The following is a 230,686-nucleotide window of genomic DNA, read 5'->3' on the forward strand; positions in this document are numbered from 1 at the left end:
CCCCTCAATGGACTCGATCCGGACCATTGAACAGGCTCACGGGTCAGGCGAGGAAGCCCCGCAGCAGCGCGGCCGTCCCCACGCAGTGCTCGCGCATCATCTCCCGCGCGCCGTCCGCGTCCCCGTCGAGCACCGCCTCCACCAGGGCCGCGTGCTGGCGCTGCGAGTGCTCCAAGTTGCGCACCAGCAGCGGGATGCAGTCCAGCAGGTCGTTCACCGTCGCCCGGACCGCCGCGTACCGCGCCACCAGTGAGGGTGAGCCGGACAGTTCGGCGAGGGTGAGGTGCAGCATCGTGTCGAGGCGCCGGTACTCGGCCAGGGGCGCGTCCTCGGTGCGCTCCAACGCCTGACGCAGCCGGCCCCCCTGCTCCTCCGTCAGGCCGTACGCCGCGCACAGGCCCGCCGCGCCGACCTCCAGCACCTCCCGGAACCGGAGCACGTCCTCCATGTCGACCCCGGCGATCCGCCGCCGCAGCTCGGCCTCGCCGACCGCGTCCGCGCGCGGCCGCACGAACGTTCCGCCGTAGCGGCCCCGCCGGGACTCCACCAGCCCCTGTTCCTGGAGCACCTTCAGCACCTCGCGCAGCGTCACCCGGCTGATCCCGAGCCGTTCCGCCAGGTCCCGTTCGGCGGGAAGACGTTCGCCACCGGGCACCAGACCCAGCCGTACGACCTGGAGGATCTGCTCCAGGGCCTCCTCGAAGCCGTTCCCGGCCCGGACCGGCCGCAGCACCGGCGTCAACCGGTCGGCCGGTCCCTCCTCGGCATCCACCGCCATCCGGTCGCGCCCCCTTCCCAAGTAAAGGTTCCCCGCCATACCTTATGGCTCCCGGCCGTCCGACACAGCCGTAGCAGCCGAGGAAGCCTGAGGAGGCCCTCCCGTGGCAGACCGCACACCCCCGCTCGGCGTCGAGGAACTGCGCGCCCTCGTCGCCGGCGGTGAGATCGACACCGTCGTCCTCGCCTTCCCCGACATGCAAGGGCGTCTCCAGGGCAAGCGTTTCGCCGCCCGCTTCTTCCTCGACGAGGTCCTCGAACACGGCACCGAGGGCTGCAACTACCTGCTCGCCGTCGACACCGAGATGAACACGGTCGACGGTTACGAGATGTCCTCCTGGGCGCGGGGCTACGGCGACTTCGCCATGCATCCCGACCTGAGCACCCTGCGCCGCCTGCCCTGGCACCCCGGCACGGCGATGCTCGTAGCCGACCTGGCCTGGGAGGACGGCTCGCCCGTTCTCGCCGCGCCCCGGCAGATCCTGCGCCGCCAGCTGGAGCGCCTCGCCGAGCTGGGCTACACCGCCCAGGTCGGCACCGAGCTGGAGTTCATCGTCTTCAAGGACACCTACGAGCAGGCCTGGGACGCCCACTACCGGGGGCTCACGCCGGTCAACCAGTACAACATCGACTACTCGATCCTCGGCACCGGCCGCGTCGAGCCCCTCCTGCGGCGCCTGCGCAACGACATGGCCGGCGCCGGCCTCACCGTCGAGTCCGCCAAGGGGGAGTGCAACCCCGGCCAGCACGAGATCGTCTTCCGCTACGACGAGGCCCTGGTCACCTGCGACCAGCACGCCATCTACAAGACCGGTGCCAAGGAGATCGCCTCGCAGGAAGGCGTCTCCCTCACCTTCATGGCGAAGTACAACGAGCGCGAGGGGAACTCCTGCCACATCCACCTCTCCCTCGCCGACGCCGACGGCGCCAACGCGATGGCAGGGCCGGACGGGATGTCCGAGGTCATGCGGTACTTCCTCGCCGGACAGCTCGCCGCCCTGCGCGACTTCTCGCTCCTCTACGCCCCGCACATCAACTCCTACAAGCGGTTCCAGCCGGGGTCCTTCGCCCCGACCGCCGTCGCCTGGGGCCACGACAACCGCACCTGCGCCCTGCGCGTCGTCGGCCACGGCCGCTCCCTGCGCTTCGAGAACCGGCTGCCCGGCGGCGACGTCAACCCGCACCTCGCGGTCGCCGCACTGGTGGCCGCCGGCCTGTACGGCATCGAGCGGCGGCTCGAACTGCCCGAGCCCTGCGCCGGCAACGCCTACGGCGCCGACTACGCGCGCGTTCCCACCACCCTCCGCGAGGCCGCCGACCTGTGGGAGAACAGCCCCGTCGCGCGAGCCGCCTTCGGCGACGAGGTCGTCGCCCACTACCGCAACATGGCCCGCGTCGAGCTGGAGGCCTTCGACGCGGCGGTCACCGACTGGGAGCTGCGCCGCTCCTTCGAACGCCTGTGAGGCCCTTCTTGCCCGACCAGCCGAAGCCCGACCAGCCGAAGCGCGACCAGCGGAAGTCCGACCAGCCGCACTCCGACGAGTCGATGTCCGACCGGCCCGCGTCCGACCAGCTCCACGTCGTCGATCCGGCCACCGAGGAGATCGTCGCGACCGTCCCCGCCGCCACCGAGGCCGACGTCCACGCGGCCGTCGTGCACGGCACCCGGGCCCAGGCCAGGTGGGCCGCCCTCGCGCCGGGCGACCGCGCCCGCCTGCTGCGCCGTTTCGCCACGCGGGTCGACGAACACCTCGAAGAACTGGCCCGGTGCGAGGTCCGCGAGGCCGGGCACACCATCGGCAACGCCCGCTGGGAGGCGGGCAACGTCCGGGACCTGCTGGACTACGCGGCCGGGGGAGTGGAGCGCCTCACGGGACGTCAGATCCCGGTCGCGGGCGGCCTCGACGTCACGATCCTCGAACCGCTGGGTGTCGTCGGCGTCATCGCGCCGTGGAACTTCCCGATGCCGATCGCGGCCTGGGGCGCGGCCCCGGCGCTCGCCGCCGGAAACGCGGTGATCCTCAAGCCCGCCGAGACCACCCCGCTGACCGCCCTGCGGCTGGCCGGACTCGCCCTGGAGGCCGGCCTGCCGGAGGGTCTGTTCCAGGTGCTGCCCGGCCGCGGCCCCGTCGCCGGCAACGCCCTGGTCGAGCATCCGGGCGTGGCGAAGATCGTCTTCACCGGATCGACGACCGTGGGCAAACGCGTGTGGGCGAAGGGGGCCGACCTGCTCAAGCGCGTCACCCTCGAACTCGGCGGCAAGAGCCCCAACATCGTCTTCGCCGACGCGGACGTCGAGGCCGCCGCCGCGGCCGCTCCGATGGCCTTCCTCGACAACTCCGGCCAGGACTGCTGCGCCCGCACCCGCATCCTCGTCCAGCGCTCCGTCCACGACCGTTTCCTGGAGCTCCTCGCCCCCGCGATCGAGTCGGTGGTGGTGGGCGACCCGTCGGACGAGGCCACGGACATGGGACCGCTGATCTCCCGAGCCCAGCTGGACCGGGTGCGTTCCTACGTGCCGGACGGTCTGCCCGGCATCCGCGGCAAGGCGCCCGCGGGCCCCGGCTTCTGGTTCCCGCCCACCGTCCTCACCGGCCTCGACCCCGGCGCGCGCGTCGCCGTGGAGGAGGTCTTCGGCCCGGTCGCCGTCGTCCTGCCGTTCGAGGACGAGGCGGAGGCGATCGCCCTCGCCAACGCCACCGAGTACGGCCTCTCCGGATCCATCTGGACCCGTGACGTCGGCCGCGCCCTGCGCGTCTCGCGGGCCGTCCGCGCCGGCAACCTGTCCGTCAACTCCCACTCCAGCGTCCGCTACTCGACCCCGTTCGGGGGCTTCAAGCAGTCCGGCGTCGGCCGCGAACTCGGACCCGACGCCCTGACCGCCTTCACCGAGACCAAGAACGTCTTCATCAGCACGGAGGGCCCCGCACAGTGACCGAAGAGATCATCTGCCGCCGGCTCGTCGGCCGCACCGCCGTCATCACCGGGGCCGCCAGCGGCATCGGCCTCGCCACCGCCCGCCGCCTCGCCTCCGAGGGCGCCCACGTGGTCTGCGGCGACGTCGACGAGACCCGCGGCAAGGCCGCCGCCGACGAGGTCGGCGGCCTGTTCGTGAAGGTCGACGTCACCGACCCGGACCAGGTCGAGGCCCTGTTCAAGGCGGCGTACGACACCTACGGCAGTGTCGACATCGCCTTCAACAACGCCGGCATCTCACCCCCCGACGACGACTCCATCCTCGACACCGGACTGGAGGCCTGGAAGCGCGTCCAGGAGGTCAACCTCACCTCCGTCTACCTGTGCTGCAAGGCCGCCATCCCCTACATGCGCCGCCAGGGCAGGGGCTCCATCATCAACACGGCGTCCTTCGTGGCCAGGATGGGCGCGGCCACCTCCCAGATCTCGTACACGGCCTCCAAGGGCGGTGTCCTCGCCATGTCCCGCGAACTGGGCGTGCAGTTCGCCCGGGAGGGCATCCGCGTCAACGCCCTGTGCCCCGGGCCGGTCAACACCCCGCTCCTCCAGGAGCTGTTCGCCAAGGACCCCGAGCGGGCGGCCCGCCGTCTCGTCCACATCCCGGTCGGACGGTTCGCCGAGGCCGAGGAGATCGCCGCCGCCGTCGCCTTCCTGGCCAGCGACGACTCCTCCTTCGTCAACGCCAGCGACTTCCTCGTCGACGGCGGCATCGCCGGGGCGTACGTCACCCCGCTGTAGCCCGCGTCCTACAGTGCCGGGATGAGCATGACGCCCCCGCCCGGCTGGTACGGCGACCCGACGGCCCCCCACCAGGAGCGCTGGTGGGACGGCACCACCTGGACCGACCACCGGCGCGCCCCGGGGTCCCCGGCCGGGGAGGGCTTCGGGCCGCCGACACCGGTGTCACCGCCGACACCGCCCGTGACACCGCTCGCCGAGGGCTTCGGGCCGCCCGCGGGTCCGGTTCGGCAGGGTTTCGCCGGGCCGGCGGGTACGGGCCGCCGCCCCTCGTGCGGTGGTGGCGGCCGGTCCCGGCCCGTCGTCCCGGTGGTCGTCGCGGCCGCCCTCGTCGCGGCGGTCGTGACCGGAGTCGTCGTGCTGCGCGGCGACGGCGACGGGACGGAACCCGCCGCCGCCCCGCTGGCCGGCACCTCCTCGGCGCCCGCGACGACCCCGGACGCCTCCACCCCCGCCCCGTCCCCCGACCCGTCGGCCACCCCGTCCGCCGCCCCTTCCGTCGTGGACGAACTGAACGGCATCACGCTCCCGCTGCCCGAGGGCTGGGTCCTCCCCGAACACGTCGCCGAGCCGGACGTCGTCATGACCACCGACGGCACCTACGACTGTCCGGGCGGCGGCGTCTGCCGGCACGGCCGGGTCGTCTCCCGCACCGTGACCGACACCGCCGAGACCTCGCCCAGGGCGCTGGCCGAGGCGGACATCGCCGACGCGGCCGACGACGCCTACGACCGTGACCTCGTCGGCCGACGCCCCTTCGGCGGGATCGAGTCGCACAAGGCGGTGGCCGCCGGGCAGGTCGCGGTCGGCGGCCGCGCCGGGTACTACGTCCGCTGGCGGGTGACGACCGCCGAGGGGCCCGGCGGCTACGTCCAGTCCCTGGTCTTCCCGTCCACCGTCGGCACCGAGGCCCCCGTCCTGGTCCGCTACGTCTTCGACGCGGGCGAGGACGGGCCGCCGCTCACCGACATGGACCGCATCACCAAGGGCATCCGCCCGGCCGGCGACGCGGACACGGGCGGCGGGGTCGGCAGCGGCCTCACACCGAAGCGGTGAGCCGCACGGGCCCGATCCGTACATCGCGGGTGGCGGCGGACGGCGGATTGCGGCGGCATCGCGCAGTTGCCCGGCCCGCGGCTATCGGGGGCCGTCTCGCTCACCCTCGCTGCGCCGCAGTGCGCCCTGCCGCTCTCCCGGCAGGATGGCGGCCAACTCGCCCACCGGGGAGACGTCGTGGCACCTGCCATCCCGGCTGCCACGGCACCACCACACCGGGGGACCGGCCGTGTCCCTCTCGCCCTGGTACCAGTCGTCAGCGGTCCCCGCGGGACGCGGGTGCATCCCGCTCCCGTGTTCCCGGCAGAGCGGCCAGACCTGCCGGAGCAGCTCCATGACGGTCTCCTGCGCCGCATCCGCGACCACGGTCAGGACCGTCGTCGCATCGTCCGGCTCCGGCGGGTCGCCCTCCTCCAGGTCGCACGCGTTCACCGGATTACCGTGCCAACGGCCGTCCGGCAGCGCCACGTAGACCTGCCTGTCGATCCCGTTCGAGGGCGAAGGCCGCCAAGACGGGGCATCCATCAGTATCAGCGCGTCCTGGCCCGGCAGGGTCGCCGTCAGGTCGCGATTGACCACAGCGAGTGCGGCCTCCAACTTCGGCCACCGGCCGGGCTCGGCTCGCCGGGGCTCCGGGGGATGCCACCGGTCATGACCAGGACCGATGCGGGAGTACGAGGAGTGGTTCACCGAGGCATCGTCCCAGCCGCGCCGTCCTTGACCGGTGTCCGAGGGCGAAATCGGCTCACTGCTTCGCCGGCAATTCGTTCGGGTCCGGCCGGCGGGGGTGTGTCGGTTCCCGGCCGAGGACGTCGAGCAGGTGGAGCCGGACGCCCCGGGCGACGGCGACGACGGGCGGGTCGGCGGCGCTGCCGACCCGTGGCCGCCGACAGGCGGACCCCCGCGAAGTGCGGAGCTAGAGGAACGTGCGGCCCTCGCCGCGGTACGTCGGCACCGTCGCCGTCACCTCGTCCCCCTCGATCAGGCGCAGCACGTCGAACCGCTCGCACAGTTCGCCGGCCTTCGCGTGCCGGAACCACACCTTGTCGCCGATCAGCAGATCGTCGGCGGGGGAGCCGAGCAGCGGGGTCTGCACCTCGCCGGGGCCCTCCTGCGAGTCGTAGCGCAGCCCCTCCGGCAGATACGGCACCGGCAGCCGGTCGGGTCCGGCGGCACCGGAGGCGGGGTAGCCGCCGCCGAGGACGGTGACGACGCCGACGCCCGGGCGGCGCACGACGGGCTGGGCGAACAGGGCGGCCGGACGGCCGTCGAAGGACGTGTAGTTGTCGAACAGCCGCGGCACGTACAGTCCCGAGCCGGCCGCGATCTCGGTGACCGCGTCCTCCGCGGCGGTGTGCTGCACACTGCCGGTGCCACCGCCGTTGACGAACTCCAGGTCCGGCGCGACGGCCCGCACCGCACGCACCACCGCGGCACGCCGCTCGACGAGTTCACGCCGGGCGGTGGCCTGCATCAGCCGTATCGCACGCGACCGGAAGGGCCGTCCGGCCAGGGAGTCGCCCACGCCCGCGATGTGCCCCTCGTACGCCATGATCCCCACCAGCCGGAACCCGGGGCGCCGGGCCACCGCCCGTGCCACGTCGGCGACCTGGGCCGGGGAGTGCAGCGGGGAGCGCAGGGCACCGATCCGCATCCGGCCGCCCAGCAGCTTCAGTGAGGTGTCCAACTCCAGGCAGACCCGCACCACTTCGTGGCCGTCGCCGCGCGCGGAGTCGATCAGGTCGAGCTGGGCGACGTCGTCCACCATCACGGTGACGGCGGCGGCCAGTTTCGGGTCGCCGGCCAGTTCCGCGAAGCCGGAACGGTCGGCCGAGGGGTAGGCGAGCAGGATGTCGTCGAAGCCCGACCGGGCCAGCCACAGGGATTCGGCCAGGGTGAACGACATGATGCCCGCGAAGCCGTCCTTCGCCAGGACGCGCTCCAGCAGGGCCCGGCAGCGGACGGACTTGCTCGCGACCCGCACCGGCTTCCCACCCGCCCGGCGGACCAGATCGTCCGCGTTGGCGTCGAATGCCTCCAGGTCAACGATGGCGAGAGGAGCGTCGAGATGGGCGGTGGCCCGGTCGTACCGGGCCCGGTCGGCGGCGCGCGCAGTCATGGACGCAGCCTGCCAGACCCGATTACCGCAGGGTAGGGGGACGTTCCGGGCAGATGCCCCCGAGGGCACGGACCGGTTGCGGACAGGTTCCCGTTCGCGCAGGAACAAGCCGTAGAGTGACGCGCACGCACGGAGGGCGGCTCCGGCCGGTCACCCGTGCCGGGATGCCGGTCCGCCCGTGCGGGTATGCGTGCCCAGGTGTGACCGGCGTGTCCGCACCCGGGCCACCGGGCGGAGGAGAGCGCCCCGCAGGACAACGACGGCGCGGGCACGAGGAAACGGGGGGTGCATGAGTACGGAAGCACGCCGCGCCTCGATCCCCCCGCGCCCGACGACGCCCCCGCCCCCGGCGACCCCACCCCGCCCGCCCCATCCACCGACGTCCCCGGACCCGGACCGGGACTCGGACACGGGGAACCAGGTGGCCCAGCCGCCGAGCGCCGGCCCGTTCGCCTCCGCCCGCGGGGTTCCCGAACCGCCGTCCGCCGCGCCGGGCTTCCCGCACCTGCCGTCCCCGGCCCCGCAGACGGACCCCATGCCCCCGCCCCCGGCGTCGGCCCGTTTCCCGGACACCCCGCCCCCGAGTGGCCGGCCCGGCGAAGGCCGGCCCCGGACCGGGGCGTACGGGTCCGCGGAAGGACCCCGGCCAACGGCCCCGCACCGTGACCGTCCCGCGACCACGCAGCCCACCCGCCCGCCGGGGCCGGGGATCACCCGCCCGGCCCGCTCGGACGGCGCCCGCCCGGTCGCCTCGGACGGCGCCGCTGCCGACGCGTCGTCCGGTGCGTGGCGGCAGGAACCGGGGATCACCCGCCCGGCCCGACCGGACGGCGCCCGCCCGGTCGGTTCCGGCGGTGCCGCACCCGCGGGATCGGAGGGTGCCGGTCCGGCGCGCTCCGGCATCCCACGCCCGGCCCGCCTGGACGGCACCCGCTCCCCGCGGACGCCCCTTGCCGGACCGAGCGGTCCCGAGGCCGCCCGCCCGGCAGGCCCGGCCGCGCCCCGCCCCGCACGGCTGGACAACGCCCGCCAGACCGACAGGGACGCCGCGCTCCGGAACGCCCCGCACTCCACCGCGTCGGCCGGCCGGCCCGCCACAGGCTCGCACGCCACGGACCCGGCCGAACCGCGCAACCCGCGCCCGACGGACCCCCCTGGGCCGCGCCCGACCGGTGGGAACACCGTGGACGCGCCCCAGCCGTACGGATCCCGCCCGACCGGTCCGAACACCGGGCACCGGAACGGCTCGACGAGCACCGCGTATTCGACCACTCCGAACATCGGGCACCCGAACACCGCGCACCCGACCGCCGCCCCGAGCACCGCGCGCCCGACCGGCCCCAGCGGTCCCCGTCCCGCCGAGTCGGACTTCCCGCGTCCCGCCGAGTCGAACCTTCCGCGTTCCACCGGTCCGAACGCCGGCTCCCGCCCCGGCGCCCCCGCGGAGACCGGCCCGGCCCGTTCCGGCGCCGGGCGGCCGGCCGCTCCCGGCGGCGTGCCCGGCACCGCCGGTCCGGAGCGCACGGCCACCCCGGCTCCGGGTACGGAGGGCGCCCCGCCGGCCTCCGCTCGCCAGGCAGCCCATGCAGCGCAGGCGTCCCAGGCGTCCCAGGCAGCGCAGGCAGCCCACGGCGCACCGGGCACCCGTGCCGCGTCCCCCACCGGCGTTCCCGTCCCCGACCACGACCAGCCCCGGCCCCCCGCCCCCGGCAGCGCCTGGACCCCCCTCCCGCGTACCTGGGCGCCCCCGCCCGGGCAGCACCGGGACGGGCTGTCCACCACCGTTCCCGGGCGGCACCCCGACGGTGACGCGCGGCCTGCCTGGAGCCCCGCGGCGCCCCTGCGGCATCCGGACTTCGACACCCCGCCCCCGGCCGCCGAGGCGGGGCCCGATCCGGCGCTGTCGTGGAGTGCCCCGATGGTGCCGGGCGGGGCGCCGGGTGCCACGCGGCCCGTCGTGACGTTCGCCGCGCCGGAGGGGTACGGCGACGCCCCGCGCGCGGGGTGGACGAGGCTGCGCGGGCACACGGTCGCGGCGGCGGCCTGCGTCGTCCTCGGGCTGGGACTCATCGGCGGCGCGGTCACCGGCAGCTGGCTCGTCGGAGACCCCGCGGAGGCGGGGGAGCAGGGTGTCTACGCCACCGCGCGGGGCCTGTGGCACAACGCGCCCGTCGACCAGCTGTTCCCCCCGACCGTGGACGGTCAGGGCGCGGGCCCCGGCGGCGCCGACCGCACCTGGACGCGGATCGCCGTCGCCCCGGACAGCGGCTGCGCCGGTGCCTTCGACCCCCTGCTCGGCAAGGCACTCGCCCCGGTCGGCTGCACCCGCCTGCTGCGCGCGACCTACACCGACGCCACCCACAGCTACGTCACGACCGTGGGCCTGCTGTTCACCAAGGCCGACGCGGCCGGCATGCGCGCCCTCGACACCCGGTTCGCCAAGGAGGGCCTGGCCCGCCGCACCGACCTGATGCCCCGCCCGTACGCCGCGAAGGGCACGCCGGCCGCCGCCTTCGGCGACGGGCAGCGCGCCTCGTGGACGGTGTCCGTCCTCACCGACGCCCCCGTCGTCGTCTACGCCGTCTCCGGCTGGGCCGACGGCCGTACGGTCGCCACCCCGCAGTCCGCCGTCGAGGCCACCGCCTCGGGCGCCACCGCCACCGCCGTCGCCCAGGCGGGCCTCGGCAACGAGGCCAAGGGGCTAGCCGACCGCGTCGAGCGGGGCCTGCGCAAGAGCGCCGTATCGCCCTCGGAGCCGCCCGCATGACCGGCCGCGCGGCCTGCCGGGCCGGCGTGCTGAGCTGCCTGCTGGCCGCCGCGGTCGCCCTGGTGCCGCCCACCACCGCGTACGCGGACGGCATCCGGGCCAAACAGTGGGGCCTGGAGGCACTGCACACCGAAGAGATCTGGCGGACCACCAAGGGCAGGGGCATCACCGTCGCCGTCCTGGACACCGGCGTCGAGTCCGACCACCCCGACCTCGACGGCAACGTCCTGACCGGCAGGGACATGGTCGGCTTCGGCGCCGGGCCCGGCGACCGGGCCTGGGCCCGCCACGGCACCGCGATGGCCGGCATCATCGCCGGTCACGGCCATGGCAACGGCAACGGCGACGGTGTCATGGGCATCGCCCCGGAAGCGAGGATCCTGCCCGTCCGGGTGATCCTGGAGGACGGCGACCCGTCCCGCGCCAAGGCCCGCAACACCCGCGGCAACGCCCTCGCCGACGGCATCCGCTGGGCCGCCGACCAGGGCGCCGACGTCATCAACCTCTCCCTCGGCGACGACTCCGCCTCGGCCCACCCCGAACCCGCCGAGGACGAGGCCGTCCAGTACGCGCTGAAGAAGGGCTCGGTCGTCGTCGCCTCGGCCGGCAACGGCGGCGAGAAGGGCGACCACATCTCCTACCCGGCGGCCTACCCGGGCGTCATCGCCGCGACCGCCGTCGACCGCTACGGCACCCGCGCCTCCTTCTCCACCCGCCGCTGGTACGCCACGGTCAGCGCCCCCGGCGTCGACGTCGTCATCGCCGACCCGGACCACAAGTACTACGAGGGCTGGGGCACCTCCGCCGCGGCGGCCTTCGTCTCCGGCGCGGTCGCCCTCGTCAAGGCCGCCCATCCGGACCTGACGCCGGCGCAGATCAAGAAGCTGCTGGAGGACACCGCCCGCAACGCACCCACCGGCGGCCGCGACGACTCCCGCGGCTTCGGCTTCATCGACCCGGCCGCGGCGATCAAGGCCGCCGTCGGCCTCGCACCCGAGGGCCCGCGGTCGGCGGCGTACGGCGAGGAGTACTTCGGCCCCGGCCCGGACGAGGAACCGGCCGACGACGACACCTCGGGCTGGGCCGGTCCGCTCGCGGGCGGCACCGGCGGAGTGCTGCTGGTGGCCGCCGTGGTCCTGTGGCGGGCCCGCCGCGACCGCGACCGGCAGGACCGGCGACAGCAGTACGAGGCCTTCTAATCCCGCTCCCGGCCCACCGGCCCATCGGCCACCGGGCCATCGGCCACCGGCCCACCGGCCATCGGCCACCGGCCCACCGGGCCACCGGCCCACCGGCCCACCGGCCCACCGGGCCACCGGCCCACCGGGCCACCGGGCCACCGGCCCACCGGGCCACCGGGCCACCGGCCCACCGGCCCGGCCGGCTCAGCCGGCGGTGAACGCCGACACCGCCGCCTTCGCCGCCGCCTCCACCAGAGCGATCCCCTTCGCCCGGGTCGCGTTGCCGTCCGACAGGACCGCCACCAGGTAGTCGTGGCCGCCGCACGTCACCCGCCCGATGCTGTTGACGTCCCACAGCCCGGTCGCCGTACGCGGCAGCCAGCCGTTCTTCAGCGCCCACGCGGACCCGTCGGCGACCGCGGAGACCCCCCACCGCTGGTCCGCCGCGATCCGCCCCATCAGCCCCTGAAGGTACGTCCGCGAGGCCTCGCTCAGCGCCGGGTCGGCGCCGAAGACCTGCCGCAGCAGCGTCAGCTGGTCGGCGGCCGTGGTCCGGGTCAGCCCCCACAGCCCGCCGTCGCCGCCCTCGGTGCCGGTGAGCCCGAACCGCTCGTTCGCGGCGTCGAGCCCCGCCGCGCCGCCGATGGCGTTCCACAGCGCCGTCGCGGAAGCGTTGTCGCTGTTCTCGATCATCGCGGTCGCGTACGCCTTCTCCCGCGCCGTGAGGTTCCGGCCGGCGTCCTGCGCCCGGAGCAGCAGTGCCGCCAGGATGTCCACCTTGACGATGCTCGCCGTGTCGAAGGCATCCGCGCCGAGGACGGCACTCGACCCGGAGTCCACGTCGAGCACCGCCACGGACACCCGCGCCGTGTCCGGCACGGTCACCGACGCCATCGCCCGCGCCAGCAGGGCGTCGCGGTCCACCACGGACACCGCCGCCTCCTCCACCGACGCCTCCCCGCTCGCCGACGCCGACGCCGGGGCCGGCGCCGACGCCGACGATACGGCGCCCGGAGCCGAGTGCGCCCGCGCCTTCACGCACCCGGTCCCGGCCACCGCGGCGCCGAGCACGGCCACGGAGACGAGCGCGCGGCGCAGGAGGGGGCGGCGGTCGCAGGGACGAGCGCGGCTGCCGCGGCGTGCTCCGGAGGACTCCATGGCCGTGATGCTGGGGGCACCGGCTGTGCGTCCCGTCGGACGCGGGTGAGAGGTGCGTCAGGACCGTCTGAGAAACCTGTGAAAGCGGTCGGTGCCGTGTTCGCGGCCCCGCACGACCGCGGCGGTTTCCCCCCGATAGGGTCGGTGACCGTGGCGAACAAGAACATTCCCGACCCCGGCTTCTCCGACGACGACGGCTCCGCCGACCCGGCGCTGAGCGCGGCGCTCGCCGCCTGGGCCGAGGACCGCACGGCCGTCGGACCCGTGCTGGAGGCGCTGAAGGGCGCCCGGCTGCTCGTCCCGGTCGTCGCCGTGCTCGGGGAGGTGGAGGAGGACGCGAACGGACTGCGCCGCGAGAAGACCAGCGACATGGCCGTGCCGACGCTGAAGGCGGGGCACCGCACCGCGCTGCCGGCCTTCACCTCCACCGCGTCGCTCGCCCGCTGGGACCCGCGGGCCCGCCCCGTCGCCGTACCGCTGCACCAGGCCCTGCAGGCGGCCGCCCACGAGAAGGCCGACACGGTGATCCTGGACCTGGCCGGGCCGGTCCCCTTCGAGCTGACGGGACCCGCGCTGCTGGCGCTCGCCGAGGGCCGCACGTCGACCGACCCGCTGGCGGACCCGGCGGTCGTCGAGGCGGTCCGGGCCGCGGTGGCCGCCGAACCGGCCGTGCTGCGCGCCCATCTGGTGCCCGGCGGCGCCGACGGCACCCTCGCCCTGGTCCTGGCCCCGCACGCCGCTCCCGCCGAGACCGCCCAGGCCGTGGCGGGGCGCATCGCCGCCGACGAAACACTGAGGGCCCGCCTGGTGCGCGGCCTCGACCTGGCACTCCTGCCGGCCGGCACCACCCCTCCGGGCGAGCCCCTCTACGTACGCGGGTGACGCGGCCGGTCTAGCCGTAGACCGGTCCGGTGTACTTCTCGCCCGGACCCTGGCCCGGCTCGTCCGGCACGAGCGAGGCCTCGCGGAAGGCCAGCTGGAGCGACTTCAGGCCGTCGCGCAGCGGGGCCGCGTGGAAGGAGCTGATCTCGGTCGTGCTCGCGTCCAGCAGGCCGGCGAGAGCGGTGATCAGCTTGCGGGCCTCGTCCAGGTCCTTGTACTTGTCGCCCTCCTCGGTCAGACCGAGCTTCACGGCTGCCGCGCTCATCAGGTTGACGGCGACCGTCACGATCACCTCGACCGCCGGGACCTCGGCGATGTCGCGGGTCATCTCGTCGAAACCGGCGGTGCCGGAGGGGGCGGGGCTGTCCGAGGGGGAGGTGTCACTCATGCCCCACACGATAGGGCCCGCCGGACGCCCTCTTGACAGCAGGAGGCGGGAGGCACCGGATTCGCGCAGGCCCGAACGAGCTGCTAGTGTCGGGTAACGACCGGTCGGACACGCGTGCCCTTCAAGCAGGCGGATCCGGCCCACAAGTGGAGGCTCCGAACTCCCACCCGACCACCCTCCGGGGCGGCGGGTCACCCCGGTCAGGCGGCCCCCATCGTTCCGTACGGACGATGGAGTCGCCCGGTAGCGCGCCCCGCGATCCTCGCGGCGGTGCTCCGGTAGTGCTTGGAGCCCCGCCTGTGATCGTTCGGGGCATTTTTTGTGCTTCGGCGTGGTTGTCAACCAATCGAACACAGACGTTACGCGGCCGTTCGCCAGACTGCCGTGTGGTGCTACCGAGGAGGATCCATCAGCGCCGAGCCCCGCATCAACGACCGGATTCGCGTTCCCGAGGTGCGACTTGTCGGTCCCAGTGGCGAGCAGGTGGGCATCGTCCCCCTGGCCAAGGCACTGGAGCTTGCGCAGGAGTACGACCTGGACCTGGTCGAGGTCGCGGCAACCGCCCGCCCGCCGGTCTGCAAGCTCATGGACTACGGGAAGTTCAAGTACGAGTCGGCCATGAAGGCCCGTGAGGCGCGCAAGAACCAGGCGCACACGGTCATCAAGGAGATGAAGCTCCGGCCGAAGATCGACCCGCACGACTATGACACCAAGAAGGGTCACGTCGTCCGGTTCCTCAAGCAGGGCGACAAGGTCAAGATCACGATCATGTTCCGCGGTCGTGAGCAGTCCCGTCCCGAACTGGGCTACCGACTGCTGCAGCGTCTCGCGGAGGACGTCCAGGACCTCGGGTTCATCGAGTCGAACCCGAAGCAGGACGGCCGAAACATGATCATGGTTCTCGGTCCGCACAAGAAGAAGACCGAGGCGATGGCCGAGGCTCGTCAGGCTCAGGAAGCCCGCAAGGCCGAAGCGAAGGCCAACCCGGGCCGTTCGCAGAACGCCGCGGACACCGACGCCGTGAACGGCGAGGAGTCCGAGGACTCCGTGCAGTCCGACGGTTCTGTGCAGTCCGAGGGTTCCGTGCAGTCCGAGTCTGCCGAGGCTTCCGCCGAGGCGTGACCCGGGGACGTCAGTCCCAGGACGTAACCGATACAAGCGACGCTCCACCTGTGCCCGGTTTCCACGACCGGGCACCGGAGCGCCACCGACGAGGAGAGAACGGCGCTATGCCGAAGAACAAGTCGCACAGCGGTGCCAGCAAGCGCTTCAAGATCACCGGCTCCGGCAAGGTGCTCCGTGAGCGCGCCGGCAAGCGCCACCTGCTCGAGCACAAGTCGTCGCGCCTGACGCGTCGCCTCACCGGCAACGCCGAGATGGCCCCGGGCGACGCCAAGAAGATCAAGAAGCTTCTCGGCAAGTGACGTACGGGCGCCTTGCCGCCGTACGTACGTCTGGACCGGGACCCAATCGTTTCCGGGCCGTGTGAGTTCCACCGCGGCCCCGCTACAAGGAGTTAACAAGTGGCACGCGTCAAGCGGGCAGTCAACGCCCACAAGAAGCGCCGGGCGATCCTCGAGGCGGCCTCCGGCTACCGCGGTCAGCGTTCGCGCCTGTACCGCAAGGCCAAGGAGCAGGTCACCCACTCGCTGGTCTACAACTACAACGACCGCAAGAAGCGCAAGGGTGACTTCCGTCGGCTGTGGATCCAGCGCATCAACGCCGCTGCCCGCGCCAACGGCATCACGTACAACCGCTTCATCCAGGGTCTGAACGCGGCGAGCATCGAGGTCGACCGCAAGATCCTGGCCGAGCTGGCCGTGAACGACCCGACCGCGTTCGCCGCGCTCGTCGAGGCCGCTCAGAAGGCCCTGCCGTCGGACGTGAACGCGCCGAAGGCTGCGTGACGCCGCGCCGGCTGAGCCGGAAGTGACAGGACTCGGACCCGCAGGCGAACCCCGCCTGCGGGTCCGAGTGCGTCCGGTCCGGGTTCCTGTCGCCCCCGCCGCCCCTTCCCGTCCCGTCCCGTGGCTCCGCCCCGGACCCCGCTCCTCAAACGCCGGAGAGGCTGAGATTTCCAGCCCGTCCGGCGTTTGAGGACGAGGCCGTTCAGGCCGAGAACGGGGGTCTGGGGGCGCAGCCCCCAGGGACGGGACGGGAAGGGGCGGCGGGGGCGAGGAAGCCGGGCCGCGCGCCCGACCCCCGCCGATCCACCGAAGGTGAAGATGCCCGCCACCCCCGACCTCATCTCCCCCCGCTCCCCCCGCGTCTCCGCCGCCAGGCGCCTCGCGCGGCGGAACTTCCGGGGGAAGGAGCGGCTGTTCCTCGCGGAGGGCCCGCAGGCCGTACGGGAGGCGGCCGCGCACCCGGACACCCTCGTGGAACTGTTCGCCACCCCCGAGGCCGCCGAGCGCCACGCCGACATCATCGGCGAGGCCCGGGACGCCGGCGCCCGCGTCCACCTCGCCGACGGTGAGGTCATCGAGGACATCTCCACCACCGTCACCCCGCAGGGCCTCGTGGGCGTGTGCCGCTTCATCGACACCCCCTTCGACTCCATCCTCGCCGCCCGCCCCAGGCTCGTCGCGGTCCTCGCGCACGTCCGCGACCCCGGCAACGCCGGCACCGTCCTGCGCTGCGCCGACGCGGCCGGCGCCGACGCCGTCGTCCTCACCGACGCCTCCGTCGACCTGTACAACCCCAAGGCCGTACGGGCCTCGGTCGGCTCGCTGTTCCATCTGCCGGTGGCCGTCGGCGTCCCCGTCGAGCGGGCCGTCGCCGGCCTCAAGGACGCCGGGGTGCGCATCCTCGCCGCTGACGGCGCGGGCGAGGACGACCTCGACGACGAGCTGGACAAGGGCACCATGGGCGGGCCCACCGCGTGGGTCTTCGGCAACGAGGCCTGGGGGCTGCCGACGGAGACCCGGGCCCTCGCCGACGCCGTCGTGCGCGTCCCGATCCACGGAAAGGCCGAGAGTCTGAACCTCGCCACCGCCGCGGCCGTATGTCTGTACGCGTCGGCCCGTGCACAGCGCGCCTCCGGAGGGTGCCGCTCCGTCACCGACAGCTAGTAGGGTGACCAGCTCGGGGGCCTCTTCCGGGAGGACAGGAGGTGAGGTACGGGGATGAGTGTCGGCACGAGCAGGGCGCCGGGAGCCGGTGGACCGGAGCGCCCGCCCGCGGACCGACCGGCCGGTGACCTCGCCGGACTCGGCATCGACCCGGACGACCTGCCCGACGGGCTGGTCGTCGCCGACGAGCACGGGTACGTCGTCTGCTTCAACGCCGCCGCCGAGCGCATCACCGCCGTTCCCGCCGCCGAGGCCCTCGGGCAGCGGCTCGACAAGGCCCTGCCGCTGGAGGACCTCGAAGGCCGGCGCTGGTGGCAGCTGACCGATCCGTACAGCGGGCTCGCCATCCGGGTCGGCCAGCCCGAGCGGAATCTGCTGCTCCCCGGCGGGCGTGAGGTCCTCGCCTCCGCCCGGTACGTCCGCGGCGAGCCCACCGGACCCGTCCGCCGCGTAGTCGTCTCCCTCCGCGACACCGAGGCCCGCCGCCGCACCGAGCGCAGTCACGCCGAGCTGATCGCCACCGTCGCCCACGAGCTGCGCTCCCCCCTCACCTCCGTGAAGGGCTTCACCGCCACCCTCCTGGCGAAGTGGACCCGGTTCACCGACGACCAGAAGCGGCTCATGCTGGAGACGGTCGATGCCGACGCCGACCGCGTCACCCGGCTCATCGCCGAGCTGCTCGACATCTCCCGGATCGACTCCGGCCGGCTGGAGGTGCGCCGCCAGCCCGTCGACATGGGGGCCGCCGTCGGCCGGCACATCCAGGCCTACGTGGCCGCGGGCCAGCCCGCCGACCGGTTCCTGCTCCGCATGGAACAGCCGCTGCCCGCCCTGTGGGCCGACCCGGACAAGGTCGACCAGGTGCTCAGCAACCTCATCGAAAACGCGGTGCGCCACGGCGAGGGAACCGTCACCATTGACGTCACGCCCGCCCCGTCCCCCCGCGAGGGGGAGGACACCGGCACGTCGGTCATCGTGAGCGACGAGGGCACCGGCATCCCGGAGGAGTCCATGAACCGCGTCTTCACCCGCTTCTGGCGGGGCAGCAAGCGCGGCGGGACGGGTCTTGGGCTGTACATCGTCAAGGGCATCGTCGAGGCCCACGGCGGTGTCATCACGGTCGGCCGCGCCCCAGGCGGCGGCGCCGAGTTCCGATTTACGCTGCCCGTGGCGGCCCCGGCCTATCTGGCCTAGCCCCCGCGGGCGCGTCCGTACGTCCTCACCCCGTTAGACTCGGCCTTTGGCACCTTCGTGTCCCATGGACGGCCCTCCGAGTGAGTCGGTGACGGGGACCTTCAGCCAGCCAATCGGAAGCACGGGAAGAGATGTCGGCACCGAATAAGTCGTACGACCCTGTAGAGGTCGAGGCCTTGAAACCGGAAGAGATCGAGCGCATGCGGGACGAGGCGCTCGCCGCCTTCGCCGCCGCGGACTCCCTCGACGCACTCCAGGAGGCGAAGGTCGCCCACACCGGCGGCGCCTCCCCGCTGGCCCTCGCCAACCGCGAGATCGGCGCGCTGCCCCCGCACGCCAAGGCCGCCGCCGGCAAGCTCGTCGGCCAGGCCCGCGGCGCGGTGAGCAAGGGCCTCGCCGCCCGCCAGGTGGAACTGGAGGCCGAGCGCGACGCGCGGGTCCTGGTCGAGGAGGCGGTGGACGTCACACTGCCCTACGACCGTGTGCCGGCCGGCGCCCGCCACCCGCTCACCACCCTCTCGGAGCGCATCGAGGACGTCTTCGTCGCCATGGGCTACGAGGTCGCCGAAGGTCCGCAGGTCGAGGCCGAGTGGTTCAACTTCGACGCCCTGAACATCGGCCCGGACCACCCGGCCCGCGGCGAGGCCGACACGTTCTTCGTGCAGGGCCCCGACGGCGGCAGCGAGTCCGGTGTCGTGCTGCGTACCCACACCTCGCCGGTGCAGATCCGCTCGCTGCTGAGCCGTGACCTGCCGGTGTACGTGATCTGCCCCGGCCGCGTCTACCGCACCGACGAGCTGGACGCCACGCACACGCCCGTCTTCCACCAGGTCGAGCTGCTCGCCGTGGACGAGGGCCTGACCATGGCCGACCTCAAGGGCACCCTGGACCACATGGTCCAGGCGCTGTTCGGCGAGGGCATGAAGACCCGGCTGCGCCCGAACTTCTTCCCCTTCACCGAGCCGTCCGCCGAGATGGACATGGTCTGCTACGTCTGCCGCGGCGAGTCCGTCGGCAACCCCGACCGGCCCTGCCGCACCTGCTCCAGCGAGGGCTGGATCGAACTGGGCGGCTGCGGCATGGTCAACCCCAAGGTGCTGACCGCCTGCGGCGTCGACCCGGAGAAGTACAGCGGGTTCGCCTTCGGGTTCGGCATCGAGCGGATGCTGATGTTCCGCCACAACGTCGAAGACATGCGAGACATGGTCGAGGGTGACGTCCGGTTCACCCGGCCGTTCGGGATGGAGATCTGATGCGGGTCCCGCTTTCCTGGCTGCGGGAGTACGTCGACCTGCCGGCCACCGAGACCGGCCGTGACGTCCAGGCCAGGCTCATCTCGGCCGGCCTCGAGGTCGAGACCGTCGAGCAGCTCGGCCACGACCTCAAGGGCCCCCTCGTCGTCGGCCAGGTGCTGACCATCGAGGAGCTGGAGGGCTTCAAGAAGCCGATCCGCTTCTGCACCGTCGACGTCGGCCGGGCCAACGGCACGGGCGAGCCCCAGGAGATCGTCTGCGGCGCCCGCAACTTCGCCGTCGGCGACAAGGTCGTGGTCGTGCTCCCGGGCGCGGTCCTGCCCGGCGACTTCGCGATCGCCGCCCGCAAGACGTACGGCAGGACGTCCCACGGGATGATCTGCTCCGGCGACGAGCTGGGCATGGGCGACGACGGCAGCCACGGCATCATCGTGCTGCCGCCGGAGACCGAGGTCGGCAAGGACGCCATCGAGCTGCTCGAACTGGTCGACGAGGTCCTGGACATCGCCGTCACCGCCAACCGCGGCGACTGCCTGTCCATCCGCGGCGTCGCCCGCGAGACCGCCATCGCCTACGGCCTGCCCCTGCGCGACCCGGCCCTGCTCGACGTGCCCGGCCCGAACGCCTTCGGTTACCCGGTCAAGGTCTCGGAGCCGGCCGGCTGCGACCGCTTCACCGTCCGCACCGTCACCGGTCTGAGCCCCGAGGCACGCTCTCCGATCTGGCTCCAGCGCCGGCTCCAGAAGGTCGGCATGCGCCCGATCTCACTCGCCGTGGACGTCACGAACTACGTGATGACCGAGCTGGGCCAGCCCCTGCACGCCTACGACCGCACGCTGGTCCAGGGCACCATCGGCGTCCGCCGTGCGGCCGAGGGCGAGAAGCTCGTCACCCTCGACGGCGTGGAGCGCACGCTGCACGCCGAGGACCTGGTCGTCACCGACGAGCGCGGCCCCATCGGCCTCGCCGGTGTCATGGGCGGCGCCAACACGGAGATCGCCGACCACGCCGAGTCCGAGGGGACGACCGACGTCGTCATCGAGGCCGCCCACTTCGACGCGGTCTCCGTCGCCCGTACCGCCCGCCGCCACAAGCTCTCCTCGGAGGCGTCCAGGCGCTTCGAGCGCGGTGTCGACCCGCAGGCGTCGTCGGCGGCCGCGCAGCGCACGGTCGACCTGCTGGTGCTGCTCGCCGGCGGGACCGCCGAGGCCGGTGTCACCGAGGTCGTCGCCCCGTCCGCGCCGCACACCATCACCGTGCCGGCCGACCACCCGGACAAGGTGGCGGGTGTCGTGTACGGCCGGGAGACCGTCGTACGCCGGCTCCAGGAGATCGGCTGCGACGTGTACGGGCAGGACGAGCTGATCGTCACCGTGCCGTCCTGGCGGCCCGACCTCGGCGAGGCCAACGACCTCGCCGAGGAGGTCATCCGGCTGGAGGGCTACGAGAACCTGCCCTCCACGCTGCCCAAGCCCCCGTCGGGCCGCGGTCTCACGCACCGCCAGCGGCTGCACCGCCGCGTCGGCCGGGCGCTGGCCGGTGCCGGTTACGTCGAGGCGCCGAACTACCCGTTCGTCGCCGAGCAGGTCTTCGACCAGCTCGGCCTCGACGCCGACGATCCGGCCCGCCGTGTCGTCCGGCTCACCAACCCGCTCAACGACGAGGAGCCCGCGCTCCGCACGTCGCTGCTGCCGGGTCTGCTGACCGCGCTCCGGCGCAACGACGGCCGGGGCTCGCACGACCTGGCCCTCTTCGAGACCGGCCTGGTCTTCCTCCCCCGCCGGGAGCAGGGCGTCGCCGGTCAGCTCCCCGTCGACCGCCGGCCGACCGGCGAGGAGATCGCGGCGGTCGACGCCGTGCTGCCCGAGCAGCCGCGCCATGTCGCCGTCGTCCTCGCGGGCGCCCGCGAGCAGGCCGGCTGGTGGGGCAAGGGCCGCCCGGCCGACTGGGCCGACGCCGTCGAGGCGGCGCGGACGGTGGCCCGTGAGGCGGGCGCCGAACTGATCGTCCGCAAGGGCCAGTACGGCCCCTGGCACCCGGGCCGGTGTGCCGAGCTGGCCGTCCTGGCCGACGGCGCCGAGCGGGTCGTCGGCCATGCCGGTGAGCTGCACCCGCGCGTGCTGAAGGCCCTCGGCCTGCCGGTGCACACGTCCGCCATGGAGCTGGACCTCGATGTCCTGGAGCAGGTCGGCGACGACACGCCCCGGGCGCCGGGCATCTCGACGTTCCCCGTCGCCACGCAGGACGTCGCCCTCGTCGTCGACGGGTACGTCCCGCACGCCGAGGTCGAGGCGGCGTTGCGCGAGGGCGCCGGCGAACTGCTGGAGGGGATCCGGCTGTTCGACGTCTACGAGAACGCGGAGCAGCTGGGCGACGGACGGAAGTCGCTGGCGTACGCGCTCCGTTTCCGCGCCGGGGACCGGACGCTGACGGTCGACGAGGCGTCGGCCGCCCGGGACGCGGCGGTCGCCCTCGCGGGCGAGCGCACCGGGGCGGTCCTGCGCGGCTGACGTCCCGTGTCGGGCGCGGCTCGTCCGTGCCGGTCGCGCGGCCCCCGCGCCCTGGGGGTGTGGGGGCCGCGCCCCGGCACCCCCAGGGGGCGTCTCACCCGTTCGGGTGAGTTCTCCCTGCGATCCGGTCCTCCCGGCCATCTCATCGACAGAATCGGACCGGCCCTTCGGGGCCGGTCTGTCTGCGTTGTGCGGGCCTAGATGGGGGGCCATCCGACATGTTCGGCATGAGGCGGCCGTTGCGCCGGGCCCTCTCGCTGGGGTTGCCCACGGCCTGGGGCGCCACGGCGGTCGTCTACAAACTGACGTGCCCGCTGGCCCAGCAGGACGGGCTCGGCGCGCGGCTGGTCACCAGCGCCGTCTTCTTCGCCGTCGGGACCGGGCTGGTCCAGCACGTACGGCGGACCCTGCTGCGCGAGCTGAAGCAGGCCCGCCGGGTCGCCGGGGCCGCGCAGCGGGTGCTGTTGCGCCCCCTGCCGCCGCGTGTCGAAGGGCTGGACGTGGCCGCGGCACAGCTCTCCGCCGACCGCGGCGCCTCCGTCGGCGGCGACCTGTACGAGGTCATCGCCACCGAACACGGTGTGCGGGTCGTCATGGGCGACGTGCGCGGGCACGGGCTCCCCGCGCTCGGGACCGTCGCCGCGCTCCTCGGCAGCTTCCGCGAGGCCGTGCACGACGAGCCGGACCTCGACGGCGTGCTGCGCCGGCTGGAGCGTGCGCTCGCCCGGCACCTGCGGGAGCGCCACCGCGAGGAACATCCCGCGAGCGGCCGTACGCCCGACACCCCGGTCGCCGAGGAGTTCGTCACCGTCCTGCTGCTGGAGATCGACGCGGAGGGCGGCGTGCGCGCCCTGAACTGCGGGCATCCGTGGCCGTATCTGCTCCGGGGCACGGAGGTCGGGCCGCTGGCCCGGGCGGATCCGCTGCCCCCGCTCGGCCCGTTCCCGCTGCCGCCCGAACTGCCTGCCACGCACTGCGGCCACCTCCGCGGCGGTGAGTTCCTGGTCCTGTACACGGACGGCGCGGAGGACGTGCGGGACACCAGGGGCCGCTTCTTCCCGCTGGCGCAGACCCTGACCAAGGCGGTCCACGACCACCCGGTCTCACCCGAACAGATCCTGCGCACGGTCCTGAACGCACTGGTGCGCCACACGGCGGGCAGACCGACCGACGACGTCGCGATACTGGTCCTGGGCGGGGAACGCGCACGCCGGCCGACCGGAGGGGCGCGCGGAACCGCCCGCCCTGCCACGACGCGCCCGCGGCCGACCACGCGGCCGTGACCGGCGCACCCCGGTCCCCGATCCCGGCCCGACCCGCCACAACGGCCCGCCGCAGCGAACTGCCGGGCCGCCGCTTTACGAGGGGGAGCCGGCGGCCCGGCCGACCTCTTTCGAGGTATTTCAGTCAACCGTCCCGGAACACTCCGCGACAGCGCGCGCACGGTGCGGATACGGGCACTCCGTTCACACCCCGTGTGAAGACGCACCCGCTACCGTGAGTGCGCCGTCGGCACCGAACCATCCGGGGGGCACCTCATGCAGCCCAACACCCTGCTCGACGCGATCCTGGACGAGGCGGGCATCTCCCACGCGGGTCTCGCCGCGCACGTCAACCAGGCGGGCCGCGCCCGCGGGCTCACGCTGCGCTACGAGCACACGGCCGTGGCCCGGTGGATCAAGGGCCAGCGTCCGCGCGGACAGGTGCCCGACCTGATCTGCGAGGTGCTGGCCCGCAGGTTGCGCCGGCCCGTCACCCTCGACGACATCGGCCTCGGTGTGCCCGGCGGACACGCGGCTGCGCACGGCACCTCGCTGTCCGGGTTCGTGGAGCGGGCCACCGCCCTGTGGCGCTCCGACGAGCAGCAGCGCCCGCACGTCCTGGGCGCCCCCGCCGTGACCGGCACGCCGGCCGTGATGCCGGTGTGGGAGTGGGAGAACCCGCCCGAGGACGTCGACGTGTCCCGCGGCGGCCGGCACCGGGTCACCCCCGCCGACATCGAGACGCTGCGCGCCGCCCGCGCCCACTACGAGCAGATGTACCGCAAGGCCGGCGGTGTGGCGACCCGCAGCCGCATCGTCGGCTTCCTCAACGCGGAGGCGGCCCCCCTGCTGCGCGGTGGCTACACCGACGCGACCGGCCGCCGACTGCACCGGGCCACGGGCGCGTTGGTGGCGATCGCCGGCATCTGCGCGTACGACTCCGACGCGCACGGGCTGGCCCAGCGCTATTTCCACCAGGCGCTGCGGCTCGCGAAGGCCAGCGGGGACCGGGGACTCGGCGCGTACGTGATCGCGCTGCTGGTCAACCAGTCGCTGTTCATGCGGGAGTTCCGGCAGGCCGTCGCCTTCGCCGAGGCCGCGCTGCGCACGGTCGGCAAGGACGTCACTCCCGCCCTCGCCTCCGACCTGTCCGCGATGCAGGCGAAGGCGTACGCCCACCTCGGCGACGGTACGGGCGCCCTGTCGTGCATCCGGCGTGCCGAGGCCGCCGCCGACCGCATCCGGCGCGGCACCGAGCCGGACGAGACGGGCTATGTCCAGCCGGGACTGGTCAACGTCCAGGTGGCGGAGGCCCTGTTGAGCCTCGGCGACATCGCCGCGGCCGCCGAGCACGCCGCGGCCGCCGTGGACACGCCGGCCCACGACCGGGGCAGGGTGCACCGGCTCGCCATGCTCAGCACCGTCGAGCTGCGCCAGGGCGACGCCGACAAGGCGGTGTTCACCGCCGTGCTGATGGCCGAGCAGGCCCGTGGAATGGAGTCCCAGCGTCTGCGCGACAGACTCCGGGCGGTACGGGAACACCTGGTGCGCAGCGGCTGCGCGGGCACGGCGGAGGCGGCCGAACTCATCGACGGCGCCCTGCGCGTACCGCTGTAGCGACCGGCGGGCCACAGTTCCTGCTGCGATATTGCCACTTACTCGACGGAAGGTGGCAGAACCGTGCAGTGGACGAAACAGAACGAACGAACTGTGTATGAAAACCGCTGGTTCAGCGTCAACCTCGCGGATGTCGGACTACCGGACGGCCGGCATCTCGACCACTTCGTCATACGGCTGCGGCCCGTCGCGGTGGCCACCGTGGTCAACCGGGCCAACGAGGTGCTCCTGCTGTGGCGGCACCGCTTCATCACGGACAGCTGGGGATGGGAACTGGCCGCGGGCGTCGTCGAGGACGGCGAGGAGATCGCCCACGCGGCCGCCAGGGAACTGGAGGAGGAGACCGGCTGGCGGCCGGGCCCCCTGCACCACCTGATGAGCGTGGAGCCGGCCAACGGCCTCACCGACGCCCGGCACCACATCTACTGGTCGCACGAGGGCCGGTACGTCGGGCCTCCGGTGGACGACTTCGAGTCCGACCGCCGGGAATGGGTCCCCCTCAAGCTGGTGCCCGACATGGTCGCCCGGGGGGAGGTCCCGGCCGCCACCATGGCAGCCGCCTTACTCCTCCTGCACCACCTCAGGCTCGGCCACGACGCCCGGCGCTGACGCCTCACGCACGGTGGTGGACGGACCCGGCACCGGGTGCGGTGCCGGGCCCCTCCGAGGTGCGGGACCGGTCAGCCGTAGGTGTAGAAGCCCGAGCCGGTCTTGCGGCCCAGCCGGCCGGCGTCGACCATCCGCTGGAGCAGCGGGGGAGCGGCGTACAGGGGCTCCTTGTACTCCTCGTACATCGACTGGGCGACCGAGGCGACGGTGTCCAGCCCGATCAGGTCCGACAGCTTCAGCGGGCCCATCGGGTGGGCACACCCCAGTTCCATGCCGTTGTCGATGTCCTCACGGCTGGCGATGCCCGTCTCGAACATCCGGATCGCGGAGAGGAGGTACGGGATGAGCAGCGCGTTGACCACGAAACCGGACCGGTCCTGGGCGCGGATGGCGTGCTTGCCGACCGTCTTCTCGGCGAACAGCTGCGCGCGGCTGAGCGTGCCCTCGGACGTGGTCAGCGCCGGGATCAGCTCGACGAGCTTCTGCACCGGGGCCGGGTTGAAGAAGTGGATGCCGACCACCTGGTCGGGCCGCGAGGTGGCGACCGCCAGCTTCACCAGCGGGATGGAGGAGGTGTTGGAGGCCAGGATGGCGTCCGGGCGGGTCACGACCTGGTCCAGGACCTGGAAGATCTCGGTCTTGACCTGCTCGTTCTCCACGACGGCCTCGATGACCAGGTCGCGGTCGGCGAACTCGCCGAGGTCGGTGGTGAAGCTGAGGCGCGCCAGCGTGGCGTCCCGCTCCGCCTCGCTGATCTTGCCGCGTTCGGCGGCCTTGGCCAGGGAGTTGAACAGCCGGGTGCGGCCGAACTCGAGGGCCTCGCCGGTGGTCTCGGCGACCCTGACGTCGAGTCCGGCCCGAGCGCAGACCTCGGCGATGCCCGCCCCCATCTGGCCGCAGCCCACCACTCCGACGCGTTCGATGTCGGTCACATCGGTCCCTTTCACTGGCTGACTCCGGTCACTGCGCAGGTCTTCCGGGTCCCGGTGGGCCTGCTCCGATCGTGCACGTTACTAGCAAGTATCGATGATCGATCGCCGGGGTGGGGGCATGCTGGGCGCGGAGACGATCCGTGACCGAGCGGATCCGCGGTGTAGGTGGGGATGTGCGCGATGGGGCGACTGACTCGGCGGGCGTTCGCGACGGCCGCGCTGTCGGCGTTCACGACGACGGGTGCCGCGGCCGGCCCGGTCCGCGTCCCGTCCGGGCGCGCCGCCGGCGGTCACGGGCGGGCGGTCGCCCGGATGCGGGGCATGTGGCTCGCCACGGTCGCCAACCGGGACTGGCCCTCGCGCGCCGGACTGACCGCCGCCCAGCAGCGTGCCGAACTGCTCGGCTGGCTGGACCTGGCGGTCCGCGACCGCCTCAACACCGTGATCTTCCAGGTACGCCCCACCGCGGACGCCCTGTGGCCCTCGCCGTACGAGCCCTGGTCGCAGGTGCTCACCGGGACCCAGGGCGAGGCACCCGGCTGGGACCCGCTGGGGACGGCCGTCGCGGAGGCGCACGCGCGCGGACTCCAGCTGCACGCCTGGTTCAACCCCTACCGGATCGCCACCCACGACGACCCGGCCCGGCTCGTCGCCACCCACCCCGCACGCAGGCACCCCGACTGGGTGGTGCCGTACGGCGGGAAGCTCTACTACAACCCCGGTCTGCCCGAGGTCCGCGCGTTCGTGCAGGACGCGATGCTCGACGCGGTGCGCAGGTACCCGGTCGACGCCGTGCACTTCGACGACTACTTCTATCCCTATCCGCTGGCCGGCCAGACCTTCGACGACGACGCGGCCTACGACGCCCACGGTGGCGGCTTCCCCAACCGGGCCGCCTGGCGACGCGACAACATCGACCGGCTGGTGCGCGAGACCGCCGCCCGGATCAAGGCCGTCCGGCCCACCACACAGTTCGGGATCAGCCCCTTCGGGGTGTGGCGCAACGCCTCCACCGACCCCCGCGGCTCGGACACCCGGGCGCTCCAGTCGTACGACGCCGTCCACGCCGACACCCGCACGTGGGTGCGCGAGGGCTGGATCGACTACGTCGTGCCGCAGCTGTACTGGAACATCGGGCTCTCGGCCGCCGACTACGCCGTGCTCGTGCCCTGGTGGGCCGAGGTGGCACGGGGCAGCCGGACGAAGCTGTACCTGGGGGAGGCGCTGTACAAGGCGGGCGATCCGGCGCAGCCCGCCGCCTGGCAGGACCCGGCCGAGCTGTCCCGGCACCTCACCCTGGCGGCCCGCCATCCCGAGGCCCGGGGCCACGTCTTCTTCGCGGCCGGGGACCTGCGCACGGACCGGATCGGCGCGATGGCGCGGGTCGTCGCCGACCACTACGGGCAGCCGGTGACGGCCCCGCGCTGACCTACCGTCGTTCCTCGGTCGTGTGGCGGATCTCGGTGTCGGGTCCCGGCGAGCACACGCCCTCGTGCCCGTCCGAGAAGCGGACGCGGTAGGGCGGACCGCCCTCCCGTCCGAGCACCTCGACGATCTCGCCGACCTTGTCGTGTTGGCCGACCACCCTGCCGTGCTGGACAAGCTGGTCGCCCGTGGTGGCACGCATCCTGTGAGACCTCCTCACCATGTGCGGGAGCAGCGGTCCATGTCCTGCCGTCCGTGTCCCGGGGCTCGTGTCCCCGGGTTTCTCTCCTCGCGTCCACGGCGCACCGCACCGGCCGAACCGGCGCGCACACCCCTGGGGACCTCACGTTCGAAGGCCCCTAACCGCGGGCCCGCTGGGTGACGGCGATGCAGACCAGCACGGCCGCGGCCGTCAGCGGAGCGGCGGGCGTGACGTGCTCGCCCAGCAGCAGCACCGACCACACCAGTGTGAGCAGGGGCTGGGCCAACTGCAACTGGCTGGCCTTGGGGATGCCGATGGCGGCCATGCCCCGGTACCAGACGACGAGACCGAGGAACTGCGAGCCCGCCGAGACCCACAGCAGCCCGGTCACGCTGTGAGCGGTCAGCCGGACCGGTTCGTGGGCGAGGGCGAGCGCGGCGGCGGGCACCGCGAGCGGCAGGCAGCACACCAGCGCCCACCCGATGACCTGCCAGCCCGGCATCACCCGGGCCAGTCGGCCGCCCTCGGTGTAGCCGGCCGCGCACACCAGCAGCGCCCCGAACAGGTACAGGTCGGCGGTGGTGAGGGCGCCACCGCTCTGCTGCACGGTGAAGGCGACCACCGCGCCCGCACCGACCAGCGCCGCCCCCCAGAAGGTCCGCGAGGGCCGGGAGCCGACGCGCAGGGCGGACAGCAGCGCGGTCGTCAGGGGCAGCAGGCCGACCACGACGGCCGCGTGCGCGGTGGAGGACGTCCGCAGGGCGAGGGTGCTGAGCAGGGGGAAGCCGACGACGACCCCGGCGGCCACGACGGCGAGTCCCGCCCAGTGTCGTCGGGCGGGCGGCGGCACCCGCAGGGCGAGGAGGCAGCCACCGGCGATGAGACCGGCCAGCACGCTGCGCACGGCGACCAGCGCCCAGGGGCCGAACCCCTCCAGGCCCCAGGCGGTGGCCGGGAAGGTGAGGGAGAAGGCGCCGACGCCGAGAGCGGCCTGGAGGGTGCCGAGGCCGTTCGTCCGCGGGGTGGTGACCGCTATCGCGGGGAGGGCAGTAGCGCTACTCTGTGTCTTCATGCATGAGCGTAGCAGTGCCAGTGAACTAGTGGATCAGCTACGAAGAGAGCTGGACCGCTACTCTCCAGGTGGAAAGCTCCCGTCGAGCCGTGCTCTCGTCGAGCGGTTCCGGGTGAGCCCCGTGACCGTCTCGCGGGCCCTCGCGCAGTTGGCCGCCGAGGGGCTGGTGGTCACCCGGCCGGGCGCCGGAGCCTTCCGGGCCCGGCCGCGCCCGGCGCCCTCCCCGGCCGGTGACACCTCCTGGCAGGAGGTGGCGCTGAGCGCGGAGGGCGCCGACCTCGTGCCCCGCTCGGTGGACGCCTCCGGCGTGACGGTCTCCCTCGCCGCTCCGCCGCCCGGCGTCGTCGAGTTCAGCGGCGGCTACCTGCACCCCTCCCTGCAACCGGAGCGCGCCATGTCGGCGGCCCTGGCACGGGCCGCGCGCCGCCCCGGCGCCTGGGGGCGACCGCCCGTCGAGGGCCTGCCGGAGCTGCGCGAGTGGTTCGCGCGCGCCATCGGCGGCGCGGTCACCGCCGCCGAGGTGCTCGTCAGCGCCGGCGGTCAGACCGCGCTCACCACCACCCTGCGCGCGCTGGCCCCGCCCGGCGCGCCCGTCCTCGTGGAGTCGCCGACCTACCCGGGCATGCTCGCCATCGCCCGCTCCGCGGGACTGCGCCCGGTGCCGGTCCCGGTCGACCCCGACGGCGTGAAGCCGGAACTGCTCGCCGACGCCTTCCGCGCGACCGGTGCCCGGGTCTTCGTCTGCCAGCCGCTGTTCCAGAACCCGACCGGCGCCGTCCTGGCCCCCGCCCGCCGCGGTGAGGTGCTCCGCATCGCCCGCGAAGCGGGCGCCTTCGTCGTGGAGGACGACTTCGTACGGCGGCTGGCGCACGAGGACGCCGGGCCGCTGCCCCGCCCGCTGGCCGCCGACGACCCCGACGGCGTCGTCGTGTACGTCGGCTCGCTCACCAAGGCGACCTCGCCGAGCTTCCGGGTCAGTGCCCTGGCCGCCCGCGGCCCGGTACTGGAACGGCTGCGCGCCATCCAGGTCGTCGACACCTTCTTCGTGCCCCGCCCGTTGCAGGAGGCCGCGCTCGAACTGGTCGGCTCACCCGCCTGGCCGCGCCATCTGCGGTCCATGGCCGCCGAGTTGAGGATCCGGCGCGCCACCCTGACCACCGCCCTGGCCCGGCACGTGCCCGAACTCGCCCTGCCGCACATCCCGTCCGGCGGCTACCACCTCTGGTTGCGCCTGCCCGACGGCACCGGAGGCACCTCCCAGGCCTTCGGCTCCGGGGGAGAGGCCGCGTTCACGGCCGCGGCCCTGCGCGCGGGCGTCGCCGTCACCCCCGGCCGCCCGTACTTCAGCGCCGAACCCCCCGCCTCGCACATCCGCCTGAGCTTCGCGGCCGCCGCGGGGACCGAGGAGATCGAGGAGGGGGTACGGCGGCTGCGGGTGGCCTGCGACGAGGTGCTGGCGGAATCCGTTCGACACCAGGCAGCCCGTCTGTGAAGGTCCCCCCATGACCGACCTGACTTCGGGGCCGACCACCACCCCGCCCCTCGCCGAGGGCTACGAGATCTCCGCCGACACCGACCGGATCGACGTGACACGGGTGCACCACTGGCTGTCGACCGACGCCTACTGGGCGCTCGGCCGGGACCGCGAGAAGCAGGAGCGGGCCATCGCGGGGTCGCTCAACCTCGGGGTGTACGAGACGGCGTCCGGCGAGCAGGTCGCCTACGCGCGCGTGGTGACGGACCTGGCGACCTTCGCGTGGCTGTGCGACGTGTACGTGGACCCGGCGGTGCGCGGGAAGGGCATCGGAACCTCGCTCGTCGCGGCCGTCAGGGACCACCTGCGCCCGCACGGTCTGCGCCGCATCCTGCTCGCCACGCACGACGCGCACGGCGTGTACGAGAGGATCGGCTTCGAGGCGCTGGAGAGGCCCGACCGGTGGATGGCCCTGGTCTTCGAAAAGTTTTCGCACGGTCTCTCTTGACCTCCCCACCTGCGGGTCCCACCATCACCGCATGGCACTCCGGGTCACGTTCGTCGCCGCGGCGCGCGGCTCCGCGCCGCTCGCCGAGCGTTTCGAGGACGACCGCCCGCTGGACCAGGCGGGCTGGGACGAGGTGCAGCGCGCGGCCGCCGATCTGCTGCCGCTGGCGGCCGCCGAGCTGCGCTACTGCTCGCCGACCCCGCGCAGCCGTGCCACCGGCGACGCGCTCGGCTACGCCCCGCTCGTGCAGCTCGCCCTTCGGGACTGCGACATGGGGCGCTGGCGCGGGTACACGACGGGTGAGGCGATGGCCCGGGAGCCGGAGGCGGTGGACGCCTGGCTGGCCGACCCGCGGGCCGCTCCGCACGGCGGCGAGTCGCTGCTGGCCTTCATCTCGCGGGTGGGCGGCTGGCTCGACACCCGGCCCGTGGAGGACGGCTGCCGGATCGTGGCCGTCGCCGAGCCGAGCGTGATCAGGGCGGCCCTGGTCTACGCGCTCAAGGCGCCGCCGTCGACGTACTGGAACCTCGATGTGCGCCCCCTTTCGGCGACCACCGTCACCGGCCGCGGCGGGCGGTGGAACCTGCGCTTCGAGGGGAGCGCGGCTCAGACTTCGCGCACGTAGTCGGTGGTGAGCACCAGGTCCTTGGCGGGGCCGCGCACCCGCCAGAGCGTCCGCCAGTGGTCGGCGTCCCGCACGGTGAACTCGCCCCGGTAGAGGTCCGCGACGCACGGGTGGTCGCTCACGTGCCGCCCGCTCGTCAGGTCCAGGTCGTGAAAGGGCCGTCCGTCGGCGAACGTCACGTCGGCCGTGCCCGGCACCCGTCCGGGCAGGAAGCGCAGGGTCCGCCCGGCGGGCCGAGGAACGCCCCGCCAGACGAACGTGCCGGTCTCCTCGTGCAGCAGGCCGCCGCCGTCCAGCGGACCGAAAACCGTCGCGCCCTCGAAGCGTCCCTCCGCGCCGCTCCCCAGATCCCGCACCGACCGGCGGACCCGCCAGTCCCCGGCGAGGAACGCCAGGACGTCCGGTACCGGCCAGAACTCGCCCATCGTGTGCGGACCTCCGTCTCATCCGTCGCTGCGCGAACCATTGACGCGCTCCGCCCCTCTCCCTATCTTGCCGTTCGAAGTGCTGATCAAGGTCCGATATTTCGAACATCTGCCGACAGAGAGCCGCGGAGTATCCATGTCAAGCAGCACCACCCGCACACGGTCACGCAGCACCACCGGCCCCCGGTGGAGACTCGGTCTCACCGCCACCGCCCTGCTCACGGCGGCCGCTCTCCTCCCCGCCCCGGCGCACGCCGAGGCCGCCGCCGACTACACGATCACCGTCGACCCGACAGCCGGGGGCGCGGCCATCGACGACACCATGTACGGCGTCTTCTTCGAGGACATCAACCGGGCCGCGGACGGCGGCCTCTACGCCGAGCTGGTGCAGAACCGGTCCTTCGAGTACTCCACCACCGACAACCGCGCCTACACCCCGCTGACCTCCTGGACGGTCGACGGCACCGCGCAGGTCCTCGACGACACCGGCCGCCTCAACGACCGCAACCGCGCCTACCTCGCCATCGGCGCCGGCACCTCGGTCACCAACGCCGGGTACAACACCGGTATCCGCGTCGAGCGGGGCGCGACGTACGACTTCTCGGTGTGGGCCCGCGCCGAGCGCGGCACCACGCTCACCGTCGGCCTCCACGACGCCGACGGCACCCTGGCCACCGCCCGCAAGGTGGCGGCGAAGGGCGGCTGGGCCAAGTACCGGGCCACGTTCCGGGCCACCCGCACCAGCAGCGACGGCCGTCTGACGGTCGCCTCCTCGGCGGCCGCCGCCCTCGACATGGTCTCCCTGTTCCCGCACGACACCTACAAGCACCAGCCGAACGGCCTGCGCCAGGACCTCGCCGAGAAGGTCGCCGCCCTGAAGCCCGGCTTCCTGCGCTTCCCCGGCGGCTGCCTGGTCAACACCGGCTCCATGCAGGACTACAGCGAGGCGTCCGACTGGCAGCGCGCCCGCTCCTACCAGTGGAAGGACACCATCGGCCCGGTCGAGGAACGCGCCACCAACTCCAACTTCTGGGGCTACAACCAGAGTTACGGCCTCGGCTACTACGAGTACTTCCGCTTCGCCGAGGACATCGGCGCGATGCCGCTGCCCGTCGTCCCCGCCCTGGTGACCGGCTGCGGCCAGAACCGGGCCGTCGTCGACGACGCCCTGCTCAAGCGGCACATCCAGGACACCCTCGACCTCATCGAGTTCGCCAACGGCCCCGTCACCTCCACCTGGGGCAGGAAGCGCGCGCGGATGGGCCACCCCAAGCCCTTCCACCTCACCCATCTGGAGGTGGGCAACGAGGAGAACCTGCCGGCCGAGTTCATGGCCCGGTTCACGCAGTTCCGGGCGGCCGTCGCGGCCAGGTACCCGGACGTCACCGTGATCTCCAACTCCGGCCCGGACGACTCCGGATCGACCTTCGACACGGCCTGGCGGCTCAACCGCGAGGAGAACGTCGCCATGGTCGACGAGCACTACTACAACAGCCCGCGGTGGTTCCTCCAGAACAACGACCGCTACGACTCCTACGACCGGAGCGGGCCGAAGGTGTTCCTCGGCGAGTACGCCTCCCTGGGCAACGCCTTCGAGAACGGTCTCGCCGAGGCCGCCTTCATGACCGGCCTCGAACGCAACGCGGACGTCGTCAGGCTCGCCTCGTACGCGCCGCTGTTCGCCAACGAGGACTACGTGCAGTGGAACCCGGACCTGGTGTGGTTCAACAACCACGCCTCCTGGAACTCCGCCAACTACGAGGTCCAGAAGCTGTTCATGACCAACGTCGGCGACCGCGTGGTGCCCTCGACGGCCACCACCACCCCCGCCGTCAGCGGCCCCCTCACCGGCGCCGTCGGCCTGTCGACCTGGGCCACCAGCGCGGCGTACGACGACGTGAAGGTCACCGACGCCGACGGAAGGACCCTGCTCAGCGACGACTTCTCCGCCGACGCCGGGCAGTGGACGCACACCGGCGGCGGCAGCTGGAGCGTCCAGGACGGGCAGTACGTGCAGACCGACGGCGCCGCCGAGAACACCATGGTCTCCGCCGGGGACCCGGCCTGGCACGACTACGACCTCCATGTGAAGGCCACCAAGAAGTCCGGCAGGGAGGGGTTCCTCGTCGCCTTCGGCGTCAAGGACACCGGCAACTACTACTGGTGGAACCTCGGCGGCTGGAACAACACCCAGTCCGCCGTGGAACAGGCCGTGGACGGCGGCAAGTCGACGTTGCTCGCCAAGGCCGGCAGCGTGGAGACGGACCGGGCCTACGACCTCGACATCAAGGTGCGGGGCCGCCAGGTCACCCTCTACCTCGACGGTCAGGAGTGGGGAAGCTTCACCGACGACAAGCCGGCCGAGCCGTTCCGCCAGGTCGTCACCAAGGACGCGAGGACCGGTGACCTGATCGTCAAGGTGGTCAACGCCCAGTCGGCGGACGCCCGGACGACCGTCGACCTCGGCGGCGCCAAGGTCGCGGCCAAAGCACGCGTGACCACCCTGGCCGCCGCGCCGGACGCGGTCAACTCGGAGACCGCGACCCCGGTCGCGCCGGTGACGTCCACCTTCACGGGCGTGGCCGACAGGTTCACGTACACCTTCCCGGCGAACTCGGTGACGTTCCTGCGGATCGCGCGGAAGTAGCGGCGAGAAGCCCTGAGAGGCCGACCGTCCGGCGAGGACGGCCGGTCGGCCCCCGCGGAAGACCACCGGCGACGACCGGCCGGTGGTCACCGGCCAGGGAGCCCGCCACCACGGCAGGCGCACCGGCGAGCGATCCCGCGCAGGCGCTCCGTGACATCCGTGGGGACGAGGAACGACGGCTGCGCCCTCGGCGTCCGGCCCCCGGCCGGCGGCCCGCGAAGGCGGTGGTCCCGGCCGGAAGCGGGCCGACGGGGGATGGAGGGAACGGCTGTCGGTCGTCGTCCCCTCCGCGATGCCGCCGACAGAGGCGCGGATTGTATAAACGTGCATCGGGACGTATAGTCATGCCATCCAAGAGGAGGGTGGACATGGCGGTACGTGCGGCAGTGGCCGGAGCGAGCGGGTACGCGGGCGGCGAGGCGCTGCGCCTGCTCCTCGCGCACCCCGAGATCGAGATCGGTGCCCTCACCGGCAACTCCAACGCGGGACAGAGACTGGGAACCCTCCAGCCGCACCTCCTTCCGCTGGCCGACCGCGTCCTGGAGGAGACCACCCCCGAGGTGCTCGCCGGACACGACGTGGTCTTCCTCGCGCTCCCGCACGGGCAGTCCGCCGCCGTCGCCGAACAACTCGGACCGGACGTCCTCGTCGTCGACATGGGCGCCGACTTCCGGCTCCGTGACCCGGCCGACTGGGAGCGGTTCTACGGCTCCCCGCACGCCGGGACCTGGCCCTACGGCCTCCCCGAACTGCCGGGCGGCCGCGTCGCGCTGGAGGGGTCCAAGCGCATCGCGGTGCCCGGCTGCTATCCCACGGCCGTCTCCCTCGCCCTGTTCCCGGCGTACGCGGCGGGCCTGGCCGGGACCGAGGCCGTGATCGTCGCCGCCTCCGGCACCTCCGGCGCGGGCAAGGCGGCCAAGCCGCACCTGCTGGGCAGCGAGGTCATGGGGTCGATGTCGCCGTACGGCGTCGGCGGCGGGCACCGGCACACGCCCGAGATGATCCAGAACCTCAGCGCCGCGGCGGGGGAGCGGATCTCCGTCTCCTTCACGCCCACGCTCGCGCCGATGCCCCGCGGCATCCTGGCCACGTGCAGCGCCGCCGCCAGGGCGGGCGTCACCGCCGAGTCCCTGCGCGCCGCCTACCAGAAGGCCTACGCCGACGAGCCCTTCGTGCACCTGCTGCCCGAGGGCCAGTGGCCCGCCACGGCGTCCGTCCACGGTTCCAACGCCGTTCAGGTGCAGGTCGCTCTCGACGAGTCGGTGGGCCGCATCATCGCGATCAGCGCCATCGACAACCTGACCAAGGGCACCGCGGGCGGTGCCGTCCAGAGCATGAACATCGCCCTCGGGCTCCCCGAGGCCCTGGGACTTTCCACGATCGGAGTCGCACCGTGAGCGTCACGGCAGCCAAGGGATTCACGGCGGCGGGCATCGCCGCCGGGATCAAGGAGAACGGCAACCCGGACCTGGCCCTCGTGGTCAACACCGGGCCGCGCCGCGCCGCCGCCGGCGTCTTCACCTCCAACCGCGTCAAGGCCGCTCCGGTCCTGTGGTCCGAGCAGGTCCTCAAGAGCGGCGCCCTGTCCGCCGTGATCCTCAACTCCGGCGGCGCCAACGCCTGTACGGGACCGAAGGGCTTCCAGGACACGCACGCCACCGCCGAGAAGGTCGCCGAGGTCCTCGGCGTGGGCGCCGGCGAGGTCGCCGTCGCCTCCACCGGCCTCATCGGCCTCCTCCTGCCGATGGACAAGCTCCTCCCCGGGGTCGAGAAGGCCGCCGAGGCGCTGAGCGAGCACGGCGGCGAGAAGGCCGCCATCGCCATCAAGACCACCGACACCGTCCACAAGACGTCCGTCGTGACGAGGAACGGCTGGACCGTCGGCGGCATGGCGAAGGGCGCGGGCATGCTCGCCCCCGGCCTGGCCACCATGCTGGTCGTCCTCACCACCGACGCCGACCTGGACAGCGAGACCCTGGACAGGGCCCTGCGCGCCGCCACCAGGGTCACCTTCGACCGCGTCGACTCCGACGGCTGCATGTCGACCAACGACACCGTGCTGCTGCTCGCCTCCGGCGCCTCCGACGTCACCCCCGGGTACGCCGAGTTCGCCGAGGCCGTCCGCGCCGTCTGCGACGACCTGGGCCAGCAGCTCATCCGCGACGCCGAGGGCGCCAGCAAGGACATCAGGGTGGAGGTCGTCAACGCCGCCAGCGAGGACGACGCCGTCGAGGTGGGCCGCTCCATCGCCCGCAACAACCTCCTCAAGTGCGCCATCCACGGCGAGGACCCCAACTGGGGCCGCGTGCTCTCCGCGATCGGCACGACCAGGGCCGCCTTCGAGCCCGACCGGCTCAACGTCGCCATCAACGGCGTCTGGGTGTGCAAGAACGGCGGCGTCGGCGAGGACCGCGACAAGGTCGACATGCGCTACCGCGAGGTCCACATCGTCGCCGACCTCGCGGCCGGCACCGAGACCGCCACCATCTGGACCAACGACCTCACCGCCGACTACGTCCACGAGAACAGCGCGTATTCCTCATGAGCACCACCCGCAAGCACACCGCGCTGCCCAAGGCCCAGATCCTCATCGAGGCGCTGCCCTGGCTGACCCGGCACAACGGCAAGACGGTCGTCATCAAGTTCGGCGGCAACGCCATGATCGACGAGGACCTGAAGGCCGCCTTCGCCCAGGACGTCGTGTTCCTGCACCACGCGGGGCTCAAGCCCGTCGTCGTGCACGGTGGCGGCCCGCAGATCAGCGCCGCCCTCGACAGGCACGGCATCGTCAGCGAGTTCAAGGCGGGCCTGCGCGTCACCACCGAGGACGCCATGGACGTCGTACGGATGGTGCTGGCCGGGCAGGTCCAGCGCGAGCTGGTCGGACTGCTCAACCAGCACGGCCCGCTCGCCGTCGGGATGACGGGCGAGGACGCGCACACCATCACCGCCGTCAAGCACCGGCCCACGATCGACGGCGAGTCGGTCGACATCGGGCGGGTGGGCGAGATCACCGCGATCGACACGGGCGCGATCGAGGCACTGCTCGCCGACGGCCGTATCCCGGTCGTCTCCTCGATCGCCCGTAGCCAGGACGACCACCATGTCTACAACGTCAATGCTGATACGGCGGCTGCGGCACTCGCTGCTGCGCTGGGCGCCGAGACCCTCATGGTCCTCACCGACGTCGAGGGTCTCTACGAGGACTGGCCGAACTCCGACGAGGTGATCAGCCGCCTCACCGCTTCCCAACTGGAGAAGCTGCTGCCGGAGTTGTCCGCCGGCATGGTCCCGAAGATGGAGGGCTGCCTGCACGCCGTGCGAGGCGGCGTCACCACCGCCCGCGTCATCGACGGACGCGTCCAGCACTCGATCCTGCTGGAGATCTTCACCGACGAGGGCATCGGCACGATGGTCGTGCCCGACGAGAACGAGGGGGAGTCGTCATGAGCAACGCCGTCACGGGCAACGAGGAGCTGACCGAGCGCTGGCAGAGCGCGCTCATGAACAACTACGGCACCCCGCTGCTGCCCCTCGTCCGCGGCGAAGGGACCCGCCTGTGGGACGCCGACGGCAACAGCTACCTCGACTTCGTCGGCGGCATCGCGACCAACGCCCTCGGCCACGCCCACCCGGCCGTCGTCGAGGCCGTCACCCGGCAGATCGGCTCCCTCGGCCACATCTCCAACTTCTTCATGGCCGAACCGACCGTCGCCCTCGCCGAACGGCTTCTCCAGCACTTCGGCCGGGAGGGCAGGGTCTTCTTCTGCAACTCCGGCGCCGAGGCCAACGAGGCCGCCTTCAAGATCGGGCGGCTGACCGGGCGCACCCACGTCGTGGCCACCGAGGGCGCCTTCCACGGCCGTACGATGGGCGCCCTCGCGCTCACCGGGCAGCCCGGCAAGCGGGACCCCTTCCTGCCGTTGCCCGGCGACGTCACCCACGTCCCCTTCGGTGACGCGCAGGCGCTGGCGGCCGCCGTCACCGAGGAGACCGCGCTCGTGATCATCGAGCCGATCCAGGGCGAACTGGGCGTCGTCGTCCCGCCCGCCGGCTACCTCAAGGCCGCCCGCGCCATCACCGCCGCCACCGGAGCCCTCCTCGTCCTCGACGAGGTGCAGACCGGGATCGGCCGCACCGGGCACTGGTTCGAGTACCAGGCCCACGAAGGCGTCCTGCCCGACGTCGTCACCCTCGCCAAGCAGCTCGGCGGCGGCCTGCCGCTCGGCGCGACCGTCGCCTTCGGCCGGGCCGCCGAACTGCTCCGGCCCGGCCAGCACGGCACGACGTTCGGCGGCAACCCGGTCGCCTGCGCGGCCGGACTCGCCGTCCTCGACACCATCGAGAACGACGGGCTGCTGGAGAACGTCAAGCGGCAGAGCGAGAGGCTGCGGAACGGAATCGAGGGTCTCGGCCACCCGATGATCGACTCTGTGCGGGGCGCGGGCCTCCTGCTGGGTATCGTGCTCACCGAGCCGCTCGCGCCCCAGGTGCGCCAGGCGGCTCAGGAGGCCGGCTTCCTCGTCAACGCGCCCGCCCCCGACGTCGTACGGCTGATGCCACCGCTGAACCTCGGCGACGACGAGGTGGACGCGTTGCTCGGGGCACTGCCCAGCATCCTCCAGGCAGCGCACGGGGACGGACGATCCGGGGAATGAGACGACGATGAGCCAGGCGCAGGACCACGAGCAGCACGCGGCCAACGGGCCCGCCGTGCCGCAGACCCGCACCGCACGCCACCGCCGGATCGTGGACATCCTCAACCGGCAGCCAGTGCGCTCGCAGAGCCAGCTGGCGAAACTGCTCGCCGACGACGGACTGAGCGTCACCCAGGCGACGCTCTCCCGCGATCTCGACGAGCTGAACGCGGTGAAGATCCGTAACAACGACGGCGATCTGATCTACGCGGTGCCGAGCGAGGGCGGATTCCGGACGCCGCGGGCCCCGCTGGGGGAGTCGGCGAAGGAGGAGCGGATGCGGCGCCTGTCGGCGGAGCTGCTGATCTCCGCGGAGGCCTCCGCGAACCTCGTGGTCCTGCGTACGCCGCCCGGCGCGGCCCAGTTCCTCGCCTCGGCGATCGACCAGGCCGAACTCCACGACATCCTCGGCACGATCGCCGGCGACGACACGCTGCTGCTGATCAGCCGCGAACCGACGGGCGGCCAGGCCCTGGCGGACCACCTGCTGAGGCTGGCCCAGAACACGTGAGGCTCCGCCGGCCGGGGCGGTTCCCCGGGGGGCGGGTGAGCGGGGCCGGTCGCGCGGTTCCCCGCGCCCCTGGGGGATGCGGTCAGCCGCCTCGCCCGGCGTGCCGCGGGCTGTGGGCATGCGGGGCGGCACGGGTGGGCACGGGCGGCACCCCGTCGGCGCCGGATCGCGCCACCCGCCTCCCGGCACCGGCCCACGGTCGGTCGATGCCGGCGTTCAGCCCAGCCGGCGTGCCAGACCCCCCGTGCACCGCACCTCGTCGCCGGCCGTGATCAGCAGTGCCTCCACGTCCGGGAGCGACTCCAGCCACCGAAGGCCGTCCCGCGAACCCATCGCGAACGCGGCCGTCGCCCAGCAGTCCGCCCACGTCAGCCGTGGCGCGACGACGGTCACGGCGACCAGGTCGGTCACCGCGGACCGGCCCGTGCGGGGGTCGACGATGTGCGCCCCCCGCTCCGCCGTCCCCGACGTGGCCACCGCCAGTTCGTCCGCACCCGCCGCCGAGACCACCGCCGCCAGCCCACCGGGCCGCAGCGGATCCGACACGCCGACCCGCCAGGGCCGGTCGGGACCGGGCACGCCCAGCAGTTGCACGTCCCCGCCCCCGTTGACGCTCACCCCGCTCACCCCCGCCGCGGCGATCACACGCGCCGCCCGCTCGGCCGCCCAGCCCTTGACGATCCCGGTCGGGTCGAGCCGGCCCCCCGCGTAGCGCATGCTGAACCAGCCCTCACTGGCGCGCTCCGCCTCGGCGCCCAGGCGCAGCACCTCGGCCACCTCGGGCTCGCACTCCTCGACGGTCAGTTCGCCGCGCGCCAGCCGGGAGACCTGACTGTCCTCCCGGTAGGTGCTGAACACCTCGTTCACCCGGTGCAGCCCGGCGACCGCCTCGTCGAGGGCCGCCCGCACCGCACGGGGTTCCCCGCCGCGGACGTCGAAGGAGAAGACGGTCCCCATGACCTCCTCCGCGTGCCGCACCACCGCGGGAGCCTGCGCCGGTTCGGCCACCGTGTCAGCCACCGGCCTGGTCCAGCGCCGACTGGAGGGATTCCTTGTAGCCGGCGCTGGTGTACGTGGCGCCGGAGACGGCGTCGATGTCGGCGCTGCCGGCGGCCACGGCGGCCTGGTCGAGCTTGGGGACGGCGTCGGCGGTGATCCGGTCGCTCTGGCCGCCCTTGGGCGCCTGGACCGTCTCCGCCTTGGTGATCCTGCCGCCGCTCACGGTGATCCGCACCTGCACGGTCCCGTACTGCGTCTGTGCCGCCTTCCCGGTGAAGGTGCCGCCCGCCTGGGCGTTCCCCGAGGCTTCCGGCGCCTTCGACGGTGGTGTCGCGGACCGGTCGCCCGAACCCTGCGCCCCCGCACTCGCGTTGGCCTTGTCGATCGCGGACTGGAGGGACTTCCGGTAGCCGGCGCTGGTGTAGGTCGCCCCGGACACGGCGTCGATGCCGGGGCTCTGCTTCGTGACGACGGCCTGGTTGAGCTTGGGGACGGCGTCGGCGGTGATCCGGTCGCTCTGGCCGCCCTTGGGCGCCTGGACCGCCTCCGCCTTGGTGATCCGGTTCTTGCTGACGGTGATCCGGACCTGCACGGCCCCGTACTGCGTCTGCGCCGCCTCCCCGTCGAAGGTGCCGGTCACCTGGGCGGCACCGGCCGCTCCCTGGGAGGCACCCGCGCTCGCCTTCATCCTGTCGATCGCCGACTGGAGGGACTTCCGGTAGCCCTCGCTGGTGAAGGTGGCGCCGGACACGGCGTCGATGTCGGCGCTCTGCGCGGTGACGGCGGCCTGGTTGAGCTTGGGCACGGCGTCGGCGGTGATCCGGTCGCTCTGGCCGCCCTTGGGCGCCTGGACCGTCTCCGCCTTGGTGATCCTGCCGTTGCTGACGGTCAGGCGGACCTGTACGGCGCCGTACTGCGTCTGCGCCGCGTCACCGGTGACCGCTCCGGGCACGGCCGCCCCGGCCCCGCCCTGGGCGGCTTCCTGCGCCGCCGCGCCCGCGCCGGCCGCCTGGGCGGCACCCGGGTCCGACGCCGGCTTGAGTGACAGCAGCAGCACGATCCCGGACACGGTGGCCGCGCCCGCGAGTACGACGCGCCGCAGAGGGTGGCTTTTCTTCATCGCTCCTGATTCCCGTTGCTTGCCGTGTTGCTTCCGTGGATCCGTGGATTTCCGTCGTCACATCTCGAACGACTCGTGGTGGATGCGGCGGGCGGGGACCCCGGCGCCGCGCAGTGCCTCGTAGACGTTCTGGGCGAAGCCGGCGGGCCCGCACATGAAGACGTCGTGGTCCTCGATGTCCGGCAGCTTGCGTTGCAGGGACTCCGACGAGATGTCGGGGCGTTCCCCGTCGGGGCTGTTGACGGCGTACATCAGCCGCGCCCCGCGCTCGTCGGCGATCTTCGCCAGTTCGTCCCACAGCGCCAGGTCCTGCGTGCTGTTGGCCCGGTAGAGGAGCGTGATGTCGCCTTCCCCGCCGGGCAGCGTCTCGAACAGCGCCCGCATCGGCGTGATGCCGACGCCGCCGGCCACCAGCAGGACCTTGCCCTGGCTGCGCCGGGACGCCGTCAGCGCGCCGTACGGCCCCTCGGCCCACACCTTCACACCCGGCTTGAGTCCGCGCAGCGCGGAGCTGTGGTCGCCGATCGACTTGACGGTGATGCGCAGCAGCTCGGGGCGGGGGGCCGCCGACAGGGAGTACGGGTGGGAGCTGAACCGCATGCCCGGCGCCAGGAACCGCCACCGGAAGAACTGCCCGGCCTCCGCGCCGATCCGGTGCAGCTTGCGCCCGCCGATCAGCACGGACACGATGCCGGGCGTCTCCTCGATGACCGCTTCGACGTACATGCGGTGGCGCAGGTTGAGCCGGATCGGGGTGAGGACGCGGTACCAGACGACCAGCGCGGTGACCGATCCGTACAGCGCGTACCAGGCGGTCTTCGCGGCGGGCTCGACGGCGAAGTCGTTGCCGGTGGTGATCTGGTGCCAGAACGTCAGGAACACCGCGGCGTACGTCATCAGGTGCACGTGGTACCAGGTGTCGTACGGCATCCGGCGGCGCACCGGGCCGATCGACGCCAGGCCGATGACCACCAGCAGGGCGGTGCCGATGGCGGCCTTGCCCATGTCGGGCAGCTGGCCCACGGAGTCGATCGTCTGCTGCACGATGTCGCCGAGCGACTTGCCGGCCTGGAGCGCGTATCCCCACATGATGAGGAAGACGTGCGCGAAGGTGAGGCTGAGCGTGTAGCGGCCGGTCATCGCGTGCCAGCGGGCGACGCGGTCCGAGCCGACCCGGCGTTCCAGCGCGGGCACCCGGGCCATCTGGAGGACGACGAGGGCCATCAGGTATCCGGCGAGCAGGCCGGTGATCCGTCCGGCGTTGAGTATCTTGCCGTCCGTGTCCGCGATGGACGGGGTGTTGCTCCACCACAGCCACAGCACACCCGCGGCGCCCGCCCAGACGGCGAGCAGCAGCGGGACGGCCGGGGAACGGCGCGGACGGATCCGGCGCATCGTCTGGCGGCGGGCGGCACGGCCGCCGGCGATCGTCGTGGTCACTGTTCCTCCGTGGCTACGGACCCTTGGCCAACAGATACGGGCCACGACCGCGGAGTGTTCAGCGTCGCGCCCAGCGGTCCACCGTTCGGCAGTGGTTTCCGTGGCGGCCCGGCGACGGGATCAGTAACGGATGATCGCCGTCCGCCCGCCGTCCGTGCCGATCGCCAGGTGCGGACGCCGCGGCGGCCGGGCCCACGCCAGGATCCGCCGCATCGCGTCCGCCGGTACCGACACGCAGCCGGCCGTCGCCCCGCGCCCGTCGACGTGCAGGAAGATCCCCGCCCCGCGACCGCGCACCGGCTCGCGGTAGTTGAACCCGATCACCAGGGCGTGCGCGTACTGGGCCCGGTAGGTGATCAGGTGCTCGGACTCGGCGGCACGGCAGTCGGCCGCCCGTGGCTCGGTCCACCGGTTGTAGGAGCGGGACGCGTTGTCCTGGCACCACCAGGAGTCCTCGCGCACGGGACGGTACGCGTACGTCGTCCCGCGGGGCGGCGCCTCGATGCCGAACGCGAACGGGAGGTCGTACAGGCCGGTCGGCGTCGTGCTGGTGCCCTGTCGGCGTACGGCTCCCTCGACCAGCCCGCGCGCGCCGAACCGGGCCGGTGCGGAACCTGCCCGGACCCAGCGGCCGTCCCTGCGGTCCCACCAGGTGAGGGTGCCCGCGGTGGCACCGGTGGTCGGGGCCACCGCGGTGATCAGCTGGGTGCCGCCGCCCGTGTCCGCCATCCGCGCGGGCAGCGGCGGCGGGGGAGGCGCGGGGGACGCCGCCCGTCCGGTGCCCGGAGCCGCCCCGAGGAGGAGCGAGGAGGCGCAGACGAGGGCGGCGGCGAGGGCACGGGGGCGCATGGTCCGACGCTAGGCGGGGGCGGCCGCACCGGCAGGCCGGGGTGGGCCGACCGTGCACGGCACCGCCCGCCCCGATCCGCCGGTCGGGTCACCGGTGCGGAGGCACCCGGCAGTCACGGGACGCGACACCGTGCCCACGCGCGTCAGAACGGACGCTGCGGAAGGGGGAGGGGGAGTCCGGGGAGTCCGTCCATGCTCGTCGCCACGTGCTCCTTCTTCGCGAAGTAGGCGCTGAGCGACTCGTCGTCCTCCCGTGCGAACCGTTTCGCGTGCAGATCGCGGTCCTCGTCGTACGTCATGAAGGGCACCGCGTATCCGCAGGTGTCCCGGACGAGTTCGGCGTGCACGACGATGACCGCCCGCAGCCCGTGCGGGCCGGGGTCCATCTCGGGGAAGTGGGCGAGGAGGCCCGGGAAGCGGGGGTCGTCACGGAAGACCGGTTCGCCGCGGCCGTGCACGCGCACGATGTTGGGCGGGCCCTGGAACGCGCACCACATCAGCGTGATCCGGCCGTTCTCCCGCAGATGCGCGATCGTCTCGGCGTTGGAGCCGGCGAAGTCCAGGTAGGCGACCGTGTGTTCGTCGAGGACGGCGAAGGAGCCCCTGAGGCCCTTGGGGGAGAGGTTCACCGTGCCGTCGCCGGACAGCGGCGCGGTGGCGGTGAAGAAGAGGGGCTGCTCCTCGATGAACGTGCGGAGCCTGCCGTCGATGTGTGCGTAGGTCTTTCCCATGTCTAACGATTATTCGGGAAAGTCTTTCGGGTGTCTAAAGGTTTCCGGTATCGATCCGGCACCGCGGTGGGACCCGTGGTCGGTGGACGGCGCTCCGCGCGCCGCGGCGGCCGCCCCGGCCGGCGTTCTTCGGGGCGGTCGCCGCGCCTGTCACGTCACTTGTTCAACGTGCAGGGCGCGAGTGCTTCCAGGCCCTGGGGCTTGGCGGCGGTGCGGCCGATGGCGGTGGCGATGCGGTTGACGGTCGAGACGCGCTTGTCCTTGAGGGGGCCGAGGATGGCGTTGTTGACGAAGTTGGGGCCGCCCTGGCCGACGGTGTCGACGAGGCGCTTGTTGGCCTCGGCGATCTGCGTGTTGAGCAGGGTGAGGTTGCGGTCGACCTCGGCCTTGGCGGTGGCGGGGATCGCGGGGAGCCGGGAGGCCACGTCCGGGCAGCTGATCGTGCCCGCGGCACCGGCGTTGCCCGCGTTGCCCGTGTTCCCCGCGTTGCCGGCGTTCCCGTTGTTCCCGGCCGGCTGACTGGCCGCCGCGGTCGGGGTCGCCGCCCCGCCGGTGTTGACGCCACCGCCGTTGAGGGCGCAGGGCGCGAGTGCTTCCAGGCCCTGGGGCTTGGCGGCGGTGCGGCCGATGGCGGTGGCGATGCGGTTGACGGTCGAGACGCGCTTGTCCTTGAGGGGGCCGAGGATGGCGTTGTTGACGAAGTTGGGGCCGCCCTGGCCGACGGTGTCGACGAGGCGCTTGTTGGCCTCGGCGATCTGCGTGTTGAGCAGGGTGAGGTTGCGGTCGACCTCGGCCTTGGCGGTGGCGGGGATCGCGGGGAGCCGGGAGGCCACGTCCGGGCAGCTGATCGTGCCGGGGGAGGCGAGCGTCTGGGCGTTCGTGCCGCCGCTCTCGGACTTCTCCTCCCCGGCGAGGGCGGAGTTCACGACCACCGCGCCGGTCAGCGCCAGCGCGGCGGCGCCGCCGATGACCGCGATGCGACGCTTGTTGTACTTCGGAAGGGCCCTGGACATGCGGATGCCTCACTTGGGTCAGGAGTGGGTTTGCCAACGCGGCGCCAGCGTTCAGCGGTGAGTACGGGTAAGCGGTTGCCGTTGTTCAAAGGATCTTCGAAAACTCTGCGGAACCGTGCGGGCGGGGCGCCTCGGGCCGCGCCGGATTGACGAATCATGCATGACTCTGCATACTCATGCATAAGGTTGAGGTGTAGCGGTGAGGAGCAACGCAAGTGAGCAGCAACAGCGGTGACGTACGGCTCTGGGGCGGCCGTTTCGCCGACGGTCCCGCCGAGGCCCTGGCGAAACTGTCCGCCTCCGTCCACTTCGACTGGCGGCTCGCGCCCTACGACATCGCCGGCTCGCGTGCCCACGCGCGCGTCCTCCACAAGGCGGGTCTGCTCACCGACGACGAGCTGACGGCCATGCTCGCGGGCCTGGACCGCCTGGCGGCGGACGTGGCCTCGGGCGACCTGGTCGGCACCATCGCCGACGAGGACGTCCACACCGCCCTGGAGCGGGGTCTGCTGGAGCACCTCGGCCCCGACCTCGGCGGCAAGCTCCGTGCCGGCCGCTCCCGCAACGACCAGGTCGCCACCCTCTTCCGGATGTACCTGCGCGACCACGCCCGCATCATCGGCGGCCTGATCGCCGACCTCCAGGACGCCCTGATCGGCCTCGCGGAGGCCCACCCGGACGTGGCGATGCCTGGCCGCACCCACCTCCAGCACGCTCAGCCGGTCCTCTTCGCCCACCACGTCCTCGCGCACGTGCAGCCCCTGATCCGGGACGCCGAGCGGCTGCGCCAGTGGGACGAGCGCACGGCCGTCTCGCCGTACGGCTCGGGAGCCCTCGCCGGTTCCTCCCTCGGCCTGGACCCCGAGGCGGTCGCCAAGGACCTCGGCTTCGAGCACGGCAGCGTGGGCAACTCCATCGACGGCACGGCCTCCCGCGACTTCGTCGCCGAGTTCGCCTTCGTCACCGCGATGATCGGCGTGAACCTCTCCCGGATCGCCGAGGAGATCATCATCTGGAACACGAAGGAGTTCTCCTTCGTCACCCTGCACGACGCGTTCTCCACGGGCTCGTCGATCATGCCGCAGAAGAAGAACCCGGACATCGCGGAGCTGGCGCGCGGCAAGAGCGGCCGTCTGATCGGCAACCTGACCGGTCTCCTGGCCACCCTCAAGGCCCTGCCCCTCGCGTACAACCGCGATCTCCAGGAGGACAAGGAGCCGGTCTTCGACTCCTGCGATCAGCTCGAGGTCCTGCTGCCCGCCTTCACCGGCATGATCGCCACCCTCACCGTCCACCGCGAGCGCATGGAGGAGCTGGCCCCGGCCGGCTTCTCGCTCGCCACCGACATCGCCGAGTGGCTGGTGAAGCAGGGTGTGCCGTTCCGGGTGGCGCACGAGGTCGCCGGGGAGTGCGTGAAGGTCGCCGAGGCCGACGGCAAGGAACTGGACGAGCTGACCGACGAGCAGTTCGCGAAGATCTCCGCCCACCTCACCCCCGAGGTGCGCTCCGTCCTCGACGTTCCCGGCGCCCTCGCCTCCCGCAACGGCCGCGGCGGTACCGCGCCCAGCGCGGTCGCCGTCCAGCTGGCCGAGGTGAAGCAGGACGTGGCCGCCCAGCACGCATGGGCGACGGCCAAGGAGAAGCGGTAGGGAGACGCCGTCCGAGGGGTGCGGGAACGGCGCCAAGGGCCGCCCCGCCCCCGCCGCGGCACCGTGCGAACCGAGGTGCGGGGCGGGACGGAAGGTCATCGCGGGTTAGGTTGGTCGAAGCCGTACCGGAACCGACCGAACGGAGTCCGCGATGCCCTTCGCCCGACTGGCCGCAGCGACGACCCCGACCTGCCACCTCGGACTGGGCCTCGCCGCCGTCGGCCGCCCCGGCTACATCAACCTCGGCCGGGACCGCGACCTCGGAGCGGACCGCGGCGTCGAGGCGCTGCGCACCCGCACCCACCAACTCCTCGACGCCGCCTACGCCCAGGGCGTCCGCTATGTCGACGTGGCCCGCTCCTACGGCCGCTCCGAGGAGTTCCTCGCCGACTGGCTGACGTCCCGCCCCGACGTCGACGACATCGTCGTCGGCAGCAAGTGGGGCTACACCTACACCGCCGACTGGACCACCGACGCCGAGCGCCACGAGGTCAAGGACCACGGCGTCGGGACGTACGAGCGGCAGCGCGCCGAGACGGCCGGCGTGCTCGGTGACCGCCTCGACCTCTACCAGATCCACTCGGTGACCCCGGACAGTCCGGCCCTCACCGACAAGGAACTCCACGCCAGGCTGGCCGAGGCCGCGGCCGGCGGCCTCACCATCGGCTTCTCCACCAGCGGTCCCGCCCAGGCCGACGCCGTCCGCGCCGCCCTCGCCGTCGAGGTCGACGGCGCCCCCCTCTTCCGTACCGTCCAGTCGACGTACAACGTCCTGGAGACCTCGGCCGGCCCGGCCCTCGCCGAGGCCCACGACGCCGGACTCACGGTGATCGTCAAGGAGGGCATGGCCAACGGCCGTCTCGCCGGGCCGCACGCGCCGGACGCCGTCAGGACGGTGGCCGAGGAGACCGGCCTCGGCTGCGACGCCGTCGCCCTGGCGGTGGTCCTGCGGCAGCCGTGGGCCGGGGTCGTCCTGTCCGGCGCCGCGACCGTCGCCCAGCTCTCCTCCAACCTCCACGCGGCCGTCGTCGACCTGGAGGAGGACCAGCTGACCCGGCTCGCCGCGCTGTCGGAGGAGCCGGGCGCGTACTGGGAGCGGCGCGGCCGGCTGCCCTGGCACTGAGCGGCGAACCCGAGGGCCGATGCTGAGACGCACACGCCCCGCATGAGACATTGATGTCTCATGCGGGTTAGAGTTGTCTCATGTCAGTCGATCGTGACCATGTGCTGCGCAGCGCCGCGGCCCTGCTGACCCGGAGATCCACCGCGACCATGGACGAGGTCGCCAAGGCCGCCGGGATCAGCAGGGCCACCCTGCACCGGCAGTTCGCCGGACGCGACGCGCTCGTACGGGCGCTGGAGGCGCTCGGCATCCAGGAGTGCGAGGCGGCCCTGGACCGGGCCCGTCCCGACGACGGTCCGGCCGCCGAGGCCGTCCGCCGCACGGTCCGCGAGATCGAACCGGCCGCCGCCCTGCTGGCCTTCCTCTACAGCGAGAACCAGTTGTTCGAGGGGGAGGAGCAGAACGAGGGCTGGGCCCGGATCGACGACCGCGTCGCGGCCCTGTTCCGGCGCGGCCAGGCCGACGGCGAGTTCCGCATCGACCTGACCCCGGCCTGGCTCACCGAGGCGCTGTACGGCCTGCTGGCCTCCGGTGCCTGGGCGGTCGCGGAGGGCCGCGTCGCCCGCAACGACTTCACGCCCATGATCGTCGAGCTGCTGCTCGGCGGCGCACTGAGGAGAGAGGAATCATGACCAGCACGTTGCAGCCGGTGCATCCGGACGAGGCGGTGAAGCGCCCCGGCCGCTGGCTCGCGCTGTCCGTCCTCGTGTTCGCCGTGCTGCTGGTGGCGGTCGACGCGACCGTCCTCGGACTGGCGACCCCGTACATCAGTGAGGACCTCGAGCCGTCCGGCACCCAGCTGCTGTGGATCGGCGACGTGTACTCGTTCGTCATCGCCGGTCTGCTGGTGTCGATGGGCAGCCTCGGCGACCGGATCGGCCGCAAGCGCGTTCTGCTCGTCGGCGCCACCGCGTTCGGCGCGATATCCGTGCTCAATGCGTACGCGACGACACCCGAGATGATGATCGCCGCCCGCGCGCTCCTCGGCGTCGCCGGCGCGACCCTGATGCCCGCCACCCTCGCCCTGATCCGCAACCTCTTCCACGACCCGCGCGAGCGGAGCCTGGCCGTGGGCATCTGGGGCGCGACGGCCTCCGCCGGCACGGCGCTCGGCCCGATCGTCGGCGGTTTCCTCCTCGAACACTTCTGGTGGGGTTCGGCCTTCCTCATCAACCTGCCGGTGATGGCTGTCCTCGTCGTCGTCGGCATCCGGACCCTGCCCGAGTCCCGCAATCCCCACCCCGGCCCCTGGGACCTGGCGAGTGTGGTGCTCTCCCTCGTCGGCATGATCGCGGTCGTCTACGCCGTCAAGGAGGCCGCCACCCACGGGCTCACCCGGGCCACGGCCGGCGCGGCCCTGCTGGGCGCGGCGGGACTGTACGGCTTCGTCCGGCGTCAGCTGACCCTGCCGGTACCCCTGCTGGACATGCGCCTGTTCCGCAACCGCGGTTTCAGCGGCGCCGTCCTGGCCGACCTGCTGACCGTCCTCGGCCTGTCCGGCCTGGTCTTCTTCCTGTCCCAGTACCTGCAACTGGTGCAGGGCAGGCGCCCGTTGGAGGCGGGCCTCGCCGAACTGCCGGCCGCGGTCGGCGCGGTGGCGGCCGGCCTGATCGCCGGCCACGTGGCCCGCCGCTTCTCGGTCCGGGCGGTCGTGTCCGGCGGGCTCGCGGCGATCGGGCTGGCGCTGGCCGCCCTGACGGTGATCGACGAGAGCACCGGCTACCCGCTGCTGGGAGCGTCCCTGCTGGTCGTCGGCGTGGGCGCCGGTTTCTCGTTCACCGTGACGGCCGACGTGATCCTGTCCTCCGTCCCCAAGGAGGAGGCGGGCTCGGCGTCGGCGGTCTCGGAGACGGCGTACGAACTGGGCGCGGCTCTCGGCATCGCCGTGCTGGGCTCGATCGTGACGGGCGTCTACCGGGGCTTCCCGTCCCCGCCGGGCACGCCGGCGGGTGCGCACGAGTCACTGGGCGGAGCGGTGGAGGCGGCCTCGGGCATGCCGGCGGCGACGGCCCAGGAGATGCTGGCCTCGGCGCGGGAGGCCTTCGTCAGCGGACTGAGTCTGGCGGCGGGCGCGGGCGCGGTGGTGCTGCTGGCGACGGCGGGTACGGCATGGGTGTTGCTCAAGGGCCAGAAACTGGACGGCTCACGCTGAGGACGACGAGGCCGGGGGTGCGACCGCGACGCACCCCCGCCCCCGCCGACGGCCGCCGGAGCGCTACGCGGCCTTCGCCTTGGTGGCGTACATGTCCACGTACTCCTGGCCGGACAGCCGCATGACCTCCGTCATCACGGAGTCCGTCACCGCGCGCAGCACGTAGCGGTCGCGGTCCATCCCCTCGTACCGGGAGAACTCCATGGCCGGACCGAAGCGGACCGTCACCTTCGCGGGGCGGGGCATCCCCGAGCCGCCCGGCTGGATCTTGTCCGTGCCGATCATGGCGAAGGGCACCACGGGCGCTCCGGTCATCAGGGTGAGGCGGGCGATGCCCGTACGGCCCCGGTAGAGCCGCCCGTCGGGGGACCGGGTGCCCTCGGGGTAGATCCCGAAGACCCGGCCCTCCTCGAGGATCCGGCGTCCGGTCATCAGCGCGGCCACCCCGCCCTTGCCTCCGTCGCGGTCGACGGGGATCATGCCGACGCCGGTGAAGAACCAGGCCATCAGCCGGCCCTTGAGGCCCTTGCCGGTGACGTACTCGTCCTTGCCGATGAAGAAGACCTGCCGGTCGCAGACCAGCGGCAGGATCATCGAGTCGATGAAGGTCACGTGGTTGCCGGCCAGGATGACCGGACCGTCGCCCGGGATGTGCTCCACGCCTTCGACCCGGGGGCGGAACATCAGGCGCATGACCGGTCCGAGCACTGCCTTGATGAGCGCGAAGCGGGACAACGGGCCCTCCGATGTCAAGGAATAGCGGTATGAGTATGTGCAGGTGAGGACGATACTCGCGCCGCCGGGGGCGACGCACATCGGGTTCACCGAGGTCTTACGCACTGTTGACCTACGGGTACCCGTCCGGCCGATCCGTCGCGGGTCCGACACACGGACGCAACGATGTGTCGCACATCGCGACCCGGAGGCGCCGTGGTTCCCCGCGACCTCCGCGTCGGTGGCCGCCAGGGCCGCGGCCGGTACCGGTCGGCTACCCCGCCCCGCGCCGCCGAATCCGACGCTCCGTCATGTCGTCGTACCCCAGGCGCCGTCCATCGTCACCCGCCTGTTCGGATCCAGGTCTCCCGGCGGTCATGTCCGCGCACCTACGATCGGCGCGCACGGGACGAGCCGATGGCAGGAGGACCCTGATGGGTACACAGGAGTCGCAGAACCCGCAGACCCGGGCGGGCGGAGCCGGGCGGAGGGCGTTCCTCGGAGCCGCCGCCGCGTTCGGCGCCGCCGGAACCACCCTGGGCCTCACGGGCGCCGCGAGAGCGACCGAGGCGCGGCACGGCGGCAAGGGCATCGCGAGCCTGCCCGTGCCGACGATCATCGGGCACCGGGGCGCCAGCGGCTACCGGCCGGAGCACACCTTCGGCTCCTACCAGCTCGCCCTCGACCTCGGCGCCGACATCGTGGAGGCCGGTGACCTCGTCCCCACCAGGGACGGCCGCCTCGTCTGCCGTCACGAACCGGAGATCGGCGGTACCACGGACGTCGCGAGCCACCCCGAGTTCGCCGGCCGCCGGACCACCAAGGTCCTCGACGGCGTCCCCACCACCGGCTGGTTCACCGAGGACTTCACGCTCGCCGAGCTGAAGACCCTCCGCGCGACCGAGCGCATCCCCGCCAACCGCCCCCACAACACCCTCTACGACGGCCGCTGGACGATCCCCACCTTCGAGGAGGTCCTCACGTGGCAGGACGAGCAGACCCGCAGGCGCGGCAAGCAGGTCTGGATCTACCCCGAGCTGAAGCACCCCACCTACTTCCGCAAGCTCGGCCTGAACCTCGAGGAGCGCGTCGCCAAGGTGCTGCGCAGGCACGGCAAGGACGGCAGGAACGCCCCCGTCATCATCCAGTCCTTCGAGCCGACCAGCATCCGGCGCCTGGACGGGATGGTCGGCAACCCCCTCGTCGTCCTGCTCTCCGGCGCCACCACCCGGCCCTGGGACTTCGTCGAGACCGGCGACCCGCGCACGGTCGCCGACCTGGTCACCCCGAAGGGCCTGCGCGAGATCGCCGGCTACGCGCAGGGCATCGGCCCCACCCTCGACCTGGTCGTCCCGAAGGACGCGGCCGGCAACCTCACCACGCCGACCACCCTGGTGAAGGACGCCCACGCGGCCGGCCTGATCCTGCACCCGTACACGATGCGCAACGAGAACCCCTTCCTGCCCGCGAACTTCCGCAAGGGCACCGACGCGGACGCCTACGGCGACGTGTTCGGCGCCTACCGGGCGTACTTCGCGACCGGGATCGACGGTGTGTTCACCGACCAGCCCGACACCGGTCTCCTCGCCCGCGAGGACTTCCTGAACGGTTCCTGAACCCGTTGGGGTGACAACCGGCCGCCCGGGCAACCCGCCCCCCGGGCGGCTGCGTCGTGCCGCACATGACGTACGACATGCTCGCCACCCTGCGCCCCCTGCTCACCGCGGAGTCCGACGCCGAGGCGCACGCCACCGGAACCGAGCCCGCCGACCTCGAACAGGCCGTCTGGCTGCGCCTGCTGGAGCACCTCGCCACCGACGGTCCGCCCCTCGACCCGCAGGGCTGGCTGCGCCGCGCGGTCCGCGCGGAGTCCCGGCGCGCCCGCCGCACGGCCCGGTGGGAACGGCCGTACACGGGCGACCCGGCCGACGACGACCACGGTCCCGAGCAGCGCGCCCTCACCGCCGCCCGCCACCGGGCGCTGCGCGAGGCCGTCCGCCGGCTGCCCGCCCGCTGCTCCCGGCTCCTGGACGCCCTGCTGTCGCCGGAGGACCTCACGTACCGCGAGATCGCGGGGGAGTTGGGTATCTCACAGGGGAGCCTCGGGCCGGAACGTGCCAGATGTCTGGGATGTCTGCGACGCCTGCTCCCGCCGGAGGTTGCGGGCCGCGAAGTGCGGGGATAGGAGTGTAGGACCACAGGCGATCAGGTGAGCGGGAGGCGTGCGCACATGGGCATGAGCGTGACCATCTCGGTGGCGACCGAGCAGGATGCCGAGCAGATCTTCAGGCTTCAGTACCTGTGCTTCCAGGGCGAGGCGGCGCTGTACGGCAACTACCGCATCGCCCCCCTGGTCCAGACCCTCGACTCCGTCCGGCAGGAGCTGACCTCCGACTGCGTGTACGTGGCCCGGCTGGGCGACGAGGTCGTCGGCTCGGTCCGCGGCACGATCACCGAGGACGGCGCCGCCTCCATCGGCAGGCTCTGTGTCCATCCCCGCCTCCAGGGCCACGGCATCGGCGCGAGGCTGCTGCGCGCGGCCGAGTCGGCGCTGGCCGCAGAGCGCGGCGCCACCAAGTTCCGCCTCTTCACCGGCCATCGCAGCGAGGGCAACCTGCGCCTGTACCGCCGTGTCGGCTACCGGACCGTGGGCACGTCCCAGGGGTCGGACGGCGTCCCGATGATCGTCCTGGAGAAGCCGGCGGACGAGTTCGCCACCACGGCCTGACCGCCCGGGGTCAGCCGGCCTCCCGCGTCCTCGCCCTCCGCAGCCAGAACAGTGCGGTCAGGGGCAGCAGCACCGGGATGAACACGTACCCCATCCCGTAGTCCGACCACACGGTCGAGTCCGGGAACGCGTCCCGGTCGACCAGGGTCCAGGTGCCCACGGCCAGCACGCCCACCAGCTCGGCGGCGCAGCACACCTGCGCCGCCCGGCGTGCCGTCTCCCCGCCCCGCACCAGCGAGTACGTGATGAAGCCGTACACCAGACCGGCCACCGCGGACAGGGAGTACGCGAGCGGCGCCCGGTCGAACTCCGTCGCGATCTGGTACGCCGAGCGCGACACCGCGCCGACCACCATCACGCCGTAGAACCAGACCAGCAGCAGACCGGGCCCGCCGATCAGCCGCGCCGGCTTCTCCTCCACGGCCGTCACCTCAGCCTCCCCAGATGTCATACAGCCGCACCTCCAGGACGGCGAGTACGACCCCGCCGGCCGCGACCGTCACCGAGCCCCACCGCGTCCGCTCGGCCAGCGACATGAACCCCGCCGCCGGAACGCACGCGAGCGCGCCCAGCAGATACGCCACGAAGATCGTCGTGCCCTGCGCCGGCTCCTCGCCGCGCACCAGCAGCGCGATCCCCACGGCGAGCTGGACCAGCGCCAGCACCGAGACCACGGCCATCCCGATGAAGTGCCAGTCCTTCGTCGGCTGGTCGCGGTAGGCCGCCCAGCCGCACCAGGCGGCCAGCAGCAGCGCGGCGACACCGGTCGTCAGCGTCAGGACGTCAAGCATGCAGCGACCTTATTACGGCCGTCCGCGGTCCCTCGCGGCCGGGCCCGTGCCGCGACGCCGGGCCCGCGCGAGGACCGTGGCGTTGACCACAGGCCACTCCCCCCGCGGACCCGACGCCACCTCGCGGTGACGGCCCTCCTCGGTGTCCGCACTGGTCAAGGGCGCGGACCGGGGAACCCCGTCGGCGCATGCGCTCTGTCCACGGCTGTCCACCATGTGGACGGCTGGGCTCTGTCAGGACCGTAGGTCTGCTTTACTGATCGCATGACCACGACGAGCAGCCGCACCCTTGCGACCGAGGCGACCCTGACGCCCGGTGCTCGTTGTATGTGTCGAATGTGCGCCTTCTAGAGGGCCCCCGCACCACCCCAGTACTCGCGCCCCGAAGCGAGACGCCGTGGCACGTCCGTACGCCCTGAGTACGTGACGAGACGCCGCCCGCGCACATGTTCTCCCCCGGTTCCATCGCCACCGCGAGAACCGTGTCGCGTCCCTGACCGAATGCACCCGTGCCGGGCACACCCACGCCCGCGCACTCGACAGTGACGGAAACCCACGTGATCACCACCACGGGCCTCACCAAGGTCTACCGCTCACGCGGCCGTGAGGTCACCGCCCTCGACGGCGTCGACCTGCACGTCCGCGAAGGCGAGGTGTACGGCGTCATCGGCCAGTCCGGCGCCGGCAAGTCCTCGCTGATCCGCTGCGTCAACCTCCTGGAGCGCCCCACCTCCGGCACGGTCACCGTCGCCGGCCAGGACCTCACCGCCCTGGCCGGGCGCGGCCCGCGCGCGGGCCGGGAGCTGCGCGAGGCGCGCAGCCGTATCGGCATGGTCTTCCAGCACTTCAACCTGCTGTCGTCGCGGACCGTGCAGGACAACGTCGAGCTGCCGCTGGAAATCCTCGGCAAGTCAGGGAAGGAACGTTCCCGCAAGGCGCTCGAACTGCTCGACCTCGTCGGCCTCGCCGACAAGGCGGGCGCCTACCCCGCCCAGCTCTCCGGCGGTCAGAAGCAGCGCGTCGGCATCGCCCGCGCCCTCGCCGGCGACCCCAAGGTGCTGCTCTCCGACGAGGCCACCAGCGCCCTCGACCCGGAGACCACCCGCTCGATCCTCCAGCTGCTGCGCGACCTGAACCGGCAGCTCGGCCTGACGGTCCTGCTCATCACCCACGAGATGGGCGTGGTCAAGTCGATCTGCGACTCCGCCGCGCTGATGGAACGGGGCCGCGTCGTCGAATCCGGCACGGTCAGCGAGCTGCTCGCCACGCCCGGCTCCGAACTGGCCGCCGCGCTCTTCCCGGTGGGCGGCGAGGCGACCGGCGACGACCGGACCGTCCTCGACGTCACCTTCCAGGGCGAGGCCGCGACCCAGCCGGTCATCTCCCAGCTGTCGCGCACCTACAACATCGACATCTCGATCCTGGGCGCGGCCATCGACACTGTCGGCGGCCTCCAGGTCGGCCGGATGCGCATCGAACTGCCCGGCCGCTACGAGGACAACGTGGTGCCGATCGGCTTCCTGCGCGAACGGGGTCTTCAGATCGACGTGCCGGGCGCCGCCGACGAGCGGCCCCCGCTGGTGAAGGACGGTGCCAAGTGACCTGGTCCGAGATGCAGCCCCTGCTGGAGCAGGCGTGTTGGGACACCCTCTACATGGTGGGCTGGTCCACGCTCATCGCCGTCGCCGGAGGCCTGCCGCTCGGCATCCTCCTCGTCCTCACCGACCGGGGCGGCCTGCTGCAGAACGTCGTCGCCAACAAGGTGATCGGCCAGGTCGTGAACATCGCCCGCTCGATGCCGTTCATCATCCTCATGGTCGCGCTGATGACCTTCACCCGCTGGGTGACCGGAACGACCATCGGCCGCGAGGCCGCCATCGTGCCGCTCGCCATCGGGGCGATCCCCTTCTTCGCGCGTCTGGTGGAGATGTCCGTCCGCGAAGTGGACGGCGGACTCGTGGAAGCCGTGCAGTCCATGGGCGGCAGCACCTGGAAGATCGTCCGCAGCGTGCTCGTCCCCGAGGCGCTGCCGTCCCTGATCTCCGGCGCCACCACGACCGTCGTCGCCCTGATCGGCTACTCCGCCATGGCGGGCACGGTCGGCGCGGGCGGCCTGGGCGACATCGCCATCCGCTACGGCTACCAGCGCTTCGAGACCGGCCTGATGTGGATCACCGTGGCCATCCTGGCCGTCGTCATCTCCCTGCTCCAGTTCGGCGGTGACCTCGCGGCCCGCTCCCTGCACCGGCGGACCGGCAAGGGCGGTCCCCTCCTCCTCTTCAGGCCGCTGCGCGGCGTTCGCCCCGGCACGGTCGCCACCGACGCCGGCAAGAGGAGCTGACCCACCCCGCCCGCCACCCCCGTACCCACCACCCCCCTTTGTCCTCCCCGCACACCCACAGCGGGGACGTATCACCTCAGGAAAGGCACTTTTCGTGCGTAACACCGCCAAAATCACCACCGCTGTCCTCGCCGCCGGAGCCCTCACCCTCGGGCTCGGCGCATGCGGCTCGGACAAGGGCTCCGGCTCCGGCTCCGCCGACAGCAGCGCTCCGCTGGTCGTCGCCGCGAGCCCCGTCCCGCACGCCGAGATCCTCACCTTCGTCAAGGACCACCTGGCCAAGGACGCGGGCCTCGACCTGGAGGTCAAGGAGTTCACCGACTACGTCACGCCGAACACGGCGACGGAGGACGGCTCGGTGGGCGCCAACTACTTCCAGAACCAGCCCTACCTCGACGACTTCAACAAGAAGAACGGCACCCACATCGTGCCCGTCGTCACGGTCCACCTGGAGCCGCTCGGCCTCTACTCCCACAAGTTCAAGAGCGTCGGCGACCTCAAGAGCGGCGCGACCGTCGCCGTCCCGAACGACACCGTGAACGAGGCGCGCGCCCTGAAGCTGCTCGCCGCGAACGGCCTCATCACGCTCAAGGACGGCGCGGGCAACTCGGCGACCCCCGCCGACATCAGCAAGAACCCGAAGAACCTCAAGTTCAAGGAGCTGGAGGCGGCCCAGACCCCGCGCTCCCTGGACGACGTCGACGCCGCCGTCATCAACGGCAACTACGCCATCGAGGCCGACCTGAAGCCCGCCGAGGACGCCCTCGTCCTGGAGTCCGCCACCGACAACCCGTACGGCAACTTCCTCGCCGTGAAGAAGGGCAACGAGGACGACCCGCGCGTGAAGAAGCTGGCGAAGCTCCTCACCTCCCCCGAGGTCAAGAAGTTCATCGAGGACAAGTACGCCGGCTCCGTCATCGCGTCCTTCTGACGCGGCGACCCCACGGGGGAGAGCGGCATGCGCAAGACCGTCATCGCGGCGTCGGCCCTCGCCCTGAGCCTCGGGCTCGCGGCCTGCGGCCAGGGGCCGGGCTCCGGCCCGGCCTCCGGCCCCGGTGACGGCGGCGGCCCCGGCGACACGCTCGTCGTCGGCGCCACCGCCGTCCCGGCCGGCGAGGTCCTGGCCTACATCAAGGACCACCTCGCCGCGCGGGCCGGCCTCGACCTGGAGATCAGGGAGTTCACGGACTACGTCCTGCCGAACACCGCGCTCCAGGAGGGCTCGCTCGACGCGAACCTGTACCAGAACCAGCCCTACCTGGACGACTTCAACACGTCCCGGGGCACCGACCTGGTGTCGGTCGTCAAGGCCTACCTGCCGCCCATGGGCGTCTACTCCGAGAAGGTCGAGGACGTCCGCGACCTCGCCGACGGAGCCACCGTCGCCGTGCCCGGTGACACCACCAACGAGGGCCGCGCCCTCAAGCTCCTCGCGTCCCAGGGGGTCATCACGCTCAAGGCCGACGCCGGACCGGACGCCTCGCCCGCGGACATCACCGGCAACCCCAGGCACCTGAGGTTCAAGGAGCTGGAGCCCGCCCAGCTGCCCCGCTCGCTGGACGACGTGGCCGCCGCGGTCATCAACAACAACTACGCCCAGGACGCGGGCCTGAGCCCCACCGAGGACGCCGTCCTCCTGGAGTCGGCGAAGGACAACCCCTACGCCAACCTCCTGGCCGTCAGGCGCGGCAACGAGGACGACCCGCGGGTACGCAAGCTCGTGAAGCTTCTCACCTCCGCCGAGGTGAGGACGTTCATCGAGGACAAGTACCGGGGCGCGGTCCTGCCGGTCACCTCCGGCTGACCCCCGCGCAGGCCCGGGGTCCGCGCCTTCGGCCGGTGCGGACCCCGTGGTGCGACAGGGTGCTTTCATACTGCATGCTGGGCAGTTCAGCGGGCCTGACGGTCAACCAGGTCGGACCCTGACGGTTTCGAAGGTTACGGAGCGGCGCATGACGAGCACCTTCCCCAGCATCTCCATCAGCACGGAGCGGTTGGTGCTTCGTCCCCTCGACGAGGACGACGTGCCCGCCCTGGCCGAAATGATGAACGACGAACAGGTGACGGCCTGGACCTCCGTCCCGCAGCCCTTCACGACGGAGAGCGCCCGCGCCTGGATCACCGAGTACGCTCCCGCCGCACGCACCTCCGGACGCGGACTCGACCTCGCCGTCACGGAGTTCCTCACCCAGCGGCTCGTCGGCGTGATCCAGCTCGGCAGGACCAACTGGCACGTACGGTCCACCGAGCTGTCGTACATCATCGCCCCCTGGGCCCGCGGCGAGGGCTACGCCTCCGAAGCCGCCCTCGCCACCGCTCAGTGGCTGTTCACCGACCAGAAGCTGGAACGCATCGAGCTGCGCACGGCCGCCGACAACACGGCCTCGCAGCAGGTCGCGCAGAAGATCGGCTGTATCAGCGAGGGCGTCCTGCGCGGCGCCTGCATAGCGCGCGTCCGCGCCGACGACGGCACCTGGAGCGAGGCGCGCACCGACTTCATCGTGTGGAGCCTGCTCCCCGAGGACATCGAGGGTGCGGGGGAGCACCTCACGGAGAGCGGCGGCTACCCGTCGTACAGCGACTGGAACTGACTCCCGGGCCGGCGCACCACCGCCGCCCGGCTCGTGCGACCAGGTAGTCTCACGGAGCCCCGCCAGCCGCGTAGACCCACGGGAGACTGACGACGATGGCCGACCGCGTCACGGTGATCGGCTGGGACGGCTCACCGCTGACCGCCGCCGCCCGCTCGGCCCTGGGCGCCGCGACCCTCGTGGCCGGTGCCGCCCACCACCTGGCGCTGCCCGAGGTGCCTCCCGCAGCCGAACGCCTCCGTCTCGGCAGCGTCGCCCTCGCCGCCCGCCGCATCGCCGGCCACCGCGGCACGGCGGTCGTCCTCGCCGACGGCGACCCCGGCTTCTTCGGCGTCGTACGCACCCTGCGCGCACCCGAGTTCGGCCTGGAGGTGGAGGTCGTCCCGGCCGTCTCCTCCGTCGCCTCCGCGTTCGCCCGCGCCGGCATGCCCTGGGACGACGCGCTGGTGGTCGTCGCCCACCGACGCACCCTGCGCCGCGCGGTGAACGTGTGCCGCGCCCACACCAAGGTCGCGGTCCTGACCTCACCCGGCGCCGGCCCCGCCGAGCTGGGCCTGCTCATGGAGGGCGTCCCCCGCACCTTCGTCATCTGCGAGGAACTCGGCACCGACCGCGAACAGATCAGCGTCGTCACCTCCGAGAAGGCCGCCGACCACACCTGGCGCGACCCCAACGTCGTCATCGTCATCGGCGGCACCGCGGGCGCCCCGCCGGCGAGCGACGGAGGCTGGATCGCCGGCCGCTCCCCGGACACCGGCCCACGTGGCTGGACCCTGCCCGCCGGGGAGTACGGCGGCGGACTGGGCGAGGGGGAGGCGGAACTGCTGAGGGCGGCCCAACTGGCCCGCCTCGGACCGCGGGTGGGCGACCTCGTGTGGGACATCGGCTGCGGCAGCGGCGCCTTCGCGACCGAGGCCGCCCGCGCCGGAGCGGCCGTCATCGCCGTCGACCGCGAGCTGGAGGCGTGCGCCCGCACCGACGCCGCCGCGCGCCGCTTCCAGGTCCAGCTCCAGATCGTCCGCGGCACCGCCCCGCACGTCCTGGAGGACCTGCCGGAACCGGACGTCGTCCGCGTCGGCGGCGGGGGAGCGGCCGTGGTCTCCGCGGTGGCCGACCGCCGCCCGCAGCGCATCGTCACCCACGCCATGACCCGCGACGCCGCCGAACGCGTCGGCCGCGACCTGACCGAGCACGGATACCGCGTGGACTGCGCCCTGGTCCAGTCCGTCGAACTCTCCACGCGCGCCTGGACGGAGACGGAACGGAGCGTCGCGTTCCTGCTCAGCGGGGTTCTGCCGGACCGTACGGCCTGACCCGATTTGCCCTCCCCGTGATCCTGTTGTCCTACCGCGCGCGGTAGGCTGGCCGATCGTCGTACCGCATCCGGTCGCCCGGCTTTTCGTCGGTCGATGTCCGGAAAACGCATCCCTTGTGGGGTGGGTGTGGTACGGCAGGACCTGAGGGCGCGCAACGTGGCGCAGTCCACAGCGGAGCGTCGCGGATCAAGCTGTCGCGACGCGGCAACGACCGCGACAATGCCACTGAATGGCTTTGTCGTCTTTTCCGGGCGGGTCGTTCGTGCCGCTGGGTGCGGACGCTCGTTCTTCACTGCGGGGCGGTCGGTGCGCCGTTCCGGGTGAGCTGGTCGTAGGAGCACTAACCGATGGGCGAGGGGTACGCATGACCGACACCGGCCAGGGCCCGGCCGAGGGACTGCCGGAGAGCGCAGGCATGGTGGATCAGCAGGGCGTCCCCACGCCCGGCGCGTACACCTACCTCTCCGAGACCACCGCCGAGGACGAGGACCTGTTGCTGCTGCCCGGCGCCCAGAGCGCCTGGGGCAACGAGGTCGCGCCGCCGGCGCCCGAGCCCGTGGTCGAGGCGGTGCACGAACCCGGCCCGCACGAGACGGCGGGCCGTGACAGCGGCTCCGTCGACCTCAGCGCCGTCCGCCTCCCGAACCCCTCGGTGCCGCCCGCGGCACCCCGCCGCCCCCTGCACCTCGGCCCGCCCATCCCCGACACCTCCGCGAGTCCCGTCCGCTCCCTCGCCGACCGCGGCCCCGCGGGCGCGCCCGTGCGGCAGCCGGGAACGCCCGCGCCCGGACCCGAGTACCTCGACGCCCAGCACCTGCGCGAGATGCCTCCCCAGGGCGCGGCGCCCTGGGGTGCGCAGGCGGCCGTCCAGGCACCGGTCGCTCCCGTGGCGGCCCCTGCGGAAACGGTTGTTCCGGCGGCTCAGGAGCAGGCCGAGCCGCTGGGCGCGGCCCAGGCGGTCATGGCCCGCCTCGCCACGGAGTCGGGCACGCCGCAGCCGGAGGAACTCCCGCAGCAGCCCGCGACACCGGAGGCGACCGGGTTCGCGTACGCCGGTGAGGCGGCCGACGCCACCGGGCCGACGGCCGTGGAGCCGCGGCAGGGTGAGCCGACGGAGATCACCGGGGCGGTGCCCGGACCGGGCTCCGAGCCGGTCGCGCAGGTTCCCGAGCCCGCGCACGACGTTCCGACGCCCGATGCCCTCCAGACCCCCGACACGGGCACGGTCCCCACCGAGGAGGCATCGGCGCCCGCCGTCGAAGCCACGGAGGCCGCCCAAGCGGCGGAGGCGGCTGAAGCGCCCGGGGTGGCCGAAGCGACGGCAGCGGTCGAGGCCGCGGAGGTGTCGCAGGCGCCCGCAGAGGTCTTCGCCGCCCCGGAGGCGGTCCGGATGCCGGAGGCGCCGCAGGCCGACGCGATCCCCGAGGCGCCCGTCACCGAGCCCGCACAGGCGCCCGAGGCTGCGGAGGCTCCGGAAGCAGCCGTGTCCCTCGCCCCTCAGGCACCCGAGGGCATCGTCGCGCCGGACCCCGCGCAGACGCGGGAGGCCGGTCCCGCACCGGCCGCGCCGCAGGTCGCGGAAGCCGCGCCCGCCCCGTTCCAGGCGCCCGAGGTTGCCGCCACCCCCGAGACGTCCGCTGCTCCGGAGGCGACCGCACCCGCACCCGCACCGGAGACAGCTGCCACGCCGCCCGAGCCGGAGGCCGTCGCCCCCGAGCCGGAGGCCGCCGCCGTTCCCGACCCGGGGGCCGTCGCTCCCGTGCCGGATGCCACGGCACCGGCACACGCGCACGTACAGGCACCGGCACCGGAAATCATCGCGCCCGCCCCGATCCCCCCGGCAGCCGAGACCCCGGCCCTCGCCCAGGAGGCCCCCGAGGTCGCCGCCGCCGAGCCGACCGCTCTCCACGAGTCGGACCAGCAGCCGGGCTCCCAGCTCGACCACGCGTCCGAACCCGAGCCGACGGCCCCGGAGCTGACCGCCGTCGAGCAGCCGTCCCAGGAACAGCCGCTCCAGGAACCGACGTCCCCGGAGCAGCCCGTGATGGACCCGCCCGCCGAGCCCTCACCGAGTGCCCAGCTCACCGAGCCCGTCCCGGATCTTCAGGTAGGCCGCCCGGCACCGGACCCGCACTTCACCCCGGTCGCGCAGCACCAGGCGCCCCCGCAGGGTCCCGCCCACATCACGGACTTCGCGCCCCAGGGTCCGGCTGCCCCCGCTCCCACGGAGGCGCCGGTCGACGGCACATCCCCGGTGGCGACGGCGCCGGCCGCTCCCCCCGCCACGGCGCCCCAGCCCGCCGAGCCCGTCACCGAGGAAGCACCGCTGGAGCCCCAGCAGGCCCAGCAGCCCCTGGGCCGGTTCACGCCGGTGGACGGAACGGTCCCGACCACCCCGCACCTCGCGCCCACCCCGGTGCACCCCCTCGTCCTCCCCACCGACGAGCCGGCGACCGCCGAGGCCGCGCCCGGGGCACCCGAGGCAGCCACGCCCGAGGCAGCCACACCCGAGGCGACCGCGCCCCAGGCGTACGCCGCCCCGACGCCGGACATCCCCGCCCCCCGCGGAGCGGCCCCCGCCGCCCCGGCAGCGGAGCCGGAGCCGGACCCGAACGTCGCACAGGACCCGGAGGACCTGGACACCAGGGCCGCCGACCAGGAAGAGAGCACGGCCGCAGTGGAAGAAGTACGTGAGTCCACCGGCCCGGCCGCCCCCCCGTACGACGACGCCGAGCGCGAGGCCGTCCTGAAGGTCATGCGCGAACGCCGGGACATCCGCAACGGCTTCCGCAGCGACCCCATCCCGCACGAGGTACTGCTCCGCGTCCTGGAGGCCGCCCACACCGCGCCCTCCGTCGGTCACTCGCAGCCCTGGGACTTCGTCGTGATCCGCTCCGCGGAGACCCGGCGCGCGATGCACGAGCTGGCGATGCGGCAGCGGGACGCGTACGCGAAGTCGCTGCCCAAGGGCCGGGCGAAGCAGTTCAAGGAACTGAAGATCGAGGCCATCCTCGACACCCCGGTGAACATCGTCGTCACCGCCGACCCGACCCGCGGCGGCCGCCACACCCTCGGCCGGCACACGCAGCCGCAGATGGCGCCGTACTCCTCCGCGCTCGCCGTCGAGAACCTGTGGCTCGCCGCCCGCGCCGAGGGCCTGGGCGTCGGCTGGGTCAGCTTCTTCGACGAGCGCGAGATGGTCCGCGCCCTCGGCCTGCCCGAGCATCTCGACGTCGTCGCCTACCTCTGCGTCGGATACGTCGACGAGTTCCCGGACGAACCCGAGCTGATGCAGGCCGGCTGGGCCAAGCGCCGCCCCCTGTCCTGGGTCGTCCACGAGGAGACGTACGGCCGTCGCGCGCTGCCCGGCGAGGACCCGCACGACCTGCTCGCCGAGACCGTCGCGGGGATCCGCCCGCTGGACGCCAAGGCGCTCGGCGAGGCCTGGGAGCGGCAGAAGCGCATGACCAAGCCGGCCGGCGCGCTCGGCATGCTGGAGATCATCTCCGCCCAGCTGTCCGGCCTGTCCCGCCAGTGCCCGCCGCCGATCCCGGAGCCCGCGGCCGTCGCGATCTTCGCCGGTGACCACGGGGTGCACGCCCAGGGGGTCACCCCGTGGCCGCAGGAGGTCACCGCGCAGATGGTGGCCAACTTCCTCGGCGGCGGGGCGGTCTGCAACGCCTTCGCGAACCAGGTGGGGGCCGAGGTGTGCGTCGTGGACGTCGGCGTGGTGGCCGACCTCCCGGCGACCCCCGGCCTGCTCCCCCGCAAGGTCCGTGCGGGCACGTCCGACATGACGACCGGCCCCGCGATGTCCCGCGAGGAGGCCAAGCAGGCCATCGAGATCGGCATCGAGACGGCACGCGACCTGGTGGCGGCAGGCAACAAGGCCCTCCTCACGGGCGAGATGGGCATCGCCAACACCACGGCGTCCGCCGCCCTCATCTCGGTCTTCACGGGCGCCGACCCGGCCGAGGTCACCGGCCGCGGGACCGGCATCAACGACGAGACCCTCGCCCGCAAGACCGAGGTCGTCCGCCGCGCCCTGGAGGTCCACCAGCCGGATCCGGCGGACCCCATCGGCGTCCTCGCGGCCGTCGGCGGCTTCGAGCACGCGGCGATGGTCGGCCTCCTGCTGGGCGGCGCGTCCCTGCGTACCCCCGTGATCCTGGACGGCGTGAGCGCCGGTGCCGCCGCGCTGGTCGCCCGCGCGATCGCCCCCGAGGTCCTCGCGGCCTGCATCGCGGGCCATCGCAGCGCCGAACCCGGCCATGTCGCCGCCCTGAACAAGCTGGGTCTGCGCCCGCTGGTCGACCTCGACCTGCGCCTGGGCGAGGGCACCGGCGCCCTGCTGGCCCTGCCGCTCGTCCAGAGCACGGCGCGGGCGATGCACGAGGTGGCGACGTTCGACTCGGCGGGAGTGACCGAGAAGTAGCACTGCCGGGGGTCGGCGGGTGTGCGCTCCTGCATGCCCCCGACCCCGCCGTACGCTGAACACACCTCTAAAATGCGCACGTCAGGGCCGCTCCGGAGCCGCAGCGCCCACCCCCGCCCGTTCGAGGAGCAGCCCCTCATGGCCGAACACCCCGCCTACCCCGTAGGCCTCCGCCTGACCGGCCGCCGTGTGGTCGTCATCGGCGGTGGCCAGGTCGCCCAACGACGCCTTCCCGCCCTGATCGCCGCGGGCGCGGACGTCCTCCTCGTGTCGCCGGAGGCGACCCCCTCCGTCGAGGCGATGGCGGACGCGGGCGAGATCACCTGGGAGCGGCGGGTCTACACCCTCGGCGACCTCGCCGACGCCTGGTACGCCCTGATCGCCACCGGCGATCCGGACGCCAACGCGGCCGCCTCCGCGGAGGCGGAGCGGCACCGCGTGTGGTGCGTGCGCTCCGACAACGCCGACGCGGCCACCGCCTGGACCCCCGCGACGGGCCACAGCGAGGGCGTCACGGTGGCCGTACTCACCACGGACGCCAAGGGCCGCGACCCCCGTCACACCGCCGCCGTCCGCGACGCGGTGGTCGAGGGCCTGCGGGACGGCACCCTGGTCGCCCCCCACCACCGCACCCGCACCCCCGGCGTCGCCCTCGTCGGCGGCGGCCCCGGCGACCCCGACCTGATCACGGTCCGCGGCCGCCGCCTCCTCGCCGAGGCCGATGTCGTCATCGCGGACCGCCTCGGCCCGCGCGACCTGCTCGCCGAACTCCCGCCGCACGTCGAGGTGATCGACGCGGCGAAGATCCCGTACGGGCGGTACATGGCCCAGGAGGCCATCAACAACGCGCTGATCGAGCACGCCAGGCAGGGCAAGTCGGTCGTCCGGCTCAAGGGCGGCGACCCGTACGTGTTCGGCCGGGGCATGGAGGAACTCCACGCCCTCGCCGAGGCCGGCATCGCCTGCACCGTCGTCCCCGGCATCTCCAGCTCGATCTCGGTTCCCGGCGCGGCCGGCATCCCGGTCACCCACCGCGGGGTCGCCCATGAGTTCACCGTGGTCAGCGGCCATGTCGCCCCCGACGACGAGCGCTCCCTGGTCGACTGGCCGTCCCTCGCCAAGCTGACCGGCACGCTGGTCGTCCTGATGGGCGTCGACAAGATCGGGAAGATCGCCGAGACCCTGATCGCGCACGGCAAGCCGGCCGGCACCCCGGTCGCCCTGGTCCAGGAGGGCACGACGGCGGCCCAGCGCCGCGTGGACGCCACTCTGGAGACGGTCGCCGAGACGGTCCGTGCCCAGGAGGTCAGGCCTCCGGCAGTCGTCGTCATCGGCGACGTCGTCACCGTCGGCCCGCGGACGTCGGCGTAACCCCCGGTAACAGACCCGTGCCAAAGCGTTGGCACCGCACTCAGGACAAGGCAGTATCACCTCTGTGGCCGATCTCATCACCGTCGAGGATCCCGACGACCCGCGCCTGCGTGACTACACCGGCCTGACCGACGTGGAGCTGCGCCGCAGGCGCGAGCCCGCCGAGGGACTGTTCATCGCCGAGGGCGAGAAGGTCATCAGGCGGGCCAAGGAGACCGGCTACGAGATGCGTTCGATGCTGCTGTCGTCCAAGTGGGTCGACGTGATGCGCGACGTCATCGACGAGCTGCCGGCCCCGGTCTACGCCGTCAGCCCGGAGCTGGCCGAGCGCGTCACCGGCTACCACGTCCACCGCGGCGCCCTCGCCTCCATGCAGCGCAAGCCGCTGCCGACCGCCACGGAACTCCTGCGTACCGCCCGCCGCGTGGTGATCATGGAAGCGGTCAACGACCACACCAACGTCGGCGCGATCTTCCGCTCGGCCGCGGCCCTCGGCATGGACGCCGTCCTGCTCTCCCCGGACTGCACCGATCCCCTCTACCGCCGCAGCGTGAAGGTCTCGATGGGCGCGGTCTTCTCCGTGCCCTACGCCCGCCTGCACACCTGGCCGAAGGGTCTGGACGCGGTCCGCGAAGCGGGCTTCACCCTGCTCGCCCTCACCCCTGACGAGAAGGCGAGCAGCCTGGACCGGGCGGCCCCCCACACCATGGACAGGGTCGCCCTCATGCTCGGCTCGGAGAGCGGCGGCCTCTCCACCCAGGCCCTGGTCGCCGCCGACGAATGGGTCCGCATCCCCATGTCCCACGGCGTCAACTCCCTGAACGTGGGGGCCGCGGCCGCCGTGGCCTTCTACGCGGTCGCCACGGGCCGCCCGTCGGCGTAACCCTCGGGCGACCACCCGCCCGGGCCCCCGCCGGGCTCGTGCGCCGCGGCAGTCCGCTGCTGATGCCGTACGACGCCGTGCTCGCCGCCGAGTCCCCGGGCCGGTCCCTGGCAGCCCTGGACAACCGCGATGCCCAGCGCCACGAGCAGCGTCACCACGACGAAGACGAACAGCCGCTGCCGCAGCAGCCGCGGGTTGGCGGGCCGCCGCCCGGTCCCCGTGTTCCGCTGGACCGGCCGTCCGCTCCCGTTGCGCTGCACGGGCCTGCCGCCGGACCGGGTGTTCCGGGAGGACGAAGTGTTCCGCGAGGCCGGGATCGGCCGGGATCCCGGGCGCGACGACGGGTTGCCGCCGCCGCGCGAGCCACTGCCGCCGCGTGCGGGCGTCCCGCCCCGAGCCGGTGCCGACCCGCGCGAGGACGGCACCCCGCCGCGCGCCGGCGGCGGACCCGGCTGCCGCAGCGTGCGCTCCGGATAGCCGGTGTCGGCCAGCCGCCCGGTGGGCCGGTCGGCCTCGCCCGCGCGCGGCGCGGGCGGCCGCATCTCGGCCGGACCGTGGGCCTCGCGGGCCGCGATCTCCTTCAGCCGCAGCGACAGGTCGAGCGTGCTGGGCCGCTCCTGCGGGTCCTTCGCCAGACAGGCCCGGATCAGCGGGGCCAGGGCGTCCGGTACGCCGTGCAGATGGGGCTCCTCGTGCACCACGCGGTACAGCATCACCTCCGAACTGCCGTGCCCGAAGGGGGAGTCGGCCGTCGAGGCGTACGCCAGGGTGGCGCCGAGCGAGAACACGTCGGTGGCCGGGGTGACCAGCGCCCCACGCACCTGCTCCGGGGCGAGGAACCCGGGGGAGCCGACCGCCGTACCGACGTGCGTGAGAGTCGAGGCCCCCGTCGCCCAGGCGATGCCGAAGTCGATGATCCGCGGGCCCTTGGGGGAGAGCAGGATGTTGGACGGCTTGAGGTCCCGGTGCACGACCCCGGCCTCGTGGACGGCGACGAGCCCCTCCGACAGCGCGGCCCCGATCGTCGCCAGTTCGGCGGCGCCCAGGGGACCGCCGTCGGCGACCTTGTCGTAGAGGGAGGGGCCGGGCACGTACTGGGTGGCGAACCACGGTCGTTCGGCGTCCAGGTCCGCGGCGACCAGCCGGGCGGTGCAGCCGCCCCGGATCCGCCGTGCCGCCGACACCTCACGCGCGAACCGCGACCGGAACTCCTGGTCCTCGGCCAGATCCGGCCGGATCACCTTCAGCGCGACCCGCTGCCCCTTCTTGTCGGAGCCCAGGTAGACGACACCCATCCCGCCCGCGCCGAGTCGTCGGTGAAGCTTGAACGAGCCGACGACGCGCGGGTCCTCGCGCCTCAGGCGCATCATCGCCATGTTCATCCCCGCTGCCCGGTCCGTGTGACGTGGCACAGCTTACGTTTCCACGGCCGTTCGCGCGCAGAGGCCGCGCCCTCTCGGCCCGGTCGATTGTCGGTGCCGGGCGGGAGAGGTGAAGGGCGGTCAGAGAGCCTGCGCGCAGCCGCATTTCGCCACCCACGCCACCTCAACCACCGGGTCGGCAAGGGGTGTTGCACCGGTGAAAGGCGACCGGGCGGAGACGGCCGTCGACGCCGGCGACACGACGCGAACCCCGGAGGCGGTGGCCGGCGGAGCGGGCCGCCGGGCGGAGACGGCGGTCCGCCGGAGGGGGGTGAAAGTGAGCGAAGTCACCCAGGACGGGACTGTCTCGCGTACGGCCCGTTCCCTGGCGAACCGGGTGCTCGCCCCGGTGGAGAGGGCGTCCCACCCGAGGACGGCTCGCCCGCCGCACCGGCCGCCACCCCCTCCGGGAAGACCCCGAGACCTAGGACTCCGTCTCCACCCAGGGGAGTACTCCGCAGGTCATGGCTCATCCTCCGGGAGGCCCGGCAATCGGTACGAGGGCATGACGCCCGGTGCCCGCCGCACACCTAGATTTGAGGTCGAGCGGCGGGTGCAGCACTCGTCCCCCGAGGTCAGACACCCGCCGCTCGCCAAGGACAACCAGACAGGTCAGGAGAGGGACCATGGCCCACACGGCACATCGAACCCGCCGTACGGGCCGTCGCCACCCCTTGGTGGCGACGGCCATGGCCCTCCCCCTGGCGGTCCTGCTCCTCGTCGTCTTCGACGGCTGGGAGACAGTGGCCACACAGGCGTCGTCCGTGGGTGTGATGCTGGGGCGCTGAGCGGCGACCCCAGGCCCGGAAGAGCGGTCCGGGCGGGGACATCCACCCATGAAACCCCGTGGGGACGGGGGTGCGGCGGACGGCAGGAGATGCCGGCGCAGCTGGGGAGCTGCGCCGGCATTGCCATGCCCTCTCCGGTGCCGGTCGGACGCCCAGTCCGCCCGGCGTCCGAGGACGAGCGCCGTGCCGCCGAGCGCGGAGCGCCGACGGCACGATCGGGGCGCGGCCCCGGGGGGACGGGAGCCGGAAGCGCCGGCAGCGAACCACCGTCCTTCGCCGGCAGCGCCGGTCACCGAACAGCCACCCCGGCCCCATCGCCGTACCCTGCGGGAGCAGACCCGCATCCTCAGGAAGGCCCCGTGCCCACCCATCCCCTGCTCACCGCGCTCACCGCCCGAGCCCAAGCGCACGCGCACACCCGCACCCCCACCTGCCCGTGCGGCGCGGCCACCCTCGCGGACCGCCCGGACGCCACCGTCGTCCGTCACGCCGACACGGTCGCCAAGGCCCACGCCCCGGACACCGACCCGGCCGCTCTCACCCCCCGCCTCACCGCCGCGGCCCGCCTCCCCGACATCCTCCTGCCCCCGCTCACCCCGGCCCCCGCCGTCCTGGACGCCCGCCTCGTCACCTTCTGGCCCTACGGCGTCCCCGTGGACCCGGAGGACCCGGACGCCGCCCCCTGGGAGGCCGCCGGCAGCCTCCTCGCCCGCCTGCACCGCACCCCCGCGCCGGCCCCGCTCCCGCCGATGCGGGGCCCCGCCAAGGCGGCCCGTGCCGTGGCCCGCCTCCGCGAGGCAGCCCCCCACCCCGCCACCGACGTCGTCCTGCGCGCCTGGAGCCACCTCCCCGCCTGGGCCCGCGCCGAGGCCCCGATGCCCGGCGCCCCCACCCTCTGCCACGGCGACCTCCACCTCGGCCAGCTGGTCCGCCACCCCGCTCCCGACGGCCCGTGGCTCCTCATCGACGTGGACGACCTGGGCGTCGGTGTCCCCGCCTGGGATCTGGCCCGCCCCGCCGCCTGGTACGCCTGTGGTCTGCTCCCGCCCGAGGACTGGACCCGTTTCCTGACCGCCTACCGGGAGGCGGACGGCCCCGCCGTCCCCGCCGACGGCGACCCCTGGCCCGACCTCGACGTCCCGGCCCGCGCCCTCACCGTGCAGACCGCGGCCCGCGCCCTGACCAAGGCCCTCGCCCGGGGCAGGGACCTGGACGAGGTCGAGCAGTTGCTCGTCGACGCCTGTGCGCGCATGGGTTTCCCACCTGCCCGGTAGGCGCCCGGCTCCCCGAAGTAAGGTGCAACCGACCGCAGCGGGACAGAGTCTGTCCTGGTGATACGCGAAGCAGGACCGACCGGCGAGGAGTTGAGCCGAACCATGCAGTGTCCGAAGTGCCACGCCCCGATGCACACGTACAACCGCAACGGCGTCCAGATCGAGCAGTGCAGCAACTGCAGGGGGATCTTCCTCGACTACGGCGAGCTGGAGGCGCTGACCCGCGTGGAGTCCCAGTGGACCCAGCAGGCGCCGCCGCCCCCGCCCGCCCCGCAGGCGTACCCCGCCGCCCCGGCCGCTCCCGCCTGGGGCGCCCCGCACGGCGGCCATGGCGGTCATGGCGGTCACTACGGCAACAAGCGCCACAAGAGCTTCGGACACATGCTCTTCTCCAGCTGAGCCCGGTGCACGAAGAAGCCCCCGACCGCGCTGGGCGGCCGGGGGCTCCGGTGTGTGGACGATACTGGGATTGAACCAGTGACCTCTTCCGTGTCAGGGAAGCGCTCTCCCGCTGAGCTAATCGTCCTCGGGATGATCACGGCCGAGGCCGTCGATGCTGCGTGCGTGCGCGATACTGGGATTGAACCAGTGACCTCTTCCGTGTCAGGGAAGCGCTCTCCCGCTGAGCTAATCGCGCGGGGGATCCGAAGATCCAGTGGACGATACTGGGATTGAACCAGTGACCTCTTCCGTGTCAGGGAAGCGCTCTCCCGCTGAGCTAATCGTCCTTGGAGGTGGAGACGGGATTTGAACCCGTGTAGACGGCTTTGCAGGCCGTTGCCTCGCCTCTCGGCCACTCCACCAGGAGTGTAGGGGACCGGGAAGGCCCCTTCTTCCTTCGAGCGGACGACGAGGTTCGAACTCGCGACCTCAACCTTGGCAAGGTTGCGCTCTACCAACTGAGCTACGTCCGCCTGTCGTTTCGGCCCGCACTCGCGGCCCGGCGACGAGTTGAACTCTAGCGGATTCCGCAGCCAGGACAAAAACGCGTTTGCGCAGCGTGCTGCGCCGCGTACCACGGAGTACCTGCTCAGGCTCCCGCCAGAACATCCCCGGCCCGCCCTCGGGCGCACCCGTCCTAGACTCGACACCGTGCTCGACCTCCCTCCCCTCGCCCGCTTCGGCGATCGTGTGGCCACCGGCCTCCTCGACGTCACGGATGACCCGGCGGCCCTGGACTCCACCGGTTTCTGGGCCGTATCCGCCGATTTCGAGGGCCGTCTGGTCTGCGCGCGCTTCGCCGACGTACGCGCGCGGGCGGTGCCCGCGCCGCGACCGGGGGAGTGGCGGGGACCCGCGGCGGGCGACTGGACGTCGTCCCTCGATCGCGCCGCGTACACGGCGGGGGTGCGCCGGATCCGTGAGTACATCGCGGCCGGCGAGGTGTACCAGGCGAACCTGTGCCGCGTCCTGTCCGCGCCGCTGCCCCGCGACGCCGACGTGGACGCGCTGACGGCCCTGCTCGCCCGCGGCAACCCGGCGCCGTACGCCGGCACGCTGCGGCTGCCGGGGCACGGGGTCGAGATCGCCACCGCGTCCCCGGAGCTGTTCCTGCGGCGGGACGGGCTGATCGTGGAGTCCGGACCGATCAAGGGGACCGGGCGGACCGAGGCGGACCTGCTGGAGAAGGACTACGCCGAGAACGTCATGATCGTGGACCTGGTCCGCAACGACATCGGGCGGGTCTGCGCCACCGGCAGCGTGACCGTGCCCGATCTGTGCGCCGTGGAGAAGCATCCGGGCCTGGTCCACCTCGTCTCCACGGTCCGCGGCGAGCTGCGCGAGGACGCGGGCTGGCCCGAGCTGCTCGACGCGGCCTTTCCGCCCGGCTCGGTCACCGGCGCCCCCAAGTCCAGCGCCCTGCGCATCATCGACGAGCTGGAGACGGCGCCGCGCGGCCCGTACTGCGGCGGTGTCGGCTGGGTCGACGCCGACCGGCGCACCGGCGAGCTGGCCGTCGGCATACGCACCTTCTGGATCGACCGCGAGGCAGGCGCTCTGCGCTTCGGCACCGGAGCGGGCATCACCTGGGGCTCCGACCCGGAGGCCGAATGGCGGGAGACCGAGCTGAAGGCGTCCCGCCTGCTCGCGGTAGCGTCGGGAGCGTACGACGTGAGTGGAGAGGGACTGACGTGAAGATCTGGCTCGACGGCGGGCTGCAGGACAGCGACTCCGCCCGTGTCTCCGTCTTCGACCACGGCCTGACCGTGGGCGACGGCATCTTCGAGACCGTGAAGGCGGTGGACGGCAGGACGTTCGCCCTCACCCGGCACCTCGACCGGCTGACCCGCTCCGCGCGCGGCCTCGGGCTGCCCGATCCCGACCACGACGAGGTCCGCCGGGCCTGCGCCGCCGTCCTGGAGGCGAACCCGATGCCGCTCGGCCGGCTGCGCATCACCTACACCGGCGGACAGGGGCCCCTCGGCTCCGACCGGGGCGAGCACGGGCCGACCCTGGTCGTCGCCCTCGGCGCGACCAGCCGCCGACCCGACTCCACGTCCGCGATCACGGTCCCCTGGACCCGCAACGAGCGCGGCGCGCTCACCGGTCTGAAGACGACGTCCTACGCCGAGAACGTCGTCGCCCTGGCGCGCGCCCACCAGCGCGGCGCGACCGAGGCGCTGTTCGGCAACACGGTCGGGCGGCTCTGCGAGGGCACCGGGTCGAACGTCTTCGTCGTCCTGGACGGCGAGATCCACACCCCGCCGCTCGCCTCCGGCTGCCTCGCGGGCATCACCCGCGAGTTGACCGTCGACTGGACCGGCGCCAAGGAGACGGACCTGCCGCTGGACGTGCTGGAGCGCGCCGACGAGGTCTTCCTCACCTCCACCCTGCGGGACGTGCAGGCCGTCCACCGCGTCGACGACCGCGAACTGCCGGGCAGCGCCGGACCGGTGACCGCCAAGGCGATGCGCGTCTTCGACGAGCGGGCGGGCGACGACCTCGACCCGTGACGGTCCGCCCGGACGCCTGCGGGGCCGGCCCCGCACGCCGATGGGATCAGCGCTTCGCGCGCGTGACCGCGTTTATTCGGCTGCCCCGAGGTGTGGCAGCGGGTAGAACACCGGTGATGACCACGACCCTGCGGCCGACCGAGCCGCTCCAGCGCAGCGCCGACGGGGCGTTGTCCCGTCGCTTCCAGGTGTGCGTGAACAGCCGCCCCGTGGGCGCGGTCCACCTCTCCACCCACCCCGACTTCGGCCCGGCGGTCGCGCGCGTCGACGATCTGCGCGTCCAGGAGGCGGACCGCGGACGGGGCCGGGGCGCGGTGGCCGCGCTCGCCGCCGAGGAGGTGGCGCGCGGCTGGGGCTGCCGCAGGATCGAGATCTGGGTCCCCGCCGGCGCCGAGGCCGCCCTGCGACTGGCGCACGCGCTCGGCTACGTCCACCGCAACCGGGGGATGGAGAAGCCGCTGGGCGCCGTCGCGCCCGAGCTGCCCGCCGGCAGCCGGGCCAGGCCCATGACCGAGGCGGAGTTCGGGCCCTGGCTCCAGCGGGGCGTCGCGGCGTACGCGCGGGACTGGATCGACCGTGGGGTCCCCGAGGCGGAGGCGTGGGCCAAGGCGCGGGGGGACCACCGACGGTTGCAGGGCCCGGACACCGAGAACATGCTGTTCAGCGTCCTGGAGCACGAGGGCGACCGGGTGGGCACGCTGTGGATGTCCTTCGCCGACGACAAGGCGTTCGTGTTCGACGTCGAGACCGACGAGCCCTTCCGCGGCCGGGGCCACGGCCGCACCCTGATGTTGCTGGCCGAGGGCCGGTCGATCGCCGCCAGCAGAACCGTCCTCGGCCTGAACGTCTTCGCGGGCAACACACCTGCCGAGCGACTCTACGACTCACTCGGCTACCTGCCGGTGGGGTACTCCCTCTACAAGCACCTGCTCTGAGACGGCAGGTCCCGACGGTTCAGCCCTGTTCGGCCAGCAGCCGGTCCGCGATCGCCTCGACGCGCTCGCGCAGCCCCTCCTGGCTCTTGCCCCCGTCCAGGCGCTCGCCGCCGATGACGTACGTCGGGGTGCCGGTGACGCCGATCGCCTTGCCCTCGGCCTGGTCGGCGTCGACGATCAGGATGTGCCGCCCGTCGATCAGCGCCGTGTCGAACTCCTCGGCGTCCAGACCGAGTTCACGAGCCACCTCGACGAGGAAGGGCTCCCCCCGGCGGTCCAGCTCCTCCACCCGTGCCAGTACGGCCTCCACGTACGGCCAGCCCCGCCCCTGCTCCGCGGCTTCCTCGGCCGCCTGGGCCGCGGCGAACGCGTGCCGGTGCTTCTCCAGCGGGAAGTGCCGCAGCCGCGGCTCCAGCCGGTCGCCGTAGCGCTCGCGCAGGGCGCCGAGGTCGGCCAGGGCGGTACGGCAGTCCGGGCACTGCAGCTCGCACCACAGGTCGAGGACCACGGCGGGACGGGTGGGATCGGGCGCAGGGACGGCCGCGGGGGAGGAGTCGCTCATGCCCCCAGTCTTCCAGCCCCCGCGCCGGGCCCCCAATCCGCACGGACCGCCCGCGCCGCCTGCGTGACGGCCACCGGCACCACCCGTACGACGGCCACCGGCACCTGCGGAGGAGCTGACCCGGAGATGTCCCTGATGTCCCGGCTGGGGCATGGCCCGTGAGCCCTTCGGGGGTGCAGGATGGAAGGGACGAAGCGCCGCCCGCCGCGGCGCCGAGCCGTATGCCTCTGCCCGAGTGTGCCGTGTCTGGAGGACCGGATGATTGCCGAGACCGTGTGTTCCGCCGTCGCCGCGGCCGGCCTGGGCATCGCGGCCGTCACGGCGTACCGCAAGCGTTTCCTGGCGGCCGCCAGGATCGCGGCCTACGCTCTCGTGCCCCTCGGCCTGGTGATGACGGGGGTCGTCGAGTGGGCCGCCGACACCGCCTTCAGCCCCACCGCCTGGGCCGGTTTCGCCGTGCTCGGCGGCGCGTGGGCGTTGTTCGCGACCACCCGTGCGGTGGAGCGCCGCAGGGGCGGCGGCACCCGCAAGGAGCGCCGGGCGGCGGCGCGCTCCGGGCAGGCCGGGGCCGTGGCGCCGACCGCGTCGGCACCCTCCCTGGGGCAGGGGGCCCGGCCCGCCTCCCGCCCCGCCGCCGCGCCGCGGGCGACCGCCTCGGAGGACTTCAGCGACATCGAGGCCATCCTGAAGAAGCACGGCATATGAAGCGGCGGCGCCGACGGTCGACGACGGCCCACGGGCCGTGCGTCACCGCAGCTGAGAGGGCACCGCACGACAGGACCGCCCCGTCACGGAAACGACACAGTCGGGCCGCACGCGCACCGAAGTGATCAAGGCAGGAAACCGACATCACGGAATTCGGCGGACTACCGCTCAATCCGGGCGTGCTGATCGCGTGCGGTGTGTCGCCTGCGTCATCATCGCCCGCGAGATGCTGGACACGACACAGAGCGACGCCGCGCCCTCTCAGGACGAGCCGCGCGGATGCCTCTTCGCCCTTTCCCAGCCACCGTTGATGATCTTCCTAGCGGTGATCGGGTGTCTGCTGCTCATGGCCTCGCTGCACGACCTGCTGCTGCTCTGAGCCGTACCCGCGGTCCCCGGCGCCACCCGCCGGGGCCGCGTCGGCACCGACGGGCGGGACCTCGGCCCGCGCACCTCAGCCCGCCGCCTCCTTGCGGCGCGCCCGGTAGGCGGCCACGTGCAGACGGTTGCCGCAGGTGCGGCTGTCGCAGTACCGGCGCGAGCGGTTGCGGGAGAGGTCGACGAAGGCGCGCCGGCAATCCGGGGCCTCACAGCGCCGCAGCCGCTCCTGCTCCCCGGCCACCACGAAGAACGCCAGCGCCATCCCGCAGTCCGCCGCGAGATGGTCCGCGATCGAGGCGCCGGGGGCGAAGTAGTGCACGTGCCAGTCGTAGCCGTCGTGGTCGGTGAGCCGGGGGGTGGTGCCCGCGGCGGCGACCAGCTCGTTGATCAGAGCGGCGGCGCCGCGGGGGTCCGGCGCGGCGAAGATCCGCGCGAACCGGCTCCGGACCTTGCGCACCGCGGACAGGTCGAACTCGGAGAGGACACCGACGTCGCTGATCTCGTGCCTTCGCACGAAATCCTCGAGGGTGGCGACGTCTGGCAGCCCGTCCGGGGTGGTGTCGTCCTCCGGTGCGGTGTTCACCAGATCCACCACGGCATCGAGCGCACACCGGGCGTCGTGGGTGATCAGCACGTTTCGCTCCCTGGCCTGGAGGGTCGGGCGGGCGCCCGCCGATGGTGGCCGATGGTAGCGGCACCGGGCCGTCGAGCCACGGTCGATCGGCCCCGGAGTCATCGCGCGGAAGCACACCGCCCGTCGCCCGGAAGCACACCGCCCTTCGCCGCCGGTGCCGGGAGCGGCGGCGAAGGGTCCGGCACGCACGCCGGCGCCGCTCCGCGGGAAACCCGTGAGGCGGCGCCGGCGCATGCCCTATTCGGTTGTTGTCCGGGCCCGAGCCGTCTCCCCGAGTGGACGGCGCCGGGCGGCTCAGTGGCAGCCCTCCTCCTAGCTTTCCGCCAGGATGTGCGAGAGCTCTTGATCGAGATCGAAGTGGCGATGCTCCGTGCCCGGGGGCACGGCCGCGTCGGTCCGCTTCAGGAAAGATTCCAGGGCCCGCGCCGGGGCCTCGAGAAGGGCCTCCCCCTCGGGGGAGCTGAGGGCGATGCAGACGACGCCCTGACCGTGGCTGCGCGACGGCCAGACTCGGACGTCGCCGGTGCCCGTGGGCCGGTGCAGGCCTTCCGCGAGGAGGTCGCGGGCGAACACCCACTCGACGGTTTCCTCGGCTCCGGTGTGGAAGGTGGCGTGCACGGCGTAGGGGTCGGCCGTGTCGTACCGCAGGCCTGCGGGGACAGGCAGGGAGGACTCGCTCGACACAACGAGGCGCAGGTGCAGCTCGCAGCTGACCGTGGTGTTCATAAGCGCCAGGGCCTTTCGCTCAGTGTGCGCTCGGGGATTCGCACGTCGGCGAAATCGACATGCCACCTACGGTGCCGTTGTAAACCCCTCTGCGTGTTTTGCGTGGGTTTACGTAACTCTTCCGGCCGAAGGGGCGTTCGTGAAGTACCACCATTACGGTGACCGGAATCTCTCGGGTAGGGTTTGGCCGTATGAATACGTGGAGTGACGAGCCGGGCGAGGTAGCCGTGGCGACGAACGACGCGGAGCCGGACGGGGCGGCGGAGCAGCAGGAACAGGCGCTGGGGTCCCGGGCGCCTGCGTTCGTCAAGGACCGCCGGATCCTGCATCTGAGCTGGCAGGTCGGCATTTTCGTCGTCGGCCTCGCGGTCGTGGTCGCCGGCGTCATCATGCTGCCGCTGCCCGGGCCCGGCTGGATCGTGATCTTCGGCGGCATGGCGATCTGGGCGACCGAGTTCGTCTGGGCCCAGCTGGTGCTGCGCTGGACCAAGCGCAAGGTGACCGAGGCGGCGCAGCGGGCGCTCGACCCCGAGGTCAGACGTCGCAACATCGTCCTCACCTCGATCGGGCTCGTGATCATCGCGGCCTTGGTGGGCTTCTACGTGTGGAAGTTCGGCGTCGTGATGCCCTGGAAGATCAAGGACCAGTGATCCTCCAGGGGCGTGGGAACGGCCCGGCCCTGGTCACAGGAACCCCCTGACATGGGGTAATGTACTTCCTGCGCCCGGGCGATTAGCTCAGTGGGAGAGCGCTTCGTTCACACCGAAGAGGTCACTGGTTCGAACCCAGTATCGCCCACCCGGACCGACGGCCCATCTGCGACCACGCAGATGGGCCGTCGGCGTTCGCGCTGGTCGCACCCCTTGTCCGGCCGACCGTCGGCCGGTGCCGTCACCGATCCTCACCGCTGGTGATCGGGAGCACCGGGTCGTGTGCGTCACCGGTCCCCGGCCGGGCCGAGCCGGTTCGCTCGCGTGGGGGCGGGGCTGAGGGTTGTTCGGGTGCCGGGCCGGTGCCTCGTGGGCACGTCCGCCGTTCGGGCCGGTCGGGTGGCTCGTGTTCCTGCTCGGGGCGCTGTGTCGGGTTGTACGGACCGCTGAGCCTTGCCTCCACCTCCCAGGTGCACTCGGGTCGGGTGCCGCGCCCTGTGCGCGCCCAGGACACCTCGACGGCCGCGTGGAGGCTCGCGGCCGGTGTGCGGCGGGGCTCCTCGCCGCGCTTGCCGCGGGTGGAACCCCGCCTGGGGTCGGTGCGGGCTGTGGGCGGCCGGTGCTCGGCTTCGCCGCGGGGGAGGGACGGATCGGGGGGAGGGATGGATCGACTGCACTGTGTGACGACTGGACGCGGTGACTCTCTCGCCGGCGACGCCCTCGCCCTGACGCGCTCGGGCATGTTCCTGGCATTTTGGGGAGGCTGCGGCGATCTTCGGCCTGCGCGCAGTCGGCGGTGAGCAGGCCGGCCAGGCGGCCGTAGGGCCCGTGCCGGCCAGGCCGCAGTAGCCCCCGTGCCGTTTCCGCCTCGTCGTCGCTGTTGCGCAGTTCAGCGGGTGCGCGGCAGCGGGAGCTGAGGGCGGGGGGCGGCCTGTGCAACGGTCACCCTGTGCTGCGCTTGCCGACGTGCTCGATGTCGTGGGCGAGCCGAGGATCAGGTTTTTGACGAAAGTGACCCAGCTGACCCAGCTCCACCCCCCCCCGAAGCGTCGGTCGGCCGGACCTGCCCGTGCCCGATGCCTCGCGGTGAGGCCGTGCCAGCGGCTTCTTGCCCAGCGGGCGGGAGTGATCAAGTCGGCGAGCCGGGTGCGGTTGGCGTCGGCCGGGTGTGGCAGTGAGCCGTGCATCGTTGGCGGACACCGACTCCGCATCTCCCGTGATGCCGCCAGTAGCTGCCGGTGATCACCGGTGGTGACAGGCAGTGGCCGGTGGTGACCGGTGGCGCAGGATGCTGCCGGGGATGCGGGCGGGTCCCGGCCCGCGTCGGTGTTGCCCGTTCCGGCCCGTGCTCGTGCCCGTGTCGTGGTTCGGGCGGAATGGCGGCGCAATCTCCCGCATGCGCGAGGAGGCGATGCGAGCGACAGCATCCGGCGTGGACCACCGGCCGGGGCGGTCGGCGGAAGGCGGAAGGCGGAAGGCGGGGCGCGGAAGGCGGAAGGCGGGGCGCTCATCCCCCTTCGCAGGCGCCCGACCAGAACTGACGTCACGTCGGCGTATCGGCGTCGCACGTCATGGCAATCCCATCGGCGGGACCTGTCACGCCTCGGACACCGGGTCGGTTACGGTCCGTTCCGCCAATGTCCCGGCCCTGCTGGACTCTCGCCCGCCCGAACAGTCGCCCGCCGAACCCCCGCACCCGCTGTCGTCCTCGCTCGGGGTCGATCTGCCGCGCGCCGACCGCCGCGCCTGCGAGATCCGTGCCCGCCCGACCCGCCGCCCTCGCCGTCGTCGGAGCCGTCGCGGCCCCCGCCGCCCCGCCCCGCCGACTCCAGCCCCCGCCGCGCCCTTCCCCGGCGGATTCCGGCCGCGCCCCGTCCGTCCTCAACTTCTGTCCGACCGGTCGGACCTCCGCCGCTCACCTGCGTGTTCACGCGTCCGTCGGCCGCCTCACCCTCGCGACCCGCGCCCGGTTCCCGCACCGGCTCGGTGAGAAATTCCTGTCCGAATCATTGACGCTCCTCCCACCCCCTCGTACCTTGTGCCAGCAAGCGCTTTCTTGAAACGATTCATGCAAGCGGCAACGACGCTGCGGGAGGGCCCGACTGTGCGAACCAGCAGGAATGTTGAGAGGCGAACGATCCTCAAGGCCGCGGGGGCGACGGCGGCCACACTGGGCCTGGCCGCGACCACGGCGTGTGGGGGAGACAGCGGGACCTCCGCGGACGGAACGGTGACGATCCGTTACGCGTGGTGGGGTGGCGAGCCGCGCACCATCGCCATCAAGAAGACGATCGCACTCTTCGAGAAGAAGTATCCGAAGGTCAAGGTCAAGCCCGAATTCACCGACTACGAGGCGTTCTGGGAGAAGTTCCAGACCCAGGCCTCCGGCGGGAATCCGCCGGACGTTTTCCAGAATGCGGTCACCTTTCTGCGCAAGTACGACAAGCGCGGTGTACTGATGGATCTGAAGTCGCAGGCGGACGCCGGGAATCTGCGCCTGGAGAACTTCCGCAACGGCGTTCTGGCGAATGGTCAGGTCGACGACAAGCAGGTCGGCATACCCGTCGGCGCCAACACCATGGCGCTCGTCATCGACCTCAAGGCCTTCGAGAAGGCCGGCGTCGAGGCGAAGTTCGGCTGGACCTGGGACGAGTACTTCACCGCGCTGCAGACGATCCAGGACAAGCTGAAGATCGCCGGTGACACCGGTTACTTCACCATCATGTACCTGTACGACCTGTACCTGCGGCAGAACGGCAAGGCCTTCTACACGGACAGCGATCTCGGCTTCACCGAGGACGACCTGACGCAGTGGTGGGACGACGGCTACAAGCGCGTGAAGTCCGGGCTGGTCGCCGACCCGAAGAAGATCGAGCAGGTCAAGCCGAAGTCCGGTCTCTCGGCGGGCCTCGCCGCCTCCGAGTTCACCTGGGACAACTTCTCCATCCGCTACCAGGGAGAGGGCGAGTCGGACTACGGGCTCGCGCCGATCCCCACCACGAACGGCAAGGACACCGGCCAGTACCTCGGTTCGCTGATGCTGAGCGCCTTCTCCGGGACCAAGCACCCCAAGGAAGCCGCCCAGTTCATCGACTTCATGGTCCACGACCCCGAGGCCGGCAAGATCATGGGCTACGACCGCGGCATCCTCTCCACCACCGAGCAGTACGACGCCTTCAAGCCGACCGACCCCAACAACAAGGGCGTCGCGGCCTACGAGGACGAGGTCGCCAAGGCCGGTGTGCTCGGGAAGATCACCCCGCACCCGTCCGGCGCGGACGTCATCGAAGCGGCCTTCCTGCGGATCGGCGGTGAGGTCGCCCAGGGCAAGACCAAGCCGGCCGCCGCCGCCAAGGCGCTGTTCAGCGAGGCCAAGGCCGCGTTCGCGGGCTGAGGGGACGTACCACCATGACGCTCGTCAAGGAAGCGCCCGTCCGCCCGGCGGAGAAGCGGCCCACCGCCGCCGCCGCCGGGCGGCGCGGGCGCCGCCGCGAGAATCTCGCCGGCTATCTCTTCATGTCGCCGTGGATCGCGGGGTTCGTGCTCCTCACGGCGGGGCCGATGATCGCGTCGCTGTACTACGCGTTCACCAGCTACAACCTGTTCACACCGCCCCGGTGGGTGGGGCTCGACAACTTCACCACGATGTTCCAGGACCCGCGCTGGCAGAAGTCGGTGCAGGTCACACTCGAATACGTCGTCGTGGCCACACCGCTGAAGCTGCTCCTCGCGCTCGGAGTGGCGCTGCTGCTCGCGCAGAAGCGGCGCGGTCAGGCCCTCTACCGGGCGGCGTTCTACATGCCGTCGCTCATCGGCGCCAGCGTCTCCGTGGGCTTCGTGTGGCGGGCGCTGTTCTCCGACGACGCCGTGGTGGACCGTACGCAGAAGATCTTCGGGGTCGACGTCGGCGGCTGGATCGGCAACCCCGACTATGTGCTGTACTCCCTGGTGGCGCTGAGCATCTGGCAGTTCGGCGCGCCGATGGTCATCTTCCTGGCCGGGCTCAAGCAGGTGCCGCAGGAGCTGTACGAGGCCGCCGAGATGGACGGGGCCGGCCCCTTCCGGCGGTTCTGGAACATCACGCTGCCGATGATCTCCCCGGTGCTGTTCTTCAACGTGCTGCTGGAGTCCATCCACGCGTTCCAGGTGTTCGGTTCGGCGTACGTCGTCTCCGACACCCGGTGCGGACCGGCCGACGCCACCCTGGTCTACACCTGTTACCTGTACCAGAAGGGCTTCAAGGAGGCCCAGATGGGCTTCGCCTCCGCGATGGCCTGGACGCTGGTGATAGCGGTCGCGCTCGTCACGGCGGTCCTGTTCTGGTCGCAGAAGAAGTGGGTGCACTACGAGGAGGCCGCCAAGTGACCAGTGTCAGCACCCCTGCCGCGCGCACCGAGAACGAGCGGCGGCGCACCGGATCCCTCGCCTGGCACCTGGGCGCGCTGCTGCTCCTCGCGGTCGTCCTCTACCCGGTGATCTGGGTGCTCGGCGCCTCGTTCAAGCCGAGCAAGGACATCATCGCCAGCATCGACCTGCTGCCCACCGAACCGGTCTGGGCCAACTTCTCCGGGCTGGCCGACGGCATCTCCGGCATCTCCATCGGCAGCTTCTTCGGCAACTCGCTGATGTACGCGGTCCTGGCCGTGGCCGGTGTGGTGCTCTCCAGCTCGCTGACGGCGTACGCCTTCGCCAAGATCCGGTTCGCCGGGCGGAACCTGCTGTTCACCCTGATGATCGGCACCCTGCTGCTGCCGTACCACGTGCTGCTCATCCCGCAGTACGTGCTGTTCCGCAACCTCGGCTACATCGACACCCTCGTGCCGCTCGTCGCGGGCAAGTTCCTGGCCACGGAGGCGTTCTTCGTCTTCCTGATGGTGCAGTTCATGCGCGGACTGCCGCGTGAGCTGGACGAGGCCGCCAAGCTCGACGGGTGCGGACATCTGCGGACCTACTGGTCCATCGTGCTGCCACTGAGCCGTCCCGCCATCATCACCAGTGCCATCTTCACCTTCATCAACGCGTGGAACGACTTCATGGGGCCGTTGATCTACCTCAACACCCCCTCCAAGTACACCGTCTCGCTCGGTCTGATGATGTTCCGCGACCAGGAGGGCATCTCCAACTACGGCAGCATGATCGCGATGTCGCTGGTGGCGCTGGTGCCGGTCATCGCCTTCTTCATGGCCTTCCAGCGCTACCTCATCGACGGTATGGCGACCTCCGGACTGAAGGGCTGAGGCGGTCACCATGGCGCAAGCACGTGCGCGTGACCGCTCCGCGCGCAGGGAGTCCGTGTTCGGCGAGCGCTTCGCGGTCTTCGCTGAGTGTCTGCTCACCGGAGTGTGGATCGCCGTGGCCTGTCTCGGGGTCGTCACCTACCCCGCGGCCTTCGCCGCCGGCGCGCGGCATCTGCGGCGTCGTACGACGCATCGGGTCAGCGGCTTGCGGGAGTTCGTCGTGGACTTCCGGGCGGCCGTGCGCGGAGGGTGGGTCGTCGGGCTCGCCGGGTGGGCGGCGGTCGGCGCGGTCCGGGTGGACGTCCTGGCCGCGCGGTCCGGGCTCCCCGGTGGACCGCTCGTCGGGGCCGTCGGCATCCTCGCGCTGATCGGCCTCGCCGTGGCCCTGCTGCGGGCGGCCGCCCTCTGGACGCCGGACTCCACCTGGCGGCTGCTGCTCGCGGACGCCGGGCGGCGGACCGTGCTCGATCCCGCCGGGTCCTTCCTCGTCGTCTGCGGGCTGGCGGTCGTCACCCTGTCCGCCCTGTTCGTCGCGCCGCTGGCGGTCCCGGTCCTCGGGGCCGTCGCCGGGGCCGCCGTCGCCGTGGAGGAGCGCCACCGGCGGCGCTGACGGGCCGCCCCGCTCCCGTCAGGCCGGCGCTCCGGCGCCGCACCTCCCTCTGTCATGCCCCTGACCAGCCAGGCCCCTGACCCACCGCACCCGCACGGAAAGGAAAGGCTATGTCCCCCATCCCCCGCAGGTCCCTCCTCAAGGCGGCGGCCGTCGCCGGAGCCGCCGCCCAGTTCAGCTGGGCGCTAGGGGCGAAGGACGCCGAGGCCGCCCCCAGAACGGCACCCGCGGACGCGGACCCGGTCACCCTGGACTGGCTGGAGGACGGCGGTCTCGGCGCCGCCCCCGGCTCCACGCTCGGCGTGCCCTGGCCGATGGGCGCCCACCGGGAGGACCAGACCTTCGCGCTCACGGACGCCGACGGCAAGGCGGTCCCCGTCCAGTCCTGGCCGATCGCCTACTGGCCGGACGGATCGCTCAAGTGGACCGCCCACGCCGTGAGTTCCGGCGGCGGCAAGCTCACCCTCGCCGCCGGGGCGCCGGCCGCACCCGCCAAGAAGGTCACCGTCGACAGGAGCGGCGGCACCATCGACGTGTCGACCGGTGTCATCACGGCGAGGATCGGCAAGTCCGGCGCCACCCTCGTCAAGTCGGTCACCCGCGGCTCCACCGAGATCGCCAGGAACGGCCGTCTGGTGCTGATCCGGCAGCCCGAGATCGAGGACGAGGACCAGGGCGCGGTCAAGACGGAGCGCTTCGACGGGGCCATCGACTCCGTCACCGTCGAGCAGGAGGGCCCGGTCCGCGCCGTCGTCCGCATCGACGGCAAGCACCGCAAGGGCAAACGCAGTTGGCTGCCGTTCTCGATCCGCCTCTACTTCTACGCGGGCGCCGACTCCTTCCGCATGGTGCACACCATCACCTTCGACGGGACGCAGGAGCCCGGCAAGGCCGGCGGCGACTTCATCCGCGGCCTCGGCGTGCGCTTCACCGTCCCGATGCGCGACCAGTCCTACGACCGTCACATCCGCATCGGCGGCGAGGGCACCGGTCTGCTGCGCGAGGCCGTCAAGGGCATCACCGGCCTGCGCCGGGACCCGGGCGCGGCCGTCCAGGCGGCCCAGTACGCGGGGGAGAAGCTGCCCGATCCGGCCACCTGGGACCAGCGGGTCACCACCCGGCTCCCGTACATCCCCGAGTGGGGCGACTACACCCTGTCCCAGCTCTCCGCCGACGGCTTCACCGTGCGCAAGCGCACCAAGAAGGGCCACGGCTGGATCGGCGCCGGCGGCGGCAGGCGCGCCTCCGGCTTCGGGTACGTCGGCGGGGCGAGCGGCGGACTCTCCTTCGGGCTGCGGGACTTCTGGGAGAAGTTCCCCGCGCAGCTCGACATCCGCGACGCCCAGACGGAGGCGGCCGAGGTCACCCTCTGGCTCTGGTCGCCCGAGGCGCAACCCATGGACCTGCGCTTCTACCACGACGGCATGGAGCAGGACACCTTCGCCGAGCAGCTCGAGGGCCTCAACATCACCTACGAGGACTACGAGCCCGGCTTCGGCACCCCCTACGGCATCGCCCGTACCTCCGAACTCCTCTTCTGGGCCAACGAGTCCACACCGACCCCCGCGGTCCTCGCCCAGCAGGTCGAGGCCGTCCGGGTGCTGCCCCAGCTCGCCGCCCCGCCCAAGCAGCTCATCAAGGCGCAGGTCTTCGGACCGGGCCTGTACTCCGAGCCGGACCGCTCCACCCCCGCCAAGGCCAAGATCGAGGACCACCTCGACTTCCTCTTCACCTACTACAAGGACCAGGTGGAGCAGCGCCGTTGGTACGGCTTCTGGGACTACGGCGACATCATGCACACGTACGACACGGTCCGCCACCAGTGGCGGTACGACATCGGCGGCTACGCCTGGGACAACTCCGAGCTGTCGCCCGACCTCTGGCTCTGGTTCGCGTACCTGCGCAGCGGCCGGTCGGACATCTTCCGGTTCGCCGAGGCGATGACCCGGCACACCGGCGAGGTGGACGTCTACCACCTCGGGCAGTGGGCCGGCCTCGGCACCCGGCACGGCGTCCAGCACTACGCCGACAGCGCCAAGCAGCAGCGCATCGCCAACACGACGTACCGCCGCTACTACTACTTCCTCACGGCGGACGAACGGGTCGGCGACCTCATGCACGCCAACGTCGACTCCGACGAGACGTTCCTCGCCCTGGACCCGCTGCGCAAGATCCGCACCGAGCCGTACACCCCCGACCGGCACGCCCTGTCGATCGGCTTCGGCACGGACTGGAGCGGTCTGGTGTCGGCCTGGCTCACGGAGTGGGAGCGCAAGGGCCCCAAGTGGGAGAAGGCCAGGGCGCGGGTGCTGTCGACCATGGAGACGATCGCCGCCCAGCCCAACGGGTTCGTCCAGGGCACCGCTCTCTACGACCTGGACACGGGGAAGTTCGCCGTGGCCGACAAGCCGGCCGTCGGCGTCTCCCACCTCTCGGCCGTCTTCGGCCTCAACGAACTGTGCGCCGAGCTGATCCACCTCGTCGACATGCCGAAGTTCAACGAGGCCTACTTCGACTACTGCCGCTACTTCAACGCCACCAAGGCCGAGCAGGCGGCCCGGTACGGCTCCAACTTCGGCACGCTGCTGCTGTTCCAGGGCCACTCCCGCCTCGACGCGTACGCGGCCGTGAAGACCGGCGACGAGAAGCTCGCCAAGCGGGCCTGGGAGAAGTTCTACAACTCCGACGGCTACAAGGAGTCCGCACTCTGGAAGACGGAGGCGCTGAGCGGCCCCGTCGCCCTGGTGCCGGGCAGCGAGGCCGCGTGGGTGGCCACCAACGACACCGCGCTCTACGGCCTCGCCGCCATCGAGAACCTGGCCCTCCTCGGTGACCGGATGCCTTCGTAGGAACGGTTGACCGGGGGCTAGTGCATCCTCCCCAGGACCTCCCGCACACGCCGGACGTCCCGGAGCCGCCGCTCGTACGTCGCGCCCACGGCGAGCAGCAGCACTCCGGCGAGTGCGGGGGGTGCCCAACGGGGCAGCGCGTCGGCCACCTGGACCAGGTAGGGGGCCAGTTCGTGCAGGGCGTCCAGGACCAGCACCGAGCCGCCGAGGACCAGCGGCGCCCGGAGCCGGTGCCGGGCGCCCAGCAGCGTGACCAGCAGGGCGGCCGCGCCCAGCAGCAGTGGACGTGACCACTCCGGGTCGTTCCAGCCCGTCGCCAGGCTCGGCAACAGGGCCACGGCGAGCCCGGGGCCGTACGCCGTCCAGGAGCGGGTCAGCGGGGCGCGGTGCCGGCGCCAGGCGCCGACGAGCAGCGCCGGGACGGCCACGGGGAGGGTGTACGCCTCGGGGGTGGTGACCTCCCAGGCGGCCAGCCTGACCCAGGTGGCCAGCAGGAACAGGACGGTGGCCGCGTATCCGGCCCGGCGGCGGTCGGGCCGGGCCGCCGTGCCCGCGGCGATCACGCCGCAGGCCGCCAGCACCGTGGCCAGCATCGGCGCGTCGGGCACCGCCAGGCCGACGGCGAGCACCGCGGCGGCGGCTCCGGCCACCTCGACCGGCACCGTCGCCGGAGCCGCGCCCGACCGGGCGGCGGCCAGGGCCGCGACCACGGGGACGCAGAGAACGAGCAGCGCCGTGTGGGACGGCTGCCAGTCGGCCGCCGCGCCCGTCGCGCAGGCCAGCGCGGTGGCGTACCCGAGGGCGACCGGAGCCGCGACCGGCGTGAGGCGCGGCCGGCGGGACGCCGTCGCGCCCAGCACGGTCAGTGCCGACAGGACGGTCAGCGTCGCCGACTGCGTGGCCAGGGACAGGAACGCGAGGTGGAGGGAGGTCGCCAGGGCGAGCCACGGCGTGGGCAGGAAGGCCGTCGCCGCCGTCACCGCGCCCGCGAGCGACAGAGCCGCCGCGTAAGGCAGTTCGAGCACCGCCGGGAGGGCCAGGCAGGCCGCCCAGACCAGCGCCGCAGCCCCGGCCCGCGCCCGCGGCCGCCAGGCCCCGTGCCGCACCGCCAGGGGGACCAGCGCGCCGGCGACCACCACCAGGACGAGCAGCGCCTGTCCCGCGTACGGCGGCCAGGGGGTGTGCACGGTGACCGCGGCACGGGCGTCCGACAGCTCGCCCGACCAGGGGCGGTCCACCCAGCCGAGCGGGCCCAGCAGCGTGACGACGACCAGCGGCACGGCCCACAGCAGCGCCAGCGCCTGCACCGCGGCGGAGGCCCGCAGGAGACCCCCGCGCACGGCCTCGGGGAGCCGGTCCGCGCGCACCGCCGCCGACAGCGCGACGCCGAGGGCCAGATGGACGGGGACGCCCCAGCCGGCGGCCAGGAACACCCGGAGCAGGCCGCCGCCGGCCGCCACCAGCAGCAGTCCTCCGGCGATCGCGGTGCCCGACGCGACGGCCGGCTCCGGCAGTCGGGCGGCGGCCACCAGCGCGATCACCGCCGCGAAGAGGAGGAGCGCCGCCGCCCGTGCGGCGGCGCTCGGACCGGTGGCCGTCCATGACAGCCACCCGGCCGCCAGGACCCCCCAGCCGCCCAGGCCGTAGGCACCCGCCGTGACCGTGACCCGGACCGCACCGGCCGCCGCCCCGAACGCCACGACCGCGTCGAGGCCGGCCGTCACCAGCAGCGCCGTCGCGACCGCGTACGGGTCCGAGCCCGCCGCGATCGCCCAGAGGACCAACGGGAGTTGGGCCGCGACCAGCCCGGCGGGCAGCGGCAGCCGCAGGGCGCCGAGACCGAGGCCGTACGCCGCCCAGAGTGCGGCCAGCACCGCCGCGGCGGCCGCCGCGTAGCCCGTGCCGTCCGTGCCCGTGAGGGCGGCCTCGTGCAGGGCGTAGGCGTCCAGCACCGTCAGCGCCAGGCCGAGACCGGCCACCGACTCCGCCGTCGAACGCAGCCCGCGCCGCAGCAGCGGCACCGGCGCCGCGAGCACGGCCAGCGTGACCGTGCCGAGCACCAGGGCCCGCCCGGCGATCCCGAGGTGTCCCCAGCTGACCAGCGTGAACGCGATGGCCGCGATGGTGAGGAGGACGCCGCCGAGCAGCAGCAGCACGTTCTGGACCCGCGGAGCGCTCGCCTCGGGACGGGGCGCCGCCGTAAGCGGGGCCGGCGGTGTCGGGCGCGTCGAGCGGAGCGAGTCGACCAGCCAGGCACGGCGTGCGAGCAACTGGGCCCGGCGTGCGTCCAGTCGCCACAGCTCTGCGTCGAGGAGCCGCAGTTCCTCGGCCGGGGGCGGAAGGTGCGTCATGCAACGGAGTGTGGCCCCGCTCACCTCGTCCGGCATGAGCGCGGCTACTCAGGACGTACTCAGATCCCGGGCCCGTGAACGGGCACACTCGGATCATGGACTGGAACCGCTACCGCTTCCTCAGCCGGTGGCCGCTGCCCGCGCCGCCCGCCGCCGTCTACGCCGCGCTGGAGCGGGCCGAGGACTATCCCCGCTGGTGGCCGCAGGTCCGGGAGACGACCCGGCTCGACGACACCAGCGGCGTCATCACCATCCGCTCGCTCCTGCCGTACGCCATGACCTTCACCGCGCGCGAGGTGCGGCGGGACCCGGCGGGCGGGGTGCTGGAGATCGCGATCACCGGGGACATCGAGGGCTGGGCGCGCTGGACGGTCACCGCGCACGGCTCCGGGAGCCTCGCCCGGTACGAGCAGGTCGTCGACGTGACCAAGCCGCTGCTCAGGACGTTCGCCGTACCCGGGCGTCCGCTGTTCCGCGTCAACCACCGGCTGATGATGCGGGCCGGACGGCGCGGGCTGCTCCGCCATCTCCGAGCGGTTTGAAGGAACCCCGACGGGACCTGTATGGTTCAGTCCGTTCCCGGGCGATTAGCTCAGTGGAAGAGCGCTTCGTTCACACCGAAGAGGTCACTGGTTCGAACCCAGTATCGCCCACCGGGAAGGCCGGTCCGCAGTACGCGGACCGGCCTTTTGCCTGTCGCCTCGCGCTTGCCCGCGGCCTGCCCGTCACGCCGCCGCCGGCAGCGCCGGGCGCAGCGGCCACGACGTGTCGACCGTCTCCGGGGTGCCGCTGCGCGCGAACCAGGCCTGGAGCCCGCGGGCCTGGGCCGCGTGCCATGACGTCTGGAGCGAGTGCAGCTCGGCGGGGGACAGCCGCTCCAGCCGGGCCGCGAACCGCCGGCCCAGCGCCCTCACGACCTCCAGCGCTGCCTGCGCGTCGGCGGCCGCGTCGTGCGCGTCGGCCAGCGTCACGCCGTAGTTCTCGCACAGGTCGGTGAGCGTGCGCCGGCCCTTGCGGTAGCGGTCCAGGTGCTTGTCCAGTACCCGTGGGTCCAGCACCCGCAGCGGCGCCTGCTCCAGCCAGCGCCCCAGCGAGGACGCGCGGTGCCGGCGCAGCTCACGGTCGAGCAGCGTCAGGTCGAACGGCGCGTTCATCACCACCAACGGCCGCCCGGCAGCCGCCTGTTCGCCGAGCAGCTCGGCTATCTCGTACATCACCGGCGCGGGCCAGCGGCCGTTGCGCTGAAGGTGTTCGTCCGTCAGGCCGTGCACCGCCGTCGCTCCTTGGGGCACCGGCACACCGGGGTTGACCAGCCACCGGCTCACCCGGGGCCGGACGCCCGGCGCGTCCTGCACGACGAGCGCGGCCGACACGATCCGGTCGGTCTCGACGTCCACACCCGTCGTCTCCGTGTCGAAGGCCGCCAGCGGCCCCTCGTACCAGCACGTCATACCCACCAACCCCTCGTCCCACGACGGGAGCTGACGCCCCGTCCCCTGACCGTCTGGGTGATACCCGGGCTGTTTGCGCCGTACGCCGCGAGGAGACAACAGAAGTACGGGTCCTGCCAGTTCAGGGGCCCGACGCGAATCTCTCCCGGCCCCCGGTGCGGGGCTCCTCTTCGCCTGGAAGGCTGCTTGGTCATGGCGATAGCGCAGCCCGAGCGGGGCGGGCTGCTGCCCGAGCGCACGGGCCCCCGTCGCGGTTCACTCGCCACCACGGCGTGCATGGAGACACTCCAGGTGGGATATCTCCACGCGGTCGCGGCGGCCGCGGGCTGCTCGCTGTCCCAGCCGTTCCCCGACAACGGCATCGACTGGCACGTCAGCCACAGCTCCCCCGGCCACACCGTCGACGACGAGGTGACCATCAAGGTGCAGCTGAAGGCCACGTACCAGCTCCCGCCCCACCCGCCGGGGCGCTCCTTCTCCTTCACGCTCGACAACGACCACCTGCGCAAGCTCGCCCGCACCCCGGTCTCGGTGCACAAGATCCTCGTCGTGATGATCGTCCCGAGGTCGCGGGAGCAGTGGCTGCGGGCCGGTCACGACCGACTCGATCTGCGGCACTGCTGCTACTGGGTCAACCTGGCCGGCCACCCGATCACCGGCCGGACCCGCACCACCGTGCGGATCCCGACCGCACGGATCTTCGACGACCGGGCGCTGTGCGAGATCATGACGCGGGTCGGGACGGGAGGCAGACCATGACGCACCGCCCGCTGGAGGAGCCCTCGGGGCCGGTACGGCCGCACCCCGTCCACCCCGCCTGGAACCGGCCCCCCGAGGCCGCCGAGGTCGACCCGGCCGTCCTGGGCACCCTGCTGCGCCGGCACGGCTGGCAGCGGCGCGGCGGCGCCACCGGACGCTACGGCCGCTGGACCCCGCCCGGACCCGGCTCCGGCGCGACCAGCCTGCTCGTCCCGGAGAACCGCGCCTTCCCCGACAGCGACGACCTGCTCGGCGAGGCGCTGCTGGCACTGGCGCGCGGCCAGACGCCCGCCGCCCGCGAGGTGCTGATCGCCCTGGCCGTGCCGAGCGACGAGATCCGCTGGTGGCGCGACACCCCGGCCGGGCCCGCCGAGGCGGCCGGCGCCGCCTCCTGGGCGGTCGAGGAGCAACTGCGCGGCGCCGCCCGGCAGATGCTCCTCGCCGGCGCGCTGGCCACCCGCGCGCGTGCCGGTTACCACGGCGCCCGGCACCGGCGGTCGGCCGGCGCCATGCTGGAGAGCGTCCTGGTCGGTGCCGCCGCCGGCGGCCGCCGGCTGACCGCCTTCGCCCCCGTCGGCACGGCCCGCCCCCTCGCCGTACGCCTCCACCAGGCGCTGTACGCCGTCCGCGAGGCCATCGACTACCGGCGCGCCACCGGCGGCATGGACGCCTTCGACGGCGCCGTCGAGGCCGGCGCCAGCCGCGAGCTGACCGAGGCGCTGATCGCCCTCGTCCGCGGCACCGAGGGAGCCCGGGTCGCCGTCGAGTGGGCGCCCGCCGCCGGCACCCCCGAGGACTGCGCCGCCACCGCCGAGCCCGTGGAGTTCTCCCCCGGAGACCTCCCCGCGCTGCGCGAGGCGGGCGCCCGCTATCTGCGCCGGGAACCCTCCGTGTCCGTGCGGATCACCGGCACCGTCGTACGGCTGCGCAGGTCGGGGCCGCGCGGCGAGGGTGGCGTACGCCTGCGGGTGCTCGCGGGGGCCGACGTCCCGCACGTACGGCTCGTCCTGGACGAGGAGGACTACCGCATCGCCGGCCAGGCGCATCTGGTCGGACTGCCGGTGCGGGTGCAGGGCCGGCTGGAGAGCCGGGGCGGTTTCCGCCGGCTGACCGGGGCCGGTGGCGTGGCCCCCGTGCAGGTGGACGACGCCGAACGGGACCGGCTGATGAAGTCGCTCCAGGAGACCGCCGAGATCACGGCCGTCTTCGAGGAGGCCTGCGGAACGGACTGATTTCGCGGTGGGCGGTCCCGGGTCGGTACGATCGCCTCTTGCGCGGCATGGCCGTCCGGGCCGCGCTTCCGCCTTCAGTCAGGAGAGACCGGTGTCAGACGTCCGTGTGATCATCCAACGCGATTCCGAGCGGGAAGAGCGCACGGTGACGACGGGCACCACGGCCGCCGACCTCTTCGCCGGTGAGCGCTCGATCGTCGCCGCACGCGTGGACGGCGAGCTGAGGGACCTCGCCCACGAGCTGCGCGACGGCGTGACCGTCGAGGGCGTCGAGATCTCCTCCGAGGACGGTCTCGCCATCCTGCGCCACTCCACCGCGCACGTCATGGCGCAGGCCGTGCAGGAGCTGTTCCCCGAGGCCAAGCTGGGCATCGGCCCGCCCGTCAAGGACGGCTTCTACTACGACTTCGACGTCGAGAGGCCGTTCACGCCCGAGGATCTCAAGGCCGTCGAGAAGAAGATGCAGGAGATCCAGAAGCGCGGGCAGCGGTTCTCCCGCCGCGTCGTGACCGACGAGGCCGCCCGCGAGGAGCTGGCCGCCGAGCCGTACAAGCTGGAGCTGATCGGTCTCAAGGGCTCCGCCTCGCACGACGACGGCGCGGACGTCGAGGTCGGTGCCGGCGAGCTGACCATCTACGACAACCTGGACGCCAAGACCGGCGAGCTGTGCTGGAAGGACCTCTGCCGCGGTCCCCACCTGCCCACCACCCGGTTCATCCCGGCGTTCAAGCTGATGCGCAACGCGGCCGCCTACTGGCGCGGCAGCGAGAAGAACCCGATGCTCCAGCGCATCTACGGCACCGCCTGGCCGTCCAAGGACGAGCTGAAGGCCCACCTCGACTTCCTGGCCGAGGCCGAGAAGCGCGACCACCGCAAGCTGGGCAGCGAGCTGGACCTGTTCTCCATCCCCGAGCAGATCGGCTCCGGCCTCGCCGTCTTCCACCCCAAGGGCGGCATCATCCGCCGGGTGATGGAGGACTACTCGCGCCGCCGCCACGAGGAGGAGGGCTACGAGTTCGTCTACACCCCGCACGCGACGAAGGGCAAGCTCTTCGAGACCTCGGGCCACCTGGACTGGTACGCCGACGGCATGTACCCGCCCATGCAGCTCGACGAGGGCGTGGACTACTACCTCAAGCCCATGAACTGCCCGATGCACAACCTGATCTTCGACGCGCGCGGCCGCTCCTACCGTGAACTGCCGCTGCGCCTCTTCGAGTTCGGGACGGTGTACCGGTACGAGAAGTCGGGCGTCGTGCACGGACTGACCCGCGCCCGTGGCTTCACCCAGGACGACGCGCACATCTACTGCACGCGCGAGCAGATGTCGGACGAGCTGGACAGGACGCTCACCTTCGTCCTCGGCCTGCTGCGCGACTACGGTCTGACCGACTTCTACCTGGAGCTGTCCACCAAGGACCCGGAGAAGTTCGTCGGCTCCGACGAGGTCTGGGAGGAGGCGACCGAGACGCTGCGCCAGGTCGCCGAGAAGCAGGGTCTCCCGCTCGTGCCCGACCCGGGCGGCGCCGCCTTCTACGGCCCCAAGATCTCCGTCCAGACCAAGGACGCGATCGGCCGCACCTGGCAGATGTCGACCATCCAGCTCGACTTCAACCTGCCGGAGCGCTTCGACCTCGAATACACCGGCCCCGACGGCTCCAAGCAGCGCCCGGTCATGATCCACCGTGCGCTGTTCGGCTCCATCGAGCGGTTCTTCGCGGTGCTCCTGGAGCACTACGCGGGCGCCTTCCCGGCGTGGCTGGCCCCGGTCCAGGCGGTCGGCATCCCGATCGGCGACGGGCACGTGGAGTACCTGGAGAAGTTCGCGGCGGCCGCGAAGAAGCAGGGGCTGCGGGTCGAGGTCGACTCCTCCTCCGACCGTATGCAGAAGAAGATCCGCAACGCCCAGAAGCAGAAGGTGCCCTTCATGGTCATCGCGGGCGACGAGGACATGTCCAACGGCTCGGTGTCCTTCCGCTACCGCGACGGCTCGCAGGAGAACGGCATCCCGCTGGACGAGGCGATCGCGAAGATCGCCGAGGTCGTCGCCGAGCGCGCGCAGGTCTGATCCGCCCCACGCGGGCCGCGGGGCCCTCGGAGAGTCCGCTCTCCGAGGGCCCCGCTTCGTTCTTCCCGCGGTCAGCTCTCCAAGGGCCGCCCCGTCTCGTGCCCGTCCTCCTGCTCGTGCCCTTCGTCGGGCCCGTCCTCCTGCCCGTCCTCGCGCGAGAAGACCTGGATCAGCCAGGACGAGAAGGAGCCGGTGACCGCGCCCAGCAGGGCCAGGCCGCACGCCATCAGGCCGGCCGCGATGAACCGGCCCAGGGGAGTGACCGGCGTGACATCGCCGTAGCCGACGGTGGACAGCGTGGAACAGGCCCACCAGACCGCGTCACCGAAGGTGTGCATCTCCGTCCCCGGCGCCCCGCGTTCCTGGGCGTAGACGGCGAGCGCACCCGCGAAGCCGAGCAGTACCGTCGACACACCCGCGTAGACGATCACGCGCGCGTGCAGCGACAGCCGTGGCCCGCCGCGCCGACGGAGTACGGCCTCGTACAGCCGCACGATCCGCAGCGGGCGCAGCAGCGGCAGCAGCACCACCAGGGTGTCCAGCCAGTGCCGCCGGACGAAGCGCGGACCCTGTCCGCTGAGCCGCCAGCGCACCGCGTAGTCCACGGCGAACAGCGCCCACGCCCCGAACAGGACCGTCAGTGCGAAGTCCCGCCATGAGTCGGGGAGGCCGGCGCCGAGGACATGGACCGCGTACCCGGCGAGGTAGGCCGCCGAGGCGAGGGCGAGGGGTACCTCGGTGCGTCGTTCCCAGCGGATCAGGCGGCTGTCTGCGGTCATCGGCCCAGCTTGGCCCGCGTGGCTTTTCCGCTCACCCCGCCGACACGCCGCGAACGGGGGAAGCCATATGCTGCCTAGCATGACGAGTGAGCCGGAGCAGCAGATCGGAGTGGGGACGCAGGACGCGTTCCAGCGCCTGTGGACGCCCCACCGGATGGCCTACATCCAGGGCGAGAACAAGCCCACCGGCCCCGGAGCCGACGACGGCTGTCCGTTCTGCGCGATCCCGGCGAAGTCCGACGAGGACGGCCTGGTGGTCAGGCGCGGCGAGCACGTGTACGCGGTGCTGAACCTGTACCCGTACAACGGCGGCCACCTGATGACCGTCCCCTACCGGCACGTGGCCGACTACACCGACCTGACCGGGCCGGAGACCGCGGAGCTGGCCGAGCTGACCAAACAGGCGATGACGGCCCTGCGCACCGCGTCCGGCGCCCAGGGCTTCAACATCGGCATGAACCAGGGTTCGGTCGCGGGCGCCGGTATCGCCGCGCACCTGCACCAGCACATCGTGCCCCGCTGGGGCGGCGACACCAACTTCATGCCGGTGGTCGGCCACACGCGCGTGCTGCCGCAGCTCCTGGCGGACACCCGCAAGATGCTGGCGGAGGCCTGGCCGACCGCATAGCGGTTCCCAGCCCGTCCGGCGCTCGAGGACGAGGCCGAGGTCGTCCGGGCCGAGGCGGGGGGTCTGGGGGCGTGGCCCCCAGCGCACCGGCCTCAGCGCACCGGCCTCAGCGCACCGGCCTCAGCGCACCGGCCTCAGCGCACCGGCCCCAGCGCACCGGTCCCCGGCCCGCGCGAGTGACCCCGCCCCACCGCCGGAGGCCTACGCGTCGTAGGTGTCGGCCTTCCTCGGTGTCAGGTCCTGGACCGCGCCGCTGAGGACCGACGAGCGCGAGCTGAACTTCTCGGTGTCCACGTCGTGCTCCTTGAGCACCCGCAGCGCGGCCGAGTGCACCGCCCTCAGCACCGGCGTGGCCGCGCGCAGCGCGTCGTCGGCCATGAAGCGGTGCCGCCACGGCTGGTCGGCCCAGGCGTGCCGCAGGCCGAACGGCTCCGGCAGGCCTATCGAGCCGCCGAGCCAGTTCAGCAGCGGCGGGTACCAGCTGATCGTGGCGCGCGCGGCCACCCGTACCACCTCGTCGGCGGTGACCAGCGGCAGGCTGATCTTCCGGGTCTCCCAGAACCGGACGGTCTTGGCGACCTCCCTCGTGGGGGCCTCCGGCTTGGTGGTGAACAGGGCGTTCACCGGGCCCAGCGCATGGCCGGTGACCTCGATGCGCAGCGTCTCGTGCAGCACGGTCACGGTGATCAGCATGGTGATGATCAACTGGCCGTCCCACAGCGGCCACTGGACGCCCAGGTAGTGCCGGTCGCCGCCGCCGAACTGCTGGTTGTTGCAGATGTCCTCCACGGCCCTCGGCTTGACCTGGTAGGCCTCCACGTCGGTGCCCTCCGGCCGGGCCACCGCCTTGGCGTTCTCACCGACCGGCGTGACGATCCAGTGCCGTACCGAAGGAGGCGGGAAACCGCCGGTCTTCAGGCTCTGCCGGTGCAGCAGCTGGAGCTGGTCGTGGACGGCCCGGACGATCGTCCAGCTGCGGAACTCGTGGACGCCCTTGACGGGGTCGATCGGGGTCAGCTCCTCCGCGAGGTGCCAGGCACCCCAGCGGGTGCCCATGCCGAGTATCCCCTTGGGACCGGCGTAGAAGACGGAGTTGGACTGCTGCTCGGCGCTCAACCGGGCCAGGGACTGGCGCAGCTGCTCGGCCGCCGTCTGGTTCGGGCTGGTCGGCACCGCCTCCGGGACCTTGGCGCCGACGCTGCTGCCGGACAGCAGGCTGTCCCAGCGCTCGCGCAGGTCCTTCGCCGTGCCCTCGCAGATGCGCTTGGCCAGGAACCAGCCGGCCACCGGCGCGACGACCGCACCGCGCGCGTACCACCCGGCCAGGCCGGAGAACGGCATGCGCAGCAGGAAGAGCGCGGCGAGCGCGCCGACGGCCACGAGCAGACCGGTGGCCAGCCCGGAGACCCGCCGGTCGCCCCCCTTCACCATGGTGGTCCGGAGCTGGAAGACCAGCAGCCACACCAGCAGGCCGGGCAGGAACAGCAGACCGCACAGGACCATGACGCCGGTCAGCTTCTTGTCGCGCTCCCGCCGGATCCGGTTGGCGGCCAGGCAGTGTTCGACGACCACCTGCGGCTCGCTGCCGAACGACTGGATCAGCGGCTTGCGCCCGACGCCCAGCATGCGGTCGATCACCGCCTGGGAGAACGCCTCGCCGAGGTTGGGCCGGAAGATTTTGGCCCAGCTGCGGCCGGGGCCGACCGCCGTCTGGTGCCATTCGTTGTCGGCCTTCTTGATGTCCTCCACGGGGTTGTCCCGGTACGCGGCCGAGGCCAGCGCGAAGGTCGGCGTCTGCCCGCCCTCGCCCTGCTGCGGCACCTGTGGCCCGAAGAAGTCCGCGTAACCGCTGCCAACGGTCATTCCCGCCCCCGATCGCCGCGACTGTCGCTCCTGCGGCCTTCCCGACTTCCGTGCTCCGCACACCTGTTGATCAGGTCATCAGCGTATATCCAGGCACGGACATCCGTCGGCGGACGGCCGAAGCCGCCCGCCGTAACGGAGGAACGCCTTCCGTACCGGCCACTTGAGGGTGGCCGCCCCCCAACCCCTACCCCGCCCGCTCCTGTTGGCGCAGACGCTCCGCCACCTGCGCCGGCATCGGCTCGTGGCGGGCGTACGCGCGGTGGAAGCGGGCCGTGCCGTGCGAGAGGGAACGCAGGTCGACCGCGTACCGGCCGATCTCGATCTCGGGCACCTCCGCGCGCACCAGCGTGCGACCGCCGCTCGTCTGCTCGGTGCCCAGCACCCGTCCGCGCCGCCCCGAGAGGTCGCTCATCACGGCGCCCACGTACTCGTCGCCGACCAGCACACCCACCTCGGCCACCGGCTCCAGCAGATGGATCCTCGCGCCGGCCGCGGCCTCCCGCAGCGCGAGCGCCCCGGCCGTCTGGAAGGCGGCGTCGGAGGAGTCCACCGAATGCGCCTTGCCGTCGCGCAGGGTCACCCGGACGTCGACGAGCGGATGGCCCGCGGCGACCCCCTTGGCGGCCTGCGCCCGTACGCCCTTCTCGACGGACGGGACGAACTGGCGCGGCACCGCCCCGCCCACGACCTTGTCCACGAACTCGATGCCGGAACCGCCCGGCAGCGGCTCCACCTCGATCTCGCACACGGCGAACTGCCCGTGCCCGCCGGACTGCTTGACGTGCCGTCCGCGCCCGGAGGCGCCGGCGGCGAACGTCTCCCGCAGCGAGACCCTGTGCGGGACGACGTCGACCTGCACGCCGTAGCGGCTGCGCAGCCGCTCCAGGGCGACGTCCGCGTGGGCCTCGCCCAGGCACCACAGCACCACCTGATGGGTGCCCCGGTTCTGTTCCAGCCGCATCGTGGGGTCCTCGGCCACCAGCCGGGACAGCCCCTGCGACAGCTTGTCCTCGTCGGCCTTGCTGTGCGCCTGGATGGCCAGCGGCAGCAGCGGGTCGGGCATCTGCCACGGCTCCATCAGCAGGGGGTCGTCCTTGGCGGAGAGCGTGTCGCCGGTCTCCGCGCGGCTCAGCCTCGCCACGCACGCCAGGTCGCCCGCGATGCAGTGCGTCAGAGCGCGCTGCTGCTTGCCGAAGGGCGCCGACAGGGCGCCCACGCGCTCGTCGACGTCGTGGTCCTCGTGGCCGCGGTCGGTGAGCCCGTGCCCGGAGACGTGCACGGTCTGGTCGGGGCGCAGGGTGCCGGAGAACACGCGGACCAGCGAGACGCGGCCGACGTAGGGGTCGGAGGCCGTCTTCACGACCTCCGCGACCAGTGGCCCGTCCGGATCGCACAGGTCCAGCGCGCGCGGCTCGCCGTCGACCGTGGTGACGCGGGGCGCCTCGCGCTCCAGAGGCGTCGGGAAGCCCCTGGTGACGAGTTCCAGCAGCTCCACGGTGCCGATGCCCTGCCGGGCGCCCTCGGCGGCCGGGGCCGCGGCCAGTACGGGGAAGAACGTGCCGCGCGCCACGGCCCTCTCCAGGTCCTGGATCAGGGTCTTGACGTCGATCTGCTCGCCGCCGAGATAGCGGTCCATGAGGGTCTCGTCCTCGCTCTCGGCGATGATCCCCTCGATCAGCCGGTCACGGGCCTCCTCGATCCCGGGCAGCTCGGCCTCGCCCGGCTCGGACTCCTCGCGCTCACCGGAGGAGTAGTCGAACAGCTTGCGCGACAGCAGCCCGGTCAGACCCGTCACGGGCGCGTGCCCGTCCGGCGCCTGCGGGCCGTGCAGCGGCAGGTACAGCGGCAGCACGGCGTCGGGGTCGTCGCCGCCGAAGGCCTCCGCGCAGATCCGCGTCATCTCCTCGAAGTCCGCGCGCGCGGCCTCCAGGTGCGTGACGACGATCGCGCGCGGCATGCCGACGGCCGCGCACTCCTCCCACACCATGCGGGTCGAGCCGTCCACGCCGTCCGACGCCGAGACGACGAAGAGGGCCGCGTCCGCGGCGCGCAGACCGGCCCTCAGCTCCCCGACGAAGTCGGCGTACCCGGGGGTGTCGAGGAGGTTGATCTTGATGCCGTCCCATTCGACCGGCACCAGGGAGAGCTGCACCGAGCGTTGCTGACGGTGCTCGATGTCGTCGTAGTCGGAGACGGTGCCGCCGTCCTCCACACGGCCCGCCCGGTTCACCGCTCCCGCCGTCAGCGCGAGAGCCTCCACCAAGGTCGTCTTGCCCGATCCGGAGTGGCCGACCAGCACCACATTCCGTACGGACGCGGGGTGGTCGGCCGCCGTGGCCCTGCCGGCGGCTCCGGTGTGTGTGTGCGCCTTGTCGCCCATAATTCCGCCTCCCGTGCACGGTGAGGTCATCGGGGCGCGGACACGGCGGTTCCTCCCCCAGACTCCGTCCGGGGCACCCCCAGCGGTGGCGGCTCCGGCGACGCCCGCGGTCCTTCGAGCTTTCCACTCCCGTCACGGTGCGTCCATACGGAGGACCCGACGAGGCCGCCGGCACGGGCGCCGGCGCGACCCGCCGTGCCCCCGGCGCGGCCGCGCGGTGACACCGGGCCCGGGTGCCCGACGGTCGCACACCCACGCGCGTCGCTACGATGGGCCAGCCGGTGGCCAGCAGGGGCCGCGCGGCCATACGACCGTCGGGAAGGCCATGCTGAACAAGTACGCGCGTGCATTCTTCACGCGTGTCCTCACACCGTTCGCCGCGTTTCTCATCCGCCGGGGCGTGAGCCCCGACACGGTCACGCTGCTCGGCACCGCCGGCGTGGTCGCCGGCGCGCTGGTCTTCTACCCCAGGGGCCACTTCTTCTGGGGCACGGTCGTGATCACGTTGTTCGTGTTCTCCGACCTCGTCGACGGCAACATGGCCCGCCAGCTCGGCCGCTCCAGCCGCTGGGGCGCCTTCCTGGACTCCACGCTCGACCGGGTCGCCGACGGCGCGGTCTTCGGCGGCTTCGCCCTCTGGTACGCGGGCCACGGCGACGACAACGTGCTGTGCGCCGTCTCGATCTTCTGCCTGGCCAGCGGTCAGGTCGTGTCGTACACCAAGGCGCGCGGCGAGTCGATCGGCCTGCCGGTCGCGGTCAACGGGCTCGTCGAGCGCGCCGAGCGGCTGGTGGTGTCGCTGGTCGCCGCCGGGCTCGCGGGCCTGCACGCGTTCGGGGTGCCGGGCATCCAGTACCTGCTGCCGGTCGCCCTGTGGCTGGTCGCCGTCGGCAGCCTGGTCACGTTGATCCAGCGGGTGGTCACGGTCCGGCGCGAGGCGGCGGAGGCCGATGCGGCGACCGCGGCGGCCCAGCAGGAGACCGAGGGGCGTGAGACCGCCCAGTGAGCGCACGCGACCAGCTGACCGACGGGCTGTACGGACTCGGCTGGAGCACCGTCAAGAAGCTCCCCGAGCCGGCGGCGGTCCGCCTCGGGCGCACCATCGCCGACCTCGCATGGAAGCAGCGCGGCAAAGGCGTCCAGCGCCTCGAGAGCAACTACGCGCGCGTGGTGCCGGACGCGAGCCCCGAGCGGCTGGCCGAGCTGTCCCGCGCGGGCATGCGCTCCTACCTGCGCTACTGGATGGAGTCCTTCCGGCTCCCCGCCTGGAGCCCCGAGCGGATCGCGTCCGGGTTCGAACCCGAGGACCTGCACCACCTGACCGACGGCCTCGCGGCCGGCAACGGCGTCGTCGTCGCGCTGCCGCACCTGGCCAACTGGGACCTCGCCGGCGCCTGGGTCACCACCAAGCTGGGCGCCCCGTTCACCACGGTCGCCGAGCGCCTCAAGCCCGAGACGCTCTACGACCGGTTCGTCGCCTACCGCGAGGGCCTCGGCATGGAGGTCCTGCCGCACAGCGGCGGCACCGCCTTCGGCACCCTCGCCCGGCGACTGCGCGAGGGCGGCCTGGTCTGCCTGGTCGCCGACCGCGACCTGTCCGCGTCCGGTGTCGAGGTCGAGTTCTTCGGCGCCACCGCGCGGATGCCCGCCGGACCGGCCCTTCTCGCCCAGCAGACCGGCGCCTCACTGCTCCCCGTCACCCTCTGGTACGACGACTCGCCCGTCATGCGGGGCCGCGTCCATCCCCCGATCGACGTACCCGGGTCAGGTACGCGGGCGGAGCGGGCGTCCGTCATGACACAGGCGCTGGCGGACGCCTTCGCCACGGGGATCGCCGACCATCCGGAGGACTGGCACATGCTCCAGCGGTTGTGGCTCGCCGATCTCGACCCCGCGAAGGGACCCGCGTGAGAATCGGCATCGTCTGCCCCTACTCCTGGGACGTTCCCGGTGGCGTCCAGTTCCACATCCGCGACCTCGCCGAGTACTTCATCCGCCTCGGCCACGAGGTCTCCGTCCTCGCCCCCGCCGACGACGACACCCCGCTCCCGCCGTACGTCGTCTCGGCCGGCCGCGCCGTCCCGGTGCCGTACAACGGCTCGGTGGCCCGGCTGAACTTCGGCTTCCTGAGCGCCGCCCGGGTGCGCCGCTGGCTGCACGACGGTGCCTTCGACGTGGTCCACATCCACGAGCCGACCTCGCCGTCGCTCGGCCTGCTGACCTGCTGGGCGGCGCGGGGCCCGATCGTGGCGACGTTCCACACGTCGAACCCGCGCTCGCGCGCGATGATCGCCGCCTACTCGATCCTCCAGGCCGCCCTGGAGAAGATCAGCGCGCGGATAGCGGTCAGCGAGTACGCCCGCCGCACCCTGGTGGAGCACCTCGGCGGGGATGCCGTGGTCATCCCCAACGGCGTGGACGTCGACTTCTTCGCCCGCGCCGAACCCAACCCCGAGTGGCAGGGCGGGACGATCGGCTTCGTCGGACGCATCGACGAGCCCCGCAAGGGCCTGCCGGTGCTGATGGCCGCCCTGCCGAAGATCTTCGCCGAGCGTCCGGACGCGCGCCTGCTGGTGGCGGGCCGCGGCGACGAGAAGGAGGCCGTCGAGAACCTCCCCGAGGAGCTGCGCTCCCGTGTCGAGTTCCTCGGCATGGTCAGCGACGAGGACAAGGCCCGCTTCCTGCGCAGCATCGACCTCTACGTCGCCCCCAACACCGGCGGCGAGAGCTTCGGCATCATCCTGGTCGAGGCCATGTCCGCCGGTGCCCCGGTGCTCGCCTCCGACCTCGACGCCTTCGCCCAGGTGCTCGACCACGGCAGCGCGGGCGAACTGTTCGCCAACGAGGACGCGGCCGCGCTCGCCGAAGCGGCGGTACGGCTGCTGGGCGACCCCGAGCGACGGGCCGGCCTGCGCGAGCGGGGCAGCGCCCACGTCCGGCGCTTCGACTGGTCGACGGTCGGCGCGGACATCCTCTCCGTGTACGAGACGGTCACGGCGGGCGCGGCGGCGGTGGCGGCGGACGACAAGGGCTCCCCGGGCCTGCGGGCACGGTTCGGCCTGGCACGCGACTGACGCGTGGGGCGGTCCTGACAACGCCGGGCGGGTACGCGCTGCCCGTCCGGCGCGTGAGGACAGGGCCGGCAAGGGGTGTGCGGGCGGTGGCTTCAGAAAGGCCCCGCCGCAGGCACTCCGGCGGGTCCCGTGGAGCGGCCGGCCTTGCCGCCCGTGGCCGTAAGCCTCACGCGGCGGCGGCGGCGGTGGTGGCGGCGGACGACGACGGGGCTCCCGGGGTTTGCGGGGCGTGCGGCCTGGCACGCCGCTGAGGACAGGGCCGGCGAGGGGTGTGCGGGCGGTGGCTTCAGAAAGGCCCCGCCGCAGGCACTCCGGCGGGTCCCGTGGAGCGGTCGGCCTTGCCGCCCGTGGCCGTAAGCCTCACGCGGCGCTGGTGGCGGCGGACGACGACGGGGCTCCCCGGGTTTGCGGGGCGTGCGGCCTGGCACGCCGCTGAGGACAGGGCCCGCGAGGGGTGTGCGGGCGGTGGCCTCAGAAGGGCGCCCGCCGCGGGCACTCCGGCCGGGCCTGCGGAGCGACTAGCCTTGCGGCCCGTGACCGCAACCCTGATCTGGATCCTCGTCGTCCTCGTCGCCATCGGCCTCTACCTGAGCTGGACGGCGGGACGGCTGGACCGGCTGCACGCCCGTATCGACGCCGCCCGCGCCGCACTGGACGCACAACTCCTGCGCAGGGCGTCCGTGGCCCAGGAACTGGCCACCTCCGGCGTGCTCGATCCGGCCGCCTCGATCGTGCTCTACGAGGCCGCGCACGCCGCCCGGCAGGCCGAGGAGGAGCAGCGGGAGGTCGCCGAGAGCGACCTGAGCCAGGCGCTGCGAGCGGTCTTCGCGGACGTACAGCAGGTGGAGGCCGTCCGTGAGGTGCCCGGGGGAGAGGCCGCGGCGCACGAGCTGACCGAGGCCGTCCTGCGGGTGCCCATGGCCCGCCGCTTCCACAACGACGCGGTGGGCGGGGCCCGCAGGCTGCGCGAGCACCGCAAGGTGCGCTGGTTCCGGCTGGCCGGCCACGCGCCGTTTCCGATGGCCTTCGAGATGGACGACGAGCCGCCCGCCGTGCTCACCGAGCGTTCGCGCGCGTGAGCGCACCGCGACGGGCCGCCGCCGGGAACCCAAAAGGATCCACCGCCTTCCCATTGGCCCTTGCTGTGGACTGGTCCACTCGCGTTACCTCGGTGCGGTAGAAAGCCCTCTTTCCCTTCAGTGAGGTCAACCCGTGTCCAGCACCCAGAACCAGGCCCCCGAGACCGGCACCGCGCGCGTGAAGCGCGGCATGGCCGAGCAGCTCAAGGGCGGCGTGATCATGGACGTCGTCAACGCGGAGCAGGCGAAGATCGCCGAGGACGCGGGCGCCGTCGCCGTCATGGCCCTGGAGCGGGTTCCCGCCGACATCCGCAAGGACGGCGGCGTGGCCCGGATGTCGGACCCGAACATGATCGAGGAGATCATCGAAGCGGTCTCCATCCCGGTCATGGCCAAGTCCCGCATCGGCCACTTCGTCGAGGCCCAGGTCCTGCAGTCCCTCGGCGTGGACTACATCGACGAGTCCGAGGTCCTCACCCCGGCCGACGAGGTCAACCACTCCGACAAGTGGGCGTTCACCACCCCCTTCGTCTGCGGCGCCACCAACCTGGGCGAGGCGCTGCGCCGCATCGCCGAGGGCGCCGCGATGATCCGCTCCAAGGGCGAGGCCGGCACCGGCAACGTGGTCGAGGCGGTCCGTCACCTGCGCCAGATCAAGAACGAGATCGCCAGGCTCCGCGGCTTCGACAACAACGAGCTGTACGCCGCCGCCAAGGACCTGCGGGCCCCCTACGAGCTGGTCAAGGAGGTCGCCGAGCTGGGCAAGCTGCCGGTCGTGCTGTTCTCCGCCGGTGGCGTGGCCACCCCCGCCGACGCCGCGCTGATGCGCCAGCTGGGCGCCGAGGGCGTCTTCGTCGGCTCCGGCATCTTCAAGTCCGGCGACCCGGCCAAGCGCGCCGCCGCCATCGTGAAGGCGACCACCTTCTACGACGACCCGAAGATCATCGCGGACGCGTCCCGCAACCTCGGCGAGGCCATGGTCGGCATCAACTGCGACACCCTCCCCGAGGCCGAGCGCTACGCCAACCGCGGCTGGTAGTCACCATGACCGACGCACCTGTCATCGGCGTCCTGGCCCTCCAGGGCGACGTACGGGAGCACCTCATCGCCCTGGCCGCGGCCGACGCCGTGGCCAGGCCGGTCCGGCGCCCCGAAGAACTCGCCGAGGTCGACGGCCTGGTCATCCCCGGCGGCGAGTCCACCACCATCTCCAAGCTGGCCGTCCTCTTCGGCGTGCTGGAGCCCCTCCGCGCGCGCGTGCGGGCCGGCCTGCCCGTCTACGGCACCTGCGCGGGCATGATCCTGCTCGCCGACAAGATCCTCGACCCGCGCTCGGGGCAGGAGACCGTCGGCGGCATCGACATGATCGTGCGCCGCAACGCCTTCGGACGGCAGAATGAGTCCTTCGAAGCGGCGGTCGACGTCAAGGGCGTCGAGGGGGATCCCGTGGAGGGCGTCTTCATCCGTGCCCCCTGGGTCGAGTCGGTCGGCGCCCGCACCGAGGTCCTCGCCGAGCACGAGGGCCACATCGTCGCCGTCCGCCAGGGCAACGCGCTGGCCACCTCGTTCCACCCGGAGCTGACCGGCGACCACCGCGTGCACTCCCTGTTCGTGGAGATGGTGCGCGCCAACCGGACACCGGAGTCCTTGTAGGATCTCTGGCGTTCACGCAGAGATGGGTTACGCGAAGGAGACAGGCAGATGTCCGGCCACTCTAAATGGGCCACGACGAAGCACAAGAAGGCCGTGATCGACGCCAAGCGCGGCAAGCTCTTCGCGAAGCTGATCAAGAACATCGAGGTCGCGGCGCGCATGGGCGGTGTCGACCTGGACGGCAACCCCACGCTCTACGACGCCGTCCAGAAGGCGAAGAAGTCGTCGGTCCCCAACAAGAACATCGACTCCGCGATCAAGCGCGGCGGTGGCCTTGAGGCCGGCGGTGCCGACTACGAGACGATCATGTACGAGGGTTACGGCCCGAACGGCGTCGCGGTGCTCATCGAGTGCCTCACCGACAACCGCAACCGTGCCGCCTCCGACGTGCGCGTCGCCATGACCCGCAACGGCGGCTCCATGGCCGACCCCGGCTCGGTGTCGTACCTCTTCCACCGCAAGGGCGTCGTCATCGTCCCCAAGGGCGAGCTGTCCGAGGACGACGTGCTCGGCGCCGTCCTGGACGCCGGCGCCGAGGAGGTCAACGACCTCGGTGAGTCCTTCGAGGTCATCAGCGAGGCCACCGACCTGGTCGCGGTCCGCACCGCCCTCCAGGACGCCGGCATCGACTACGACTCCGCCGACGCCAACTTCGTCCCGACCATGCAGGTCGAACTGGACGAGGAGGGCGCCAGGAAGATCTTCAAGCTGATCGACGCGCTCGAGGACAGCGACGACGTGCAGAACGTCTTCGCCAACTTCGACGTCAGCGACGAGGTCATGGAGAAGGTCGACGCGTAGCGCCGCCGCGAACTGAGCGGATCCGTCGGGCCGGTGGGACACGTCCTACCGGCCCGACGTCGTTGTCAGTGGCAGCGGATAGCCTGACGACCGTCAGAGATCACGAGGGGAGGGCGCGTGCGCGTACTCGGGGTGGACCCCGGTCTCACGCGATGCGGCGTGGGCGTCGTCGAGGGCGTCGCCGGCCGACCGCTCACGATGCTCGGCGTCGGCGTCGTACGGACGCCCGCGGACGCCGAGTTGGGGCAGCGCCTCGTCGCCGTCGAGCAGGGCGTCGAGCAGTGGCTGGACGAGTACCGGCCCGAATTCGTCGCCGTCGAGCGCGTGTTCAGCCAGCACAACGTGCGCACCGTCATGGGCACCGCCCAGGCCAGTGCCGTCGCCATGCTGTGCGCCGCCCGCCGCGGCATCCCCGTCGCCCTGCACACACCCAGCGAGGTCAAGGCCGCCGTCACCGGCAGCGGCCGCGCCGACAAGGCACAGGTCGGCGCCATGGTGACCCGGCTGCTCCGGCTCGACGCACCCCCCAGGCCCGCCGACGCCGCCGACGCCCTCGCCCTCGCCATCTGCCACATCTGGCGCGCCCCCGCGCAGAACCGACTCCAGCAGGCCGTCGCCCTGCACGCATCGAAAGGCCGTACGGGATGATCGCCTTCGTGAGCGGACCGGTCGCCGCCCTCGCCCCCGGCTCCGCGGTGGTCGAGGTGGGCGGCATCGGCATCGCCGTCCAGTGCACCCCCGACACGCTCTCCGCACTGCGCGTGGGCCGGGAGGCGAGACTGGCCACCGCACTGGTCGTCCGCGAGGACTCCCTCACCCTGTACGGCTTCGCCGACGACGACGAGCGCCAGGTCTTCGAGCTGCTCCAGACCGCGAGCGGGGTCGGGCCGCGCCTCGCCCAGGCCATGCTGGCCGTCCACTCGCCGGACGCCCTGCGGCGCGCCGTCGCCACCGGTGACGAGCGGGCCCTCACCGCCGTCCCCGGCATCGGCAAGAAGGGCGCCCAGAAGCTGCTGCTGGAGCTGAAGGACCGCCTCGGCGAGCCGATCGGCGCCCCCGCGGTCGGCACGCCCGTCACCCAGGGCTGGCGCGACCAGCTGCACGCTGCCCTGATCGGGCTCGGCTACGCGACCCGCGAGGCGGAGGAGGCCGTCACCGCCGTCGCACCGCAGGCCGAGGCCGCCGGTGGCACACCCCAGGTCGGCCGGCTTCTGAAGGCGGCGCTGCAGACCCTCAACCGAGCCCGCTGACCCCCTACCTTGCCGAGGCACACCACATGAACTGGGACGACCCGACCGACGCGACCGCCGACGAGGGGCTCGCCGGCCCCGCAGCGGAGCGGCTGGTGGGCTCCGTCGCCGACGGCGAGGACCAGGCCGTCGAAGCCGCCCTGCGCCCCAAGGACCTGGGCGAGTTCATCGGCCAGGAGAAGGTCCGCGAACAGCTCGACCTCGTGCTGCGCGCCGCACGCGCGCGCGGCGCGACCGCCGACCACGTGCTGCTCTCCGGCGCCCCGGGCCTCGGCAAGACCACCCTCTCCATGATCATCGCGGCCGAGATGGGCGCCCCGATCCGGATCACCAGCGGCCCCGCCATCCAGCACGCGGGCGACCTGGCCGCGATCCTGTCCTCCCTCCAGGAGGGCGAGGTCCTCTTCCTCGACGAGATCCACCGCATGTCCCGGCCCGCCGAGGAGATGCTCTACATGGCGATGGAGGACTTCCGCGTCGACGTCATCGTCGGCAAGGGCCCCGGCGCCACCGCGATCCCCCTGGAGCTGCCCCCCTTCACCCTGGTCGGCGCCACCACGCGGGCCGGCCTGCTGCCGCCCCCGCTGCGCGACCGCTTCGGCTTCACCGCGCACATGGAGTTCTACGAACCGGCCGAACTGGAACGGGTGATCCACCGCTCGGCGAACCTCCTCGACGTGGAGATCGACACCCTCGGCGCCGCCGAGATCGCCGGCCGCTCGCGCGGCACGCCCCGCATCGCCAACCGCCTGCTGCGCCGCGTCCGGGACTACGCCCAGGTGAAGGCCGACGGCGTGATCACCCGCGAGATCGCGGAGGCCGCGCTGAAGGTCTACGAGGTCGACGCCCGCGGCCTCGACCGCCTCGACCGCGCCGTCCTGACCGCCCTGCTGAAGCTGTTCGGCGGCGGACCGGTCGGTCTGTCCACGCTCGCCGTGGCGGTGGGGGAGGAGCGCGAGACCGTGGAGGAGGTGGCCGAACCCTTCCTCGTCCGCGAGGGCCTGCTCGCCCGCACGCCGCGCGGCCGGGTCGCCACCCCCGCCGCCTGGGCCCACCTGGGCCTGACCCCGCCCCGCCCCGCCACCGCGGGAAACGGACAACAGGACCTCTTCGGGGCGTGACGGCGCGGCGTCCGTCCGGGATCGGACAGGACGATGGCGGTACCAGGAACCCTGGTGCCATGCTGAGCGTTGTTCACTGCGCGCGGACTCGCTTAGACTCCGCCGATGCCGCCCTTGTCGGCAGCGCGCACACCCCCAACCATCAGGCCGCTCACCATCGCGGTCGCGTGAAGGAAGTACCGACCCGTGAGTTTCATGACCCTCCTCCTGCCCCTGGTGCTCATCGGGGCCATGTTCCTGATGACCCGGTCGGCGAAGAAGAAGCAGCAGCAGGCCGTGGACATGCGCAACCAGATGCAGCCCGGCAGCGGTGTCCGCACCATCGGGGGCATGTACGCGACGGTCAAGGAGGTCAGTGAGGACACGGTCCTCCTCGACGCCGGCCCGGGTGTGGACCTGCTCTTCGCGAAGAACTCGATCGGTGCCGTGCTGACGGACGACGAGTACAACCGCATCGTCCACGGCATCGAGCACGACCTGAAGTCCGACGCCGACGTCGTCCCCGACGACGCCTCCTCCCTCACCGGGACCGACGGGTCCGCCGACGCCGCCGCCTCCGACGACCAGCCCGTCGACCTCGGCAAGAAGGGCGAGACCGAGGCCGGCGCCGTCGAGAAGACCGCCGAGGAGAAGACCGCCGAGGCCGACGGAGGGCCGAAGAAGACCGACGGCGACTCCGACGAGAAGAAGTAGCCACGACCCGGGGCACGCGGGCCCGTCCCGCGGGCCTCGGGCGCGCGCAGTCTCGCACCTAGGGGATCCCGACACCATGTCATGGCCGTTGCCGCGCTGACCCGGCGCGAGGCGGCCCGAGAGGGAGTACGAGAAGGTGGCAGCACCTAAGAAGGGCCGGAGCGCGAGTGCCCAGAGCAAGCCGTGGCGCTCGCTGGTCCTGATCCTGATCGCCATCGTGGGGCTCACCGGAGGCATGTTCCTCTCCGGCCACACGACTCCGCGTCTCGGCATCGACCTTGCCGGCGGTACGAGCATCACGCTCGAGGCGAAGGCCGACCAAGGGTCCGCCATCAACAAGGCGAACATGGACACCGCGGTCGAGATCATGAACCGCCGTGTCAACGGCCTGGGCGTCTCCGAGGCGGAGGTGCAGACCCAGGGCGACCGCAACATCATCGTGAACATCCCCAAGGGCATCAACTCCAAGGAAGCCCGGGAGCAGGTCGGCACCACCGCCAAGCTGTACTTCCGCCCGGTGCTGGCCAGTGAGCCCAGCGGTGCCGCCGCGAGCGGCTCGCCGAGCCCTTCGGCCAGTGGCTCCCCGGCCGCCTCGCCGAGCCCCTCCACCAGCGCCTCCGCGGGTGAGAAGGCCTCCTCCTCGACCTCCCCGTCGCCCTCCGTCAGCTCCCAGGGCCGCGCCGTCACCGACGCGCTCAAGGCCGACTCCAGCCCGTCGCCCTCGGCGAGCGCCTCCGCCAGCCCCTCGGCGCCCGCGGGCACCGCCACCGGCGAGGCCGCGCTCCAGGCGAAGTACGCCGCCCTGGACTGCACCAAGAAGTCGCAGCGGTCCGCGATCGGCGACGGCGTCAAGCCCGCCGACATGACCGTGGCCTGCGGTCAGATCGAGGGCGCCTGGTACAAGTACCTGCTCGGCCCGGCCGCCGTCGACGGCACCGAGGTCGACGAGGCCAAGGCGCTCTTCGACACCCAGGGTGCCGCGGGCTGGCAGGTCAACATGAAGTTCGACTCCAAGGGCGCGAAGAAGTTCGCGGACATCACGGGCAAGCTCGCCCAGAACCAGCAGCCGCAGAACCAGTTCGGCATCGTCCTCGACGGCGAGGTCGTCTCCAGCCCGTACGTCAGCTCCTCCATCGCCGGCGGCCAGGCCCAGATCTCCGGCAGCTTCACGCAGGACGAGGCCCAGGGCCTCGCCAACATGCTGTCCTACGGCGCGCTCCCGCTCACCTTCGAGGAGTCGGGCGTCCAGACGGTGACCGCCGCGCTCGGCGGTGACCAGCTTCGCGCCGGTCTCCTCGCGGGCGCCATCGGTCTCGGCCTGGTCATCGTCTACCTCGTGGCCTACTACCGCGGCCTGTCGCTCATCGCGATCGCCTCGCTGCTGGTCTCCGCCGCGCTGACGTACGTGATCATGTCGCTGCTCGGCCCGACCATCCACTTCGCCCTCAACCTGCCGGCCGTCTGCGGTGCCATCGTCGCCATCGGCATCACGGCGGACTCGTTCATCGTGTACTTCGAACGGGTCCGGGACGAGATCCGCGAGGGACGCTCCCTGCGTCCCGCGGTCGAGCGGGCCTGGCCGCGCGCGCGGCGCACCATCCTGGTCTCCGACTTCGTGTCGTTCCTCGCCGCCGCGGTGCTGTTCCTGGTCACCGTCGGCAAGGTCCAGGGCTTCGCGTTCACGCTCGGTCTGACCACCGTCCTCGACGTGGTCGTGGTCTTCTTCTTCACCAAGCCCCTGATGACGCTGATCGCCCGCCGCAAGTTCTTCGCGAGCGGCCACAAGTGGTCCGGCCTCGACCCGAAGAGCCTGGGTGCCAAGCCGCCACTGCGCCGCACCCGCCGTCCCTCCGGTCCTGCCGCCGGTCCCGTCGAGACGAAGGAGGCGTGAGCGATGTCGAAACTCGGCAGCCTCGGCGCCCGGCTCCACCGTGGTGAGATCAGCTACGACTTCATCGGTCACCGCAAGATCTGGTACGGCATCTCGATCCTGATCACCATCACGGCCATCGTCGGCCTGGCGGTGCGCGGCCTGAACATGGGCATCGACTTCCAGGGCGGTGCCGTCTTCACCACGGCGAAGAACGGCTCCATCTCCATCTCGCAGGCGCAGACCGCCGCCGAGGAGGCGTCGGGCCACGAAGCGGTCGTGCAGAAGCTCGGCGACGGCTCGGTGCGCATCCAGATCGCCGGCATGGACACCAAGCAGTCCGACACGGTCAAGGACGAGCTGGCCAAGGACTTCAAGGTCGACCCGGAGTCGATCGCGTCGGACCTCGTCGGCCCCAGCTGGGGTGACCAGATCGCCAACAAGGCCTGGCAGGGCCTGGCGATCTTCATGGTCCTGGTCGTGATCTACCTGGCGATCGCCTTCGAGTGGCGGATGGCCATCGCCGCGCTCGTCGCCCTGATCCACGACATCACCATCACCGTCGGCATCTACGCCCTCGTCGGCTTCGAGGTCACGCCGGGCACGGTGATCGGTCTGCTGACCATCCTCGGTTACTCCCTGTACGACACGGTCGTCGTCTTCGACTCCCTCAAGGAACAGACGAAGGACCTCACGAAGCAGACCCGCTTCACGTACAGCGAGATCGCGAACCGCTCGATCAACGGCACCCTGGTGCGCTCCATCAACACCACGGTGGTCGCGCTGCTCCCGGTCGCGGGCCTGCTGTTCATCGGCGGCGGCTTCCTGGGCGCGGGCACGCTCAACGACATCTCCCTGTCGCTGTTCGTCGGCCTGGCCGCCGGTGCCTACTCCTCGATCTTCATCGCTACCCCGCTCGTCGCCGACCTCAAGGAACGCGAACCGCAGGTGAAGGCCCTGAGGAAGCGCGTCCTCGCCAAGCGCGCCCAGTCGCACGCCGACGAGGAGCCCGCGCAGCCCTACGGCTACGACGGGGGTGCGGAGGACCCGGAGGACGCCGAGGCGGCGGTCGTCGGTCCGCGCAGCCAGCCCGCCTCCCGCGGCCGCGGCCGCGGCCGTCCCTCGGGGAAGCGCCGATGACCGGGACCACCGACGTCACGACGCTGCTGCTCAGCCGCATCCGGGACGTGGCCGACCACCCGGAACCGGGCGTGATGTTCAAGGACATCACCCCGCTGCTCGCGGACCCGACGGCGTTCACCGCGCTCACCGACGCGTTCGCGGAGATCGCCGAGCGCACCGGCGCCACCAAGGTCGTCGGTCTGGAGGCCCGCGGCTTCATCCTCGGCGCCCCCGTCGCCGTCCGGGCCGGCCTCGGCTTCGTCCCGGTGCGCAAGGCGGGCAAGCTCCCCGGAGCCACCCTGGCCCAGGCGTACGAGCTGGAGTACGGCTCGGCCGAGATCGAGATCCACGCCGAGGACCTGAGCGCCGACGACCGCGTCCTGATCGTCGACGACGTCCTCGCCACCGGCGGCACCGCCGAGGCGTCGATCCAGCTCATCCAGCGCGCGGGCGCCCAGGTCGCGGGCGTCGCCGTCCTCATGGAGCTGGGCTTCCTCAACGGCCGGCCCCGGCTGGAGGCCGCCCTGGCCGGAGCGCCGCTGGAGGCACTGCTCACCATCTGACGGCGCCGTGGCGTGACCGCGCACGGTGCGGAAGCCTCGCACGGCAAGCGGGCGGGACCGGAGGAATCCGGTGCCCGCCCCTTGCGTTTCCCGGGTAGACCGCTCTCACACCGGTCCGGAGGCGATCTCGGAGCCCGGAATCGCTACGATGGGTGCTCCGGAGCCTGACCGGGGCACCCGGATCGCGCACGAGGAGCCCTCTTGCCAGACGAGGCCCAGCATCTGACCGCCGCCGAGCCCGAGTCCCCCTCGGAGCCCGCGGCCACTCCCGCGTCGCAAGCGCAGAACGACGCCGGCGGGCCGGTCGAGCACGACCGCTCCGCCCCCGTCGAGCAGCCGGCCGAGCAGCCCCGCCCCAAGCCCGCCCCGCGCGAGAGCCCCGCCGGCCCGCCCGCGGCCCGCCCGGCGGCCGCGCCCGCCGCCCGCCCGGCCCCTGCGCAGCAGTCCGCCCGCTCCGGCTCCTCCAACCGCGTCCGGGCCCGCCTCGCCCGGCTCGGCGGACAGCGCGCGAACCCGTACAACCCGGTCCTGGAACCGCTGCTGCGGATAGTGCGCAGCAACGAGCCGAAGATCGAGACCGCGACGCTGCGCCAGATCGAGAAGGCCTACCAGGTCGCCGAGCGCTGGCACCGCGGCCAGAAGCGCAAGAGCGGCGACCCGTACATCACCCACCCGCTCGCGGTGACGACGATCCTGGCCGAGCTGGGGATGGATCCCGCCACCCTCATGGCGGGCCTGCTGCACGACACCGTCGAGGACACCGAGTACGGCCTGGACGATCTGCGCCGTGACTTCGGCGACGTGGTCGCCCTCCTCGTCGACGGCGTCACCAAGCTCGACAAGGTCAAGTTCGGCGAGGCCGCGCAGGCCGAGACCGTCCGCAAGATGGTCGTCGCCATGGCCAAGGACCCGCGCGTCCTGGTCATCAAGCTGGCCGACCGCCTGCACAACATGCGCACCATGCGCTACCTCAAGCGCGAGAAGCAGGAGAAGAAGGCGCGCGAGACCCTCGAGATCTACGCGCCGCTCGCCCATCGCCTGGGTATGAACACCATCAAGTGGGAGCTGGAGGACCTCGCCTTCGCGATCCTCTACCCCAAGATGTACGACGAGATCGTCCGGCTGGTGGCCGAGCGGGCACCGAAGCGTGACGAGTACCTGGCCATAGTGACCGACGAGGTCCAGGCCGACCTGCGCGCCGCCCGCATCAAGGCGACCGTCACCGGCCGCCCGAAGCACTACTACAGCGTCTACCAGAAGATGATCGTCCGCGGCCGTGACTTCGCGGAGATCTACGACCTGGTGGGCATCCGCGTCCTCGTGGACACCGTCCGCGACTGCTACGCGGCCCTGGGCACCGTGCACGCGCGATGGAATCCGGTCCCCGGCCGGTTCAAGGACTACATCGCGATGCCCAAGTTCAACATGTACCAGTCGCTGCACACCACCGTGATCGGCCCCAACGGCAAGCCCGTCGAACTCCAGATCCGCACGTTCGACATGCACCGTCGCGCCGAGTACGGCATCGCCGCGCACTGGAAGTACAAGCAGGAGGCCGTCGCCGGTGCCTCCAAGGTGCGCAGCGACGCCCCCAAGTCGTCCGGCAAGGGCAAGGACGACCACCTCAACGACATGGCGTGGCTGCGCCAGCTGCTGGACTGGCAGAAGGAGACCGAGGACCCAAGCGAGTTCCTGGAGTCCCTGCGCTTCGACCTGTCCCGCAACGAGGTCTTCGTCTTCACGCCCAAGGGCGACGTCATAGCGCTCCCGGCCGGGGCGACGCCGGTCGACTTCGCGTACGCGGTCCACACGGAGGTCGGCCACCGGACGATAGGAGCACGGGTCAACGGCAGGCTCGTACCACTGGAGTCGACGCTGGACAACGGCGACCTGGTGGAGGTCTTCACCTCCAAGGCGGCCGGTGCCGGGCCCTCCCGTGACTGGCTGGGCTTCGTCAAGTCGCCGCGCGCCCGCAACAAGATCCGGGCGTGGTTCTCCAAGGAGCGCCGAGACGAGGCGATCGAGCAGGGCAAGGACGCCATCGCCCGCGCGATGCGCAAGCAGAACCTGCCGATCCAGCGCATCCTCACCGGCGACTCGCTGGTCACGCTCGCGCACGAGATGCGCTACCCGGACATCTCCTCGCTGTACGCCGCGATCGGCGAGGGCCATGTCGCCGCGCAGAACGTCGTGCAGAAGCTGGTGCAGGCCCTCGGCGGCGAGGAGGCCGCGAGCGAGGAGATCGACGAGACGGTCCCGTCCCGGGGACGCGGCCGCAAGCGGCGCAGCAGCAACGACCCGGGCGTCGTCGTCAAGGGCGTCGACGACGTGTGGGTGAAGCTGGCCCGCTGTTGCACGCCCGTCCCCGGCGATCCGATCATGGGCTTCGTCACGCGCGGCAGCGGCGTGTCGGTGCACCGCACCGACTGTGTCAACGTCGACTCGCTCTCCCGTGAACCGGAGCGCATCCTCGACGTGGAGTGGGCGCCCACCCAGTCCTCGGTCTTCCTGGTCGCCATACAGGTCGAGGCGCTGGACCGTTCCCGTCTCCTCTCGGACGTCACGCGTGTCCTGTCCGACCAGCACGTCAACATCCTCTCCGCGGCCGTCCAGACGTCCCGCGACCGCGTCGCCACCTCCCGCTTCACCTTCGAGATGGGCGACCCCAAGCACCTGGGACACGTCCTGAAGGCCGTCCGCGGGGTCGAGGGCGTCTACGACGTCTACCGGGTGACGTCGGCGCGCAGGCCGTAACCCACGGGCGAACGGCAGGAGCCGACGGGGACGGGGGAGTGGCACGGGCGGTCCCGGACAGGACGGATCAGCGCAGGTGCCACCGGCGGCGGCCGGCCGGCCGGAACGCCGAGACCGTCCTGCGACGTCCTCCTCCTGCCCCTCACCTACGGCGGCACCGAGACCCTCGCCGGCCTGGTGACCGGCCGGGCGCGCGAGGACGCCGTACGGGACGCGCGGGCGGAACAGCCGTTCCCGGAGGCCGCCCGTCCGGACGAGGACGTGCCCGAGCACCTCTGGGACGAGGCGGCCGTCCTGCCCGCGCAGCGGGACGCCTGCCCGAGGCCCCGGGCCGCGGGAGGCCTACGACACCGGGGAGGCCCGGAGAACGCCGAACGGCCCGGCCGTGGTCTCCCACAGCCGGGCCGCGAGGCCGGTTCCGACGGGTGGTGTCAGCCGCCGAACTCCTGGAGCGCCTTGAGCGCCTGGTCCAGCAGTGCCTGACGGCCCTCCAGCTCACGCTCCAGCTTGTCGGCCCTGGCGCCGTTGCCCTGGGCACGCGCCTGCTCGATCTGCGAGCGGAGCTTGTCCACGGCCGCCTGGAGCTGACCGGTCAGACCCTCGGCACGCGCGCGTGCCTCCGGGTTGGTCCGGCGCCAGTCGGCCTCCTCGGCCTCCTGGATCGCCCGCTCCACCGCGTGCATCCGGCCCTCCACCTTGGGGCGGGCGTCGCGGGGCACATGGCCGATGGCCTCCCAGCGCTCGTTGACCGAGCGGAAGGCCGCCCGCGCCGCCTTGAGATCCGTCACCGGGAGGATCTTCTCGGCCTCCTCGGCCAGTTCCTCCTTGAGCTTCAGGTTCTCCGTCTGCTCGGCGTCGCGCTCCGCGAAGACCGAGCCGCGGGCGGCGAAGAAGACGTCCTGCGCGCCGCGGAAGCGGTTCCACAGGTCGTCCTCGTGCTCGCGCTGGGCACGGCCGGCCGACTTCCACTCGGTCATCAGGTCCCGGTAGCGCGCCGCCGTGGGACCCCAGTCCGTCGAACTCGACAGCGCCTCCGCCTCGGCGACCAGCCGCTCCTTGACCCGGCGGGCGTCCTCGCGCTGCGCGTCGAGCTGCGCGAAGTGGGCCTTGCGCCGCTTGGAGAACGCCGAGCGGGCGTGCGAGAACCGGTGCCACAGTTCGTCGTCCGACTTACGGTCCAGGCGCGGCAGCCCCTTCCAGGTGTCCACCAGCGCCCGCAGCCGCTCACCGGCCGCCCGCCACTGGTCGGACTGCGCCAGCTGCTCGGCCTCCGTGACCAGGTCCTCCTTGGCCTTGCGGGCCTCGTCGGACTGCTTGGCCCGCTGCTGCTTGCGCTCCTCGCGGCGCTCCTCGACGGTCGCCACCAGCTTGTCCAGCCGGGTCCGCAGCGCGTCCAGGTCGCCGACCGCGTGATGCGCGTCCACCTGCTCGCGGATGTGGTCGATGGCGACCTGGGCGTCCTTCGACGACAGGTCGGTGGTCCGCACCCGCTTCTCGAGGAGGCCGATCTCCACAACCAGGCCCTCGTACTTGCGCTCGAAGTAGGCCAGCGCCTCGTCGGGGGAGCCGGCCTGCCAGGAACCGACGACCTGCTCGCCCTCGGCCGTACGCACGTACACGGTCCCCGTCTCGTCGACGCGGCCCCACGGGTCGCTGCTCACAGCGCCTCCTCCACATGATGCCTGCGAGGGGCTTCGGCGCCCCTGGGCATCGTCCACAGTTTCGTCACGGCCAACATAGGCGACCGGCGGGCCGCCTGTCCGCATCCAGCACGACCGAAATTGGGCGGTCGACCGCCCTGCCATCAGGACTTGGCGACCGTCGCCTTGTCGATCACCACGGTGGCGTTCGGGGCGCCGTCGCCGGCGCCCGTGTTCTCGCCCGCGGCGGCGATCTTCTTGAGGACGGCCATGCCGGCCTCGGAGACCGTGCCGAACGGTGTGTAGCTGGGCGGGAGCTGGCTGTCCTCGTAGACGAGGAAGAACTGGCTGCCGCCGCTGTTGGCCTGACCGGTGTTGGCCATCGCGACCGTGCCGGCCGGGTAGACGTTCGCCTTGAGGCTGGTGTCCTTGAGGTTCTCGTCCGGAATGGTGTAGCCGGGGCCGCCGCTGCCGCTGCCCGTCGGGTCGCCGCACTGGAGCACGAAGATGCCGTTAGTGGTGAGCCGGTGGCACTTGGTGTGGTCGAAGTAGCCCTTGCCGGCGAGGAAGGCGAAGGAGTTCACGGTGTGCGGGGCCGCCGACGTCTTCAGGGCGACGTCTATCTCACCGCAGGTCGTGGCGAGCTTCATCGTGTACTTCGCCGACTTGTCGATCGATATCGCCGGCTCCTTCTTCCACGTCTGCGTCTTGACCGCGCCCGCGGCGGGCTTCTCGCACGGGTCCTTGACGGCGCTGGGCGAGGGCGACGGGGTCGCCTCCGCGGCGGCGTTCGCCTTGTCGTCGTCCTTGAGGACGCCGGTCGTGTACAGCGCCAGACTGCCCACCAGGATCACGCCGAGGACCGACGCGATCACCGCGTTGCGAGCGCGTGCCTTGCGTCGCAGTGCCGTACGGCGCTGCTGCTGCCGCAAGAACTTCTCCCGGGCGAGCTGACGCTTGCGCTGTTCCTGGGTGACCACCGGGTTCTCTCCTCATGGGTCTCGTATGTCCACCGGTACGCGTGCGCCCAGTGAGCCGACCGCCTGCGTGTGCCCCGTACCGTATATGGGTTCGCTGAGGATTCGGCAGCGCCGGTAGGCTCTGACCACAGGCGCAGCCGCTCTCAAGCCACCCGTATCGACACAAACGAAGGACGATCGTGCTCATTGCCGGGTTCCCCGCCGGGGCCTGGGCGACGAACTGTTATCTCGTCGCCCCCGCCGCCGGTGAGGAGTGCGTGATCATCGACCCGGGCCACCAGGCCGCCCCAGGAGTCGAGGAAGCGATCAGGAAGCATCGGCTCAAGCCCGTCGCCGTCGTCCTCACCCACGGCCACCTCGACCACGTGGCCTCGGTCGTCCCGGTCTGCGGGGCGCACGACGTCCCCGCCTGGATCCACCCCGAGGACCGGTTCATGATGAGCGACCCCGAGAAGGCGCTCGGCCGGTCCATCGGCATGCCGCTGCTGGGCGAGCTGACCGTGGGCGAGCCGGACGACGTCCGCGAGCTGACGGACGGCGCGCGGCTGGAGCTGGCGGGTCTGGAGTTCTCCGTCGCGCACGCGCCGGGCCATACCAGGGGGTCGGTGACCTTCCGGATGCCCGAGGCGGCGGACGTCCCGCCCGTCCTCTTCTCGGGCGACCTGCTGTTCGCCGGCTCCATTGGACGCACCGACCTGCCCGGTGGCTCCATGGACGACATGCTCGAGTCGTTGGCCCGCGTGGTCCTTCCGCTCGACGACGCCACCGTGGTGCTGCCCGGTCACAATGAGCACACGACCATCGGCCGGGAACGCGCCACCAACCCGTATCTGCGGCAGGTGGCCGCCGGCCAGGGAGCCGCCGAGGCTCCCCGACGAGGAATGTGACGAGACCTCCCGTGAGTACCTTCCAGGCCCCCAAGGGCACGTACGACCTGATCCCGCCGGACAGCGCCAAGTACCTGGCCGTCCGCGAGGCGATCGCCGCCCCGCTGCGCGACTCCGGCTACGGCTACGTCGAGACGCCCGGCTTCGAGAACGTCGAGCTGTTCGCGCGCGGTGTCGGCGAGTCCACCGACATCGTGACCAAGGAGATGTACGCCTTCGAGACCAAGGGCGGCGACCGCCTCGCCCTGCGGCCCGAGGGCACCGCCTCCGTGCTGCGCGCCGCACTGGAGGCGAACCTGCACAAGACCGGCAACCTCCCGGTCAAGCTCTGGTACTCGGGCTCGTACTACCGCTACGAGCGCCCGCAGAAGGGCCGCTACCGCCACTTCTCCCAGGTCGGTGCCGAGGCGATCGGCGCCGAGGACCCCGCGCTGGACGCCGAGCTGATCATCCTGGCCGACCAGGCCTACCGATCCCTGGGGCTGAGGAACTTCCGCATCCTCCTCAACAGCCTGGGCGACAAGGAGTGCCGTCCGGTGTACCGGGAGGCGCTGCAGACCTTCCTGCGCGGCCTGGACCTCGACGAGGAGACGCTCCGCCGCGCCGACATCAACCCGCTGCGCGTCCTCGACGACAAGCGCCGGGACGTCCAGCAGCAGCTGGTCGACGCCCCGCTGCTGCGCGACTACCTCTGCGACGCCTGCAAGGCGTACCACGAGGAGGTCCGTGAGCTGATCACGGCGGCCGGCGTCGTCTTCGAGGACGACGCGAAGCTGGTCCGCGGCCTGGACTACTACACCCGCACCACCTTCGAGTTCGTCCACGACGGCCTCGGATCGCAGTCCGCGGTGGGCGGCGGCGGGCGCTACGACGGCCTGTCCGAGATGATCGGCGGCCCCGCGCTGCCGTCCGTCGGCTGGGCCCTCGGCGTCGACCGCACGGTCCTGGCGCTGGAGGCGGAGGGAGTGGAACTCCGGCTCCCCCCGGCCACCAGCGTGTTCGCCGTCCCCCTGGGGGAGGAGGCGCGCCGCGTCCTCTTCGCGAAGGTCACCGAACTGCGCAGGCTCGGCGTCGCCGCCGACTTCGCCTACGGCGGCAAGGGCCTCAAGGGCGCCATGAAGAACGCCAACCGCAGCGGCGCCCGCTACACGATCGTCGCCGGCGAACGCGACCTCGCCGAGGGCGTCGTCCAGCTCAAGGACATGGAGTCCGGCGAGCAGACGGCGGTCGGCGTCAACGAGATCGTGGCGGAGCTGGAGGCACGGCTCGGCTGACACGCGCGCGTGGGGCGCCGGACCTCCTTCGGGAGGTCCGGCGCCCTTGCCGTGTCCGGTGCCCGGCCGTCGCGCTGTCCGGAACCGAACGCGCGCACCAGGTCTCACCTTCACCCTTATGTGGAGCGAACGGTGCGCGCACGCGCCTGTGCGGCACAATGGCCCTGCCCGAAGAAGGTCCAGGTCTCAAGTGACGGAATCGGCGTGATGAGCAAGACGACAGTCAAGGACGTCTCCACCGAGCCCGAGCCGCGGCGCGCCGAAACGGACGCGCCCAGGACGGTGGGCGGCAGCCGGGCCTTCGCCCTGTTGCTGGTGATCACCGGCGCGGCCGGCCTGCTCGCCGCGTGGGTCATCACGATCGACAAGTTCAAGCTCCTCGAGGCCAAGGTCGCGGGCACCACCTTCACCCCCGGGTGCAGCCTCAACCCCGTCGTCTCCTGCGGCAGCGTCATGGAGAGCGACCAGGCGTCGGTCTTCGGCTTCCCCAACCCGGTGCTCGGTCTCGTCGCCTACGGCATCGTCGTCTGCGTCGGCGTCAGCCTGCTCGCCCGGGCCCGCTTCCCCCGCTGGTACTGGCTCACCTTCAACGCCGGCACCCTCTTCGGAGTGGTCTTCTGCGCCTGGCTGATGTTCCAGTCCCTGTACCGGATCAACGCCCTGTGCCTGTGGTGCTCCCTGGCCTGGGTCGCCACGATCTTCATGTTCTGGTACGTGACCTCGTTCAACGTCCGTCACGGCTTCCTGCCCGCCCCCGGCTGGCTCAGGGGCTTCTTCGGCGAGTTCACCTGGGTCCTGCCCGTGCTGCACGTCGGCGTCATCGGCATGCTGGTGCTGACCCGCTGGTGGGACTTCTGGACCAGCTGACCCGGCAGGCCGGTCCCTCCCGACGGCCGTGGGGATTGTCGGTGCGGTGAATTAGGGTTTCAGCGTGGAGCCCGATCTGTTCACCGCCGCAGCCGAAGAACGCCAGGAGAAGGACCCCGCCGGAAGTCCCCTGGCGGTCCGGATGCGCCCGCGCACCCTCGACGAGGTGGTGGGCCAGCAGCACCTGCTGAAGCCGGGTTCGCCCCTGCGCCGCCTGGTCGGCGAGAGCGCCAAGGGCCCGGCGGGACCGTCCTCGGTGATCCTGTGGGGCCCGCCCGGCACCGGCAAGACCACCCTGGCCTACGTCGTCTCCAAGGCCACCGACGCCCGCTTCGTGGAGCTGTCGGCGATCACCGCCGGCGTCAAGGAGGTCCGTGCCGTCATCGACGGCGCCCGCCGAGCCGCCGGCGGCTACGGCAAGGAGACCGTCCTCTTCCTCGACGAGATCCACCGTTTCAGCAAGGCCCAGCAGGACTCCCTCCTGCCCGCCGTCGAGAACCGCTGGGTCACCCTGATCGCGGCGACCACGGAGAACCCGTTCTTCTCCGTCATTTCCCCCCTGCTCTCCCGCTCCCTCCTCCTCACCCTCGAACCCCTCACCGACGACGACCTGCGCGGCCTGCTGCGGCGCGCGGTCACCGACGAACGCGGCCTCAAGGGCGCCGTCGCCCTCCCCGAGGACACCGAGGAGCACCTGCTGCGCATCGCCGGCGGCGACGCCCGCCGCGCCCTCACCGCCCTGGAGGCCGCCGCCGGGGCCGCCCTGGACAAGGGCGAGACGGAGATCGCCCTCGCCACCCTGGAGGAGACGGTCGACCGGGCCGCCGTGAAGTACGACCGCGACGGCGACCAGCACTACGACGTGGCCAGCGCCCTGATCAAGTCGATCCGCGGCTCCGACGTCGACGCGGCCCTGCACTACCTGGCCCGCATGATCGAGGCGGGTGAGGACCCCCGGTTCATCGCCCGCCGGCTGATGATCTCCGCCAGCGAGGACATCGGCCTGGCCGATCCCCAGGCCCTGCCGATCGCGGTCGCCGCCGCCCAGGCCGTCGCCATGATCGGCTTCCCCGAGGCCGCCCTCACCCTCAGCCACGTCACCATCGCCCTGGCCCTCGCCCCCAAGTCGAACTCCGCGACGAACGCGATAGGTGCCGCCCTGGACGACGTACGCAAGGGGCTGGCCGGGCCCGTGCCGGCGCATCTGCGGGACGGGCACTACAAGGGGGCCGCGAAGCTGGGGCACGCGCAGGGGTACGTGTACCCGCACGACCTGCCCGAGGGGATCGCCGGCCAGCAGTACGCCCCGGACGCCATCAAGGACCGCGAGTACTACCGGCCGACCCGGCACGGCGCGGAGGCGCGGTACTCGGACGCCGTGGAGTGGACCAGGAAGCACCTCGGTCGCAAGCCGGACTGAGCACCCTGTAAACTCCTCCGGAGTGCTGCGTCCCGTGCTGTCAGAACGGGACAGTCAGCCGGAGTCCCGGTCCTCGCGGACCGGCTCCAGGAGCGTCGCGCACCGTCGAAGGTGTCGCGGGCAGCCCACCACCAGCCGGAGTTCCGGTACAGGTCGGTGGGCCACTCGTGTGCTGCACGTATGTGCCCAGACCAGGGGAGCGGCTGCCCGGCAGGTCCCCAGTGGACCCGGCGGGTCTCCCCGGCTGCGGATGCGACCTCCCTCAACCCTGACGAGCCGAATTTTCGAAAGTGAGAGATCGTGGCCAACCAGCCCCGTCCCAAGGTCAAGAAGTCGCGTGCCCTCGGCATCGCGCTGACCCCGAAGGCCGTCAAGTACTTCGAGGCCCGCCCCTACCCGCCGGGCGAGCACGGCCGCGGCCGCAAGCAGAACTCGGACTACAAGGTCCGTCTGCTCGAGAAGCAGCGTCTGCGCGCGCAGTACGACGTGTCCGAGCGCCAGCTCGTCCGCGCCTACGAGCGTGCCTCCAAGGTCCAGGGCAAGACCGGTGAGGCCCTGATCATCGAGCTGGAGCGTCGCCTCGACGCCCTGGTCCTGCGTTCGGGCATCGCCCGCACGATCTACCAGGCGCGCCAGATGGTCGTCCACGGCCACATCGAGGTCAACGGCCAGAAGGTCGACAAGCCCTCGTTCCGCGTCCGTCCCGACGACGTCGTGATGGTCCGCGAGCGCAGCCGCGAGAAGACCCTCTTCGCGGTCGCCCGTGAGGGTGGCTTCGCCCCCGACGGCGAGATCCCGCGCTACCTCCAGGTGAACCTCCGCGCCCTGGCCTTCCGCCTGGACCGCGAGCCGAACCGCAAGGAGATCCCGGTCATCTGCGACGAGCAGCTGGTCGTCGAGTACTACGCCCGCTGATCCTCCGGCGGCCGCAGGACTTCTGTGTCCGAACCCGCCGTCCCTCCGCCCTTCCGGGCGGGCGGGGCGGCGGGTTCGCGCATGTCCGGGACCGCCGCGGCGCAGCGGCGGGCGCCGCCCGTAAATCCGGTGCGGACCGGTCCCGGCGGCGCGATAGGCTCGGTGCACGACTTTTCCGATGTAGAGGCACGTTTCAGGGAGCGGGTGCGCAGTGTCCGGTGGAGAGGTGGCCGGCATCCTGGTGGCGGTGTTCTGGGCGATCCTGGTCTCCTTCCTCGCCGTCGCGCTGGCGAGACTGGCCCAGACGCTCAGAGCCACCACCAGGCTGGTCGCGGACGTGACCGATCAGGCCGTGCCGCTGCTGGCGGACGCCTCCGCGGCGGTCCGCTCGGCACAGACCCAGATCGACCGCGTCGACGCGATCGCCTCGGACGTCCAGGAGGTCACCTCGAACGCCTCCGCGCTCTCCACCACGGTCGCCTCCACCTTCGGCGGCCCCCTGGTGAAGGTCGCCGCCTTCGGCTACGGCGTACGCCGGGCCCTGGGCGGCCGCAAGGAAGACGGGCCCGCCAAGGCGCCCCGACGTACCGTGATCGTGGGCCGGACCGTCCCGGCCCCGCGGTGGGGCAAGCGGAAGAAGGACTGAGACTCAAGCGATGTTCCGCCGTACGTTCTGGTTCTCCACCGGTGTCGCCGCCGGTGTGTGGGCCACCACCAAGGTCAACCGCAAGCTCAGGCAGCTGACCCCCGAGAGCCTCGCCGCGACCGCGGCCAACAAGGCTCTCGAGACGGGAGCGCGCCTCAAGGACCGCGCGGTGGGTTTCGCGCTCGACGTCCGCGACAACATGGTCCAGCGGGAGGCCGAACTCGGGGACGCGCTGGGACTCCACGCGGACCCCGAACTCCCCGCGAACCGGCGGTACACCGCCATCGAGAACAACCCGAGCAAGCCGAAGTACATCGACGACACGACGTACTCGTACAACCGGAATGAGGACCACTGATGGAGTCGGCCGAGATCCGCCGCCGCTGGCTGAGCTTCTTCGAGGAGCGCGGGCACACCGTCGTCCCTTCGGCGTCGCTCATCGCGGACGACCCGACTCTGCTCCTCGTGCCCGCCGGCATGGTGCCCTTCAAGCCCTACTTCCTCGGCGAGGTCAAGCCGCCCTTCCAGCGCGCCACCAGCGTGCAGAAGTGCGTGCGCACGCCCGACATCGAAGAGGTCGGCAAGACCACCCGGCACGGCACGTTCTTCCAGATGTGCGGCAACTTCTCCTTCGGCGACTACTTCAAGGAAGGCGCCATCTCCTACGCCTGGGAGCTGCTCACCACGCCCCAGGACAAGGGGGGTTACGGCCTGGAGCCGGAGAAGCTCTGGATCACCGTCTACAAGGACGACGACGAGGCCGAGCGCATCTGGCACGAGGTCGTCGGGGTGCCGAAGGAGCGCATCCAGCGCCTCGGCATGAAGGACAACTACTGGTCCATGGGCGTGCCCGGCCCCTGCGGCCCCTGTTCCGAGATCAACTACGACCGCGGCCCCGAGTTCGGCGCCGAGGGCGGCCCCGCCGTCAACGACGAGCGGTACGTGGAGATCTGGAACCTCGTCTTCATGCAGTACGAGCGCGGCGAGGGCATCGGCAAGGACAACTTCGAGATCCTGGGCGACCTGCCGAGCAAGAACATCGACACGGGCCTCGGCATGGAACGCCTCGCCATGATTCTGCAGGGCGTGCAGAACATGTACGAGATCGACACCTCCATGGCCGTCATCAGGAAGGCCACCGAGCTGACCGGTGTCGAGTACGGCGAGGCCCACGACTCGGACGTCTCCCTGCGCGTGGTCACCGACCACATGCGCACCTCGGTGATGCTCATCGGCGACGGCGTGACCCCCGGCAACGAGGGCCGCGGCTACGTCCTGCGCCGCATCATGCGCCGCGCCATCCGCAACATGCGCCTGCTCGGCGCCACCGGCCCGGTCGTCAAGGACCTCGTCGACACCGTCATCGCCATGATGGGCCAGCAGTACCCGGAACTGGTCACCGACCGCGAGCGCATCGAGAAGGTCGCCGTCGCCGAGGAGAACGCCTTCCTCAAGACGCTCAAGGCCGGCACCAACATCCTCGACACCGCCGTCTCCGAGACCAAGGCCGCCGGCGGCCAGGTCCTCGCCGGCGACAAGGCCTTCCTGCTCCACGACACCTGGGGCTTCCCGATCGACCTCACCCTGGAGATGGCCGCCGAGCAGGGGCTGTCCGTGGACGAGGACGGCTTCCGCCGCCTGATGAAGGAACAGCGGGAGCGCGCCAAGGCCGACGCCCAGGCCAAGAAGACCGGCCACGCCGGCGTCGGCGCCTACCGGGAGATCGCCGACAAGGCCGGAGAGACCGACTTCATCGGCTACTCCGACACCGAGGGCGAGACCACGATCGTCGGCATCCTCGTCGACGGCGTCTCCTCCCCGGCCGCCACCGAGGGCGACGAGGTCGAGATCGTCCTGGACCGCACGCCGTTCTATGCCGAGGGCGGCGGCCAGATCGGCGACACCGGCCGCATCAAGGTCGACACCGGTGCCGTCGTCGAAGTCCGCGACACCCAGAAGCCGGTCCCGGGCGTCTACGTCCACAAGGGCGTCGTCCAGTTCGGCGAGGTGACCGTCGGGGCCAAGGCTCACGCCTCGATCGACGGCCGCCGCCGTACGGCCATCGCCCGCGCCCACTCGGCCACCCACCTCACGCACCAGGCCCTGCGCGACGCCCTCGGCCCGACGGCCGCCCAGGCCGGTTCGGAGAACCAGCCCGGCCGCTTCCGTTTCGACTTCGGTTCCCCCTCCGCCGTCCCGACGGCCGTGATGACCGACGTGGAGCAGAAGATCAACGAGGTGCTCGCCCGCGACCTGGACGTGCACGCCGAGATCCTGAGCCTCGACGAGGCGAAGAAGCAGGGCGCCATCGCCGAGTTCGGCGAGAAGTACGGCGAGCGGGTCCGCGTGGTGACCATCGGCGACTTCTCCAAGGAGCTGTGCGGCGGCACGCACGTGCACAACACCGCCCAGCTCGGCCTGGTGAAGCTGCTCGGCGAGTCGTCGATCGGCTCGGGCGTGCGCCGTATCGAGGCCCTCGTCGGCGTCGACGCCTACAACTTCCTGGCCCGTGAGCACACGGTCGTCGCCCAGCTCCAGGAGCTGATCAAGGGCCGTCCGGAGGAACTCCCGGAGAAGGTCTCCGCCATGCTCGGCAAGCTGAAGGACGCCGAGAAGGAGATCGAGAAGTTCCGTGCCGAGAAGGTGCTCCAGGCGGCCGCCGGTCTCGTCGAGTCCGCCAAGGACGTCCGCGGGATCGCCGTGGTCACCGGCCAGGTCCCGGACGGCACCGGCCCGGACGACCTGCGCAAGCTGGTCCTCGACGTGCGCGGCCGCATCCAGGGCGGACGGGCCGCCGTGGTCGCCCTGTTCACGGTCAACAACGGCAAGCCCCTCACGGTCATCGCCACCAACGAAGCGGCCCGCGAGCGCGGCCTCAGGGCCGGCGACCTGGTCCGTACGGCCGCCAAGACCCTCGGCGGCGGCGGTGGCGGCAAGCCTGACGTCGCCCAGGGCGGCGGCCAGAACCCGGCCGCCGTCGGCGAGGCCGTCGACGCCGTCGAGCGGCTCGTGGCGGATTCGGCCACGTGAGCCGTCCCATGAGGAAGGGCCGCCGTCTCGCCGTCGACGTCGGGGACGCCCGGATCGGGGTCGCCTCGTGCGATCCCGACGGGATCCTCGCCACCCCGGTGGAGACGGTCCCCGGCCGTGACGTCCCGGCGGCCCACCGCCGGCTCGGGCAACTCGTCGAGGAGTACGAGCCGATCGAGGTCGTCGTCGGTCTCCCTCGCTCCCTCAAGGGTGGCGAGGGCCCGGCCGCGGTCAAGGTGCGCGCCTTCGCCCAGGAGCTGGCCAAGGGGATCGCGCCGGTCCCGGTCCGGCTGGTCGACGAGCGGATGACGACGGTGACGGCCAGTCAGGGGCTGCGCGCCTCGGGCGTGAAGTCCAGGAAGGGACGTGCCGTCATCGACCAGGCGGCCGCTGTGATCATCCTTCAGCAGGCGCTGGAATCCGAACGGGTGTCAGGCTCGGCACCGGGTGAGGGCGTCGAAGTGGTCATCTGATCGCGATACGGTAACGTTCCGCGCGATGCGGTGGTGTTCGAACAGCGACCGCACAGAAAGAGGCGGGACGGTAGCCGGGTCCACGAGCCGCGCGACCGCCGCCTCGCGGCTCTAGGGGATAGATGACTGAGTATGGCCGGGGCCCAGGCTCCGAACCGTGGCATCCGGAGGACCCGTTGTACGGGGACGGCGGATGGGAAGGGCAGCAGGGCCACGCCGGCCATCAGCCTGCCTACGGCGGCCAGCCGCAGCACCAGTACCCGCAGGAGCCGCAGCAGGAGCAGTACGGCGACTGGAACGACGGCCGTCCCCAGCCGTACGACCAGCAGCAGTACCAGCAGTCCTACGACCAGGAGCAGTACGCCGGCCAGGGCCAGCAGCAGTACGTCCCACCGAACCAGCAGGCCTACCACGAGGGCGCCTGGGACGGCACCGGTACCCACGCGCACGTCCCGTACGCCGCCGACCCCGGTGACCCGTACGGCCAGCAGGCCGCGGCCTACGGTGCCGAGCAGCCCGACTTCTACGGAACGCCGGACGCCTATCCGCCGCCGGAGCCGCCCGCACGCAGGCGCGCCGAGCCGGAACCGGAGGCGGAGCAGCCGCGGCCCGACTGGGACCCCGGCCCCGATCAGGGCGAGCACGCCTTCTTCGCGGGCGGCGGGACGGACGACGAGGACGACGAGCCGGAGGGGCGCGGTGACCGTCGTGGACGCGGCGGCAAAGGAGCCAAGGGTTCCAAGGGCAAGAAGGGCCGCAACGGCTGCGCGTGCCTGGTCGTCCTGCTGGTCTTCGGCGGCGGCCTCGGTGGCGTCGCCTACTTCGGCTACCAGTTCTACCAGGACCGTTTCGGCACGGCCCCCGACTACGCGGGCGACGGCAACGGTGACGAGGTCACGGTCGTCATCCCCAAGGGCGCCGGCGGCTATGTCATCGGGCAGAAACTCAAGGAGGCGGGCGTCGTCCAGAGCGTCGACGCGTTCGTCTCCGCGCAGCAGTCGAACCCCGAGGGCAAGACGATCCAGGACGGCGTCTACACGCTGCAGAAGCAGATGTCGGCCGCCAGCGCGGTCGAACTCATGCTCAGTGACAAGAGCCGCAGCAACCTCATCATCGCCGAGGGGACGCGCAACACGGCGGTCTACACACTGATCGACAAACGCCTCGGCGTGTCGGCGGGCACCACGGCGGCCGTGGCGAAGAAGGACTACAAGAGCCTCGGGCTGCCGGCCTGGGCGCTCGGCCGTCCGAACCTCAAGGACCCGCTGGAAGGATTCCTCTATCCCTCCAGCTACCCGGTCGCCAAGGGCCAGAAGCCCGAGGCCGTGCTGAGGGGCATGGTCTCCCGGGCCAACGACAAGTACGAGGAACTCGGTCTGCGCAAGACGGCCGAGAGCCTCGGGCTGGACGGACCCTGGGAGTTGCTGACCGTGGCGAGCCTGGTGCAGGCCGAGGGCACCAGCCATGACGACTTCCGCAAGATGGCCGAGGTCGTCTACAACCGCCTCAAGCCGGGCAACCCGCAGACCAACGGCATGATCGAGTTCGACTCCACGTACAACTACGTGAAGAACCAGAGCAAGATCGACCTGACCCTCTCCGAGCTGCGCAAGTACGACAACCCGTACAACACGTACTACTACAAGGGTCTGCCGCCGGGGCCCATCGACAACCCCGGCGAAGAGGCGCTCAAGGGCGCCCTCGACCCGACGAGCGACGGTTGGTACTACTTCATCTCGCTGGACGGCAAGACCAGCAAGTTCACCAAGACCCTCGCGCAGCACGAGGAACTGGTCAAGGAGTTCAACGCGTCGAGGAACAAGGACTGATGACAGCTTCTCGCAGGGCGGCCGTGCTCGGCTCGCCCGTCGCGCACTCGCTCTCCCCGGTGCTGCACCGCGCCGCGTACCGGGAGCTGGGCCTCACGGAGTGGACGTACGACCGCTTCGACGTGGACGAGGCGGCGCTGCCCTCCTTCGTCGAGGGACTCGGGGCCGAGTGGGCCGGGCTCTCCCTCACCATGCCGCTCAAGCGGGCCGTCATCCCGCTGCTCGACGAGATCAGCGAGACGGCGGCCTGGGTGGAGGCGGTCAACACGGTCGTGTTCACCGAGGACGGCCGCCGGGTCGGCGACAACACCGACATCCCCGGCATCGTCGCCGCCCTGCGCGAGCACGGCGTCGAGCAGGTCGACTCGGCCGCGATCCTCGGCGCCGGCGCCACCGCCTCCTCCGCACTGGCGGCGATGTCCCGGATCTGCACCGGCGAGATCGTCGTCTACGTGCGCAGCGAGGCCCGCGCCGCCGAGATGCGGCAGTGGGGCGAGCGGCTCGACGTCGACGTCCGGACGGCCGACTGGGCCCGCGCGGCCGACGCGCTGCGCGCCCCGCTGGTGATCGCCACCACGCCCGCGGGCGCCACCGACGCGCTCGCCACCGCCGTACCGGAGCGGCCCGCCACCCTCTTCGACGTGCTGTACGACCCCTGGCCCACCGAGCTGGCGGCCCGCTGGTCGATGTTCGGCGGCGCCGTCGTCAGCGGCCTCGATCTGCTGGTGCACCAGGCGGTGCTCCAGGTGGAGCGGATGACCGGACGTGCCCCGGCCCCTGTGCACGCGATGCGCAGGGCGGGAGAGCAGGCGCTCGCCGTCTGCCGGTAGCGGCACTTCCGGGTCCGCGACCGCCGGACGTCCGCCTGATGGAACGGCGGCCGGTTCCGGGTCGTGGACGTGAAAGGATCGGGGGTGGCGGACCAGGGCCGCGCACCCGGTCGCGCCGTTGCCGTACGCGAGGACACGTGTACGCAGGGCAGTACCAGGCGCGAGACTGAGGAGCACCGTTGAGCAGGTTGCGCTGGCTGACCGCGGGGGAGTCCCACGGTCCCGCACTCGTGGCGACGCTGGAGGGCCTTCCGGCCGGCGTGCCGATCACCACGGACATGGTGGCGGACCATCTGGCGAGGCGCCGGCTCGGTTACGGGCGTGGCGCGCGAATGAAGTTCGAGCGGGACGAGGTGACCTTCCTCGGCGGTGTCCGCCACGGACTCACCCTCGGTTCCCCCGTCGCGGTCATGGTGGGCAACACCGAGTGGCCGAAGTGGGACCAGGTCATGGCGGCCGACCCGATCGACCCCGAGGTGCTCGCCGGGCTCGCCCGCAACGCGCCGCTGACCCGCCCCCGCCCCGGCCACGCCGACCTGGCCGGCATGCAGAAGTACGGCTTCGACGAGGCCCGCCCGATCCTGGAACGCGCCTCCGCGCGCGAGACGGCCGCCCGCGTCGCCCTCGGCGCCGTCGCCCGGTCGTACCTGAAGGAGACGGCCGGCATCGAGATCGTGTCGCACGTCGTGGAGATCGCCGCCGCCAAGGCGCCGTACGGCGTGTACCCGACCCCCGCCGACGTCGAGAAGCTGGACGCCGACCCGGTGCGCTGCCTGGACGAGGACGCCTCGAAGGCGATGGTCGCGGAGATCGACCAGGCCCACAAGGACGGCGACACCCTCGGCGGAGTCGTCGAGGTGCTCGCGTACGACGTGCCGGTGGGCCTGGGCTCGCACGTGCACTGGGACCGCAAGCTGGACTCCCGGCTCGCGGCTGCCCTGATGGGCATCCAGGCGATCAAGGGCGTCGAGGTCGGCGACGGCTTCGACCTCGCGCGCGTGCCCGGTTCGCGGGCGCACGACGAGATCGTCAGCACCCCCGAGGGCATCCGGCGGACCTCCGGCCGCGCCGGCGGCACCGAGGGCGGACTGTCCACCGGCGAACTGCTGCGCGTCCGCGCGGCCATGAAGCCGATCGCCACCGTGCCGCGCGCCCTGCGGACCGTGGACGTGGCCACCGGCGAGGCGACGCAGGCCCACCACCAGCGCTCCGACGTCTGCGCGGTCCCGGCGGCCGGCATCGTCGCCGAGGCGATGGTCGCGCTCGTCCTCGCGGACGCCGTCGCGGAGAAGTTCGGCGGCGACAGCGTCGCCGAGACCCGCCGCAACGTGCGGTCGTACCTCGACCACCTCCCGGTCCGATGAGCGGGCCGCTGGTCGTCCTGGTCGGACCGATGGGCGTCGGCAAGTCCACCGTCGGGCAGCGACTCGCCGAGCGGCTCGGGGTCGCCTACCGGGACACCGACGACGACATCGTCACCGGACAGGGCCGCGCCATCGCCGACATCTTCGTCGAGGAGGGCGAGCCCGCCTTCCGCGCCGTCGAGAAGGCGGCCGTGCTGCGCGCGCTCACCGAGCACGACGGCGTCCTGGCGCTCGGCGGCGGTTCGGTCCTCGACCAGGAGACGCGCGCTCTGCTGGCCGGGCGGCGCGTGGTCTACCTGTCGATGGACGTCGAGGAGGCCGTCAGGCGCACGGGTCTCAACGCGGCCCGTCCGCTGCTCGCCGTCAACCCGCGCAAGCAGTGGCGCGAGCTGATGGAGGCCCGCCGACACCTCTACGAGGCGGTCGCCACGGCGGTCGTGCCGACGGACGGCCGTACGCCGGAAGAGGTCACGCAGGCGGTCCTGGACGCGTTGGAGTGGAACACCGCAGCCCCCGGGGACCGCCCCGGCAACCCCCGGCCGGAGGACGTCGTGACGAGCCAGGTGACAAGGATCCAGGTCGGCGGCAGTGCCGGCTCCGAGCCGTACGAGGTGCTGGTGGGCCGTCAGCTCCTCGGTGAGCTGGGCGGACTGATCGGCGACCGGGTGAAGCGGGTCGCGGTGATCCACCCCGAGGCGCTCGCGGAGACCGGCGAGGCGCTCCGCGCCGACCTGGCCGGGCAGGGCTTCGAGGCGGTCGCCATCCAGGTGCCCAACGCGGAGGAGGCCAAGACCGCCGAGGTCGCGGCCTACTGCTGGAAGGCGCTCGGCCAGTCCGGGTTCACCCGCACCGACGTGGTGGTGGGCGTCGGCGGCGGCTCGACCACGGACCTGGCCGGGTTCGTGGCCGCGACCTGGTTGCGCGGGGTGCGCTGGATCGCCATCCCGACCACCGTGCTCGCCATGGTGGACGCGGCCGTCGGCGGCAAGACCGGCATCAACACCGCCGAGGGCAAGAACCTCGTCGGCTCCTTCCACCCCCCGGCCGGCGTGCTCTGCGACCTGGCCGCGCTGGACTCCCTCCCGCCCAACGACTACGTCTCCGGGCTCGCCGAGGTCATCAAGGCCGGTTTCATCGCCGACCCGGTGATCCTCGACCTCATCGAGGCCGACCCCGAGGCCGCCCGTACCCCGGCCGGCCCGCACACGGCCGAGCTGATCGAGCGTTCCATCAGGGTGAAGGCGGATGTCGTCTCCTCCGACCTGAAGGAGTCGGGCCTGCGGGAGATCCTCAACTACGGCCACACGCTCGCCCACGCCATCGAGAAGAACGAGCGCTACAAGTGGCGGCACGGCGCGGCCGTCTCGGTCGGCATGCACTTCGCCGCGGAGCTGGGCCGCCTGGCGGGCCGGCTGGACGACGCCACCGCCGACCGTCACCGCACCGTGCTGGAATCGGTGGGGCTGCCCCTGCACTACCGGCACGACCAGTGGCCCAAGCTGCTGGAGAACATGAAGGTCGACAAGAAGTCCCGCGGCGACCTCCTGCGCTTCATCGTCCTCGACGGCCTGGCCAAGCCCACGGTCCTGGAAGGCCCCGATCCGGCGGTTCTGCTCGCCGCGTACGGCGAGGTGGGCGAGTAAGTCCGCAGGGTCCCGATCCGTCCGATTCGCTTTCCGTGCCGGGCACTTCAGACTGCCCCCGGCCGTTCACCAAAGGACGGCGGGGGGCGGTACCGTTCGGTGGGAAGTGAGGGCCCACCCCTCGCTGCCAGCGTCAATCGCCTGTACGAGACGGAGTGGCACCGGATGCAGCACGCAGTGGGTTCTCCGCTGCCGCCGCCCCATCAGCCGGGGCACGGACCGGCCGTCGGCTGGTCGCCGGCCGCACAACACCCGGGACCGCACCAGCCCGGCAGCACCCCCCGGCGGCCCGGACCTCCGCCGCCCCCGGGCTACACCGCCCCACCGCCGCCCTCGGGCCCGCAGCCGCCCGCGCCGCAGCCCCCGGCCCCGCCCGTCCCGCACCCGTCGGCCCCGCACCCCCCGGCTCCGCAGCACGCCCCCGTGGGCGGTGAGATCACCGGGCACGTCCCGCTTCCCCCCGGCGGCCCCGTCGGCATGCCCACCGCCCCTCCCGCGCCGGCGGCCCCCGACCCGACGGCCACGACGCTCGCGGTCCTGCTCATCGGACCGGCCGGCGCCGGGAAGACCAGCGTCGCCAAGTTCTGGGCCGACCACCGCCGGGTGCCCACCGCCCACATCAGCCTCGACGACGTCCGCGAATGGGTCCGCTCCGGCTTCGCCGACCCCCGGTCCGGCTGGAACGAGCACTCCGAGGCGCAGTACCGTCTGGCCCGCCGCACCTGCGGCTTCGCCGCCCGCAACTTCCTGGCCAACGGCATCTCGTGCATCCTGGACGACGCGATCTTCCCCGACCGTCCGGCCGTCGGCCTCGGCGGCTGGAAGCGGCACGTGGGGCCCGGTCTGCTCCCGGTCGTCCTGCTCCCCGGCCTGGAAGTCGTCCTGGAACGCAACGCGGAACGCTCCGGCAACCGCCGCCTCACCGACGAGGAGGTCGCCCGCATCCACGGCCGCATGGCCGGCTGGTACGGCTCCGGCCTCCCGATCATCGACAACTCCCAGCTCGACGTCCCGGCCACGGCCCGCATCCTGGACGAGGTCCTGGCGCGGGCGATAGCCAGCCCTCCGAGCTGGTGAGCGCGGGGCCGCGGTAGCCGGGGGCGGCCCCGGCCCCCCGCCCACCCCGCTCGGCTCAGCCCAACCGGCACGATCCGGCCACTGCTCCTACGCTCGACACATGTCAGAGGTGTACGCGGCCCGCCGCAAGCGGCTGAGGGAACGATGCAGTGCCGGCGGCAGCGCGAGCGCGCTGGTCTCCCGCCCCGCCAATGTGAGATACCTCGCGGGCGCGGCGCCACGGGGCGCCGTCCTGCTGCTGGGCGCGGACGAGGACCTCCTCGTGTGCGCGGACCCGCCCGACGACCGCCCCCACGAGGGCAGACCCGACGAGGCCGTGACGGTGCGCGTCCTGTCCCGCTCCGGAGGCGACCCCGCGGTGACCGCCGCGGGCATCCTCGCGGACCGCGGCGCCGACTCCCTCGCGGTCGAGGAACACCACCTCACGGTGGCCCGGCACCGCGCCCTGCGGTCGGTCGCGCCCCGGCTGCGCCTCGCGGACCTGGGCGGTGCCGTGGAGCAGCTCAGGGTGGTCAAGGACGAGGAGGAGATCTCCTGCCTGCGCATCGGCGCCGAGATCGCCGACCAGGCCCTGGGCGAGCTGCTGGAGTCCATCCTCGTCGGCCGCACCGAACGCCACCTGGCCCTGGAGCTGGAGCGCCGCCTCGTCGACCACGGTGCCGACGGACCCGCCTTCGCCACCTCCGTGGGCACCGGCCCGAACTCGGGACGGCGCGGGCACCGGCCCACCGACCGGCGTGTGGAGGAAGGCGATTTCCTGTCGGTCTGCCTGGGGGCGACGTACCGCGGCTACCGCTGCGAGATCGGCCGTACGTTCGTGATCGGCACCTCCCCCGCGGGCTGGCAGATCGAGCTGTACGACCTCGTCTTCGCCGCTCAGCGGGCCGGACGCGAGAGCCTGGTGCCCGGTGCCGCCTACCGTGACGTGGACCGTGCGGCACGCCAGGTGCTGGACTCCGCGGGGTACGCCGAGAGCCTTCCGGCGGTCACCGGGCACGGCGTGGGACTGGAAATCGAGGAGGACCCGCAGCTGGGTCCCGCGGCCATGGGTAAACTGGACGCTTGCGTGCCGGTCACCGTCGAACCGGGGGTCTACCTCCCGGGCCGGGGCGGTGTCAGGATCGATGACACGCTCGTCGTGCGCCCCGAGGCGGACGGCGGACCCGAGCTACTCACCATCACGACCAAGGAGCTGCTCGCACTATAGGCAGGTGCGTGCCCCCGGGGTCGTCCACGTCAGTCCAGGAGATTCCGCAACCGTGGCTTCCACGAACGACCTCAAGAACGGCCTGGTGCTCAAGCTCGAAGGCGGCCAGCTCTGGTCCGTCGTCGAGTTCCAGCACGTCAAGCCCGGCAAGGGCCCGGCCTTCGTGCGCACCAAGCTCAAGAACGTGCTGTCCGGCAAGGTGGTCGACAAGACCTTCAACGCCGGCGTCAAGGTCGAGACGGCCACTGTCGACAAGCGCGACATGCAGTTCTCCTACATGGACGGCGAGTACTTCGTCTTCATGGACATGGAGACCTACGACCAGCTGATGGTCGACCGCAAGGCCGTCGGCGACGCCGCCAACTTCCTGATCGAGGGCTTCACGGCCACGGTCGCGCAGCACGAGGGCGAGGTGCTCTTCGTCGAGCTGCCGGCCGCCGTCGAGCTGGTGGTCCAGGAGACCGAGCCGGGCCTCCAGGGTGACCGCTCCACCGGCGGCACCAAGCCCGCGACCCTGGAGACCGGTCACCAGATCCAGGTCCCGCTCTTCATCACCACCGGTGAGAAGATCAAGGTCGACACCCGCACGAGCGACTACCTCGGCCGGGTGAACAGCTAACCGTGGCTGCCCGCAACACGGCCCGTAAGCGCGCCTTCCAGATCCTCTTCGAGGGCGACCAGCGCGGCGCCGACGTCCTGACGGTCCTCGCGGACTGGGTCCGGCTCTCCCGGGCCGACACCCGGCAGCCTCCGGTGAGCGAGTACACGATGCAGCTGGTCGAGGGCTACGCCGAGCACGAGCGCCGCATCGACGAGCTGCTCTCGCAGTACTCGGTCGGCTGGACGCTCGACCGGATGCCGGTCGTCGACCGCAACCTCCTGCGGCTCGGCGCGTACGAGCTGATCTGGGTCGACGAGACCCCGGACGCCGTCGTCCTCGACGAGATGGTGCAGCTGGCGAAGGAGTTCTCGACGGACGAGTCGCCCTCGTTCGTGAACGGCCTGCTCGGCCGCCTGAAGGAACTCAAGCCGTCCTTGCGCCGGGAGGCGTGAGCGGTACCGGCGACGCCGGAGGGCCCGTGGACGACACGTCCGCGGGCCCTCCGGCGTGTACGGCCCCATCGGCGGTCCTCTAGTCCCATCGGCGTCCTCGGGTCCCATCGGCGTCGCCCGGCCCCATCGGCGTCCTCCGGCGTTCTCCGGTGTCTCTCCGGTCATCCCAGAGCCGCAGGGGGCTCCCAAGGGCCGCGAAAAGCCGTCGGGGCGGCCGGGACCTCTCGGTCCGGCCGCCCCGACGGCACGTTTCTGCTGAGTCGCCGCGGCGCTCAGCCCTCCTCGTGGGAGACGGCGCGACGCGCGTCCGCGTCCAGCACGCCCCAGCTGATCAGCTGCTCGGTCAGGACCGAGGGCGACTGGTCGTAGATGACGGCGAGGGTGCGCAGGTCGTCCTGGCGGATCGAGAGCACCTTGCCGTTGTAGTCGCCGCGCTGCGACTGGATCGTGGCCGCGTACCGCTGGAGGGGACCGGCCTTCTCGACCGGCACGTGGGCCAGCCGCTCCAGGTCCAGGACCAGCTTCGGCGGCGGCTCGGCGGCACCGCCCGGCGTGGTGCCCGGAAGCAGTTCCTGCACGGGGACACCGTAGAAATCGGCCAGCTCCGCAAGGCGCTGCACGGTGACGGCGCGGTCGCCGCGCTCGTACGAACCGACCACGACCGCCTTCCAGCGTCCCTGGGACTTCTCCTCGACACCGTGGAGGGAAAGGCCCTGCTGGGTGCGGATCGCCCGGAGCTTGGCCCCGAGCTGTTTGGCGTATTCGCTGGACATATAGCTCCCCGGCACTGGGTCGACGCGACTGGGTTGGGTTTCCATGCCGCGCGGCTGGTAACTCACTGTGAGGTTACGCAGCGTGATTCTTCTGCGTCAAGCCGAATGGTCCACACCGACTCTTCCGTGGTATCCGTGGCCGATTGAGCCAAAGGGGTGAACGGGAGGCTCCCTCCGGCCTGCTACCGTGGATGGCGCAAATCCGACGTCCTTTAAGGTCCGTCCCGTGAGGCGGAGAAGGAGGTCCAGTTTCCTATGGACAAGCAGGACAAGCAGGACCCGCAGCCCGGCCACGACACGCAGGGCTCGCACGACACGCACGACGCGCGACCCGTCCTCGAAGGCCCCGACATCGCCCGGGTGCTGACCCGCATCGCCCACGAGATCGTCGAACGCGCCAAGGGCGCCGACGACGTGGTGCTCCTCGGCATCCCGACCCGGGGCGTCTTCCTCGGCCGCCGGCTCGCCGCCAAGCTCGAGCAGATCACCGACCGCAGGATTCCGGTCGGCTCCCTCGACATCACCATGTACCGCGACGACCTGCGGATGCACCCACCGCGCGCGCTGGCCCGCACCGAGATCCCCGGTGACGGGATCGACGGCAAGCTGGTCGTCCTCGTCGACGACGTGCTCTTCTCCGGCCGCACCATCCGCGCCGCCCTCGACGCCCTGAACGACATCGGGCGCCCCCGCGCGGTGCAGCTCGCGGTCCTCGTCGACCGCGGTCACCGCGAACTGCCCATCCGCGCCGACTACGTCGGCAAGAACCTCCCCACGTCGCTGCGGGAGACGGTCAAGGTCCAGCTGGCCGAGGAGGACGGTCGCGACACCGTGCTGCTCGGTGTCAAGCAGACCGACCCGGGCGCACAGCACTAGCACTCGGACGTACGCCCCGAGTGCGTGCCTCCACGCGCCCGCATGCCCGAAAACTCCCCATGCCTTACGGAGCCTGACAGATGCAGCGTCATCTCATCTCGGCCGCCGACCTCACCCGCGACGACGCCGTCCATGTTCTCGACACCGCCGAGGAGATGGCCCGGGTGGCGGACCGGCCCATCAAGAAGCTGCCGACCCTGCGCGGCCGCACGATCGTCAACCTCTTCTTCGAGGACTCCACCCGGACCCGGATCTCCTTCGAGGCCGCCGAGAAGCGCCTGTCCGCGGACGTCATCAACTTCACCGCCAAGGGCTCCAGCGTCTCCAAGGGCGAGTCGCTGAAGGACACCGCCCAGACCCTGGAGGCCATGGGCGTCGACGCCGTCGTCATCCGGCACGGCGCCTCCGGAGCGCCGTACCGCCTCGCCACCTCCGGCTGGATCGACGCGGCCGTCATCAACGCCGGTGACGGCACCCACCAGCACCCCACCCAGGCGCTGCTGGACGCCTTCACCATGCGCCGCCGGCTCGTGGGCCGGGACGCCGGGCTCGGCCAGGACCTGTCCGGCAGGCGCATCACGATCGTGGGCGATGTGCTGCACAGCCGGGTGGCCCGCTCCAACGTCGACCTGCTGCACACCCTCGGCGCCGAGGTGACCCTCGTCGCGCCGCCCACCCTGGTACCGGTCGGCGTCGAGACCTGGCCCTGCGAGGTGTCGTACGACCTCGACAGCACCCTGCCGAAGTCGGACGCGGTGATGATGCTGCGCGTCCAGCGCGAGCGGATGAACGCGGCGTTCTTCCCGACCGAACGCGAGTACTCGCGGCGCTACGGCCTGGACGGCGAGCGGATGGCGCGGATGCCCGCGCACTCCATCGTGATGCACCCCGGCCCCATGGTCCGTGGCATGGAGATCACCGCCGAGGTCGCCGACTCCGACCGCTGCACCGTCGTCGAACAGGTCGCCAACGGTGTGTCGATCCGGATGGCCGTCCTCTACCTGCTCCTGGGCGGGAACGAACCCGCCGTCGCCCACGCCCGTACCACCGAGGAGAAGTAACGACCATGAGCAAGATCCTTATCCGTGGTGCGCGGGTGCTCGGCGGCGAGCCCCAGGACGTCCTGATCGACGGCGAGGTCGTCGAGGCCGTCGGCAGCGGGCTGTCCGCCGAGGGAGCCGAGGTCGTCGAGGCCGACGGCAAGGTGCTGCTGCCGGGCCTCGTCGATCTGCACACCCATCTGCGCGAGCCGGGCCGCGAGGACTCCGAGACGGTCCTGACCGGCACCCGCGCGGCCGCGAGCGGCGGCTTCACGGCCGTCTTCGCCATGGCCAACACCTTCCCCGTCGCGGACACCGCCGGCGTGGTCGAGCAGGTCTACCGGCTCGGGCAGGAGCACGGCTACTGCGACGTGCAGCCCATCGGCGCCGTCACCGTCGGCCTGGAGGGCCGCAAACTCGCCGAGCTGGGCGCCATGCACGAGTCGGCCGCCGGCGTCACCGTCTTCTCCGACGACGGCAAGTGCGTCGACGACGCCGTGATGATGCGCCGCGCCCTGGAGTACGTGAAGGCCTTCGGCGGGGTCGTCGCCCAGCACGCGCAGGAACCGCGGCTGACCGAGGGCGCCCAGATGAACGAGGGCGTCGTCTCCGCCGAGCTGGGGCTCGGCGGCTGGCCGGCCGTCGCCGAGGAGTCGATCATCGCGCGGGACGTGCTGCTCGCCGAGCACGTGGGCTCCCGCGTCCACATCTGCCACCTCTCCACCGCCGGCTCCGTCGAGATCGTCCGCTGGGCCAAGTCCCGCGGCATCGACGTCACCGCCGAGGTCACCCCGCACCACCTGCTCCTCACCGACGAACTGGTGCGCTCCTACGACCCGGTCTACAAGGTGAACCCGCCGCTGCGCACCGAGCGTGACGTGCACGCCCTGCGCGAGGCGCTCGCCGACGGCACCATCGACATCGTGGCCACCGACCACGCCCCGCACCCGCACGAGGACAAGGACTGCGAGTGGGCCGCGGCCGCCATGGGCATGGTCGGCCTGGAGACCGCGCTGTCTGTGGTCCAGGAGACGATGGTGGAGACGGGCCTGCTGGACTGGGCCGGCGTCGCCGACCGCATGTCCTTCGCGCCCGCCCGCATCGGGCGGGCGTCGGCGCACGGACGTCCCGTCTCGGCTGGTGAGCCCGCCAACCTCACACTCGTCGACACGGCATACCGTGGGTCGGTGGACCCCGCGGGCTTCGCCTCGCGCAGCCGGAACACCCCGTACGCGGGGCGTGAGCTGCCGGGCCGTGTGACGCACACCTGGCTCCGGGGCAAGGCCACGCTCGTCGACGGGAAGCTCACGTGACACCTGTAATCCTGCTCGCGGCCGAGAGGGAATCGGCCGCGGTGACCGACTGGGCCGCCCGCGTCGCCTGGGTCGTAGGGCTCGGCCTCTTCGTCGCGCTCGTCTACTGGCTGATGCGCGAGGGCTGGAAGTGGCGCGGCACGCTCCAGGGCGACCTGCCGGAGCTGCCCACCGCGCCGTCCGACCCCGGTGCGGCGAGACTGACGACGAGCGGCCGCTACCACGGCTCCACCACCGCCGGGCAGTGGCTCGACCGCATCGTGGCGCACGGCCTGGGCACCCGCAGCCGGGTCGTGCTCACCCTGACCGACGCGGGCCTGGACGTCGTACGCCCCGGCGCGAGCGACTTCTTCGTCCCGGCCGGCGCGCTGCGCGAGGCGGTGCTCGGCAAGGGCATCGCCGGCAAGGTCCTCACCGAGGGCGGACTGCTCCTGGTGACCTGGGAGCACGGCGGCAGGCTGATCGACTCCGGGTTCCGCTCGGACCACGCGGCCGAGCACACCGAGTGGGTCGACGCCATCAACTCCATGATCAACAAGAGGGAAACGGAAGGCGCACGATGACGACCTCCACCAGGGGAGCCGCAAGGGTTCCCGCCGTACTCGTCCTGGAGGACGGCCGGATCTTCCGCGGCCGTGCCTACGGGGCCGTGGGGGAGACCTTCGGCGAAGCGGTCTTCTCCACCGGCATGTCCGGATACCAGGAGACCCTGACCGACCCGTCGTACGCCCGGCAGATCGTCGTCGCGACCGCGCCCCAGATCGGCAACACCGGCTGGAACGACGAGGACGACGAGTCCGGCCGCATCTGGGTTTCCGGCTACGTCGTGCGCGACCCCGCGCGCGTGCCCTCCAACTGGCGCTCCCTGCGCTCCCTCGACGACGAGCTGGTCGCCCAGGGCGTCGTCGGCATCTCGGGCATCGACACCCGCGCGCTCACCCGCCACCTGCGCGAGCGCGGCTCCATGCGCGCCGGCATCTTCTCCGGCGAGGCGATCACGGCCGAGCCCGAGCTGCTCACGCGCGTGCAGGCCCAGCCGCACATGAAGGGCGCGAGCCTCTACGAGGAGGTCGCCACCAAGGAGGCCTACGTCGTCCCGGCGGTCGGCGAGAAGCGGTTCACCGTCGCCGCCATCGACCTCGGCATCAAGGGCATGACCCCGCACCGGATGGCCCAGCGCGGCATCGAGGTGCACGTGCTGCCCGCGACGGCCACCGCCGACGAGGTGTACGCCGTGAACCCCGACGGCGTGTTCTTCTCCAACGGTCCGGGCGACCCGGCCACCGCCGACGGCCCTGTGGCACTGATGGCCGAGGTGCTGGAGCGCCGGACCCCCCTGTTCGGCATCTGCTTCGGCAACCAGATCCTCGGCCGCGCCCTCGGCTTCGGCACCTACAAGCTGAAGTACGGCCACCGCGGGATCAACCAGCCCGTCCAGGACCGTACGACCGGCAAGGTCGAGGTGACCGCGCACAACCACGGGTTCGCCGTGGACGCGCCGCTCGACAAGGTCAGCGACACACCGTTCGGCCGCGCCGAGGTGTCCCACGTCTGCCTCAACGACGACGTCGTGGAGGGGCTCCAGCTGCTCGACCAGCCGGCCTTCTCCGTCCAGTACCACCCCGAAGCGGCAGCGGGCCCCCACGACGCCGCCTACCTGTTCGACCGCTTCGTTTCCCTGATGGAGGGCCAGCGTGCCTAAGCGCACCGATATCCAGTCCGTCCTGGTCATCGGCTCCGGCCCGATCGTCATCGGCCAGGCCGCCGAGTTCGACTACTCCGGCACCCAGGCGTGCCGCGTCCTGCGCGCCGAGGGTCTGCGCGTCATCCTGGTGAACTCCAACCCGGCGACGATCATGACCGACCCGGAGATCGCCGACGCCACCTACGTCGAGCCGATCACCCCGGAGTTCGTCGAGAAGATCATCGCCAAGGAGCGCCCGGACGTCCTGCTGCCGACGCTCGGCGGCCAGACGGCCCTCAACACCGCGATCTCCATGCACGAGCAGGGTGTGCTGGAGAAGTACGGCGTCGAGCTGATCGGCGCCAACGTCGAGGCGATCAACAAGGGCGAGGACCGCGACCTCTTCAAGGGTGTCGTCGAGGCCGTCCGCGAGAAGATCGGACACGGCGAGTCGGCGCGGTCCGTGATCTGCCACTCCATGGACGACGTGATCGCGGGCGTCGAGACGCTCGGCGGGTACCCCGTCGTCGTCCGCCCCTCCTTCACCATGGGCGGCGCCGGCTCCGGCTTCGCCCACGACGAGGAGGAGCTGCGCCGCATCGCCGGTCAGGGCCTGACGCTCTCCCCGACCACCGAGGTGCTCCTGGAGGAGTCCATCCTCGGCTGGAAGGAGTACGAGCTGGAGCTGATGCGCGACAAGAACGACAACGTCGTGGTCGTCTGCTCCATCGAGAACTTCGACCCCATGGGCGTCCACACCGGTGACTCGATCACCGTCGCGCCGGCGATGACGCTGACCGACCGCGAGTACCAGCGGCTGCGCGACATCGGCATCGCGATCATCCGCGAGGTCGGCGTCGACACCGGCGGCTGCAACATCCAGTTCGCGGTCAACCCCGAGGACGGCCGCATCATCGTCATCGAGATGAACCCGCGCGTGTCGCGCTCGTCGGCCCTGGCCTCCAAGGCGACCGGCTTCCCGATCGCCAAGATCGCCGCCAAGCTCGCCGTCGGCTACACCCTCGACGAGATCCCGAACGACATCACCCGGGAGACCCCGGCCTCCTTCGAGCCCACGCTCGACTACGTGGTCGTCAAGGCCCCCCGCTTCGCCTTCGAGAAGTTCCCGAGCGCGGACTCGACGCTGACCACCACCATGAAGTCCGTCGGCGAGGCCATGGCCATCGGGCGCAACTTCACGGAGGCCTTCCAGAAGGCGCTGCGCTCGCTCGAGAAGAAGGGCAGCCAGTTCACCTTCGTCGGCGAGCCCGGCGACAAGGAGCAGCTCCTGACGGAGGCCGTCCGCCCCACCGACGGCCGGATCAACACCGTCATGCAGGCCATCCGCGCGGGCGCCACCCCCGAGGAGATCTTCGCGTACACGAAGATCGACCCCTGGTTCGTCGACCAGCTGTTCCTGATCAAGGAGACCGCCGACGACCTGGCCGCCGCCGACCGCCTGGACGTCGACCTGCTCGCCGAGGCCAAGCGGCACGGCTTCTCCGACCAGCAGATCGCCGAGATCCGCGGCCTGCGCGAGGACGTCGTCCGCGAGGTCCGGCACGCCCTGGGCATCCGCCCGGTCTACAAGACGGTCGACACCTGCGCCGCCGAGTTCGCCGCGAAGACGCCGTACTTCTACTCCTCCTACGACGAGGAGAGCGAGGTCGCGCCGCGCGAGAAGCCGGCCGTCATCATCCTGGGCTCCGGTCCGAACCGCATCGGCCAGGGCATCGAGTTCGACTACTCCTGCGTCCACGCCTCCTTCGCGCTGTCCGCCGCCGGGTACGAGACCGTGATGGTCAACTGCAACCCGGAGACCGTCTCCACCGACTACGACACCTCCGACCGCCTGTACTTCGAGCCGCTGACGCTCGAGGACGTGCTGGAGATCGTGCACGCGGAGGCGCAGGCCGGCCCGATCGCCGGTGTCGTCGTCCAGCTCGGCGGCCAGACCCCGCTGGGCCTGGCGCAGGCGCTCAAGGACAACGGCGTACCGATCGTCGGCACGCCCCCCGAGGCGATCCACGCGGCCGAGGACCGGGGCGCCTTCGGACGCGTCCTGGCCGAGGCCGGCCTGCCGGCCCCGAAGCACGGCACCGCCACCACCTTCGCCGGCGCCAAGGCCATCGCCGACGAGATCGGCTACCCGGTCCTCGTCCGGCCGTCGTACGTCCTCGGCGGCCGCGGCATGGAGATCGTCTACGACGAGACCCGGCTGTCGTCCTACATCGCCGAGTCGACAGAGATCAGCCCCACCCGGCCGGTCCTGGTCGACCGCTTCCTCGACGACGCCATCGAGATCGACGTCGACGCGCTCTACGACGGCGAGGAGCTGTACCTCGGCGGCGTCATGGAGCACATCGAGGAGGCCGGCATCCACTCCGGCGACTCGGCGTGCGCGCTGCCCCCGATCACCCTCGGCGGCTTCGACATCAAGCGCCTGCGGGCCTCCACGGAGGCCATCGCGCGCGGAGTGGGCGTCCGCGGCCTGATCAACATCCAGTTCGCGATGGCCGGGGACATCCTCTACGTCCTGGAGGCCAACCCGCGTGCGTCCCGCACCGTCCCCTTCACCTCGAAGGCGACCGCGGTACCCCTGGCCAAGGCCGCCGCCCGGATCTCCCTGGGCACGACCATCGCCGAGCTGCGCGCCGAGGGGCTGCTCCCGGCGCGCGGTGACGGCGGCGAACTGCCGCTGGACGCGCCGATCTCCGTCAAGGAGGCCGTGATGCCGTGGAGCCGCTTCCGCGACACCTCGGGCCGCGGCGTCGACACCATCCTGGGCCCGGAGATGCGGTCCACCGGCGAGGTCATGGGCATCGACTCCGTCTTCGGCACGGCGTACGCCAAGTCGCAGGCGGGCGCCTACGGCCCGCTGCCGACCAAGGGCCGCGCGTTCATCTCGGTCGCCAACCGGGACAAGCGCTCGATGATCTTCCCGGCGCGCGAGCTGGTCGCGCACGGCTTCGAGCTGCTGGCGACCTCCGGCACCGCCGAGGTCCTCCGGCGCAACGGCATCAACGCCACGATGGTGCGCAAGCAGTCCGAGGGTGTGGGGCCGAACGGTGAGAAGACCATCGTCCAGCTCATCCACGAGGGTCAGGTCGACCTCATCGTCAACACTCCGTACGGCACCGGCGGCCGCCTCGACGGCTACGACATCCGCACGGCGGCGGTGGCGCGCTCCGTGCCCTGCCTGACGACGGTCCAGGCGCTCGCCGCCGCCGTCCAGGGCATCGACGCCCTCAAGCACGGCGATGTGGGGGTGCGTTCCCTCCAGGAACACGCCGAGCATCTGATCGCGGCCCGCGACTAGCAGCCCGAGGGGGACACCGGAAACGGTGTCCCCCTCGGTACGAGGCGTCAGACTTCCCCAGAGGACACAGTGATGTACAAGATCTTCTTCCGTCTGGTCTTCTCCCGGATGGATCCGGAGAACGCCCACCACCTGGCCTTCCGCTGGATCCGGCTCGCCGCCCGGGTCCCGGTGCTGCGCACGTTCGTCGCGGCCGCCCTCGCCCCCCGCCACCGGGAACTGCGCACCGAGGCCTTCGGCCTGCGCATGCACGGGCCCTTCGGGCTCGCCGCCGGCTTCGACAAGAACGCCGTCGCGATCGACGGGATGTCGATGCTGGGCTTCGACCATGTCGAGATCGGCACGGTCACCGGGGAGCCGCAGCCGGGCAACCCCGCCCAGCGGCTGTTCCGGCTCGTGAAGGACCGGGGCCTCATCAACCGGATGGGCTTCAACAACGAGGGCTCGCTGGCCGTGGCCGCGCGCCTGGCCTCCCGCACGCCCGTCTTCAGGACCGTGGTGGGCGTCAACATCGGCAAGACCAAGGTCGTACCGGAGGAGGAGGCCGTCGGCGACTACGTGAAGTCGACCGAGCGGCTCGCGCCGTACGCCGACTACCTGGTCGTCAACGTGTCCTCGCCGAACACCCCTGGACTGCGCGATCTGCAGGCCACCGAGGCGCTGCGGCCGCTGCTGAGCGCCGTGCGCGAGGCCGCCGACCGGGTCGTGACCTCCCGGCGGGTCCCGCTGCTGGTCAAGATCGCCCCGGACCTGGCGGACGAGGACGTCGACGCGGTGGCCGACCTGGCCGTGGAACTCGGCCTGGACGGGATCATCGCCACCAACACCACCATCGCGCGCGAGGGACTCGGTCTGAAGTCCGAACCCTCGCTGGTGAAGGAGACCGGCGGTCTGTCGGGGGCGCCCCTCAAGGCCCGCTCGCTGGAGGTCCTGCGCCGCCTCTACGCGCGCGTGGGCGATCGGGTCACCCTGGTGGGCGTCGGCGGCGTGGAGGACGCCGAGGACGCCTGGCAGCGCATCCTGGCCGGTGCCACGCTGGTCCAGGGGTACAGCGCCTTCATCTACCAGGGGCCCTTCTGGGGCCGTGCGATCCACAAGGGCCTGGCCGCCCGCCTGCGCACCAGCCCGTACGCCACCCTCGCCGACGCGGTCGGCGCCGACGTCAGGAGGACGGCATGACCCTGGAACCCTTCGGCGCCCGCCTGCGCCGGGCCATGGACGAGCGCGGCCCGCTGTGCGTCGGCATCGACCCGCACGCCTCTCTGCTGGCCGAGTGGGGTCTGGACGACACCGTCACCGGTCTGGAGCGGTTCAGCCGGACGGTCGTCGAGGCCATGGCCGACCGGATCGCGGTCCTGAAGCCGCAGAGCGCCTTCTTCGAGCGGTTCGGCTCGCGTGGCGTCGCGGTTCTGGAGAGGTCCGTCGAGGAGGCTCGGGCGGCCGGTGCCCTGGTCGTCATGGACGCCAAGCGCGGAGACATCGGCTCGACCATGGCCGCGTACGCCGAGTCCTTCCTGCGCAAGGACTCGCCGCTCTTCTCGGACGCGCTGACCGTCTCCCCGTACCTCGGCTACGGGTCGCTCTCACCGGCCGTGGCCCTCGCGCGCGAGAGCGGCGCCGGACTGTTCGTGCTGGCGCTCACCTCGAACCCGGAGGGCGGCGAGGTCCAGCACGCGGTGCGCGCGGACGGGCGTACCGTCGGCGCGACCATGCTGGCGCACCTGGCCGCCGAGAACGTCGGGGAGGAGCCGCTGGGCTCCTTCGGGGCCGTCGTCGGTGCCACGCTCGGTGACCTGTCGACGTACGACCTCGACATCAACGGCCCGATCCTCGCCCCCGGCATCGGGGCTCAGGGGGCCGCTCCGGCGGACCTGCCGCACGTCTTCGGGTCCGCGCTGCGCAACGTCGTGCCGAACGTCAGCCGCGGAGTGCTGCGGCACGGTCCCGACGTCGTCGCGCTGCGTGACGCCGCGGAGCGGTTCGCGCAACAGGTCAGGGCGGCGGTCGAGACCTCCTGAGCGCCCCCGGCCGTCCGACCGGGACCTCCGTCGGACGGCCGCGGGACGACTTGAGCCTGAATACATTCTCAAATCCAGGGCAGTTTGTCGTATATGCCCGCCCTGGTTGAGGCTGACCAGGACTTTTCCGCTGTTCTCGCTGACTCTGGCGGAGTTGGCCGCTAGTCTCCGAGCGGAGGGTGACGGGCAAGCGTGTTGCTCGTAGCTCCCCAGGTGAGGGGCGACTAGGTTCCTCACCGGTCCGTATCCGACAGTTCGACATCCGAGGTGACGTAGGCGTGGCTCTTCCGCCCCTTACCCCCGAACAGCGCGCAGCCGCGCTCGAAAAGGCCGCCGCGGCTCGCCGGGAGCGGGCCGAGGTCAAGAATCGACTCAAGCACTCCGGCGCCTCGCTTCACGAGGTCATCAAGCAGGGCCAGGAGAACGACGTCGTCGGCAAGATGAAGGTCTCCGCGCTCCTGGAGTCCCTACCGGGCGTGGGCAAGGTCCGCGCCAAGCAGATCATGGAGCGGCTCGGCATCTCCGAGAGCCGGCGTGTGCGCGGTCTCGGCTCCAACCAGATCGCCTCCCTGGAGCGTGAGTTCGGCGACACGGCCAAGTGAGTCCGGAGTGCTCGGGGCACGGCGTCCCGGGCACGGCGAGACAACTGGAATAATCGCTGCATGGCTGTAACACCCCGGGGGACGACCCCCGAACCCCCGGACGCACGTCCGCGGCTGACCGTGCTCTCCGGCCCCTCCGGGGTCGGCAAGAGCACGGTCGTCGCTCATATGCGCAAAGAACACCCCGAGGTCTGGCTCTCGGTGTCGGCGACGACCCGCAGGCCCCGCCCCGGCGAGAAGCACGGTGTGCACTATTTCTTCGTCACCGACGACGAGATGGACAAGCTGATCGCCAACGGCGAGCTGCTGGAGTGGGCCGAGTTCGCCGGCAACCGTTACGGCACGCCGCGTGGCGCCGTGCTGGAGCGGCTGGAGGCGGGCGAGCCGGTCCTTCTGGAGATCGACCTCCAGGGCGCCCGGCAGGTCCGCGGCTCCATGCCCGAGGCCCAGCTGGTGTTCCTGGCTCCGCCCTCCTGGGAGGAGCTGGTGCGCAGGCTCACCGGTCGCGGCACCGAGCCGCCCGAGGTGATCGCCCGCCGCCTGGACGCCGCGAAGATCGAACTCGCGGCCGAGCCGGAGTTCGACGAGACCCTGGTCAACACCTCCGTCGAGGACGTGGCGCGCGAGCTGCTAGCCTTGACCGGTGTCGTGTGATCGGAACCATGGGATCACCGTCCGTCTTTTCCCACCTATCGGAAGGTAGAGCGTGTCCTCTTCCATCTCCGCTCCCGAGGGCATCATCAACCCGCCGATCGACGAGCTCCTCGAGGCCACCGACTCGAAGTACAGCCTCGTGATCTACGCGGCCAAGCGAGCCCGCCAGATCAACGCGTACTACTCGCAGCTCGGCGAGGGCCTCCTCGAGTACGTCGGTCCGCTCGTCGACACCCACGTCCACGAGAAGCCGCTCTCGATCGCGCTCCGCGAGATCAACGCGGGTCTGCTGACGTCCGAGGCCATCGAGGGTCCGGCTCAGTAGTATTTTCAGCTTTCAGTGGGTTTTTCCACAGGCCCGGCAGCGCCACTGCCGGGCCTGTGGTGTGTGATGGACTCGCACGCCGGGAGCCCCGGCGTACGGTTTCCGAGGTCCGGGGAGAGACGGTGGACAAACCCAAGGTCGTGCTCGGGGTCAGCGGCGGCATCGCCGCGTACAAGGCCTGCGAGCTGCTGCGCAGACTGACCGAGTCGGGTCACGACGTGCGCGTGGTCCCCACCGCCTCCGCCCTGCACTTCGTCGGCGCGGCCACCTGGTCGGCCCTCTCCGGCCACCCGGTCTCCACCGAGGTCTGGGACGACGTCGAGGAAGTCCCGCACGTCCGCATCGGCCAGCACGCCGACCTGGTCGTCGTCGCTCCGGCCACCGCCGACCTGCTCGCCAGGGCCGCCCACGGACTGGCCGACGACCTGCTGACGAACACCCTGCTGACCGCCCGCTGTCCGGTGGTCTTCGCCCCGGCGATGCACACGGAGATGTGGGAGCACCCGGCCACCCAGGAGAACGTGGCGACGCTGCGCCGCCGCGGTGCCGTCGTCATCGAACCGGCCGTGGGCCGGCTCACCGGGGTCGACACCGGCAAGGGCCGGCTGCCCGACCCCGCCGAGATCTTCGAGGTCTGCCGGAGGGTCCTGGGGCGTGGCGCGCGCCGGCCCGACCTGGCCGGACGGCATGTGGTGGTCAGCGCGGGAGGCACCCGCGAGCCCCTCGACCCGGTCCGCTTCCTCGGCAACCGCTCCTCCGGCAAGCAGGGCTACGCCCTCGCCCGCACCGCCGCCGCCCGCGGAGCCCGTGTGACCCTCGTCGCGGCCAACACCGCGCTGCCCGACCCGGCGGGCGTCGACGTCGTGCCCGTCGGCACCGCCGTACAACTGCGCGAGGCGGTGCTGAAGGCGGCCGCCGACGCGGACGCGGTGGTCATGGCCGCCGCGGTCGCCGACTTCCGGCCCGCGCACTACGCCGCGGGCAAGATCAAGAAGAGGGACGGGCAGGAGCCGGACCCCATCGTCCTGCTGCGGAATCCGGACATTCTCGCGGAGATGTCCGCCGAGCGCGCCCGCCCCGGCCAGGTGGTCGTCGGCTTCGCCGCCGAGACCGACGACGTGTTGGCCAACGGCCGGGCGAAGCTGCGCCGCAAGGGCTGTGATCTGCTGGTGGTCAATGAGGTGGGGGAGCGCAGGACCTTCGGTTCGGAGGAGAACGAGGCGATCGTCCTGGGCGCCGACGGCAGCGAGACGCCCGTCCCGCACGGACCGAAGGAAGCCCTGGCCGAAATCGTGTGGGACCTGGTGACGCGGCGACTGGCGTGATTGTTTTATGCGCGTCACGGTTCCTTGAAGCTTGCCCGTTCGGGCGTGGCGCCCCTGGCCAACCGTGGTCGGCATTCGGCAGAATGCCTGTGCCGCAGGTCACAGCGCTCCCGAGAGGCGAGACAAGTGGGCCGGTGGTGAAGCGCGACCGATAAACTGTTTGTCGGACGACGCCGGGCGCAGCTCCCGTCGCGTCCGCCCATGATCAGCCAGCAGCCGCTGCAACCCCAGGGAGCGTTGTGTCCCGTCGCCTGTTCACCTCGGAGTCCGTGACCGAAGGTCACCCCGACAAGATCGCTGACCAGATCAGCGACACCATCCTCGACGCGCTTCTGCGCGAGGACCCGACGTCCCGGGTCGCCGTAGAGACCCTGATCACGACCGGCCTGGTGCACGTGGCCGGCGAGGTCACCACCAAGGCCTACGCGCCGATCCCGCAGCTGGTCCGGGACAAGATCCTGGAGATCGGCTACGACTCCTCGAAGAAGGGCTTCGACGGCGCCTCCTGCGGTGTCTCGGTGTCGATCGGCGCGCAGTCCCCGGACATCGCCCAGGGTGTCGACACGGCGTACGAGACGCGGGTCGAGGGTGACGACGACGAGCTGGACCGGCAGGGCGCCGGCGACCAGGGCCTGATGTTCGGCTACGCGTCCGACGAGACCCCGACGCTGATGCCGCTGCCGATCTTCCTGGCCCACCGCCTGTCCAAGCGCCTCTCGGACGTCCGCAAGAACGGGACCATCCCCTACCTGCGCCCCGACGGCAAGACCCAGGTCACCATCGAGTACGACGGCGACAAGGCCGTCCGCCTCGACACGGTCGTGGTCTCCTCGCAGCACGCGTCCGACATCGACCTGGACTCGCTCCTCACGCCCGACATCCGCGAGTTCGTCGTGGAGCCGGAGCTGAAGGCGCTGCTGGACGAGGGCATCAAGCTCGACACCGAGAACTACCGGCTGCTGGTCAACCCCACCGGCCGGTTCGAGATCGGCGGCCCCATGGGTGACGCCGGCCTGACCGGCCGCAAGATCATCATCGACACGTACGGCGGCTTCGCCCGCCACGGCGGCGGCGCCTTCTCGGGCAAGGACCCGTCCAAGGTCGACCGCTCGGCCGCCTACGCGATGCGCTGGGTCGCCAAGAACGTCGTCGCCGCCGGCCTGGCCGCGCGCTGCGAGGTCCAGGTCGCCTACGCGATCGGCAAGGCCGAGCCGGTCGGCCTGTTCGTCGAGACCTTCGGCACCCACAAGATCGACCCGGAGAAGATCGAGAAGGCCATCGACGAGGTCTTCGACCTCCGCCCGGCCGCGATCATCCGCGACCTCGACCTGCTCCGCCCGATCTACGCCCAGACCGCCGCCTACGGCCACTTCGGCCGTGAGCTGCCCGACTTCACGTGGGAGCGCACCGACCGCGTGGACGCGCTCAAGGAGGCGGCGGGCCTCTGAGGCACCGTCCCCCCCAGCACGCACCGGGCCCGGTCTCCCCAGGGAGGCCGGGCCTCGGCGTTGCGCCGCCCGGCCCCGCGGGCGAGCGGCTGAGGGCCGAGGGCCGCTCGGCGGGCGCCGTTGTCAGTGGCGTTTGGTATGAATGCAGGCGTGAGCAGCGACAACGGGCAGCAGGGGGCCGGCGGGGACGGTGCGCCGCCGGAGCAGCTCGCGCTTCTGCGGGAGAGCGTGCGGCAGGCCAAGGCGCCGCGGGCGATGCCGCGGACCTGGCGGGGGGCCGCGCTGGCCGAGGAACTGCCGGTGGCGCGGGTGCTGGTCGACAAGGGGGTCCTGCATCTCGACCGGTACTTCGACTACGCGGTGCCGGCCGAGCTGGACGCGGACGCCCAGCCGGGCGTGCGGGTGCGGGTCCGGTTCGGAGCCGGACGCGGGCGGGTCCGTGAGGGGCGCCGTGAGGGCGGGGGCCTGATCGACGGGTTTCTCGTCGAGCGGCTCGCCGAGTCGGACTACTCCGGGCCGCTGGCGGCCCTCGCCCAGGTCGTGTCGCCCGAGCCGGTGCTGGGTCCGGAACTGCTGGGCCTGGCGCGGGCCGTCGCCGACCGGTACGCGGGCAGCCTGGCCGACGTGCTCCAGTTGGCGGTGCCGCCGCGCAGCGCCCGCGCGGAGCAGCGCCCCTCGCCCGAGCCGCTCCCGCCGCCGCCGGCGCCGCGGCCGGGCTCCTGGGGGCGGTACGAGCAGGGGGGCGCGTTCCTCGACGCGCTGGCCCGGGGAGGCTCCCCGCGAGCCGTGTGGAACGCGCTGCCGGGTCCCGGGTGGAGCGAGGAGCTGGCGCGGGCCGTCGCCGCCACGCTGCCCTCGGGGCGCGGTGCCCTCGTCGTCGTACCGGACGGGCGGGCCGTCGCGCGCGTGGACGCCGCTCTGACGGCTCTGCTGGGGGAGGGGCGGCATGCCGTGCTCACCGCCGACGCCGGGCCGGAGAAGCGGTACCGGGAGTGGCTCGCGGTGCGCCGGGGCAGCGTGCGAGCCGTCGTCGGGACGCGGGCTGCGATGTTCGCCCCGGTGCGCGACCTCGGTCTGGTGGCCGTGTGGGACGACGGCGACGACAGCCACAGCGAGCAGCACGCCCCGCAGCCGCATGCGCGCGACGTGCTGCTGCTGCGGGCGGCGCAGGACGGGTGCGGCTTCCTCATGGGGGGCTGGAGCTGCACCGTGGAGGGGGCGCAACTGGTCGAGAGCGGGTGGGCGCGCCCGCTGGTCGCCGGCCGGGAGCAGGTGCGCCGGACCGCGCCGCTGGTGCGGACCGTGGGCGACCAGGATCTCGCGCGGGACGAGGCGGCGCGGGCCGCTCGGCTGCCCAGCCTGGCCTGGCAGGCCGTCCGCGAGGGACTGCGGCACGGGCCCGTGCTCGTGCAGGTGCCGAGGCGTGGCTATGTGCCGCGCATGGCGTGCGCCGCCTGCCGGGCACCCGCCCGGTGCCGGCACTGTTCCGGACCCCTGGAGGCGCGGGACAGCGGCGCCCTGTGGTGCGGCTGGTGCGGGCGTGAGGAGAACGCCTGGCACTGCCCGGAGTGCGGGGGGTTCCGGCTGCGCGCGCAGGTCGTCGGGGCCCGGCGGACCGCCGAGGAACTGGGCCGCGCGTTCCCCGCCGTTCCCGTGCGCACCTCCGGACGGGAGCAGGTGCTGGACACCGTGCCGGGCACGCCCGCGCTCGTCGTGAGCACGCCCGGTGCCGAACCCGTCGCCGAGGGCGGGTACGCGGCCGCCCTGCTGCTGGACGGCTGGGCCATGGTCGGACGGCCCGACCTGCGGGCCGGGGAGGACGCGCTGCGGCGCTGGATCGCGGCCGCCTCGCTGGTACGCCCGCAGGGCGACGGGGGGACGGTGGTCGTCGTCGCGGAACCGACCCTGCGGCCGGTGCAGGCGCTGGTGCGGTGGGACCCCGTCGGACACGCTGTGCGGGAACTGGCGGAGCGGGCCGAGCTGGGCTTTCCACCGGTGTCCCGGATGGCGGCCGTCGCGGGGACGGGGGAGGCGGTGGCCGCCTTCCTCGGCTCCGTGGAGCTGCCCGAGGAGGCCGAGCTGCTGGGACCCGTCCCCCTGCCGGTCACCCCCGTGGGGCGGACCCGGCGGCCGGGGGCACCGCCGCCCGGCGAGCAGTGGGAACGGGCGCTGATCCGCGTGCCGCCGGGCAGGGGCGCCGCCCTGGCCGCCGCGCTCAAGGCGGCGCAGGCCGCGCGGATGGCGGCGCGCGGCGGTTCGGCCTCGCGCGGCGACGGTGCTTCGGGAGCGGTGTGGGTGCGGGTCGATCCCCCGGACATCGGCTGAGGGTGTGGGGGCGAGGCGGGGCGAGGCGAGGCGAGGCGGGGTCTGCCCGGTCGTGAGGGGATGCGCGCACGGGCGCCGACCTGGCCGCGCTGGGTGGCGGCCTTTTCCACCCACCTTCGTCCTTCTCCACGGGGTCCCGGGTGAGGGGCCCGGGCATCGGGCGGGGCGTTCGGGCGGGGTCTGGGAGTCCCCGGCGTCGGCGTCGGGTTCGAGTCCCGCGTCGGGTGTGGGTGGCCGGGTGGGGCGTTCGGTGCTCGGCCCTGGACAGGGGTCTGCCCTCTCGGGCGGGCACCGAGAGGGCAGCGGGGCGGAGCGGCGTCAGCCGTTGCGCGGGCCGGGGAAGGCCGTGGGCCGTGCCTCCTCGCGCAGGGACGAGCTGCCCGCCGTCGGCTGGGTCGGCATCGAGCGGGCGGCGGGGACCGTGGGTACCACGGAGATGCCGGTGCCCACGTTGACCGTGCGGGGGACCGGCGCCGCCTCCACGGCCCGGTCGGCGTCCGGCGCCGTCTGGGCGGCGGCACGGCGGGCGCCGTAGCGCCGATGGACCGCCTGCTTGGTGACGCCGAGGGCGGAGCCCACCGCGTCCCACGAGAAGCCGAGCGAGCGGTCGAAGTCGACCGCCGCGGTGACCAGGGTCTCGACGCTGTCCCGCAGTTCCTGCGCGAGGCGGACCGTCGGGGCGGGGGCGCGTCCATAGACGACGAAGCCCGCGGACGGGCCGGAGCGGCGCGGACGGTAGACGTTGCCCAGCTGGGCGGTCAGGGTGCGCAGCGCGTCCACCTGCCGGCGGACCCGCTCGATGTCCCGCACCAGCAATTGCAGGCTGGCCCGGGCCTGGGCGTCGTGGGTTGCGTGGTCGGCCATGAACAAGCCTCTCGAACCGGCGTTGAGGAGAAAGGAGTGGGCCGCGGTGGGGCGCGGTCCGGTGTGGTCAACTCTGTCTTGACCAACGCGGGTGCGCTCCGCTGGTCACGGTGTGGGGGCGTATGGGCATATGCGTACGCCCCCGGTGGGGGTCCCCGCCCCGCCTTCGGACCTGGCCGATCCGGTCGCCGGGACGCCGTCCTGGCCTCCCGTCGTGGTGCGGTGCCGTCGGCCGCTCCTCCTGTCCGGCGCAATAAACTGGTGCGTCGCCCGTCGTCCGTTTCCTCCGAGAGGCCCGTGCCCACTCATGAAGCTCGTCTTCGCCGGTACCCCCGAGGTCGCCGTTCCCGCTCTGGACGCCCTGCTCGCCTCCGGTCGGCACGAGGTGGCCGCCGTCGTCACGCGGCCCGACGCGCAGGCGGGGCGCGGGCGCAGGCTGGTCGCCTCCCCCGTGGCCCAGCGGGCCGAGGAGGCCGGGATCGAGGTGCTGAAGCCCGCCCGGCCGCGGGACCCGGACTTCCTGGCGCGGCTGAAGGAGATCGCGCCGGACTGCTGCCCCGTCGTCGCCTACGGCGCCCTGCTGCCCAGGGCGGCCCTCGACATCCCGGCCCGCGGCTGGGTCAACCTGCACTTCTCGCTGTTGCCCGCCTGGCGGGGAGCCGCGCCCGTGCAGCACGCCGTCATGGCGGGGGACGAGATCACCGGCGCCTCCACCTTCCTCATCGAGGAGGGGCTCGACTCCGGCCCCGTCTACGGCACGGTGACGGAGGAGATCCGGCCCACCGACACCAGCGGTGACCTGCTGACCCGGCTGGCGTTCGCCGGCGCCGGGCTGCTCGCCGCCACCATGGACGGGATCGAGGACGGCACGCTGAAGGCCGTACCGCAGCCCCAGGACGGCATCACGCTCGCGCCGAAGATCACCGTGGAGGACGCGCAGGTCGACTGGACCGCCCCGGCCCTGCGCGTCGACCGGGTCGTGCGCGGGTGCACTCCGGCGCCCGGTGCCTGGACGACGTTCCGCGGTGAGCGGCTCAAGCTCATCCAGGTGCGGACCGCGCCGGAGCGCGACGACCTCGCGCCCGGCGAACCGGCAGTCGGCAAGAACAGCGTGCACATCGGCACCGGGTCGTACGCCGTGGAGCTGTTGTGGGTGCAGGCGCAGGGCAAGAAGCCGATGCGGGCGGCCGACTGGGCCCGCGGGGTGCGCATCGCGGACGGCGAGCGGGTCGGGGAGCCGACGGGGGAGTGATCAGGGGGAGCGACGCTCCCGCACCCGGCCCCGCCCACCCGTCGTAGGCTGGGCGTACCTTCATCCTGCAATCCGGAGCACCTTTTTCGTGAGCGAGCAGCCCAGCCGTCCCCGCACCACCGGCAAGCCCCACCGTCGGCCCAAGAAGGACCCCGTCCGCTTCCTCGCCTTCGAGGTGCTGCGGGCCGTGGACGAGCGGGACGCCTACGCCAACCTCGTCCTGCCGCCGCTGCTGCGCAAGGCGCGGGCGAGCGGGGACTTCGACGGGCGGGACGCCGCCCTCGCCACCGAGCTGGTCTACGGGACGCTGCGGCGGCAGGGGACGTACGACGAGATCGTCGCCGCGTGCGTCGACCGGCCGCTGCGGGAGGTCGATCCGCCGGTGCTGGACGTGCTCAGCCTGGGGGCGCACCAACTGCTCGGGACGCGCATCCCCACGCACGCCGCCGTGTCCGCCTCGGTGGAGCTGGCACGGGTGGTGCTCGGCGACGGGCGGGCCAAGTTCGTCAACGCCGTACTGCGCAAGGTCGCCCAGCACGACTTCGACACCTGGGTCGAGAAGATCGCGCCGCCCTACGACGACGACCCCGAGGACCACCTCGCCCTCGTCCACTCGCACCCGCGCTGGATCGTCTCCGCGCTCTGGGACTCCCTCGGCGGCGGCCGGGCCGGCATCGAGGAGTTGCTGGCGGCCGACAACGAGCGGCCTGAGGTGACCCTGGTCGCCCGGCCCGGCCGGTCCACGACGGACGAACTGCTGGGCGAGGAGGCCGCCGTCGCCGGACGCTGGTCGCCGTACGCCGTGCGGCTCACCGAGGGCGGCGAACCCGGCGCCATCGAGGCCGTACGGTCCGGGCGCGCGGGCGTGCAGGACGAGGGCAGTCAGCTGGTGGCGCTCGCGCTGGCCAACGCGCCGCTGGAAGGGGCCGACGCGCACTGGCTCGACGGGTGCGCCGGGCCCGGCGGCAAGGCGGCGCTGCTGGCGGCGCTCGCCGCCGAACGCGGTGCCGTGCTGCTGGCCTCGGAGAAGCAGCCGCACCGGGCCCGGCTGGTGGCCAAGGCGCTCGCCGGGAACCCCGGCCCGTACCAGGTCGTCACCGCCGACGGGACGCGGCCGCCGTGGCGGCCCGGCTCCTTCGACCGGGTGCTGATGGACGTGCCGTGTACCGGACTCGGCGCCCTGCGCCGTCGGCCGGAGGCGCGCTGGCGGCGCAAGACGGAGGACCTGGACGGTTTCGCGCCCCTGCAGCGCGGGCTGCTGCGGACCGCCCTGGAGTCCGTGCGGGTCGGGGGCGTCGTCGGGTACGCCACCTGCTCGCCGCATCTCGCGGAGACCCGGGCCGTCGTCGCCGACCTGCTCAAGCAGTTCCCGCAGACCGAACTCGTCGACGCCCGTCCCCTGCTCCCGGGCGTGCCCGCCCTCGGTGACGGCCCCGACATCCAGCTGTGGCCGCATGTGCACGGGACCGACGCGATGTACCTGGCGATCATCCGGCGCACCGGCTGACCGCGGACCGGCTGACTGCGGGGCGGCCGAGTGCGGACCGGCTGACCGCGGACCGGCCGAGTGCGGACCGGCCGACCGCGGACCGGCCGAGTGCGGACCGGCCGACCGCGGACCGGCCGAGTGCGGACCGGCTGACTGCGGACCGGCCGACCGCGGACCGGCTGATTGCGGACCAGCGGCGCGCGGGCGCGGCCTCCGCGAAGCCGGGCCCGCGACCCGCGTTGCGGGGACGCCCACATCCGTTCGGGACCGATGCCGCTAACGCCCGCACGGCATGGCAGGCTTGGGGCATGGCCGCGCAGATCAACCCCAGCATCCTGTCCGCCGACTTCGCCCGCCTCGCGGACGAGGCTCAGGCGGTCGCCGGAGCCGACTGGCTCCATGTCGACGTCATGGACAACCACTTCGTCCCGAATCTCACGCTCGGCGTGCCGATCGTGGAGTCGCTGGCCCGCGCGACGGACACCCCGCTGGACTGCCATCTGATGATCGAGGCCCCCGATCGCTGGGCCCCGCAGTACGTCGAGGCCGGTGCCTCGTCCGTCACCTTCCATGTGGAGGCGGCCGCCGCGCCCGTGCGGCTGGCCCGCGAGATCCGCGCCAAGGGCGCCCGCGCCTCCATGGCGTTGAGGCCGGCGACGCCGATCGAGCCGTACGAGGACCTGCTGCCCGAACTCGACATGCTGCTGATCATGACCGTCGAGCCGGGCTTCGGCGGCCAGGCCTTCCTCGACATCATGCTTCCGAAGATCCGCCGCACCAGGGAGCTGATCGGCAAGCACGGACTGGAGCTGTGGCTCCAGGTGGACGGCGGTGTCTCGGCGTCGACGATCGAGCGCTGCGCGGAGGCGGGGGCGGACGTCTTCGTGGCCGGTTCCGCGGTGTACGGGGCAGCGGACCCGGCCGAGGCCGTCCGTGCGCTGCGCGCGCAGGCGGACGCGGCGACCGCCAAGGCCTCCTGGGCGTGCGACCACTGAGCCACAGCTACGTGAACGGCTTTCAACGGGACCGATCAAGTGCGCCGTATCTGCAAGGATGAACGGCGTATCCAGAGTGTGAACAGCAGTGAGGAGATCGCCGTGTCGGGTATGTCGGCGGGCCGGTCAGCCATGCGGATGGGACCCGCTGAGCTGGTGCAGGCGGCGGCCATGGCCCGCCGCTTCTACCTCGAGGGCAAATCCAAGATCCAGATCGCCGAGGAGTTCGGCGTCAGCCGCTTCAAGGTGGCCCGGGTCCTGGAAACCGCTCTCGAACGGGATCTCGTACGGATCGAGATCCGCGTCCCGGCCGAACTGGACGCCGAGCGCTCCGACGCGCTCCGCGCCAGGTACGGCCTCAGGCACGCCGTGGTGGTCGAGTCCCCGGCCGATGCCGAGGAGTCGCCCGACCCCGAGAACCTGGGGGAGGTGGCCGCCGACCTGCTCGGCGAGCTGCTCAACGAGGGGGACGTCCTGGGGCTGGCCTGGGGCCGGTCCACCATCCACATGGCGGCGGCGCTGGACCGGCTGCCGCCCTGCACGGTGGTCCAGCTGACGGGCGTGTACGACGCCGGGACCGCTGAACGCGGCTCGGTCGAGGCCGTCCGCCGTGCCGCCCAGGTGTCCGGCGGTGACGCGCACCCCATCTACGCGCCGATGCTGCTGCCGGACGCGGCCACCGCGATCGCGCTGCGCCAGCAGACCGGGCTCGCCCGGGCCTTCGAGTACTTCGACAAGGTCACGGTCGCCTGTGTCTCGATCGGCTCCTGGGAGCCGGGCATCTCGACCGTGCACGACATGCTCAGCGACGAGGAGCGGGCGCACTACGCCTCGCTCGGCGTCGCCGCCGAGATGTCCGCGCACCTCTTCGACTCCGAGGGGCGCCGGGTCGGCCGGGACCTCGGAGAGCGGTGCATCACCGTCAAGGCGGACCAGCTCCGCCGTATCCCCGAGGTCGTCGCGATCGCGGGCGGGCAGCGCAAGGCGGCCGCCATCGACGCGGTGCTGCGCTCGGGACTCGTCACCAGCCTGGTGACGGACACCTCGGCCGCGGACTACCTGATGACGGCGGGCCCCCCGCCCAGGCCCGCACTGAACCGGGCGGACCCCGACGGGATCTGACCGGCCCTGACCGCAGGTCATGAGGGGACGGCCGTGACAGCATCCACGCATGCTGCCGCGGTGCGTCCCCCGCGCGCTTCCCCGCCCGACACCCCGCCTCCCGTATCGCCGCCCCGACGGCGGCCGGGTCTTCGGTCAGCCCGGGCGGTGGCGGCCACCCACGGCAGTGGCAGTGGCGGCGCGCACCGCACGCGCTCCGGCCGCCCGTGTTCCCGCCCGACCCTCAAGGCGCCCGGACCGGGCTCGGCGCCGGGCGGCGCGACCTGCCGCGCCGGCGATCACCGTCCGGCGGACCAGGGCCCGGGCCGCCGAGCGCCGACCGTCGGCCCGCCGAGCGCCGACCGGGGGCCGTTCCCCGTGACCTTGCTCGGAGGTTCCTCCGAACACCCTCCTGACCAGCCTGGACGATCGTCCGGGGCCGGGCATCACGGGTCTCGTGGGACAATGAAGTACGTGCTCTTCCCCCTGGCCGGCCGGTCCGGGGGTCACCTCTGATCGACTGGGATGTGCGGCACGTGCGTTTCCTCAACGACATCCAGCCCGCGTACGACCTCACGTACGACGACGTCTTCATGGTCCCGAGCCGCAGTGCGGTGGGATCGCGGCTGGGCGTCGACCTCGACTCCCCGGACGGCACGGGCACCACGATCCCGCTGGTCGTCGCCAACATGACCGCCGTCGCCGGACGCCGGATGGCCGAGACCGTGGCGCGGCGCGGCGGCCTCGTGGTCATCCCCCAGGACATCCCGATCGACGTCGTCACCGACGTCATCACCTGGGTCAAGAGCCGCCACCTCGTGCTGGACACCCCCATCGTGCTCGCCCCGCACCAGACCGTCGCCGACGCGCTGGCCCTACTGCCCAAGCGCGCGCACAACGCCGGCGTCGTCGTGGACGGCGACGACCGCCCCGTCGGTGTCGTCACCGACGCGGACCTCAACGGCGTCGACCGCTTCACGCAGCTCACCGAGGTGATGTCCAAGGACCTGCTGCTCCTGGACGCGGACATCGACCCCCGTGAGGCCTTCAACACCCTCGACACGGCCAACCGGCGCTACGCCCCCGCGGTCGACGCGGACGGCCGGCTCGCCGGCATCCTGACCCGCAAGGGCGCGCTGCGCGCCACCCTGTACACGCCCGCCACGGACGCGCGGGGCAGGCTGCGGATCGCCGCCGCCGTCGGCATCAACGGCGACTTCGCCGAGAAGGCCAAGCTGCTGCTCGACGCGGGCGTCGACACCCTCGTCATCGACACGGCCCACGGCCACCAGGAGTCGATGCTCAACGCCATCAGGCTGGTGCGCGACCTCGACCCGCGGGTACCGATCGTGGCCGGCAACATCGTCTCCGCCGAGGGCGTCAAGGACCTGGTGGACGCGGGCGCCGACATCATCAAGGTCGGCGTCGGACCCGGCGCCATGTGCACCACCCGCATGATGACCGGCGTGGGCCGGCCGCAGTTCTCCGCCGTCCTGGAGTGCGCGGCCGAGGCGAAGAAGTACGGCAAGCACGTGTGGGCCGACGGCGGCGTCCGCCACCCGCGCGACGTGGCCATGGCCCTCGCCGCCGGCGCGTCCAACGTGATGATCGGCTCCTGGTTCTCGGGCACCTACGAGTCCCCGGGCGACCTCCAGCAGGACGCGAACGGACGGCTCTACAAGGAGTCGTTCGGCATGGCGTCCGCGCGCGCGGTGCGCAACCGCACCTCCGAGGAGTCGGCGTACGACCGCGCCCGCAAGGCGCTTTTCGAGGAGGGCATCTCCACCTCCCGCATGTTCCTCGACCCGGCCCGTCCGGGCGTCGAGGACCTGATCGACTCGGTCATCGCGGGCGTCCGCTCCTCCTGCACCTACGCCGGTGCCGCCTCCCTGGAGGAGTTCGCCGAGAAGGCCATCGTCGGCATCCAGAGCGCGGCCGGCTACGCGGAGGGCCAGCCCCTGCACGCCAGCTGGAGCTGAGCGCCCGCCAGGGGTGCCGTAGGGGAACCTCCGGTCCGGCTCTGGCCGGGCCCGAGGTTCCCCCGGCCGCCGACGGGTGCCGTCACGGCGCAACGAATGGGCACCTCGCCGCGACAGACGCAACGATCTTGCGGATACGCGCAAGGTTGCTGCATTACACCGGCAACGCTCCGCCTCGTAAGGTCGTGCGCTGTAGAAGGTGTGGCGGGGACCCCGCTCGGTGGGTTCCTGCTCGCGCAGAAGTGCCGCCGGTCCCCGTCGCTCCCATCGGCAGCGACAAAGGAGTCAGCGCGTGCTCGACCAAGGCCTACCCCCGCGACAGCGCAGTCGGACCGTCCCCGCGTCCCCCGGGCTCGGCACCCGCCTCATGCGGCGCAAGCCCGTGGAAGACCTGGTCGCCGAGGGTGGCCAGGGCGAGGGAGGGTCCCTGCGGCGCTCCCTCGGGCTGTGGCAGCTCACCATGATCAGCATCGGCGCGACGCTCGGCACGGGCATCTTCGTCGTCCTCGGCGAGGCGGTTCCCAAGGCCGGACCCGCCGTCACGCTGTCCTTCGTCATCGCCGGACTCACGGCGCTGTTCTCTGCCCTGTCCTACGCCGAACTGGCGGGCACCATCCCCGTCGCCGGCTCGTCCTACTCGTATGCGTACGCAACGATGGGCGAGCTGATCGCCTGGGTGTGCGGCTGGTGCCTCGTCCTGGAGTACGGCGTGTCGGTCGCCGCCGTCGCGGTCGGCTGGGGGGAGTACCTCAACGAACTGCTCGACGGCACGATCGGCGTCACCATCCCGGACGCGCTGTCCGCCCCGCCCGGCGACGGCGGCGTCTTCAACCTGCCCGCCCTGATCGTCGTCCTGCTGGCGATGGCGTTCCTGCTCGGCGGCGCCCGCGAGTCCGCCCGCGCCAACACCGTCATGGTCGTGGTGAAGATCGCCGCGCTGGTGATGTTCTGCGCCATCGGCGTCCAGGGCTTCCGCTCCGGCAACTACCACGACTTCATGCCGCTCGGCATGGCCGGCGTCAGCGCCGCCGGGGCCACCCTCTTCTTCTCGTACATCGGCTTCGACGCGGCCTCCACCGCCGGTGAGGAGGCGACGAACGCGCAGCGCGACCTGCCCCGCGCGATCATGCTCTCCCTCGTCATCGTGACCGCCCTGTACGTCCTGGTCGCGGCCGTCGCCGTGGGCGCGAAGCCGTGGCGGGGCTTCACCGACTCGGAGGCCGCCCTCACCCAGATCATGCGCGACGTCACCGGCCAGACCTTCTGGGGCACCCTGCTGGCGTTCTGCGCGGTCATCGCCATCGCGAGCGTCGTCCTGACCGTCCTGTACGGCCAGACCCGCATCCTCTTCGCGATGTCCCGGGACGGGCTCGTGCCCAAGGTGTTCTCCCGCGTCCACCCGAAGAGCGGCGCGCCCCGCGCCAACACGCTGATCGTCTCCCTGTTCTGCGGCGCCCTGGCCGCCGCCGTCCCGCTCGGCCAGCTGGCCGACGCCACCAGCATCGGCACCCTCTTCGCCTTCGCGCTCGTCAACGTGGCCGTCGTGGTGCTGCGCCGGACCCGCCCGGACATGCCCCGCACCTTCCGCGTCCCGCTGTCGCCGGTACTGCCCGCGCTGGGCTTCGCCTTCTGCGTCTGGATGATGGGCAGCCTCTCCGCCGTCACCTGGGTGGTCTTCGGTGTCTGGATGGCGGTCGGGCTCGTGTTCTACTTCCTTTACGGCCACCGCCGCTCCCGCCTCGCGTCATCCGAAGTGAAGTGAACGACCCGCAGTGCTGAACGATCTCGACGAACGCATCGTGCACGCCCTCGCCGAGGACGCCCGCCGCTCCTACGCGGACATCGGGCAGCTCGTCGGCCTCTCCGCGCCCGCCGTGAAACGGCGCGTGGACCGGCTGCGCGCCACCGGGGCCATCACCGGCTTCACGGTGCGCGTCGACCCGGCGGCCCTGGGCTGGGAGACCGAGGGGTACGTCGAGATCTACTGCCGGCGCAACACCTCGCCCGAGACGATCCAGCGGGGTCTGGAGCGCTACCAGGAGGTCGTCGCCGCCTCCACCGTCACCGGGGAGGCGGACGCGATCGCCCAGGTCTTCGCCGCCGACATGCGCCACTTCGAGCGCGTTCTGGAGCGGATCGCGGGCGAACCGTTCGTGGAGCGCACCAAGTCCGTGCTGGTGCTGTCCCCGCTGCTGCGCCGCTTCTCGTCCGGCTCGCCGACCTGATCGCCGCCGACGCCGCAAAGCAGTGGTGAGCGGGCCGGGCCGAGGTCTACCCTCGCTGCCATGACCTGGCGACATTGATCCACCAGCCGTGCCTCCCGAGGGCCGCCTCGGACGCCGTACCCCCGGTGTCCGAAACGTCCCTGCGGGAAGGCCTCATGACTCTCTCACCTGCGCGTGTGCCCGTCGGCGCGCCCGGCGTACGGCGGCTCACGGCCACGCTGTACGGCTATGCGTTCCTGGACGAGTTCGTCCTGCTCTATCCGGTGTACGCGCTGCTGTTCGCGGACACCGGGCTGTCCGTCGGCCAGATGTCCTCGCTGTTCGTCCTCTGGTCGGCGACCGGTGTCCTGCTGGAGGTGCCCTCCGGCGCCTGGGCGGACGCCGTCTCCCGTCGTCTGCTGCTGTGGCTGGGCCCGCTGCTGGGCGCGGCCGGTTTCGCCCTGTGGGTCCTGGTCCCGTCGTACTGGGCGTTCGCCGCCGGCTTCGTGCTGTGGGGCGTGCGGGGTGCGCTGGGCTCCGGCGCGCTGGAGGCCCTGGTCTACGAGGAACTGGAGCGGCTCGGCGCGGCGGACCGGTACGCCCGGATCATGGGCCGGGCCCACGCGGCCGGGCAGGCCGCGGTCATGACGGCCATGGCCCTGGCCGGTCCGGTGTTCGCGGCGTACGGCTATCCGGCGGTCGGCGCGGCAAGCGTGCTGGCCTGCCTGCTCTGCGCCGCGACGGCGACCCGCTTCCCCGAACACCGCGCTGCCGCTTCCGCGGACGGTGAGGGGGAGGGGGAGGAGGAGGCGCACGGCTGGGTGTCGACGCTGCGGGCGGGGATCGCGGAGGCCCGCCGGAACCGTCCCGTGCGGGGCGCCCTCCTGCTCGTCCCGGCGGTCGCCGCCGTCTGGGGCTCCCTCGACGAGTACACCCCGCTGCTGGCACGGGAGACCGGCGCCTCCGACGGTGTGATCCCGTACCTGCTGATGATGGTCTGGGCCGGCGTCACCGCGGGCAGCCTGCTGTCCGGCCCGGCCGGACGTCTGGGCCGCGGGGGATTCGCCGCGCTGCTCGCCGCCTCCGCGCTCGCCCTCGCCCTCGGCGCGGGCACCGGCACACCGGCCGGCCTCGCCCTGGTGGCCCTGGCGTTCGGCGGCTTCCAGCTGGCGACCGTGCTGGCGGACGCCCGCCTCCAGCAGCGCATCGAGGGCACCGCGCGGGCCACCCTGACCTCGGTCGCCGGACTGGGCACCGAACTCGCCACGATCACCGTCTACGGCACCTACGCCCACCTCGCGTCGACGACCACGCACGGCACCACCTTCGCGCTGTTCGCGGTGCCCTGTTTGGTGGTGGCGTCGGCGGTCGCGGTACGGAGGTGAGGCGGACCGGGGCCGCGCAACGAATCGCCGCTTCGCGTGCGCGGGGGCCGGGTGGGGCGTCGTGGGCCGGGTCGCGCGTCGACGACCGGGCGGCGTCGCGTCCTCGGTGCCCGCGCCGATGGTGGCTGGGGCCAGGGGCGGCGGCGTGACGGACCGCGGCTCCGTGCGCGGGGGCCGGGTGGCGCGTCGTGGTCTTGGCCGCTCGCGTCGACGATTGCCTACGGTGTCGCGTCCGCGGTGCCCGCGCCGGTGGGCGTGGGTGCGGCAGTGGCGCCGGGGGCGGGTGGCGTGACGGACTGCGTCTCCGCCCCCAGGCCCGGGTGGGGCGTTCGCGGGCTCGGCCGCGCGTGTCGGCGACCGGGCGCGGTGTCGCGTCGCGCTGTGTGCGGTGCCCGCGTGGGAGGTCGCTGTGCGGCGGTGGGGCCGGGGCGGGGCCGCGCAACGAATCGCCGCTCCGCGCGTCGCGCACGCAACGAACAGCTCACCAGCGCGCAACGGCTCCGCCTTGTCCGCCCTGGTCAGCGGGCCGTACCGTCTAGGTGTCCCCCGCATCCTTCCGCCCCCGGTGAGGAACACGCATGCGCATCGCCCTGCTCCAGAGCTCCGGCCGGCCCGGCTCGGTCGTCGAGAACCTCAAGGTCCTCGACGAGGCCGCCGGCCGGGCCGCCGCCGCGGGTGCCGGGCTGCTCGTCGCACCGGAGCTGTTCCTGACCGGGTACGCGATCGGCGACGACGTCGCCCGCCTCGCCGAGCCCGCCGACGGCGACTCCGCGGACGCGGTCGCCGACCTGGCCGGGCGGCACGGTCTCGCGGTCGCCTACGGTTACCCGGAGCGCGACGGCGGGACGGTGTACAACTCCGCCCAGCTGATCTCCGCCGACGGTGTCCGCCTCGCGAACTACCGCAAGACCCACCTCTTCGGCTGCTTCGAGCGCGACCATTTCACGCCCGGCGACCAGCCCGTCGTCCAGACGGAACTGGGCGGCCTGACCGTCGGCCTCATGATCTGCTACGACGTCGAGTTCCCGGAGAACGTCCGCGCCCACGCCCTGGCCGGCACGGACCTGCTGGTGGTGCCGACCGCGCAGATGCACCCCTTCCAGTTCGTCGCCGAGTCGGTGATCCCGGTGCGCGCCTTCGAGAACCAGATGTACGTCGCCTACGTCAACCGGGTCGGCCGGGAAGGGGAGTTCGAGTTCGTCGGTCTCTCCGGCCTGGCCGGTCCCGACGGAGTGGCCCGCGCCCGCGCCGGACGCGACGAGGAACTCGTGTTCGCCGACGCCGACCCCGCCTTCGTGGCCGCCTCCCGCGAGGCGAACCCGTATCTGAAGGACCGCCGCCCCGGCCTCTACGGGTCCCTGGTCTGAAACCCCCTCTCTTCTCCGCCGCAAGGAGTCCGCACCCCATGACGTCCACCGTGCCCAACGCCGTCGAGCACGCAGACGAGCAGCAGCCGCCGATCACCATGTTCGGCCCGGACTTCCCGTACGCCTACGACGACTTCCTCGGCCACCCGGCGGGTCTCGGCCAGGTGCCGGCGACCGAGCACGGCACGGAGGTCGCCGTGATCGGCGGCGGCCTGTCGGGGATCATCGCCGCCTACGAGCTGATGAAGATGGGCCTCAAGCCCGTCGTGTACGAGGCCGACCGGATCGGCGGGCGGCTGCGCACGGTGGGCTTCGACGGCTGCGACCCCTCGCTGACCGCCGAGATGGGCGCGATGCGCTTCCCGCCGTCCTCCACCGCCCTCCAGCACTACATCGACCTGGTGGGCCTCGAGACCCGGCCCTTCCCCAACCCCCTCGCCGACGTCACGCCGTCGACGGTCGTCGACCTCAAGGGCGAGTCCCACTACGCCGAGACGGTCGACGACCTGCCGCAGGTCTACCGGGACGTCGCCGCCGCCTGGAACAGGTGCCTCGAAGAGGGCGCCGACTTCTCCGACATGAACCGGGCCATGCGGGAGCGCGACGTGCCGCGGATCCGCGAGATCTGGGCGAAGCTCGTCGAGAAGCTCGACAACCAGACCTTCTACGGGTTCCTCTGCGACTCCGAGGCCTTCCGGTCCTTCCGGCACCGGGAGATCTTCGGCCAGGTCGGCTTCGGCACCGGCGGCTGGGACACCGACTTCCCCAACTCCATCCTGGAGATCCTCCGCGTCGTCTACACCGAGGCCGACGACCACCACCGCGGCATCGTCGGCGGCTCCCAGCAGCTGCCGCTGCGGCTGTGGGAGCGCGAGCCGGAGAAGATCGTCCACTGGCCCTACGGGACCTCGCTCGCGGGTCTGCACGAGGGGGGCGAGCCCCGTCCGGCCGTGACCCGCCTCAACCGCACCGCGGGCAACCGGATCACCGTCACCGACGCGAACGGCGACATCCGCACCTACCGGGCCGCGGTCTTCACCGCGCAGTCCTGGATGCTGCTGTCGAAGATCGCCTGCGACGACTCGCTCTTCCCGATCGACCACTGGACGGCGATCGAGCGCACCCACTACATGGAGTCCAGCAAGCTGTTCGTGCCCGTGGACCGGCCGTTCTGGCTCGACAAGGACGAGGAGACGGGCCGGGACGTCATGTCGATGACGCTCACCGACCGCATGACGCGCGGCACCTACCTCCTCGACGACGGCCCGGACCGGCCCGCCGTCATCTGCCTGTCCTACACGTGGTGCGACGACAGCCTGAAGTGGCTGCCGCTGTCCGCGAACGAGCGGATGGAGGTCATGCTGAAGTCGCTCGGCGAGATCTACCCGAAGGTCGACATCAGGAAGCACGTCATCGGCAACCCGGTGACCGTCTCCTGGGAGAACGAGCCCTATTTCATGGGCGCGTTCAAGGCCAACCTGCCCGGCCACTACCGCTACCAGCGGCGCCTGTTCACGCACTTCATGCAGGACCGGCTGCCCGAGGACAAGCGGGGCATCTTCCTCGCCGGCGACGACATCTCCTGGACGGCCGGCTGGGCCGAGGGCGCCGTGCAGACGGCCCTCAACGCGGTCTGGGGGGTCATGCACCACCTCGGCGGCACGACGGACGCGACCAACCCCGGCCCCGGTGACGTGTACGACGAGATCGCCCCGGTGGAGCTGCCGGAGGACTAGGGCCTCTCGTTCGGATCACGCCGGGCCGACGGGTCTCTCACAGCCGGCCCCGGATCCCCGGGGCGAAGCCCGTGTCGCCCGGCCAGTCCGCCATCGGGGTCAGGAGCATGCGGCCGGCGAAGCCGACCGCCGCGTCGAGGCGGTCGGTGAACTCACCGGCGACGTCCGGGAGACGGCGCAGTGCCCACAGGGCGCGGGCCGCGGACCAGGTGGCGTCGCGGGCCCGCTCCAGGCTCCAGGAGCCGAGCAGGTGGGTGAGCGGGTCGGCGATCTGGAGCAGGTCCGGGCCGGGCATCAGGTCCTCGCGGATGCGTTCCTCCAGCGCCACGAGGAGATCACCCACCCGGTCGAACTCGTCCTCCAGTTCGGCCGGTTCGCACCCGAGGCTCCGACAGGCGTCCACGACGGCGAGCACCAGGTCGTGCCCGATGTGGGCGTTGATGCCCGCGAGCGCGAACTGCAGTGGCCGTACACCGGGATGGCGGCGGAGCTGGAACAGCGGGCGCCAGCAGGCCGGCGGGCGGCGGTCGTCGGAGGCCGCGTCCACGGCGGCCAGGTAGCGCTCCGCGAACCGTACGTCCAGTGTGACCGCGGCCCGGGCGTCGGTGAACCGGCCCCTGTCGATGTGCCGGTCCACCTCCTGCGTCACGGCGAGGTAGACGCGGTTGAAGACGGCGATGCCGTCCCGTGGCGGGAGGGCCGCGTCGAGGGCCCGCATACGGGAGAGCACCCCGTCGACGGACGCGTCGAGAGGGGGGACGAACTGTTCCAAGTGCGGCATGCAGGCAGGGTCGCAGCCCGGGGCACGCGCGCGGGCCGGCGGGACCGGTGCTTCCCCGGAACGGGGGAACGGATCCCGGGGCAGGGGGAGGCGACGGCCGCGGCCCGCCGTACGGCGGGCGCCTACGAACGGGTTTCGTCGTAGCTGCTGGTGCCCTCGTCCAGGAGCGGTGGCTGCGACGTGAGGTGGGCGGGGGCGAAGGCGCGCAGGGTGTGGTAGCCGGTGATGACGACCAGCGTGCCGAGGGCGATGCCGCTGAGGGAGAAGGTGTCGGTGAACTCCATGGTGACGTTGCCGACGCCGATGATGATGCCGGCGGCGGCCGGGACCAGGTTCAGCGGGTTGCGCAGGTCGACCCCGGCGTTGAGCCAGATCTGGGCGCCGAGCAGGCCGATCATGCCGTACAGGATGACGGTGATGCCGCCGAGGACGCCGCCCGGGATCGCGGCCACCACCGCGCCGAACTTGGGGCACAGGCCGAAGAGGAGGGCGAAGCCCGCCGCCGCCCAGTAGGCGGCCGTGGAGTAGACGCGGGTCGCGGCCATCACACCGATGTTCTCGGAGTACGTGGTGGTGGGCGGGCCGCCGACCGCGGTGGAGAGCACCGAGCCGATGCCGTCGGCGGAGATCGCCGTGCCCAGCCTGTCGTCCAGCGGGTCGCCGGTCATCTCGCCGACCGCTTTGACGTGCCCGGCGTTCTCCGCGACCAGGGCGATGACGACGGGGAGCGCGACCAGGATCGCCGACCACTCGAAGCTCGGGCCGTGGAAGGACGGCAGCCCGATCCAGTCGGCCCGGCCCACGGCGGAGAGGTCCAGCCGCCAGTGGTCGACGACCCGGCCGCTCGCGTCCGCCGAGTGGATCCGGCCGAAGATCCGGTCGAACGCCCAGGAGATGCCGTAGCCGAGGACCAGGCCGAGGAAGATCGCGATGCGGGACCAGAATCCGCGCAGGCAGACCACGGCCAGACCGGTGAACAGCATGACCAGCAGGGCCGTCCACTGGTCCTGCGGCCAGTAGGTGGAGGCGGTGACCGGGGCGAGGTTGAAGCCGATCAGCATCACGACCGCGCCCGTCACGACCGGCGGCATCGCGGCGTGGATGATCCGGGCGCCGAACCGCTGCACGGCCAGACCCACCAGGAACAGCGCGACACCGACGACGAGGACCGCGCCGGTGACGGTGGCGCTGGTGCCGCCCTGCGCGCGGATGACCGCCGCCACGCCCACGAAGGAGAGCGAACAGCCGAGGTAGCTGGGCACCCGGCCGCGGGTCGCGAGCAGGAAGATCACGGTGGCGACGCCCGACATCATGATGGCCAGGTTGGGGTCCAGGCCCATGAGGACGGGGGCCACGAAGGACGCCCCGAACATGGCCACCACGTGCTGGGCGCCGAGGCCGGCCGTGCGGGGCCAGGAGAGCCGCTCGTCGGGGCGGACCATGGCTCCGGGCTCCGGCGTGCGTCCGTCGCCGTGCAGTTTCCAGCGGACGCCAAGATCCATGGTGGGGTTTCGCTTTCGTTCGTGCGGTGCGGAGGTCGCTCCGCGGCGGTGCGGAGGTCGTTCCCGCGGTGGTTCGACCGCCGTCGTTCGGGCGGTGGTGCCACTGCCGTCGTTCGGGCGGTCCGGATGTCCGGCCCATTCTCGCGCGAAACCGGAGGGTGAGCGGCCGCTTAGGATGGGGGATGTCTGCTCCCTACACCTTCCTTCGTCCCCAGGAGTCCCGCCCGTGACCGCCGAAGCCCCGGCCGCCCCCGCCCTGTCCTACGGCCGGCTGATCCCCGTCACCGTCCACTTCGACGACCTGGACGCGCTCGGCCTGCTGCACAACGCCCGCTATCCGCTGATGGTCGAGCGCGCCTGGACCGAGCTGTGGCAGGAGCACGGCGTGCGCTTCGAGGGGGACTGGGCCGCCGCCGGCGACGCCTGCAACGCCGTGCGGGAACTGCGCATCAGCTACGAGGCCCCGGTCACCAGGCCGGGCGCCCACGCCGTCCACCTGTGGCTGGAGCGCCTCGGCAACACCGGCCTGACCTACGGTTTCCGGTTCTGCTCGGCCGACGGGGCGGTCACCTACGCGCGCGGCACCCGCGTCCTGGTCCGCCTCGACGCGGCGACGATGCGCCCGACGCCCTGGAGCGAGACGTTCAGGAACGCGGGCCGGGCACTGCTGCGTCCGGCGGACTGACCTTCACGGACGTACGCTCGCCGCCGCGCAGCACGCCCGCGAACACGACGAGTCCGAACGCCAGCACCGTCACCACGCCGAACGACACCACCAGGCTGGTCGCCTGCGCCACGCCGCCGATCAGGCTCGGCGCGATCAGTCCGGAGGTGTACGTGATGGTCGCGACGCCCGCGATGGCCTGGCTGGGATTCGGGCCGCTGTGTCCGGCCGCCGCGAAGCACAGCGGGACCACGACGGCGATGCCCAGGCCCATCATCCCGAACCCGCCAATCGCCACCGCCGGATGGCCCGCCACCACGATCAGCAGCCCGCCCGCGGCGGCCAGCACCCCGCCCGCGCGGACCGTGCGCACCGCGCCGAACCGGTTCACCACCGCGTCCCCCACGATCCGGGCCACCGCCATGGTGAGCATGAAGCCGGTCGTGCAGGCCGCCGCGAGACCGGCCGAGGTGCCGAGGTGGTCGTCCAGGTAGACCGCCGACCAGTCCAGGCTCGCGCCCTCGGCGAACACCGCGCAGAACCCGACCGCGCCGATCAGCAGCGCCGAGCGGGGCGGCAGGGTGAAGCGCGGCGGGGGCTCCTCGTCATCGGTGGGCCGCAGATCGAGCACCCACCGGCAGGCCAGCAGACCGAGCACGGTGAGGGCGGCGGCCGCGCACACATGGTGCAGGCGCGCGTCCGTGCCCAGGTGGGCGGCGAGGGTTCCGCCGGCCGAGCCGATCAGCGCGCCCGCGCTCCACATGCCGTGCAGCCCGGACATGATCGACTTGTCCATCCGCTGCTCGACCTCGACGCCGAGGGCGTTCATCGCCACGTCCGCCATGCCCGCGGTGGCGCCGTAGACGAACATCGCCAGGCACAGGGTGAGCATGTTCGGCGCGAGCGAGGGCAGCACCAGCGCCAGCGTCCACAGCGCGAGCAGTCCGCGCAGCGCGGCGCGGCTTCCGAAGCGGTGGGTGATGCGGCCCGCGAGCGGCATGGCGCAGGCCGCGCCGAACGCCGTGAAGGCCAGCGCGAAGCCGAGCCGCCCGGCGCCCACCGACGCGTGGTCCTGGATCCACGGCACCCGGGTGGCGAAGGATCCGGTGACCGCGCCGTGCACGGCGAAGACGGCGGCCACGGCGTACCGGGCCCGCCGCACCTGCGACGGTGCGTATGTCACTTCGCTCATCCCCGGGGCTCCTCCTCGCCAGTGTGCCGCCCGGCTGGACGCCGTGCGCGGGCCGCTTCGTCGCGGCGCCTGCGTAAACTATCAGGGACCCTGCCTGATAAATAGAGGACGGTCCGGCCCGACGCCCCGGCGCCCATGGGAGGATTCCGCGCATGCCCGCATCCCCGAGCACCGCCCGGGCCATCAACGACCGGCTCGCCCTGCACCTCCTCCAGGACGAAGGCCCGTTGACGGCGGGCCAGTTGAAGCAGCTCACCGGCCTGTCCCGGCCCACGGTCGCCGACCTCGTCGAACGCCTCACCGCCTCCGGTCTGATCGAGGTCGTCGGCGAGGCGGGGGAGCAGCGGCGCGGCCCCAACGCCCGGCTCTACGGCATCGTCGCGGGCCGTGCCCAGCTGGCCGCCCTCGACGTCCGCACGGAGGGCGTCGCCGTGCTGGTCTGCGACCTGGTCGGCCGGGTGCTCGCCGAGGCGTCCGTGCCGATCGGCGGCGACATCGGCACCGGGCCCGCCGTGGAGCAGGCCGTGGCCCTGGTCGAACGGGCCGTCAAGGAGGCCGGGGCGGACCGGCTGCACACGGTCGGTATCGGCGCGCCCGGCCTGATCGACCCCGCCAGCGGCGAGCTGCGCGACTCCTCCGGCCTGCCCGCCTGGCACCGCCGCCTGGTGGCCGCCCTCCAGGAACGGCTGCCCGAGGCCCGCGTCACCGTCGAGAACGAGACCAACCTCGCCGCCCTGGCCGAACAGCGCGAGGGTGCCGCCCGGGACCGCGACACCTTCGTGCTGCTGTGGCTGGGCCACGGCACGGGCGCGGCCGTCGTCCTGGACGGCACCCTGCGCCGGGGAGCCTCCGGCGGCACCGGCGAGATCGGCTTCCTGCCGGTTCCCGGCACCACCGCCCTGCCGTCGGCCACGGACTGCGAGGGCGGATTCCACTCCCTGGCGGGTTCAGCGGCGGTCGCCGCGCTGGCGCGCCGGCACGGGCTGGGACCGGCCCGGGAACCGGTGACCGGCGAACCGGAGGCGGCGGGCCTGGTGCGGGCCGCGGTGGCACAGGCGGACACCTCGGGGACCGCCTCGGGGAACGCGTCAGTCCGCTTCCTCGACGCCCTCGCCGACCGTCTCGCCATCGGAGCCGCCTCCGTCGTGGCCGTCCTCGACCCGGGCTGCGTGGTGCTCGGCGGGGAGGTCGGACAGGCCGGCGGCGAGGCCCTGGCGGCACGGGTGGCGGAACGGCTGCGGCGGATGGCCCCGCTCCCCACCCAACTGCGCCCGAGTCTCCTGGGCGGCACGGCGGTACTGCGCGGCGCGCTGCTGATGGCACGGGAGTCCGCCCAGCGGGAGCTGTTCGGAGCCCGGGACCACTGAGTTCCCCGGGCGGCCGGGGCGGGGCCGTGGAAAGGCCCGGCGGCGGGCAAGGGCCGTCGTCACCGCCGCCGGGCCGGTTCTGGCAGGTCGGCAAGGACCGTTTCCGGCGGGTCAGCAGGGACCGAGGTCCTGCCACACCCCCCACTCACCCGTGGTGCCGGGCTCCTCGCCCCTCGTCCACCACCTGGCGCGCCAGGCGTGTCCCCTGTGCGACACCTTGCCCTCGCCGGCGTACTCCGCAGCCGCGTTCCAGGCCGCCGCGGTGCACTGCCCGGTCCCGCTGGAGGGGGACGGGGAGGCGCTTCCCGACGGACTCGGGCCGGTGCTCGCACTCGGACTCGGACTCGGACTCGGACTCGCCGGGGTGGACGGGCCGGGGCCCGGCCCCGGTCCCGGTTCCACGACGGTCGCCCCCCGGGTCAGGTCCCCGGCCAGCGCGTAGGTCCTCCCGCCGAAGGTCACCGTCCAGTTCGAGGGCGTCGACACCGGCAGCTGGTACACGAAGTCCAGCTCCGCCGACGCCCCCGGCGCCAGCGTCTGCCAGGCCGGCAGTCTCAGTGCGAGCCGGTGGTAGATGCCCTTGAGTCCGCCGAGGTTGCTCCCCGTGTGACCGCTGCTGATCACCGAGGTGCCCCACCCCGACTGGTCCCTGGCGTTGCCGGGCGCCGACGTGCCGTGGTCGAAGCGGAACTCCGTGCCGCCGGGCAGGGTCGTGGACGTGTTGTTGGTGATCCTCAGCTTGGGGCTGATCGGGTAGTTGGAGTCGCCGAGCGGGAACTGCCCGAACTCCACGTCGATCCTCAGCGCCTGAGCGGGCAGCTCCACCGTCGACCGCTTCGCGCCGTAGGGGGAGGCGGTCCTGAACCTCTCGTACATCGTGGAGGTCAGCGTCGATCCCGGCTCGTACTGCCCCTTGGCCGCGTTCCAGCCGTAGTCGCCGGCCAGCTCCCACACCATCGTGCCGCCGATGCCCTGGTCGACGACGTAGTCGGCCTTGGCGGCGACGGACTGCTCGTCCTCGGTGGACAGGAACACCTTCTTCTCGGCGTTCCACAGCCAGGGCGCGACCAGCGTGGCGTCGTACCTGCGGGCGTACGTGCCGGTCAGCCGGGTGCCGGCCGGGAAGCCGTACCGCGTGACGTAGTCGCCGACGACGCCCTTCTCCAGGTTCTTGGCGTGCCACATCGGGTTGGATCCCGCGGGCGCCTCCCTCCCGGCGGTGTCCAGGTCGTGCCAGAGGTTGTCGATGCCGACGGCGCCGTCCCCGCACCTGGTCAGCCCCGACCCGGCCGGACAGGTGGTGGTGGCCGCCCTGCCCCACAGGCCGTCGGTCCCGCCGGTCACGTTCCTGAACCCCCGCGTGTAGTACGGGAGTCCGATGTTGATCCGGCCGGCCGGCATCGACCCGCGGAAGTAGTGGTAGGCCCAGTCGGTGTTCAGATAGCCGATTCCGCCGTACTGGGACGCCGAGTACACGCCCGCCGCGGCGAGTTCGGCGTCCTTGCCGTCGTCGAAGAGGGAGGCGTTCGGGCCGACGTACTCGTTCCAGGCGCCGTGCAGGTCGTAGGACATGATGTTGACGTAGTCCAGGTACTTCTGCACCTGGAAGGTCTCCATGCCGCGCAGCAGGTATCCGGACGAGGGCGCCGCCACCGACAGCAGGTAGTGCCTCCCGTCCGCCGAACCGGCGCGGTCCAGCTTCTCGCGCAGCGACTTCATGAGCGCCGCGTAGCCCTTGACGAGGCCGGGGCGGCGGGCGTTGGAGAGGGACCAGTCGAGCGGATTGCCCGCGTCCTTCATGGTCGTCGGGTACTCGTAGTCGATGTCGACGCCGTTGAAGCCGTACTTCCTGATGAAGTCGACGGCGGAGTCCGCGAAGGTGTCGATGCCGGTGAGGTTGACCGAGCCGTCGGCGTTCGTGGCCATGGAGTAGAAGCCGCCCGAGTTCACCCGGGTGCCGTCGGCGGCGAGATGGCCGCCGGTCTCCGCCCAGCCGCCCACCGAGATCAGGGTCTTGACGTCCGGGTGCTGCTTCTTGAACTTGTTGAGCAGGTTGAAGTGGCCCTGGTAGGGGAGGGCCGGGTCCATCTCGGCGCCGGCCACGCCCGGCCAGGTCGTCCCGGTCGCCGCGTTGGCGGGGCCGTCCGCGCCGACGGACAGCTTGCCGGCCCCGTCGACGTGCGCGAAGGCGTAGTTGAGGTGGGTGACCTTGTCCCAGGGGATGTCCGGGGCCAGGTAGGCGGGTGTGCCGTCCTTGCCGGTGCGCCAGCCGGTGAAGTAGCCGATCACCCGGCGCTGGTGGTCGGCGCCCATCCGCTCGCGGCCGGCCGTGTCGTAGACCGAGCAGTAGGGGACGTCCACGCCCGGTGTCCGGTACAGCCCGTCGGGGCGGCAGGACTCCTGGTCGGCGGCGTTCGAGGCGGTGGCCGGCAGACCGGCCAGCAGCAGGCCCGCGACGGCCGCGGCTGCGGCGAGCAGCGCGGGTCCCGCCCGGCGAGGTGAGGGGGACGGCACAGTCGGTTCCTCTCCACGGAAGTTGCGCAGACCCTAGAGAGGACTAGACCAGTGCGTCAATAGGTATGGACCAATTCGAAGGAGGGTGCCCACGACGTGAGTTGGCCACGCCGCTCCGGCCCGGATGTCCATGCGTACCCCCTGTGAGCCAGCCCACAGAGTTCCCCCGCATGGACGCCTACCGGGCGTGGCACACTGGCCCTGTACCTACAGCAGCGCACTCCGGGGTCGGTGAAAGTCCGAACCGGCGGTTACAGTCCGCGACCCGGTCGCTTCCAGCGGCCGGTTGACCAGGTGAAATTCCTGGACCGACGGTTAAAGTCCGGATGGGAGGCAGTGCGCGGCGGGCGGGCATTCGTGCGCGCCGCCGTATGTGTGCTCGTCCGCGGACGAGCCCGTCCGGCGTCGCCCTCGGTGTTCCCGCTCGTCTCATTCTGTCGTCATCGACAGCCCCGGAGTCCGTGCCCGAATGAGGCAGGAGGACCCGGGAAGTGTTCACCGGAATCGTCGAAGAACTGGGTGAGGTCACCGCCGTCGAGAATCTCGGCGACGCCTCCCGTTTCCGGCTGCGCGGCCCCGTCGTCACCGACGGCGCCAAGCACGGCGACTCCATCGCCGTGAACGGGGTCTGTCTCACCGTCGTCGAACACGAGGGCGACGAGTTCACCGCCGACGTCATGGCGGAGACCCTCAAGCGTTCCAGCCTCGGCGCCCTCACCGCCGGCTCCCGCGTCAACCTCGAACGGCCCACCGCCGTCGGCGACCGCCTCGGCGGCCACATCGTCCAGGGCCACGTCGACGGCACCGGACAGGTGCTGGAACGCACGCCCTCCGAGCACTGGGAGATCGTCAAGGTCGCGCTCCCCGCCGACCTCGCCCGGTACGTCGTCGAGAAGGGCTCGATCACCGTCGACGGCATCAGCCTCACCGTCGTCGAAGCCGGCCCGGACTACTTCACCGTCAGCCTCATCCCCACCACCCTCGCCCTGACCACCCTCGGTCTGAAGCAGCCCGGCGACCCGGTCAACCTCGAGGTGGACATCGTCGCCAAGTACGTGGAGCGGCTGATGGCCGCGAGTGCGGGGGCGGCGAAGTGAACTCCCTGAACTCCGAGGCCTTCGTCCTCCTCGACCAGCACATCCTCTGGTCGGACATGATCGGCAACATCTTCGGCCTGGCCGCCCTGGCACTCGGCTGGCGCCGGTCCCTGTGGAGCTGGCCCGTCCAGTTCCTCTCCGGCCTCATCCTCTTCGGCGCCTTCTTCGGTCACCTGACCGGCAGCGCCGGCAAGCAGGCCGTCGTCATGACCGTCGCCCTCTACGGCTGGTGGCAGTGGAACCGCGACCGGAGCGGGTCCGCGGACGGCCACATCACCCCGCGCTTCGCCACCTGGCGCGAACGGGCCGCCATGCTCACCGCCGCCGCCGTCGGCACGGTCGCCGTGGCCCTCCTCTTCAAGGCCCACCCGTCCCTGTCCTGGGACCCGTGGCCCGACGCCTACATCTTCGTCGGCACCATCGTCGCCATGTACGCCCAGGCCAAGGGCATGGTCGAGTTCTGGTTCGCCTGGCTCCTCGTCGACCTCGTCGGCGTCCCCCTGAACTTCGCCAACGGCTACGCCTTCTCCGGCTTCGTCTACGTCATCTACGGCGCGCTCGTCCTGTGGGGCATGCGCGACTGGTGGCTGCGCTCCCGCAGGGGTCCGCGGCCCGCTCTGGAAGGAGCGCCCGCATGAGCACGGCACCCATCCTCTACCCCACCGACGGCGTCGAGGACTTCGCGCTCGACCCGGTCGAGCAGGCCATCGCCGACATCGCCGCCGGCCGCCCGGTCGTGGTCGTCGACGACGAGGACCGCGAGAACGAGGGCGACCTCGTCATCGCCGCCGAGAAGGCCACCCCCGAGATCGTCGCCTTCATGATGAGCGAGTGCCGCGGCCTGATCTGCGCCCCCATGGAGGGCGACGAACTGGACCGGCTGGAACTCCCGCAGATGGTCGCGGACAACACGGAATCGATGAAGACCGCGTTCACCGTCTCCGTCGACGCCTCCGCCGCCTACGGCGTGACCACCGGCATCTCCGCCGCCGACCGCGCCACCACCCTGCGGCTCCTGGCCGACGGCACCGCCGAACCCACCGACCTCGTCCGCCCCGGCCACGTCTTCCCGCTGCGCGCCAGGCCCGGCGGCGTCCTCGTGCGCGACGGTCACACCGAGGCCGCCGTCGACCTCGCCCGCCTCGCGGGCCTGCGCCCGGCGGGCGCGATCGTCGAGATCGCCGGCGAGGACGGCCGCATGCTCCGCCTGCCCGAGCTGATCCCGTTCGCCCGCAAGCACGGCCTGACGATCATCTCCATCGAGGACCTGATCGCCTACCGCCGCACCGCCGAGCCCACGGTCCGCCGCGAGGCGGAGACCCGCCTGCCCACCGTCCACGGCACCTTCACCGCGTACGGCTACCGCTCCACCGTCGACGGCGTCGAGCACGTCGCCCTCGTGCACGGCGACATCGGCGACGGCGAGGGCGTGCTCGTCCGCGTCCACTCCGAGTGCCTCACCGGAGACGTCTTCGGCTCCGCGCGCTGCGACTGCGGCCCCCAGCTCGACACCGCCCTGCGACGCATCCAGTCAGAGGGCCGCGGCGTGGTGGTGTACCTGCGCGGACACGAGGGCCGCGGCATCGGCCTGCTTTCCAAGCTGCGGGCGTACGAACTCCAGGAGCGCGGCCGGGACACCCTCGACGCCAACCTGGAACTGGGCCTGCCCGCCGACGCCCGGGACTACGGGGCCGGCGCCCAGATCCTCGCCGACCTGGGCGTGCGCAGCGTACGTCTGATGACGAACAACCCCGAGAAGTCCGACGCGCTCACCCGGCACGGCATCGAGGTCGCCGCCCGCGAACCGATGCCCGTCCAGGCGGGCGAGCACAACATCAGCTACCTGCGCACCAAGCGGGACCGGATGGGACACGACCTGCCCTGGCTGGACACGGCTCCCGTGTCCCCCTGCGGCAACCAGTAAGCACAGCACGAAGGAGAGACGTGAGCGGCAAGGGTGCACCGGAACTGTCCGTACGCGATGTGGGTGACCTCAGGGTCGCCGTCATCGCGGCACAGTGGCACGAGAAGGTGATGGACGGACTGGTCGACGGCGCCCTGCGCGCCCTGCACGACCTCGGCATCGACGAGCCGACCCTGCTGAGGGTTCCCGGCAGCTGGGAACTCCCGGTCGTCGCCAAGGTGCTGGCCGGGCGGGGCTACGACGCGATCGTCGCCCTCGGCGTCGTCATCCGCGGCGGCACCCCGCACTTCGAGTACGTGTGCCAGGGCGTCGCCCAGGGTCTCACCCAGGTCTCCGTGGAGACCGGCGTGCCCGTCGGCATGGGCGTCCTCACCTGCGACACCGAGGAGCAGGCCCTGGACCGGGCCGGCCTGGAGGGCTCCAACGAGGACAAGGGGCACGAGGCGGTGACGGCGGCGGTGGCGACCGCGGCCACCCTCCGCTCAGTATCCGAACCCTGGCGGTAGGCAGCCCGGCACAACGGCTAGGGTGGGATCACCATGTCCAAGAAGACGTTCGAGGAGCTGTTCACCGAGCTCCAGCAGAAGGCCGCCACCGGCGACCCGTCCACCTCCCGCACCGCAGAACTGGTCGGGAAGGGGGTCCATGCCATCGGCAAGAAGGTCGTCGAAGAGGCCGCCGAGGTCTGGATGGCCGCCGAGTACGAGGGCAAGGAGGCGGCAGCCGAGGAGATCTCGCAGCTGCTGTACCACGTCCAGGTGATGATGGTCGCCCGCGGCATCTCGCTGGACGACGTCTACGCCCACCTCTGAGCCCCGCCGCCCCCCCGAACACCACCACGCGAAGGAAGCCGACCTCATGCTGCGCATCGCCCTCCCCAACAAGGGTTCCCTGTCCGGACCTGCGGGGGAGATGCTGCATGAGGCCGGCTACCAGCAGCGCCGCGAGTCCAAGGAACTGCGGATCGTCGACCCGGAGAACGAGGTCGAGTTCTTCTACCTCCGCCCCCGCGACATCGCGATCTACGTCTCCTCCGGCCGCCTCGACATCGGCATCACCGGCCGCGACCTGCTCATCGACTCCGGCGCCGACGCGGAGGAGATCCTCCCGCTCGGCTTCGCCCGCTCCACCTTCCGCTTCGCCACCAAGCCCGGCACGGCCAGCGACGTGCGGGACCTCAAGGGCATGACGGTCGCCACCTCCTACGAGGGGATCGTCGCCAAGCACCTCGCCGACCACGGCATCGACGCCTCCGTCGTCCACCTGGACGGCGCCGTCGAGACCGCCATCGAGCTGGGCGTCGCCGAGGTCATCGCCGACGTCGTCGAGACCGGCACCTCCCTGCGCAACGCGGGCCTCGAGGTGATCGGCGAGCCGATCATGAAGTCCGAGGCCGTCGTCATCCGCCGGACCGGCGCCGACGGCGAGGACCCCAAGGTGCGGCAGTTCCTGCGCCGCCTCCAGGGCGTCCTGGTCGCCCGGACCTACGTGATGATGGACTACGACTGCCGCGTCGAGCAGCTCGAGAAGGCCGTCGCGCTGACCCCGGGTCTGGAGTCGCCGACCGTCTCCCCCCTGCACAACGAGGGCTGGGTCGCCGTCCGTGCCATGGTCCCCGCCAAGGAGGCCCAGCGCATCATGGACGACCTGTACGACATCGGCGCCCGCGCCATCCTCACCACGGCCATCCACGCCTGCCGCCTCTGAGAACCCCGGGAAGATGTCCGACCAGCCCACGCTCCCCGTCACCTTCCGGCCCAGCCGCACCCGCGCGGTGCTCCTGTCGGCCGGAGCGGTGCTCTTCCTCGTCATCTCCGCCGTCGCCCTGCTGCTCGAGCAGCTCGGCCCGGGGGAGCGGCTCAGTTTCATCCTCACCGGCGCCCTCTGCCTCTGGGCGTCGGCCCAGCTGGCCCGGGTCCGGGTCGTCGCCGAGGACTCGGGTGTCACCGTGGTGAACATCGTGAGCAGGCGGCGCCTGGAGTGGGCCGAGATCCTCAGGGTGAACCTCCGGTCAGGCGATCCCTGGGTGTTTCTCGACCTCAGCGACGGCACCAGCCTGCCCGCGCTCGGCATCCAGCCGGGCATCGACAAACAGCAGGCCATCTCCCACGCGCGCGCCCTGCGGAGCCTCGTGGAGGCCCGGTCCGTGCCCCGCTCCGAGCCCGACCAGGGCTGAGCCCGAGCACGTTCCGGGCTGACTCGGGGGCGGCCACCCTGCCGCTGAGGCCCCTGTCTTGATTAATCTGGTGACGGAGGCGTTCCCCTTGCGCCTCCACCCCCGTTGTGCCCTGCCGGGCGCCCGGGGGGTCCTGCTACCCGAGGAGTGACCCTCTCCGGCGATGGACGGTTCGTCCTGTAGTACCTGCGCCGCCCCCTCCCACGTGGAGGCGGCGGCATCATGACCATCCCCCTGCTGCTCCTGGCAGCCGCGTTCCTTCTCATCCTGGCCAACGGCTTCTTCGTGGCCGCCGAGTTCGGGCTCGTCACCGTCGAGCGTCAGGAGGCCGAGAAGGCCGCCGCCGAAGGCGACCGGCGAGCCCGTACGGTCGTCGAGTCGCTGAAGGAGCTGTCCTTCCAGCTCTCCGGCACCCAGCTCGGCATCACCATCACCTCCCTCGTCGTCGGCATGCTCGCCGAACCGGCCCTCGCCGAACTGCTCGGCGGCCCCCTCACCGCGATCCGCGTCCCCGAGGGCGCCGTCTCCGGTGCGGCCGTCGTCATCGGCATGCTGCTGGCCTCCGCCGTGCAGATGGTGATCGGCGAACTGGTGCCGAAGAACTGGGCGGTCTCCAAGCCCCTCCAGGTCGCGCGGTTCGTCGCCGGCCCGCAGGACACCTTCGCGCGCCTGTTCCGGCCGGTCATCGCCGGCCTCAACGCGGTCGCCAACCGGCTCGTACGCGCCCTGGGCGTCGAGCCCACCGAGGAGCTGGCCTCCGCCCGCACCCCCGGTGAACTCGTCTCGCTGGCCCGGCACTCCGCCCGGGCCGGCACGCTCGAACAGGACACGGCCGACCTCTTCGTGCGGACCCTGTCCCTGGCCGAGCTGACCGCGCAGCACGTGATGACCCCGCGCGTGAAGGTCAGCGCACTTCAGGCGTCGGCCACCGCCGAGGACGTGGTCAACCTGACCCGTGCCACCGGCCTGTCCCGTTTCCCCGTCTACCGCGAGAAGATCGACGAGATCGTCGGCATGGTCCACCTCAAGGACGCGTTGGCCGTCCCCGTCCACGACCGGCTGCGCACCCCGCTCGGCCGCATCGCCCGTCCGGCCCTGCTGGTCCCCGAGACCCTGCCCGTGCGGCCCCTGCTGGCCCGGCTGCGCAGCGAGCAGCCCATCGCCGTCGTCGTCGACGAGTACGGCGGCACGGCCGGCGTGGTCACCCTGGAGGACATCGTCGAGGAGATCGTCGGCGAGGTCCGCGACGAGCACGACGGCCTGGACATCCCGGAGCTGGCCGCCGCCCCGCCCGAGGACGGCAGGCCCGCCTGGGACGTCGACGGCAGCTGCCGGGTGGACACGCTCCGGCGCATAGGCCTCGACGCGCCCGAGGGACCGTACGAGACGGTCGCCGGGCTCGTGGCCGACCTGCTCGGCCGGATCCCGGCCGTCGGCGACCGGGCGGAGCTGCCCGGCTGGCGGCTGTCGGTCCGCCGCGTCGGCCACTACCGGGCCGAACGGGTCCGGATCGTCCGCACCGCAGTGGTCGTGGAGGTCGCCCGATGAGCGTGCTCCAGCTCGCCTTCGCGGGCCTCCTCGTGCTCGCGAACGGGTTCTTCGTCGGCGCCGAGTTCGCCCTCGTCTCCGTCCGCCGCAGCCAGATCGAGCCGCTCGGCACCGCGCGCGCCCGCCAGGTGCTCCACGGCCTGGAACACCTGCCCCAGATGATGGCCGCCGCGCAGTTCGGCATCACCATGTGCTCACTGACCCTGGGCGCCGTCGCCGAACCGACGGTGGCGCAGCTCCTGGAGCCGGTCTTCGAGGGCATCCACCTGCCGCACGGCATGATCCACCCGCTCGGCTACGTCATCGCCCTGGCCGCCGTGGTCTTCTTCCACCTCGTCATCGGCGAGATGGTCCCGAAGAACCTGGCCATGGCGGCCCCGGAGAAGGCCGCGTTGTGGCTCAGCCCCGGCCTGGTCGCCTTCGCCCGCCTCTGCCGGCCGATCACCGTCGCGCTCGGCGCCTGCGCCCAGGGCATCCTGCGCCTCTTCAGCGTCGAGCCCCGGGACGAGGTCGAGTCCGTCTTCACCAGCGAGCAGCTCAACCGGCTGGTGGAGGACTCCGGTCAGGCCGGTCTGCTCGACCCCGAGGAGCAGGAACGGTTGGAGGACGCGCTGGAACTGGGCTCCCGCCCGGTCACGGACGTCCTGCTCAAGCGGGAGTCGCTGGTGACGGTCCCGCCGTCGGTCACTCCCGGGCAGATCGTCGCCCTCACCGCCCGCACCGGCTACTCCCGCTTCCCCGTCGCCGCGGAGAACGGCGCCTTCATGGGCTACCTCCACGTGAAGGACGTCCTCGACCTGGAGGAGTCCGAACGGGCGGTCCCGCAGCAGGTGTGGCGCCCCATGACGACGCTCCGCTCCGAACTCCCGCTGGACGACGCCCTGACCGTGATGCGGCGGGCGGCGACGCATCTGGCGCAGGTGGCGGACGCCTCGGGCAGGGTGCTCGGGCTGGTCGCCCTGGAGGATGTCCTGGAGCTGCTGGTGGGCGAGGTGACGGACCCCGCGCACCGCGACTATCCCGAGGTGGTGATGGCGACCTGAGGGTGGTCCCGTCCTTGCTGGTGGGTCGGCGCGCGGCGTCGGATGCGGCGCGCCGCACGGCGGAGGCACGCCCGCACACTGCGTGCGTGCGGGTGTTCCGACGACGCGGCGGGGTGCCGTAGCCGCCGTCGCGTGCGCCCGCCGGGGAGGGCGGGACGGCCCTCGGGCACCTGCCGTCACCTTCCCGCCTGCCGGGCGAGGCACGGCACGCGCTTCCGCGGCACCGGGCGGCGGCCCGAGTACGTCCGGTACGAGGCCTTCCGCCGGCACACCGGGAGCACGCGCCGGACGCCGCCCGGCCGGACCCCGCGGGCGGACGACGGGAACATCACGACAGGACCTGGGCGCCTCGCTCGCACGGGACGGGTGGTCGGTTGCGACCGCACGTCCCCGCCCCGCCTCCGCGGTCAGCGCCCCTGGGCGGGGTCCTGCGGCCCCCGTCCCGACAGCACCTCGCCGTAGGCCTGCATGAGATCGGGCAGTCGCAGTGTCGACAGGTCGTCCCGGGTAAGGGATCCCGGATACATCGACAGCCGCAGGTCACGGTAGGCACAGCTCTTCTCGTACAGGGTCCGCAGGAACCGCCCGTTGCCGAGTTCGTCGATCCAGCCCTGCTCCACCACGTGCCCGGCGATCGACCGCAGTTCGTCCAGCGCCTCCTCGTCCCACACGTCCCCGTTGTCCGCCGCGAGCACCTCCCCGATCGACGTCAGTTCGAGCGGACGGTACGAGGGGAAGTCGACGCGGGTGGTGAAGCGGGACGACAGCCCGGGGTTCGCCGCGAGCAGCCGGTCCATGCCCTCCGGATAACCCGCCAGGATCACCACCAGGTGGTCACGGTTGTCCTCGGCCCGCTTCAGCAGCACCTGCAAGGCCTCGTCGCCGTACGCGTCGCCCTTGCCGTAGCCGGAGTTGGACAGGGAGTAGGCCTCGTCGACGAAGAGCACGCCGCCGAGCGCGGAGTCGATCAGTTCGTTGGCCTTCACGGCGGTCTGGCCCAGGTACTCGCCGACCAGGTCGGCCCGCTGCGCCTCCACCAGGTGGTCGCCGCCGAGGAGGCCGAGGGCGTAGAAGACGCGGCCGAGGATGCGGGCCACCGTGGTCTTGCCGGTGCCGGACGGGCCGGAGAAGACGAAGTGCCGTTTCGGCGGCTGCACGGGGAGACCCTGGCCGGCCCGCAGCCGCGCCATGTTGAGCTGCGCCGACAGGGCCTTGACCTGCCGCTTCACCGGCTCCAGGCCCACCATGCGCTCCAGCTCGGCGAGCGCCTCCTCCAGTAACACCGGGTCGGTGGGACCGGCCGGCAGGACCGGGGGCACGGCGGTCTTCTCCCGCACGACCGGGTCGGACACCGTCGGCACCGGACCGGGCGGCGGGTCGGACGGCTCGGTGAGCTTCAGGTCCCGGCCCTCGGTGCCGAACAGCGGGTCCAGCACGTCCGGCCCGTCCCCGACGTCCTGCCCGACACCGGTCAGGGTGATGGACGCGAGGTCCGCCGCGTCGTCGTAGCCGTCGCCCTCGGCGATCGCGGCGAGCCGGGCCGAGGTGTCCATGAAGGCGGGGTCGACCCGGTGCACGGCCCGGTACAGGGGCAGCGCGGCGGCGGAACGGCCGGTGCCCTCGTGCGCGCGGGCCAGCCAGTACCGCAGCTCCTTGCGCTGCGGCTGTTCGCTGCGGCAGCGCATGAGCGCGGTGGAGAGCAGCGGTTCCGCCTGCCCGTACATCTCCAGCCGGACCCGGGCCATGCCGCCGAACAGACCGGCCTCGATGCCGAGGAGGGGGTCGTCGAGGAGCGGGTCGGTGTGCCGGACCAGTTGTTCCCAGTCCTTGACGAGATAGGAGCGGCAGGCGTGCAGGAAGCGGACCTGGTGGTCGGTGTCGACGGGCGGGAGGCCGGCGAGGGCGCGGTCCAGCTCGGGCACGTGCCGGCCGTCCAGCCAGTGCGAGGCGTGCGCCAGGAGCAGATCCCGGGGGCTCTCCAGCACGGGCTGCACCCACCAGCCCAGCCAGTACCAGGAGTTCAGGGTGCGGCGGTGCCGGGTGCGCTGCTCACCGAAGCGGTCGCGGTGCCGGGCCATCCTGAGCAGCGAGGTCGTCGTGTCGACGCGCAGCGCGTGCAGCCCGAGCCAGCCGTCGGCCATGCCGGGGTCGATCCGCACCGCGGTGCGGAACTCCTCCTCGGCCTGCGGATACGCGCCCATGGTGTAGGCGTCCACGCCTCGCAGCCAGGCGAGGTCGGCCGGGGCCTCGGGGCCCTGCGTGCCGAAGTCCATCACGTCCCCCACAAACCGTGCCCCCGTCGGTATGCCGCCGGGCCGGAACCCGTCGGCTGCCTTGGTCGAACCGCTGTGCTGCGGACCGGAGTTGCCAGGTGCGCGCAGCAGTCGTCCGTAGGTCGCACCGAGGGCATCGTACCTGCGGGGGAGCACCCCGCCGAAGGGTGCCGCACAGCCCGTTTGACGAGGTGGGAGCAGAGGGGGCGCACTGTCGCGCGGTGACCCTCGGTGAGTGGACGGCGTCACGGCGCGTCCACAAACCGGTGCGAAAAGGGGTGCGAGGGCAGAACGAAGCCCCCGGTCACGGGGGAACAACCGGGGGCTTCGCGATAGTGGGGCGGCTTCGCATGCCGCACATTCAGAACGTAAGTCCTGTACGGGCCCTCGGTCAAGCGCAGTTGAAGCACTTGGCGAAGTTCAAACGCAAGGCCCTTCACGATTTCACCACATCGCAGGCACTTCCTCACGCTGTGTGACGAGAGGGGGTGCTCAGTGCGTTCCGCCGGGTCCCGGCAGCACCTCGTACCCCAGGGGCAACTGCCGTACCAGGGCGTGCGCGTACGGCCTCGACGGGTCCTCGGTGAAATGCCGTGCCTCCGCCTCGACCCATCCGTCCCAGAACTCCCGCTGGTCCTCCCCGTCCCGGGACCGCCCGCGGGCCCAGGCCTCCTCGGCGGGCAGCTCCATCCACAGCAGGCGCGCCAGGTGCGGCCGCAGGGCGCGCCGTCCGGCGCCGACGCCCTCGACCAGGACCACGGGCGCCGGGGGGAGCGGGCGGGGCAGGCCGAAGCGGCGGTCGCGCCAGTCGTAGGGCGCGTAGTGCGCCGTCTCGCCGCGGCCGAGCGGTTCGATCACCTGGGCCAGCAGCCGCCCGGTCCACGCGAACAGCTCGTCGTGGCTCGCGAGGTCGTCCAGGTGCAGGACGGGCGCGCCGCCCAGTGCCTCGGCCAGCCGCCCCGCGAAGGTGGACTTGCCCGATCCGGCGTGCCCGTCGACGGCGACCAGCCGGACCGGGCCGCAGGACGGCGGCAGACGGCGGAGCCGGGCGGCGAGCTGGCGGATGGCGGGTCCTGGCCTTCGTGAGCGCGGTGACGGCGGTCGGGTGGCGTGGCCAGGCGAGTCTAGCGGCGCGGCGACGCCCTGCCGCAGGTCACGCCAGTGGATCAGACCAATATTGCCGGGCGCGGCACGGGCGGAAGTGCTGGCAGGTCCGCCCGCCTCCCGCCATAGTTGGCCCACACCGCACCGCCCACCGCGTCGCACCGCACGGCGCACACCGCATCACGCACCGCACCGCACTCGGACCCGCTCCGACTCGGACACCTTGGGGGTCTTCCGCTCATGAGCAGAGCCGAACAGCAGCCGTCCAGCAGAACCGACCAGCTCGCCGACCGACCCGACCGGCCCGGTCAGCCGTCCCGCAGGACACTCCTGGCCGCCGCGGTCGTGGCCGCCGTGGCGGGTGGCGCGGCCCCCGCGACGGCCGAGGCCGCCGGCCCGGCCGACTCCTCGCGTCCCACCGAGACGCCGGGGGCGGCCCCGGCCCGCCCCGTGGACCACCACTCCTGGACGACGTACGCCGACTGGCGTTCCGGCACCGCCGCGGGCACCCGTGCCGTCGCCGGCGCCCGGCCCGGTCTGGTCCTCGCCACCCCGGCCGGGACCACCGACTACACCGATCCCCACACCGGCACCACCGCCCCCTGGGAGTACGCGACCTGGACGTCCCCCGTCCACCGCCTCGCCGTCCCGGCCACCGAGGCGATCGCCTCCTGGAACGCGAGCACCCCGGCCGGCACCTGGCTCCAGGTCGAGCTGAAGGCCGCCTACGCCGACGGCACGGACAGCCCCTGGTACGTGATGGGCCGCTGGGCGGCCGGTGACCAGGACATCAAGCGGACCTCGGTCGACGGCCAGAGCGACGGCAGGAGCACCGTGTGGACGGACACCCTCGCGGTCGACGACGCCGCCACGGGCCCGCGCCTCACGTCGTACCGGCTGCGCCTGACCCTCTACCGCAGGCCCGGCACGAAGCTCACGCCCACCGTGTGGCGGGTGGGTGCCATGGGCTCCGACGTCCCGGACCGCTTCACCGTCCCGGCCTCGGCGCCGGGCCTCGCCCAGGAACTGGTCGTCCCGCGCTACTCGCAGGAGATCCACGCCGGGCAGTATCCCGAGTACGACAACGGCGGCGAGGCCTGGTGCAGCCCCACCTCGTCGCAGATGATCGTCGAGTACTGGGGCGGCCGTCTCACGCCGGAGCAACTGGCCTGGGTCGACCCCGCGTACGCCGACCCCCAGGTGTGCCACGCGGCCCGGTACACCTTCGATCACCAGTACAACGGCTGCGGGAACTGGCCGTTCAACGCGGCCTACGCCGCCACCTTCAAGGACCTCCAGGGCGTGGTGACCCGGCTCACCTCCCTCACCGACCTGGAGACGCTCATCGCGGCCGGCATCCCGGCCATCACGTCCCAGTCCTTCCTGAAGGAGGAGCTGACGGGCGCGGGGTACGGCACGTCCGGGCATCTGATGACGGTGATCGGCTTCACCGCCGACGGCGACGTGATCGCCAACGACCCCGCCTCGCCGAGCGACGCGGCGGTGCGGCGCGTCTACCGGCGACGCGAGTTCGAGAACATCTGGCTGCGCACCAAGCGCTACAACGCGAGCGGCAAGGTCGCGTCCGGCACCGGAGGCGTCTGCTACCTGTACTTCCCGGCCCGTCCGAGCGCGCTCCAGTGCAGGGCGCTCGCGGCGGTCGGCGTGCGCTGACCCCTGCCGCGCGACGGCCCCCGGCGCCACCGGGGGCCGTCGGCGTGTGAGCAAGCTCTCGGCCGCAAAAGCCCCGCACGGTGGCAAGGTGGACGGATCGGGGAAGCCCGCCGCCCACCGCCCGCACGACCGTCAGCGAGACGCCATGACCGCGCACACCGCCTCCGCCACCGCCGCCCGCACCCGTACCGGCGGGCCCGAGGACGACGGGCCGAAGATCCTGGAGCACGTCATGGGATGGATCCTGGTCGCGGTCGTGGCGATGCTGGTGACGCAGCTCGGCCTGGTCTGAAACGGGCGCCGGAGCGCCGCCGTCGGCCCCGGACCGCTGATCCCCGGCCCCTGTTCGACCTGACATACTGACGTCGTCCCGCCGACCGTTGGAGCCAGGGTCGACATTGAACATCAGCCAGCAGCGTGACGCGTCCCGTCCCCGGGCTCGCGGCACCGAGCGCTCACTGGCGCGTCGCGCCGAACTCATCGCCATCGGGCGCCGGTTGTTCGCCGACACGTCCTACGACGCGCTCTCCATGGACGACATCGCCCGGCAGGCGCACGTCGCCAAGGGGCTGATCTACTACTACTTCCAGTCCAAGCGCGGCTATTACCTGGCGATCATCCAGGACTCCGTCGCCGACCTGGTCTCCTTCGCGGCGAGCGGCATGGAGCTGCCCCGGACGGACCGGGTCCACCGCACGATCGACAGCTACCTGCGCTTCGCCGAGCACCACCAGGCCGCCTACCGCACCATCGTCAGCGGCGGCGTCGGCTTCGACACCGAGGTGCACGCCATCCGGGACGGGGTGCGTGAGGCGATCGTGGCCACCATCGCCGAAGGCGCGTACGGCCGCAGCGACATCCCGGCGCTGCCCCGCATGAGCCTGCTGTCCTGGGTGTGCAGCGTGGAGGGCGCCACCCTCGACTGGATCGACCGCCCGGACCTCTCCCGCGACACCATGCGCGATCTCCTGGTGAGGACACTGGGCGGTGCCCTGCGCGCCGTGGAGGAACTCGACCCCGCCTTCCCGGCCCCGAAGCCGGCCCGGCGCGAGTCCTGAACCGCCCTCGGGGCGAAGGCTCGTGGTCCTCCGCCCCGAGTGCCCTCGCGGGACCGGCTAGTTGATGGCTTTGATCAGCTCACCGCCGGCCGTGTCCCCGCTCAGCTCCCAGAAGAAGGTCCCGCCGAGACCCTGCTGGTTCTTGTACGTCATCTTCGTCGCGACGGTCGCCGGAGTGTCGTAACTCCACCAGTCGTTCCCGCACTTGGCGTAGGCCGTCCCGCCGACCGTGCCCGTCACGGGGCACTTGGTCCTGAGCACCTTGTAGTCCTCGATGCCCTGCTCGTACGTCCCCGCGGCCGGGCCGGTCGCGGTGCCGCCGGGCGCCGCCTGGGTGACTCCGGTCCAGCCGCGCCCGTAGAAGCCGATGCCCAGCAGCAGCTTCGAGGCGGGGATACCGAGGCCCTTCAGCTTGGCGATGGTCGCCGAGGTGTGGGTGTTCGCCTTCGGGATGCCGGAGTAGGAGTTCAGCGGCGAGTGCGGGGCCGTCGGCCCGGTCGCGTCCCAGGCGCCGAAGTAGTCGTACGTCATCGGGTTGTACCAGTCGACGTACTGGGCCGCGCCCGCGTAGTCCGCCGCGTCGATCTTGCCGCCCGCGGTGGCGTCGGCGGTGATGGCCGCCGTGACGAGGCCACCGGTGCCGAACTTCGCGCGCAGAGCCCGCATGAGGTTCCTGAAGGCGTCCCGGCCGCTGGTGTCACAGGTGGCGCCGCAGGTGTTCGGGTACTCCCAGTCGATGTCGATGCCGTCGAAGACGTCGGCCCACTTGGAGTTCTCGACCAGGTCGTAGCAGGACTGGGCGAACGCGGCCGGGTTCCGTGCGGCCTCGCCGAAGCCGCCCGACCAGGTCCAACCGCCGAAGGACCAGAGGACCTTGAGGCCCGGGTGCTTCCTCTTCAACTCGCGCAGCTGGTTGAAGTTGCCGCGCAACGGCTGGTCCCAGGTGTCGGCGACCCCGTCGACGGACTCGGCGGCGGTGTGGGTGCGGTCGGTGGCGGCGTAGGCGTCGCCCATCGCGCACCTGCCGCCGGTCACGTTGCCGAAGGCGTAGTTGATGTGGGTGAGCTTCGCCGCCGAGCCGGACGTCTCGACGTTCTTCACCAGGTACTTGCGGTCGTAGGTGCCCCATTCCGTGAAGTAGCCGAGGACCTTGGAGCCGGCGGCCACCCGCGTGGACGGCGCGGGGGTGCCGGTGGCGGTCGCGGTGCCCGCGCCGGCGAGCAGACCGGCGCCCAGCACGGCCGTACACGCGACGGCGACGAGGGCTCGGAAGCGGGAGCGGCGCTGGGGAGGATGCTGCATCGGGTGTCACCTCGTGGGGGAGAGGGGAACGCGCGCCGATTGGCAGGAACGCGGTAACGCGGTGCCGAGAGCGTAGGAGGACTAGACCAGTTGGGTCAATGGTGCGGACCAATCCCGGCCCTCGCCGACGAGAGGCCGCGCTTCCAGCTCGCCTACAGGGCGCCGTCGGCCGGGTCGGGGCGGCGCCGGTACCTCGCGGCGGCACGGCTTCGGGGCGCGGGAGGGCCGTTCGGCCGGGAGGCGGCCATGGCCCGACGGCCACTCCACCGACGCCGCGATGCGGGTCACCACCGAAGCCGTGCGGGTGCTCGGCGGCCACGGCCGCGCCGACTTCCCCGTCGAGCGCCACCTCCGCGAGACCGGGGTCGAAGCAGCGCCTCGTCGCCGGTGTCGCGGCCCGGTACGAGTCCGAGGTCGTCTGCCACCAGATCCGCGAGGACCTGGAGGAGCAGGGCGTCATCATCAGTCCCGCAGACCGTCGAGGGCGGGGACCGGATCAGCGCATGGTCATCGCCCGTCACCCGCTGGGTCCGGGAACCCGCTGAACTGGCCCGGCCGGACCGTCGGGGCCGCCAGCCGCACCCACTCCGGGTCCCGTCGGCCGGGCAGGGTGCGGCCCCGGTCGGCCCAGATGCGCATCATGTCGCGGTAGATCGGCGGGTCCTGCGGGGACGGCGGCGGGGCCGGCGGAACCGATTCTGCGGACGCGGGGGCGAACCCTTGGCGGTGACGCCCGAGCGTTTGGAAGGTGGGGGTCATACCCGGGCAACGCGAGCGCGTCACGCCGGGTCACGGCTCGTGCCGTCGTGAGTGAGTTCGGGATGTGCCCGGTGGCCGTCCGGACGGCGTGGTGAGCCGGACGAGCCTCCTCTCGGCGCCCGTCGCCGGAACCTGGACGAGCCTCATCTCGCCGCCCGTCGCCGGAACCTGGACGAGCCTCATCTCGCCGCCCGTCGCGGGAACCTGACGGTTCGGCCCGCGCCGACCCCGCGCCACGGCCGACAGACCCCGCGCCACGGCCGGCTACGGGCCATGGCACGGGGTCGCTACGGGAGTGGGGCGGAGGCGCTCAGGCGGCGTGACGGCGCAGCGCCGGTACCCGCATCGGTCGCGAGGCCGGCCCGCCGACGTGCGAGAACGGCTGGGTGCGCCAGTCCAGACCCTGAGGGAGCGTCAACAGCAGCGCGGTCTCCTGCTCCTGGGGCTCGGCCGACTCGTCCGCGGGACGGGCCTCGGCCGCCGCACGGCCGGTGCCCGCGCAGACCGTGAGTCCGAACGGGTTCCACGGCGAGGCGCACAGCGCGTGCTCCGGCAGGGTCTCCTCGTCCGCCAGCAGCGCGATGGGCTGCGCGCAGTCCGGGCAGATCACCCGGTACATCTCGAAGGTGTCGTACGCGTCGAACTCGTCGCCGTTCTCGTCGTCGTAGCCGTCGGGTTCGACGCCCTCCGGCTCGGACTCGACGATGGTGGGCTGGAACCGCTTGGGCGCGGTGCGACCAGGGCGCTTGAGGCTCTGCATGAATTCTCCCCCTCGGGCTGGGCCGTTCAGGCGCTGCGGCCTCGACCACAGCAAGCACTTCCCAGCCCGTCTCGGGGGTAATCACGAGACCATCACGAAGACTTGAGACAGGCTGTGGCGTTCGTCACATGTCATCAACGGATGTCGATCAGCCCGCACGGTCCGCCACATCACGAACCGGTATGACCTGGACTGTATACGTATACGAAGAGATGGCGAGCCCTGTAAGTTCTTGCGTCATGGAGGAGCTGGACCGACAGATCGTGCAGCTGCTCGTCAAGGACGGGCGGATGAGTTACACCGACCTGGGCAAGGCCACCGGCCTGTCCACCTCGGCCGTGCACCAGCGGGTGCGCCGGCTGGAACAGCGCGGCGTGATCCGGGGCTATGCGGCCGTCGTCGACGCGGAGGCCGTCGGGCTGCCCCTGACCGCCTTCATCTCGGTGAAACCGTTCGACCCCAGCGCGCCCGACGACATCGCCGACCGGCTCGCCGGGGTGCCCGAGATCGAGGCCTGCCACAGCGTGGCCGGGGACGAGAACTACATCCTCAAGGTGCGGGTGGGCACCCCCCACGAACTGGAGGAGCTGCTGGGTCGGCTCCGGGCCCTCGCCGGCGTCTCCACGCGCACCACGGTCGTGCTGTCCACCCCGTACGAGGCCAGGCCGCCCCGGATCTGAGGGCCACCGCACCGGACGGACCGGCACGCCCCGATACGGGGCATCCCCCGTGCGGGCCGGCCGGGCCGAGGCGCGAAACTGTTGACATGAGTGAGCGCACGCCCGACCCGAAGACCGTCCTGCTCCGCCGAGGAGAGGTCCACAGCCCCGCCGACCCGTTCGCGACCGCGATGGTCGTCGAACGCGGCCAGGTCGCCTGGGTCGGCTCCGAGGGCGCGGCCGACGCCTTCGCCGACGGCGTCGACGAGGTGGTCGACCTGGACGGCGCCCTGGTCACGCCCGCGTTCACCGACGCCCACGTCCACGCCACCGCCACGGGCCTGGCCCTCACCGGCCTCGACCTGTCGGCCGCCCCCTCGCTGGAGGCGGCCCTCGCCCGGGTACGCGACTTCGCCGCGGCCCGACCGGGGGACAAGGTCCTCCTGGGCCACGGCTGGGACGCCTCGCGCTGGCCCGGCGGCCGCCCTCCGACACGGGCGGAACTCGACGAGGCGACCGGCGGACGGCCCCTCTACCTGTCCCGTATCGACGTCCACTCGGCGGTCGTGAGCACCGCCCTGCTGGACCTCACGCCCGGCCTCGGCCGGGCGGGCGCGGCGAACGACGCCCCCCTCACGGCCGACGCCCACCACGCCGTCCGTGCCGCCGCGTTCGCGGCTGTGACGCCGGCCCAGCGGGCCGAGGCCCAGCGGGCCGCCCTCGCGCACGCCGCCTCGCTCGGCATCGGCTCGGTCCACGAGTGCGCCGGTCCCGAGATCTCCTCCGAGGACGACTTCACCGCCCTGCTGCGGCTGGCCGCCGAGGAGCCGGGCCCCCGGGTGGTCGGCTACTGGGCGGAGCAGGACGTGGACAAGGCGCGTGCCCTGGGCGCCCTCGGCGCGGCCGGAGACCTCTTCGTCGACGGGGCCCTCGGCTCGCACACCGCCTGTCTGCACGACCGGTACACCGACGCCGCCCACACCGGCACCGCCTACCTGGACGCCGACGCGGTCGCCGCACACATCACGGCCTGCACCGAGGCCGGCCTCCAGGCGGGCTTCCACGCCATCGGCGACGCCGCCGTCACCGCGGTCGTCGAGGGCGTGCGCGCGGCTTCGGACAAGATCGGCCTGACCCGCGTGCGCGCCGCCCGGCACCGCGTCGAGCACGCCGAGATGCTCACCCCCGAGACGATCGCCGCCTTCGCCGAACTGGGCCTCACCGCCTCCGTCCAGCCTGCCTTCGACGCCCTGTGGGGCGGCGACGACGGCATGTACGCCCAGCGTCTGGGTGCCGAGCGCGCCCGCGGTCTGAACCCCTTCGCGGCCTTGCTGCGCGCCGGCGTCCCGCTCGCCTTCGGCTCCGACAGCCCGGTCACCCCGCTCGACCCCTGGGGCACGGTCCGCGCCGCCGCCTTCCACCGCACCCCCGAGCACCGGATCTCCGTACGCGCCGCCTTCACCGCCCACACCCGCGGCGGGTGGCGGGCGGTCGGACGCGACGACGCCGGTGTCCTGGTGCCGGGCGCCCCCGCCGACTACGCCGTCTGGCGCACCGGCGCCCTCGTGGTGCAGGCCCCGGACGACCGCGTCGCCCGCTGGTCCACCGACCCCCGCTCCGGTACCCCCGGCCTGCCCGACCTGACGCCCGGCGCCGGTCTGCCCGAGTGCCTGCGCACGGTGGTCGGCGGACGGACCGTGTTCGTACGGCCGGGCGAGTGACTCCGCCGGGACGCGGCGCGGAAGATCACCCGTCCGCCCGCCTCCCGCGAGAGCCGTGGCCCGCCCCCTGACCAGCGCTTTACCCGAAGAGTCGCAGGTCGAACGGCTGTTGACAGCCGACCGCGGGAGGCCGGTAGGTTCGGCCGAGTCCACCACCGGACGCCCCACCGGGGAACGTCCGCGCACTCGCCGGGGAGCCGCTGGGTCAGGACGGTGTGCCGCACCGGCGCACCGCCACCGGGAGCCAGGCTCAGCGCCGCACCAGGGCGAGGGAACGTTCCGGCCGGTTCGGGGAGGTGCGACCCGGGTGGGGCCCGGACGCTCAGTAGACAACGGCTTCAGGTCGACCCGCAGCCGGCGGGTCCCAGGTCGGCCCGAAGGGCGCCGGGCCCCCATCCGCAGGACCGCACGGGCATTTCGCCCGGCGGTACGCTGGGTCATACGAGCCCAAAAGCGCATTCTTACCCCGGTCCTCCGGGAATGACACCACCGTACGAACGTCCTGTCACGTCACCGCAGGCGGCGGCCACTATGGTGGACCCCTGCGTACGGACACGAAGGGGCAGCAGTGAACGACGGCGACGCGAACCGCGCGGCACAGGACCGGGGGAGGAAGTTCGGTCCGCTCGGCACGGCGTTGGTGATCATTCCGACCTTCAACGAGGCGGAGAACATCAAGAGCATCGTCGGCCGGGTGCGCGAGGCCGTCCCGGACGCGCACGTCCTGGTGGCCGACGACAACAGTCCCGACGGCACCGGCAAACTCGCCGACGAACTGGCCGCCGCGGACGAGCAGGTCCAGGTGCTGCACCGCAAGGGCAAGGAGGGCCTCGGCGCCGCCTACCTCGCGGGCTTCCGCTGGGGACTGGAGCACGGTTACGGCGTCCTGGTCGAGATGGACGCCGACGGCTCCCACCAGCCGGAGGAACTGCCCCGCCTGCTCACCGCGCTGAAGGGCGCCGACCTCGTGCTGGGGTCCCGCTGGGTGCCGGGCGGCCGGGTCGTGAACTGGCCCCGGTCCCGCGAGATCATCTCCCGCGGCGGCAGCCTGTACTCGCGCCTGGCGCTGGACCTCCCGTTGCGCGACATCACCGGCGGCTACCGCGCCTTCCGGCGGGAAACCCTCGAAGGCCTCGGCCTCGACGAGGTCGCCTCCCAGGGGTACTGCTTCCAGGTCGACCTCGCCCGCCGGGCGGTCAAGGCCGGCTACCACGTCGTCGAGGTTCCCATCACCTTCGTCGAGCGCGAGCTGGGCGACTCCAAGATGAGCCGCGACATCCTCGTGGAGGCGCTGTGGCGCGTCACGGCGTGGGGCGTGGGAGAGCGCGTCGGCAAGATCGCGGGCCGCACGGGCGGGCAGGAACAGCCGCAGTCCCCGTCGCCGTCCTCCCCCTCGTCGTCCACCCCACCGCCGCAGCAGCGTCCCTAGCCGCCCGACGGGAGCGCACAGGAACCGTTGATCGGCCCCTTATGCCGCTCTGAGCCGGAGCCGGGCACACTGGGGGCATGACGACTGGCGCTCAGACTCCCACGCACTTCGACACCCGGCCCCGGCGCTCCCGTCTGCGGACGGTCCTGCCGCTGGGGCTCGCCGGGTGGCTGGCGCTGGAGATCTGGCTGCTGACCGTGGTCGCGGGCGCCGCCGGCGGCTTCACGGTCTTCCTGTCGCTGCTCGCCGGCTTCCTGCTCGGCTCGGTGGTGATCAAGCGGGCGGGCCGACGCGCCTTCCAGAATCTCAACGAGGCGCTCCAGCGCGGCACACCCCCCTCCTCGGGCGGTGGCAGCGGACTGATGATGCTCGGCGGCCTGCTCCTGATGATTCCGGGCCTGGCCTCCGACGCACTGGGCCTGCTCCTGCTCCTCCCGCCCGTCCAGAAGGCCGTCGGCCGCTACGCGCAGCGCAAGGTCGACAGCAGGCTGCGGGCCGCCACTCCCGGCACCGTCGGCGAGGCATTCCAGCAGGCCCGGATGCACCGCCCGGACGGAAAGGTGGTGCGGGGAGAGGTGATCATCCGGGAGGACGAGCGCGGCGGGGACGAGCGCGGCGAGACCCCGCAGGATCGGCGTCCCCCGCTGACTCCGTGAACCACGGCCGTCGTCCGGAGGCAGGGCCCCCGGACGCGGCAAGACCGCGGGCGCCGTACGCGATTTCACGTACGGCGCCCGCGGTCATTTGTCGTGTGCTGTATGGACCAGCCCCAGCTCCGCAGAACCTACGCGGACTTGCGGCTGTCCCGAGGATGTACCGCGAGGTTCATCGCTCCGGAACGCAGAACGGCCAACCGTTCCGCGAGGACCTCTTCGAGTTCCTCACGGGTCCGCCGCTCCATCAGCATGTCCCAGTGCGTACGCGCGGGCTTGGCCTTCTTCTCCTCAGGGCCGTCGCCGTCCACGAGGAGCGCAGGCGCTCCGCAGACCTTGCACTCCCACTCCGGCGGGATCTCCGCCTCCACCGAGAAGGGCATCTCGAAGCGGTGCCCCTTCTCGCATGCGTACTCCACGGCCTGGCGCGGGGCCAAGTCGATGCCGCGGTCCGTCTCGTAGCTGGTCACCACGAGGCGCGTGCCGCGAAGAGCTCGCTCACTCATGAATCGTGCCTCCCGGGCTTGTCGCCCACAGGACAGGTGTCGCTGTCGTCGTCATCCGGTCAACGTCCGGTCGGCGGTAAAGATTCCCGTTCGGAGTCCCGTTCCGGGTCGTGCGTCGCCGTCGTAGCCGCAGCCTTGTCAACCATTGCAGTACCCACCGACGCCCGGTTTGTCACATCTGAAATGAGATGTCACCCAGCGTTTCGGCATCTTTGACACGCAGTAACGGTACGCCTGGCAGGCCAAACGCGTACACTACCGCCCTTTCGCCTTGAACGCTAAATCCTTTCGAGAACGGGATTCCCCGCGTCGGCCGCCGCCGGCCGCCGGACAGGAGCGGCACGCCCGTCGTGCGGCGGCCCCGGTGCCGGCAGCGGCACCAGTGAGGGCGTTGTCGTGGTCGGGTGCGGTCGGCGGCCGTGCCCACGGGTGGCGTCGCCCTCGCCGCCTCGGCCGAGACGTCCCGGGGCCCGCGAGGGGGCCGGGGTCAGACCCAGACGCCCCGGTCCTCCATGACCTCGCGCAACGTGTCGAGGTGATCGGTCATGATGCCGTCCACCCCCAGGTCCAGGAGCCGGTGCATCCGATCCGCTTCGTTGACCGTCCACACGTGCACCTGGAGCCCGCGCGCGTGGGCCGAACGCACGAAGCGGTGGTCCACGACCTGGATGCCCGACTGTGTCTCCGGCACCTGGGCGGCGACGGCCGACCGGCGCAGCGCCGTGGGCACGCCCCAGGACAGCAGCCGCAGGTTGAGCACCCCCCTGGTGCCGTACGACGTGGCCAGTCGGGGTCCCGCGAGCCGCTGGGCGCGCATGACACGGTCCTCCGAGAAGGAGCCGACGCAGACGCGGTCCCAGGCGTCGGTGCGTCCGATGAGGTCGAGGAGGGGGTGGAGCGCCGGTTCGGCCTTCATGTCGACGTTCCAGCGCACCTCGGGGAACGTCTCCAGGAGTTCCTCGAACAGCGGGACCGGTTCCCTGCCCCCCACGCGCGCGTGCCGCACGTCCGTCCACGGCAGGTCGGCGATGCGGCCCGCGCCGTCGGTCAGCCGGTCCAGCGTCGCGTCGTGGAAGGCGACGAGCCTGCCGTCCCGCGTGGTGTGCACGTCGGTCTCGAGGTAGCGGTAGCCCGCCTTGACCGCGCGCCGGAACTGCGCGGTGGTGTTCTCCAGACCCTCGGCCGTCCCGCCGCGGTGCGCGAACGCGATGGGCCCCGGATGGTCGAGGTACGGGTGGCGTATCGGGGTGCTCACGGACGCAGTATCGCCCCCTGCGGTGACCCGGTGGCAACGACCGTGCTGCCCCCGGACGCCGGGGGCACGGCGAACACCCGCAGGAAGATCTGGGCGAGCGGCCCGATCGACAGCGCGTACAGCAGTGTGCCGACGCCGATCGTGCCTCCGAGGGCGAAACCGGTCGCCACCACCGCGACCTCGACGGCCGTCCGCATCAGGCGGATCGACCGGCCGGTGCGGCGGTGCAGCCCCGTCATCAGCCCGTCGCGCGGTCCCGGCCCGAAGGACGCCGCGATGTAGAGGCCGGTGGCCGCGCCGTTGAGGACGATGCCCGCCACCAGCAGCGGCACCCGCACGCCCAGGCCGTGCGCCTCGGGGACCAGCGCGAGCGTGCCGTCCATCGCCAGGCCGACCACGAAGACGTTGGAGACGGTGCCGAGCCCCGGGCGCTGGCGCAGCGGGATCCACAGCAGCAGCACGGCGGCGCCCACGATGATCGACACCACGCCGATGGACAGGCCGCTCCGCTCGGCGAGTCCCTGGTGGAGCACGTTCCACGGCTCCAGGCCGAGGCCCGCCCGCACGAGCAGGGCGGAGCTGGCGCCGTACAGCGCGAGGCCGGCGTAGAGCTGGGTGAGGCGCCGGGGGAGGCCGCCTCTCGGCGGGACGGCCGGCGGGACGGCTGGGACGGCCGGCGGAAGTGGCGCGGACAAGTGGACCCCTGGTGGTGGTAATGGACTGGCTCATGTCACTCTGTGGCGTGTAGGGAACGGTCATCCATGGCCAATCCAGGGAAGGTGGACTGATCTCCATGGCGCAGTGGACCTCCGCGGTGGGGGCAGCACAGCTCGCGCGGCTTCTCACGTCGCAGCAGGACCGCCCCGCCGGCCCCGGCACCCGCCGCCCGCCGGCCTACCGGGCGCTCGCCGACGGTGTCCGGCTGCTCGTCCTGGAAGGGCGGGTGCCGGTCGCCGCGCGCCTGCCCGCCGAACGCGAACTGGCCCTCGCCCTGTCCGTGAGCCGTACGACCGTCGCCGCGGCCTACGAGGCGCTGCGCGCGGAGGGATTCCTGGAGTCCCGGCGGGGCGCGGGCAGCTGGACGTCCGTCCCCGCGGGCAACCCGGTGCCCGCGCGCGGGCTGGAACCCCTGCCGCCCGAGGCTCTCGGCTCGGTGATCGACCTGGGCTGCGCCGCCCTCCCCGCCCCGGAGCCGTGGCTCACCCGGGCCGTGCAGGGCGCGCTGGAGGAACTGCCTCCGTACGCCCACACGCACGGCGACTACCCGGCGGGGCTGCCCGCCCTGCGCGCGATGATCGCCGAGCGGTACACCCGGCGCGGGATTCCCACGATGCCCGAGCAGATCATGGTGACCACGGGCGCGATGGGCGCCATCGACGCCATCTGCCACCTCTTCGGGGGCCGCGGCGAGCGCATCGCTGTGGAATCGCCCTCGTACGCCAACATCCTCCAGCTGATGCGGGAGGCGGGCGCCCGGCTGGTGCCGGTGGCGATGGCCGAGGGGCTCGCCGGGTGGGACATGGACCGCTGGCGGCAGGTCCTGCGCGAGGCCGCGCCGCGCATCGCCTACGTGGTCGCCGACTTCCACAACCCGACGGGCGCCCTCGCCGACGAGGACCAGCGGCGCCGGCTCGTCGAGGCCGCCCGGTCGGCCGGGACCGTGCTGGTCGCCGACGAGACGATGACCGAGCTGTGGTTGGACGACGTGGAGATGCCCCGCCCGATGTGCGGTTTCGACCCGGGGGGATCGACCGTGATCACCGTCGGCTCGGCGAGCAAGGCCTTCTGGGCCGGCATGCGCATCGGATGGGTCCGGGCCGCCCCCGACGTCATCCGCAGCCTGGTCGCGGCCCGCGCCTACGCCGACCTCGGCACGCCGGTCCTGGAACAACTGGCCGTGAACTGGCTGTTCAGCACCGGCGGCTGGGAGCAGGCCGTGGACATCCGGCGCGAACAGGCCAGGGGCAACCGGGACGCGCTGGTCGCGGCGGTGCGCCGGGAGCTGCCGGAGTGGGAGTTCTCGGTGCCGAAGGGCGGGCTGACCCTGTGGGTGCGGGCCGGCGGACTGTCGGGGTCCCGGCTGGCCGAGGCGGGGGAGCGGGTCGGGGTGCGGGTTCCGTCCGGGCCCCGGTTCGGGGTCGACGGCGCCTTCGAGGGGTATGTGCGGCTGCCGTTCACCGTCGGGGGCGCGGTGGCGGAGGAGGCGGCGGCACGACTGGCCGCGGCCGCCCGGATCGTGGAGAGCGGGGGTACCGCGGGCGGCGAGGGCCCGCGCACGTTCGTCGCCTGACGGGCCGCGGGCGGGTGGGGGATCACCCGCCCGCGGCCCGTCGGTGCCTGTGGCCCGGACCGGCTAGGAACTCTCCGCCGCCATGGCCTCCGCCGCTACGGCTTTCGTCTGCACGGCTTCGGCCTTCGCCTGCATGGCCTCCGCCGTAGCGGTCCTCGTCTGTGCGGCCTCCGGCGCCATGGCCTTCGTCTGCACGGTCTTCGTCGGTGCGGCTTCCGCCGCCACGGCCTCCGCGGGCACCGGCAGGGTCTCGCCGTCCGCCGGGGTCGTCCGCGGCGGCAGCAGGTCCAGCACCGCGTGCCGGTGCGCGTCGCTGGTGGCGTCGTCGTACGGGTCCGGGGTCGCCGGCACCTGGAGCCGGTGCGCCGGGCCGGTGCCCAGCCGGGCGTACCCGCGCCCCGGCGGGACGTGCTCGGCGGGGGTGGTGTGCGGGCGGACGCCCAGCACCGACTCCAGCAGCCTGGCCGGGGCGGGCCCGAGGACGACCCGCGCGCGCGTGTGCTGCCGCACGGGCTCGCTCAGTGAGTCCAGGCTGTCGAACTGTTCGGCCACCACCACTGTCACCTGGGCGGCGCGGCCGTGCCGGAGAGGAACCTGGAGGAGTGCCTGCGGGTCCTTGCGGCCGTCCGCGTCGGCGAGGTGGGTGAACGCCGTGGGACGGTCGAGCACGATCCACAGGGGCCGTTTGGTGTCGTCCGGCGGGGGGTGGCCCTCCTGGCGGGCACGGTTGGCGGCGATCAGCCGGCGCTCGGTCTCGTGCGCGGCCCACTCCAGGCTGGCCAGTGCCCCGGCGAGTCCCACCTCGACGCCCAGGACGCCGTCCCGGCCGGTCAGGCACGCGTACTCGCCGGTGCCGCCGCCGTCGATGACCAGGACGTCGCCGTGCCGCAGGGCCTGGAGGGCGATGGAGCGCAGCAGGGTGGAGGTGCCGCTGCCGGGCTGGCCGACCGCCAGGAGGTGGGGTTCGGTGGAGCGGATGCCGGTGCGCCAGACGACCGGCGGCACGTCGCGCTGCTCCTCGCCGTGGGTGAGGGGGAGCGTGCGCTGGACCTGGGAGGGGTCGGTGAAGCCCAGGACGGTCTCGCCGGGCGCGGTCACGAAGCGCTGGGCGGCGAGGTCGGTGGGGAGCGGGGCGAGCACCGACACGGTCAGCTCGTTGCCCTCCTCGTCCCAGGCGAAGTGGTACTCCCGGCCCCGGCCCGACTTGGCCGTGAGCAGGTGCTCGACACGCGCGCGTGCCTCGGCCTCACCGTCCGGGAAGTACGCGGGGTAGCGGATCTCCAGCCGGGTGATCCGGCCCGAGCCGTCGAACTCGTACGACGGGAAGGCCTTCTCCCACTCGCCGCCGTGGGCGTAGAGGGGAGAAGGATCCTCCGCCGTCGAGAAGTACGGCACCAGGGCCTCGTACAGCGCCTGGAGCCGCTGGATCTGCGACTCGTCGGGGCCGTCGGGAACCGGTGGGGTGCGGTCCCGGCCCTGCCAGGCGGCTGCCGCCATCACGGTGATGACGGCGAGCAGCGGTCCGTACGGTACGAGCGCCACGACCAGGACCACCGAGGCCACCAGCAGCAGCAGCGGTCCGCGCCGGTCCTTGGGGGTCTCGGCCCACTTGCGCCGCCCGGCCGAGGCCAGCCGGCGCAGACCACGGGTGACCGTGATCAGTGGGTGGAGGATGTCGGTGGCGCTGTCCGCCGCCGTCCGGGCCAGCTCCCGGCTCCGGGCGATCTGCGCGCTGCCTGTGCTCAGGATGCGGGGGAGGGGGCGCCGGGCCACTGCTGTCTCCTGATGGTGCGTGCGGAAGGGACGGACGGCGGGGGTGCGAGCGGCGTCAGAACTTGATGCCGCCGAGGAGGCTGGCCAGGCTCTCACCGCCGGCCTTGATGCTCGGGGCCAGGGCCGTGCTGGCCAGGTAGAAGCCGAAGAGGGCCGAGACCATGGCGTGGGACGCCTTGAGCCCGTCCTTGCGGAAGAAGAGGAAGACGATGATGCCGAGCAGGACCACGCCTGAGATGGACAGGATCATTTCTGTTCTCCTGGTTCGCGGGGGACAGTCACCATGAGTACTTCCAGGCTCACAGCATGTATCCATACGATAAAAGGTGCAACTGGGTGAAATTCGGCGAATTTCCCCCGGATGGCGTAGGCCCTGACGCACCGCGTGAGCAGCGGACTTGCGGCGAACGGGTCCCGCCGTGATGGTTGCCTCCGCCGGGTCCCGCCATGGGTCCGGGAAGCCAGTACCCTGACGATTCACCTGAACGGTTGCAACGAGAGGCGGTCCGGCCGATGACCGAAGTCCCCGACCCCGAGGTCGTGGAACTGGCGACCAAGATCTTCGATCTTGCCCGCCGGGGACAGACCGAGGCGCTCGTGGCCTACGTCGACGCGGGCGTGCCGGCCAACCTCACCAACGACCGCGGCGACTCCCTCGTGATGCTCGCCGCCTATCACGGCCACGCCGAGGCGGTGCGGGCGCTGCTGGCCCGGGGAGCCGAGGCCGACCGGATCAACGACCGGGGCCAGACCCCTCTCGCCGGGGCCGTCTTCAAGGCGGAGACGGACGTCATCCAGGTCCTTCTGGAGGCCGGTGCCGACCCTGCCTCGGGCACTCCCTCGGCGGTCGACACCGCCCGCATGTTCGGCAGGACGGAACTGCTGGAGCTGTTCGGCGTGCAGTGAGCCGAAAGTGCCCGAACGGGTGAGAAAAGGTCCCTGACCAGGGAGAACAACGACCACGGGGGAGGCGGTACCAGGCCGCCGGAAATTTCGGTCGCGGCAGGCTGAGCTGCCGAGTCATCATGACGACGTGATTCACGGACGCGATGGCCGGGCAGGTGTTGCCGCACCGCGCGGGCCGTGATGCGGTCCGCATGGGCCACCGACGAGAGGCAGAGGAAGATGGCTTACAGCAAGCAGGAAACGGCGGGCGCCCCGACGCGTTGTCACGCGGCCAGGTAATGCACGTCCCCGGTTGCGTCGACGCTTGATGTGAGGCTGTTTCCCATGTTCGATCCGTTCATAGCGCCCAGCGGTACGCTGCTCGGCCTGCTCCAGCGGGGCCGCGGCGACGGCACACTCCACGCTCTCACCGCCCCCCGCTCCGAGGCGCTCGCGGCACTCGACCACTGCGTGCTGCGCGACCCGCGCCACGACTGGCAGGTGGAGAACCGCTCCCTCTACTACGCCCGCCTCTACCTCGACCTCAACGGCGGCCTCGACGAGATCGAGGCCCACCTCTTCGACGTCGAGGACGCCTTCGACACCGAGGAGTGCCGCACGGGGCTGAGCCTGGCCGTCCTCGGCCACCTCGCCTCCTACGGCAGGCGGGACGCCCTCGACCTGCTCCGCCGATACGCCGCCTCGGGCTCCAACTGGGCCTGGGCCCTCGACGAACTCGCCCTGCGCGACGACGACGCCGGCCTGCGCGCCCTCGCCGCACCCGTGCTCGCGCGGTTCGCCACCGACGCCGAGGGCGAGGCCGAACTGGCCGCCGTCGTACGGGACGCCTTCGAGCCACGGCCCTGGCGGCTGTGGGCCGAGGATCCCCGCGAGTACGTCTCCACGCGCGTGCGTGCCGCCCAGGAAGCCGGCTGCTTCGACCGCTGGCAACGGCAGATGAGTCCCACCGGGCCCCGCCCCGGCTGGAGCGTGCGGGCCGTGTTCGAATGGGCCCAGCAAGGCATCGAACGGGGCGCCGCGCTCCATGTCCCCGCCGCCCGCTGCCTCACCGCCGTGGCCGGGCCCGGGGACCGCGCGGAGATCGTGCGGGCGGCCCAGGACGGCACCGAGGGAGCCCGGTGCACCGCCCTTCGCTATCTCGCCGACCACGACGACGCCGAGGCCCCCGACCTCATCGAACAGGCCGTGGCGACGGGCACCAGGTTCGTCGTGGAGGCGGCCGTCGACGCCTTCGAACGCATGCGCAGCATCGCCGCCGTCGACCGGGCCCGCGGCTGGGCCCACCGGCCCGACGCCCTCGGGGCCGCCGCCGGCCGGGTGCTCGCCTGCCGGGGCACCGGCCGCGACAGCGACCTCGTCCTCGGCGCCCTGCGCGAGGCCGTGCGGGGCGAGGGCTGCGACGCGCCGACCCTGTGGACCCTGGTCGACGGCGCGGGACGGCTGGGTATCGCCTGCGCGGCCCCGGTACTGCGCCATATCTACCGCGAGACGGCCTCGTCCCATCTGCGCGGGCGCTGCGCCCGCGCCCTGGCCGCCACCGACCCCTCCTTCGCCACCGGCTTCGCCGTCGAATGCCTCTGGGACTGCGAGGAGACCACCCGCGAGATCGCCGCCCGGCACGCCGAGACCGGTGACGCCCGCGTCGTGGAACGGCTGCGCCGCCTCGCCGCCGACCCGGCCGAGGAGGCGGAGGTCCAGACGGCCGTACGCAGCCGGATCGGGCCGGACGCGGCCTCCGCGATGTAATCCGGGCGAGGTGGACCGTGCCGGCGTGGGGTCCGCGGTGTGATGCGGGCGAGGTGGACCGTGCCGACGTGGGGTCCGCGGTGTGATCCGGGCGAGGTGGGCTGCGCAGACGCCGCCTCCCCGATGGGGTCCGGTCCACGGCGTCCCCCCGAGCGGTCGCGGCCGAGGTGTACCCGCCGGCCCCGCCTCGTCCTGTCGCCGTCGTCGGGACGGCACCGTCCCAGTCCCGTCCCGTTCCGTCCCGGCGTCGGTGGCGCGAGACCACCCTCTCCGGGGTGTCAACCCGTCCGGGGCTCAGCGCCGGCGTGTCACGACGAAGCGGACCGGGGTGCCCGGTGTCGCCTGCGCGGCGGACGGGAGGTCGATGGGGCGGACGACCCCGATCACCGGGTATCCCCCGGTGGTCGGATGGTCCGCCAGGAAGACCACGGGCCTGCCGTCGGGCGGGACCTGTACGGCGCCCAGCACCATTCCCTCGCTCGCGAGTTCGCCCGTCACCGCCCGGTCCAGGGCGGGTCCCTCGGTACGCAGCCCGATGCGGTTGCTCGCCGCGGACACGCGGTACGCGCGCGACGCGAACACCCCGACCGCCTCCGGCGTGAACCAGTCGTCCCGCGGTCCCAGGGTGATCCGCAGGACCAGTTCGGCCGGAGGCGCGGGCTGCGGGGCGACGTCCACGCGCGCGTGCGGGGCCCGCGCCCGGCCCAGGGGCAGGACCGTGCCGTCGGCGAGCGGTGCCGGGCCGAGCCCCGAGAGCAGGTCCGTCGATCGGCTGCCGAGGACGGGCTCGACGGCCACGCCGCCGTCCACCGCCACATAGCTGCGTACGCCGGAGACCGCCGGACCGACGTCCAGGACCGCCCCCGGGGCCACGCCGACGGGCGCCCCCCAGGCGGCGGGCCGGCCGTCCACGGTGACCCGGCAGGGAGCGCCGGTGACGGCCACGGTGACCGCGGAGCGCGGGCGCACGGAGCAGCCGTTGAGCGTCGTCTCCAGGACGGCGGCTTCGGGCGGATTCCCGACGAGCCGGTTGCCGAGCGCCGCCGCGGGCGCGTCCAGGGCCCCGGAGCGCGGCACCCCGAGATGGGCGTGGCCGGGACGGCCCCGGTCCTGCACGGTGGTGAGCGCCCCGGCGCGCACGACGACGAGCGCGCGGTCCGTCATACGGCTCTCCGCCGGACGTGGGGGACGCGGGCGGCGTGACCGGCCGCGCGGCACCCGCCGTACCGGGCGCCGTATTCGGCCGTGGGGCGCGTGCCCGGCCGAGGACGGCCGGTCCTCGCATGCCCCGCTTCCCGGACACCCTCCGCTCCCCGGCGGGCGGCATCCCCCGCTTCCCGGACATCGGCGAGGAAGCGCGGGCGGAAGCCGGGTGGCGTCGACGGCGGGACGGTCATGCGGCTTCCCCCCGGTCCGCCGGGAGGAAACGCACGCGCGTGCCCGGTGTCAGCAGCGCGGCCGGCACGCGCGTGTGGTCCCACAGAACGGCACGCGTACTGCCGATCAACTGCCATCCCCCCGGTGAGGAGCGCGGGTACACCCCCGTGTACGGGCCTGCCAGGGCCACCGACCCGGCCGGTACGGCGGTGCGCGGGGTCGCCCGGCGCGGGACGTCGTAGCGCGGCGGCAGGCCCGTGAGGTAGGCGAAGCCGGGCGCGAAGCCGCAGAACGCGACGCGGAACTCGGTGCCCGCGTGGATGCGGGCGACCTCCTCCACGGAGACGCCCCAGTGGGCGGCGACATCGGCGAGGTCGGGGCCGTCGTAGCGCACCGGCAGCTCGATCACCGCGCCCGTGCGGGGCGGAGCGGGCGGCACGGCGGCCGTCGTCAGTTCGGCTGCCCAGCGCGCCGGGTCGGCCAGACCGTCGAGAAGGACCGTACGCGCCGCCGGAACGATCTCGCGGACGGCCAGGGAGCCCTCCGCACGGCGCCGCAGCAGCTCGGCGTGGAGTGCCTGGGCCTCCTCGCCCGAGGCCACCTCGACGAGCAGGGCGTCGTCGCCGACGGGCAGCGCCCTCATGCGAAGGCCGCCACGCGCACACCGGATTCCTCCAGCCGTCGCCGGACGCGGCGGGCCAGCTCCACCGCGCCGGGCGTGTCGCCGTGCAGGCAGAGGGAACGCGCGCGCACCTCGATGCGCGCCCCCGCGTGGGAGGTGACCTCGCCGAGCCGGGCCAGGGTCACGGACCGCTCGACGACGGCGTCCGGGTCGGTGATCACCGCCCCCTCCCTGCCACGGGGCACGAGCGTGCCGTCATCGGCGTACGCGCGGTCCGCGAACGCCTCCGTGACGGCGGGCAGCCCCGCCGCCGCGGCCACTGCCAGCAGGCGCGAACCGGGCAGCCCGAGCACGGGCAGTGCCGCGTCGGCGAGGAGCACGCCGTCGACCACCGCCGCCGCCTGCTCCTCGTCGCGCACGACCCGGTTGTAGAGCGCGCCGTGCGGCTTGACGTAGGCCACGCGGGCGCCCGCCGCGCGCGCGAAGACCTCCAGGGCGCCGATCTGATAGGCCACCTCGGCGGCCAGTTCGGCGGGCGGCACGTCCATCGCGCGCCGCCCGAACCCGGCGAGGTCGCGGTAGGAGACCTGTGCGCCGATCGTCACGCCTCGTTCGGCCGCCAGGTCACACACCCGCCGCATGGTGACCGCGTCCCCGGCGTGGAAGCCGCAGGCCACGTTGGCGCTGGTGACGACGGAGAGCAGCTGCTCGTCGTCGGTCAGCCGCCAGCGGCCGAAGCCCTCGCCGAGGTCGGCGTTGAGATCGATCATGCTGTCTCCTGGTAGGCCACGCGGTACTGCTCGTCGCGGGCGTCGGTGAGGAACATCTGTCCCGGTGCGTGGGTGAGGGCGAACGGCGGGCGAGAGGCCGTCACCACCGCCTGGGGCGTCACGCCACAGGCCCAGAACACCGGGATGTCGTCCGGTTCGGCGTCCACCGGTTCCCCGAAGTCGGGGCGGCGGAGGTCGTCGATGCCCAGTCCCGACGGGTCGCCGCAGTGTACGGGGCTGCCGTGCACCGCCGGGAGCAGGCTGCTCTCCCGGATCGCCGCCGCCAGGTGCTCCGGCGGCACCGGCCGCATGGACACCACCATCGGGCCGCGCAGCCGTCCCGCCGGCCAGCACTGGCGGTTCGTCACGTACATCGGCACGTTGCGCCCCTGTTCGACATGGCGGATCGGCACGCCCGCCCCGGCCAGCGCCGACTCGAAGGTGAAACTGCACCCGATGAGGAACGACACCAGGTCGTCCCGCCAGTGTTCGCGCACGTCGGTGGGCTCGTCCACCAGCCGGCCGTCCTGCCACACCCGGTAGCGCGGCAGGTCGGTCCGCAGGTCGGCGCCCTCGGCCAGGACGGTCGTCCAGGAGCCGGCGTCGGTGACGTCGAGGACGGGACAGGGCTTGGGGTTGCGCTGGCAGAACAGGAGCATGTCGTACGCCCAGTCCGCGGGCACCGAGATCAGGTTGGCCTGGGTGTGGCCGGCGGCCACACCGGCCGTGGCGCCGGTCAGGCCGTCCCGGAAGCGGGAGCGGGCGGTTCTCGGGCTCCACGCGTGCGCGTGCTCGTCGACGAGGGTCACCGGGCGGTCCCGCACGTTGATCGGACGCTTCACTCCAGTTCCTTTCCGCGTGTCTCCGGCAGTCCCAGCAGTGCCAGGGCCGCGAGGCCGTATCCGATCGCGCCGAAGACCAGGGCCCCGCCCACGCCCCAACTGTCGGCGAGGAAGCCGACCGTGGTGGGGAAGACGGCGCCGACGGCGCGCCCGGTGTTGTACGTGAAGCCCTGGCCCGTGCCGCGCACGGCCGTCGGGTACAGCTCGCTCAGGAAGGACCCGAAGCCGCTGAAGATGGCCGACATGCAGAACCCGAGCGGGAACCCGAGGATCAGCAGCAGGGTGTCCGCGCCGGCCGGGATGTTGGCGTACGTCAGGACGCAGACCGCGGACAGCAGGGCGAACAGCCAGATGTTGCGGCGCCGCCCGAGCCGGTCGGTGAGATGACCGCCGGTCAGATAGCCCAGGAAGGCGCCGGAGATCAGGAACGTCAGATAGCCGCCCGTGTTGACCACCGACAGACCGCGCTCGCTCTTGAGGTACGTCGGTACCCAGGTGGCCAGCGTGTAGTAGCCGCCCTGGACGCCCGTGGAGAGCAGGCCCGCGAAGATCGTCGTGCGCAGCAGGGGGCGCCGGAAGATGGCCGCGAAGGAGCCCTTGCCGGCGTTGCGCTCGCGCGCGGCGACCGCCGTCGGCGCGTCCTGCACCCGGCGCCGCATCCACACCACGAGCAGGGCGGGCAGGGCGCCCGTCCAGAACATCACGCGCCAGGCCACGTCGTCGCCGAGGAACGAGAAGACCAGCGTGTACACGACCGCCGCGAGGCCCCAGCCGACGGCCCACGAACTCTGGATCGCACCCAGGGTCCGGCCCCGGTGCTCAGCGCTCGCGTACTCGGCGACCAGGATCGCTCCGACGGCCCACTCGCCGCCGAAGCCGAGGCCCTGGAGGGAGCGGAAGAGGAGCAGCGTCTCGTAGGTGGGCGCGAAGCCGCAGGCCACGGTGAAGACGGCGTAGGTGACCACCGTGATCATCAGCGCCTTGACCCGGCCGATCCGGTCGGCCAGGACACCCGCGAGGGCGCCGCCGACCGCCGAGGCGACCAGGGTCACCGTGGTGAACAGGCCGGTCTGGCCGCTGTCCAGGCCGAAGTAGGCGGCCAGCGCGACCATGCTGAGCGGCAGCGTGAAGTAGTCGTAGGAGTCCAGCGCGTAACCGCCGAAGGCGCCCGCGAAGGCGCGGCGCCCGCGCGGCCCCAGGGCGCGAAACCAGCCCGGCGCGCTGTTGTCGGGGGCCCGACCGGCCGCCGGGGGACGGGTGCCGCTGGGCGGGGCCTGCGGTGGAGGGGTCGTGCTCATGAGGCACCTCGCAGAGGGATGACGAAGGGTGCTGGGGACTGAGCCGTGCCGTGCGGGGCGGTGCTGAGCGGAGCAGGTCTCCACAAGGTAGAGGATCGTTGAACGATCCCTCAATACCCCTGTTGTTTCGTTCTGGTGTCTGCGATTGAATTCCGGGCATGGCAGAGCAGCTGGCGGAACTGGCCGACGACCGCGCCCTCCTGGGCCGCACCAGCACGGCGGAACGCGTCTCGGACATCCTCAGGACCCGGGTCGCCGAGGGCTACTTCCCGCCCGGGACCCGGCTGTCGGAGGACAGCATCGGCGGCGCCCTCGGCGTGTCCCGCAACACCCTGCGCGAGGCGTTCCGGCTGCTCACCCACGAACGCCTGCTGGTCCACGAACTGAACCGCGGCGTCTTCGTCAGAGTCCTGACCGTGGAGGACGTCGAGGACATCTACCGCACGCGCGCCCTCGTCGAGTGCGCCGTCGTACGGGGCCTCGGTGAGCCGCCGTACGCCCTCGACAAGCTCGCCGAGGCCGTGGCGGAGGGCCAGCGGGCGACGAGCGAAGGTGACTGGAAAGCGTTGGGCACGGCCAATATCCACTTCCACCGCGAACTGGTCGCCCTCGCGGGCAGCGAGCGCACCGACGAGCTGATGCGCAGCGTCTTCGCCGAACTGCGCCTCGCCTTCCACGTCGTCGACGACCCGCGCCGGCTGCACGAGCCCTACCTCGCCCGCAACCGCCAGATCCTCCAGGCCCTCGAGGCCGGCGGCAGGGACGAGGCGGAGAGGCTGCTCGCCGTGTATCTGGGCGACTCGCTGGCACGGATCGTCGAGGTGTACCGGCGGCGGGTGGGCGACGACCCCTCCGGCGGCTGAGGCCCGCCGCTCCCCGCGCACCACGCCGTCCCCCAGCCTGTGTGACCGGGGTCGCTTCTGCGTCGTTTGGGTCGATGTCAGACCGAGGACCTAGTCTGTGCACCGTGACTTCGCCTGCATCGACGGACCGTGTTCCGCCCCAGCTCAGCGCGGGGCCGCGCCCCGCGCAGGGTCCGGCCGCCGACGAGGGACTGGCGCGGCGACTGCGCGCGCTCGCCTGCACGGCACCGATCCACGACCTCGACGCGCGCAAGGCCAACCTCGCCGGCGAGTACTCGGTCTACGGCATGGCGGAGATCGCCCTCGCCGCGATCGACCTGGTCACCCTGAACATGGACTTCGACACCGGTGCCGACCACGACCAGATAGTCGCCCGCCTGATCCCGCGCATCGCCGCGCAGGCCCCCCGGCGACCGGCCGAGGAGCACGAGCGCGTCGCCCGCTGGGTCCTGGAGAACCTGATCAACGTCGGCAGCGTCGACCGCGGCTTCCGCGCCGTGTACGGCACCTTCACGCCGGACGGCACCTACGTCCGCCGCGACTACGACTTCAAGCTGATCGAGGAGGTCCCCGGATACGGCGGCACGGTCTACCTCCGTACGACGGACGAGGCGGTCAACGTCCTCGTGGGCGCCCTCGACACCGACGTCACCAGCGCGCAGATCGCCGCGGAGGTCAAGCTCGAGGTCCTCATCCGCCGCGGTCGCCTGGCCGACGCCCAACTCGCCGCGGAACAGGCCCGCTACCGGACCGTGCAGTACTCGGAAACCCTGCGCAGGGCCCTGGAGGCGACCCGGCGCAACGTCCGCGCGGTGGACTGGCTCAACGCCGTGCCCGACATGATCGCCGAGGCCCTCGACCACGTCGCCGACCGCTATCGCCACGAGAACGCGATCCTCACCAACATCCGCAAGGCCCGCGACGAGATCGAGGACGCGGAGAACAAACGCCGGGCCGCCGAACTCGTCGACATCGTCAAGGACTGCATCCGCCGCCACACCCAGTTGCAGTCCCGGCTGCTGGAGGCGGGACCGCTGTTCCGCGCCGAGCAGGACCGGCAGGCCTTCGCCACCCCCATGACGTCGTCGGGGACGGACCTCTACGGGCATCTCCTCGCGCCCGTACTGCCGTTGCCGCTGGAGCAGGCGGTCCGGGTCACCGACGCCTTCTTCGCCCGCGGGACGGGACTGCGCACACCGGTGTCCGTCCGGGTGGGTGATCTCGTCGACCTGCTGCTGACGCCGCCGGTGGAGCGGGAGCACCTCGGCGCGGAGATGCCGGAGCCGGACCTCATCGCCACGCCCGACGACAGCCGGTTCAGCGAGGAGCAGCTGGCCGCCGCGACGGAACTGCTGGACCTGCCCGCGGACGCGCCGCGGCGGCTCTCGGGCCTCCTGGCGGAGGCACGCGAAAGCGATCCCGAACTGCCGTACCTGGTGGCGCTGCTGGCCGTGCACGCGGCCAGCCCGGCGGTCGGCACCGCCTATCGGCAGGGCGAGCGGAAGCTGTTGTTCGCCGTCGACGACGGGATGGAACTGGACGATCCGGAGTTCGGCGGGGCCGACCTGATCGTGGGCACCGCGCTGCTGGACGCGGCGGGGATGGCCGCGGACCGGACGGAAGCAGCATGAGCCGGACCCGGAATCGCAAGACGGAGCACCCCCGCAGCAAGGAGCCGACACCGTGACCGAGCACGTCGACCGGAGTGAACCCGAGGCCGCCGCGCCGGCCTCCGCCGTCGTCACCCCCGCCGACGCCGCCGACGCGGCGCGGCTCGTCGCCTTCGGACTCCAGCCCAGGCTCCAGCCCGCCCGCGACCAGGAGTACGCGGACCTGTTGCGGCGCTACCGCGAGGATCCGCCGTTCGCGCGGCTCGCGGACGCCGTGGCCACCGGGCTAGGACTGATCGTGCTGGAGGTGTCCCCGCGCGCGGGGATGGCCGTCACCGCCGCCGAGGACTCGGTGTTCGCCGTCCGCATGGGCGACTACGCCCGCCGTACGGCCGCCGACTCCGCGGACCGGTTCCTGCACGGCCTCGCACACCTCGCCGTCGCCGCCATGGCGTTCCCCCGGCCCGAGGACCTGGCCGACGACGGCTACATCGGCCGCGTCAGCGTCAACGGCGTCGACGCCTTCGTGCGCCAGGCCTGCCGCCGACTGGAGGAGCGGGCCGAGCGGGAGGGCGAGAACACCGACCCCGCGACCGACGCGCCGGGCCTGGAGGCCGCCTGGCGGATCTGGGCCAGACGCAGCGCCGCCGGTGCCACCAAGGACGCCCGCCGGCTCGCCGGTTCGACGACCGGCATCGTCGGCAAGGCCGTCGCGTTCCTCACCGAATCAGGCTTCCTCCAGCGCACCGGCGACGACAACGGCGGCACGTACCGGACCACGGCCCGCTACCAGCTCCAGGTGAGGGACATGGCGGGGAGCGCGGCCATGGCCGAGCTGCTGGACCTGGGCGTCGTCCCGGTCACCGACGGCACGCCCACGCTGCTGCCCCCCGAGGAGTCGGACGACCTCGAACTGGTCGCCGACGCCGGACTGCCGTTCCACTCCTGAGGACTCCGGCAGTCGCCGGAACCGTCAGGAGCCTTCCGGGATTCCCGGACTCCGCGCGACCCCCGAGTACCGAAGCTCCGACCAGGCCGAAGTTCCCCCGAGCACCGATCCACCGCACCCTTCCGAAGACTTACGAGAGTCCGCCATGTACGAGCTGTCCCGGGTCCGCCTCTACTCCATCGGGCCCGCCGGTGCGCGCTATGCCGACACCGTGCTTGACCTACGGGGCGTGGGCGAGGTCGTGCCCGATCCCGCCCCCGCCCAGGCGGAGTTCTTCCAGGACGAGCCCGTCGGCCCGCCGCGCCGGCCCGCGCCCGCGGGCGTGCTCTTCCTGGAGAACGGCGGCGGCAAGTCCGTGCTGCTCAAGCTGATCTTCTCGGTGATGCTGCCGGGCCACCGCAACACGCTCGGCGGCGCCAGCTCCGGCGTCCTGCGCAAGTTCCTGCTCGCCGACGACTGCGGCCATGTCGCGCTGGAGTGGCAGCACGTACTGACCGGCGAGTGCGTGGTCGTCGGCAAGGTCAGCGAGTGGCGCGGCCGGCAGGTGTCCAACGACCCGCGCAAGTTCGCCGAGGCCTGGTACTCCTTCCGGCCCGGCCCCGGGCTCACCCTGGACAACCTCCCCGTCGCCGAATCCACCGCCGTACGGCACACCGTCGAGGGCCAGTCGGGGGCACAGGGCCGGCGGCGCACCATGAAGGGCTTCCGGGACGCGCTCACCGACGCGGGCAAGGCGTACCCGCATCTGGAGGTGCACTGGGAGGAGATCCACGACCGGTGGATCGAGCATCTCGGCGAACTGGGCCTCGACCCCGAACTCTTCCGCTACCAGCGGGAGATGAACGCCGACGAGGGCGAGGCGGCCGGTCTCTTCGCGGTGAAGAAGGACTCCGACTTCACCGACCTGCTGCTGCGCGCGGTGACCGACACGCGGGACACCGACGGACTCGCCGACCTCGTCGGAGGCTTCGGCAACAAGCTGGGCCGGCGCGCCGAGCTGATCGCCGAACGCGACTTCACCGCCGGCTCGGTGGACCTGCTCGGACGCATCGTCGACGCCGCCGCCGCGCGGGCACGCGCGCGTGACGTCCACGCCGGGGCCGAACGCCGCACCCGCACCCTCGCCCGCAGGCTGACCCCGCGGGGCCTGCGGGAGCGCACCCGGGCCGCCGACCTCGCCCAGCGGGTCACGGCCGCCGCCTACGCCGTCACCCACTCCGAGAGCGCCCGCGAGCGCAGCGCGCTCATTGCCGCCGAACTCGCCTACCGGCACGCCTCCCTGGCGCTCGCCGCCGCGGAGAAGGCCGCCGCCGCGCAGAAGCGCGAACTCGCCGAGGCCCGCACCCTGCACGCCGCCTGGCAGGCCGCCGAGGTCTCCCTGCGGCAGCGCGCCGCCGCCGACCGGGCCGCACGGGTCTCCGCCGCCATCCAGGAGGCCGAGCGGGACGCCGCCCCGGCGCTCGCCGCCCGCGCCAAGGCCGCCGTCGACCTCGTCCGAGCCCTGCACGCCGCCGCCCACAGCGCCGAGACCCTCGCCAACGAGGAGGAGGAACGCTCCGCGGCGCTCCAGGACGTCGGAGAGGCCGCGCACCGGGACGCCACGTCCGCCGCCACCGAGGCGCAGCGCGCCCGCAGCGAGGCCGGACACCTGCGGGAGCGGCTCACCGAGGTCGAGCAGGAGACCGCCGAAGCGGTACGCGCCGGCTGGCTGGACGACAGCGCCCCCGACGCCGACCCCGCGCGCGCGGCCCTCGCCGCGAGCGATGCCGAGAAAAGCGCCGTGGCCGCCTGGGACACCGCCCGCGAGGCCTCGCGCAAGGCCGCCGAGCACGCGCGCGAGGCAGCCTCCGCGGAGTCCCGCGCCGAGCTGACCGCGGCCCGAGCGGCGGACGCGGCGACGGCCGCGCAACGGTCCTACGAGGCCGAGCGCCGGCTCGCCGAGGGCCTCGCGGGTGAGGAGCGGCTGGCCGAACTGCTGAGCCTGACCGGCGGCCCCGCCCCGCGGATCATCCCGCAGCCGCGCCAGGAGGGGGAGACCGAAGGCACCGGCCTCACGCCCGAGGACCTCGACCGCTACGCCGACGAACTGCGCGAGCTGCTCGACGACAGCGTCACCTCCGCCGAGCGGCAGCTGTTCGAGCTGCGGACCGCCGCCGCCGACGACTCCCGCATCCTCGGCGCGCTCGGCGACGGCGGACTGCTGCCCCCCGGCCCGGACGTGCTCGCGACGGTCGAGTTCCTCGGCGAGCACGGCATCCCCGCCCTGCCCGGCTGGCGCTACCTCGCCCAGGCCGTCGACCCCGTCGACCACGCGCGGGTCCTCGCCGCCCGGCCGGAACTGGTCGACGGCGTGATCATCACCGATCCCGCATCGCACGCACGCGCGCGGGAGGCGCTCGGCGAGGCCGCGCTGCTGCCCCGGTCCGCCGTGGCCGTCGGCACGGCCGCCGCCCTCCTCGCCCCCACTCCGGCGCCCGACGCCGACCACGGTGACGTCTTCCTCGTACCGCCGAACCCGGCCATGCACGACGAACACGCCGCCGACGAGGAACGGCAGGCCCTGCGCGCGCGGGCCACGGAGCGCGACGAGGAGATCCGCCGGCTCGCGGCCCGGCTCGGCAAGGACCGCGAACTGGCCGCCCGACTCGCCTCCTGGCGCACCGGCTGCCCGGCCGGGCGGCTCACCGAGCTGGCCCGGACCGCCGAGGAGGCCCGCGCCTTCGCCGAGGAGTCCGAGGCCGAACTGGCCGAGGCGCGGACCGTGCGCGCGGAGGCCGACGAGACGGCCGCCGAAGCCGCCCTGGTGCGCGACGAGCGGCAGGAGTCGGCCCAGAAGGCCCGGCGCGCCGCCGACGCCCTCGCCGGGCTCGCCTTCCGGCTGCGCGAGCGCGCCGGCTGGCAGGTCAAGTTGCGCGAACTGGCCGACGAGGCCGCGGAGTCCGAGGCTCGTGCCCAGGCCTGTCTGGAGCGCGCCCGCGCCGCCGACGAGGACCGCCGCGCCGCCCAGCGCGCCGCCGACGACTCCCGCCGCACCGCGCGAGCACTGCGCGCCGAGCGCGCCGAGATCGCCGGCGCCCCCGACGACGTACCGGAGGACGAGCCGGGCACCCCCAGGGCGTCCCTGCCGGCCCTGCGCGAGGCCTACCGGGCCGCCTCGCAGCTGTACGAGAAGGTCGGTGTCGGCGCCGACCTCCGGGCCGAGCAGGCCCGCGCGGAGAGCGACGAGAGCGCGGCCCTGGCCGAGCTGGACCGGCTGAGCAACAAGGTCCGCACCCGCGCGGAGCACCTTCTGAAGTCACCGGACGGCTCCGACGGACCCTCCCGGCAGGCCGCCGCCGCGCGCGCCGAGGAACTGGTCCAGCTCCTGGAGACGCGTGCGTCCAGCGCGAGCGAGCAGCTCGGCCGGCTGCGCGGCGAGGCCGAACGGCACGCGCCCGAGGACGGCGACGCCCACACCGAACTGCCCGAGGAACTCCAGCCGCGCGACGCCGAGCACGCGCAGGCCCTGTTGCGCACCGCCACGGCCGAACTCGCCTCCCGGGCGGAGGCGTTGTCCCAGGCGCGGGAGGCGCACGCCGACCTGCTGGACGCCCATCGCGCCGCCGAGGACGCGGCCGGCGGCTTCGACGAGATCGCCGCCATGCTCCGTGACCTGCTGCGCGAACACATCCCGGAGGAGGAGCAGGAGGCCCCGGAGCCCTATCCCGGCACGCTGGAGGAGGCCCGCGGGTCGGCGGCCGAGGCCCGCCGGTCCCTGCGTGGCTGCGCGGCCGACCTGTCCGCCGCCGAGGCCGCCGTCCGCGAGGCGAGCGACGTCCTCGTCCGGCATGCCAACTCCACCCGCTACGAACAGGTGCGCACCCCCGCCCGGCAGCAGATCCGCGAACTGCCCGCCGCCGCGCTGCCCGAACACGCCCAGAGGTGGGCAGACGCCTTCGCGCCCCGACTCCGTGTCCTGACCGACGAGCTGGCTCAGCTGGAGCGCAACCGGGACTCGATCGTGGACCGGCTGCGCGGCCTCGTGGAGTCGGCGCTCGCCACCCTGCGGTCGGCCCAGCGGCTGTCCCGGCTGCCCGAGGGACTCGGCGAGTGGTCGGGACAGGAGTTCCTGCGCATCCGCTTCGAGGAGCCCGACCAGGCCACCCTCACCGAGCGGCTCGGCGAAGTCGTCGACGAGGCCACCCGTGCCGCCGTCAAGAAGAACTCCGACCTGCGGCGCGACGGCATGTCCCTGCTGCTGCGCGGCGTCGGCGCGGCCCTTCATCCCAAGGGTGTCGCCGTCGAGATCCTCAAGCCGGACGCCGTGCTGCGCGCCGAGCGGGTGCCCGTCGGCCAGATGGGCGACGTCTTCTCCGGCGGCCAGCTCCTCACCGCGGCCATCGCCCTGTACTGCACGATGGCGGCCCTCAGGAGCAACGACCGGGGCCGGGACAAGCACCGGTACGCCGGCACGTTGTTCCTCGACAACCCCATCGGCCGCGCCAACGCCACCTACCTGCTGGAGCTGCAGCGCGCCGTCTCGGACGCCCTCGGCGTGCAGCTCCTCTACACCACCGGCCTGTTCGACACGACGGCGCTGGCCGAGTTCCCGCTCGTCATCCGCCTGCGCAACGACGCCGACCTGCGGGCCGGCCTGAAGTACATCAGCGTGGAGGAGCACCTGCGCCCGGGACTGCCGCAGGTCTCCTCCGACGAAGCGGGGCACAGCGAGATCACGGCGACGCGGATGTACAGGCGCGCGGTACCGAGCGTCCCGTAGCCGTACGGCGTGGGGGAACTGCGGGGCCGTCCCGGCCGGTCGCGCGGTTCCCCACGCCCCGGGGCGTGCGCGCGTCCTCCCACGTCCGGGTCAACCTCCACGTCACCGGGGGAACTCACCGACGCCGTCCCGCACACGGTGGTCTCCTCGCCGTCCGCGATGGCGACGACCTCACGACCGCTGTGCTGCCCGTCGACCGCCCGTGGCTCCCCACGCCCCCTGCCCACGCCCCTCCACCCGGATACCGCACGCATTGGCCGGGGAGGACGGTCGGTTGCGGTCGGGTGCGGCGTGATCGGTGGGGGGCGCGCTCTGGGCGCCTCTCCTCGGCCGGTGGCCGGTGGCCGGTGGCCGGTGGGCCGGCCGAGCCGGGGCCCTCGGGAGAACCGGCCTCGGGTCTCAGGAGTGGGACAGCTGCCCGGCTCCACCGCTCCGGCGGCGTATCCGCCTCTGCCCGCGCTCCGCGGTCCGTTCCTGTCGGCGTGCCCGACGCCGCTCACGGCGCAGTGCCCGCGCGGTGCTGCTCGGCGTAGACACGACGCCGTTGCGCTGGTTCCACACCTGGCGGGTCACCCACACGTCCAGCGCGCCCCAGGTGGCCACCACGGTGCTGATCACGCTGCTGATGACCATGGGCAACGCCAGCCAGGATCCGGCCAGGGTGCACAGGAAGGCGACCATGGCCTGAAGCAGGGTGACGGCGATGAACAGCACCGCCCGCACCGCGGACCTGCGAACCGGATCCGGGAGCCGACGCCGACGGGCCGGTTCCTCGACCCACAACGGCCGGTACTCGGGCCGCCCCCGCTCTCGATCCCGCTCCGCGCGAGGTCCACCGCCACGGGCCGCTCCCGACCGGTAGGCCTGCTCGGCCCCGTCGTCGGCGGCCGGCGAGGCCGCCGGAGGACGACTCCGGCCCGTCACTCCGTGGCCCTTCACCGGCATGTCGCGATCCGGCGCCTCGGTCTCCCGCAGCGCCGTACCGCGTGTCGCCGTGCCGTCCTCGGGCGCCTCGCGCCGCTCCGCCGTGCCCATCAACGTGTCACTCCCCACCGCCGGCAGACCGCTTGCCCCCGGCTCCAAGAACCGGCTCCCCATTGGCTGCCCGGCTTGCGCTGCTTTACGCCGCCCGGGTGCGGCATGCGGCTCCTGTGGCCGATTCCGTCCCCAATTCCCAATGAGTACGACGAGTACCCCGCCCCGAAGATTCCCCAACTACGAAAAATTCTGGCCAACTCCTCCGCGGCGGCGATCGGTCCCGCCGCCGCTCGAAGACGCCTGGTCCGGGAGGCAATCTCCCGCAATGCCCGGACAACTCGCCCCGCACCGACGTTTATACGGACGTTCAGATTCCGGACGCCTCTTCGAGTTCACCGTGCGTCGGTAGTAGGCTCGCGCCGTTTGTTGACGCACATGCGTACCCCCTGCCGGTGGGGGTTCGAGCTGGGGGAGTCCATGCGCTTTCGCGGGAAGTCGATCCGCCGGAAGATCGTGGCACTGCTGCTCGTGCCGCTGGTGTCCCTGACCGCCCTCTGGGGCTTCGCCACGGTGCTCACGGGCCGCGAGGCGAGCCGCCTGTTCACGGTGTCGAACCTCGTGGAGAAGGTGGGCTACCCCATCGAGGACACCGTCCGGATCGTCCAGCAGGAACGCCGCCAGACCCTCGTCTACCTCGCCGACCCCCGCGCCTCCGACGCGCTCTCCGCCCTGCGTCGCACCCGGACCGCCACGGACGAGGCCCTCGCCGAGATCCGCGCGAACGCCAAGGATCCCGACGTGCACGAGGTCCTGGACGAGGACGACGGTGAAGGGCTCACGGCGGTGCTCGACGCCTTCGACGGCCTCGACTCCCTGCGCCGCGGTGTCGAAGAGGGGACGGTGACCCGCCCCCAGGCGTTGGATCTCTACAACCGCCTCATCGACCCCTGCTACATCCTGCTGGCCACACTGGACGTCGTCGACAGCGTGGAGATGGACAAGCAGTACCGCGCCCTCGTCAGCGTGGCCCGCGCCCGTGAGCTGCTCTCGCGGGAGGACGCCCTCCTCGGCTCCGCCCTGGTCGTGGGCCGGGTCACCCGGGACGAGATCCGTGCCGTCTCCGATCTCGAGGCCCAGCGCGACGTCGTCTACGACATCAGCCTCGCCCAACTGCCGGTCGCGGAGCGGGAACGCTACGAACGCTTCTGGAAGAACGCCACCACCGCCCCCGTGCGCACGGCGGAACTGGCCCTCGCCTCCACCGAGCCCGGTCGCATGCCGCGCGGGGTCACCGCCAAGACCTGGGACGTCGCGGTCGCGAACGTCCTCGACGAACTCGGCACCCTCGACGAGCAGGCGAACGACCGCTACCAGGACCGGGTCCGCCCCGTGGCGATCGAGGTGATCGTCAAGGCGGTCGTCGCCGGGGTCTTCGGCCTGATCGCCCTGCTCGTCTCCCTCGTCCTGTCGGTGCGCATCGGCCGCGGACTCGTCCGCGACCTGCGCCAACTGCGCCTGGAGGCGCACGAGGTGTCCGGCGTGCGGCTGCCCAGCGTCATGCGCCGCCTCTCCGCCGGCGAACAGATCGACGTCGAGACGGAGGCCCCGCGGCTGGAGTACGACAGGAACGAGATCGGCGAGGTCGGCCAGGCGCTCAACACGCTTCAGCGCGCCGCGATCGAGGCCGCCGTCAAACAGGCGGAACTGCGCTCGGGCGTCTCCGAGGTCTTCGTCAACCTCGCCCGCCGCAGCCAGGTCCTGCTGCACAAGCAGCTCACTCTGCTGGACACCATGGAGCGCCGCACCGAGGACACCGAGGAACTCGCGGACCTCTTCCGCCTCGATCACCTCACCACCCGCATGCGACGGCACGCCGAAGGCCTGGTGATCCTCTCCGGCGCCGCCCCCTCGCGGCAGTGGCGCAAGCCCATCCAGCTGATGGACATCGTGCGGGCCGCCGTCGCCGAGGTGGAGGACTACGAGCGCATCGAGGTCCGCCGTCTCCCGCGGGTCGCCGTCACCGGCCCCGCCGTCGCGGACCTCACCCACCTCGTGGCCGAACTCCTGGAGAACGCCACGGTGTTCTCCCCGCCCCACACCGCCGTCCAGGTCCTGGGCGACCGGGTGGCCAACGGCTTCACGCTGGAGATCCACGACCGTGGCCTCGGCATGGCACCCGAGGCGCTTCTGGACGCCAACCTCCGGCTCGCCGAGACGCCGGAGTTCGAGCTGTCCGACACCGACCGGCTGGGCCTCTTCGTGGTCAGCAGGCTCGCCCAGCGACAGAACGTCCGCGTCTCCCTCCAGCCTTCCCCGTACGGCGGCACGACGGCGGTCATCTTCATCCCCGACGCGCTCCTCACCGACGACGTCCCCGACACCAACGGCATCGGCTTCCGGCTCGACCGGCCCCGGCCTCCGAAGGAGCCGGAGCCCGCGAGGAGCCGCAGGTCCGCGCTGGCCCAGACGCCGGTGCAGCTCCCCGGGGCCGCTCCGCTGCTGGACGGGCCCGTCGAACTGGAGGCCCCGGTCGACCTGGACGCCTTCGGCGGCTTCCCGGCCGTCCTGGACGACGACAGCGGGGAGCGAGGCGGCCTGTTCGGCCCGAGCCGCTCCCTCACTCGCGCGCAGGACGGGCCGGCCCCCGACGCCGCCGACCAGCGCCGCCGGCCGGCCGATCCGCGGAGCGAGCCCGACCGCCCGTCGAGGGGCGGTCCGGCCGCCCCCGTGCCCCTGCCGAGCCGGAGAACGCCGAAACTGGTCAGCTCGCACGGCCGCCCGGTCGTCGGCCAGCGTTCCCGTCGCGCGGAGGCGGAGCCGGAAGCGGGCATGGGCACGGGCGCGGGCAGGGGCGAGGAACCCGCGTCGCGGCCGACGGGGCGAGGGCCGAATCAGGAGGGCCCGGCCCCGCTGCCCTCCCGCCGCCGCGGCGCGACGCCACAGATACCGCGGCGGACCGGTGCCGCCGAGCGCGCCCGCGACGGCGCGGACCAGCCGCCGCGGCCACCCGGCCCGCCGAGCCGCGGCCGGCTCACCGCCGGCCCGGACGAGGGCGCCGACCTCACGCGCGCAGCGCCCCACCACGCCGCGGACCCGACGCCGGGCACGCCCGAGGACGCCGCCGGGAGTCCGGCCGGTCCTCCCCGGGGCACCGGCAACAGCGCCCTGCCCAAGCGGGTACGGCAGGCGAACCTGGCCCCGCAGTTGCGGCAGGGAACCGAGCGAGCCGCCCAGGACCGCGCGGACCCGGCCGACCGGGACGCCGACGAGGTCCGCAGCCGCATGGCATCGCTCCAGCGTGGCTGGCAGCGCGGCCGCGCGGAGAACACCGCGGGCGACGATGCCGACAGCGGCACAGCACCACGACGAACGACAAGGGGGGATGGTCGATGACCGCACCGAAGGCGACCGGCCACACCACGACCGACAACGGCGAACTGAACTGGCTCCTCGACGACCTGGTGGAGCGCGTCGCGGGCATCCGCAAGGCCGTCGTGCTCTCCGGCGACGGCCTGCCGACGGGAGCGTCCCAGGGGCTGACCCGGGAGGACAGCGAGCACCTGGCCGCCGTCGCCTCCGGATTCCACAGCCTCGCCAAGGGCGTGGGCCGTCACTTCGAGGCCGGCAGTGTCCGCCAGACGGTCGTCGAACTCGACGAGGCCTTCCTGTTCGTCACCGCCGCCGGCGACGGCAGCTGCCTCGCCGTCCTCGCTGACGCCGACTCGGACGTCGGACTGGTGGCGTACGAGATGACGCTTCTGGTGAAGCGGGTCGGCGCACATCTGGGTACCGCCCCGCGCACCGATCTGCCCTCGGGCGGGTAGTGGGACGGTATGAGCGCAGATGGTCAGGGAAGCAGCCACTGGTTCGACGACGAGGCCGGACCGGTGGTCCGTCCGTACGCCATGACGCGTGGCCGCACCACCAGTGCGGTCCAGCACCGTCTCGACCTGATCGCCGTCGTCGTGGCCGAACCCCACGCCGACGACCCGGACGCGGACCTCGCGCTGTCCCCGGAACACGTCGACATCGTCGACCTGTGCCGGGACGCCCCCCAGTCGGTCGCCGAGCTGGCCGCCGGGCTGGACCTGCCCATCGGCGTCGTGCGCGTCCTCGTCGGGGACCTCGTGGACGCGGAGTTCGTCCATGTGAACCGGCCCGTGCCCCCGGCCGAACTGCCGGACGAGAGCATCCTGCGCGACGTGATCGATGGCCTCAGAGCACTGTGAATCGACGGCCTCAGAGCGCTGCGACAGCGCGGAAGCGAGGTGAGGACGTGGCAGGCCCACAGTTCCGGGTGGACCGGGGTGCCACCTTCGCGGACGGCGCGCGCGCCGTCCGGACGGGCGGCCGCACACCCACGACCGACTCCGCCCCACTCGGCGGCAGGGACTCCGTCGACGTCGGCCCCGGCGACGTCGACGTCATCGAAACCGCCGGCGCCGCGGCTACGGCCCACCGCCCACGACCCCACCGAGCAGGAGAAGTGACCGATGATCTTCGGGCGTTCTGAGCGCGGCAAGCCCCCGGTCGAGCCCGTCACGCTCAAGATCCTGGTGGCAGGCGGCTTCGGCGTGGGCAAGACCACCCTCGTCGGCGCCGTCAGCGAGATCAAGCCGCTGCGCACCGAGGAGTTCCTCACCGAGGCGGGCCGTCCGGTCGACGACACCACGGGCGTCGAGCGCAAGCACAGCACGACCGTCGCCATGGACTTCGGGCGCATCACCCTGCGCGAGGACCTGGTGCTGTACCTGTTCGGCACGCCCGGCCAGGAGCGCTTCTGGTTCATGTGGGACGAACTCTCCGAGGGTGCGCTGGGCGCCATCGTGCTCGTCGACACCCGCCGCCTGGAGGACTGCTTCGCGGCCGTCGACTACTTCGAGCGCCGCTCCATCCCCTTCCTCATCGGCGTCAACTGCTTCGAGGGCGCGGCCCGTCACCCCGTCGAGGACGTACGCCGGGCCCTCGACCTGGACGACGCGGTGCCGGTGCTGCTGTGCGACGCCCGTGATCGCGGTTCGGTGAAGGACGTGCTCGTCGGAGTCGTCCAGCACGCCATGGACCACGACGCCGACCGCCGCCAGACCGTCACCACCTGAGACACGCGCACAGCCGTACCCCGCGGACCGGGCGGTCCGTGACTCGCGCAGACGCACACGCGTGTGGAGGGCTCGAGCCGTCCCCGCCGTCCTGCCGCCACCCGAGGCTCTCCTCGACCGCCTCGCGCCAGTTGCGGTCCTCCCGGTCGCGGACCGGCTCACAGGGCGGACGACGCGCGCGCTCGTCCGGCTACGCGCGACGGTGCCCTCACCGCACCGCGACCACCGCCGACCCATGCCCGAACAGTCCCTGGTTGGCGGTGACGCCCACGCGCGCGTCGGCCACCTGCCGGCCGCCGGCCTGCCCCCTCAACTGCCGGGTCACCTCACAGACCTGGGCCAGGGCCTGCGCGGGAACCGCTTCTCCGAAGGAGGCCAGCCCGCCGCTCACGTTCACCGGTGTGCGACCGCCCAGCGCCGTGGCCCCTTCCCGCAGCAGCTTGGCGCCCTCCCCCTCCGCGCACAGGGCGAGATCCTCGTACCACTGCAACTCCAGGGCGGTGGACAGGTCGTAGACCTCGGCGAGCGAGAGGTCCTCGGGCCCGATGCCCGCCTCCTCGTAGGCGGCCGCGGCGATCGACGCCCTGAACGACTGTCCGGCGGGCTCCACCGCCGCCGCGGAGTCGGTGGCCATGTCCGGCAGGTCCAGCACCGTGTGGGGATAGCGCGGCGTGACCGTGGACACCGCGCGGATGCGCACCGGGTTCACCGCCCCGTGCCGCCGGGCGAAGTCCAGACTCGAGAGCACCAGGGCCGCCCCGCCGTCCGAGGTCGCGCAGATGTCGAGCAGCCTCAGCGGATCGGAGACCACGGCGGAGGCGGCCACCTCCTCGATCGTGACCCGCCCGCGGTAGCGCGCGTAGGGATTCAGCGCCCCCATGGCGGAGTTCTTCACCTTGACCTGGGCGAAATCCTCCAGCGTGTCCCCGTGCACCGCCATGCGCCGACGCGCGTACAGCCCGAAGTACGCCGGATTGGTCGCGCCGAGCACCCGGAACCGCAACCAGTCCGGGTCGTCCGGCCGGTCGCCGCCCGCCGGCCGGAAGAACCCCTTGGGCGCGGCGTCGGCCCCCACGACGAGCACGACGTCCGCGAGACCCGCGAGAATCCGCGTTCGCGCGGAGTCGATCGCCTGAGCGCCCGAGGCACACGCCGCGTACACGCTCGTCACCCGGGCGCCCTGCCAGCCCAGGGCCCTGGCGAACGTCGCCCCCGCGACGTACCCGGGGTAGCCGCCACGCACCGTGTCCGCGCCCACGATCGAGCCGATGTCCCGCCACTCCAGGCCGGCGTCGGCCAGCGCCGCGCGTGCCGCCACCACGCCGTACTCGACGAAGCGGCGCCCCCACTTGCCCCAGGGGTGCATGCCCACGCCGAGCACCGCCACCTCCGCTGTCATCCGCCCACCCCCGTCGGCCGCCAGTGCCAGGTCGTCCAGGTCGTCTCCGCGTCCTCGCCGAGCACGCCGGGGACGACCTCCACCTCCATGCCCACCGTCAGATCGGCGACGGTGACTCCGGGAGCAGCCTGTCCCAGCACCACCATCCGCTCGGACTCCAGCTCCACAGCGACCAACGCGTACGGTTCCCACGGATGTTCCGGATCAGTCACATACGGTGACGGCGGCCGGTAGCGGTTGTCCGTGTACGACCAGACGCGTCCTCGCCGCGACAGGGGGACCGCCTCCAACGCGCCCCCCGGGCACTCGGGATTGCGGCAGTGGGTGTCCTCGCGCGGGAAGAACACCGAGGCGCACCTCGTACAGCGTGTCCCGAGCAACCGGAAGTCGTCCCCGTCCCCGCTGAACCAGCCGGCGACCACGGGTGTGCGTGTACGTGACACATCCCCTCCCTGACGTCAGAAGAACTGACGGTTCGTCAGGAGTGTGGCACGCGCGCCACGAATTGGGCAGTGCGTCCCGCGCGGCGGCCGGACCCGCGTGATCGCGCCTCGGGCGGCCCGGGTGAGGGACTTGGCGGAGACCGGGAAGGCGAGGCAGCTGTCCGGGGACCCGCGCACGACGCCCGGCCTTGATCGGATACAGTCCGCGCGTGTCCGAAACTCAGCACTCCACGTTCAACTCCGTGCCCGACTCCCACTGTTCGGGCTGCGGAGCGCCTTACGGAGAGGGCGTCACCGGCTGGCCCCGCGCCTGCCCGGCCTGCGCCGCCGTCGCCTACCGGAACCCCCTGCCGGTCGCGATCGCCCTCCAGCCCGTGTACGACACGAAGGGCACCGCCCTCGTCGTCATCACCCGAACCATCGCCCCCGCGCGCGGAGGCATCGCACTGCCCGGCGGCTACGTCGACCACCGTGAGGACTGGAAGCAGGCCGTCGTCCGCGAACTGCGGGAGGAGACGGGCATCGACGCCGCGAGCCGCGACGTACGCCTCGCCGACGCGATGAGTTCGCCCGACGGCCACCTCCTGCTGTTCGGACTCCTGCCGGAACGCCCCGCGGACCGTCTGCCGGAGTCGGCCGCCACCGACGAGACGGAAGGCTGGCACCTCGTGCACAGGCCGGAGGAGCTGGCCTTCCCGCTGCACACGATCGCGGTGCGGGCGTTCTTCGAGGGCCGCTACATCTGACCCGGCCCACCGAGCCCGCGCACGCGCACCGGGTAGGACGGCTCACGCACGCCGTCCGCACCCTCCCGCTCCACGACGACCCCCCGATCGCCGTCCCACCGGGCGACGTACCGCTCGACCTCCGGCTCCTCCCAGCCGTCGCCCGTGTCCCGCACCACCAGCCCGCCCCCCGTCCGTCCCCGGTCCGGCGCCCACACCTCCAGCTCCACACCGCCGTCCTCCCCGCGCACCGGCACCACCGCCCCCGCGCGCGCGAGCACCGGTATCCGCCCCAGAGGCGCGGCGACGCACACCTGTCCCGGCCCCCGGTACGCCGTCCCCGTCGCCGTGTCGTACCAGAGCCCCCGCGGCAACTGCACCGCCCGCCGCTGCGCGCCCGGGTCCAGCACCGGCGCCACCAGAAGGCCGTCACCGAGCAGAAAGGCGTCCTCGCAGTCGCGCAACGCCCGGTCCTCCGGGGCACCCCACCACAGCGGCCGCACCGAGGGAGCCCCGGTACGCCGG

The 230,686-nt window shown here is 72.5% G+C and carries 201 protein-coding genes, 7 tRNA genes and 1 riboswitch (1 of these 209 running past the window's edge); of the genes, 150 read left to right on the forward strand and 58 right to left on the reverse strand.

Annotated features, from left to right (window positions below; translation table 11 throughout):
• Positions 1–43: 43 nt before the first annotated feature.
• On the reverse strand, positions 44–778 hold the full coding sequence (locus ACFYO5_RS28740; protein WP_388714114.1) for a FadR/GntR family transcriptional regulator: 735 nt from the start codon (positions 776–778) through the stop codon (positions 44–46).
• Between the two features lie 103 nt (positions 779–881).
• Here ACFYO5_RS28740 and ACFYO5_RS28745 point away from each other — a divergent pair, with 103 nt between their 5' ends.
• From ACFYO5_RS28745 to ACFYO5_RS28760, 4 genes are all read left to right on the forward strand, one after another.
• The gene (locus tag ACFYO5_RS28745) at positions 882–2,240 is read left to right on the forward strand and encodes a glutamine synthetase family protein (RefSeq protein ID WP_388714117.1); all 1,359 of its coding nucleotides are present in this window, start codon (positions 882–884) and stop codon (positions 2,238–2,240) included.
• 83 nt (positions 2,241–2,323) lie between these two features.
• The gene (locus ACFYO5_RS28750) at positions 2,324–3,712 is read left to right on the forward strand and encodes an aldehyde dehydrogenase family protein (protein WP_388714553.1); all 1,389 of its coding nucleotides are present in this window, start codon (positions 2,324–2,326) and stop codon (positions 3,710–3,712) included.
• On the forward strand, positions 3,709–4,491 hold the full coding sequence (locus tag ACFYO5_RS28755; protein ID WP_388714120.1) for a 3-oxoacyl-ACP reductase: 783 nt from the start codon (positions 3,709–3,711) through the stop codon (positions 4,489–4,491). The genes ACFYO5_RS28750 and ACFYO5_RS28755 overlap by 4 nt, the downstream gene beginning before the upstream one ends.
• A gap of 27 nt (positions 4,492–4,518) precedes the next feature.
• The gene (locus tag ACFYO5_RS28760) at positions 4,519–5,547 is read left to right on the forward strand and encodes a DUF2510 domain-containing protein (RefSeq protein WP_388714557.1); all 1,029 of its coding nucleotides are present in this window, start codon (positions 4,519–4,521) and stop codon (positions 5,545–5,547) included.
• 81 nt (positions 5,548–5,628) lie between these two features.
• On the opposite strand, the gene ACFYO5_RS28765 is transcribed toward ACFYO5_RS28760, so the two are convergent.
• Together ACFYO5_RS28765 and ACFYO5_RS28770 are read right to left on the reverse strand one after the other, a co-directional pair.
• Positions 5,629–5,979: a hypothetical protein gene (locus ACFYO5_RS28765; RefSeq protein WP_388714123.1), complete on the reverse strand. Its 351-nt coding sequence runs from the start codon at positions 5,977–5,979 to the stop codon at positions 5,629–5,631.
• Between the two features lie 484 nt (positions 5,980–6,463).
• Positions 6,464–7,666, reverse strand: a complete 1,203-nt coding sequence (locus ACFYO5_RS28770) for an amino acid deaminase/aldolase (protein ID WP_356563289.1) — start codon at positions 7,664–7,666, stop codon at positions 6,464–6,466.
• A 1,183-nt stretch (positions 7,667–8,849) separates the two neighbouring features.
• Here ACFYO5_RS28770 and ACFYO5_RS28775 point away from each other — a divergent pair.
• Together ACFYO5_RS28775 and mycP are read left to right on the forward strand one after the other, a co-directional pair.
• Positions 8,850–10,433: a hypothetical protein gene (locus ACFYO5_RS28775; RefSeq protein WP_388714126.1), complete on the forward strand. Its 1,584-nt coding sequence runs from the start codon at positions 8,850–8,852 to the stop codon at positions 10,431–10,433.
• Complete coding sequence (gene mycP / locus ACFYO5_RS28780) at positions 10,430–11,632, forward strand: type VII secretion-associated serine protease mycosin (protein ID WP_388714129.1); 1,203 nt, start codon at positions 10,430–10,432, stop codon at positions 11,630–11,632. Before ACFYO5_RS28775 ends, mycP begins: the two co-directional genes overlap by 4 nt.
• A 186-nt stretch (positions 11,633–11,818) precedes the next feature.
• On the opposite strand, the gene ACFYO5_RS28785 is transcribed toward mycP, so the two are convergent.
• The gene (locus ACFYO5_RS28785) at positions 11,819–12,772 is read right to left on the reverse strand and encodes a serine hydrolase (RefSeq protein WP_388714133.1); all 954 of its coding nucleotides are present in this window, start codon (positions 12,770–12,772) and stop codon (positions 11,819–11,821) included.
• Positions 12,773–12,922: 150 nt separating this feature from the next.
• On the opposite strand from ACFYO5_RS28785, the gene ACFYO5_RS28790 reads away from it, so the two are divergent.
• The gene (locus ACFYO5_RS28790; protein WP_388714136.1) at positions 12,923–13,654 is read left to right on the forward strand and encodes an SseB family protein; all 732 of its coding nucleotides are present in this window, start codon (positions 12,923–12,925) and stop codon (positions 13,652–13,654) included.
• A gap of 10 nt (positions 13,655–13,664) precedes the next feature.
• On the opposite strand, the gene ACFYO5_RS28795 is transcribed toward ACFYO5_RS28790, so the two are convergent.
• Positions 13,665–14,042 (reverse strand): DUF1844 domain-containing protein, encoded by a 378-nt coding sequence (locus tag ACFYO5_RS28795; RefSeq protein ID WP_356563280.1) that lies wholly within the window; start codon positions 14,040–14,042, stop codon positions 13,665–13,667.
• Between the two features lie 384 nt (positions 14,043–14,426).
• Here ACFYO5_RS28795 and infC point away from each other — a divergent pair, with 384 nt between their 5' ends.
• The 10 genes from infC (at position 14,427) to ACFYO5_RS28845 (ending at position 25,558) form a co-directional block, all read left to right on the forward strand.
• Entirely contained in the window at positions 14,427–15,164 is a 738-nt protein-coding gene (infC, locus tag ACFYO5_RS28800) for a translation initiation factor IF-3 (protein ID WP_356563278.1), read from the forward strand.
• 107 nt (positions 15,165–15,271) lie between these two features.
• Positions 15,272–15,466 carry a 50S ribosomal protein L35 gene (rpmI, locus tag ACFYO5_RS28805; RefSeq protein ID WP_003947156.1) on the forward strand — a complete coding sequence of 65 codons (195 nt, stop codon included), beginning with the start codon at positions 15,272–15,274 and terminating at the stop codon, positions 15,464–15,466.
• 99 nt (positions 15,467–15,565) lie between these two features.
• Positions 15,566–15,949, forward strand: coding sequence for a 50S ribosomal protein L20 (gene rplT, locus ACFYO5_RS28810; protein ID WP_356563277.1), 384 nt, complete (start codon positions 15,566–15,568; stop codon positions 15,947–15,949).
• Between the two features lie 318 nt (positions 15,950–16,267).
• Positions 16,268–17,113 (forward strand): TrmH family RNA methyltransferase, encoded by an 846-nt coding sequence (locus tag ACFYO5_RS28815; RefSeq protein ID WP_388714141.1) that lies wholly within the window; start codon positions 16,268–16,270, stop codon positions 17,111–17,113.
• 54 nt (positions 17,114–17,167) lie between these two features.
• Positions 17,168–18,307 (forward strand): ATP-binding protein, encoded by a 1,140-nt coding sequence (locus tag ACFYO5_RS28820; RefSeq protein WP_356563273.1) that lies wholly within the window; start codon positions 17,168–17,170, stop codon positions 18,305–18,307.
• A gap of 131 nt (positions 18,308–18,438) precedes the next feature.
• Positions 18,439–19,560: a phenylalanine--tRNA ligase subunit alpha gene (gene pheS / locus ACFYO5_RS28825; protein ID WP_388714144.1), complete on the forward strand. Its 1,122-nt coding sequence runs from the start codon at positions 18,439–18,441 to the stop codon at positions 19,558–19,560.
• A complete protein-coding gene (gene pheT, locus ACFYO5_RS28830) occupies positions 19,560–22,070 on the forward strand; it encodes a phenylalanine--tRNA ligase subunit beta (RefSeq protein ID WP_388714147.1) in 2,511 nt (836 codons plus the stop codon). The genes pheS and pheT overlap by 1 nt, the downstream gene beginning before the upstream one ends.
• 218 nt (positions 22,071–22,288) lie before the next feature.
• Positions 22,289–23,353 (forward strand): PP2C family protein-serine/threonine phosphatase, encoded by a 1,065-nt coding sequence (locus tag ACFYO5_RS28835; RefSeq protein WP_388714150.1) that lies wholly within the window; start codon positions 22,289–22,291, stop codon positions 23,351–23,353.
• A gap of 255 nt (positions 23,354–23,608) precedes the next feature.
• Positions 23,609–24,949, forward strand: coding sequence for a transcriptional regulator (locus ACFYO5_RS28840; protein ID WP_388714153.1), 1,341 nt, complete (start codon positions 23,609–23,611; stop codon positions 24,947–24,949).
• Positions 24,950–25,012: 63 nt separating this feature from the next.
• Complete coding sequence (locus ACFYO5_RS28845; protein ID WP_388714156.1) at positions 25,013–25,558, forward strand: NUDIX hydrolase; 546 nt, start codon at positions 25,013–25,015, stop codon at positions 25,556–25,558.
• A gap of 71 nt (positions 25,559–25,629) precedes the next feature.
• Here ACFYO5_RS28845 and ACFYO5_RS28850 read toward each other — a convergent pair whose 3' ends face one another.
• Complete coding sequence (locus ACFYO5_RS28850) at positions 25,630–26,490, reverse strand: 3-hydroxybutyryl-CoA dehydrogenase (protein WP_356563263.1); 861 nt, start codon at positions 26,488–26,490, stop codon at positions 25,630–25,632.
• A gap of 180 nt (positions 26,491–26,670) precedes the next feature.
• Here ACFYO5_RS28850 and ACFYO5_RS28855 point away from each other — a divergent pair, with 180 nt between their 5' ends.
• Positions 26,671–27,918 carry a glycoside hydrolase family 10 protein gene (locus ACFYO5_RS28855; protein WP_388714160.1) on the forward strand — a complete coding sequence of 416 codons (1,248 nt, stop codon included), beginning with the start codon at positions 26,671–26,673 and terminating at the stop codon, positions 27,916–27,918.
• Position 27,919: 1 nt separating this feature from the next.
• Here the strand turns inward: ACFYO5_RS28855 and ACFYO5_RS28860 are convergent, their stop codons facing one another.
• Positions 27,920–28,117 carry a DUF1918 domain-containing protein gene (locus tag ACFYO5_RS28860; RefSeq protein ID WP_356563260.1) on the reverse strand — a complete coding sequence of 66 codons (198 nt, stop codon included), beginning with the start codon at positions 28,115–28,117 and terminating at the stop codon, positions 27,920–27,922.
• Between the two features lie 157 nt (positions 28,118–28,274).
• A complete protein-coding gene (locus ACFYO5_RS28865) occupies positions 28,275–29,189 on the reverse strand; it encodes a DMT family transporter (RefSeq protein WP_388714163.1) in 915 nt (304 codons plus the stop codon).
• On the opposite strand from ACFYO5_RS28865, the gene ACFYO5_RS28870 reads away from it, so the two are divergent.
• From ACFYO5_RS28870 to ACFYO5_RS28880, 3 genes are read left to right on the forward strand one after another with little or no spacing between them, the layout of a single operon-like run.
• Complete coding sequence (locus tag ACFYO5_RS28870; protein WP_388714166.1) at positions 29,188–30,681, forward strand: PLP-dependent aminotransferase family protein; 1,494 nt, start codon at positions 29,188–29,190, stop codon at positions 30,679–30,681. The two genes, ACFYO5_RS28865 and ACFYO5_RS28870, sit on opposite strands and share 2 nt — an antisense overlap.
• Before the next feature lie 10 nt (positions 30,682–30,691).
• Positions 30,692–31,171 carry a GNAT family N-acetyltransferase gene (locus tag ACFYO5_RS28875; RefSeq protein ID WP_388714168.1) on the forward strand — a complete coding sequence of 160 codons (480 nt, stop codon included), beginning with the start codon at positions 30,692–30,694 and terminating at the stop codon, positions 31,169–31,171.
• A gap of 31 nt (positions 31,172–31,202) precedes the next feature.
• Entirely contained in the window at positions 31,203–31,796 is a 594-nt protein-coding gene (locus tag ACFYO5_RS28880; protein WP_388714171.1) for a histidine phosphatase family protein, read from the forward strand.
• Here ACFYO5_RS28880 and ACFYO5_RS28885 read toward each other — a convergent pair.
• Positions 31,778–32,221 carry a DUF6314 family protein gene (locus tag ACFYO5_RS28885; RefSeq protein ID WP_356563251.1) on the reverse strand — a complete coding sequence of 148 codons (444 nt, stop codon included), beginning with the start codon at positions 32,219–32,221 and terminating at the stop codon, positions 31,778–31,780. The genes ACFYO5_RS28880 and ACFYO5_RS28885 overlap by 19 nt on opposite strands.
• A 136-nt stretch (positions 32,222–32,357) precedes the next feature.
• Between ACFYO5_RS28885 and ACFYO5_RS28890 the strand changes: the two genes are divergently transcribed.
• The 6 genes from ACFYO5_RS28890 to ACFYO5_RS28915 all read left to right on the forward strand — a co-directional run bounded on the left by ACFYO5_RS28890 (position 32,358) and on the right by ACFYO5_RS28915 (position 40,076).
• Entirely contained in the window at positions 32,358–34,868 is a 2,511-nt protein-coding gene (locus tag ACFYO5_RS28890) for an alpha-L-arabinofuranosidase C-terminal domain-containing protein (RefSeq protein WP_388714174.1), read from the forward strand.
• A gap of 368 nt (positions 34,869–35,236) precedes the next feature.
• Positions 35,237–36,265 carry an N-acetyl-gamma-glutamyl-phosphate reductase gene (gene argC / locus ACFYO5_RS28895; protein WP_356563249.1) on the forward strand — a complete coding sequence of 343 codons (1,029 nt, stop codon included), beginning with the start codon at positions 35,237–35,239 and terminating at the stop codon, positions 36,263–36,265.
• Positions 36,262–37,413, forward strand: coding sequence for a bifunctional glutamate N-acetyltransferase/amino-acid acetyltransferase ArgJ (argJ, locus tag ACFYO5_RS28900; protein WP_388714177.1), 1,152 nt, complete (start codon positions 36,262–36,264; stop codon positions 37,411–37,413). Before argC ends, argJ begins: the two co-directional genes overlap by 4 nt.
• Complete coding sequence (gene argB, locus ACFYO5_RS28905) at positions 37,410–38,318, forward strand: acetylglutamate kinase (protein WP_356563247.1); 909 nt, start codon at positions 37,410–37,412, stop codon at positions 38,316–38,318. Before argJ ends, argB begins: the two co-directional genes overlap by 4 nt.
• Positions 38,315–39,526: an acetylornithine transaminase gene (locus tag ACFYO5_RS28910; RefSeq protein ID WP_388714181.1), complete on the forward strand. Its 1,212-nt coding sequence runs from the start codon at positions 38,315–38,317 to the stop codon at positions 39,524–39,526. The genes argB and ACFYO5_RS28910 overlap by 4 nt, the downstream gene beginning before the upstream one ends.
• Before the next feature lie 7 nt (positions 39,527–39,533).
• Positions 39,534–40,076, forward strand: a complete 543-nt coding sequence (locus ACFYO5_RS28915; RefSeq protein ID WP_356563243.1) for an arginine repressor — start codon at positions 39,534–39,536, stop codon at positions 40,074–40,076.
• A 216-nt stretch (positions 40,077–40,292) separates the two neighbouring features.
• Here the strand turns inward: ACFYO5_RS28915 and ACFYO5_RS28920 are convergent, their stop codons facing one another.
• From ACFYO5_RS28920 to ACFYO5_RS28945, 6 genes are all read right to left on the reverse strand, one after another.
• Positions 40,293–41,096, reverse strand: a complete 804-nt coding sequence (locus tag ACFYO5_RS28920; RefSeq protein WP_388714184.1) for an FAD:protein FMN transferase — start codon at positions 41,094–41,096, stop codon at positions 40,293–40,295.
• The gene (locus tag ACFYO5_RS28925; protein ID WP_388714187.1) at positions 41,089–42,195 is read right to left on the reverse strand and encodes an FMN-binding protein; all 1,107 of its coding nucleotides are present in this window, start codon (positions 42,193–42,195) and stop codon (positions 41,089–41,091) included. The genes ACFYO5_RS28920 and ACFYO5_RS28925 overlap by 8 nt, the downstream gene beginning before the upstream one ends.
• A 57-nt stretch (positions 42,196–42,252) precedes the next feature.
• Positions 42,253–43,635 (reverse strand): ferredoxin reductase family protein, encoded by a 1,383-nt coding sequence (locus tag ACFYO5_RS28930; protein ID WP_356563237.1) that lies wholly within the window; start codon positions 43,633–43,635, stop codon positions 42,253–42,255.
• Positions 43,636–43,755: 120 nt separating this feature from the next.
• Complete coding sequence (locus ACFYO5_RS28935) at positions 43,756–44,484, reverse strand: L,D-transpeptidase family protein (protein ID WP_388714190.1); 729 nt, start codon at positions 44,482–44,484, stop codon at positions 43,756–43,758.
• 143 nt (positions 44,485–44,627) lie between these two features.
• Complete coding sequence (locus ACFYO5_RS28940) at positions 44,628–45,215, reverse strand: pyridoxamine 5'-phosphate oxidase family protein (RefSeq protein WP_356563233.1); 588 nt, start codon at positions 45,213–45,215, stop codon at positions 44,628–44,630.
• Between the two features lie 155 nt (positions 45,216–45,370).
• Positions 45,371–46,228 carry a hypothetical protein gene (locus tag ACFYO5_RS28945; RefSeq protein WP_388714194.1) on the reverse strand — a complete coding sequence of 286 codons (858 nt, stop codon included), beginning with the start codon at positions 46,226–46,228 and terminating at the stop codon, positions 45,371–45,373.
• Between the two features lie 215 nt (positions 46,229–46,443).
• Between ACFYO5_RS28945 and argH the strand changes: the two genes are divergently transcribed.
• The 4 genes from argH (at position 46,444) to ACFYO5_RS28965 (ending at position 51,152) form a co-directional block, all read left to right on the forward strand.
• Positions 46,444–47,877, forward strand: a complete 1,434-nt coding sequence (argH, locus tag ACFYO5_RS28950; RefSeq protein ID WP_388714197.1) for an argininosuccinate lyase — start codon at positions 46,444–46,446, stop codon at positions 47,875–47,877.
• Between the two features lie 151 nt (positions 47,878–48,028).
• Positions 48,029–49,000, forward strand: coding sequence for an aldo/keto reductase (locus ACFYO5_RS28955; protein ID WP_388714199.1), 972 nt, complete (start codon positions 48,029–48,031; stop codon positions 48,998–49,000).
• Positions 49,001–49,080: 80 nt separating this feature from the next.
• Complete coding sequence (locus ACFYO5_RS28960) at positions 49,081–49,632, forward strand: helix-turn-helix domain-containing protein (protein WP_356563225.1); 552 nt, start codon at positions 49,081–49,083, stop codon at positions 49,630–49,632.
• Complete coding sequence (locus ACFYO5_RS28965) at positions 49,629–51,152, forward strand: MFS transporter (protein ID WP_388714202.1); 1,524 nt, start codon at positions 49,629–49,631, stop codon at positions 51,150–51,152. Before ACFYO5_RS28960 ends, ACFYO5_RS28965 begins: the two co-directional genes overlap by 4 nt.
• Positions 51,153–51,215: 63 nt before the next feature.
• Here ACFYO5_RS28965 and ACFYO5_RS28970 read toward each other — a convergent pair whose 3' ends face one another.
• Positions 51,216–51,887, reverse strand: coding sequence for a lysophospholipid acyltransferase family protein (locus tag ACFYO5_RS28970; protein ID WP_388714560.1), 672 nt, complete (start codon positions 51,885–51,887; stop codon positions 51,216–51,218).
• A gap of 413 nt (positions 51,888–52,300) precedes the next feature.
• On the opposite strand from ACFYO5_RS28970, the gene ACFYO5_RS28975 reads away from it, so the two are divergent.
• The 3 genes from ACFYO5_RS28975 (at position 52,301) to ACFYO5_RS28985 (ending at position 54,594) form a co-directional block, all read left to right on the forward strand.
• On the forward strand, positions 52,301–53,482 hold the full coding sequence (locus ACFYO5_RS28975; RefSeq protein ID WP_388714205.1) for a glycerophosphodiester phosphodiesterase: 1,182 nt from the start codon (positions 52,301–52,303) through the stop codon (positions 53,480–53,482).
• A gap of 65 nt (positions 53,483–53,547) precedes the next feature.
• A complete protein-coding gene (locus ACFYO5_RS28980; RefSeq protein ID WP_388714208.1) occupies positions 53,548–54,051 on the forward strand; it encodes an RNA polymerase sigma factor in 504 nt (167 codons plus the stop codon).
• A gap of 45 nt (positions 54,052–54,096) precedes the next feature.
• Positions 54,097–54,594, forward strand: a complete 498-nt coding sequence (locus ACFYO5_RS28985; RefSeq protein ID WP_356563218.1) for a GNAT family N-acetyltransferase — start codon at positions 54,097–54,099, stop codon at positions 54,592–54,594.
• 10 nt (positions 54,595–54,604) lie between these two features.
• Here the strand turns inward: ACFYO5_RS28985 and ACFYO5_RS28990 are convergent, their stop codons facing one another.
• Positions 54,605–55,045 carry a hypothetical protein gene (locus ACFYO5_RS28990; RefSeq protein ID WP_388714212.1) on the reverse strand — a complete coding sequence of 147 codons (441 nt, stop codon included), beginning with the start codon at positions 55,043–55,045 and terminating at the stop codon, positions 54,605–54,607.
• The gene (locus tag ACFYO5_RS28995) at positions 55,026–55,385 is read right to left on the reverse strand and encodes a hypothetical protein (protein WP_356563216.1); all 360 of its coding nucleotides are present in this window, start codon (positions 55,383–55,385) and stop codon (positions 55,026–55,028) included. The genes ACFYO5_RS28990 and ACFYO5_RS28995 overlap by 20 nt, the downstream gene beginning before the upstream one ends.
• A 557-nt stretch (positions 55,386–55,942) precedes the next feature.
• Here ACFYO5_RS28995 and ACFYO5_RS29000 point away from each other — a divergent pair.
• The 9 genes from ACFYO5_RS29000 to ACFYO5_RS29040 all read left to right on the forward strand — a co-directional run bounded on the left by ACFYO5_RS29000 (position 55,943) and on the right by ACFYO5_RS29040 (position 68,322).
• On the forward strand, positions 55,943–56,986 hold the full coding sequence (locus ACFYO5_RS29000; protein WP_356563214.1) for an ATP-binding cassette domain-containing protein: 1,044 nt from the start codon (positions 55,943–55,945) through the stop codon (positions 56,984–56,986).
• A complete protein-coding gene (locus ACFYO5_RS29005) occupies positions 56,983–57,726 on the forward strand; it encodes a methionine ABC transporter permease (RefSeq protein ID WP_388714217.1) in 744 nt (247 codons plus the stop codon). The genes ACFYO5_RS29000 and ACFYO5_RS29005 overlap by 4 nt, the downstream gene beginning before the upstream one ends.
• Before the next feature lie 94 nt (positions 57,727–57,820).
• The gene (locus ACFYO5_RS29010) at positions 57,821–58,657 is read left to right on the forward strand and encodes a MetQ/NlpA family ABC transporter substrate-binding protein (RefSeq protein ID WP_356563210.1); all 837 of its coding nucleotides are present in this window, start codon (positions 57,821–57,823) and stop codon (positions 58,655–58,657) included.
• Between the two features lie 27 nt (positions 58,658–58,684).
• Positions 58,685–59,530, forward strand: a complete 846-nt coding sequence (locus ACFYO5_RS29015; protein WP_388714222.1) for a MetQ/NlpA family ABC transporter substrate-binding protein — start codon at positions 58,685–58,687, stop codon at positions 59,528–59,530.
• A gap of 148 nt (positions 59,531–59,678) precedes the next feature.
• The gene (locus ACFYO5_RS29020) at positions 59,679–60,317 is read left to right on the forward strand and encodes a GNAT family N-acetyltransferase (protein ID WP_388714225.1); all 639 of its coding nucleotides are present in this window, start codon (positions 59,679–59,681) and stop codon (positions 60,315–60,317) included.
• A gap of 95 nt (positions 60,318–60,412) precedes the next feature.
• Positions 60,413–61,630 (forward strand): precorrin-6y C5,15-methyltransferase (decarboxylating) subunit CbiE, encoded by a 1,218-nt coding sequence (gene cbiE, locus ACFYO5_RS29025; protein WP_388714228.1) that lies wholly within the window; start codon positions 60,413–60,415, stop codon positions 61,628–61,630.
• Positions 61,631–61,997: 367 nt separating this feature from the next.
• Positions 61,998–66,068, forward strand: coding sequence for a nicotinate-nucleotide--dimethylbenzimidazole phosphoribosyltransferase (gene cobT / locus ACFYO5_RS29030; RefSeq protein WP_388714231.1), 4,071 nt, complete (start codon positions 61,998–62,000; stop codon positions 66,066–66,068).
• A 138-nt stretch (positions 66,069–66,206) separates the two neighbouring features.
• Complete coding sequence (gene cobA, locus ACFYO5_RS29035) at positions 66,207–67,439, forward strand: uroporphyrinogen-III C-methyltransferase (RefSeq protein ID WP_388714234.1); 1,233 nt, start codon at positions 66,207–66,209, stop codon at positions 67,437–67,439.
• Positions 67,440–67,503: 64 nt separating this feature from the next.
• Positions 67,504–68,322, forward strand: coding sequence for an RNA methyltransferase (locus tag ACFYO5_RS29040; RefSeq protein WP_356563199.1), 819 nt, complete (start codon positions 67,504–67,506; stop codon positions 68,320–68,322).
• On the opposite strand, the gene ACFYO5_RS29045 is transcribed toward ACFYO5_RS29040, so the two are convergent.
• Positions 68,289–69,704, reverse strand: a complete 1,416-nt coding sequence (locus tag ACFYO5_RS29045) for a protein kinase (RefSeq protein WP_388714563.1) — start codon at positions 69,702–69,704, stop codon at positions 68,289–68,291. The two genes, ACFYO5_RS29040 and ACFYO5_RS29045, sit on opposite strands and share 34 nt — an antisense overlap.
• 665 nt (positions 69,705–70,369) lie before the next feature.
• Here ACFYO5_RS29045 and ACFYO5_RS29050 point away from each other — a divergent pair.
• The 3 genes from ACFYO5_RS29050 to ACFYO5_RS29060 all read left to right on the forward strand — a co-directional run bounded on the left by ACFYO5_RS29050 (position 70,370) and on the right by ACFYO5_RS29060 (position 72,204).
• Complete coding sequence (locus tag ACFYO5_RS29050; RefSeq protein WP_388714238.1) at positions 70,370–70,531, forward strand: hypothetical protein; 162 nt, start codon at positions 70,370–70,372, stop codon at positions 70,529–70,531.
• Between the two features lie 359 nt (positions 70,532–70,890).
• Positions 70,891–71,805: a phosphotransferase family protein gene (locus tag ACFYO5_RS29055; protein WP_388714241.1), complete on the forward strand. Its 915-nt coding sequence runs from the start codon at positions 70,891–70,893 to the stop codon at positions 71,803–71,805.
• Between the two features lie 102 nt (positions 71,806–71,907).
• On the forward strand, positions 71,908–72,204 hold the full coding sequence (locus ACFYO5_RS29060) for a zf-TFIIB domain-containing protein (protein ID WP_356563194.1): 297 nt from the start codon (positions 71,908–71,910) through the stop codon (positions 72,202–72,204).
• A gap of 55 nt (positions 72,205–72,259) precedes the next feature.
• Here ACFYO5_RS29060 and ACFYO5_RS29065 read toward each other — a convergent pair.
• From ACFYO5_RS29065 to ACFYO5_RS29085, 5 genes are all read right to left on the reverse strand, one after another.
• A tRNA-Val gene (locus tag ACFYO5_RS29065) sits at positions 72,260–72,331 on the reverse strand.
• A 39-nt stretch (positions 72,332–72,370) separates the two neighbouring features.
• Positions 72,371–72,442, reverse strand: a tRNA-Val gene (locus ACFYO5_RS29070).
• 19 nt (positions 72,443–72,461) lie between these two features.
• Positions 72,462–72,533 (reverse strand) — tRNA-Val (locus ACFYO5_RS29075).
• A gap of 1 nt (position 72,534) precedes the next feature.
• Positions 72,535–72,608 (reverse strand) — tRNA-Cys (locus tag ACFYO5_RS29080).
• 38 nt (positions 72,609–72,646) lie between these two features.
• Positions 72,647–72,719: transfer RNA gene (locus ACFYO5_RS29085), tRNA-Gly, on the reverse strand.
• A 178-nt stretch (positions 72,720–72,897) separates the two neighbouring features.
• Here ACFYO5_RS29085 and ACFYO5_RS29090 point away from each other — a divergent pair.
• The 3 genes from ACFYO5_RS29090 to ACFYO5_RS29100 all read left to right on the forward strand — a co-directional run bounded on the left by ACFYO5_RS29090 (position 72,898) and on the right by ACFYO5_RS29100 (position 75,694).
• Positions 72,898–73,941, forward strand: a complete 1,044-nt coding sequence (locus ACFYO5_RS29090) for a chorismate-binding protein (protein ID WP_388714245.1) — start codon at positions 72,898–72,900, stop codon at positions 73,939–73,941.
• On the forward strand, positions 73,938–74,759 hold the full coding sequence (locus ACFYO5_RS29095; RefSeq protein ID WP_388714248.1) for an aminotransferase class IV: 822 nt from the start codon (positions 73,938–73,940) through the stop codon (positions 74,757–74,759). The genes ACFYO5_RS29090 and ACFYO5_RS29095 overlap by 4 nt, the downstream gene beginning before the upstream one ends.
• Before the next feature lie 116 nt (positions 74,760–74,875).
• Positions 74,876–75,694, forward strand: coding sequence for a GNAT family N-acetyltransferase (locus ACFYO5_RS29100; RefSeq protein WP_388714251.1), 819 nt, complete (start codon positions 74,876–74,878; stop codon positions 75,692–75,694).
• A 19-nt stretch (positions 75,695–75,713) separates the two neighbouring features.
• Here ACFYO5_RS29100 and ACFYO5_RS29105 read toward each other — a convergent pair whose 3' ends face one another.
• Positions 75,714–76,256, reverse strand: coding sequence for a DsbA family protein (locus tag ACFYO5_RS29105; protein WP_356567223.1), 543 nt, complete (start codon positions 76,254–76,256; stop codon positions 75,714–75,716).
• Between the two features lie 258 nt (positions 76,257–76,514).
• Here ACFYO5_RS29105 and ACFYO5_RS29110 point away from each other — a divergent pair, with 258 nt between their 5' ends.
• Entirely contained in the window at positions 76,515–76,961 is a 447-nt protein-coding gene (locus ACFYO5_RS29110; RefSeq protein ID WP_356567225.1) for a hypothetical protein, read from the forward strand.
• Positions 76,962–77,187: 226 nt separating this feature from the next.
• Positions 77,188–77,340 carry a hypothetical protein gene (locus ACFYO5_RS29115; RefSeq protein ID WP_356567227.1) on the forward strand — a complete coding sequence of 51 codons (153 nt, stop codon included), beginning with the start codon at positions 77,188–77,190 and terminating at the stop codon, positions 77,338–77,340.
• 75 nt (positions 77,341–77,415) lie between these two features.
• Here ACFYO5_RS29115 and ACFYO5_RS29120 read toward each other — a convergent pair whose 3' ends face one another.
• Together ACFYO5_RS29120 and ACFYO5_RS29125 are read right to left on the reverse strand one after the other, a co-directional pair.
• Positions 77,416–77,976, reverse strand: coding sequence for a CGNR zinc finger domain-containing protein (locus tag ACFYO5_RS29120; RefSeq protein WP_356567229.1), 561 nt, complete (start codon positions 77,974–77,976; stop codon positions 77,416–77,418).
• 312 nt (positions 77,977–78,288) lie between these two features.
• Complete coding sequence (locus ACFYO5_RS29125; RefSeq protein WP_004002642.1) at positions 78,289–78,702, reverse strand: SsgA family sporulation/cell division regulator; 414 nt, start codon at positions 78,700–78,702, stop codon at positions 78,289–78,291.
• A gap of 191 nt (positions 78,703–78,893) precedes the next feature.
• On the opposite strand from ACFYO5_RS29125, the gene ACFYO5_RS29130 reads away from it, so the two are divergent.
• The 7 genes from ACFYO5_RS29130 (at position 78,894) to ACFYO5_RS29160 (ending at position 88,048) form a co-directional block, all read left to right on the forward strand.
• Positions 78,894–79,352: a TIGR02611 family protein gene (locus ACFYO5_RS29130; protein ID WP_388714255.1), complete on the forward strand. Its 459-nt coding sequence runs from the start codon at positions 78,894–78,896 to the stop codon at positions 79,350–79,352.
• Positions 79,353–79,428: 76 nt separating this feature from the next.
• Positions 79,429–79,500: transfer RNA gene (locus tag ACFYO5_RS29135), tRNA-Val, on the forward strand.
• Between the two features lie 1,956 nt (positions 79,501–81,456).
• The gene (locus tag ACFYO5_RS29140; protein ID WP_388714258.1) at positions 81,457–82,746 is read left to right on the forward strand and encodes an ABC transporter substrate-binding protein; all 1,290 of its coding nucleotides are present in this window, start codon (positions 81,457–81,459) and stop codon (positions 82,744–82,746) included.
• 14 nt (positions 82,747–82,760) lie between these two features.
• On the forward strand, positions 82,761–83,717 hold the full coding sequence (locus tag ACFYO5_RS29145) for a sugar ABC transporter permease (RefSeq protein WP_356567234.1): 957 nt from the start codon (positions 82,761–82,763) through the stop codon (positions 83,715–83,717).
• Positions 83,714–84,589, forward strand: coding sequence for a carbohydrate ABC transporter permease (locus ACFYO5_RS29150; RefSeq protein ID WP_356567236.1), 876 nt, complete (start codon positions 83,714–83,716; stop codon positions 84,587–84,589). Before ACFYO5_RS29145 ends, ACFYO5_RS29150 begins: the two co-directional genes overlap by 4 nt.
• Before the next feature lie 10 nt (positions 84,590–84,599).
• Positions 84,600–85,199, forward strand: coding sequence for a hypothetical protein (locus ACFYO5_RS29155; protein ID WP_388714263.1), 600 nt, complete (start codon positions 84,600–84,602; stop codon positions 85,197–85,199).
• A 110-nt stretch (positions 85,200–85,309) separates the two neighbouring features.
• Complete coding sequence (locus ACFYO5_RS29160) at positions 85,310–88,048, forward strand: Tat pathway signal sequence domain protein (RefSeq protein WP_388714265.1); 2,739 nt, start codon at positions 85,310–85,312, stop codon at positions 88,046–88,048.
• A gap of 17 nt (positions 88,049–88,065) precedes the next feature.
• On the opposite strand, the gene ACFYO5_RS29165 is transcribed toward ACFYO5_RS29160, so the two are convergent.
• The gene (locus tag ACFYO5_RS29165) at positions 88,066–90,399 is read right to left on the reverse strand and encodes an SCO7613 C-terminal domain-containing membrane protein (protein WP_388714268.1); all 2,334 of its coding nucleotides are present in this window, start codon (positions 90,397–90,399) and stop codon (positions 88,066–88,068) included.
• A gap of 95 nt (positions 90,400–90,494) precedes the next feature.
• Here ACFYO5_RS29165 and ACFYO5_RS29170 point away from each other — a divergent pair, with 95 nt between their 5' ends.
• Together ACFYO5_RS29170 and ACFYO5_RS29175 are read left to right on the forward strand one after the other, a co-directional pair.
• On the forward strand, positions 90,495–90,941 hold the full coding sequence (locus tag ACFYO5_RS29170) for an SRPBCC family protein (protein WP_388714271.1): 447 nt from the start codon (positions 90,495–90,497) through the stop codon (positions 90,939–90,941).
• Between the two features lie 39 nt (positions 90,942–90,980).
• Positions 90,981–91,052: transfer RNA gene (locus tag ACFYO5_RS29175), tRNA-Val, on the forward strand.
• A 72-nt stretch (positions 91,053–91,124) separates the two neighbouring features.
• Here ACFYO5_RS29175 and ACFYO5_RS29180 read toward each other — a convergent pair.
• Positions 91,125–91,850, reverse strand: a complete 726-nt coding sequence (locus ACFYO5_RS29180; protein ID WP_388714274.1) for a 3'-5' exonuclease — start codon at positions 91,848–91,850, stop codon at positions 91,125–91,127.
• A gap of 192 nt (positions 91,851–92,042) precedes the next feature.
• Between ACFYO5_RS29180 and ACFYO5_RS29185 the strand changes: the two genes are divergently transcribed.
• From ACFYO5_RS29185 to thrS, 3 genes are all read left to right on the forward strand, one after another.
• Positions 92,043–92,609, forward strand: a complete 567-nt coding sequence (locus ACFYO5_RS29185; protein ID WP_388714277.1) for a DUF4365 domain-containing protein — start codon at positions 92,043–92,045, stop codon at positions 92,607–92,609.
• Positions 92,606–93,841 carry a hypothetical protein gene (locus ACFYO5_RS29190; protein WP_388714280.1) on the forward strand — a complete coding sequence of 412 codons (1,236 nt, stop codon included), beginning with the start codon at positions 92,606–92,608 and terminating at the stop codon, positions 93,839–93,841. Before ACFYO5_RS29185 ends, ACFYO5_RS29190 begins: the two co-directional genes overlap by 4 nt.
• A 91-nt stretch (positions 93,842–93,932) precedes the next feature.
• Positions 93,933–95,909, forward strand: coding sequence for a threonine--tRNA ligase (gene thrS, locus ACFYO5_RS29195; protein WP_388714283.1), 1,977 nt, complete (start codon positions 93,933–93,935; stop codon positions 95,907–95,909).
• Positions 95,910–95,980: 71 nt separating this feature from the next.
• Here the strand turns inward: thrS and ACFYO5_RS29200 are convergent, their stop codons facing one another.
• Positions 95,981–96,688 (reverse strand): potassium channel family protein, encoded by a 708-nt coding sequence (locus ACFYO5_RS29200; protein ID WP_388714286.1) that lies wholly within the window; start codon positions 96,686–96,688, stop codon positions 95,981–95,983.
• Between the two features lie 67 nt (positions 96,689–96,755).
• Between ACFYO5_RS29200 and ACFYO5_RS29205 the strand changes: the two genes are divergently transcribed.
• Complete coding sequence (locus ACFYO5_RS29205) at positions 96,756–97,316, forward strand: HIT family protein (RefSeq protein WP_388714289.1); 561 nt, start codon at positions 96,756–96,758, stop codon at positions 97,314–97,316.
• Positions 97,317–97,517: 201 nt separating this feature from the next.
• Here ACFYO5_RS29205 and ACFYO5_RS29210 read toward each other — a convergent pair whose 3' ends face one another.
• Together ACFYO5_RS29210 and ACFYO5_RS29215 are read right to left on the reverse strand one after the other, a co-directional pair.
• Positions 97,518–99,179: a hypothetical protein gene (locus ACFYO5_RS29210; protein ID WP_388714292.1), complete on the reverse strand. Its 1,662-nt coding sequence runs from the start codon at positions 99,177–99,179 to the stop codon at positions 97,518–97,520.
• Between the two features lie 187 nt (positions 99,180–99,366).
• Complete coding sequence (locus ACFYO5_RS29215; protein ID WP_388714294.1) at positions 99,367–101,562, reverse strand: elongation factor G-like protein EF-G2; 2,196 nt, start codon at positions 101,560–101,562, stop codon at positions 99,367–99,369.
• Positions 101,563–101,887: 325 nt separating this feature from the next.
• Between ACFYO5_RS29215 and pgsA the strand changes: the two genes are divergently transcribed.
• From pgsA to ACFYO5_RS29290, 15 genes are all read left to right on the forward strand, one after another.
• On the forward strand, positions 101,888–102,568 hold the full coding sequence (gene pgsA, locus ACFYO5_RS29220) for a phosphatidylinositol phosphate synthase (RefSeq protein ID WP_356567260.1): 681 nt from the start codon (positions 101,888–101,890) through the stop codon (positions 102,566–102,568).
• Positions 102,565–103,473, forward strand: coding sequence for a phosphatidylinositol mannoside acyltransferase (locus tag ACFYO5_RS29225; protein WP_388714299.1), 909 nt, complete (start codon positions 102,565–102,567; stop codon positions 103,471–103,473). Before pgsA ends, ACFYO5_RS29225 begins: the two co-directional genes overlap by 4 nt.
• The gene (locus ACFYO5_RS29230) at positions 103,470–104,636 is read left to right on the forward strand and encodes a glycosyltransferase family 4 protein (protein WP_356567264.1); all 1,167 of its coding nucleotides are present in this window, start codon (positions 103,470–103,472) and stop codon (positions 104,634–104,636) included. Before ACFYO5_RS29225 ends, ACFYO5_RS29230 begins: the two co-directional genes overlap by 4 nt.
• Before the next feature lie 533 nt (positions 104,637–105,169).
• On the forward strand, positions 105,170–105,715 hold the full coding sequence (locus ACFYO5_RS29235; protein WP_388714302.1) for a hypothetical protein: 546 nt from the start codon (positions 105,170–105,172) through the stop codon (positions 105,713–105,715).
• A 133-nt stretch (positions 105,716–105,848) separates the two neighbouring features.
• Positions 105,849–106,754, forward strand: coding sequence for a pyridoxal 5'-phosphate synthase lyase subunit PdxS (pdxS, locus tag ACFYO5_RS29240; protein ID WP_356567268.1), 906 nt, complete (start codon positions 105,849–105,851; stop codon positions 106,752–106,754).
• A gap of 5 nt (positions 106,755–106,759) precedes the next feature.
• Entirely contained in the window at positions 106,760–107,368 is a 609-nt protein-coding gene (gene pdxT / locus ACFYO5_RS29245; protein ID WP_356567270.1) for a pyridoxal 5'-phosphate synthase glutaminase subunit PdxT, read from the forward strand.
• 48 nt (positions 107,369–107,416) lie between these two features.
• Positions 107,417–108,169 (forward strand): YebC/PmpR family DNA-binding transcriptional regulator, encoded by a 753-nt coding sequence (locus tag ACFYO5_RS29250; protein ID WP_356567272.1) that lies wholly within the window; start codon positions 107,417–107,419, stop codon positions 108,167–108,169.
• A 117-nt stretch (positions 108,170–108,286) separates the two neighbouring features.
• A complete protein-coding gene (ruvC, locus tag ACFYO5_RS29255) occupies positions 108,287–108,817 on the forward strand; it encodes a crossover junction endodeoxyribonuclease RuvC (RefSeq protein ID WP_356567274.1) in 531 nt (176 codons plus the stop codon).
• Positions 108,814–109,419, forward strand: coding sequence for a Holliday junction branch migration protein RuvA (ruvA, locus tag ACFYO5_RS29260; RefSeq protein WP_356567276.1), 606 nt, complete (start codon positions 108,814–108,816; stop codon positions 109,417–109,419). Before ruvC ends, ruvA begins: the two co-directional genes overlap by 4 nt.
• A 26-nt stretch (positions 109,420–109,445) precedes the next feature.
• Positions 109,446–110,540, forward strand: coding sequence for a Holliday junction branch migration DNA helicase RuvB (ruvB, locus tag ACFYO5_RS29265; protein ID WP_356567278.1), 1,095 nt, complete (start codon positions 109,446–109,448; stop codon positions 110,538–110,540).
• 186 nt (positions 110,541–110,726) lie between these two features.
• Positions 110,727–111,233 carry a preprotein translocase subunit YajC gene (gene yajC / locus ACFYO5_RS29270; protein ID WP_388714309.1) on the forward strand — a complete coding sequence of 169 codons (507 nt, stop codon included), beginning with the start codon at positions 110,727–110,729 and terminating at the stop codon, positions 111,231–111,233.
• A gap of 136 nt (positions 111,234–111,369) precedes the next feature.
• Positions 111,370–113,124, forward strand: a complete 1,755-nt coding sequence (gene secD / locus ACFYO5_RS29275; RefSeq protein WP_388714312.1) for a protein translocase subunit SecD — start codon at positions 111,370–111,372, stop codon at positions 113,122–113,124.
• A 3-nt stretch (positions 113,125–113,127) separates the two neighbouring features.
• Positions 113,128–114,243, forward strand: a complete 1,116-nt coding sequence (gene secF / locus ACFYO5_RS29280) for a protein translocase subunit SecF (protein ID WP_356567284.1) — start codon at positions 113,128–113,130, stop codon at positions 114,241–114,243.
• On the forward strand, positions 114,240–114,788 hold the full coding sequence (locus tag ACFYO5_RS29285) for an adenine phosphoribosyltransferase (RefSeq protein ID WP_356567286.1): 549 nt from the start codon (positions 114,240–114,242) through the stop codon (positions 114,786–114,788). The genes secF and ACFYO5_RS29285 overlap by 4 nt, the downstream gene beginning before the upstream one ends.
• A gap of 201 nt (positions 114,789–114,989) precedes the next feature.
• Positions 114,990–117,542 carry a RelA/SpoT family protein gene (locus ACFYO5_RS29290; RefSeq protein WP_388714317.1) on the forward strand — a complete coding sequence of 851 codons (2,553 nt, stop codon included), beginning with the start codon at positions 114,990–114,992 and terminating at the stop codon, positions 117,540–117,542.
• 431 nt (positions 117,543–117,973) lie between these two features.
• On the opposite strand, the gene ACFYO5_RS29295 is transcribed toward ACFYO5_RS29290, so the two are convergent.
• Both ACFYO5_RS29295 and ACFYO5_RS29300 read right to left on the reverse strand, forming a co-directional pair.
• Positions 117,974–119,203, reverse strand: coding sequence for a DUF349 domain-containing protein (locus ACFYO5_RS29295; RefSeq protein WP_388714320.1), 1,230 nt, complete (start codon positions 119,201–119,203; stop codon positions 117,974–117,976).
• A gap of 143 nt (positions 119,204–119,346) precedes the next feature.
• Complete coding sequence (locus ACFYO5_RS29300) at positions 119,347–120,162, reverse strand: peptidylprolyl isomerase (RefSeq protein WP_388714323.1); 816 nt, start codon at positions 120,160–120,162, stop codon at positions 119,347–119,349.
• A 179-nt stretch (positions 120,163–120,341) separates the two neighbouring features.
• Here ACFYO5_RS29300 and ACFYO5_RS29305 point away from each other — a divergent pair, with 179 nt between their 5' ends.
• The 17 genes from ACFYO5_RS29305 to nusB all read left to right on the forward strand — a co-directional run bounded on the left by ACFYO5_RS29305 (position 120,342) and on the right by nusB (position 138,677).
• Entirely contained in the window at positions 120,342–121,049 is a 708-nt protein-coding gene (locus ACFYO5_RS29305; RefSeq protein ID WP_356567294.1) for an MBL fold metallo-hydrolase, read from the forward strand.
• Between the two features lie 11 nt (positions 121,050–121,060).
• Entirely contained in the window at positions 121,061–122,323 is a 1,263-nt protein-coding gene (gene hisS / locus ACFYO5_RS29310) for a histidine--tRNA ligase (protein ID WP_388714327.1), read from the forward strand.
• 207 nt (positions 122,324–122,530) lie between these two features.
• Positions 122,531–123,190 carry a vitamin K epoxide reductase family protein gene (locus ACFYO5_RS29315; protein ID WP_388714330.1) on the forward strand — a complete coding sequence of 220 codons (660 nt, stop codon included), beginning with the start codon at positions 122,531–122,533 and terminating at the stop codon, positions 123,188–123,190.
• Positions 123,191–123,254: 64 nt separating this feature from the next.
• On the forward strand, positions 123,255–124,610 hold the full coding sequence (locus tag ACFYO5_RS29320) for a replication-associated recombination protein A (RefSeq protein WP_388714333.1): 1,356 nt from the start codon (positions 123,255–123,257) through the stop codon (positions 124,608–124,610).
• A 300-nt stretch (positions 124,611–124,910) separates the two neighbouring features.
• On the forward strand, positions 124,911–125,525 hold the full coding sequence (gene rpsD, locus ACFYO5_RS29325; protein ID WP_356567302.1) for a 30S ribosomal protein S4: 615 nt from the start codon (positions 124,911–124,913) through the stop codon (positions 125,523–125,525).
• A 211-nt stretch (positions 125,526–125,736) separates the two neighbouring features.
• On the forward strand, positions 125,737–126,171 hold the full coding sequence (locus ACFYO5_RS29330) for a DUF948 domain-containing protein (protein WP_356567304.1): 435 nt from the start codon (positions 125,737–125,739) through the stop codon (positions 126,169–126,171).
• A 10-nt stretch (positions 126,172–126,181) separates the two neighbouring features.
• The gene (locus ACFYO5_RS29335) at positions 126,182–126,529 is read left to right on the forward strand and encodes a hypothetical protein (protein ID WP_388714336.1); all 348 of its coding nucleotides are present in this window, start codon (positions 126,182–126,184) and stop codon (positions 126,527–126,529) included.
• Positions 126,529–129,201, forward strand: a complete 2,673-nt coding sequence (gene alaS / locus ACFYO5_RS29340) for an alanine--tRNA ligase (RefSeq protein WP_388714339.1) — start codon at positions 126,529–126,531, stop codon at positions 129,199–129,201. The genes ACFYO5_RS29335 and alaS overlap by 1 nt, the downstream gene beginning before the upstream one ends.
• A gap of 8 nt (positions 129,202–129,209) precedes the next feature.
• Positions 129,210–129,674: a Holliday junction resolvase RuvX gene (gene ruvX, locus ACFYO5_RS29345; protein WP_356567467.1), complete on the forward strand. Its 465-nt coding sequence runs from the start codon at positions 129,210–129,212 to the stop codon at positions 129,672–129,674.
• 122 nt (positions 129,675–129,796) lie between these two features.
• Entirely contained in the window at positions 129,797–131,503 is a 1,707-nt protein-coding gene (gene mltG / locus ACFYO5_RS29350) for an endolytic transglycosylase MltG (protein WP_388714342.1), read from the forward strand.
• Entirely contained in the window at positions 131,503–132,333 is an 831-nt protein-coding gene (locus ACFYO5_RS29355) for a shikimate dehydrogenase (RefSeq protein ID WP_388714345.1), read from the forward strand. The genes mltG and ACFYO5_RS29355 overlap by 1 nt, the downstream gene beginning before the upstream one ends.
• A 179-nt stretch (positions 132,334–132,512) precedes the next feature.
• Entirely contained in the window at positions 132,513–133,697 is a 1,185-nt protein-coding gene (gene aroC / locus ACFYO5_RS29360; RefSeq protein WP_388714348.1) for a chorismate synthase, read from the forward strand.
• Complete coding sequence (gene aroB / locus ACFYO5_RS29365) at positions 133,694–135,340, forward strand: 3-dehydroquinate synthase (protein ID WP_388714351.1); 1,647 nt, start codon at positions 133,694–133,696, stop codon at positions 135,338–135,340. Before aroC ends, aroB begins: the two co-directional genes overlap by 4 nt.
• Positions 135,341–135,505: 165 nt before the next feature.
• Positions 135,506–136,417 carry a Pro-rich N-terminal domain-containing protein gene (locus ACFYO5_RS29370; protein WP_388714355.1) on the forward strand — a complete coding sequence of 304 codons (912 nt, stop codon included), beginning with the start codon at positions 135,506–135,508 and terminating at the stop codon, positions 136,415–136,417.
• 100 nt (positions 136,418–136,517) lie between these two features.
• The gene (locus tag ACFYO5_RS29375) at positions 136,518–137,624 is read left to right on the forward strand and encodes an aminopeptidase P family protein (RefSeq protein ID WP_388714358.1); all 1,107 of its coding nucleotides are present in this window, start codon (positions 136,518–136,520) and stop codon (positions 137,622–137,624) included.
• Between the two features lie 52 nt (positions 137,625–137,676).
• Entirely contained in the window at positions 137,677–138,243 is a 567-nt protein-coding gene (gene efp, locus ACFYO5_RS29380) for an elongation factor P (protein WP_020117452.1), read from the forward strand.
• 2 nt (positions 138,244–138,245) lie between these two features.
• Positions 138,246–138,677 (forward strand): transcription antitermination factor NusB, encoded by a 432-nt coding sequence (nusB, locus tag ACFYO5_RS29385; RefSeq protein WP_356567322.1) that lies wholly within the window; start codon positions 138,246–138,248, stop codon positions 138,675–138,677.
• Between the two features lie 272 nt (positions 138,678–138,949).
• Here nusB and bldD read toward each other — a convergent pair whose 3' ends face one another.
• Positions 138,950–139,450: a transcriptional regulator BldD gene (bldD, locus tag ACFYO5_RS29390; RefSeq protein ID WP_020128858.1), complete on the reverse strand. Its 501-nt coding sequence runs from the start codon at positions 139,448–139,450 to the stop codon at positions 138,950–138,952.
• Between the two features lie 255 nt (positions 139,451–139,705).
• On the opposite strand from bldD, the gene pyrR reads away from it, so the two are divergent.
• The 14 genes from pyrR (at position 139,706) to ACFYO5_RS29460 (ending at position 156,379) form a co-directional block, all read left to right on the forward strand.
• Entirely contained in the window at positions 139,706–140,326 is a 621-nt protein-coding gene (gene pyrR / locus ACFYO5_RS29395; protein ID WP_388714364.1) for a bifunctional pyr operon transcriptional regulator/uracil phosphoribosyltransferase PyrR, read from the forward strand.
• An 80-nt stretch (positions 140,327–140,406) separates the two neighbouring features.
• On the forward strand, positions 140,407–141,387 hold the full coding sequence (locus ACFYO5_RS29400; RefSeq protein WP_388714367.1) for an aspartate carbamoyltransferase catalytic subunit: 981 nt from the start codon (positions 140,407–140,409) through the stop codon (positions 141,385–141,387).
• A gap of 5 nt (positions 141,388–141,392) precedes the next feature.
• On the forward strand, positions 141,393–142,679 hold the full coding sequence (locus tag ACFYO5_RS29405) for a dihydroorotase (protein ID WP_356567329.1): 1,287 nt from the start codon (positions 141,393–141,395) through the stop codon (positions 142,677–142,679).
• On the forward strand, positions 142,676–143,242 hold the full coding sequence (locus tag ACFYO5_RS29410; protein WP_356567330.1) for a hypothetical protein: 567 nt from the start codon (positions 142,676–142,678) through the stop codon (positions 143,240–143,242). The genes ACFYO5_RS29405 and ACFYO5_RS29410 overlap by 4 nt, the downstream gene beginning before the upstream one ends.
• Complete coding sequence (carA, locus tag ACFYO5_RS29415; protein ID WP_388714371.1) at positions 143,239–144,381, forward strand: glutamine-hydrolyzing carbamoyl-phosphate synthase small subunit; 1,143 nt, start codon at positions 143,239–143,241, stop codon at positions 144,379–144,381. The genes ACFYO5_RS29410 and carA overlap by 4 nt, the downstream gene beginning before the upstream one ends.
• On the forward strand, positions 144,374–147,682 hold the full coding sequence (carB, locus tag ACFYO5_RS29420) for a carbamoyl-phosphate synthase large subunit (RefSeq protein ID WP_388714374.1): 3,309 nt from the start codon (positions 144,374–144,376) through the stop codon (positions 147,680–147,682). Before carA ends, carB begins: the two co-directional genes overlap by 8 nt.
• Positions 147,683–147,754: 72 nt before the next feature.
• Positions 147,755–148,861 (forward strand): quinone-dependent dihydroorotate dehydrogenase, encoded by a 1,107-nt coding sequence (locus tag ACFYO5_RS29425; protein WP_388714377.1) that lies wholly within the window; start codon positions 147,755–147,757, stop codon positions 148,859–148,861.
• On the forward strand, positions 148,858–149,700 hold the full coding sequence (pyrF, locus tag ACFYO5_RS29430) for an orotidine-5'-phosphate decarboxylase (RefSeq protein WP_388714380.1): 843 nt from the start codon (positions 148,858–148,860) through the stop codon (positions 149,698–149,700). The genes ACFYO5_RS29425 and pyrF overlap by 4 nt, the downstream gene beginning before the upstream one ends.
• A 278-nt stretch (positions 149,701–149,978) precedes the next feature.
• On the forward strand, positions 149,979–150,302 hold the full coding sequence (locus ACFYO5_RS29435; RefSeq protein WP_073493500.1) for an integration host factor: 324 nt from the start codon (positions 149,979–149,981) through the stop codon (positions 150,300–150,302).
• Positions 150,303–150,362: 60 nt separating this feature from the next.
• Positions 150,363–150,956, forward strand: a complete 594-nt coding sequence (gene gmk / locus ACFYO5_RS29440; RefSeq protein ID WP_356567340.1) for a guanylate kinase — start codon at positions 150,363–150,365, stop codon at positions 150,954–150,956.
• 52 nt (positions 150,957–151,008) lie between these two features.
• Complete coding sequence (gene rpoZ / locus ACFYO5_RS29445; RefSeq protein WP_003977348.1) at positions 151,009–151,281, forward strand: DNA-directed RNA polymerase subunit omega; 273 nt, start codon at positions 151,009–151,011, stop codon at positions 151,279–151,281.
• A gap of 122 nt (positions 151,282–151,403) precedes the next feature.
• Complete coding sequence (gene coaBC / locus ACFYO5_RS29450) at positions 151,404–152,606, forward strand: bifunctional phosphopantothenoylcysteine decarboxylase/phosphopantothenate--cysteine ligase CoaBC (protein WP_388714384.1); 1,203 nt, start codon at positions 151,404–151,406, stop codon at positions 152,604–152,606.
• Positions 152,607–152,845: 239 nt separating this feature from the next.
• Positions 152,846–154,054 (forward strand): methionine adenosyltransferase, encoded by a 1,209-nt coding sequence (gene metK, locus ACFYO5_RS29455; protein ID WP_356567344.1) that lies wholly within the window; start codon positions 152,846–152,848, stop codon positions 154,052–154,054.
• Positions 154,055–154,204: 150 nt separating this feature from the next.
• Positions 154,205–156,379: a primosomal protein N' gene (locus ACFYO5_RS29460; RefSeq protein ID WP_388714389.1), complete on the forward strand. Its 2,175-nt coding sequence runs from the start codon at positions 154,205–154,207 to the stop codon at positions 156,377–156,379.
• A 318-nt stretch (positions 156,380–156,697) separates the two neighbouring features.
• On the opposite strand, the gene ACFYO5_RS29465 is transcribed toward ACFYO5_RS29460, so the two are convergent.
• A complete protein-coding gene (locus ACFYO5_RS29465) occupies positions 156,698–157,243 on the reverse strand; it encodes a hypothetical protein (protein WP_356567348.1) in 546 nt (181 codons plus the stop codon).
• Positions 157,244–157,550: 307 nt separating this feature from the next.
• Between ACFYO5_RS29465 and fmt the strand changes: the two genes are divergently transcribed.
• The 10 genes from fmt to ACFYO5_RS29515 all read left to right on the forward strand — a co-directional run bounded on the left by fmt (position 157,551) and on the right by ACFYO5_RS29515 (position 170,751).
• Positions 157,551–158,495, forward strand: a complete 945-nt coding sequence (fmt, locus tag ACFYO5_RS29470) for a methionyl-tRNA formyltransferase (protein WP_388714392.1) — start codon at positions 157,551–157,553, stop codon at positions 158,493–158,495.
• An 88-nt stretch (positions 158,496–158,583) separates the two neighbouring features.
• Positions 158,584–160,002: an RsmB/NOP family class I SAM-dependent RNA methyltransferase gene (locus ACFYO5_RS29475; RefSeq protein ID WP_388714395.1), complete on the forward strand. Its 1,419-nt coding sequence runs from the start codon at positions 158,584–158,586 to the stop codon at positions 160,000–160,002.
• Between the two features lie 290 nt (positions 160,003–160,292).
• Entirely contained in the window at positions 160,293–160,979 is a 687-nt protein-coding gene (gene rpe / locus ACFYO5_RS29480; protein WP_356567354.1) for a ribulose-phosphate 3-epimerase, read from the forward strand.
• A 78-nt stretch (positions 160,980–161,057) separates the two neighbouring features.
• Positions 161,058–162,101 (forward strand): sugar-binding domain-containing protein, encoded by a 1,044-nt coding sequence (locus tag ACFYO5_RS29485; protein WP_356567356.1) that lies wholly within the window; start codon positions 161,058–161,060, stop codon positions 162,099–162,101.
• A gap of 515 nt (positions 162,102–162,616) precedes the next feature.
• Entirely contained in the window at positions 162,617–164,059 is a 1,443-nt protein-coding gene (locus ACFYO5_RS29490; protein WP_388714400.1) for a GuaB1 family IMP dehydrogenase-related protein, read from the forward strand.
• A 292-nt stretch (positions 164,060–164,351) separates the two neighbouring features.
• Complete coding sequence (locus ACFYO5_RS29495; RefSeq protein WP_356567360.1) at positions 164,352–165,821, forward strand: amino acid permease; 1,470 nt, start codon at positions 164,352–164,354, stop codon at positions 165,819–165,821.
• A 10-nt stretch (positions 165,822–165,831) separates the two neighbouring features.
• A complete protein-coding gene (locus tag ACFYO5_RS29500; protein ID WP_073493514.1) occupies positions 165,832–166,284 on the forward strand; it encodes an Lrp/AsnC family transcriptional regulator in 453 nt (150 codons plus the stop codon).
• A 155-nt stretch (positions 166,285–166,439) separates the two neighbouring features.
• Positions 166,440–167,648: an MFS transporter gene (locus ACFYO5_RS29505; protein ID WP_388714404.1), complete on the forward strand. Its 1,209-nt coding sequence runs from the start codon at positions 166,440–166,442 to the stop codon at positions 167,646–167,648.
• A gap of 578 nt (positions 167,649–168,226) precedes the next feature.
• Positions 168,227–169,015 (forward strand): carbon-nitrogen hydrolase family protein, encoded by a 789-nt coding sequence (locus ACFYO5_RS29510; RefSeq protein ID WP_388714407.1) that lies wholly within the window; start codon positions 168,227–168,229, stop codon positions 169,013–169,015.
• 38 nt (positions 169,016–169,053) lie between these two features.
• Positions 169,054–170,751, forward strand: coding sequence for a flavin monoamine oxidase family protein (locus ACFYO5_RS29515; protein WP_388714410.1), 1,698 nt, complete (start codon positions 169,054–169,056; stop codon positions 170,749–170,751).
• Positions 170,752–170,788: 37 nt separating this feature from the next.
• On the opposite strand, the gene ACFYO5_RS29520 is transcribed toward ACFYO5_RS29515, so the two are convergent.
• Together ACFYO5_RS29520 and ACFYO5_RS29525 are read right to left on the reverse strand one after the other, a co-directional pair.
• Positions 170,789–171,532, reverse strand: a complete 744-nt coding sequence (locus tag ACFYO5_RS29520) for a DUF5995 family protein (RefSeq protein WP_388714413.1) — start codon at positions 171,530–171,532, stop codon at positions 170,789–170,791.
• Positions 171,533–171,654: 122 nt separating this feature from the next.
• A complete protein-coding gene (locus ACFYO5_RS29525) occupies positions 171,655–173,034 on the reverse strand; it encodes a uracil-xanthine permease family protein (RefSeq protein ID WP_388714415.1) in 1,380 nt (459 codons plus the stop codon).
• 226 nt (positions 173,035–173,260) lie between these two features.
• Here ACFYO5_RS29525 and ACFYO5_RS29530 point away from each other — a divergent pair, with 226 nt between their 5' ends.
• Positions 173,261–173,719: an acyl-CoA thioesterase gene (locus ACFYO5_RS29530; RefSeq protein ID WP_388714418.1), complete on the forward strand. Its 459-nt coding sequence runs from the start codon at positions 173,261–173,263 to the stop codon at positions 173,717–173,719.
• Here the strand turns inward: ACFYO5_RS29530 and ACFYO5_RS29535 are convergent.
• Positions 173,679–174,890, reverse strand: coding sequence for an MFS transporter (locus ACFYO5_RS29535; RefSeq protein WP_388714421.1), 1,212 nt, complete (start codon positions 174,888–174,890; stop codon positions 173,679–173,681). The two genes, ACFYO5_RS29530 and ACFYO5_RS29535, sit on opposite strands and share 41 nt — an antisense overlap.
• Positions 174,891–175,042: 152 nt before the next feature.
• On the opposite strand from ACFYO5_RS29535, the gene ACFYO5_RS29540 reads away from it, so the two are divergent.
• A complete protein-coding gene (locus ACFYO5_RS29540) occupies positions 175,043–176,257 on the forward strand; it encodes an ROK family transcriptional regulator (protein WP_388714424.1) in 1,215 nt (404 codons plus the stop codon).
• A 111-nt stretch (positions 176,258–176,368) separates the two neighbouring features.
• On the opposite strand, the gene ACFYO5_RS29545 is transcribed toward ACFYO5_RS29540, so the two are convergent.
• On the reverse strand, positions 176,369–178,771 hold the full coding sequence (locus ACFYO5_RS29545; RefSeq protein WP_388714427.1) for a chitinase C-terminal domain-containing protein: 2,403 nt from the start codon (positions 178,769–178,771) through the stop codon (positions 176,369–176,371).
• A gap of 213 nt (positions 178,772–178,984) precedes the next feature.
• Positions 178,985–179,115, forward strand: a riboswitch (FMN riboswitch).
• 147 nt (positions 179,116–179,262) lie between these two features.
• Between ACFYO5_RS29545 and ACFYO5_RS29550 the strand changes: the two genes are divergently transcribed.
• From ACFYO5_RS29550 to ACFYO5_RS29590, 9 genes are all read left to right on the forward strand, one after another.
• Entirely contained in the window at positions 179,263–179,868 is a 606-nt protein-coding gene (locus ACFYO5_RS29550) for a riboflavin synthase (protein ID WP_388714430.1), read from the forward strand.
• Positions 179,865–180,506, forward strand: a complete 642-nt coding sequence (locus ACFYO5_RS29555; RefSeq protein ID WP_356567381.1) for a nicotinamide mononucleotide transporter family protein — start codon at positions 179,865–179,867, stop codon at positions 180,504–180,506. The genes ACFYO5_RS29550 and ACFYO5_RS29555 overlap by 4 nt, the downstream gene beginning before the upstream one ends.
• Positions 180,503–181,792: a bifunctional 3,4-dihydroxy-2-butanone-4-phosphate synthase/GTP cyclohydrolase II gene (locus ACFYO5_RS29560; protein WP_356567383.1), complete on the forward strand. Its 1,290-nt coding sequence runs from the start codon at positions 180,503–180,505 to the stop codon at positions 181,790–181,792. The genes ACFYO5_RS29555 and ACFYO5_RS29560 overlap by 4 nt, the downstream gene beginning before the upstream one ends.
• Before the next feature lie 20 nt (positions 181,793–181,812).
• A complete protein-coding gene (gene ribH / locus ACFYO5_RS29565; protein ID WP_356567385.1) occupies positions 181,813–182,298 on the forward strand; it encodes a 6,7-dimethyl-8-ribityllumazine synthase in 486 nt (161 codons plus the stop codon).
• A gap of 33 nt (positions 182,299–182,331) precedes the next feature.
• Positions 182,332–182,604 carry a phosphoribosyl-ATP diphosphatase gene (locus ACFYO5_RS29570; protein ID WP_388714436.1) on the forward strand — a complete coding sequence of 91 codons (273 nt, stop codon included), beginning with the start codon at positions 182,332–182,334 and terminating at the stop codon, positions 182,602–182,604.
• Between the two features lie 46 nt (positions 182,605–182,650).
• On the forward strand, positions 182,651–183,499 hold the full coding sequence (hisG, locus tag ACFYO5_RS29575; RefSeq protein WP_388714439.1) for an ATP phosphoribosyltransferase: 849 nt from the start codon (positions 182,651–182,653) through the stop codon (positions 183,497–183,499).
• 13 nt (positions 183,500–183,512) lie between these two features.
• Positions 183,513–183,968 carry a PH domain-containing protein gene (locus ACFYO5_RS29580; protein ID WP_356567391.1) on the forward strand — a complete coding sequence of 152 codons (456 nt, stop codon included), beginning with the start codon at positions 183,513–183,515 and terminating at the stop codon, positions 183,966–183,968.
• 222 nt (positions 183,969–184,190) lie between these two features.
• Complete coding sequence (locus ACFYO5_RS29585; RefSeq protein WP_356567393.1) at positions 184,191–185,516, forward strand: hemolysin family protein; 1,326 nt, start codon at positions 184,191–184,193, stop codon at positions 185,514–185,516.
• The gene (locus ACFYO5_RS29590) at positions 185,513–186,559 is read left to right on the forward strand and encodes a hemolysin family protein (protein WP_388714444.1); all 1,047 of its coding nucleotides are present in this window, start codon (positions 185,513–185,515) and stop codon (positions 186,557–186,559) included. The genes ACFYO5_RS29585 and ACFYO5_RS29590 overlap by 4 nt, the downstream gene beginning before the upstream one ends.
• Before the next feature lie 407 nt (positions 186,560–186,966).
• Here ACFYO5_RS29590 and ACFYO5_RS29595 read toward each other — a convergent pair whose 3' ends face one another.
• Both ACFYO5_RS29595 and ACFYO5_RS29600 read right to left on the reverse strand, forming a co-directional pair.
• A complete protein-coding gene (locus ACFYO5_RS29595; protein ID WP_388714447.1) occupies positions 186,967–188,832 on the reverse strand; it encodes an AAA family ATPase in 1,866 nt (621 codons plus the stop codon).
• A gap of 492 nt (positions 188,833–189,324) precedes the next feature.
• The gene (locus tag ACFYO5_RS29600) at positions 189,325–189,897 is read right to left on the reverse strand and encodes a uridine kinase (protein ID WP_388714566.1); all 573 of its coding nucleotides are present in this window, start codon (positions 189,895–189,897) and stop codon (positions 189,325–189,327) included.
• 279 nt (positions 189,898–190,176) lie between these two features.
• On the opposite strand from ACFYO5_RS29600, the gene ACFYO5_RS29605 reads away from it, so the two are divergent.
• The 3 genes from ACFYO5_RS29605 to ACFYO5_RS29615 all read left to right on the forward strand — a co-directional run bounded on the left by ACFYO5_RS29605 (position 190,177) and on the right by ACFYO5_RS29615 (position 192,668).
• On the forward strand, positions 190,177–191,610 hold the full coding sequence (locus ACFYO5_RS29605) for a peptidase C39 family protein (protein WP_388714450.1): 1,434 nt from the start codon (positions 190,177–190,179) through the stop codon (positions 191,608–191,610).
• A 46-nt stretch (positions 191,611–191,656) separates the two neighbouring features.
• Positions 191,657–191,902, forward strand: a complete 246-nt coding sequence (locus tag ACFYO5_RS29610; protein WP_388714453.1) for an SCO1431 family membrane protein — start codon at positions 191,657–191,659, stop codon at positions 191,900–191,902.
• Positions 191,903–192,008: 106 nt separating this feature from the next.
• Positions 192,009–192,668 (forward strand): helix-turn-helix domain-containing protein, encoded by a 660-nt coding sequence (locus ACFYO5_RS29615; protein ID WP_356567401.1) that lies wholly within the window; start codon positions 192,009–192,011, stop codon positions 192,666–192,668.
• A gap of 57 nt (positions 192,669–192,725) precedes the next feature.
• Here ACFYO5_RS29615 and ACFYO5_RS29620 read toward each other — a convergent pair whose 3' ends face one another.
• Together ACFYO5_RS29620 and ACFYO5_RS29625 are read right to left on the reverse strand one after the other, a co-directional pair.
• Positions 192,726–193,970: a glycoside hydrolase family 18 protein gene (locus tag ACFYO5_RS29620; RefSeq protein WP_388714456.1), complete on the reverse strand. Its 1,245-nt coding sequence runs from the start codon at positions 193,968–193,970 to the stop codon at positions 192,726–192,728.
• A gap of 1,069 nt (positions 193,971–195,039) precedes the next feature.
• Positions 195,040–195,489, reverse strand: coding sequence for a hypothetical protein (locus ACFYO5_RS29625; RefSeq protein WP_388714459.1), 450 nt, complete (start codon positions 195,487–195,489; stop codon positions 195,040–195,042).
• A 239-nt stretch (positions 195,490–195,728) separates the two neighbouring features.
• Here ACFYO5_RS29625 and ACFYO5_RS29630 point away from each other — a divergent pair, with 239 nt between their 5' ends.
• From ACFYO5_RS29630 to fxsA, 4 genes are all read left to right on the forward strand, one after another.
• Entirely contained in the window at positions 195,729–196,169 is a 441-nt protein-coding gene (locus ACFYO5_RS29630; protein WP_356567404.1) for an Lrp/AsnC family transcriptional regulator, read from the forward strand.
• Between the two features lie 86 nt (positions 196,170–196,255).
• Positions 196,256–197,869: an amidohydrolase gene (locus ACFYO5_RS29635; protein ID WP_388714462.1), complete on the forward strand. Its 1,614-nt coding sequence runs from the start codon at positions 196,256–196,258 to the stop codon at positions 197,867–197,869.
• 568 nt (positions 197,870–198,437) lie between these two features.
• Complete coding sequence (locus ACFYO5_RS29640; RefSeq protein WP_388714465.1) at positions 198,438–199,298, forward strand: polyprenol monophosphomannose synthase; 861 nt, start codon at positions 198,438–198,440, stop codon at positions 199,296–199,298.
• 77 nt (positions 199,299–199,375) lie between these two features.
• Positions 199,376–199,954, forward strand: a complete 579-nt coding sequence (gene fxsA, locus ACFYO5_RS29645; RefSeq protein WP_388714468.1) for an FxsA family membrane protein — start codon at positions 199,376–199,378, stop codon at positions 199,952–199,954.
• 128 nt (positions 199,955–200,082) lie between these two features.
• Here the strand turns inward: fxsA and ACFYO5_RS29650 are convergent, their stop codons facing one another.
• From ACFYO5_RS29650 to ACFYO5_RS29660, 3 genes are all read right to left on the reverse strand, one after another.
• Positions 200,083–200,457, reverse strand: coding sequence for an RNA polymerase-binding protein RbpA (locus tag ACFYO5_RS29650; protein ID WP_356567412.1), 375 nt, complete (start codon positions 200,455–200,457; stop codon positions 200,083–200,085).
• Positions 200,458–200,944: 487 nt separating this feature from the next.
• Complete coding sequence (locus ACFYO5_RS29655) at positions 200,945–201,712, reverse strand: glycerophosphodiester phosphodiesterase (RefSeq protein ID WP_388714471.1); 768 nt, start codon at positions 201,710–201,712, stop codon at positions 200,945–200,947.
• Positions 201,709–202,305, reverse strand: coding sequence for a hypothetical protein (locus tag ACFYO5_RS29660; RefSeq protein WP_356567473.1), 597 nt, complete (start codon positions 202,303–202,305; stop codon positions 201,709–201,711). Before ACFYO5_RS29660 ends, ACFYO5_RS29655 begins: the two co-directional genes overlap by 4 nt.
• Before the next feature lie 200 nt (positions 202,306–202,505).
• Between ACFYO5_RS29660 and ACFYO5_RS29665 the strand changes: the two genes are divergently transcribed.
• Positions 202,506–204,002 carry a PLP-dependent aminotransferase family protein gene (locus ACFYO5_RS29665; protein WP_388714473.1) on the forward strand — a complete coding sequence of 499 codons (1,497 nt, stop codon included), beginning with the start codon at positions 202,506–202,508 and terminating at the stop codon, positions 204,000–204,002.
• Positions 204,003–204,065: 63 nt separating this feature from the next.
• On the opposite strand, the gene ACFYO5_RS29670 is transcribed toward ACFYO5_RS29665, so the two are convergent.
• Complete coding sequence (locus tag ACFYO5_RS29670; protein WP_388714476.1) at positions 204,066–205,775, reverse strand: hypothetical protein; 1,710 nt, start codon at positions 205,773–205,775, stop codon at positions 204,066–204,068.
• A gap of 55 nt (positions 205,776–205,830) precedes the next feature.
• Positions 205,831–206,025 (reverse strand): hypothetical protein, encoded by a 195-nt coding sequence (locus ACFYO5_RS29675; protein WP_356567419.1) that lies wholly within the window; start codon positions 206,023–206,025, stop codon positions 205,831–205,833.
• A gap of 263 nt (positions 206,026–206,288) precedes the next feature.
• Between ACFYO5_RS29675 and ACFYO5_RS29680 the strand changes: the two genes are divergently transcribed.
• Complete coding sequence (locus tag ACFYO5_RS29680; protein ID WP_388714480.1) at positions 206,289–206,681, forward strand: ankyrin repeat domain-containing protein; 393 nt, start codon at positions 206,289–206,291, stop codon at positions 206,679–206,681.
• A 324-nt stretch (positions 206,682–207,005) separates the two neighbouring features.
• Entirely contained in the window at positions 207,006–208,427 is a 1,422-nt protein-coding gene (locus ACFYO5_RS29685; protein WP_388714483.1) for a HEAT repeat domain-containing protein, read from the forward strand.
• A 294-nt stretch (positions 208,428–208,721) separates the two neighbouring features.
• On the opposite strand, the gene ACFYO5_RS29690 is transcribed toward ACFYO5_RS29685, so the two are convergent.
• The 5 genes from ACFYO5_RS29690 to ACFYO5_RS29710 all read right to left on the reverse strand — a co-directional run bounded on the left by ACFYO5_RS29690 (position 208,722) and on the right by ACFYO5_RS29710 (position 213,336).
• Positions 208,722–209,591, reverse strand: a complete 870-nt coding sequence (locus ACFYO5_RS29690) for a biotin-dependent carboxyltransferase family protein (RefSeq protein WP_388714486.1) — start codon at positions 209,589–209,591, stop codon at positions 208,722–208,724.
• A gap of 229 nt (positions 209,592–209,820) precedes the next feature.
• Positions 209,821–210,447 (reverse strand): allophanate hydrolase subunit 1, encoded by a 627-nt coding sequence (locus ACFYO5_RS29695; protein ID WP_388714488.1) that lies wholly within the window; start codon positions 210,445–210,447, stop codon positions 209,821–209,823.
• Positions 210,444–211,196: a LamB/YcsF family protein gene (locus ACFYO5_RS29700; protein WP_388714491.1), complete on the reverse strand. Its 753-nt coding sequence runs from the start codon at positions 211,194–211,196 to the stop codon at positions 210,444–210,446. Before ACFYO5_RS29700 ends, ACFYO5_RS29695 begins: the two co-directional genes overlap by 4 nt.
• A complete protein-coding gene (locus tag ACFYO5_RS29705; RefSeq protein WP_388714493.1) occupies positions 211,193–212,038 on the reverse strand; it encodes a putative hydro-lyase in 846 nt (281 codons plus the stop codon). Before ACFYO5_RS29705 ends, ACFYO5_RS29700 begins: the two co-directional genes overlap by 4 nt.
• Positions 212,035–213,336, reverse strand: a complete 1,302-nt coding sequence (locus ACFYO5_RS29710) for an MFS transporter (RefSeq protein ID WP_388714496.1) — start codon at positions 213,334–213,336, stop codon at positions 212,035–212,037. Before ACFYO5_RS29710 ends, ACFYO5_RS29705 begins: the two co-directional genes overlap by 4 nt.
• 158 nt (positions 213,337–213,494) lie before the next feature.
• On the opposite strand from ACFYO5_RS29710, the gene ACFYO5_RS29715 reads away from it, so the two are divergent.
• From ACFYO5_RS29715 to ACFYO5_RS29730, 4 genes are all read left to right on the forward strand, one after another.
• Positions 213,495–214,199 (forward strand): GntR family transcriptional regulator, encoded by a 705-nt coding sequence (locus ACFYO5_RS29715; protein WP_388714499.1) that lies wholly within the window; start codon positions 213,495–213,497, stop codon positions 214,197–214,199.
• A gap of 104 nt (positions 214,200–214,303) precedes the next feature.
• A complete protein-coding gene (locus ACFYO5_RS29720; protein ID WP_388714502.1) occupies positions 214,304–215,830 on the forward strand; it encodes a hypothetical protein in 1,527 nt (508 codons plus the stop codon).
• A gap of 52 nt (positions 215,831–215,882) precedes the next feature.
• On the forward strand, positions 215,883–216,758 hold the full coding sequence (locus ACFYO5_RS29725) for a hypothetical protein (RefSeq protein ID WP_388714505.1): 876 nt from the start codon (positions 215,883–215,885) through the stop codon (positions 216,756–216,758).
• A 145-nt stretch (positions 216,759–216,903) separates the two neighbouring features.
• Positions 216,904–221,517 (forward strand): hypothetical protein, encoded by a 4,614-nt coding sequence (locus ACFYO5_RS29730; RefSeq protein WP_388714508.1) that lies wholly within the window; start codon positions 216,904–216,906, stop codon positions 221,515–221,517.
• Between the two features lie 399 nt (positions 221,518–221,916).
• Here ACFYO5_RS29730 and ACFYO5_RS29735 read toward each other — a convergent pair whose 3' ends face one another.
• The gene (locus ACFYO5_RS29735; RefSeq protein WP_388714511.1) at positions 221,917–222,552 is read right to left on the reverse strand and encodes a hypothetical protein; all 636 of its coding nucleotides are present in this window, start codon (positions 222,550–222,552) and stop codon (positions 221,917–221,919) included.
• A gap of 420 nt (positions 222,553–222,972) precedes the next feature.
• On the opposite strand from ACFYO5_RS29735, the gene ACFYO5_RS29740 reads away from it, so the two are divergent.
• The 4 genes from ACFYO5_RS29740 to ACFYO5_RS29755 all read left to right on the forward strand — a co-directional run bounded on the left by ACFYO5_RS29740 (position 222,973) and on the right by ACFYO5_RS29755 (position 227,594).
• Complete coding sequence (locus ACFYO5_RS29740) at positions 222,973–225,888, forward strand: nitrate- and nitrite sensing domain-containing protein (RefSeq protein ID WP_388714514.1); 2,916 nt, start codon at positions 222,973–222,975, stop codon at positions 225,886–225,888.
• A complete protein-coding gene (locus ACFYO5_RS29745; RefSeq protein WP_356567447.1) occupies positions 225,885–226,319 on the forward strand; it encodes a roadblock/LC7 domain-containing protein in 435 nt (144 codons plus the stop codon). Before ACFYO5_RS29740 ends, ACFYO5_RS29745 begins: the two co-directional genes overlap by 4 nt.
• Positions 226,320–226,328: 9 nt before the next feature.
• On the forward strand, positions 226,329–226,724 hold the full coding sequence (locus ACFYO5_RS29750; RefSeq protein ID WP_356567449.1) for a DUF742 domain-containing protein: 396 nt from the start codon (positions 226,329–226,331) through the stop codon (positions 226,722–226,724).
• 264 nt (positions 226,725–226,988) lie between these two features.
• Positions 226,989–227,594: an ATP/GTP-binding protein gene (locus ACFYO5_RS29755; protein WP_356567451.1), complete on the forward strand. Its 606-nt coding sequence runs from the start codon at positions 226,989–226,991 to the stop codon at positions 227,592–227,594.
• Between the two features lie 208 nt (positions 227,595–227,802).
• Here the strand turns inward: ACFYO5_RS29755 and ACFYO5_RS29760 are convergent, their stop codons facing one another.
• Both ACFYO5_RS29760 and ACFYO5_RS29765 read right to left on the reverse strand, forming a co-directional pair.
• Positions 227,803–228,993 carry a lipid-transfer protein gene (locus tag ACFYO5_RS29760; RefSeq protein WP_388714520.1) on the reverse strand — a complete coding sequence of 397 codons (1,191 nt, stop codon included), beginning with the start codon at positions 228,991–228,993 and terminating at the stop codon, positions 227,803–227,805.
• Positions 228,990–229,415: a Zn-ribbon domain-containing OB-fold protein gene (locus tag ACFYO5_RS29765; RefSeq protein WP_388714569.1), complete on the reverse strand. Its 426-nt coding sequence runs from the start codon at positions 229,413–229,415 to the stop codon at positions 228,990–228,992. Before ACFYO5_RS29765 ends, ACFYO5_RS29760 begins: the two co-directional genes overlap by 4 nt.
• Positions 229,416–229,645: 230 nt before the next feature.
• On the opposite strand from ACFYO5_RS29765, the gene ACFYO5_RS29770 reads away from it, so the two are divergent.
• Positions 229,646–230,182, forward strand: a complete 537-nt coding sequence (locus ACFYO5_RS29770) for an NUDIX domain-containing protein (RefSeq protein WP_388714523.1) — start codon at positions 229,646–229,648, stop codon at positions 230,180–230,182.
• On the opposite strand, the gene ACFYO5_RS29775 is transcribed toward ACFYO5_RS29770, so the two are convergent.
• Positions 230,173–230,686 carry the final stretch of a glycoside hydrolase family 31 protein gene (locus ACFYO5_RS29775; protein WP_388714527.1) on the reverse strand. Its footprint extends 1,862 nt past the window's final position, so only the last 514 of its 2,376 coding nucleotides appear in the window; its start codon lies beyond the right edge, outside the window — the gene reads right to left on this strand; the stop codon is at positions 230,173–230,175. The genes ACFYO5_RS29770 and ACFYO5_RS29775 overlap by 10 nt on opposite strands.

It is taken from the genome of Streptomyces sp. NPDC006259, assembly GCF_042870975.1.
Taxonomy (GTDB): Bacteria; Actinomycetota; Actinomycetes; order Streptomycetales; family Streptomycetaceae; genus Streptomyces.

Coding starts and splice junctions, on each gene's coding strand:
- ACFYO5_RS28740 (WP_388714114.1), bottom strand. CDS start 778: ATGGCGGTGGATGCCGAGGAGGGACCGGCCGACCGGTTGACGCCGGTG.
- ACFYO5_RS28750 (WP_388714553.1), top strand. CDS start 2,324: ATGTCCGACCGGCCCGCGTCCGACCAGCTCCACGTCGTCGATCCGGCC.
- ACFYO5_RS28760 (WP_388714557.1), top strand. CDS start 4,519: ATGACGCCCCCGCCCGGCTGGTACGGCGACCCGACGGCCCCCCACCAG.
- ACFYO5_RS28770 (WP_356563289.1), bottom strand. CDS start 7,666: ATGACTGCGCGCGCCGCCGACCGGGCCCGGTACGACCGGGCCACCGCC.
- mycP (WP_388714129.1), top strand. CDS start 10,430: ATGACCGGCCGCGCGGCCTGCCGGGCCGGCGTGCTGAGCTGCCTGCTG.
- ACFYO5_RS28785 (WP_388714133.1), bottom strand. CDS start 12,772: ATGGAGTCCTCCGGAGCACGCCGCGGCAGCCGCGCTCGTCCCTGCGAC.
- ACFYO5_RS28795 (WP_356563280.1), bottom strand. CDS start 14,042: ATGAGTGACACCTCCCCCTCGGACAGCCCCGCCCCCTCCGGCACCGCC.
- rpmI (WP_003947156.1), top strand. CDS start 15,272: ATGCCGAAGAACAAGTCGCACAGCGGTGCCAGCAAGCGCTTCAAGATC.
- ACFYO5_RS28815 (WP_388714141.1), top strand. CDS start 16,268: ATGCCCGCCACCCCCGACCTCATCTCCCCCCGCTCCCCCCGCGTCTCC.
- ACFYO5_RS28820 (WP_356563273.1), top strand. CDS start 17,168: ATGAGTGTCGGCACGAGCAGGGCGCCGGGAGCCGGTGGACCGGAGCGC.
- pheS (WP_388714144.1), top strand. CDS start 18,439: ATGTCGGCACCGAATAAGTCGTACGACCCTGTAGAGGTCGAGGCCTTG.
- pheT (WP_388714147.1), top strand. CDS start 19,560: ATGCGGGTCCCGCTTTCCTGGCTGCGGGAGTACGTCGACCTGCCGGCC.
- ACFYO5_RS28835 (WP_388714150.1), top strand. CDS start 22,289: ATGTTCGGCATGAGGCGGCCGTTGCGCCGGGCCCTCTCGCTGGGGTTG.
- ACFYO5_RS28840 (WP_388714153.1), top strand. CDS start 23,609: ATGCAGCCCAACACCCTGCTCGACGCGATCCTGGACGAGGCGGGCATC.
- ACFYO5_RS28855 (WP_388714160.1), top strand. CDS start 26,671: ATGGGGCGACTGACTCGGCGGGCGTTCGCGACGGCCGCGCTGTCGGCG.
- ACFYO5_RS28860 (WP_356563260.1), bottom strand. CDS start 28,117: ATGCGTGCCACCACGGGCGACCAGCTTGTCCAGCACGGCAGGGTGGTC.
- ACFYO5_RS28870 (WP_388714166.1), top strand. CDS start 29,188: ATGCATGAGCGTAGCAGTGCCAGTGAACTAGTGGATCAGCTACGAAGA.
- ACFYO5_RS28865 (WP_388714163.1), bottom strand. CDS start 29,189: ATGAAGACACAGAGTAGCGCTACTGCCCTCCCCGCGATAGCGGTCACC.
- ACFYO5_RS28875 (WP_388714168.1), top strand. CDS start 30,692: ATGACCGACCTGACTTCGGGGCCGACCACCACCCCGCCCCTCGCCGAG.
- ACFYO5_RS28880 (WP_388714171.1), top strand. CDS start 31,203: ATGGCACTCCGGGTCACGTTCGTCGCCGCGGCGCGCGGCTCCGCGCCG.
- ACFYO5_RS28885 (WP_356563251.1), bottom strand. CDS start 32,221: ATGGGCGAGTTCTGGCCGGTACCGGACGTCCTGGCGTTCCTCGCCGGG.
- ACFYO5_RS28890 (WP_388714174.1), top strand. CDS start 32,358: ATGTCAAGCAGCACCACCCGCACACGGTCACGCAGCACCACCGGCCCC.
- argC (WP_356563249.1), top strand. CDS start 35,237: ATGGCGGTACGTGCGGCAGTGGCCGGAGCGAGCGGGTACGCGGGCGGC.
- argB (WP_356563247.1), top strand. CDS start 37,410: ATGAGCACCACCCGCAAGCACACCGCGCTGCCCAAGGCCCAGATCCTC.
- ACFYO5_RS28910 (WP_388714181.1), top strand. CDS start 38,315: ATGAGCAACGCCGTCACGGGCAACGAGGAGCTGACCGAGCGCTGGCAG.
- ACFYO5_RS28915 (WP_356563243.1), top strand. CDS start 39,534: ATGAGCCAGGCGCAGGACCACGAGCAGCACGCGGCCAACGGGCCCGCC.
- ACFYO5_RS28925 (WP_388714187.1), bottom strand. CDS start 42,195: ATGAAGAAAAGCCACCCTCTGCGGCGCGTCGTACTCGCGGGCGCGGCC.
- ACFYO5_RS28935 (WP_388714190.1), bottom strand. CDS start 44,484: ATGCGCCCCCGTGCCCTCGCCGCCGCCCTCGTCTGCGCCTCCTCGCTC.
- ACFYO5_RS28940 (WP_356563233.1), bottom strand. CDS start 45,215: ATGGGAAAGACCTACGCACACATCGACGGCAGGCTCCGCACGTTCATC.
- ACFYO5_RS28945 (WP_388714194.1), bottom strand. CDS start 46,228: ATGTCCAGGGCCCTTCCGAAGTACAACAAGCGTCGCATCGCGGTCATC.
- ACFYO5_RS28955 (WP_388714199.1), top strand. CDS start 48,029: ATGCCCTTCGCCCGACTGGCCGCAGCGACGACCCCGACCTGCCACCTC.
- ACFYO5_RS28960 (WP_356563225.1), top strand. CDS start 49,081: ATGTCAGTCGATCGTGACCATGTGCTGCGCAGCGCCGCGGCCCTGCTG.
- ACFYO5_RS28965 (WP_388714202.1), top strand. CDS start 49,629: ATGACCAGCACGTTGCAGCCGGTGCATCCGGACGAGGCGGTGAAGCGC.
- ACFYO5_RS28975 (WP_388714205.1), top strand. CDS start 52,301: ATGGGTACACAGGAGTCGCAGAACCCGCAGACCCGGGCGGGCGGAGCC.
- ACFYO5_RS28980 (WP_388714208.1), top strand. CDS start 53,548: ATGACGTACGACATGCTCGCCACCCTGCGCCCCCTGCTCACCGCGGAG.
- ACFYO5_RS28985 (WP_356563218.1), top strand. CDS start 54,097: ATGGGCATGAGCGTGACCATCTCGGTGGCGACCGAGCAGGATGCCGAG.
- ACFYO5_RS28990 (WP_388714212.1), bottom strand. CDS start 55,045: ATGACATCTGGGGAGGCTGAGGTGACGGCCGTGGAGGAGAAGCCGGCG.
- ACFYO5_RS28995 (WP_356563216.1), bottom strand. CDS start 55,385: ATGCTTGACGTCCTGACGCTGACGACCGGTGTCGCCGCGCTGCTGCTG.
- ACFYO5_RS29015 (WP_388714222.1), top strand. CDS start 58,685: ATGCGCAAGACCGTCATCGCGGCGTCGGCCCTCGCCCTGAGCCTCGGG.
- ACFYO5_RS29020 (WP_388714225.1), top strand. CDS start 59,679: ATGACGAGCACCTTCCCCAGCATCTCCATCAGCACGGAGCGGTTGGTG.
- cbiE (WP_388714228.1), top strand. CDS start 60,413: ATGGCCGACCGCGTCACGGTGATCGGCTGGGACGGCTCACCGCTGACC.
- cobT (WP_388714231.1), top strand. CDS start 61,998: ATGACCGACACCGGCCAGGGCCCGGCCGAGGGACTGCCGGAGAGCGCA.
- cobA (WP_388714234.1), top strand. CDS start 66,207: ATGGCCGAACACCCCGCCTACCCCGTAGGCCTCCGCCTGACCGGCCGC.
- ACFYO5_RS29045 (WP_388714563.1), bottom strand. CDS start 69,704: ATGAACATGGCGATGATGCGCCTGAGGCGCGAGGACCCGCGCGTCGTC.
- ACFYO5_RS29050 (WP_388714238.1), top strand. CDS start 70,370: ATGGCCCACACGGCACATCGAACCCGCCGTACGGGCCGTCGCCACCCC.
- ACFYO5_RS29060 (WP_356563194.1), top strand. CDS start 71,908: ATGCAGTGTCCGAAGTGCCACGCCCCGATGCACACGTACAACCGCAAC.
- ACFYO5_RS29100 (WP_388714251.1), top strand. CDS start 74,876: ATGACCACGACCCTGCGGCCGACCGAGCCGCTCCAGCGCAGCGCCGAC.
- ACFYO5_RS29105 (WP_356567223.1), bottom strand. CDS start 76,256: ATGAGCGACTCCTCCCCCGCGGCCGTCCCTGCGCCCGATCCCACCCGT.
- ACFYO5_RS29110 (WP_356567225.1), top strand. CDS start 76,515: ATGATTGCCGAGACCGTGTGTTCCGCCGTCGCCGCGGCCGGCCTGGGC.
- ACFYO5_RS29115 (WP_356567227.1), top strand. CDS start 77,188: ATGCTGGACACGACACAGAGCGACGCCGCGCCCTCTCAGGACGAGCCG.
- ACFYO5_RS29125 (WP_004002642.1), bottom strand. CDS start 78,702: ATGAACACCACGGTCAGCTGCGAGCTGCACCTGCGCCTCGTTGTGTCG.
- ACFYO5_RS29130 (WP_388714255.1), top strand. CDS start 78,894: ATGAATACGTGGAGTGACGAGCCGGGCGAGGTAGCCGTGGCGACGAAC.
- ACFYO5_RS29145 (WP_356567234.1), top strand. CDS start 82,761: ATGACGCTCGTCAAGGAAGCGCCCGTCCGCCCGGCGGAGAAGCGGCCC.
- ACFYO5_RS29155 (WP_388714263.1), top strand. CDS start 84,600: ATGGCGCAAGCACGTGCGCGTGACCGCTCCGCGCGCAGGGAGTCCGTG.
- ACFYO5_RS29160 (WP_388714265.1), top strand. CDS start 85,310: ATGTCCCCCATCCCCCGCAGGTCCCTCCTCAAGGCGGCGGCCGTCGCC.
- ACFYO5_RS29165 (WP_388714268.1), bottom strand. CDS start 90,399: ATGACGCACCTTCCGCCCCCGGCCGAGGAACTGCGGCTCCTCGACGCA.
- ACFYO5_RS29170 (WP_388714271.1), top strand. CDS start 90,495: ATGGACTGGAACCGCTACCGCTTCCTCAGCCGGTGGCCGCTGCCCGCG.
- ACFYO5_RS29180 (WP_388714274.1), bottom strand. CDS start 91,850: ATGACGTGCTGGTACGAGGGGCCGCTGGCGGCCTTCGACACGGAGACG.
- ACFYO5_RS29185 (WP_388714277.1), top strand. CDS start 92,043: ATGGCGATAGCGCAGCCCGAGCGGGGCGGGCTGCTGCCCGAGCGCACG.
- ACFYO5_RS29190 (WP_388714280.1), top strand. CDS start 92,606: ATGACGCACCGCCCGCTGGAGGAGCCCTCGGGGCCGGTACGGCCGCAC.
- ACFYO5_RS29200 (WP_388714286.1), bottom strand. CDS start 96,688: ATGACCGCAGACAGCCGCCTGATCCGCTGGGAACGACGCACCGAGGTA.
- ACFYO5_RS29205 (WP_388714289.1), top strand. CDS start 96,756: ATGCTGCCTAGCATGACGAGTGAGCCGGAGCAGCAGATCGGAGTGGGG.
- ACFYO5_RS29210 (WP_388714292.1), bottom strand. CDS start 99,179: ATGACCGTTGGCAGCGGTTACGCGGACTTCTTCGGGCCACAGGTGCCG.
- ACFYO5_RS29215 (WP_388714294.1), bottom strand. CDS start 101,562: ATGGGCGACAAGGCGCACACACACACCGGAGCCGCCGGCAGGGCCACG.
- pgsA (WP_356567260.1), top strand. CDS start 101,888: ATGCTGAACAAGTACGCGCGTGCATTCTTCACGCGTGTCCTCACACCG.
- pdxT (WP_356567270.1), top strand. CDS start 106,760: ATGACCGACGCACCTGTCATCGGCGTCCTGGCCCTCCAGGGCGACGTA.
- ACFYO5_RS29250 (WP_356567272.1), top strand. CDS start 107,417: ATGTCCGGCCACTCTAAATGGGCCACGACGAAGCACAAGAAGGCCGTG.
- ruvA (WP_356567276.1), top strand. CDS start 108,814: ATGATCGCCTTCGTGAGCGGACCGGTCGCCGCCCTCGCCCCCGGCTCC.
- ruvB (WP_356567278.1), top strand. CDS start 109,446: ATGAACTGGGACGACCCGACCGACGCGACCGCCGACGAGGGGCTCGCC.
- secF (WP_356567284.1), top strand. CDS start 113,128: ATGTCGAAACTCGGCAGCCTCGGCGCCCGGCTCCACCGTGGTGAGATC.
- ACFYO5_RS29285 (WP_356567286.1), top strand. CDS start 114,240: ATGACCGGGACCACCGACGTCACGACGCTGCTGCTCAGCCGCATCCGG.
- ACFYO5_RS29315 (WP_388714330.1), top strand. CDS start 122,531: ATGAGCAAGACGACAGTCAAGGACGTCTCCACCGAGCCCGAGCCGCGG.
- ACFYO5_RS29335 (WP_388714336.1), top strand. CDS start 126,182: ATGTTCCGCCGTACGTTCTGGTTCTCCACCGGTGTCGCCGCCGGTGTG.
- alaS (WP_388714339.1), top strand. CDS start 126,529: ATGGAGTCGGCCGAGATCCGCCGCCGCTGGCTGAGCTTCTTCGAGGAG.
- ruvX (WP_356567467.1), top strand. CDS start 129,210: ATGAGGAAGGGCCGCCGTCTCGCCGTCGACGTCGGGGACGCCCGGATC.
- mltG (WP_388714342.1), top strand. CDS start 129,797: ATGACTGAGTATGGCCGGGGCCCAGGCTCCGAACCGTGGCATCCGGAG.
- ACFYO5_RS29355 (WP_388714345.1), top strand. CDS start 131,503: ATGACAGCTTCTCGCAGGGCGGCCGTGCTCGGCTCGCCCGTCGCGCAC.
- aroB (WP_388714351.1), top strand. CDS start 133,694: ATGAGCGGGCCGCTGGTCGTCCTGGTCGGACCGATGGGCGTCGGCAAG.
- ACFYO5_RS29370 (WP_388714355.1), top strand. CDS start 135,506: ATGCAGCACGCAGTGGGTTCTCCGCTGCCGCCGCCCCATCAGCCGGGG.
- ACFYO5_RS29375 (WP_388714358.1), top strand. CDS start 136,518: ATGTCAGAGGTGTACGCGGCCCGCCGCAAGCGGCTGAGGGAACGATGC.
- bldD (WP_020128858.1), bottom strand. CDS start 139,450: ATGTCCAGCGAATACGCCAAACAGCTCGGGGCCAAGCTCCGGGCGATC.
- pyrR (WP_388714364.1), top strand. CDS start 139,706: ATGGACAAGCAGGACAAGCAGGACCCGCAGCCCGGCCACGACACGCAG.
- ACFYO5_RS29400 (WP_388714367.1), top strand. CDS start 140,407: ATGCAGCGTCATCTCATCTCGGCCGCCGACCTCACCCGCGACGACGCC.
- ACFYO5_RS29405 (WP_356567329.1), top strand. CDS start 141,393: ATGAGCAAGATCCTTATCCGTGGTGCGCGGGTGCTCGGCGGCGAGCCC.
- carA (WP_388714371.1), top strand. CDS start 143,239: ATGACGACCTCCACCAGGGGAGCCGCAAGGGTTCCCGCCGTACTCGTC.
- ACFYO5_RS29425 (WP_388714377.1), top strand. CDS start 147,755: ATGTACAAGATCTTCTTCCGTCTGGTCTTCTCCCGGATGGATCCGGAG.
- pyrF (WP_388714380.1), top strand. CDS start 148,858: ATGACCCTGGAACCCTTCGGCGCCCGCCTGCGCCGGGCCATGGACGAG.
- gmk (WP_356567340.1), top strand. CDS start 150,363: ATGGCTGTAACACCCCGGGGGACGACCCCCGAACCCCCGGACGCACGT.
- ACFYO5_RS29465 (WP_356567348.1), bottom strand. CDS start 157,243: ATGGCCGACCACGCAACCCACGACGCCCAGGCCCGGGCCAGCCTGCAA.
- fmt (WP_388714392.1), top strand. CDS start 157,551: ATGAAGCTCGTCTTCGCCGGTACCCCCGAGGTCGCCGTTCCCGCTCTG.
- rpe (WP_356567354.1), top strand. CDS start 160,293: ATGGCCGCGCAGATCAACCCCAGCATCCTGTCCGCCGACTTCGCCCGC.
- ACFYO5_RS29505 (WP_388714404.1), top strand. CDS start 166,440: ATGACTCTCTCACCTGCGCGTGTGCCCGTCGGCGCGCCCGGCGTACGG.
- ACFYO5_RS29510 (WP_388714407.1), top strand. CDS start 168,227: ATGCGCATCGCCCTGCTCCAGAGCTCCGGCCGGCCCGGCTCGGTCGTC.
- ACFYO5_RS29515 (WP_388714410.1), top strand. CDS start 169,054: ATGACGTCCACCGTGCCCAACGCCGTCGAGCACGCAGACGAGCAGCAG.
- ACFYO5_RS29520 (WP_388714413.1), bottom strand. CDS start 171,532: ATGCCGCACTTGGAACAGTTCGTCCCCCCTCTCGACGCGTCCGTCGAC.
- ACFYO5_RS29525 (WP_388714415.1), bottom strand. CDS start 173,034: ATGGATCTTGGCGTCCGCTGGAAACTGCACGGCGACGGACGCACGCCG.
- ACFYO5_RS29535 (WP_388714421.1), bottom strand. CDS start 174,890: ATGAGCGAAGTGACATACGCACCGTCGCAGGTGCGGCGGGCCCGGTAC.
- ACFYO5_RS29540 (WP_388714424.1), top strand. CDS start 175,043: ATGCCCGCATCCCCGAGCACCGCCCGGGCCATCAACGACCGGCTCGCC.
- ACFYO5_RS29560 (WP_356567383.1), top strand. CDS start 180,503: ATGAGCACGGCACCCATCCTCTACCCCACCGACGGCGTCGAGGACTTC.
- ACFYO5_RS29570 (WP_388714436.1), top strand. CDS start 182,332: ATGTCCAAGAAGACGTTCGAGGAGCTGTTCACCGAGCTCCAGCAGAAG.
- hisG (WP_388714439.1), top strand. CDS start 182,651: ATGCTGCGCATCGCCCTCCCCAACAAGGGTTCCCTGTCCGGACCTGCG.
- ACFYO5_RS29580 (WP_356567391.1), top strand. CDS start 183,513: ATGTCCGACCAGCCCACGCTCCCCGTCACCTTCCGGCCCAGCCGCACC.
- ACFYO5_RS29585 (WP_356567393.1), top strand. CDS start 184,191: ATGACCATCCCCCTGCTGCTCCTGGCAGCCGCGTTCCTTCTCATCCTG.
- ACFYO5_RS29590 (WP_388714444.1), top strand. CDS start 185,513: ATGAGCGTGCTCCAGCTCGCCTTCGCGGGCCTCCTCGTGCTCGCGAAC.
- ACFYO5_RS29595 (WP_388714447.1), bottom strand. CDS start 188,832: ATGGACTTCGGCACGCAGGGCCCCGAGGCCCCGGCCGACCTCGCCTGG.
- ACFYO5_RS29605 (WP_388714450.1), top strand. CDS start 190,177: ATGAGCAGAGCCGAACAGCAGCCGTCCAGCAGAACCGACCAGCTCGCC.
- ACFYO5_RS29620 (WP_388714456.1), bottom strand. CDS start 193,970: ATGCAGCATCCTCCCCAGCGCCGCTCCCGCTTCCGAGCCCTCGTCGCC.
- ACFYO5_RS29625 (WP_388714459.1), bottom strand. CDS start 195,489: ATGCAGAGCCTCAAGCGCCCTGGTCGCACCGCGCCCAAGCGGTTCCAG.
- ACFYO5_RS29630 (WP_356567404.1), top strand. CDS start 195,729: ATGGAGGAGCTGGACCGACAGATCGTGCAGCTGCTCGTCAAGGACGGG.
- ACFYO5_RS29635 (WP_388714462.1), top strand. CDS start 196,256: ATGAGTGAGCGCACGCCCGACCCGAAGACCGTCCTGCTCCGCCGAGGA.
- fxsA (WP_388714468.1), top strand. CDS start 199,376: ATGACGACTGGCGCTCAGACTCCCACGCACTTCGACACCCGGCCCCGG.
- ACFYO5_RS29650 (WP_356567412.1), bottom strand. CDS start 200,457: ATGAGTGAGCGAGCTCTTCGCGGCACGCGCCTCGTGGTGACCAGCTAC.
- ACFYO5_RS29665 (WP_388714473.1), top strand. CDS start 202,506: ATGGCGCAGTGGACCTCCGCGGTGGGGGCAGCACAGCTCGCGCGGCTT.
- ACFYO5_RS29675 (WP_356567419.1), bottom strand. CDS start 206,025: ATGATCCTGTCCATCTCAGGCGTGGTCCTGCTCGGCATCATCGTCTTC.
- ACFYO5_RS29680 (WP_388714480.1), top strand. CDS start 206,289: ATGACCGAAGTCCCCGACCCCGAGGTCGTGGAACTGGCGACCAAGATC.
- ACFYO5_RS29685 (WP_388714483.1), top strand. CDS start 207,006: ATGTTCGATCCGTTCATAGCGCCCAGCGGTACGCTGCTCGGCCTGCTC.
- ACFYO5_RS29690 (WP_388714486.1), bottom strand. CDS start 209,591: ATGACGGACCGCGCGCTCGTCGTCGTGCGCGCCGGGGCGCTCACCACC.
- ACFYO5_RS29695 (WP_388714488.1), bottom strand. CDS start 210,447: ATGAGGGCGCTGCCCGTCGGCGACGACGCCCTGCTCGTCGAGGTGGCC.
- ACFYO5_RS29700 (WP_388714491.1), bottom strand. CDS start 211,196: ATGATCGATCTCAACGCCGACCTCGGCGAGGGCTTCGGCCGCTGGCGG.
- ACFYO5_RS29710 (WP_388714496.1), bottom strand. CDS start 213,336: ATGAGCACGACCCCTCCACCGCAGGCCCCGCCCAGCGGCACCCGTCCC.
- ACFYO5_RS29715 (WP_388714499.1), top strand. CDS start 213,495: ATGGCAGAGCAGCTGGCGGAACTGGCCGACGACCGCGCCCTCCTGGGC.
- ACFYO5_RS29730 (WP_388714508.1), top strand. CDS start 216,904: ATGTACGAGCTGTCCCGGGTCCGCCTCTACTCCATCGGGCCCGCCGGT.
- ACFYO5_RS29735 (WP_388714511.1), bottom strand. CDS start 222,552: ATGGGCACGGCGGAGCGGCGCGAGGCGCCCGAGGACGGCACGGCGACA.
- ACFYO5_RS29740 (WP_388714514.1), top strand. CDS start 222,973: ATGCGCTTTCGCGGGAAGTCGATCCGCCGGAAGATCGTGGCACTGCTG.
- ACFYO5_RS29745 (WP_356567447.1), top strand. CDS start 225,885: ATGACCGCACCGAAGGCGACCGGCCACACCACGACCGACAACGGCGAA.
- ACFYO5_RS29750 (WP_356567449.1), top strand. CDS start 226,329: ATGAGCGCAGATGGTCAGGGAAGCAGCCACTGGTTCGACGACGAGGCC.
- ACFYO5_RS29755 (WP_356567451.1), top strand. CDS start 226,989: ATGATCTTCGGGCGTTCTGAGCGCGGCAAGCCCCCGGTCGAGCCCGTC.
- ACFYO5_RS29760 (WP_388714520.1), bottom strand. CDS start 228,993: ATGACAGCGGAGGTGGCGGTGCTCGGCGTGGGCATGCACCCCTGGGGC.